The sequence below is a fragment of the Pseudoalteromonas thalassia genome (assembly GCF_049257215.1).
Taxonomy (GTDB): domain Bacteria; phylum Pseudomonadota; class Gammaproteobacteria; order Enterobacterales; family Alteromonadaceae; genus Pseudoalteromonas; species Pseudoalteromonas lipolytica_C.
This window is the reverse complement of sequence record NZ_JBMMUE010000004.1, coordinates 115343-331684: the sequence shown is the minus strand read 5'-3', so window position 1 is coordinate 331684 and position 216342 is coordinate 115343. Positions and strand designations below refer to the sequence as shown.

Here is a 216342-nt window from a genome sequence, read left to right as displayed (position 1 = left end):
CATGCTCGATAACCTGGCGAACTGCTTCGTCTTTAAATTCTTGCGGATATTTATTTCTCATAACACCTTCTATCTTACTTCATTTTCAAAATAAAAGATGTCTAGTTATTTGAGGGAAGATCAGTACGAAAAATTAAGACTTTTGCAGCGTACTAAAAAGCGACTACAAAATTTAAAGCTACTGCCCGTTCTTGAGTTCAGAATAGAAAAGTTCGCTGGTGTAGACTTTGGAAGTCATAAAAGAATTAATCTACATGTAATTTTTTCAGATGAAATTGATGTAGAGACTATCACTAGTCAATTTCTTAATACGCTAGAGCAGTCATATACTTTAGAGACTGGGGATAAATGGACACGAACGATTAATAGGAACAGCGTTGAGGAGTTGGGTGCTAAAATCAAGGCTGGGGTGCCAGAAGAGCAGCGCTCAAGATATAAATCTGATCTAGTCGAAGGTTTCAATAATCTAAATGTAGACGATAAGCAAATTTTTAATGCATTGGACAAAGATTGTTTTAAAGGCAAGTATCTAATTGCAGTTGGCAAAACAGAGTGGGCTGATCTTAGGTGGACTGACTCTTCAATAGCTACAAAAAAGTCGATAATTAATAACGCAGATATCGTTTTTACAGCGGTCAATACTACTGACCAATACACTAAATCTCGTAATCAACTTCTAAAGCAACAAGTGAATGACAAGCTATTAGATTGCAGCGACGCTCATTATTATTCTGACGCAACAGATAAAGATCGAATTGGAAACTCATTAACTTGGATAAAAGCAGATCCAACTTTCGATGGTTTAGTTCATGCAGTGCAAGAATTTGAAGAACGCATTTTTGTAGGGGATGAACCAGCATTATTCGAGCGAGTGAATAAAAATAAGACGAAATATTTAGAAGAATTAAATGTCTCGTCTGTACCTAGTCATAGCGATCCAAACAATGTCTGGTTTGATCAAATAAACATCCCTCTGAATAAGGAGCTAGTTGCAATTATTGGCAATAAGGGAAGCGGTAAGAGTGCAATCGCTGACATAGTATCCTTATGTGCCAATTATTACGATGATGAAGATTTCTCATTCTTAACTAGTAAGAAGTTTAGGGAAAAAAGGGGGAAAATAGCTCAAAACTTTGAGGCTCAGCTTACTTGGGAGAGTGGGGTTGTCAATAAAAAGGGGCTGTATGAAACTCCTGATTCTGAAGCTATAAGAGAGGTGAAATACCTACCACAAGGTTTGTTTGAAAAACTGACAAATGAAATATCAACAGTTGAAGAGTTCCAGAGTGAAATTGAGGGAGTAGTTTTTTCGCATATTCCAGATAGTGAAAAACTAAACACTTCGTCTTTCTCAGAGCTGGTTGAACTAAAGACTATTAATGTTGACGATCAAATTAGTCATTTTCGTGAACAATTACAATCACTAAATAGGACTATTATTGAACACGAAGTTAAGGCTACTAGTTCATTTAAAAAGCAATTAGAAGCAAAGTTACAACAGAAGCGAAAAGAGCTTAGTGCTTTAACACAGCCTGAAACTGTCGCTAATCCAAATGAAGATCCAGAAAAGAAAAAGGCTCATGAAGCGGCAAATAATAAACTAACAAAAATTCGGGCAGAAATTGAAGGTCTAGAAAAATTAGCCACTGAGTCTGTAGAGGCCAAGAAAAAGTTATTGATCAGCAAAAACAAGCTGGAAACAGTTAAGTCATCAGTAATACAGAAAGAGTCTGAGTTTAAGCTTTATGTACAAGAGCTTACCGAGGAGTTGTCAGGCTTCAATTTAAATGCTGAACAACTGGTTTCATTTAACTTTAACGTAGGAGTTATAGATATAGAGGTTGCTAAAATATCTAAGCGAATACGTGAATTAGATAATCTGTTGAGTGGCAGTTTAGGTGAAGAGCAGAGTGATGATAGTTCAGCTATTCCGCTTAATATTCAGTTAGAAACTAAAAGAAACGAGCTGTTGGTTGAGAAAGGAAAATTAGATACAGAACAGCAACAATACCAAGCCTATTTAACCTCAATAGCTGACTGGGAAAAAGATAAGCAGTTACTAATAGGTGATATTAACTCTCCAGAGACTATTAAATATCTAGAAGATCAAATTGAGTACCTAAATGAGAGGCTTCAATCAGATTTAACAGAACTTTACGATAAAAGAAATCAACTAGTCGAAAACATATTTAGCTGCAAACAAGAAGTAGTCGGTTTGTACAAAGATGCGAGAGAAAAGTTAAATGAAATTATTGGTGAAAATTCAGAAACTCTTCAAGATTATAAAATCGAGGTTGATGCTTCTTTAGCTGCAGATAGTAAGTTTGAAGAAACTTTCCTTTCTCATATTCTTCAAAACAAGGCTGGCTCTTTTTATTCATCTGATGGAGCAGAAAAACAATTTAAGCAACTTGTTGCAGATGTCGATTTCGATAACCTTGAAGAGCTACAATCGTTTATTGCTGACGCGATGGGCGCTTTACGGACTGATCTGCGCATTGGACAAAAGAATGTAGAGAGGGAAGTTGCTGATCAAGTTAGAGATGTTCAAGCGTTTTACAATTACTTGTTTGGTTTAAACTTCATCACTCATAATTATCAATTAAAACAAGGTGGAAAAGGGATAGACCAGTTATCACCTGGTGAGCGAGGAGCACTTCTTTTAGTTTTTTACCTTTTATTAGATAAAAACAACATTCCACTCATTATTGATCAACCTGAAGACAACCTGGATAACCACAGTGTAGCGACAATACTTGTACCGTTTATTAAAGCAGCTAAAAAGAAGCGGCAGATAATTATGGTTACTCATAATCCCAATCTTGCAATTGTTTCAGATGCCGAACAGGTAATTTATGTACATTTAGACAAAGAGCATGGCTATAGATTTAGCGCAGAATCTGGGAGTATTGAAAACAAGGAAATAAATAAGCGAATTGTAAATGTTTTAGAAGGTGCGATGCCTGCGTTCAATACTAGAAAACGTAAATACTTCGAAGAAGAAGGTGGCAATTAAGAATGTTGATTTAACGACCGTTATGTTAGGAGTTAATTTGAATGAGCGGTCGTTCTTACTTTATGGCTGTCTGTAAGATGAAATCTAAACTAATCATTGAAACTGTATGATTATATATGAGTTAGCAAAGCCAAAGGTTGTTATAAATTGATTAGATAGAACTATACCGAAGCGGTAGGTTAGTCGTTTTCTTCGAAATATTTTTGAATTTGAAGTGGCTATACTGGTTTATTATCCCGTTAAAAAAGTAAGATAATAAACCAGTATAAATTAATGTTCCTTACAATCAATTGGTTGTAAGTTCTGTTAAAACCACTGCCCAGGTTGGATATTGACCGCTGCCGAAATGGATTAGCTTTCCTTGGAATAACTCTTGTCCATTTCCATCCGAGTGATCATCAATCAGAATATCGCCATGAAATAGACCTTTATTTGGACTGATAATAAGCCGTTCAACAAATTCGATGCCAAGCCATTTTTCTACCCACACTCTTTTTTCAACGTAAGACAACGGGTTATGAATAGACGGAGCTGTCAAAATATAAACCTCATTACTCTTAGACAATTCGAAGACAGACTCTACAGCATTTGGGATAGGTTGAAGATTGGCGAAGAAGCCAAACTGTGACTGCGGATACTTGATGCCAGGCTCTTCGAACAACGCTTTTTTATGTGCGGCATTGTAGTCACAAAGCACGTTATCCATATCAATATAAATACGCATCTTAAACCTCAAAATCATAGTGTAAGATAGAGCGATATCTTTGAGTTGAAGTTAGTGTCGTTGGTAAGTTTAAAGCTTCTCTGTAAGGAATGAGTTTATCATCATAATACTTTTGAAATTCATCGAACATTTTATCAGGCGATAAATTTAAGCATCCAAGAAATAACTTTATTTCTAAGTCACCTTTTACCGTTAACGCACCTTCATAAGCCAGCATTATTAACTCCTTTTCTTGGTTGGTAAGTTGTTTGTTACCTAGCCTTGTTAGAATTACTTTTTCGATGTATTTGGATATGCGGTTTGGTGAATTTAGGAAGTTCTTAGCAATGAAGTTTCCATTTAACATAGTTCTTAAATTTAACTTGCTCGGTGCATATACACGAAGCGGAAAATTTAGCTTCACGTAATATTTATTTAAGATATAAGTGGCGATATCAAGAGCGTTTTTTGCAGTTTTGTATTCTGAGAGTGAACGCTCAATAAGTTGCTGTCTATTTAATTGGCGATATCGAACGTATACATCGCTTACAAACGTATTTAGCTGATAAATTGAGTTTATATTTCTAAACTCGAACTCTTGTTTTCTGTCGTGAGGCAAATGGTTTGTGTTTTTATATATTGTAAGACTATATATAAGGATTTCGTCTGCTTGTGAAAAAGACTGGAAAAGACCAGGATGATAATCAAATAACATCTTAGCATGATGTAATGCTTTTCTTCTGTTCATGTATAAACTCACAATTTAGATAGCAGAGCAGAATGAATCAAAGTTAAACTTTGAAACTTATTTCGTGGGTGTTGGCTTTTGTCACCCCAATTGCTCTATCAAATTATGTGACATGAAAAATGATATATATAACTTCATGACGACGCCCCAACAAGCGGCCGTACTTTTATGATACCTCATAAATTTTAAAAAAACAGAGAAACGTGAAACGTTAAAATAAAGCTGTTTTTAGGTGATTTTGCGTTTTTATTTACGATTTTAAAGAAAATGGTAAAAATCCGTAAAGCCTTACTGGTATTGGTTGTGACTGAGCGTATAAAAATCAAGAACTAAAAATGTTACTCATTCACTCACTCACACACTCTGTCATTTTCGAGACGTAAACTACCCTTCTAATTTCTGGTATATATAAAACTGTATAAGAGAGCCGCTAAATAGCGGCTCTTTTTTTTAACTAAAAATAATGTTGAAAAATAACTTAGGATGCATGCTGGCCGCACAAATTTACCCACTCATTTTGTCCTTTACTTTGCATTGAATCGTTTATCTTTTAATTGAGTCTGTGAAGCTAGGATTAGAGCTTACGTTCTTTTTTATGGCTGCGAGTATGCCTGGAGCAGAGTTACAAATACTGGCGATATCAATCGTATGGTCTAAGTTTAATAAAAAACTTTATTCCTACACCATGAAAATACTTAGTAAGATAAGCTTTCAACAAGCGCTAGCAGCAGTGATTGCATTTGCTTTGGTTGTGATGCTTACAACATCTTATATTGTTATTGATGCGTCCCTGCAAAAAAAGCAGCTTGTGAGTCAAGATGCTGAATTTATCAGCGAAGTATTGATGATAGATAAAATAGCGCATGAAACGGCAGTCGAAAGGGGATTAACTGCTGGCTTTATTGGTTCAGGGTATCGCAAAAACGGTGACAAAGTTGCTCAGCAACGCTTGGTTGTTGATAAAGTTTTTAACGAATTTTCTAATTATACTCAAACGAAAAAACACTCAATAGCCCTATTTACTGCAGTGTTAGAAAAGCACAAAAATATAAAAGCGTTAAGAGAAAATATCGATAGGCAGCAAGGAAAATCAGCGTTTGCCGTTTATTCTAATGCCAACCAGTTTATGTTGGATGTTGCTAACAGCCGGGTTTCACACATTAGACAATCCGAAGCAATCTCTTCAGGTTTAGCTATTATCAGAATGTCTTTGTTAAAGGAGAGGTTAGGCCAGATTAGAGGAAAGGTGAATGGTATTTTATCATTACAATCAATATCTAAAGATAGTCAGGTTCAAGTTGCTGGCTATTTTAATAATATTGAAGAAAGTTTGGCTATTCTCGCTTTAACACTCACCGCAAAAGAAGATAAAGCATGGCTATCAGAATTGACTAATTCACAAGCCTTTAAAGATATTAAGGCAATTATCGAAAACCTAAATCAAGAAAGTGGCAAGCTGGCTTTGTCTTACCCAGAACCTGCGGACTGGTTTAGTTTGTCAACGGACTTAATTGGCAAAATTCACAAGCGTATTACTGAAAAACAAAGCGCGTTAGAGTCGCTTATCGAGGAAAAGCGCGTTGATGCTAAAATGGAGGCTGTGGTAACGGTAGGTCTTGCGATATTTTTTATTACTTTTTTTATCGCCTTCGGTTTATTTGTAATCAAGGCACTTGCTAAAAAAGTTAGAAAAGTACGAGATTTAATTGGAAAAATTGCTTCAAGCCATGATTTAACAGTGAGGATTGATGACCAATCGAGTGATGAAATAGGTGCAATTTCTAGAAGTGTTGATGAGTTGGTAGATATCCTCACTAAGTTGATACGGCAAGTGCAACAAGCAAACAGCAGTAGCGAATCCAGTGTTAAATCATTAATCACTTTTGCAACAGAACTTTCAGAGTTAGTTGAGAGTGTTAATTCAACCACATCGGTGCTTCAAGATAGCTTCGCGAGGCTATCTAACCAGATCGAGCAAATTGCACTGTCAGCAGATGAAAGCTCTAAAAATACAGCAAAGGCAAATGACTTATCGAATAATACAAAGCAAATAATTGGCACAAACAAAGTGAGCATTAACTCACTATCTACGCTGATTCAGCAGGCTCATCAGCAATCAGATTCTTTAAGTGCAAAAACGAACAGTATTCAATCAGTGCTTGATACAATTTCGAGTATTGCTGAACAAACTAATTTACTAGCCCTTAATGCTGCTATCGAAGCTGCTCGAGCGGGTGAACAAGGGCGTGGTTTTGCTGTTGTTGCAGACGAAGTGCGGGGTTTAGCAACGCGTAGCCAAGATTCAACATCAGAAATATCTTCAGTGCTTGATGACATAAAGCAGCAAGTGCAACAACTTCAGGCGTATATGGAAAATACCTCTGAATCAACGCAGAAGGTGAGTGAAAATAGTGAAAATGCGCTCAAGAATATCGATATTTTGACAACTAATATCACTGAGGTGAGCGGCCAAACAAACATGGTGTCATCAGCGATTGAATCACAAAATCAGTTAGCTGAAGAAGCGAGTAAGGCAAGCCAAAATATCACTGAAAATATGCAGGAAGTACAAACCGAATTGGCGCTATTATCTAAATTGATAAAAGATTTAGAACAAGCTCAATATAAGACATCAAATGCTATAAATGTATTTAGAGTAAATACATCTTCATGAGTCTGATGTGCATCAGCTACGCTGTCATGATGGCGCTTATTTTTGCGGGTAATGCGCATCTACGAAGGCTAAATAATAATGCCTTTCATCATTACAAACAGTTATCTTGGGGTTGATTACAGGTTACTGTAAAAGTTTGCGTATCTTTATTTAACTCTGTTGCAGAGATTTAGTTGCGGCCTTTTGAATTGTTGATTACAAAATAATTCTCATTACCAGTAAATGCTAGGTTGTTAAATTTACGGAATTTTTGACAGCGTTGGTATTAGGATTCTTCTGAAATTACTTTTAATCAGCCTGTAGCCTTGTATTTATGGGGTTCTTGAACAACACTTTGTATATCTTTGGGCAACAAAATTGTGAAATGAAAAAAGACTTTGCTTCACAGATCAAGCGACCAGTGGTCATTTATGTGACGATTGTGTTTTTGCTTGTGGTTGTTTTTAACATTTTTCTTAATGATGTACTTCATGACAAGGTTCATCATACTGGTACTGAGCTGGCTAAAGAAGTATATGAATTAAACTTAGATCCTATCACCTCGCAAGACATCATCGCGTCTATTGTAAAAAGTCAGGGTTTTGTCTTGGATGTAGCTGATTTGCCGCAAAACTTTGCAAATTTTATTGATGTAGAGCAAGAAGTATTTAGTTATAAAACGGTTAGTTTACGTTTGTTTCATTGGCCAGCTTGGTTACTAGAAAGCCACTTATTTATATTATTAAACCTTATTTTACTAGCAACAGGCTATTGGGCTGGGCGTTGGTGGCGAAGTATGGCTAAGTCTACGGCTATTAAAGAGCAACCTGTTATCAAACCGCAAGCACCAGCAGATGCACAAATTGAACCCCAATTTAAATCACAAAAGCTAGCATCGCCAAGGCCTTTACCGCGACAAGACCTCAATATTCTTTATGGGGTGCCAACAAGTTATAACCATTTATTTGCTTTGTTCTTTTGGAAAACACCTTTTCCATCGAACCTGGATGTTGATAACTACTTTAAATTAGTGATTGCGAAAGGTTTTGGTGAGTTGGTTAATCGCTCCGTTAAGTTGCTTCCTTCAGGTGGCATCGCGGTTACTTTAAATAACATCCCTGCAACTGAGCTTGATAAATACACCAAACGGCTTCATCAAGTTATTTACCAAGCGTGCTTAAACTATCGCAGTGATTTATCACGTGCTGATGTCAAGATCGGTGTTTGTAATTACCGAACAGAAGCAGACCAAGCTGTTGTATATCAGTTAACTAAATCAGCACTGGCTATGGCTAAACAAAGTGCATGGCAACATATTCATCGCTTGCCGTTCGGGCATACCCAATCAAGCATGTTAGCAGACAGTAAAGAGCACTTGTTTGAGTACATTAAAAACAAACATTTTATGTTATTTTTTCAACCTTTGTTCGATTTACAAACAGGTGAAATTTTACAGCATGAGGCGTTAATTCGCATTCGCCATAAAAATTTGGGGTTATTGGCAGCTCGGCATTTTATTCCCCACATGAGCAGTAAAAATGACGTGTTGTTTTTAGATAAAATCGTTATTACTCAAGTGAAGAGAATACTCTCTAACGAAGCTGGTGCAATCACAGTCAGTATAAACCTACATGCTATGAACTGGTTCAATGACAAGTTTTGGGTTTGGTTTAAAGAACATATGAGTGACTATGAGGGAATTAGTAAACTTCAATTTGAACTCAGTGAAGATGATTATCTACGCCAACATAAAAAATTAACCTCACAGTTTAAGTGTTTAGAGAAACTGTCAGCTGGTGTGGTAATTGATAACGTGAGAAGTGCAGAGCACTTAGCTACTTATGCGCAGCTTAATAATATACGCAGTATTAAACTGGCCTATGAGCTAATACATAATATAGATACAAATGCTCAACAGCAGAAGATCGTAAAACAGATTATCAATAAAGGCAGCGAATTAAGCTTTCCTGTTTATGCTGTGGGGGTCGAGACGCAAAATGAACTTGCGACCCTCAAAAACTTAGGGGTGGTTGCAGCTCAAGGCTTTTACTTTGCTGAGCCCTTACAAAAGTTAGCAGATATAACACCGCATAGCTAATACAGCTAATTAGTCGATTAAATAGCGGTATCGCAAGCCATCTAAACCTTGTAGCCCACCTGTATGAATCGCAATAATGTGTGTGTGTGGAGCAAAAAAGCCCTGCTCAATGAGTTGCCATAGTGCATACATCATTTTGCCACTGTAAATAGGTTCAAGAGGAATGTCGTGCTGGTGGTTAAATGCTTGACAAAACTGCCACAAATTAGCACTAAACTTGCCATAACCGCCATCATGAAAGTCACATAACAGCTGCCAGTTTTGTTGTTGTTTGGCGCGGTTGCTCAATTGTTTTATGTCAGTTATTAAATACTCAGCTTGCTTAAGTACAGCCACCCCTAATACTGTTGTACTTTGTGATGCGCCCTCAATTAAACCTGCTAATGTTCCGCCACTTCCCGTAGGGCATATAATATAGTCTGCTGGGGGAAGGCTTTCGGCCAACTCTTTGCAGCCTATAAGGGCTGCTGAATTAGTGCCGCCTTCAGGTAAAATATAAGCATTAGGAAATTGATGTTGTAATTCAGCTAAGTAATTTTGATCATGCCTCAATCGGTAAGTAACACGGTCAACTGGATGTAAATTCATGCCACATTGCTTTGCATAGCGCAGTGTTGGATTTTCGCTATCAAGTTCGGGACCCCGAATTATACCATGAGTAGTAAAACCAAATATTTTCCCCGCAGCAGCGCTGGCATGGATATGATTTGAAAAAGCACCACCAAAAGTGAGTAATTCAGATTTTCCAAGTTGTTGCATTGCGGCTAAATTAAACTTTAGTTTACGCCACTTATTGCCACTAATTTGCGGGTGAATAAGATCATCTCGCTTTATGGTGAGCTGAATTTTACGAGCAGCCAATAAGGGATGGTTTATGGTTTGTAAAGGTGACTCAAAAGAACTATACACAGCAGCAATTTTAATAAAAAACACGCTCTATTGTAGCAAACTGATCATCAACTAAGAAATTAAACTAAAATGATTTTGTTATTTACTGGCATCAACTAAGGTAATAGTTGTAAACTCAGATAATAATTGAACAAAGCTTGTGTTTTGCTTTCCAAGTACATAGCATAAGAGTTTAATTATAAAAAAATAATAATGACCAAATAATTGCCGCTTTTTGGGAATGGAATATATGCGAATCGCTCCTTTATCTCTATTTATTTCAGTTAGTTTGCTAGCAACTAGTGCATTTGCACAAGATACTGCTACGGTAACTGGTATAGAGTCAGAGATCAGTAAAAAACAAGCCGAGTACGATAACTCGACTGTTATCCTTGAAAAACACCTAAAAGAAGAAAGTCAGTTACAGAAGCAACTCGAATTATTGCGCGCACGCTCGACAGAGTTAGACAAAGAAAAAAACCAAGCGCTAGATGCAATGAACGAGATGTATCGCCGACTTATTGATGATCCAACAATAGACATTAGCAATGCACAAGCACGCTATCAAAAAGCAGTTGTTGACCACAAACAGAATAAAGATGATATTTCGATGCAATTGGCGGCAATTGCATCGCATAGAAAAGACATTGAGCAAATTCGCGTAGCTAAACATACCCAACTCAATACATTAGAAAGTTTAAAAGAACAACTCGCAACGGCGCGTGTTGAGCGTTTACGTAATGAGTTTACACGTGAAGGTACATTAGAAGTTAATCACACCATCAATTGTAAACGTACCGAAACGCTTGCTGCCTGTGAGCAGCGCGGTCAGCAAATGGGCTTGCAAAAAGCAACTAAACGTTTTGTTGATCAAATTTTTGCTAACTTAACTGAAGAGCGATTGGTTGAACCAAAACGCAATCTTGCGGGTGCGCAAGTTAAGGTGTTAAGTAGCCATGTTGTCAACAGTGCATTTAGCGGTCAAGGTAACTATAACGTCAACTTAAGCGTGACCATGCGCGGTGATGTAAATAGCAGCCGCTTATGTAGTTTACTTAATTTAGATAACCGATTCTGCGCTGATTATGGCTCGCCACTTGCAGGCAACTATCAGTCTAATTACTCGGCATCTTACCCTGATAGTCAGTTAACATTCAGTGACCCTTTGGATAATAGTCAGGTGGTATCGGTATCACGTATGACTAATGAGCCTGTTAGCGATTATTCATCAAAAAAGCCAGTAAAGGTTGAACCGTTACCTGATTTGAAAAAATCTAAAATGGTTGAGCTAACACTTCGTTCTAATGTGTATGATGATGAAGTGTTTATCGATGGCGTGAGTTTTGGTGCGACAAAATTAACCACTTCGTTGCCTGTAGGTTTTCATGAAGTTGAAATTCGCAAGCGTGGTTATAAAAGCTATAAAGCGCGTATTGATCTTCGCAAAGCGCAAACAATTCATGCAAATTTGGTAAAAGAACCAGAGCCAGTTGTTGCAGCGGTTACAGCAGCTGAAAAACCAGCAACGTCTTCACCAGTTGCAAGTATCGTCAATAAAAACAATTCAGCAGGTATCGTTGTTATTCCTGCAGGCAAATTTAAGATGGGCGATATTAACGGCAATGGTTTAGCCAACGAGCGTCCAGTGGTAGAAAAGACCATTGCTAATTCGTTTGCAATGCAAAGCAAGGAAGTGACTGTTGCAGAGTATGAGCGTTTTGTTGCAAATACAGGTTACAAAACAGAAGCTGAAAAAAATCGTGGTTGTGCTTATTACTTAAATGGTGAACCAGTATGGGAAGCTACGTTAAATTGGCGTAACCCAGGTTTCGAGCAAGAAAGTGATTTTCCGGCGGTATGTTTAACCTATAACGATGCAAAAGCATACGCAGATTGGTTATCGGGGCAAACGGGTCAGTTATTTCGCTTACCAAACGAGGTTGAGTGGGAGTATGCTGCGCGAGCTGGTACTGAAACCGAGTACCCTTGGGGTAACGAAATCGGTAAAAACTTAGCGAACTGTGGTTGGTGTGGGAGCGAATGGTCAAATAAAAGCGCTGCACCGACAGGGTCGTTTTCTCCTAATGCATTTGGCCTATTTGATACAGTAGGTAATGTATGGGAATGGACATATAAAAAGCCAGGACAGTCTGATGTAACAGTTCGTGGTGGTGCTTGGAACTTTGCGCCTAGCTTAGCCCGCGTATCAACACGCCTAATTTTAGCGCCAGACTTTCGTGCAAACTATATCGGCTTTCGTTTAGTACGCGAGCGATAAATATTTAAAAAGGAAGCGCTATAAGCTTCCTTTTTTAGCAATTAATTTAAGGCAGTTGCGCTTTTTCATGATTAGCATGATAGAGTGAGAGCAGCTAGTATAAGAACGTATTTTCAAAGGTCATCCAGCCTCATGTTTAAAAAACTCCGTGGTATTTTTTCAAACGATCTATCGATCGACTTGGGTACAGCCAATACCCTAATTTATGTAAAAGAAGAAGGTATTGTATTAAATGAACCTTCTGTAGTTGCTATTCGCCAAGAGCGAGCTGGTGGCCCGAAAAGTGTGGCATCAGTGGGTACTGAAGCAAAGCAAATGTTAGGCCGTACTCCGGGTAACATTAAAGCGATTCGTCCTATGAAAGACGGCGTTATTGCTGATTTCTACGTGACCGAAAAAATGCTGCAACACTTTATCAAGCAAGTACATAACAACAACTTTATGCGTCCAAGCCCGCGTGTTCTTATTTGTGTGCCTTGTGGTGCTACACAAGTAGAAAAACGTGCTATTCGTGAATCTGCGATGGGTGCTGGTGCACGTGAAGTGTACCTAATCGAAGAGCCAATGGCGGCTGCAATCGGTGCAGGTTTACCTGTATCAGAAGCAACGGGTTCTATGGTTGTTGATATTGGTGGTGGTACAACTGAAGTTGCTATTATTTCGTTAAATGGCGTGGTTTACTCTTCATCTGTACGCATCGGTGGTGACAAATTTGATGAAGCTATCATCAACTATGTACGCCGTAACTTTGGTAGCTTAATTGGTGAAGCAACGGCTGAAAACATCAAGCACCAAATTGGTTCGGCGTTTAAAACAGATGAGCCAATTGAAATTGAAGTACGTGGTCGTAACCTTGCTGAAGGTGTTCCGCGTTCATTCACACTGAACTCACACGAAATTCTTGAAGCGTTGCAAGAGCCATTAATGGGTATTGTGAGCGCGGTTATGGTTGCGCTTGAACAGTCTCCACCAGAGCTTGCTTCGGATATTTCTGCACACGGTATGGTATTAACCGGTGGTGGTGCATTATTAAAAGACCTAGACCGTTTATTAATGGAAGAAACAGGTATTCCGGTCGTGGTTGCTGACGATCCATTAACTTGTGTTGCTCGTGGCGGCGGTAAGGCGCTAGAAATGATTGATATGCACGGTGGTGACGTATTTAGCTACGACTAATGAAGTTACTTTTTGGTCGTACCATCTCTTTGCAACTGCGACTTTTTGTCGCAGTGCTTTTGAGTGTCGTGCTGATCGTGGGCGATCGCTACACACAAGGTGGTACAACAATTCGCACCAGTTTAAATACCCTCGTTAGCCCACTTATTTATCTCGCCAATTTGCCGTATGAGCTATTTAGTATTGGCGCGAAGAATCTGCACACCCGAGAACAGCTTTTAACTGAAAACGAAGCACTTAAGAAGAAGCAGTTATTGCAAAGCGAGCAACTCCAACAACTGCAATTTTTATCTCGTGAAAACGATAAATTACGTGCTTTGTTAGGTTCATCTGCTAAACAATCAAATCGTAAAATTATTGCCCAGGTCTTGTCTGTTCACTCAAACCCATATAGTCATCAAGTGGTTATTAACCGCGGTACTACCGATGGCCTAAGTGAAGGCCAAGCAGTTATTGACGAAATGGGTGTGGTAGGGCAAATCACCCAAGTTGGTTCGACTACTTCGCGCGTGTTGTTAATGACCGACACCACCCATGCCACACCTGTGCGTATTTTACGTAACGATGTACGTACCGTGGTTGAAGGCATAGGTAAAATTAATGTAGTTAAGCTTTCGCACGTTCCGCACAGCCTTGACGTACGTATTGGTGATATTTTGGTTACCTCTGGTCTAGGTGGAACTTTCCCTGAAGGTTATCCGGTTGCTGTAGTAACTGAAATTAACCGTGACGAAGGGCGCCCTTTTGCGCAAGTATATGCTGAGCCAATTGCACAACTTGACCGGATTCGCTTGTTGGTTGTGCTGTGGCGTAATCAGCAGGAGAGCATAAGCAATGAATAGTCGTCACTCTTTGCTGATTGCTATCAGTATTTTCTTTGCATTGGTCATGGCGTTAATGCCGTTACCGATTTCGTTTGAGCCTTATCGCCCAGATTGGGTGTTAATGGTATTAATGTATTGGTCGTTAGCGGTACCACACCGTTTGAACATTGGTACAGCTTGGGTGGTCGGTTTATTAATGGACTTAGCTTCAGGCTCGCCACTGGGAGTAAATTCACTGACTTACTCAGTGTGTATATTTATCACTGCTAGTAACTTCCAAAAGATTAGAAACTTTTCTTTATGGCAGCAAAGCATTTTAGTTGCTTTGTTTTTAACGCTTTACCACCTTATGCAATTTTGGCTAAATCACTTTTTAATGGGCATTTATTTTAGTCCCCATTATTTGTGGCCTGTGCTAACAGGTATGCTTTGCTGGTGGTGGATTTTCTTAATTTTGCGTAAATATCGCCGTCATTTCAGGATTAGATAATGCAGACCGCAATTTATTTGGCGTCTGCATCACCGCGCCGAAAAGAGTTGCTCAGCCAGCTTGGCGTTGAGTTTTCTCAATTTAGCGTTGATGCAGATGAAAGCCAATTTCCGAACGAATCTCCCCGTGATTATGTTGAACGCTTAGCTAGACTCAAAGCACAATCAGGTGTAGCTATGGGCTACACTGATCGCCCTGTGTTAGGAAGTGATACTGTAGTCGTCATTGATGATACAGCCCTAGTTAAACCCCTAGACCAAGCAGACTTTACAGCAACTATGCAGCGCTTATCTGGGCGCACCCATCAAGTGATGACAGCCGTTGCAATTGCAAATAGTGAGCAAGTAAAAAGTTGTGTTGTTGTCACAGATGTGACATTTAAAAAGTTAAGTGATGAAGAAATTGATGCTTACTGGCATTCGGGTGAGCCCCAAGATAAAGCTGGCGGTTATGGCATACAAGGCTTAGGCGGACGCTTTGTTAGCCATATTTCGGGTAGCTATTTTGCGGTGGTCGGCTTACCTTTATATGAGACTGAACAGTTATTAAATGAATTTTTAAGAGGGTAACATGAGCACTGAATTACTGATCAACGTTACACCGAGCGAAAGTCGCGTTGCGCTAATTGAAAACGGCGTACTGCAAGAGATCCAGCTAGAACGTATTGGCAACCTTGGCATCGTCGGCAATATTTACCTAGGTAAAATTAGTCGCGTACTTCCGGGCATGCAAGCTGCATTTGTCGATATCGGCTTAGATAAAGCGGCTTTTTTACACGCATCAGACATCGTTAATAGTGCCTCAATTGTTGAAGGTGTTGACGAGCAACCAATTAAAAAAGTGCAAGATATTCGTGAACTAGTGCGCCAAGGTCAATACATCATGGTGCAGGTTGTTAAAGATCCCCTTGGCACTAAAGGCGCGCGTTTAACCACCGACATCACTATTCCTTCTCGTTACTTAGTTTTTATGCCAGATGCGACTCATGTTGGTGTGAGCCAGCGTATTGAATCAGAAGATGAGCGTTTACGTCTGAAAAAAATTGTCGCTGAATACGGCGACGAAGACGGCAGCTTTATAGTGCGAACTGCAGCAGAAGGTGCCTCAGAAGCAGAACTGCGTCACGATGCTGAATTCTTAAAAAAATTGTGGCAAAAAATCGTCAACAAACGAAAAAAAATCAGTAAAGAAAGCATCTTGCACGAAGACTTAACACTGGCATTTCGTACCTTGCGTGATTACGTTGGTGAAGACATGGAGCGTATTCGTGTTGACTCTAAACTGACCTATCAAGAGCTTAAAGAGTTTACTGAAGAGTTTGTGCCTATTCTGTCTGAAGCACTTGAGTATTATCCCGGTGAACGCCCGATCTTTGATTTATTTGATGTTGAAACCGAAATTCAAAAAGCGTTGCACCGTAAGGTTGAGCTAAAGTCAGGTGGTTATTTAATTATTGATCAAACTGAAGCGATGACCACGGTTGATGTAAATACCGGTGCGTTTGTAGGGCATCGTAATTTAGAAGAAACCATTTTTAATACTAATATCGAAGCAACCTCTGCGATTGCTCGTCAGCTACGTTTACGTAACCTAGGCGGTATTATTATTATCGATTTTATTGATATGGTCAGTGATGAGCATAAGCGTCGTGTCTTGCATTCGCTTGAGTCAGCGCTGGCAAAAGATCGTGCTAAAGCCAACATAAATGGTCTATCTGCACTAGGCTTAGTAGAGATGACCCGCAAACGTACCCGCGAAAGCTTAGAGCATATTCTTTGTGATGTGTGTCCTGCTTGTTCGGGACGAGGGTCGCAAAAAACGGTTGAAACTGTCTGCTATGAGATTTTACGAGAAATCGTCAGAGTAAATCGCGCTTATGCTGCCGATAAATTTATGGTTTATGCCTCACCATCAGTGAGCGAAGCGTTGCTAAATGATGAATATCATAATTTAGCTGAACTGGAACTATTTATCGGTAAGCAAGTCAGTATTCAAACAGAGAGTTTATATAATCAAGAACAATTTGATGTGGTAATGATGTAATGAAGGCAAAAACGGTCTGCTTTTATTGTTTACGTAAGTTATGGCAAGTATTTGCTATCACTCTCGTACTGCTGGCCGTTATTGTCTCAGTCGTTAAGTATTCATTACCCTATGCTAATGATTATAAAGATGACATTGAAGTGTTCTTGTATGAGCGCTTTGATGTCAATTTATCAATTGGGTCTATTTCGGCCAGTTGGCAGGGAAAAGGGCCTGCTTTAGTTATCGAAGACATTTCGTTTGAAGATAACCAAACTTCACCGATTGCACTAACCATCGATAAAGCCAGTCTTGAAGTAAACTTATGGGAATCACTAAAAACCCGTCAGCTTAAATCGAGCTACTTTGTGATCAATGGTTTTCATGCTGATGTTGATTTACCCACCATGCTTGATTTGGGGAACACTCAACAAGCAGGCAGCTTTGAGCAAAAAGAGCTGATTGAAGGCTTGTTCCTTGGTGAAACCGGCCACTTTGCGGTGCAAGACAGTAGTTTAAACTTTACCTTGAGTGATGGTAAAAAACGTAAACTCATACTTGAAAACATTGTTTGGCAAAATACACCAGAACAACATCAGGGATCAGGTAGCTTGGCCTTACCGGGGATCTCGGTGGGTAGTTTTGATGCTCGCATGGCCCTTAATGGCTCAACTCTTGAGACTATGGCCGGTGATATATATGTACAAGCTGCCAATGTCGATGTTTCTAAATGGCTTGCTCAATTTATTAATACAGATAAACAGCAGCTCAGCTCCGATATTAATTTACAAACTTGGTTTAGCCTAGAAAAAGGCTTGATCAGCGATGTAAAAGTGCAATGGCTACCGAGCTTTATTAATTGGCAACAAAACCAAGAAGCACATCAAATAAGTTTAAATGAAGGGGGCTTTCATTTATTTCCTTGGCAAGATAATTGGCGTTTAAAAAGCACGGGTCTTACGTTTGAGCGAGACTTAAAACAGTGGCCAACTCTTCAGTTTGAAGCACAGTTAGGTGATAAAAATCAAATATGGCTTAAGCAGTTTGATTTTGGGCTGTTGGCTAAATTAGCCCAGCTTAGTAACTTTGAAGTACTGGCACCTTTTTTAGCGCGCCAACCCAAAGGCCAACTCAGCGACGCATATGTTGAATTTGATAACCAAGATCATTGGCAATTGTGGTTTCAAGGTGAGCAGATCAATTGGTTATCATTACAGGGGATTCCTGGTGGCCAAGCAATTCGTGTTGAAGGGTTACTCAACCAATCAGCAGGGCGCATTCAATTATACGGTGAAAACAACCAGCTGTTGACCAATGGCAGTTTCAGCCAAGATATTCCCTATAACCAGTTAAATGTAGAGCTTGATTTACATCACTTTGATGATGGCTGGCGCATTAGCAGCGATAATATTTGGCTTGATAACGATGAAGTCACGCTTGCTGCAGAGATGAAACTAAGCCTGACTGACGAACCGCGTCTTGACTTATATGCCGAAGCCTATGCAGCTGATGCTAAGGTCGCAGGGCACTACTTTCCGCTACCTGTAATGAGTGAAAAGCTCGTTAATTATTTGAATGGGGCAATTAAGGGCGGCGAAGTAAATAAAGCGCAGGTATTGTTTTCTGGGCCATTTAAAGGGTTTCCATTTAAAGAGCAACAAGGTCAATTTGAAGTCTTAGCAAATGTCGAGAATGCCAAGTACAAGTTTTCACCAAGCTGGCCTGAGGTTGAAGAAGCCAACGTTATTTTGCACTTTGAAAACGAACGCATGGATATTTATAGTAAATCCGGCAAATTAGTTAACTTAGCGCTTGATGATAGTGTTCATGTGAGCATTGCTGATCTGATGCATGCCGATATGTTAAAAGTTGCTATAAATAAGCGTGCTCACGGTAGTAAGCTTAAATCTTTCTTTGCTGCTACACCGCTGGCAAAGCCGCTTGCAAATGTATTTGATGTTGTACAAGCGCAGGGAGAAGCAACAGCAGCTATCGATTTGTTGGTTAACTTACGTTCAGGCCATGTTGATGCTGTAGGCGAGGTTGAATTAGCTAACTTACCCGTTTACCTAGCCCAGCCGGGAATTACGCTGAGCCATATGACAGGCATAGTTAAATTTAATAACGACAAAATTGTGCTAAACAATGCCCAGGCAAACTGGTTAGGGATGCCACTTACCGCAAGCTTTAATAGTGAAAATGTAGGTGATAACTACCGAGCTGAAATTGCCATAGAGCTTGCCCTTGAGGCAGACCCATTGATTGAGCAAGCACATGGCTTATTGTCTGGCTATTTAGCAGGGCAAAGCAACGTTGATGTTGGTATATCGCTTAACTTTTTACCTAATGACTTTAATTATCGTGCAGACATAACGGGTAATTTAGTGGGGGTTACTAGCCAACTACCTGCACCTTATAACAAAAATGCAGAACAAACTTGGCCACTAAATGCGGTTGTGCAAGGTGACCATATTTCTAATTTAATCACGGCTAATATCGATAATAAGCTGTTTTTTAATGCGATTTTAGATAATGGCAAAAAGAAGTTTAATAATGCTCACCTTATTTTAGGGTCACAAGATTTAGGGTTAAATCGTGAAGGTTTTGCGGTATCAATCGATTTACCAGAAACAGAAATAGTGCCTTGGTTTGGCTTAATTGATCAAATTATTGCGCTTACCAAAGTTAAGTCTGATGCGCCTAGTGTGATGCCAGCTTTTAACAATGTAACTGGCAAATTTAACAAACTTGCACTGAATAATATTGATTTTAATGACTTTGAATTTAGATTATCGCCAAAACAATCAGACTTAGAGTTAAAGTTAAATGCCAAAGAATTACGTGCTGACGCACTTATTCCAACCGGTGAAACGCGCAGGCCGATTCAAATTTTTACCGACTACTTACGAATGAATTTTTCGCCAAATGAAAGCGAGCCTTCATCTGTTAAGAATGAGCCAGAGGATTTAAGTTGGCTTACGAATATACCTGCAATCGAGTTTTATTGTGAAGATTGTAAAGTAGGCCAATATCAATTAGACAAAGTAAAAAGCAGTTTAGTCGGTGAGCAAAATAAGTTGATATTCTCTGAGCTTGTAATTGATAAAGGTGATCATGTATTACGCGCAAAAGGGCAATTTGCCGATGGCTTAACTCAGTTTAGTGGTAATTTAGAAAGTGATGATATTGGTGAATTATTTGATGAGTTTGAATTAACCACCACAGTAAAAGATTCAGACGCCAATATTAAGTTTGATTTAGCATGGCAAGGTGCACCCTATAGCTTTGATGTACCAAGTTTAGCGGGAGAGCTAGATTGGCGTTTAGGAGAGGGTCACCTTGCAGAAATAAGTGATGGTGGCGCGCGAGTATTCTCATTACTAAGTTTAGATTCGTTAGTGCGTAAGCTGAAACTCGATTTTAGAGATGTATTCTCTAAAGGTTTTTTCTATAACAGTATGCAAGGCACCATGCAGCTAGAAAAGGGCATTGCTTATACTCAAGATACCAAGCTTGATGGTGTGCCTGCCGATTTAACGATTAAAGGGCATACAGACCTAAATACCTTTGAAATTGATTACGACCTTGCAGTTGCCCCGCAGGTGACATCGAGTATTCCCGTTATTGTGGCATGGATGGTCAACCCGGTAAGCGGGCTTGCAGCGCTTGCCATCGATAAAGTGATTCATTCAGCGCGAGTGATCTCAGAGATCAACTTTAAAGTAACAGGAAGTATGAACGACCCTGTAGTGAAAGAAATAGATCGTAAGAGCCGTGAAGTGACATTACCGCAAGCAGCGCAAAGCCAACCGCAGTCGTCTAGCCAATTAAAGTTAAAAGATGCCGCATCTTCAGCGAGTTTAGATACCAATGAAGGCTAATAATCAGCCACAGGTTGTGGCAGTACAAATGTGCTCAAGCATGAATGCTGAGCAAAACCTCGATTTTCTGGCGGATACATTATTAAAGCTACCTGCAACTCGCCCATTGCTTGTGTGTTTACCTGAGAGCTTTTTGATCTTTAGTAAGCAAAGCCAAGCAAGCTATCAATTAGGTCACCAAAGCGAGACTTATAAAGCGAAACTTGCCGATTTATGTAAGCAACATGATATTTGGTTAGCGGCTGGTACACTGCCTGTGTCGCAGCAAAATGGTAAGTATCTAGCAGCCTCGTTTTTATTTAACAACCAAGGTGATGTGGTTGCGCAATACAACAAAATTCACTTATTTGATGTGGATGTTGCCGATACTACGCGCAGTTACCGAGAGTCTGATGCGACAGAAGCCGGCAAGGATATTGTGGTGGTTGATTCGCCATTTGGTAAAATTGGCTTAGCAGTATGTTATGATCTACGTTTTAGTGGCTTATTCACTGCCATGCAGCGCCAAGGAGCTGAGCTTATTTTAGTGCCTAGTGCCTTTACCACAGTCACCGGTGCTGCTCATTGGCATATTTTATTAGCTGCGCGCGCAATCGAAACACAATGCTATGTGGTTGCTGCAGCGCAGTGGGGCGAGCACGAAAATGGCCGCCACACTTATGGCCACAGCATAATTATTTCACCATGGGGAGAAACGCTCAGTGAGCTTGCCTCTGGTACCGGGTTTATCAGCCATGGGCTTGATTTAAACCGCTTGAATACAATTCGCCAAGACATGCCTGTGCAGTCTCAGCAACGATTTAGAGAGCATTTATTATGAACACGGTTGAACAGCATTTATTACATGACAGCCAACTAACGAGAGAAGAATTAGAAAAAACGCTCGCTTTTATTCATCAACATCAAGTTGATTATGCCGACCTGTATTTTCAATCGAGTCACCACGAATCTTGGGTACTTGAAGATGGCTTAGTGAAAGAAGGCTCATACAACGTTGAGCGTGGTGTGGGTGTGCGTGCTGTTAGTGGTGAAAAAACTGGTTTTTCATACTCAGATGCGATTAACCTTGAAGCGCTAAATAAAGCCGCAACTGCAGCACGCAGCATTGCCAATGCTGGCGAAAACAAAACGATTCAGGTGTTCAGTGATGTAGCTGCTAAACAGCAGTATGCGCCGCATCAACCAATTCAAAGCATGAGCAACGATGACAAAGTAAGCCTGCTTCGAGAACTAGAAAACTATATTCGTGAATTAGCGCCGGATGCTGAGCAAGTGATCAGCTCAATGTCGGCGGTTTATGAAGAAGTGTTAATTGCTGCAAGTGATGGCACCTTTGCAACCGACATTCGCCCGCTTATTCGCTTAAACTGTTCTGTGTTACTTGAAAAGAACGGTCGCCGTGAGCGCGGTGGTGCAGGGGGCGGTGCGCGTTTAGATTATGGCTATTTTAAAGAATTAGTCGATGGCAAACCGCGTTGGATGGAATACGCCGAAGAAGCTGTTCGCCAAGCAAAAGTAAACCTTGAAGCAATCGATGCGCCAGCTGGTAGCATGGAAGTTGTGCTAGGCGCAGGTTGGCCGGGTGTGTTACTACACGAAGCAGTAGGCCATGGTCTAGAAGGTGACTTTAACCGTAAAGGCGCATCGGCGTTTAGCGGTAAAGTAGGTCAAAAGGTGGCATCTGAGCTGTGTACAGTCGTGGATGATGGCACTATTGCTGATCGCCGTGGTTCATTAAACGTGGATGACGAAGGGACACCAGCTGCGTATAACGTGCTTATTGAAAACGGTATTCTAAAAGGATACATGCAAGATAAGCTAAATGCCCGTTTGATGGGTGTTAACCCTACTGGTAATGCACGCCGCGAATCGTATGCCCACTTACCTATGCCGCGTATGACCAATACGTATATGTTAGGTGGCGAGCACAGCCAAGCCGATATCATCAGCTCGGTGAAAAAAGGTATCTTCGCGCCTAACTTTGGTGGTGGCCAAGTGGATATCACGTCAGGTAAGTTTGTATTTAGTGCCTCTGAAGCTTACTTAATTGAAAACGGTAAAATTACGCAACCTATCAAAGGCGCGACACTGATTGGCAATGGCCCAGAAGTGATGCAGCAAATTTCGATGGTAGGTAACGACTTAGCCCTTGATAAAGGCGTTGGCGTATGTGGTAAAGATGGCCAAAGCGTACCTGTTGGTGTGGGTCAGCCAAGCCTTAAAATTGATAACCTTACTGTGGGTGGTACGGCTTAAACGACTCCATCACATGGCAGGTTAAACTCTTAACCTGCCTCATTTATCTTCGCTTTCTGTTTACACAAAAACTTACACAAATTTTGTATCAATAAAGGTACTTTTGTCGTTAACTTAATTATGTGAGCTAACCTATTGCTTACAGCAAAAATAAAAATAGCATTATAGGATCAAGATATGAAAGCAACTCCAATTGTACTTGCACTTGCTATGCTGGCAGGCTGTGCATCACAGGCCGTAGTTGATGGGGCTGAAAATGAAATCTACGCTGAGCATGAGTGTCTAGGTGGTGAACTCGAAACCGATTACAGCTATACGATTTTTAGCACCGATGATGACGACAGCAAAAAGGCTGAGGTTAAATCGACCTGTCATCCAGTAAAAACCGAAAGTGAATTCGAGCGCGATTTACGTAATGGTGGTTAACCATTCGTTTAAAGTGGCTTAATTACTTAATTAAGCCACTTTAAATACTAATAAAACGCTAAAAAGTAATAAGCATCCATATACCTGCGGCTATCATAAATAAGTTCTCACTCAGTGAGATAAAGCCGAGCGGCACATTACTGTCGCCACCAACACAGGCGCATTTCAGCTCTCGTTTATCGATATACACAGCTTTAATAACCGATACCGCACCTATGCCACCAATAAATAGTGAAAAGGGTGCTACAGCTAAGGCGGGTAATTCAGCCACCATACCAATCGCTACATACGCCTCGATAAAGGGATAGACATAGGCATAGGGCACAATGCGCATCGCCAATAAGTCATAGGTAATAAATGAGTTAGAAAAGCTGTATAAGTCTTGCAGCTTTTGTATAGCTAATACCGCCATTGATAATGCAACGAACAGCATCAGGTTCAGCACAGAGAATAAAGCCTCACCGCTGGCATAAGTAAAACCGAAGCTCAGTAGCATAGCCACTGCAAAAATCGCTAATACAGGGGTATAACTGGTACCTTGTTGGCCAGCCTCGGGCAGATTAAAAAAGTCGCGCAACTCATCGTAACCACCAATGCGTTTATCATTGATAAAGGTTTGCGGTGTGGTTTTTACATCATGCTGCTGTTTGAATTCGTCAGTTTGCTCACGATTGGTTAAATGACGATCATCAACATCGTAACCATTACGCTCTAATAAATCTTTTGATTTTAAACCGAATGGACAAATATGCTCATCGGTTACCATGCGATATAAAATTGCAGACTTAGACACAGTGCCTCCTTGTAAAAATGCCTTGTTTACTGCGTAATAATTGCTTAATTACACAGTAAATAAGGGCAAATTTTTGCTATAACTGGTTACTTTATTAACAGTTACAAGGTTTGTGCCAGCTTTAGGCATAAAAAAACCTTGTGGCAGTACCACAAGGTTTTAAAATTGACTTGCAACTCAAGTTTATCTCATCGTAACAAACTCTTCAGAACCCGTTGGGTGAATAGCCACAACAGCATCGAAGTCTGCTTTGGTTGCGCCCATCTTCATTGCAACTGCAAAGCCTTGGATCATTTCATCAACAGTAAAGCCAATGCCGTGTAAGCCAACAACTTTTTCGTTATCACCTGCACACACGAGCATCATATTACATGCTTGGCGGTGCTGAGTAACCGCTGTGTACATCGCTGCAAAGCTTGATTTATAAACCTTTACGTTTTCAGCACCATATTGCGAAATCGCTTCTTGCTCTGTTAAACCAATCGTGCCAATAGGCGGGTGGCTGAATACCACCGTTGGTACTAGCTCGTAGTCCATTTTTAAATCATCAGGCAATTCTTTATTGAATAAGCGCTCTGATAAAATACGACCTGCTTTAACGGCTACTGGCGTAAGTTCGATACCGTTTTCGATGATATCGCCAACTGCATATACATTTTTAGCTGTGGTGTTTTGAAACTCGTCTACTTTTACATAGCCGCTTTCGTTCACTTCAACACCAGCTGCTGCAAGGTTGATCTTGTCTGTTGTTGGTGTACGGCCAATTGCCCAAATAACTTCATCAACGTTTTGGGTGTGACCATTTTCAAAGTGAATTGTTAGGCTACCGTCGTTTTCTTTAACCACTTCTTTAGGTGTGCACTCAGTGTGAAGAGTTGAGCCTTCTTTTGCCATAATATCGACAAGGGTATCAACAATGTATGGGTCAAAAGTACGTAGTGGTTTGTTTTTACGAACAAATAAATGTGTTTCTGTACCTAGGCTATGAAGAACACCCGCAATTTCAACAGCAATATAACCTGCGCCAACCACTGCAACACGTTTAGGTTGTTCATTTAGCTCAAAGAAACCGTTCGAATCAATACCAAGCTCAGCACCTGGGATATTAGGAATAGTAGGGCGACCACCAACAGCTACAAGGATATGATCAGCAGTGTATAGCTCACCGTTTACTTCAACTGTTTTACTATCAACAAATTTAGCAAAGCCATTAATAACCGTTACGCCGTTACTTGCTAAGTATTTATTGTAACCTTGGTGAATTCGGCCAATATACGCTTCGCGGCTTTCTACTAATTTAGCCCAGCTAAAGCTTTTAAGTTCAACATCAAAGCCATAGTCTGGTGCGTATGCATTAATTGCTTCAGCAACTTGTGCGCCGTGCCACATTACTTTCTTTGGAACACAACCCACGTTTACACAAGTACCACCCATGTGTTTTGCTTCAATAAGAGCGACTTTTGCGCCACGCATTGCAGCACGGTTTGCAGAGGCAATACCGCCACTACCACCACCAATAGCAATGTAATCAAAATGCTGAGCCATAGTTTGTCCTCAAAAACAGATAAATTTTTATTAATTAATCGATTTATTAATAAGTTGATAATAGCATAATAAAGACCAAGGTTAAGCCCCTTGTATTTCATCAATTCGCCCCAACTTCAAAATCATCTTCGCATAAAATTTGAGAACGAAAATGACAATTGCAGAAAATAACCCACTCATTGGTTTAGAAGGGCTTCCGCCGTTTTCTAAAATTAAACCAGCGCATGTCGTGCCAGCGTTAAAAGCAGCCATTGCTGAGTGCCGCACTAAAATAGACGAGGTACTGGCGACTAAATCGTACACATGGAATGATTTGGTACTGCCGCTAGAAGAAGCTGATGACAAGTTATCACGTTTATTTTCACCGGTATCACATATGAACTCTGTCGTTAACAACGATGAGTTACGTGAAGCTTATGAACAATGTTTGCCATTGTTATCTGAGTACTCAACCTTTGTAGGTCAGCATCAAGGTTTATATGATGCTTACAATGCACTTCATAATAGTGATGAATTTAAAACACTTACTACTGCCCAGCAAAAAACCATTACCAATGCACTGCGTGATTTTGAATTGTCGGGTATTGCTTTAAAGCCTGAGCAGCAAAAGCGTTATGGCGAAATCAGTGCACGTTTATCTGAACTGGCTTCTAAGTTTGGTAACAATGTAATGGATGCCACACTCGCTTGGCAAAAGCATATTACTGATGAAAGTGAACTTGAGGGGTTACCTGAGTCTGCGTTAGCACTTGGCGCTGATACTGCAAAAAGTAAAGAGCTAGATGGCTGGGTATTCACGTTAGATTTTCCATCTTACTTACCAATCATGACTTATGCAGATAACCGCGAGTTACGTGAAGAGTTTTACACTGCGTTTGTAACACGTGCTTCTGATCAAGGCCCCAATGCCGGTGAGTTTGATAACTCAGCTATTATGACTGAAGAGCTTGCACTGCGTCATGAACTTGCTGAGTTACTTGGCTTTAACAGCTACGCTGACATGTCACTGGCGACTAAAATGGCTGAAACGCCAGAGCAAGTTTTCTCATTCTTAGAAGATTTAGCCGATAAGTCTAAACCCCAAGCTGAGCAAGAACTTGCTGAGTTAACGGCTTATGCCAAAGATAAGCACGGTGTGACTGAACTTGCTGCCTGGGACTACGCCTACTACGGCGAAAAACTTAAGCAAGAGAAATACGCGATTTCAGACGAAGTACTGCGCCCTTATTTTCCTGCCGATAAGGTATTAAGTGGCTTATTTACTACAGTAAATCGTTTATTTGGTATTAGTGTTAAAGAAGTGACAGACTTTGATACCTACCACCCTGATGTACGTTTTTTCGAAATTTACGATAGTAGTAATACTTTACGTGGTCGTTTTTATTTAGATTTATACGCTCGCGATCGCAAGCGTGGCGGGGCGTGGATGGACGACTGTATGGGTCGTAAAGTACGTGCAAACGGCGAATTACAAACACCTGTTGCGTATTTAGTGTGTAACTTTAATAAAGCAGTTGGCGATAAGCCTGCGCTGTTCACTCATAATGAAGTGACAACCTTATTCCATGAGTTTGGTCATGGTATTCACCATATGTTGACCCAAGTTGATGCTGCGCCGGTTGCGGGTATTAATGGTGTGGCATGGGATGCAGTTGAGTTACCAAGTCAGTTCCTTGAAAATTGGTGCTACGAAGAAGAAGCGCTGAACTTTATTTCGGGTCATTACGAAACAGATGAGCCGTTACCAAAAGAGTTATTAGATAAACTCCTTGCGGCGAAGAACTTCCAATCAGGTATGCAAATGTTACGTCAGCTAGAGTTTTCGTTGTTTGATTTTACAATCCACCACGATTATAAAGCGGGTGAACCATGTAATATTCAAGCAACTTTAGATGCTGTTCGTAGCAAAACCGCGGTTGTTAAAGCGCCAGCGTTTAATCGTTTCCAACATGGCTTTAGCCATATTTTTGCGGGTGGTTATAGCGCTGGTTATTATTCGTATAAGTGGGCAGAAGTTCTGTCTGCTGATGCGTTTTCTAAATTTGAAGAAGAAGGTATTTTCAACCCTGAAACGGGTGAAGCCTTTTTGAAAAACATTTTAGAAAAAGGCGGTAGTGAAGAGCCAATGGAGCTGTTTAAAAAGTTCCGAGGGCGCGAGCCGCAAGTTGATGCATTGCTTAGACACAGCGGCATTGCAGCATAAAGAATATAAAAATATAAAAGCGTCGTAAGGCGCTTTTTTTATTAATATTTCTTCGCAAAATCACACGCTCGTACTATCCTTCTAAAAAAGAGTATATAGGAATTAAGCATGTCTAAACTGGTATTAGCCATTGATGATGATAAATACGTGCATCATGTGATCGAAGAATCGCTCGCGGGCTTTTGCACACTGCTCCATGCTAAAAATGGTGATGAAGGGTTAAGACAAGCAATAAAACATAATCCAGATATAATATTGCTCGATATAGAGATGCCCGGAAAAACTGGGTTTGAGGTTTGTAATGAGTTAAAAGCAAACCCTGAAACCAAAGATATTCCAGTGATGTTTTTGTCAGGTAAATCAGACTTACCAGACCGTGTTAAAGGGTATAACGCAGGTGCTGCTGACTACATTGTAAAACCATTTAATGCTGAAGAGCTTATGGCACGTATTCGCGTGTTATATCAGTATCGCCAACACTCGAAAAAGCTTAAAAGTGATGTTGAGCGAGCGCAGATCACTGCCGAAATTGCGATGACAGATTCAGGTGATATGGGGCGCATCATGCGTTACGTCGGGCAAAGCTATCATGCACATGATATTAAAGCCTTATCTGAGTATATGTTCGAATTTTTTAACCCCATGGAGCTCGATGTTGTTTTGGCGTTTTGGTATCAAGATGTTGGCGTGTTTTGTAGTGCTAAAGGTGGCGTATGCCCACTTGAGCAAGAGTTATTAGAACAACACCGTGAGTCAAATCGCTTTGTTGACTTTAGTCATCGCACCATCATTAACTACCCAAAAGTATCGATGTTAGTTAAAAATATGCCCTTGGATGATGCACAGCTTTATGGCCGCTACAAAGATTTGTTTCCGCATATTTTGGAAGTGACTAATGCGAAAGTGCAAGATATGGAAATAAACGAACGAGCATTGACGCAGGCAAACCAAATAGGCAATGCTTTTAACGAGCTATCTGAACAAATGCATCAAAACAGTGACTCTCGAGAGCATGCCGTTAAACAGCTAACAGTTCAGCTTGCTGAATTGAACCAATTAGTTGAACATAATGAGCAGTTAAATAGCAGCGATGTGGCTTTGTATTTACAGCAATTGCAGCAAACTCAGCAGTTATTTACCTCTTTAAACGACGATTTAACTCACATTAAACATCAGCTTAATCATATTATCGAATCGCGTAGTGAGTTATTGGTAAACTTACAAAAAATGGCTGAGCCTAGTCATACTGAAGATATCACTTCACAAACGGATATCGAGCTATTTTAAGCCATGCTATACTGGCGCCGAATAAAATAGCTCGGAGTTATACGTGGTAATTCATTGTCCTTTTAAAGAAATGCGTCCTTATTTAGATGCCATAGAGCAACGTTTTGGTTTAGCCAAGTGGGCTGAGCTTAATGCGGGCTTTTCGCTTCATTATGACGATCAGGGCTTGAGTTTGAAAAAAAAGGATGAGCCAAAACTTGGCGCTATCCATGTAGACTTTGTCACGGGGGCTGCCGCACATCGACGTAAGTTCGGTGGTGGTAAAGGCCAAGCTATCGCCAAAGCGGTGGGTTTAAATAAAGGAGCTACGCCCGTGGTGCTTGATGCCACCGCAGGCCTTGGCCGCGACGGCTTTGTTTTGGCATCACTTGGCTGTAAAGTCATACTGCATGAGCGTCACCCTGTGGTTGCCGCGCTATTATTTGATGGCTTAGAACGCGCCTATAACGATGCAGAAATTGGCTCATGGATGAAAGAAAACATGAGCTTAGTATTTGGTTCTAGCCATACTTTATTGGCTCAGTGTAACGAAGTACCTGATGTTGTGTACTTAGATCCTATGTTTCCCCACCGAGAAAAGTCAGCCCTAGTTAAAAAAGAAATGCGGGTATTCCAAGAACTTGTTGGGGCTGATAGTGATGCCGACGATTTACTAGAGTTTGCTTACCCACTTGCAAGCAAACGAGTCGTGGTTAAGCGACCCGATTATGCGCCATTTTTGAATGACAAAACCCCTAGTATGCAAATCAAAACCAAGAAGAATCGCTTTGATGTATATGTAAAAGCAGCAATGGTTTGAGTCTAGTATTTTTGGATGTGTTTGATTTTTACGTATGGTTATTTATGGTGGCTTTTCATTAAACTGTCATAAAAGGTTAATATTCTATGCGCGTAACGTTACTTGGGAATATCGTTTATGCGCGTGTCATCATTTACTCGGCTACTAGCCGTTTTACTTACTCTTGCCAGTATTTTATTAGCTGCCACCTTGTTTTGGTCAAGCCAAACATTAATAGGAATAGAGCAGCAAGATAACGCTTATAACAAGCTTAAAAACACCATCATAATTGATTTAAAAAGTTACCTAGATGACTATTTAGAGCAAGGTGACAGCCAGTACTTAACTAAAGCCTCAGCACTGATTAGTAAGATTAAAGCACAGCAATTAGCTGGACTTCCCAATGAGTTAGCAGCAACACTGAATACGCAACTCACTGAATTAGATAAAGACATTAATGGTAAATATCGCGCTTTGGGCAAGTTGTCTGGTAACGAAATGGCTTTACTTGATAACTCGATAAGACAAATGGCCGGTTCTGCCTCATCGTTAATTGGTTATGCTAAGAAAGCAGAGCCGCAAACAGCGCTTGCACTTGAGTATTACCAACTTGCCGCTGACTATTACAGCGAAGTCACATCACTTGCTTTGTATACTTATAAGTTGGTTCTTAACTATGATCAAGATACTAAAAGCAGCCTTACGCAAACAGTTACAACACTAAACACACTCGCAGATAAAATCGACAGCCTTGATAACCTAGGTGTTATGAGTGAAGTTGAAGAAGATGCTTTGTTTTTTGGTGAAGAAGCTGAAGACTTAGCGGGTGACATTAAAGCTGAACTAAGTAGCTGGCCTAAACGTTTTCCCCGAGACTTGGCATCTACTCTTGAACAAGCTGAGCAACGTCAAACGGGTATGCAAGCATTACGCGAACAAATCGGTGCGTTATCTGTAACCGTGCTCGGTGCTGAGCAAAAGCTAAAAGACGAACAGAGCAATCTTAAACAGCAAGTATTTATCGTGTTTTGTGTCGCTATTGGCATGCTTGTAGTGTTGGCGGGTGGTGTGTATTTTGTGCAGCGTAACCAAGTGCTTAATCCACTGCGTCAATTGCGTGATGGTTTTGCCTTCTTGATTGAAAGTAATGAACTTAAAAATATTGAGAGTAAAAACCCGAAAACCGAGGTAGGCGAAATTGCCAGTTACTTTAATCAATTAATAGAGCGTCAACGTGGTGAGGCAGAAGAGCGAGCACAAATGCTTAAGGTTATTAATGACTTTATGCTAGAAATGAGCGAGCACTTACATACCATAGCCCAGCAAACCGATGCCAGCCATTCTCAGGTAGAGCAAAACCAAAATTTACTGAGTGATATTCAACATATAGGTGAGCAAGTAAATAACATTAATAGCCAAGTCGCTGATAATGCTAAACAGACTTTTAATGCGATGGAGCAGAGCCTTGGTTTTGCCGACAGTATGTTAACGGCGAGCTCTCACACAGAGCAGCGAGTTGAACAAGGCCTTGAGAGTTTAAAAGAGTTATTAAAAGGGGTCGATGATGTTGGTCAAGTCATTGAAGTAATTAAAAACATTGCTGAACAAACCAACTTATTGGCGTTAAATGCGGCGATTGAATCGGCGCGTGCTGGTGAGCATGGTCGGGGTTTTGCGGTAGTCGCCGACGAAGTACGAAAGCTGGCTAGACAAACACAAGGCTCGCTTGATGATATTAACAACCAACTTAACCGCTTGAGTGAAAACTCAACGATGGTATCAGAGCAAATTAGTGCACTGGCTAATGATGCTGAGCTGCAAACACAAAATGCTCAAGAACTTAAACGTAACTCAGAAGGCGTAGCCGGCAACGCGCAAGATGCCAATAAAGTAGCGTTTGATGCCATGGAGCTGGCTAAACAGCAAAATGCCTTACTCGAAAACTTTAGCCAATCAATGCAAAGCATGAAAGGGCAGGTAGGTGAGTCAAACTCATTAGTTAGTGATATTCAGCATCGCCTACAAGAGCAAATGCATACCATTAAAACCAGCTTAGGTTTATAACTCTTCAAAGGGCGAGCAATGTAGTGCATTGTTTGCCTTTAAATCATGCGGTATTCAATTTTTTGGGTATATACTCTGTATTCTTATTTTATTTCAAGGAATCATGATGATCGAACAAGGCCAAACTTTACCTGCGTCAACCCTTAGCGAGTTAACCAGTGAAGGCATGCAAACTTTATCAACTGAGGCACTATTTGCCGATAAAAAAGTGGTGCTATTTGCTGTGCCAGGTGCATTTACACCAACCTGCTCAAACGCTCACTTACCAGAGTTTATTACTTTAGCTGATAAAATCACCGCAAAAGGCGTTGATGCAATTTACTGTGTATCTGTAAACGATGCATTTGTAATGAAAGCATGGGGTGAAGCTCATAATGCTGAGCACATTCGTATGCTTGCTGATGGTGATGCAAGTTTTACCAAAGCACTTGGTTTAGATAAAGACACGGCTGGCTTTGGTGGTGTACGTTCAAAGCGTTATGCGATGATTGTTGAAAACAAAACGGTAACAGGTCTGTTTGTTGAACAAGACAAAGAGTTTGTAGTAAGCCGCGCTGAAGCTGTGCTCGAAAAGCTTTAATATAAATACAAAAAAGCCGGACGTGAGTCCGGCTAAAAGTCCCTGGGGGTAAGGGGAGATCAACTATTAAGGTTGATACTGTGCATCCAATGTCAGACCTGAGAAGGTTTTGTATGCATTTAAGCTTAAATGCCAAGTACCTGCTTGTGGGTTACTGAATGTACATGTTTCTGCGTTACCGTTTTTGTACGGACGACAGTCATAGCTTGAAGTAGTTGGTTGGCTACCAAACTTAACAAATAAATCAGCATCGCCAGAACCACCAGACGTTGTTACTGTGAAGCTTGCCATACCTGCTGGTACGTCAATCGTGTAGTGTTTCCACTGACCTGCACTTGCAGAGATATCAATCACTGTACCACCACCAGCTTGCGGTGCACCTGTGCCAGTACCTGAAGTTGTTAAATCGCCCACTAAGCTAACACCTGAATAAGCAGAGTAGCCGTTAAGCATGACATGATAAGTACCCGCAGTTGGGTTATCGATAGAACATACTTCGTTATTACCGCCTTCATACGGACGACAATCATAGGTTGATGTTGTTGGTGCGCTACCGGCACGAACGTAAAGGTCAGCATCACCTGTTCCACCACTCATAGTGAAAGTTACATTCGTTGCGCCTGCTGGTACTTCCATTGTGTAGAATGTTTGGCTGCTAGCTGAACCACTTAAACCAGTGAGTGCTTGGCCATCTTCTAACACGTTACCTGTTGGTGGTGGCGGTGTTGTGCCTGATGCTGCTGCAACAGCAGCTGCCGCATCAACAATACCTGTACCACAGCTAGTACATGTTGCTGGGAATGAACGCGTTGTTGATTTTAAGATGTTTTCGATTTCATCTGGTGTTGCTGATGGTTTCGCTTGTTTAATTAGCGCCGCTACACCCGCAACATGAGGTGCCGCCATCGACGTACCTTGCGAGTAGTGGTATGAATCGCTGCTTGGGCCAGTAGAACCTGAGTTGTGTGTTGATAGAACACCTTCAGAGTCATTAGCAAAGCTTTGTGCGCCACCTGGTGCTGCAACATCGATGTTGCTACCATAGTTTGAGTAGTAAGCACGACCACCGTCACGACCTACAGATGCAACGTTTACAACGCCATTACAGTTACCTGGGTTGTAGTTCGCAGAGTTATCGTTATCATTACCTGCTGCAATTACGATCACAGAACCGTTGTTACGAGCTTGGTTAATGGCACTTTGCGTTGTTGAGCTACATGAGCCGCTACCACCTAAGCTCATGTTGATAACATCAGCAGGATTAGCATTCGCTGGTACGCCTGATACAGAACCACCTGAAGCCCAGATAATACCGTCAGCGATATCAGACGTTAAACCACCACATTTACCAAGTACACGAACAGGAACTACTTTCGCATCGTATGCAACACCAGCAACACCTTCTCCATTGTTAGTCACTGCTGCAACCGTACCTGCAACGTGAGTACCGTGCCAGCTAGAGCTTTGTGCACTGTGTGTGTAACCACATTCGTTAGCGCTGATTGCATCACCCGGATCGCGTGCATCGCTATCACGACCACCGCCGTCATTTGCTACAGACAGATTAGAGATCATGTCGTAACCCGGTAAAATATTGGCATTAAGGTCAACATGCGGACGGTAACCTGTATCAAGTACCGCTACAACCACACCACTACCTGTTGCTGTGTCCCAAGCGGTAGGTAGGTTTAAACCACCCGCTTGCTCGTAGTAGTGCCATTGGTCGTTATAACGAGGGTCGTTAGGTGTTGCGAATGGCTTTAACATTTGGTCGATTTCGATGTATTCAACATTACCTGTTGCAACCATCTCTTGCATGAACTCTTGCGCTTCTTCAGCAGAAAGTTTTTTATCAGCACGCATTACGTGGTGATTACTCATCGCCATAGCACGAACATATTGGGCTTTTACTTTGCCTTTTTTACTGGTGAAGTTTTTAACAAAGCCTTGAGCTTTTTTGTTCATCATAGTTGGCGATTGTTCTGCTGCCGACATCGTCATCATTTCATCACTGTTGTTTTTATACTTAATGATGAACTGCGTACCAAAGCCGTCTTGACCTTGTAGTTTTGCTGCCGTTTCCTGCATCGATGGTGTCATAAGTTGGTTTGGAGTCGCCATTGCTGCCGTCGTCCCAAACAACGCAGTCAAGCTCAGTGCAATTGCGCACTTTTTCAAGTTGTTGTTAGTTGTCATAATGATCCCTAGATTGTTATGTTAATCTCCACGATATTTTTCGCGAAGGGGGACAAAGGTAAAATAAATGTAAATTAAGTTAAAATATCGTTTTATTATGTTTGTCTCTATTTTGGTTATAACTAAATGTATAGATGGCTAAATGGTGCTTTTTTCGTGTGTTTTTCGTTCTTTTCTAATTAAAAAGTTTTAACTTTTAGATTTTGAGTTTTTACTTTATTTCGTTTTTTGGTTTTATCTTTTTTGTAAAAACACCTCACAGTTAACACCTCATGTAAAATAACTTGTTATAATCAGCTAAATTTTTTTAGTGAGTATGAGTAATGACCCAAGTAGATGTAATTGTGATAGGCGCTGGCGCTGCAGGTTTGATGTGTGCTGCACAAGCAGGCTACCGTGGTCGCAATGTTACTGTGCTTGATATGGGCAAAAAGCCGGGCCGTAAAATATTAATTAGCGGCGGCGGACGTTGTAACTTCACTAATGAAAATGCAAGCCCAGACAACTACTTGTGTGGTAATCCTCACTTTGTAAAATCGTGTTTAAGCCGATACACCCAGCATGACTTTATTGAGCTGGTGGACCGTCACGGCTTGGCTTATCACCATAAAACACTGGGTCAGTTATTTTGTGATAACAGCGCGCAAGATATCGTCGATATTCTTTTAACTGAGTGCGAGTGGGCGGGGGTTAACATTGCTCTGCGTAACGAAGTACTCAGCGTGACTAAAACCGATGCGGGTTATGAAGTTATTACCGAACAAGACAGCTATCAATGTGAGTCGTTAGTTGTCGCATCGGGTGGATTAACCATGCCTAAGCTTGGTGCATCGCCAATTGGTTATAAAATTGCTGAGCAATTTGGTTTAACTGTGCTGCCAACCATGGCGGCATTAGTGCCATTTACTTTGCATCAGCATGATAAAGATCGTTTTGATGGTCTATCGGGGATCAGTATTCCTTGTGTAGTTACCAGTGAAGATGGCACCCAATTCAAAGAAAACATTTTGTTTACTCATCGCGGCCTTTCGGGCCCAGCGATTTTGCAAATCAGCTCATTCTGGCGTGCAGGGCAAACGGTGTATATTAACTTGTTACCAGAGCTTGATTTAAAACAGCAGTTCGAAGATTGGCGTCAAAGCCAAGGTCAAAAGTCACTAAAAAATACCCTTGCGACAATTTTACCAAAACGCTTTGTTGAAATGCTGCACGACAGCAAAGCGATTCCTGATTGCAATGTAAACCAGCTAAGCCATGCGCAAATCGACGCGTTACATGACTACATTCACAATTGGCAAATTAAACCCAACGGCACAGAGGGTTATAGAACAGCCGAAGTAACGCTTGGCGGTGTAGACACCGACGAGTTAAGCTCAAAAACCTTCGAAGCGAAAAAGTCACCGGGCCTTTATTTCATCGGCGAAGTCACCGACGTAACCGGCTGGCTAGGCGGCTACAATTTCCAATACGCTTGGAGCTGCGGCTTTGCAGCAGGGCAGTATTGTTGATTGAAGTTGCTAGTTTTTAGGAGCTAGGAATTAGCTTAGCAAGTGTTTGTAGGTCGTGCTCTAGCGCTTGCGGCATTTGTGAACTTGTAATCTCAATCCGCAAGATACCAGAAGTGTAGCATTTAGGTTCTCTTAGTACGGCTGTATGGAGTCTAGTAATAAATAACTATCCTGTAAGCATTTTATAATTATAAAGTATTTTGGTGGTCTGTCCTTATTAAAGGTAATATAATAGGTTTATATTGCAAATTAGGTGTTCTCACTAAAGCTTACGTAGGTAGTGAATTATGTTAAAGGATTTGGTTGTTGGTAAGAAAATATGGGGGAGCTTTTTGCTCGTTTTTACTATTTTTGTTATTACTAGTTTGATGATAAATCATAGCTTATCTAAATTGAATCATGATGTTAAAACAATAACTAAAAGTACTTTACCTTCTATAAATTTACTCAAATCGATCCAAGTCGTTTTGACTGATATTCGCAAAGATGAGTTCTCACTTATTTCAAATTCCGAAAATCCTAAACTAATTGATTGGTTGAATGAACTTGAACAAAAGCGTCTTAATGTAGAGACAGTAATATTAAAGTATGAAGCTTTGCAATTATCTCCAGAAGAGCTACAAACGTTTGCGCACTTTAAAAAGGCTTGGAAGCAATATAAGCAAGAAACAGAACCATACAACCAATACCTTTCGAGTGGTGACATTAAAAAAGCAAATAGTGTTGTTCTTAGTAGTTTAGAAGCATATACACGAGCAATTGAAAGTTTAAATAAGGCTGTTAATGCCAATAGTGACAGAACGATTACTGTTGATGAAACAATTAATGAACGATTATCAATAACGCGATGGGTTGTTATTGTCAGCGCTATATTAGTCATTACAGTAATCGTTTTATCATCGATGTGGTTAACTCATTCAGTACGTCAACCTGTTCAGCATGCATTAGAGCTTGCTTCGTCAATTGCTAGTGGCCACTTAAACAACATACTCGATGAAGAATCGCTTAGCCAAGACGAGTTAGGGAATTTATTACTTCAAATTAGTAAAATGCAAAATAATCTTAATAGCTTAGTGACAAAGGTAAATAGCGCTATTATACAGCTATCTTCCTCTGTGGAAGAGATGAGTGCTATTTCTACACAAACTGCTTCGGGTATGCAAAATCAGCAAGCTGAACTCAGTTCAGTAGCTTCTGCAATGACAGAAATGCAAGCAGCTGTTGCTGAGGTAGCCCAAAATACAGAGGTTGCAGCCTCATCAGCAAGTGAATCAAGTAATATGGCAAAGCAAGGTAATTTGTCGATAGAAAAAATGATTGCAGTTATTTCTAAAGTATCTAACTCTATTGATGAATCAAAGCAACTCGCCAGTGAACTTGAGATAAGCTCTAAAGATATTAATATGGTGGTAGATGTTATTGGAGGGATTGCTGAGCAAACTAACTTACTTGCGCTGAATGCGGCTATCGAAGCGGCGAGAGCTGGAGAGCAGGGGCGAGGCTTTGCGGTTGTGGCTGATGAGGTTCGCTCACTAGCAAGGAGAACTCAAGCATCGACCCAACAAATTGTAGATATTGTTGAGCAATTACAGAAAAAGTCTAAGTTGATGGGGGAGTCAAGTGACCTTTGTAGTGATGAGATCTCCGAGTGTGTAAAACAGGCTCAACATGCAGGTTCGCAAATTGTAGAAATAGAACATTCTGTTGAACAAATTGCAAATATGAGTATACAAATTGCTACAGCATGTAGTGAGCAAAATGCGGTTACAGAAGATTTAAATCGTAGTATTGAGCAAATAAACGCTGAATCTACTGAAATGTCTGAAGGTGCATCACAAACAGCTATCGCATGCGGTGAAATCAGCCAATTAGCATATAGTTTAAAAGAGCAACTCGAAAAGTTTAAACTATAAAAAAGCTGTTGGTATTGTAGTATTTTTAACTTTATATATCCCGATAAAATTCTTCTACGCCCCCCTGCAAAGTAGTTTGTTGGGGGGAATTAAAATCAGCGAGTTTATAAACACCGAGTAACTATGCACTCATTAATAGGCAAAAGTAAAAAATACTACGTGCTATTAACTATTATTGGATTCTATGGGTGTTAATTAAGCCGCTACTTCAACACAATTACGGCCATTACTCTTCGCTTTGTACAGTGCTTTGTCGGCAATGGTGAGTGTTTCTTTTATAGTAGTTGCGGCGTGGGCTACGCTGTGAACACCAATGCTCACTGTAAATTTAACTGTTTGCGTATCATCAACATTAATAATGGTTTCTTGTGCTCGTTTGCGAATTCGTTCGGCAACCTGCTTGGCATCTTCAAGGTTACAATTAAGCAGTAATACGAACTCTTCACCGCCGTAGCGACAGGCTATATCCCCTTTGCGCTGCTTTGCTGTAAGTATATTGGCAAACTCAATAATAACTTTGTCACCAATATCGTGCCCATAGGTATCGTTTATATTTTTGAAATGATCGAGATCGGCAATCAGTAAAGATAATGGCTGATTATTTGTGGCTGTTGCTGCAATTAACTCTTCACTTTTTCTATCGAAGTAGCGACGATTAAACAGGCCTGTCATTGGATCTGTGTCGACTAAGCGAGTGAGCTCTTTTTGCTGCGCTTTTACTTTTTCAAGTGTTTTAATTCGGTATGAAAGAATAAACGCCATCATTAAAGCTTCGAGTAAAATGCCTATTCCCACGCCATGACTATTGATCACGTTAGCTTCACTGATCCCTTTGTAATAAAGCACTGCCAACATATTGAAAATGACAAACATAGAGTGACCAAGTAAAAAGTATTTTGCTAGCGGGTTTCCTTTGCGCCATAGCGAAATAGATACCCCAAATGTCACCGTCATCATAAGTGCGGCTAAGCTACTAGCTGGCTTTAATGCGCCAACGATATCGAATAAGCTGTAGATAAAGTCGCCAACAAGTAACAATAATATAATTGAAAGGGCAATATGCTCTTTAGGGTAATGTTTCTTGGTCTCGAAAATGAGCATTACAAAGATCACCAAAAAGCTTGGCATACTGAGTAAGTTTGAGTTTAGTTGGAAAAGCTCTGCACTAAATACACCAAAAAAATTTGCCGCTACACCGTAAGATAACGCCACCCACACGGTGCCTGAAATCAAGTAAAGGGCGTAAACGATGTTCTCGATTTTTCGGGCCGATAAATACAAGAAAAAGTTATATATCATTAGCGCAAGCATCATTCCAACGAGTAGCGCAATGTAATTACCGTTACCGACTAATGCACGTTTAGAGTGCTCTTCGTCATATATATTAAGAGTAAACCACTGGTGTGAGTAAGTTACAGATTTCACATAAAGGATTTTTTGCTGAGCTGGTGCTAAAGCAAACGAAAAAACGGCACTCCCGCCAAACATATTGGCTTTTACCCCAGATTTATCTAAATAAACATCTGTTTGATTAATGAGTTGCCCATTATGGGTTTCGTAAAATCCCACCTCTTCTAGATGGTAAGCATCGGGGTTGTGAACAAATAAACGCAAGCTATCGCTATAGTTATTTTTGATGATTATTTTTGACCAGGTCGTTTTTGCGTTAGTACCTAAAGTGAGCTCATTTTTACTGTTGATAAAATTTTCACTTTGTATCTCAGTGAATGGAGTCTTGCCTTGCTTATCGATGAAATAGCTCATGTTGAATTGCGTAAGATTAACGCTGCGCTCGTTAATAGAGATTACAGAGTTAGCCTGATCCGCATAGCTGTTTTCTGTCACAATTAAGCATAGTAAATAGAAAACAATGAGCTGTGATAAGCGTGCAATCATCCTTAATGCCCACATCTTGATATTAATAATAAAGTGTTATTTTTAACTTAAAACACAGGATTGTCGAGCGAATTTTATCCAAAATAAAAAAGCCGCTATACTTAGCGGCTTTGTTGGTTGCGAAAATATTAACGCAGGTCGAAACGATCTAGCGTCATTACTTTAGTCCACGCTGCTACGAAGTCATCAACAAACTTCTGTTTAGCATCGTCAGATGCGTACACTTCAGCAATTGAACGTAGCTCTGAGTTTGAACCGAAGATTAAATCTACTGGTGTTGCTGTCCACTTAAGTTTGCCTGACTTACGGTCACGGCCTTCGTAAACACCTTCTTCAGAAGACTTAGACCACTTCGTTGACATATCTAGTAGGTTAACGAAGAAATCATTGCTTAATGTGCCTGGTTTTTTCGTGAATACACCGTGTTTAGTTTGGTTAGTATTCGCGTTAAGGGCACGCATACCACCTAGTAGTGCAGTCATTTCTGGTACTGATAAGCTTAGTAAATCAGCGCGCTCAACTAACATTTCAGCAGGTGATTTCCATGCTGAGCTGTAGTAGTTACGGAATGCATCTGCCGTTGGCTCAAGTACTTCGAATGATTTAACGTCAGTCATTTCTAATGACGCGTCCATACGACCTGGCTTGAATGGTACTGTGATAGAGAAACCAGCGTCGCTTGCTGCTTTTTCGATTGCAGCCGCACCACCAAGAACAATCATATCTGCTAGTGAAATTTCTTTACCGCCAGATGCTTTTTTGTTGAACTTAGTTTTGATTTTCTCAAGTTTGCTCAGTACTTTAGCCACTTCTTTCGGGTTGTTTACCGGCCAATCTTTTTGCGGAGCAAAACGAATACGCGCACCGTTTGCACCACCACGCATATCTGTGTCGCGGTAGCTTGCTGCTGATGCCCAAGCAACACGCACGAGTTCAGATACAGATAAACCTGACTTAAGTATACTTGCTTTAAGTGATGCGATGTCTCTGCTATCAACAAGTTTGTGGTCAACCGCAGGAATATAATCTTGCCAACTTAATACTTCTTTAGGCACTAAGTCACCTAAGTAACGAGCACGTGGGCCCATGTCACGGTGGTTTAGTTTGAACCATGCTTTAGCAAATGCCAGTTCGAACTCTTTTGGATCGTTTAAGAAACGCTCTGAGATTTTGCGAAACTCAGGGTCTGCTTTTAACGCGATATCAGTTGTGAACATGATAGGCGCATGACGCTTACCTTTAATGTGTGCATCTGGCACTAGGTTAGACGCTTGACCTTTTTCAGGGGTCCACTGAATCGCGCCTGCTGGACTCTTCGTTTTAACCCACTCAAAGCTAAATAAGTTTTGAAGGTAGTTTATTGACCAACGAGTTGGTGTAACTGTCCATGCGCCTTCAAGACCTGAAGTAACAGTATCTTCTGAGTGACCTTTACCACATTTGTTTTTCCAACCTAAACCTTGCTCTTCGATAGCCGCAGCTGCTGGCTCTTTGCCTAAACAGCTCACTTTTTTTGCACCGTGTGCTTTACCAAAGCTGTGACCACCGGCGATAAGTGCAACGATTTCTTCATCGTTCATTGCCATGCGGCCGAAAGATAAACGAATGTCTTCTGCTGCTAGCAGTGGATCAGGGTTACCGTGAGGGCCTTCTGGGTTTACATAAATTAAGCCCATCTCAACTGCCGCTAATGGGCCTTTAAGTTTGCCTTTTTTGTCACGACGTTCGTCAGTTAACATTTTGCCTTCGGGGCCCCAGTATACGTAGTCTGGCTCCCAATCATCTTCACGACCACCGGCATAGCCAAAGGTTTTAAAGCCCATTGATTCAAGTGCTACGTTACCTGTTAGTGCCATTAAGTCAGCCCAAGAAATACTGCGACCATATTTTTGTTTTACAGGCCAAAGTAAACGGCGAGCTTTGTCGAGATTACCGTTATCAGGCCAGCTGTTTAGTGGGTCGAAACGTTGTTGACCACCGCCAGCGCCACCACGACCGTCAAAAGTACGGTACGTACCTGATGCGTGCCATGCCATACGAATGAAGAATGGACCATAGTGACCGTAGTCAGCAGGCCACCAATCTTGAGAATCAGTCAATACTTTCTCAATATCGGCTTTCACTGCGTTTAAGTCTAACTTTAAGAATTCCTTTTTATAATCGAAGTAAGGACCCATTGGGTTTGACTCTTCACCATGGGCACGAAGTTGGCTTAGATCTAATTGCTCTGGCCACCAGAATTGGTTTGATTTGATTTCAGTAGTTGCTTGTACGCTTGTTACTACGAGTAAAGATACTGCAACAGCGACTTTAGACAACGCTGACGTTGATTTTTTAAACATTGTGTATTCTCCAGTTAGAAGTTGGATGAAATATAGAGTGGTTCTGATTAACTTTCCACTTACAAACTGGGGTTTAAATCGATTGATAAAATCGAAAAAACAGATTGTTTGATTGATTTTATGGAACAAAGCCAGCAAAAATGCTGGCTCTGGGGGAGGTGTGCTTTAAGCTGAAAATCAGCTTGTTGCTTATTCTTCAATAAAAGGGATGCCGTTTTTGATCCAATCAGCAGCTGGTTTGCCTTTTAAGTAATGATCAAAGTACTCCATCATGCGCACTGAGAAATCAACTTGGTTAGGGAATTTCTTCAAGTGATGTGGTTCACCTTCGTATTGTAAGAAGGTGGCATCTTTACCCGCGCGACGAAGCGCTAGATAGTATTGAACACCTTCGTGCCATGGCACAGCGTCATCTTTGTCGCCAAACATAATCAGAATAGGGGTATTCACTTTGTCGGCAAAGAATACGGGTGAGTTTTCGATGTACAGCTCTGGCGCTTCGAATAAGGTTTTACCAATGCGGCTTTGCCCTGTTTCGTATTGGAATTGACGCGCAAGGCCTGATTTTAAGCGAATACCGCTATATGCACTGGTCATGTTAGATACTGGCGCACCCGATACAACCGCCTTAAACATATCTGTTTGGGTGATCATAAAGGCGCTTTGGTAACCTGCCCATGAGTGACCTTGTAAACCAATTTTATCTGGATCAGCAATGCCTAAATCAATTAACTTTTGAGTTGCGTTGATCATCGTTTGTGTTGACGATTTGCCCGGATGACCAATTTCAAAACGGATATCAGGTAAGAAAATCGCATAGCCATTTGAGGTAAACATCGGGAAGTTAGGACGATGATTTAATTCCATTTTCGGGAAGTCATACATGCGTTGGCTCATATAGCGGTAGAAGTACACAACCACCGGAACCTTATCGCCTTTTTTGTAGCCCGCAGGCTTGATTAATACGCCTTGTAAATCTTCACCATCAAACCCTTTGTAACTAATAAGCTCAGGTTTTTCACCCCATGCAAAGTTGCTAATTTGTGGGTTTAGGTTGGTAACACGCTGTGGCTTTTTAAAGCTAAAGTCAGTTTGGTAGTAATCAGGGAATTGCTGATATGTTTGCGCAGTAAATAGGTATTTGTCGGCATTTTTTGCCTTTTTCACCACATCATAGCGCTTTTTACCCGATAGTACTTTGCTTACTTTATTGCTTGTTAAGTCAAGCTTGGCAATTTCAGTTTGCTTATCTTGCAGGTTGGTTGCGCTTAGCAATAATGTTTCGTCTTTGGCAAAGCCCACTTGGTCTTTATCAAGTTTAATAACACGATATTGGGTATTGGTTTCTTTACCTTGGGTTAGGCGCGTTGCCTTTTGTGTTGCGACATCAAAAGCCCAAATATCAAATTTGCTGTAAACCAGTACTTGGCTGCTGTCGTTTAACCAGCCTGCAAAACCATAACCCGGTTGAGGCGATGGATAGTCATGCTTATCATCGGCAAAAATAGCGTTAATTGCTTTAGATAACGTTGAAACCTTGTTGTTACCTAAATCTTTTATCTGAACTTGGCTGTCTTGGAAAAATGCTGCAAATTGGCCATTTGGCGCAAGGCTTGGTCTAAACGGATAGTCGCTGATGATAGCGGTTTGTTTACCAGTTTTAACATCCACGCTGAAGTAATCTGCGTAAAAACCGTCATACATAACACGTTCTAGGTAAGGTAGGTCTGAGTAACCTAATAGGGCTTCGCGATGAGTATTAAGCGAAACCTCTGGCATGTTTGGTGTGCTAAGCTGCACAACTTGCTGACCATTTACATGATAAACCGCTTGGTAGTGGCGCAGCTTATTGGCTTTGTTCCATTGCTGCTCTTCGCGTGGTTTTATTTCAGCGTCTTTGTTGTGCCAAACGTTTAGGCCTTTTTGGTCGCGAATGGTATCGAAATCATATAAAGAGGCTTCATCTTTGTATTCTTTTAAGGCAACTTTTGCAGCGAGTTTAGGGTGGTTTTCAAAGTATAAACGAGCGCCATCTTCAGACCATGTTAATGATGCTGTTTTGCCGATAGTCCAGCTGCTATCTGTAGAGTTAATGGTTGAAAGTGCGCCGTTTTGTAAAAGCTGTAAGCTGTGGTCGCGTCGGCGTGTATCATCATTAACGTAATTACCAACTAACAGCGCTGCGGTATTACTGTTTGGTTGCCATGCAATTTTATTTGCAACCACACCTGGCTCATCAATCAGCACGCTAGTTGCAAAGCCATTATTAAGGTCAACTAACACTACTTGGTTGTCGGCCCCATCACTGTAGCTTTGGCTTGCTAATAATTGCTCGCCAGTACTGCTCATCGCATAGCTAAATACATTATTTACAGTGTGAGTGGTTTTGTCTTGTAGGTTAATAAGCACTAAATCAAAGCTTTTGTCTTTTTTGTCAGGCTTGATTTCGCTGCTGTTTTCGTCTTTTTCTTGGTCGTCTTTTTTATCTGCTTTTTCTGCTTTCTTATCGAGTCGGTAAGCAAGCCATACACCATCATCCGATAACGCGTAGTCTTTTACATCGTTAAACGTTTGTTGCTCACCATTTTTAGTATTCACTAAAACTAGGTTATTTTTTAGCTCATCTTTTTTCTTGGTGATTTCTTTTTCAAGCAGGGTAGGTACCTGAGTAAAAGCCACCCAGTTTGCTGCTTTATTAATAGTAGGGCGAGTACCGCGCTCAACGCTGGCAAGCAGGGTGTTATTGTTTAATGTATAAACCTGACCTTGTGCATTACCGCGATACGGGTCAGCACTAAAGCTAAGAATTTGGCCATCTTCAGAAAGTTGGGTGCCTTTTGCGTATTTAAAATCAAACACGTCTTTAAATTGCAGAGCTTCTTTCGCACTAACTTGTGCACTACCAAGGCTTGTCACCAAGGCTAAGCTCAAAAGTGATAATTGCGCTTTCATTCATCTTTCTCGTTGTTTTTAAAATGATGCACCCAGTGTAGCGTTTTAAATTAACAATTCGAGTAGATACGATAAGTGGCGTGTTTGGGGAGTTGGACGGGATAGTTTCAAGGGAAAAGTTACTAGGGGAAAGTTAGAAAGCAACTCGTTAACTTTACTCTTTCCCCTAACAACTCACTACAACCAAATCTTTTGTAACTCTGGCCATTGTTTTTCAAATTGTGCACTTGGTTTTGCTTTAAAGTCGCTGCGCACGAATTGATTCATCTTACCTTCTACGTAGGCGAGTAAGAAGTTGGCTAGGGTGGTTTCGTCTGATTGAAATGCTTTGCCTTCGCGCAGTTTGCGCTCGCGTAGCACTTGCTTGAACTGAGTTTCTAGCTTTTCAAATAGGCCTTGTACACGCTCACGCAAACGCTCTTGTTCACCTTGCAAGGCATCACCGGTCAAAATGCGGGTAATACCCGGGTTTTTCTCAGCAAAGGCTAATAATAGCAGTAAAATATTGTACACACGTGTTTGGCTTTCTTTCTCATTTTCTAAAATGAGGTTAATGCGTGATAACAGGGTATCTTCAATAAACTCGATTAGGCCCTCAAACATCCGTGCTTTACTCGGAAAATGACGATACAACGCAGCTTCAGACACACCTACCTCAGCTGCTAGTTTTGCAGTTGTGATACGTTGACCTGGGCTGGTTTCTAACATTTGTGCGAGTGCTTGCAGAATCTGCTCTTTGCGATTACTTCTTTTTGTCGCAGGCATGACCATTCCTTTCTTATAATTTATTACTTGCGCTCTTAGGAGTCAGACAAGCCATTTTTTGTGCAAATGAGAGGCTTATGTTAATGTTTTATTCAGTTTCTTTCCAGCATTTTTACAAACGCTTGGCAAGCTCAGTCATCACGCTCATGGCCAAATCTTTTTTACTTCCCATCGCTAAATCTAGCTGCTCATTGTGCCAGAAAAGTGTTAAAGCATTATGATCAGAATTAAAGCCAAGGCCTTCTTTTGATACGTCATTTGCGCAGATCATATCGAGATTTTTGTTCTTTAATTTACCTTGTGCATAGCTTGCAACATCTTGGGTTTCGGCGGCAAAGCCCACGGTATAAGGACGGTTTTTGCTAAGCGCTGCAACGTTTGCGATAACATCTGGGTTTTTAACTAAGGTGAGGGTTAGTTCATCACCTTGTTTTTTCATTTTTTGCTCATGAATTGCTGCTGCACGGTAATCGGCTACTGCTGCACAGCCTATAAAGGCATCTGATTGTACGGCTAGTTGCATTGAGGCGGTGAGTAATTGCTCTGCACTTTCTATAGTAGTAAGCAGGGCATTAGCAGGTGCTTTAATTGTTACAGGGCCAGAAATTAAGTTGACCTTTGCACCTAAAGCAAGTGCAGCCTCGGCAAGGGCATAACCCATTTTGCCAGAGCTGTGATTAGAGATATAACGAACTGGGTCGAGGGCTTCTCGGGTTGGTCCTGCTGTAATAGTAATGGTTTTGCCGGAAAGTAATGGCTCAACTTCAGGTTGTGTACAAAGCGCGACTAACTCATGAGGCTCTAACATACGGCCTGCGCCTACATCACCACAAGCCTGCTCGCCTTTACCAGGGCCCCAAATAGCCACGCCGCGTTCGCGAAGTGTGGCAATATTTGCTTGTGTAGCAGGATGGGCATACATTTGCTGGTTCATGGCAGGTGCTACAGCCACTTTTGCAGGGGTGGCTAATAGAAGTGTTGTTAGTAAATCATCGGCAATACCCATTGCCATTTTTGCTAAAATATTACTGGTTGCAGGGGCAACTAAAATAAGGTCGGCCCATTTAGCAAACTCAATATGGCCCATTGCTGCTTCTGCTGCGGGGTCGAGTAATGAATCAGAAACAATTTCACCGCTTACTGCTTGCATTGTTAAAGGGGTAATAAAGTGTTTTGCCGAGTCGGTCATGACGACTTTAACTTCGCAGCCTTGATCTTTTAAACGGCGGACAAGCTCTGCACATTTATAGGCTGCAATACCACCACTCATACCTAGCAGGATTTTTTTATTTACTGATTTAGTCATTACGTGAAATTTAACTTTTGTCGATATGGGCTAACGATAGCAAATCTTTACCGATAGCATGAAGTTTTCTTTTTCATGACAGGAAAAAACTGGATTTTCTAGGTTTTATAGTACAGTTTAGTCATTGATATAGTTGTTTTAAGGATGAAGCAATGCCATTAACCGATTTACCTCTATCAGCAAGGCCTCGCGAGAAGCTACTTGCTAAAGGTGCTAAAGCACTTTCAGATGCAGAGCTATTAGCAATATTTTTACGCACAGGCGTGCCGGGCATGAATGCTATTGAGCTTGCAGAGCATTTACTCAGTATAAATAGTACATTGCAAAACTTGTTTAACGCGAGCGAACAAGAATTCTGCGCACAAAAGGGCTTAGGGGCCGCTAAGTATGTTCAGTTGCAAGCGGTACTTGAATTAAGCCGGCGCTATATGCTTGAGCAATGTAAACGCGAGGCACTATTTAATTCGCCACAAGCTGTGTACGACTATTTAACTATTCAGTTGCGTGGCTTGCAGCAAGAAGTATTTATGGTGCTGTATTTAGATAATCAAAATCAATTAATTAAAGACGAAGTGCTTTTTTACGGCACTATTAATGCAGCTTCTGTGTACCCACGCGAAGTCGTCAAAGCGGCATTACGTAATAATGCCGCGGCGCTGATTCTTGCCCATAACCACCCAAGTGGAGTGGCTGAGCCAAGTCAGGCTGATAAATTGATCACCACGAAATTGCAGCAAGCGTTAGCCTTAGTTGATATAAATGTGCTGGATCACATCATAGTGGGAGGTGAAAATTGTGTGTCGTTTGCCGAAAGAGGGCTTATATAAAGCTTGTTAGGCTAGAGAGTGTGTTAAAAATGAGCAGTTTAGGGCGATTTTAGAAATTAGTTTAATTTAAATGCAGTTTTTACTTTCCCTAAGGGCATTCGATCTTTATAATTAGCCGCTATCAAATTTACACATGAGCTGATTGGATAAGATCTGTTACTTGATCTTTGCCTGTATAAGCTGTATAAAGAGCGCCCTTCGATTTATCCCGGGGCACAAATACTGGCCTAAGGGAAAATTAAGCTCGAGCGAAGTTATTGGAGATATATAGACATGTCTAAAGTATGTCAAGTTACAGGTAAGCGTCCAGCGGTTGGTAACCACCGTTCACACGCGAGAAACGCGACTAAACGTCGTTTCCTACCTAACCTACAAACTCACCGTTTTTGGGTTGAAAGTGAAAAACGTTTTGTAACACTACGCACTACTACTAAAGGTATGCGTATTATCGATAAAAAAGGCATCGACGCGGTTCTTACAGAAATCCGTGCTCGTGGCGAAAAAGTTTAAGGAACTGAATCATGCGCGATAAGATCCGTTTAGTTTCAACTGCTGGTACTGGTTTTTTCTACACTACCGACAAGAACAAGCGTAACATGCCTGAAAAAATGGAAATCAAAAAATACGATCCTAAAGCTCGTAAACACGTGATTTTCAAAGAAGCTAAAATCAAGTAATTTTAGTTTTCAGAATCTCAAAAACCCAGCCTCGGCTGGGTTTTTTGTTTTTAGCGCTTAGAAAATCTTATTAGAGCACAATAATCTAGCTTGGCTTGCTGTTTTATCTTGCTTAATTATCAATCTAAGCGTAAAATGCGCGCTCATTTCGGCTTATTAAATTTAATTCCTTGCCTTAAACCGACTGGCCGAAACGGTAGAAGGCTCTATTAACCGTAAGGAATATCCATGCGTCATTACGAAATCGTATTCATGGTTCACCCTGATCAGAGTGAGCAAGTAGCTGGTATGATCGAACGTTATACTGGTTCTATCACTGAAGCTGGTGGTACTATCCACCGTCTTGAAGACTGGGGCCGTCGTCAATTGGCTTACCCAATCGACAAGCTTCACAAAGCTCATTATGTTCTTATGAACGTTGAAGCACCTACTGAAGTAATCAGCGAGCTAGAAACTACTTTCCGCTACAACGATGCAGTGCTTCGTAACTTAGTTATGCGTACTAAAGACGCTGTAACTGAAGCATCTCCTCTTGCGAAAGAAGAGAAGAAAGAAGCACCAGCTGCTTAATCGTTTTGAGTTCAAGCATGGCGCTTGCAGTTGAGACAAAAAGATGAGCCAACCGCTTAATCCTTATATGAATCAGCTGACACTATCTGGGGTTGTATGTAAAACCCCAAAATATAGTCAAAGCCCTGCTGGTATACCGCATTGTATTTTTGTTCTTGAACATAAATCGATGCAAGTTGAAGCAGACCTTAACCGTAATAGTTATGTCAGGCTTCAAGTTGTTGCCAGCGGCACGCCATTGCAACAACAGACTCAACAATTGCACGTTGGGCACCAAGTGCAGGTGACGGGGTTTTTAAACCGTCACGAAGGTCGAAACGGCTTAAGCCAATTGGTCTTGCATGCTCAACATATAGAAAGAATTTTTTGAGGAATTATACTCATGGCACGTTATTTCAGACGTCGTAAGTTCTGCCGCTTTAAAGCGGAAGGCGTACAACAAATCGATTATAAAGATCTAGCTACTCTTAGAAACTATGTTACAGAAAGTGGCAAAATCGTACCTAGCCGTATCACAGGTACTAGCGCTAAATATCAGCGTCAGCTAGCAACTGCTATCAAGCGTGCTCGCTACTTAGCCCTTCTTCCATACACTGACTTACATAAGTAAGCAGCGGATTAACAGTTTTTAAAAGGTGTAGAGACATGCAAGTTATTCTACTAGACAAGATCGCAAACCTAGGTGGCCTAGGTGACCAGGTTGTAGTTAAATCTGGCTTCGCACGTAACTTCCTTTTCCCAAAAGGTAAGGCAGTTCCTGCAACTAAAGCTAACATCGAAACTTTCGAAGCACGTCGTGCTGATTTAGAAGCTAAGATCGCTGAAGATCTAGCTGCTGCTCAAGCTCGCGCTGACAAGTTAGAAGCATTAGCTGAAGTTACACTAGTTTCTAAAGCTGGTGACGAAGGCAAGTTATTCGGTTCTATCGGTACTCGCGACATCGCTGAAGCTATTTCAGCTGTTGGCGTTGAAGTTGCTAAATCAGAAGTTCGTTTACCTCTAGGTACTATCCGTGAGACTGGCGAATTTGACGTAGCAATCGCAGTACACTCAGACGTAACGGCTACTATCAAAGTAATCGTTATCGCTGAAGCTTAATAGCAATATTAAGTAAAAAAGGCCGCGCTTAGGTGCGGCTTTTTTGTGCCTGAAATTTGAGTAATAGTCACTTTCTGAATTAGCCTTAAACACGCTTAATTGTAGCGTTTTGTACCGCTATCAACTTATAGGTTCACGGTAAATAGCATTAGTTTTCATATTCTAAACACCTAATAGATAACCCTATAATCTTACCTATTTTACAAACAAGCATTCTTTTTTCTTAATTTTATTCTTCTTATTAGTATAATCGGATGAATAAAGATAAATTGGTTAAAATTGACGCTGACAACGCTGTCATTTATATTGTTTTAACAAAAAAGTATTAGAGGTATTAAGATTGTTAAATGCGCTCGTGTTAAGTGGACAAGGTAAGCAACGTGGTTTTACATTAGTTGAATTACTTATTGTTGTAGCAATTATAGGTATTCTCTACAGTGTGGCATTACCCGCTTATACTGAGCATATGCAGCGCAGCCGACGCGCTGATATTCAACAAGAATTACTTCAATATAGTGCAAGTCTTGAGCGTATCTATTCGCGAAATGGTGGATATCCCAATACATTCACAACGCAAGATACTAGCTATTACTCTTTTACTTATACTGCCACTGATAAAGCTGCTGGTGCAGTGAGTGATTTTAAAAACCGTGGCTACAGTTTAAAAGCAACACCTAATACGGGCTCTGCACAAGCGGGCGATCGCTGTGGTGAGCTTGTCGTTAACCATGATGGTAGTTACAGCGCGACAGCCAATGATTGTTGGGAGTAACTAAATTGCGTCGTTTAGTTGGTTTTACCCTAGTTGAATTATTAGTGGTGCTGGGTGTTATTGGGATTTTGGCAAGTCTTGCATTGCCATCTTTTAGCCAGCAGATTTTGCAAGATCGCGTCATTACTACCGCAAATCAACTCAATAACGTTTACAAATATGCACGCAGTGAAGCTGTAAAACGCGATAAGTCGATTCGATTAGTTGTGAGTGATAATCGCTGGGAAGTGACTTTAAATGAAGCCGGTGTTGATACTATTTTAAAAGCATTTTCTGTGACAAAAGCTGGCGTTAGCGTCAATTTGGTCTCATTAACGGTGAGTGCCAGTGGTGAGGTTGATAGACAAGCAAGTATTCGTATTCAAGATGAGCATGTTAACACTACAGACTATGTGATGTGTGTACTTAAAAGTGGGCAAAATTGGTTAGTTGAAAGTTCACAGCGAGGGTGTGCATGAAGAAACAAGCAGGTTTTTCATTACTAGAGGTCATGATTTCTGTTGTTATTGCTGGGATAGCGTTATTGGGTTTAGCTGCAGCGCAGTTGAAGTCTTTACAGTATGCGACCAATAGTTTTCATTATACGGTGTCACTTATTCAAGGCCAAAACACAATTGAGCGTTTATGGCCGCATGTGTGTGAAATTCAAAAAACCGATCCCGCTTTGTTTCAGGATGCCACTTTTAGAGAAAGCCTTAAGCCACAAGTAAACGACTACCAACTGACGATTCCGGCTTCTTACAGTAACGATATGCAAATAAATGTTGGCTGGGTTGATAAACGTATGACTGATAACGCTGAAAACCAAATTAGTTTAAACGCCAGTTTTCCCGATTTATCGGCGGCTTGCTAATGATGAAGCGTGGTAAGGGTTTTAGTTTAGTTGAGCTGATGGTTGCACTTGCAGCAGGGGCATTTTTACTTGCAGGCGTGAGTTTATCTTATTCGGCTATTAAAAGTACGATTTCGGTAAGCAAAGAACTTGAAAACGCCCAAGAAGTGATTCGCTTCACAAGTAAAGTGTTCACCCGAAGTATAAAACAAACGCAATTAACGCCAATCGTTAGTGTAGATAACAGCACGATCACAATTACGCAGCCAAGTGGTGTTATTGCCTGTGATGGCTCTATTACCACGTCTCAAGTGACAGAAATCTATCGTTTAAATGGCAACGACTTATTATGCTCGTTAAATGGAGCGGTTGCAGAACGCTTACTAACTGGTATTGAAGCATTATCGTTTAGTTTATCCGGTGACTTGGTCACGATAAGTGTCAAACCACGGGATTTACCAACTCAATTTGGTCAAGGTATCAACATCGATATTGCCTTAACGAACGCAATTTTACTCAAAGCATATGGGAATAGTCGTGTTTAATAAACAAGCTGGTTTTACGCTTTTTACGGTTCTTATTTTAACCAGCATGGCGAGTATTGTGGTGCTGAGTTCATTACGCGAAACAATTGTACAAGAGCGCTTAAGTGGTAATTTTCAGAAAAAACTAAACAGTCGTTTACTAGCCGAAAAAGGCGTTTTTGAACAAGCTAAGTTATTGCAGCAAACTATTAATCGAGAAGGTATTCTCGCAGTTGATGAGTTGATCAATAAAACAAGTGATGCCTCAGGAGTGGGCGTTATCGCTGCTGATGCCACGTTTAATGCCAGTGTAAGTAAAAATGCTGATGGTGAACTAGAAATTGCCAGTTTAGGTCAGCGTTTTGAGGGAGATGCACAAAGTAATCTAGTTGCACGCTTTGCACTGCAAGGAGCTAAAGGAAGCTCTGTATTTACTAATGCGATGGTGGGCTGTAAAGGAGTTAACTTATCGGGGAGTGGCAGCATTGATAGCTACGACTCTAGCAAAGGCAGCTATGAAGAAACAAAATCGAATGATGGCGATGTATCGACCATCGCTGGTGATTCTGATGTTGTGTTGTCTGGTCATTCACCTATAAGAGGTGATGTTAAGGCTACAGGGGTTATCTACTTAAATGGTTCATCACCGATTATAGGTAATATTCATTCAAATACCGGGGTGTATATTTCACCAGGTAGTGGTTTACGTGTTGACGGTAACGTCTACACGGGTGGGTATTATACCCATCGTGGTGGCACTGTGTCTGGTGTTGTTAGAGCCAATGGCGATGCCAAAATGCAGTGGTCAACGTTTATTACAAATAACCAAGGTGAAGCGCTGGATATTATGTATGGTGGAACAGATGACTTTAAAGATACCTATAATAATCAGCAAAATGGTGTTCATTACAGTGATAGTAAGTTTAATGTAAACCCAAATGTTGCACCTGTTACCGTTGCAGATCCTAGTGCACCAGATTACGATCCGAGCAACCCAGACACCAACTGTGATCCACTTATACTCCCAGAGAAAATGGTCGATATTCTCGATGAAGTTACTGACTATGATGCTGTTTCGATTGGGCCAACACAGCAATTCAAGCTGAACACTCAAAAAGGTTTTTTTAGTCAAAATGGTCGACAAATTATCTTTCCGACGTTTGCGGATATTTTCTTGTTTGATTCAAATCCACAAACAAAAACAAGCGGTAGTAATAGTAAGGAATCTATATTTGCACTAGACCGATTAAAAATGACCAGTGACGGCAAAATGGAGGTCTCTGGTGGTGATGTTATTTTATTGGTTGATGGTGACTTCACAATGGAAGGCGACACGACTCTTACAATAAAGAAAGACAGCAGTTTAACCGTGTTAATCACCGGCAAAGTGAGCATTGGTGCGGGAGCAAAAGTGATCACTGAACAAGAAGGGTTAACCAGCAGTGGTCATCCTTCACTGTCATTTTATTCAACATTTAATGGCATCAATGGAGTGCAATTTAGTGGAGCTGCAAATTTATATGCTGCGATATATGCGCCCCTAACAACGGTAAAATTATCTGGTAGTGGTGAGCTATTTGGTAGTGTTCGTGGCTCAAGTATCACAGCAACAGGGGGCAGTGGTGCCCATTACGATGCAAGTTTGTTGCAGGTTAAAAATGGCACGACACCGTCATCGCCAGCTCGTATTGTGTTTTTAGGTTGGCGCTACAAAACCGCAGAAAAAAGCGACGCATCACCTGCCGAATAACGCAAGCCCCCAAATAAAATTGTGTAAGCTCAATTATTTGTAGCTTACACAAAAAAATTTAATTTCATTTAAACCTTTTGAATCCCCCCTTACGTCTAATACACTAAATTCACAATAATAATCATAAAGGACAACATCCAGGATGTTGATAGATGCAGAACAAGCGTTCGTCCAGCAAAGTGAGCATGCCTTGATCGAGCGGGTTAAAAGCGGTGATCAAGCTGCCTATGCAACACTTTATGAGTTGCATGTGAAGCGAGTATATAGCCTTTGTTTACGATTGCTCGCAGATAAAGAGCACGCAGAAGATGCCACGCAAGAAGTGTTTGTACAGCTTTGGCATAAAATTGCTAACTTCGATGGACGCTCACAGTTTTCGACTTGGTTACATAGTGTTACCAGCAATATTGCGATTAGCTACATTCGCAAACACAAGAGTTGGCTGCAAAAAGTCGTGAGTTTTGAACAAAGTGGTATGGATGAGCAAAGCGCTGCAGATTGCGACGGCTTTAACGGCCTCGATAAGTTAGTGCTGAGATTACCTGAACGAGCACGTATGGTCTTTGTGCTGCACGCCATTGAAGGCTATCGCCATGAAGAGATAGCGAAAATGCTAAACATGGCAGTTGGTTCAAGTAAGTCGCAATTTCACCGTGCAAGGCAGTTATTAAAAGAGTGGTATGAAAATGAGTAAGCAAAAATTTGAACAATTTTTAAATGACTCGCTTAACCAGCAGCAAGATATTAGCCCAGATAAAGATCTCTGGCCGGGTATTGAGCGAGCAATTGCTGAGCCGCAAACGCAGCAAATTGAGAAACCAACTCATGGCTGGAATAAGCTCGCGGCTGTGGCTGCTTGTTGTATTGCAGCACTGTTGACCGTACAGCTTTTTGTCGGTCAAGGTGAATCAAATAGCATGATGGCAATGAGCGACTATTTTACCAAGCAAAAGCAAGGTTTATTGGTGCAGTATCAAAATCAACCTGCATTAACCGATAATTGGCAGCAACAGCTTAAAGAGTTAGAAGAAGCAGAAAGCGCCATCAAGCAAGCACTTGAGAATGAACCTGAAAATCCAGCTTTATTACAAATGCTCTCGCAGGTTTATCAGCAGCAACTGGACTTAATTAACAAGGTGCATGCACCGAAGTGGCAAACGATTTAGGAGTGACAATTATGAAATTACTAGCTTTAACATTAGGATTATTGCCACTGATGGCAATGGCAGGACAAACCATTAATGAACAAATTGATGTGCCTGTAAATAAACGTATTTTTATTGAAAATCAACGGGGTGATGTACGCATTGAAGGCTGGGATAAGCCTCAACTTAAAATCGAAGGTGAGCTTGATGATAAAGCCGAAGGTTATCGTTTAGATGTGGAAGGCAGCCGTGTTGAATTTATCGTCAAAATGCCGCGTAACTTACGTGGTTGGAATAACGGTGATGGTTCACGTTTAACCATTTACATGCCAAAAAGCAGTGAGCTTGAGTTTGCCGGTGTGAATGTAACCGTTAGTGCTAAAGAGCTTGAAGCCGGCGCTGAAATCGATACCGTCAACGGCGATATTACAGTGCAAAAAATTAGCGGCAACATGAGCTTTGAAACAGTCAATGGCGATGTAAATGCCCATGATCTTAACGGTGATATTCGCTTTGAAACAGTCAATGGTGAAATCAACGATAAAAACTCACAGGGTGCCTTACGCTTTACTGCAGTTAATGGTGATATAAAATCAAAAACCAAAGCGCAAGATGTTCGCCTTGAGAACGTAAATGGTGATATTGACTTTGCCTTTGATGCAATTAAAAAGCTACGCATAAACACAGTAAACGGTGAAGCGGAAGTTCACATCAACAAGCTGCTAGCAGATGCCAATATTCGCTTTGAATCAGTCAGTGGTGACGCCGAGTTTTACTTCCCTGCAGATGTATCGGCAAAGTTTGAAATTGAAGCTCATGCAAACGGTAAAATCGTTAATGAGCTGAGTGATGACAGAGCAACGAAGGCTAAATACGGCCCATCTAGCGACTTAGAATTTAGTATTAACGGCGGCGATGCTGATATCGAAATGGATACGATTAGCGGACGCATTGAACTTCGTAAACAGAAATAACGATTACAGTTCACTCAATTACAATATTTCACTCAATTACAATAAAGCGGGAAGTTTTCCCGCTTTACTATTTGCACAGCCTTAGCAAGTCGATAGAATAGAGCCATTCAATTTAAGTTTTGTGAAGTTATGGCCAAACCAGATAAGCAAGTCGACACGTTAAAAGTTCCTCCCCATTCAATTGAAGCAGAGCAATCTGTTTTAGGTGGTTTAATGCTTGATAATCAAGCGTTTGACCGTGTTGCTGAGTTAGTGGTTGCACAGGATTTTTATACCCGCACCCACAAGCTAATTTTTGAAGCAATGGTGAGCCTTGCTGAAAGTGGCGATCCTATCGATTTGATCACTATTTCTGAAAGCTTAGAAAAAAATAATCAGTTAAGTAGTGTCGGTGGTTTTGCCTACCTTGCCGAAATTGCCAAAAACACACCAAGTGCAGCGAACATTGATGCTTACGCGAATATTGTTCGTGAACGTGCTGTTATCCGTGAAATGATTGGTGTTGCGAACGAAATTGCAGAAGCTGGTTTTAGCCCAGAAGGGCGTACCAGTCATGACCTGCTCGACTTTGCCGAAAGTAAAGTATTTAAAATTGCAGAGCAACGCACAAAAAGTACTGAAGGGCCGCAAAGCTTACATAGCATCTTAGAAAAAACCGTTGATAAGATTGAAGAGCTTTATCAGTCGCCGCAAGATGGTGTAACCGGTGTAAGTACAGGTTATACCGACCTTGATAAAATGACGGCAGGTATGCAGCCTTCTGACCTTATCATCGTGGCGGCACGTCCATCGATGGGTAAAACCACCTTCGCGATGAACTTAGCCGAACACGCTGCTATGACACAAGATAAGCCTGTGCTTATTTACTCTCTAGAGATGCCTTCAGAGCAAATCATGATGAGGATGCTGGCATCGCTAGGTCGCATTAACCAAACTAAGGTGCGTACTGGTCAGCTTGATGATGATGACTGGGCGCGCCTGTCGTCAACCATGGGCTTGTTGATGGAAAAAGGTAAGATGTATGTTGATGATGCATCGGGCCTAACACCCACAGATGTGCGCTCGCGTGCACGTCGTATTGCCCGCGACCATGGCGGTATTAGTATGATCATGGTCGACTATTTACAGTTAATGCGTGTACCAAGCTTATCTGATAACCGTACTCTAGAGATTGCTGAAATATCTCGCTCATTAAAAGCACTGGCAAAAGAACTGCAATGTCCGGTTATTGCATTATCACAGCTAAACCGTACTCTAGAGCAACGTGCCGATAAACGCCCAATCAACTCCGACTTACGTGAATCAGGCTCGATCGAGCAGGATGCCGACTTAATCATGTTTATTTACCGTGATGAAGTGTATAACGAAGACAGTGCTGAAAAAGGCGTGGCCGAAATCATCATTGGTAAGCAGCGTAACGGCCCAATCGGTAAAGTACGTTTAACGTTCCAAGGTCAATTCTCGCGTTTTGATAACTACGCGGGTCCAGCTATGGATGACGAATACTAATGCGCTTAGCCATTGCCGAAATCAACCTTCAAGCACTTGCCCATAATTTAGCGCAAGTGAAGCGCTTTGCGCCTGGTTGCAAAGTAATGGCGGTGCTAAAAGCCAATGCCTATGGTCATGGCTTAGTAAAAATTGCCCAATACTTAAATGATGCCGACGCTTTTGCGGTAGCACGCATTGACGAAGCGTTAGCGCTACGTGCCGGTGGACTGACAAAACCGATTGTATTGCTTGAAGGTTTTTTTCATCAAGACGATCTGCCCATTTTGCTGGCAAATAACTTTCAAACCATCATTCATGATGAGAATCAGCTCACCAGCCTTGAAAATGCAATGCTTGACGCACCGATTGCATGTTGGTTAAAAATTAACACCGGCATGCATCGCTTAGGGATTGCACCATCGCAATTTGAGTCTTTTTACAGTCGCTTAAAAGCAAGTCCTAATGCCCGTGATGACATTAAATTAATGACGCATTTTTCGTGTGCCGATGACATCAATGATGAAAAGACCGCTCAGCAAATTGCTTTGTTTGACTCATTAGCTGATGGTAAAAGCGAGCAGCATTGCCTTGCAAACTCAGCTGGCATTATTGCTTGGCCAAAAGGTCATGGCGAGTGGGTACGCCCGGGGTTGATGCTCTATGGCGTATCGCCAATGCTTAATTGTGTTGGTCAACAGCACGGGCTTGAACCTGTTATGCGTTTAACGACACGCGTTATTGCGATTCGTGATGTTGAGGCTAATCAATGTGTTGGCTATGGTGGCCGTTGGTGTAGTGATAAAGCCACTAAGCTTGCCGTAGTTGCGATGGGCTACGGTGATGGTTATCCGCGTCATGCCGAGCAGGGCACACCGGTTATTATTAAGTCGCAGCGCTATGGTATTGTTGGCAGTGTGGCGATGGATATGATCACGGTCGATATTGGTGATAACCACGACAATATCAAAGTAGGAGATGAGGTGATCATGTGGGGGCCTGAGCTTCCTGTTGAAGAAATTGCCCAGTGTGCGACCACCATTCCTTACGAGTTACTGTGTAATATCACCCCGCGAGTAAGCTACGAGTATCAAGAATAACTATTCTTTAATAAAATACACGTCGCTAAAGCCCATTCGTGCGAATTCTTGATCACGAAAATTACGCACTGCTGCAGAACCTTTTGAAGTCATTTCGACTTGCTGTTCCATCTTTAAATAATTCGTTAAATCAATGCCTTCAGCCGCAGCTATCGCATGATACATATCGCGGTATTTATCTTTAGCAAAATTGATTTCGCGCGGTTGGTTTTTAAATTTATAAGTGATGCGGCGTGCCATAATGAGTCCTCAATGTTTATCGGGGCTGATTTTACACTAAAAAATAGCCAGAGCCATGACTTGTTAGTATAAGCGAGTTACAATGCAATACTTTGAAAATACTCGGTAACGCATATGAAACTTTCAGTAGAGATCAGCAAGTATCCACTTCACCAAGATTATATTCCGTTTATTAAAGGTTTTATTGACCGTGTAAATAGTTATGAAGGTCTAAAAGTGATCACCAATACCTTATCGACACAGATTTTCGGTGATTATGATTTAGTGATGTCTGTACTTAATACTGAAATCAAACGTTCATATGAAGAGTTTGGTAAAGCTATTTTTGTTTGTAAATTCTTACATGGTGACTTGTCGCCTAGCGAAGACTAATCTCTAAAGTAGCGCGTGTTATGGAATTTTTGAGCGAAACCTTCTCAGGCTTTACTGCCATGTCGCATTGGGAATACATTGCCGTTGCATTGTCGATGGCGTATTTACTGTTAGCGATTAAAGAAAGCCTATGGTGTTGGCCTGCCGCGTTTTTGAGCACCTTTATTTATACCGTAATGTACTGGAATGGCGCACTGTTGATGGAGTCGCTACTTAATTTTTACTATATGTATATGGCGGTATATGGTTGGGTAGTTTGGCGCCGGGGCATGAACAATAAAGATCATCTGCCAATAATTTCTTGGTCGTTGAAGCGCCATGCAGTGATTTTGCTTGCTACTTCATTAGCTTCAGTTGTTATTGGTTTTGTGATGACCAATTACACCCATGCTGATTTTGCTTATTTAGACAGTTTTACCACCTGTTTTGCTGTGGTGACAACCTACCTTGTTGCTAAGAAGGTACTGGAAAACTGGTTATACTGGATTGTGATTGATGCAGCTTCGATGTATTTGTACTTTGAAAAAGGTTATTACCCAACCTTAGTGCTTTTTGTGTTTTACACCATTATGGCAGCGTGGGGCTTTAAAACCTGGTACGAAGAATACGAGCAGCATCAGGCTAAGCCGCTTGCACAGCTATAGATGAAAACTGAGCAACAAATTCACGCGTTGTTTGCGCGTTTTGACCCCCATTTAATTATTACCTCAATCAGTCCGCTGGTTGAGGGATTAAGCAATGACAACTACTTAGTAAAAACCTCAAATAAAGATTTCTTGGTTAAGCATTATCGCGACCACTGGCCTGCAATTGGCCTTGCTGCGCAAACGCACTTTGCAAAGCAAAGCTGCTGTCCAGCACCGCTTTGGTTAGAGCAAGCAACCGATACGGCTATTTTTGAATACGTGGCAGGTAGCATTGCAAGCGGTGAGTTCTGTAGTAGCTTATTGCTTGATTTAGTGAATTTACATCGTTATCCTGTGCTAACTGAGCCTATGGATATTGCCTACGAGATTAACTATTACCAGCAAACACCCCGTTACCAGCAACACGCAGAGCTAATTAAGCAATCACTGGCTTATATTGCTTCAGCACCAAAAGATATGGGCTTTTGCCATAATGATTTAGTAAAAGAAAATATCATTGTGAATGAGTCTGGCATGTTTTTGATCGACTTTGAATATGCCAAAAGTAACGATGTTTATTTTGACTTAGCGGCGCTGGTGGTGAGTTTTGCACTGAATGACGAGCAGCAACTAGCATTACTTAAAAGTTACCATGCGCTTGTGTGTGACCATCACGAGTTTAACTTATCAGTTGAAAAGCTCGCAGCGTTTCATGCACTGTTTTTACTTTTATGTATTTGCTGGTATGAACAACGTGGTGCTATGGACAAAGTGGCGCCACTGCTTACACAGCTTAACCACTTCATATTAAAAGTTAAAAACTAAAGACCGCCAATTCGCTCGGCAAGCTCTTTATATTTTTTTACGTCTTCTGGATCAAACAAAGGCTCACCTTTGTCATCTTGTGATTTAGAGATCAGTAAATGTTCGCGAGCAAGGCGTTTTACACGTTCAACTTTGACACCTAAAAATTCCGCCACTTGCTCTGTAGACATTAAACTCATGATCAAATTCCCCTTATGCGGCAATGAATGCCACCTTGTTATTAATTTTACTAAGTATACGTTAATACCTTGGTTCTGCCCGAAAGTGAAGTGTTTTAATGCAAATTGCTGAATTTATGTGCATATAGAGAGCTCGGCGCTAGCATTTAATGACAGATGCCATTATCATTGCCGGGTTGTCATGCTGATATCGCGAGTCAGTACTGGCGACGACAAATGTGCTCTCGTGGTGAAATGGATATCACGTGGCCCTCCGGAGGCTAAGTTGCAGGTTCGATCCCTGCCGAGAGCGCCATTTGCTCTTCACTTTAATATCTTCTAAGCTCGATTTACTCTTTAATAAAACTCAAAAGTAAAATGACCTATCAACCCATAGACTGTGGCGACTACGATAAGTACGAATTATGGTGCATGCATAAATCATTATTGAGTATTACCTTAGTATCTGGTGAACAGGTAGAGGGAAGGGCTGAGACGCTCAAAATATTTAACTCCGATGGCGAGCACCTGATTTTGGCGACAAAAAAAGGCGAACATGCCGTCCGCCTTGATTTAATTAAAAAGGTTATCGAGTTATAGCCACTTCTTATTTTTAAAGTAAATGCCAATTCCAACGGTTAGCACCAGCAAGAAAATAATAAACAAGCTAAATGCATAAGGGCTTTCAGTGCCCGGAATTCCACCCACGTTTACACCGAGTAAGCCTGTTAAGAAGCCAAGTGGTAAAAACAGTGCAGCAACCACCGACATCACATACATGCGTTGGTTTAGTTGCTCCGACACTTGGCTGGTAATCGCTTGTTGAATAATTTGCGCACGTTCAATCGAGCTGTCTAGCTCCTCTAAATAACGGATCAACATATTGGTTGTTTCGTTTAAGCGTGCTTTATCGTCTTCATCTAGCCACTTATATTTGTTGTTTAACAAAGTAATAAGTGCTTCTTTTTGTGGTCTTAAATAACGTTTTAACGCGATTGTCTGACGACGAATTTGCGCTAGCGATTGATGATCAAAGCCTTTGTTTGGTTCATCAATTTCATCTTCAAAGCCATCGAGTGTGTCATCAAGGCTATCGATCACCGCTTGCATACGAGACGTTAGGTTTTGCGCTAATTGACACACTAATTCAGAGATTGAGCAAGGGCCATTACTACCATCGAACGATTCAACAACGTCTTGCACCGATAATAAACGGCGTTTACGCGTTGTAACAATAACATTCTCGTTGATGAATAAACGTAACGACACCATATCTTCTGGACTTTGCGCGAGGTTTAAATTTACACCACGTAAAAACAGCATGTTACCGTTGGTAACTTTAGTTAGGCGAGGGCGTGTTTCATCAGCAATAAGGGACTCAAGCTCGTAATCTGTTAATAAGTTACTTTGTTCAAGCCACTGCACTGCATCGGCCTGACTGTAGTCCATGTGAACCCAAAGTTTTCCGTGTGCAGGTTGCCAATTTTGCAGCTCAGTACTATTGTCAATAGCACGTGCGCCGCCTTGTTCGTCTAAGATTAAGACATGAAGTAACCCATTGATCATATTGAGCTCTCATTTTACAAATAGTGCGATATAGTTGAGTATATACATAAGTATAGTCAAGACTATATTAATGAAATCGATTTATCGAGGGGATAAATATATTTCGTTGGTGTTTCTAGCGCTGTAGCGTATAAGACACTTTTTTAAAGAGGGCACATGAATGACCGCAAAAATGATAGTTGGCTGGCGTGAGTGGCTGAGCTTGCCAGAACTGGGCATTGAGAAGATCAAAGCGAAGGTGGATACAGGTGCGCGTACATCTTGTATTCATGCGTTTGATATTGAGGAATTTTCAGAAAATGGCGAAAACTGGGTGAAATTTAGTACCCATCCTCTGCAAGAAGATGTAGAAACAACAGTGTTGTGTCGTGCAAAAATCGTTGAGCGTAAGTACGTGACCAGTTCGAGTGGTCAGCGTGAACTTCGTTACTTTATTGAAACAAAACTCGTTGCAGGAGACCAAAGCTGGCCTGTAAGAGTAACCTTAAGTAACCGTGCAACGATGAAATTTAGAATGTTGCTAGGGCGCACAGCAATGGAAAATCGTATAGTCGTTGATCCGGCTTTATCACACTTATTATAAAAAGGACTTATGACACATTTTTAATGTGTATGAGTTAAACAGTTAAGGTTTTAACTATGAAACTTGGTATTTTATCTCGCAACCAAAATTTATATTCAACACGTCGCTTGATAGAGGCAGCAGAACAGCGTGGTCATGAAGTAAAAGTGATTGATGCACTACGTTGTTACATGAACATTAATTCAGAGCAACCAGAAATTCATTATCGTGGCGAAAATTTAAAAGATTTTGATGCTATCGTGCCACGTATAGGTTCATCAGTAACTTTCTATGGTTGTGCGGTATTACGTCAGTTTGAAATGATGGGCGTATTTCCTGTGAACGAGTCTGTTGCTATTACCCGTTCACGTGACAAATTACGTTCACTACAGCTACTCTCGCGAAAAGGTGTGGGTATGCCAGTAACAGGCTTTGCGAGCAAACCTGATGACGTAAAAGACTTATTAAGCATGGTAGGTGGCACACCTGTAGTAATTAAACTACTTGAAGGTACGCAAGGTATCGGTGTGGTATTAGCTGAAACACGCAAAGCAGCAGAAAGTGTAATTGAAGCATTCATGGGCTTGAAAGCCAATATCATGGTGCAAGAGTACATCAAAGAAGCTGGCGGTGCTGATATTCGCTGTTTCGTACTAGGTGATAAAGTTATTGCTGCTATGAAGCGTCAAGCTCAAGAAGGTGAGTTCCGCTCGAACTTACACCGTGGTGGTAGTGCGACACTTGTGCGTATTACGCCTGAAGAAAGAAGAACTGCGGTTGCAGCTGCTAAAGCGATGGGCTTGAACGTAGCAGGTGTCGATTTACTTCGTTCTGCACGTGGTCCATTAGTGATGGAAGTAAATTCATCACCAGGCCTTGAAGGCATTGAAGTAGCAACAGGCAAGGACATTGCTGGCATGATCATCAATTTTATTGAGAAAACAGCCGCTACAAAAAGAACTGCAACTCGTGGTAAAGGATAAGCCTTTACCCATAGGATAATAAGCGCTCTATTAAAAGGAACAGTGCGTGGCTAAGGTTAAGAAAAATACACCGTTTTCAATTTTAGGTGATACGGTGGGGGTTGGCGAACGTAAAACATTTTCTATTGAAGCTGCTAAGCTTTATACCCATTCGCCGTTAAATATTCCGATTGAAGTCGTCAATGGTGTGCAGCAAGGACCGGTATTAATGGTATGTGCGGCCATTCATGGTGACGAGCTCAATGGTGTTGAGGTTGTTAGGCAATTACTGGCTAAGATTGAGCCTGAGCAACTGCGAGGGACAATTATTGCAGTACCGATTGTGAATGTATTTGGATTCATTCACAAATCACGCTATTTACCTGATCGCCGAGATATGAACCGTAGCTTTCCGGGCTCAACCCGTGGTTCATTAGCTGGGCGCATGGCTAATGCATTTTTCTCGCAAGTAGCTATGCATTGTACGCATATTATTGACTTACATACGGGCGCGATACACCGGACAAACTTGCCGCAAATTCGTGCTAATTTAAGTGATCCTGCAACGGCAGCTATGGCGAAAGCCTTTGGTACTCCAGCGGTGATTGATGCATCACTTCGTAATGGTTCATTACGTAGTGAGGCGGCAAATTTAGGTATTCCAGTGATTACTTATGAAGCTGGTGAAGCGCTTCGCTTTGACCCTATTGCCATTGCTGCAGGTGTGCAAGGTGTTGATTATGTAATGCGCCATTTAAAAATGGTACGAGGTAAGCGAGCTAAGAAGCTACCAGAGCCGGTTATTGCAAGCTCAACAAGCTGGGTGCGCGCCGAAGTTGACGGTATTGTGCGTGCACAAGTATCACTTGGTGAGCGAGTAATGAAAGGGCAAGTGTTAGCTTATATCAGCAGCCCACTTGGTGATGCTGAGCTTGAGCTACTCGCTCCGCGCAGTGGTATTGTGATTGGTCAACAAACCATGCCGCTTGTGAACGAGGGGGATGCCGTATTCCATCTTGCTTACTTTGCTCATGCAAATAGTATTGTAGAGCAACAACTTGAAAACTTTATTGATGAAATAAGCGATATTGAAGACGAGTTGAAAACGGCAGATTTAAATAACTAGCCGATAAATGTTTCTATAAAAAAGCCGCAAATTGCGGCTTTATTTTGCTGGACGTTAATTACATATATTTCTGATTAAGCAGATGTTGATTTAACTTTTCTAGTGTTTAAAATAGAGACAAATGGAATTGGTAAATTAATAAGGAAATTACCATGTCTGCACATGCTCGCCGTGCAATTGCACAAAGGCAACGTCAAAAAGAAATTCAAAACATACTCGCCAGTAATAATCATACAATGTTAATCATGAACTCAGCGGAGTTTGTTGACTACATTATTTCTGTAAAAATGAAACAGGGATATTCTCGTGCACAAGCTGTTGACTGGATTGACGGGAAGTTAAAAGAACATAAGTCTAGACCAAATCAATGGGAAAGATATAAAAATGAGCTAAAGTTCGGTGCTGGGTTATACCCTTTACTTAGTGATGTAAAAGCGCTAACCGTTTTGGCTATGGCACTTAAAGAGCAGGGGAATGTATTTGGCAAGTTTAAAATTAAAGTTTACAACGGCTCGCCTGCCATAATCATAGATTCATACCCACGAATTCGTGAACACTTAACAGGGACTCGGTATTTAGCTAGTAACCCAAAACTATTTACTGTTGGTGTGGGTAGGTTAGAAGCGGCAAAGTCAATGAAAGGTGGTTTTGTAGTTACTTTAATCATATCAGTTACTTTTCATGCTTTAGATCTCATTCTTAAAGATGAGAAAACATGGCATGATTTTGTTGCAGGTGTTGCTGTCGATATGACAATTGTTGCTACAACTATCGCTGCAACAATATTAGTTGCAAAAGTGCTCGTTGGTATTGTCGGTACCGCTGTTATTACTACAGCAGCCGTTCCATTAATTATTGTTGTTGTAGTTGGTGCTGGAGTTACGTATTTATCATCAGTTTTCAAAAAAGAAATAGATGAGGTAACTAGCCTTCTTTCAGAACAGCTTAGAGCTCTTGAAGAAGAGGTTACCAATGGTATCGTAAAAATAATTCCTAAAAATGTAATTTATGAGAAAAATAATTGTGATAACTTTTATAACTATTTCTATAAAATAACAGGAATACCAAGAGTAGGTATTAGCAAAAGTAAGAGCAATATATGCAAATTCTGAAGTGGGAAAAATCTGGAGAGAAATTCTCCGACCTTGAGCTAGGTAGAAGATTAACTATATATTTTGGGGTGATCTTATTTGTCGTTCTTACTTTTGTTTTTGTTCATGCAACTTATACAGGTTTTCTAAATTATATATTTATTAATACAAATTATTATTATATTTCTGAATATGGATATGTTGCCCCATTAATTTTTTTTGTACCATTTCCATTGCTTTTAACTGTTGCAGGTATTCAAAAATTATTGAATTATAAGAATGAAAGAACTTTTTTATTAGCAGTTAAAGTTATGTTTGTAGCTATTCCTGTGTATTTTGCTTTTTCAATCATATGTAGTCTTTATATCGAATCTAACTTAAAAAACCATGGCTACACTTATTGTTCTTGGTATGAATTTTCACCAACACGTTCACCAGATGTATGGTTAAAGAATAGCGAGCTTTGTTTGAAAGTTCATCATAATATTGTGTCAGATATTGAAGAATGGTTTAAATGGCACAATGAGCAAGGTATTGAACCTCAACTTGATGAACTTAAAGCCTTTATTGCAAAAAAAAATAAAGAGCAAGGTCGCTAAAAGAAAGGAATAAAATTAGATATAAGGAAAGGAACTTCATGCCATTATTAAAGTGGGAGAAATCAGATGAAAAATTTTCTGATCTTAATTTCACTACTAAATGCTGGCTACTATTTGGCTTGATATTTTTGACTTGTATTGCAATTTTATTACTATGGAACAAATAAAGGAATGAATGAGCATGTGTTTTTTAATACAGATAATCATTATGTAAGTGAGGTTAGCATTCAGGCCCCAGCTTTCTTTTTATTGCCATTCCCGCTTTTAATGATGATTGGGATAATTCAGAAGATATTTAATTATAAAAATGAAAGAACTTTTTTGCTGATGATAAAGTCAACGTTAGCAGGTATAGTTTTATACTTTATTTCGTCGATTGTGTTGAGTTACTATATTGAAGCAAGCTTAAAAAACCATGGCTATACTTACTGCTCTTGGTATAAGTTTTCCCCGACACGCTCACCAGATGTATGGCTAAAAAATAGTGAGCTTTGTTTGAAAGTTCATCATTATGTTGTGTCAGATGTTAAAGAGTGGTTTGAGTGGCATAATAAGCAAGGTATTGAGCCTCAACTTGATGAACTTAAGGCCTTTATAGCTAAAACAAATAAAGAGCAAGGTCGCTTACCGAATATTTTAGACTAGCCAGACATTTTTAGTGTGATTCAAAAGCCGCAAATTGCGGCTTTATTTTTTGGGCCCTAAAATGCGCTTGATGGTTGGCGCTTTAGTCGCTGTTGGTGGGGTCTTTAACACCATCACAGGGCGGGTAACAAAGATGTTGTTAGGGTAAATTACTTTGTGGCCATCAACATGCTCAAGCACCACGTTCATTAACCCCATTTCGATAATACGCCCTTCTAAGAAGTTTGCACCGTCAATTACTCTGACCCAAAAACCAACCCGACAATCGTTTTGAATAAACATCAGCAAGAAGGCTGTTAGGTTGCTTAGTAACGACCAAGCAGCAAAAAGGGCTACACCCAACATGGCAAAAATGGATGAGCCTAGTACTAACAAGCCGCGCAGCTCTATACCCCAAAAAACTAATACTAAGCATAGCATTACGATCGCCAAAATAATGTTAAGGAGTAGCTCTGCACGGTACTCTCGGTGCGGATCAGCTTTACCTTTAATGGCTTTTAAAAGCAGTTTTTTGGTGGTTTTACGTAGTAGCGGATAGAGCAAAACCGCGATGATTGTCACGATTAAATGATATTGCTCATTAAAAAATTCGACGAAGTCCAAAGGGGTTCCCAAGCTAATAATTTACGTCCGATTTTAGCGCGTTAGTTGCTGAATAACACTAGCTTAAAAGGTATTTTTAACAGTCACAAGCCATTGTACTGAATCTATCTCATCATCGTGATTATTTATCGGTGCGGCAACATCTAGATGGATTACTGTTCCTGCATTGGCACGACTAGGGGCTAAACGAAGACCCACACCGACATTTTGTAGTACATTGCCATTTTCACCATTGTTTTTGTCGTTATACCAAGCTCTGCCAATATCATAAAATGCCGCGCCACCGACTTTAAATAACTGCAACAAATCGTATTCCCAATAATAGCGTTTTTCTAAAGTTACTAAAAAGCTACGATCGCCTACTTGGTAATCGAGCGGGTAGCCTCTGAGGCCGTTTTCTCCACCTAGAGTAAGTTGTTTGTCGGCGGTCAGGTTTTTTGCGTACTGCAGGCGTGCTTTAGCATACCAGCTTTGCCTAAGAGTCGTATTAAGGTAATACTGAACTTGCGTGCTTGTAAAAAGATTTTCAACATCATCAAGGGCTTCGTTCCAATAGCCGTCTATGTCGGCTTTAAAGCGCCAAAGTTGATTATCTCCGCTGTAGTGTGCTTTTGATAATGATAGTGAGTAAATGGCACGACTTGAATCATCGCTAAAGTCTTTGCTTGAATAACCAAGAAGAGCTTGGATATTCCATCCAAGGTTGAGGTCTTCGGTACGATATATGCTGTCGAAGTTTCTTACTTTGATGTAATGATCTTCAAACCATTGCGCACTCACATAGGGGTAACTAAGGCTACGATCATCTGCAATAGGGTAGCGCGTTTGTGAAATGGCTTTAAAGGTCTCTTCGCGGTTTTCAATGCCGAGTTTTATGCGCTGGGTCCAATTATTGGCAAGTTGTGATGAGTGACCAAAGTAAGCGCGGCTTAAAACAGTTTTTTGCTCAAACTCACTGACCACATCTCCCCGATAATAAAGTGATTCGCGGCGCTCATCAGAGTAGCTTGTTGCGCCATAACTATAAGGTGTATCGATAGAAAAAAACGGGTAACTTACATCGATGTAATGACGCTTACCATCGTCGTTATCGGAATATTCTAGCCGCCCACGATAGCGGCTTGAAAAGATATTGGGATCATCATAAACAAATAGGTAACCGGTGCGGTCAGCATCATGCGTACGCGAGAACGACACGCGTTTACCCCAACCTAAAAAGTTTGACTCGCGAAATCCAAGGCTTGACTCATTTTCGCCACCGCTGCGGCTGAAACTTATTTCTGGCAGTAAGGTCCATAAATCGCGGGTGACAACATTAACGTGTACATTTCCGTCACAGTCAAGTTTGGCGTTAATACGGGCGTCATACAAATAACCTTGTTTACGCAGCAGTCGCTCAGACTCTAGTAATTTACGTGGATTGTAAACATCACCTTCTTTGAACAGTAAAACGCTATGTATTACATCCGGCTCAGTGGTCATGTGAGCACGATTAGCAAAGCGAAATAAAAAGTTATTTTCTTCTTCAAGCTCGGTATTAAATACATTGAGCTGCTCAAGTTTTATAGAAGTTATTTTGCTGCCTTCAGCAGCCTGCGGAAGTGGGTTATCGGTATCAAGTTGGCGGCGCAAATTGTTATCTTGGGATTTTAGTGTGCGCTGATTTTGACAATAGTTGCTATCGTCTATGTCTTGCTGTTCTGCATACACGTTCGTTACCAAGCTCACTGGCAACAAAATTAGTAGAGCAACGAAGTGCGACTGCTTAAAACCCATTTACACCCTTAGTTGATTGTTTCCTATACAGTCACTACATACCAAGCGTGGAAAAAAGTCTAGCTTATTATTGTAACTGTGTGACTAAATGCTGATAAAGCTCGCCTAATATCTCTGTAGCTTCTACGCCCTCAGCATTTATCCAAATACTTTCACTGTAATGTTCAAAGTTTAGATTAAAACTATGATCTGTAAAGTGAAATCTTAACTGATGTCGATCGGCTCCAGCATCAAAGTCGGCAATTTTTATTGCGGGTGTATGTAAAAACAAGGTAGCCCATAATTCAAAATCTTCGTCATGAGGAGGCTCGCTTGCTTGCACAATGATGACTGCATGTTCTGCATCAAAAGTAAGTTCAGTCATGGTAGTCCTAGTTTGCGGCTAAGTAGTCGCGGATAGTATTTAAAAATGGTGCGCCGTATTTATTTAGTTTAGTAAAACCAACACCCGACACTTTTAAGAACTCGCTATCATTAGTTGGCATAAGTTGCGCCATCTCAGCAAGCGTTTTATCGTTGAATACTACATAAGGTGGCACATCATCCGCATCAGCCAGTTCTTTACGTAAGGCACGTAATTTAGCAAACAGTTTTTTGTCGTAATTAAACTGGGCGAGTTTATCTTGGTATACGTGCTTGGCTTGTAAGCGAGGCTCGGCAAGTTGTAATGCATATTCACTTTTAAGTACTGCACGGGCGGCTTCGGTTAAACGTAACGATGAGCCTTGCGTGATGTCTTGGCTTAATAACCCTTGGTGAATAAGTTGCCTTAAAATACTTAGCCAAAATTCCACGCTGTGATCTTTACCAATACCATAAGTACTTAGCTGGTGGTGATTATTATCACGAATGCGGCTGGTATTTGCACCACGTAGTAGTTCAACAATATAGCCAATACCAAATCGTTGCTCGGCACGATACACACAAGATAGCGCTTGCTGCGCAACGAGTGTGCCATCAAAGCTGGTTGGTGGGTTTAAGCAAATATCACAGTTGCCACAGGTTTCGCGCTTATATTCACTAAAATAATTGAGTAAGATTTGTCTGCGACATGTTTGTGCTTCGGCAAAGCTGGCCATCGCATTAAAGCGCTGTTCTTCAACGCGGCGTCGTTGCTCGTCTTCAATATCTTCAAAAAAGCGCCGCACGCGCCCAATGTCAGCTGGATCAAAATACATAATCGCTTCTGCGGCAAGGCCATCACGACCAGCTCGGCCTGTTTCTTGGTAATAGGCCTCAATGCTTTTTGGAATATCGTAATGCACCACAAAGCGCACGTTTGGTTTGTTGATACCCATACCAAATGCAACCGTTGCAACCACAATTTGAATATCGTCTCGGGCAAAGCCTGATTGCACAAATTGGCGTTGCTCGTTACTCATGCCTGCATGATAGGCTGCGGCATTAAAACCTGCATCAGCAAGTTTTTCAGCAACATCGTCAACCCGTTTACGGCTGGTGCAGTAAATAATGCCGCTTTGATTCTGCTGCTCTTTTAAATAGCGAAGCAGTTGCACCATAGGTTTGAATTTTTCTTCAATGGTGTATCGAATATTAGGTCTATCAAAGCTGCCTGTGTGCACATACGGCTGGTTAAGCTGGAGCTGTTCGATTATATCGTAACGAGTTGCCTTATCTGCTGTCGCTGTAAGTGCCATCATAGGTACATGCATAAAGCGATGTTTTAACTCGTTGAGTCGACAATAATGTGGCCTAAAGTCATGGCCCCAATGAGACACACAGTGTGCTTCATCGATGGCAAAAAGTGCTAAATTAAGATGACTTAAACGTTCTAAAAATTCATGTTGCAACACTTTTTCTGGCGCCACATACAACAGCTTAATTTGCCCGTAGTGCAATTGCTGATATACCGCTTGCTGCTCTTCAAAGGGAAGGCTGTTATTAATATATGCAGCCTGTACGCCAAGCGCTCTTAGTTGGGCAACTTGGTCTTGCATCAGAGAAATAAGCGGCGAGATGACCACAGTCACACCATCGAGGATTAATGCTGGGACTTGATAGCATAAGGATTTGCCTCCACCTGTTGGCAGAAGTACAAGCGAGTCTTGTCCGTCTAGCGCTGCGGCTATAATCGCTTCTTGGCCATCACGAAAATCCTTGTAACCAAACACTTGTTTGAGTACGGCGTGTGGTGATCGAACGGGTGTGTTGGACATTGCGGTATTGGTATTCATCGCCGAGCATTTTAGTGGTTTTTTAAGGCGATGTCTTTAGCAATATACCAAATGACCTCAAGATGCAGAATTCAGCGTTTCACAGGTGCTGAATATCAAGGCGTTACTTTGCAACAATGGCAGTCCCTTTTTAGAAGTAAATACATGGGTTTATTTAACGCGTTTTGGTTGCGTCACTGCTTAGTGGGCGTAAAATAATGTTTTTAACCTACAAAGCCAAGCTTATGCCTACCAATATTGAACAGCGAAAAGGGGTTATTTTCGCATGTTTAGCTTTTTTTATGTGGGGTCTTGCACCCATTTACTTTAAGTTTTTGCAGCAAATATCTGCATTTGAAATCTTGATGCACCGCGTTATTTGGTCGGTGTTATTTTTACTTCTTATTATCGCAGCTCGTCATCAATGGCAGCGTATTCGTATTGTGCTTGGGCAACCTAAATTACTACTGATGTTGGTGATAACAGCCAGTTTACTAGGCTTTAACTGGGGCTTATTTATTTGGGCTGTGAACAATAATCATATGCTTGATGCAAGTTTAGGATATTACATCAATCCATTGCTCAATGTGTTACTTGGTATGTTGTTTTTAGGTGAGCGACTGCGTAAATGGCAAGGTGTTGCGGTAGGTTTAGCACTTTGTGGTGTGTTACTTCAACTTGTGAGCTTTGGTTCATTCCCCGTTGTTGCTTTCTCACTAGCCGGTTCGTTTGCCATTTATGGATTATTACGTAAAAAGCTGCCAATTGAATCATTACCAGGGTTATTGCTAGAAGCGCTTATTTTATTGCCTGTGGCGCTTATTTACTGGTGGTTGATGGCGCCTTCAGCAAGCTCTGATTTAACAGCGAATGATTGGCACATTAACCTGTTACTCATCAGTGCCGGAGTGGTAACAACCTTGCCGCTGTTATGTTTTACAGGTGCCGCAAAGCGCCTGCAGTACAGCACGCTGGGCTTTTTCCAATACATAGGTCCAAGTTTAATGTTTATACTTGCAGTGGCTTTTTACGGTGAAGTATTTGATGCTGAGCGTGTAGTGACCTTTGCGTGCATTTGGAGTGCGCTGGCACTATTTAGTTGGGACTCGTATCGACAAAGCCGTAAACAACGAAAGGCGCAATTAGAAGCGGTGACAAAGCCTGTTTAGGCTTTAGCTAACTAACTTATTGCGTCCAGACTCTTTTGCTTGATAAAGCTTTAAATCAGCCTGTTTAATCAGTTCATCTAGACTGTAAATAGGCTGATGATGAAAGCCTATGGATAAAGTAAAATGAATTTGCTCTTTACTAAACTCTGGGCTGTGCTTTTCAATAAAAGCGCGAAATTTTTCTAGGCGTTGTAATGCTTCTTCTGGATCTTGATCTGCAAAATACACGGCAAACTCTTCACCACCAAAGCGGCCTACTAAATTATCTGCAAAATATTGGGTCATGTGATGTGATAACGCTTTGAGCACTTCATCACCTGCATCATGGCCATAATTATCATTAATAGATTTAAAATGATCAATGTCGATCATGCCAAGGGATACCGACGAGCCAGCTTGTTTAGCGGCTTTTAAATGTCTATTTGCTTCACCGAAAAAGTAACGTCGGTTTGGTAGTTTAGTTAGGTAATCGGTATTTGCTTGTAAACGAATCGTTTTGATGTTTTCAAGCATGTCGACGTTTTGGCTTAGTCGACAGTAGAATTCTTCATTATTAAATGGCTTTCGTAGGTAATCGTCTGCGCCTGATTTTAAAAAACGCGTTGATAGATGCAAAGTATCATAAGCAGAAATACCGATAATTGCTTTTTCATCGTTGGAGTATAAACGGCGTATTTCAACACAGAGCTCAGCACCGCTCATGTTCGGCATTTCGTTATCAGTTATTATCACTGAAATTGTTGGGTTTTCAGCTAATACTCTGAGAGCATCGACGCCATCAACGGCTTCAATTGTCTGGTATTTGTGGCGAGCTAATAAATGACAAATTAGCTGACGAGTTGCTTTTGAATCATCGACCACTAACACCAGTATTTGCTCATTGCGAGGTAAACGCGCCAGTTGTTTTTCTAGGTATTGATAGGCTTGTTTATTTTCTTTGGTAATGTAATCAATGATTGGGTGCTTTTCGACGATATTACGCGTGGTTTCGTCAAGGTTACCGGTCATAACAATAGTCGGTATATCGGCTGCGATGGTGCAGGGGACGGCTTCACCTAAAGGTGCGTCTGGGAGAATAAAATCAACCACAGCACAAAAATAATTGTGCTTACTTATAAGCTTTTTTGCTTCGGCTAGATTACCTGCAATGTCAGCTTCATAGCCAACTTTTTGCGCGATATGTTTTTGCACTCGCGCAATGGTTGGCGTATCTTCAACTATTAGTATTCTTCGAGTCACAGCTTGCCTTGTAATAACTTATTGGCGAAACAAAAGTTATTACAAGTTTTAACCCTAAAAGGGTAAAAAAGCAAATCGTTATAAGCTATCTGACTCAGAATAATACTCAACACTTTGCGGTGTAGGACTGGCAATACGTGAACGACCAAACAAAGTGTGAAACTTCGTTTTACAGGTTGTTTGTTTTAGGTATTTCATCCAAGCGCGTTCAACTGGGTTTGTTGCTTCAAGGTTACCGGTAACAACTTGCACAAATTGAGTTTGAAATTCATTTTGTGGTTCTAGGGTTTTGTTGTATAAACCCTTTAATACAACACCATGCTGTTCGAGAATGTCGGCTTCTAGCAAAGTGAAGTGACCACTACGACCAAAACCGCGTGGGAAGTTTTGATCATCATAAAATTGACGTTGGCTTGCAAATGCCTGACGAAGTGATGAAATGTCATTGCTCATGGCTTTATCCTCATGCCCTAATTTCTTGCAGGAGTATGGATCAAGTTGTCGATTTTATTAAACAAGTTATTTTTATCGTAAGGGTAAAAAATGGATATCGATTTATTGAAGACTTTTGTCGAAGTGGTTCGTACTCGCCATTTCGGCAAAGCAGCTGAAAATTTATATATTACGCAGTCTGCAGTGAGTTTTCGAATCAGGCAGTTAGAGCAAGGTTTAGGCGTTAACTTATTTATTCGTCAACGTAACAATATTCAGTTAACAGCACCGGGTGAGCGATTGCTGCCACATGCGCAAATGATCATTACCGGCATGCAACGTGCAAAAGTTGATGTGGCGCTTGCTGATAATATGCATAAGCAAATTAGTTTAGCAGGTACACCTAATATTTGGGATGCTTTTTTACAGTTTGGGATCACAAATATTGTTTCTGCCATGCCGGGTGTATCGTTAGTCGCTGAAGTAAAAGCACAACAAGAAAGTACTCGCTTACTATTAGAGCGTACATTAGATTTAGCGGTACTGTTTGATCCTCCTAAAGTGGATGAGCTAGTTGTTGAACGAATTTGTGAGCTGCCAATCATTCCTGTGAGTGCTTTTGAAACAGCTAACAGCGAGAACTTTTTCGACAATCAATATGTTTATGTTGATTGGGGTACTACCTTTTCTTTGTGGCATGCTCGTGAGTTTAACGGCCACGCGCCTCCTTACTTTAGAACCAGCACAGGGCGTATTGCTCTTGATTTAATTTTGAAGTGCGGTGGTAGTGCGTTTATTCCTAAGTTATTAGTAGAAGAGCAGTTAAAAGCGGGTGATTTATACCATGTTGAAGATGTTGCTCATACCTCGCGAGATGTGTTTGTTGCTTACCACAGAGATAATGAACAGACACCTCTTTTAGAAAAGTTGGTAACCTTACTAACTGAGCTGCAAATAAAAACTTAAAATTTATTTAAATTAGCTTTTATAAAAACTTAACCGTGAAACAGTAAGTTACGTTTTTATTTCAGAAATAATTATATTTCGTGAAGCTAAATTGACGATTTTGTTTCAATTGTCATCTTTTTGTCATTTTTCGCTGTCACACTGCGCGCATTGAAACACAACATGTGTTTTTTGTTGCGATTATTGAGGAAACGACATGAAATTTGCAAAGTCTAGCTTATTCCTAGCTTTATTTGGTGGCTTATCTTTTTCTGCATTAGCTGATGTAGATGTATATGGTAAAGCAAACGTGACTGTTCAATCATCAGATGATGGCGAAGGGTCTTTCACAGAAATTAAAAGCAATAACTCACGTTTTGGCTTAAAAGGCTCAGAGAAAATCTCTGAAGGCTTAGAAGCGGTTTATAAATTTGAGTTTGGTGTTGACGTATCTGACGCTGATTCAAAAGGCGACAATGATGACAACATCACTGCACGTAACCAATATGTAGGTCTTAAAGGCAGCTTTGGTCAGGTTGTTATCGGTCGTAACGATACAGCTATGAAGCAATCTCAGGGTAAAATTGATTTATTCAATGACCTTGAAGCAGATATCAAAAATGGTTTCAAAGGCGAAAACCGTTTAGGTGACACAATTTCTTATGCTTCTAAAGATTTCAGTGGCTTCAAAGTATTAGCAACGTATGTGGCTGAAGATGATGTAGATGCTGATAACGGTTACTCAGTAGCGCTAACTTACGGCGATGCAAAACTTAAAGAAAGCAAACTTTATGCATCAATTGCAGCTGACAGCGAAGTAAAAGGTTACGACATTGTTCGTGCAACAGTGCAAGGTAAAGTTGGTGACTTCAAACTAGGTGCTATGTACCAAACACAAGAGAAAGTGGATGGTAGTGCAGAAGCTGATGGTTACTTAGTAAATGCTGCTTACCAAATGAATAGCAACACTTTCAAAGTACAATACCAAGTAATTGACTTTGATGAAGGCGATAAGAAAACAGCTATCTCTGCAGGTGTTGATCACAAGCTTAGCAAAAACACGAAAGTATTTGGTTTCTACTCAACGTTTGATACAGATAATCAAGTTGACCAAGATTACTTAGGTGTTGGTATTGAATACAAGTTCTAATCCAACCCTTGGATAACTCCCTAACTTGTCAGCCCAGCTTATTAGCTGGGCTTTTTTATTGTTTAGTAGGAAATTTATAAATCAGATTGCGCTTTGATTTGCGATCAAGCCTGTGCGTAGTTTGATTTGCCAGCAAGCCAACGTTGAATCAATTTATCGGTAAGCTCTGGATAGTCGTTCAAAATTTTGAAGGCAATGGGTCTTACATGGTCGAGTGTTTGTTTGTCGCGGTTTAGGTCAGCAATTTTAAATTCAGCTAGGCCTGTTTGTTTGGTTCCAAGTACTTCGCCTGGGCCACGAATTTCAAGATCTCGTTCAGCAATCACAAAACCATCATTACTTTCACGAAGCACCCCTAAGCGTTTTTGCGCTGTGGCTGACAATGGTGCATGATAAAGTAAAACACAGTGTGATGCAGTTGCCCCGCGACCAACACGACCACGCAGCTGGTGGAGTTGTGCAAGCCCCAGCCGTTCAGGGTTTTCAATAATAATAAGGCTAGCATTAGGCACATCAACACCCACTTCAATCACCGTTGTGGCAACGAGTACATGAATATTACCTGCTTTAAACTCGCTCATAATGGCTTGTTTTTCAGTGGCTTTCATTCGGCCATGTACTAAGCCGACGTTTAGTTCGGGTAGTGCTGCTTTTAATTGCTCTGCGCTATCTTCTGCGGCTTGGCATTGTAGCACTTCAGATTCATCAATCAGGGTGCAAACCCAATACACTTGCCGGCCTTGATCTGTACATGCGGTTTTAACGCGTTGAATGATTTCGTCTCGACGGGCATCAGGAATAGCCACCGTTGTAATGGGCGTTCTACCCGGTGGTAATTCATCAATTACTGAGGTTTCTAAGTCTGCGTAGGCTGTCATGGCTAAAGTACGCGGAATAGGCGTTGCAGTCATCACTAATTGGTGTGGGTAACAGTCACCAAAACGGCCTTTTTCACGCAGTGATAAGCGCTGATGAACACCAAAGCGGTGTTGTTCATCGATGATGATTAGCACCAGATTATTAAACTCGACCTGCTCTTGGAATAACGCATGGGTGCCAACAATCATTTGTGCTTCCCCTGAGGCTATTTTTTCAAGAGTGGTTGAGCGCTCTTTACCTTTGCTTTTACCACCTAACCAAGCGACTTCAATGCCTAATTGATTAAACCATTGGCTAAAGTTGATGCCATGCTGCTCGGATAAAATCTCAGTAGGTGCCATTAAAGCTACTTGGTAGCCTTCGCTGATCGCGGTGAGTGCACTAAGTGCTGCAACTAAGGTTTTACCTGAACCTACATCGCCCTGTACTAAGCGCATCATCGGAAACGGGTGTTGTAAGTCACCTTTTATTTCTGCCACGACACGACTTTGCGCGTTGGTTGGGCTGAAGGCTAAATTTGCTAAAAACTGTTGCTCAAGTTGGTTATGGGGCTTTAAAGGGACTGCTTTTACGGCTTGCCCTTTTTGGCGTAACTTTAAAAGGCTTAAATTTTGCGCAAGTAACTCTTCAAACACTAACCGTTGCTGGGCAGGGTGCATACCTTGTTCAAGGGCGGTTAAATCAACATCGTTTTGTGGGCGATGTAAGGTCATTAACGCATCGGCTAAGCTCATTCCGGTTGGTTGAAACTGTTCTGGTAGTAATTCTTCTACCGGGTATTTAGACAATAGCGCAAGCGCTTGATCGCTAAGCGCGCGAATAGATAATTGTTTTAGCCCTTCGGTAACAGGATAAACCGGCGTGAGCGTGGTATTTGTAGGTTGCTCTGAAGGGGTATCCGATAGGCTGTATTCAGGGTGCGTCATTTCAAAACCAACACGACCACGGCGTATTTCACCAAAGCAGCGAATGATCTTACCTGCACTTAAAGCATTTTTTTGAGCTGCGCTAAAGTTAAAAAAACGCAGCGTTAAACGGCCCGTGCCATCGTTAATTTGGCAAACCAGCATGCGTCTTTTACCAAAGGTGATTTGGCTGGTTTCAATGGTGGCTTCAACACTAACATGGCTATGCGGTTGTAGTTCGCAAATTGGGTGAATACGGGTGCGGTCTTCATAGCGGTGAGGCAAATGAAACAGCATGTCTTGCACCGTATGAATATTTAGCTTAGCGAGGCGCTCGGCCATTTTCGGGCCGACGCCTTTTAATTCTGTGATTGGGTATAATGCTAAGCTAGGGTGACTCAAAGGTGACTCAAATTGTTAATTAGTAGACTATTTTTTCAGTTTACTTGCACTCGTTAGAGGCATCAAGCGATTGCGTATGTTTTAAGGTATGCCAAAACGCTTCATCAGCAACAATGTCGCCGTTTTCATCAAGCTCAGGATAAGGCAGTTCCTTTTCTCGGCATTGCTCAGCAATAATAGGGTGGCAGCCTTCAAATAAAATACGATGCTTAACTTTAGCATCAAGCATATTGCGGTCGTAGAGCCCGGCTACTTCTCTTTGGCGCTGTGCTTCAAATAGAATAAGTGCAGCAGCAACAGATACATTAAGAGACTGCACCATGCCTTGCATTGGAATGATGATGTGCTTATCGGCATGTTCAAGTGCCCGAGGTGAAATTCCATCTCGCTCTTGGCCAACAATAACAGCTGTCGGTTTGGTGTAATCAATGTCACGAAAATCAACGGCATCATCACTGAGATTAGTTGCTAAAATTTGTACCTCAGGATTATGGGCACGCATTGTGGCTACAGCCTCATCAATATTGCGGTGCAAATGAGTTTCAAGCCAATTCTTACTACCGCCTGAGGTATTGTTAGTTAACCACTTTTGGTTATCGGGCCACACTGCATGTACATGATGACACCCCGTGGCATCTGCTGTGCGGGCAATGGCTGATAAATTATGATGTTTATGTACTTCTTCTAAACAAACCGTTAGGTCCGTTTGGCGGCGATCTAACACGCGCTTTACACGCTCAAAGCGAGTTGTATCCATAGTTGTGTGCTCGTTGACGGATTCTAATTGGCGCTGATTATACCCTAGGGAACAACAGCACGGCTAATTGGGTTTTGAAGTGAGATCAGCGTTTCTGTTGATTGAATAGCTTCAATCGCTTGGATTTTATTGATCAGTACATCTTGTAAGTGATCAATTGAGCGAGCCATCACTTTAATAAAAATACTGTAATTTCCCGTGGTGTAATAGGCTTCAACCACTTCTTCTAGCTCTTTTAGGTGCAGCAAGGTTTGCGGATAATCACGGGCGTTATTGAGGTTAATACCAATAAAACAACAGACATCATAACCAAGTTGTTTAGCATTAATACTCACTTGTGTGCCTGTAATAATACCTGCTTGTTTCATTTTTTCGACTCGTACATGAATAGTACCCGCGCTCACAGCAAAGCGTTTAGCAAGTTCTGCATACGCTGTTCGGGCATTTTCCATTAATGCGTTAAGGATGTTTTTATCGAGATTATCGATTTGATAATTTTCCATAGTATTTCTTGTTGCTAATTGTTGAATCAGTAATTTTTATAGCATTATTTTTATGAAAATTTCAATGTTAAGTTCTTTTTGTTGATGGTTATTGAAAATAATCTTGTTTTAGTTGAGGATTGCTTTATCGGAGAAAGCCAAGCAGCGGGCTTTTCTCATAAAGCAAGTAACAATAACTGGGAATGAGGCCAATTATTATGAGTTCACACTATCTGCAGCAACAGCAGCAAATTAGTAAAGTAAAACAGTTCTTTTCAAGCCAATTAGAACAACAATTAGGGTTAGTTGAAGTACAAGCACCAATCTTGGCAAAGGTGGGCGATGGTATTCAAGATAATCTAAGTGGTACTGAAAATGCTGTATCGGTCGCAGTAAAAACAATTCCTGGTAGTCAATTTGAAGTAGTTCATTCTTTAGCTAAGTGGAAGCGTAAAACCTTGGCTGATTACGGTTTTTCAGTAGGTGAGGGGCTCTATACGCATATGAAAGCGCTTCGCCCTGATGAAGAGTCACTTAGCCCAATTCATTCAGTGTATGTTGATCAATGGGATTGGGAAAAAGTAATTTGCGAGAGCACGGAGCTTACTCTTGATAAGCTGAAAGAAACTGTTACATCACTTTATCAGGCGATTAAAGCAACCGAGCGCTTTGTAGCGAGTGAATTTGATTTAACGCCGTTTTTGCCTGAGCAAATCACCTTTATACATAGTGAGCAGTTGCGCCAGATGTATCCTGACTTTACTGCGAAACAACGTGAAAAAGCGGTGGCGCAAGAATACGGTGCAGTATTCTTAATTGGTATTGGTGGCACACTTGCCGATGGTAAAATTCATGACGTACGAGCACCAGATTATGACGATTGGTCAACGCAAACATGCAGCAAATTTGCAGGCTTAAATGGTGATATTTTAGTTTGGAATCCTGTGCTTGAAGATGCTTTTGAAATATCTTCAATGGGCATTCGCGTAAGCCCTGATGCTTTAGCTACTCAGTTAGCGATTACTGGCGATCAGGCTCGCTTAGAGTTTGATTGGCATAAACAGCTACTTGCGAAAAAGTTTCCGCAAACAATAGGTGGTGGTATTGGTCAATCTCGACTGGCTATGTTGCTGTTACAAAAGCAGCACATTGGACAAGTACAAGTAGGTGTTTGGCCTGAACAACTAAAACAGCAAGTGGAAGGAATTCTTTAAATTAAGATTAATGACCCTGGTAAAAAGAGGCTTTAAGCCTCTTTTTTATTAACTGGTTTTGAACTCTACCTCAACCTTGTTTTCTTCAAGCTTGACCTTACACGGTGGGTATTGGCGGTTTGTACGCAATACTTTGTCGAAAATATGAATTTCTACACCAGAGTGCAGTGTTTTATTAACAATGAGCTTTGCGTCTTCAAGTAAGTCATGTAGGTGGTTCTCAAGCGTTGATAGTTTTTTTTCTAACATTTCAGCTTGCTCACAGTAATGCATTTGTGTGGCACCTATTTTAGCGAGTAACAGTTTTTTCTTCTCAACATCTTTTACTTGATCCGCTTTTTCTATTGCTTCTTGAAGAGTGTCGAGTTGTGAGTCTGTCTGCGCAAGATCTTTTAGGCATTGATCTGTTTGTGCGGTGACGTCGGCACCTGATGCTGCTAAGTTTATTAACATTTTTGCGCCAGATTCATTGCCAATTTCACCAGCAATAACCATTTGTGCATCTAAAATCTCACCGCCAAACAGTTTGCCCTGTGGGTTATCCTCTTGACCAACTTGTAACAGCTTAGTGGCCTTCATGACACAGTGGCTAGATTGACGTTCAATAAGGATATTATTCGCTTCTAAGTAGCAGTATTGGCCATGAGATAAGTGAATATCACCTTGGCAAATAATATTACAGGAAAGACTTTTATCTTCTAGCTGATGACCAATGACGCCTTGCTTTATTGTGATGTTGCCAGCGGCGGATAAGTTACCTGACTCAACGGTGCCCATTACGGTAATGTCGCCTTTGGCGTTAATACGCATGCCCGGTTCAACGTTGTGAGTAACAATGACGCTACCTTCAAAGTCTACGTGACCACTTTTTACGTTTACATCGGCGATAGTAAAAATATCATCTACGCGCATTCCGTTGGCGATCTCAACCGGCACACCTGCAATGACAGAAATAAGTTCTAGTGGGTTGTTTTTAGAGATTTCGGTGCCTTCACCTGCGACCAAAGTGAGGCTCTCTCCCGGTTTGGCGGGAAGTACATCGCCTGTTACTGTAAAGCCTTCTTTTCCTGGAGTCGCTGGAATTTGCTTAATCAACAGCACGCCGGGCTCAACGCTAGCTAATTTACCAAAATCACGCATATCAACAGTGCCATCTTCGCGAAGTTTTGGTTTTTTTAGGCGATCTTTTAGTGTTTCGACTTGTGGCACAAACTTGGATGGCTGACCATCAATTGGAAGACGGCCTTTTGCTAGAACACCTTCTGTTTTGGTGCCTGCTGGTAATTCAAATTGCTGTTGTAATAACTTTTCTAAAAATGCCTGTTTGTAACCTCGTGCTACACCTGCTTTTATTAGCTCTTTTTTGGCGTCTTCTAAGCTCATAACTTTGCCGCCTTCAGCGACTGTTAATTCGCCTATCGCCTGCATTTTGTCATCACTTATTTTTACTTCTAGGGTTGCATCATGTTTAGAGGCAACAACGAGCGTACGCTCATTCGATTCACTTTTAAAAAAGTTATTAATAGAGTCGTGATCAACTCGGCACTCACTATAAGGTGATTTCTCAAGTGCTTCGATGATAAATGCAGCACTTGGTGGCGAATGTTCATGAACATCTAATAAAACGTTGCCATTGTGAGCGAGCTTAAACACGTGGAGATCCTTTTATACAACAATAGTGAAAGGGTTACTTAGTAAACCCAAACCATCTCAAAAATTTAGCTTCTAACTGGTATTCAAGCGCTTCTAATAAGGTTTTGATTCACATAATGGTAAAAATCAATAACGCAATATAAATCGCTTTTAAACCAATCGTTTGAACATTTCTTTGAGCCTAATGTTTATCGGTGGTACTTCTTCAAATAAATTGCCAACAAAGGCAAAGTAATACGTTGATATTAAGCCTATTTAAAATGCAAACTATGACATTTTGAGGTGATCTGAATACCTTTACTATACAGATTGCTAGAGAATCGTTGGTGAGTCAAGAATTTCGGATGAGGTAAAATAGAAATTTGTCAATAAAAGTGCCAGCAACAAATAGCTGCTGGCATAGCTGATTAGTTTGTTGAAGGCAACTCCATGATACCGTCAATCTCAATTTGCACACCTTTTGGTAAAGCGCTAATACCAATTGCAGCGCGTGCAGGGTAAGGCTGCTTGAAGTATTGGCTCATAACTTCGTTAACAATCGCAAAGTTTGATAAGTCAGTTAAGAAGATATTTACTTTCACCATATCTTGAATTTGACCACCAGCAGCTTGGCAAACAGCAGATAAATTTTTGAATACTTGGTGCGTTTGTTCAGTAAAGTCTTCTGAGATCACTTCCATTGTTTCTGGCACTAATGGAATTTGACCTGATAAATAAACAGCCGTGCCTACTTTAACTGCTTGGCTGTAAGTACCGATTGCTGCAGGCGCATTATCAGTAGAAATAAATGATTTGTTCATAATTATCCTTGTTACTTTTTACGATAGACTCTTTGTACATCAGGCATCACGCGAATGCGGCGCATAATGTTGGCAACGTGAATACGGTTTTTAACCGTGATACCTAGGTCTATCATGTATAAATTGCTTTCTTTTTCATCGGTGGCTATCTCAACTATGTTAGCTTGGGTTGAGGCTACAACATTGGTTAATTTAGCCAGCGCACCCTGATGATTGATGATCTCAATACGCAGAGCGGCTATATATTCTTTTTCTGGGTTATCGTCCCATTTTACAACTAAGTATTTTGAGCGTTCTTTTTCCCAGCCTCGAATGTTCTTACATTCTTGGCGGTGGACAGTCAGACCCTTACCTTGGCTGATATGAGCTGTGATGGCATCACCTGGTACAGGACGGCAGCATTTAGAATAGTTAACTAACATGCCTTCTGTGCCTATGATTGTTGCTTTGGCTTTTTTGGCGATGTCGTTTATATCTTCAACATCGTCTTGCATCAAGCGTTTAGCAATTAATACGCTCATAAGATTACCTGAACCAATCTCTACGAGTAATTCAAGTAAAGTATTTAGATTATGTTCTTGTAATACTCGACGGATATTTTCATCTGGGATGTCATCTAATTTTGACTCACCAAGTGCAGAATCTAATAAACGGCGACCAAGCAACATCGCTTCTTCATGTTGTTGGCTTTTCAGATAGTTACGTATACCTAAACGTGCTTTACCAGTTACAACAAAGTTTAGCCACGTCGCATTTGGGTGCGCGCCAGAGCTGGTGATTACCTCAACAGTTTGCCCAGTATCGAGAGGTTTGCTCAAAGGGTGAGGTTTACGGTTTACTCTTGCACCCACACAGGTATTACCTACGTCTGTATGTACTGCATATGCAAAGTCAACAGCGGTTGCTCCCATTGGGAGCTCAACGATACGGCCATCTGGCGTGAAAACATAAATTTCCTCTGGGAAGAGTTCAGTTTTAACGTTTTCTACAAATTCAAATGATGAACCAGCACTTTGTTGCAATTCAAGTAAGCTTTGCATCCATTGGCGAGCGCGTTGTTGCGCAGTATGTCCTGCGTTATCACCGGCTTTTTTATACATCCAATGTGCCGCTACCCCTTTGTCTGCCATATGATCCATATCGTGAGTGCGAATTTGAATCTCAACAGGAATACCATGCGGCCCAACCAAAGAGGTATGTAAAGATTGGTAACCGTTGGTTTTAGGAACCGCTATATAATCTTTAAAGCGGGTTTCAATTGGCTTATAAAGGTTATGTGCCACACCTAGTACGCGGTAACAGGTATCCATGTTATCGACATTGATCCGAAACGCGTAAATATCCATCACTTCGTTAAATGACAGCTCTTTATTTAGCATCTTCTTGTAAATGCTATATAGATGCTTTTCTCGGCCAGAAATGGTGGCGTCGATACCTGATTCTTCTAAGCGTGCTTCTATTTCTGTTTTAATATTGCTAATGACTTCTTTTCGGTTTCCACGGGCTTTGATAACCTCTGATTTCAAAGCGCGATGACGCATTGGGTATAACGCTTGAAAACCTAAATCTTCCAATTCGTTTTTAATATCATGGATACCTAAGCGATTGGCTATCGGGGCATAAATTTCGAGAGTTTCACGGGCAATACGACGGCGTTTGTCTGGGCGAAGTGCGCCTAAGGTGCGCATGTTGTGAGTTCGGTCAGCAAGTTTAATTAAGATCACGCGAATATCTTGGGTCATCGCCATGATCATTTTTCGATAATTTTCAGCCTGAAATTCTTTTTTATCTTTAAAGCTGAGTTTATCTAGCTTACTCACTCCTTCAACAAGCTCAGCAACGGTCTCGCCAAAAATTTCGGCTAAGTCTTGCTGGCTAAAATCGGTATCTTCAATCACATCATGCATCAGGGCTGCCATGAGTGTTTCATGGTCTAAGTGCATGCCGGCAAGTATTTGTGTAACTTCAACTGGATGAGTGATGTAAGGCTCGCCGCTTGAGCGAGTTTGGCCTTCGTGAGCTTCACGGGCGACCACGTATGCTTTTTGAACCAGCTCTATTTCAGCAGGTGGCAAATATTCGGTTATTTTCTTTTTTAGGCCTTCGAATAGATACAAAGTCACACTCCAATGCGCAAATGAAGTAAATCGGTAACGGTATGAATAGAATATACGATGAAAAGAAGGGCTTGCCAACGGCTAGTGTTGAAATACTAGCCGTTAAGCTAAATCAAAGCAGGGCGCTTGATTATTGGTTGCCACCAACGATAGCAGCAACAGCAGCCATTTCTGCTGCTTCTTGATGTTGTTGCTCTTCACGGTCGATCAGGTCCATAGACGAGCTATTTACTAACCCTTTCTCAATTTCACGTAGAGCAATTACAGTAGGTTTATCATTTTCAGCATCAACGAGTGGATCTTTACCACCAACCGCGATTTGGCGGGCACGACGAGCCGCAACTAAAATTAAGTCAAAACGATTACCAATTGCATCTACTGCATCTTCAACAGTTACGCGAGCCATCTTAGCACTCCAAATAAATTCTTAAGCAAAGGCGTAGTTTACTGTACCAAGTTAAATTCGCCAATAGCTTGTGGTTAATTTTTATCTTATTCTTAAAAAAGTATTATTTAAGTAAGTTCTCTAATAGCGCCTGATGGCGCACAGTTTGGCTTTTTAACGATAAACGTTTAGCCATCACGATCGTTTCGATTTCTGAAAGTGCAGTTTCAAAGTCATCGTTTACAACAACGTAATCATATTCATTGTAGTGGGAAGTTTCAGATTGTGCTTTTGCCATCCGTCCGGCAATTACTTCTTGTGAATCTTGACCACGATTATTTAAACGTGATTCAAGTTCTTCTTTTGACGGCGGAAGAATAAAGATAGTCTCAACATCATCAACTAATTTACGAATTTGCTGAGCACCTTGCCAGTCAATATCTAAAAATACGTCGATTCCAGCGTCTAACTGACTCTCGATTGCTTGTTTAGAAGTACCGTAGTAATTATCAAAAACTTGCGCCCATTCAAAAAAGTCATTTTTCTCGATCAATGCTTTAAACGCTTCAACAGAAACAAAATGATAGTGAACACCGTTTTCTTCACCTGGTCGAGGTGAACGAGTCGTGTGTGATACTGACACTTTCATATCGTTGTGTTTTTTTAGTAAAGCACTTATAAGACTTGATTTTCCTGCACCAGAAGGAGCCGATAAGATAAATAAATTTCCGCGAGTTTGCGCCATGATCTGTCTCTAATAAAAAATAAATAGGCTTGGACTATTGCTAACCCAAGCCTTTAATTTATCCATTGTACTTTATTTCGCTAAATGCGCTCAAGTTCACACAAGCGAACCTTTAACATTAAGGAATAAGCTGTATAGATAATCTAAACAGTCTTTTGCAAATTAGATTTTTGCGAAAGCGTCTTGTAGTGGAGGTACTACTTGCTTCTTACGGCTTAATACACCATCTAACCAAACGCGACCGTCTTCTGATTTAACATCATAAGCAGCTTCGATTACTGCTACGTCATCAGACGCAATTAGCATTTCAGAGCCTTCTTTCATGATATCAGTTAACAGGAGTAATACTGAGTGGCGGCTGCCTTCTTCTTTAAGCTTTGCGATGTCTGCTTCAAGATCTGCTTTGATTTCATCAAATACAGCAAGGTCGATAACTTCTAGCTGGCCAATACCTACTAGCTTACCGTTCATATTGAAGTCTTTGAAATCACGCATTACTAAATCGCGTGCTGGCGTGCCTTCAACTGCTGATTTAACCTTGAACATTTCCATGCCAAGTTCTTTGAAATCTTCAATACCAGCGATTTCAGCAAGTGCTTCAACACACTTGATATCAGCCGTTGTGCAAGTTGGTGATTTAAAGATCACAGTGTCGCTTAGGATAGCGCATAACATGATGCCTGCGATATCTTTTGGAATTTCTACATTGTAGAAGTCATACATCATTTTGATGATGGTGTTTGAACAACCAACTGGGCGGATCCAACATTCAAGTGGTGTTGACGATGTTAAGTCGCCTAGTTTGTGGTGATCAACAACACCCACAACACGTGCTTCATCGATGTCATCAGGTGCTTGTGTTTTTTCTGTGTGGTCAACGATATAAACGTCTTCGCCTGCGTAGCTAAGTTTTAGCTCAGGTGCTTCGAAACCGAATTTATCTAGGATAAATTGTGTTTCAGGTGATACTTCACCTAAACGCGTCGGGATCGCAGGTTCATTGATCTGGTTTTTTAAGTAAGCAAGCGCAATTGCACCGCAAATTGAATCTGAATCAGGGATCTTATGACCCACTACATACATTGACATTGACGGAACTCCTTTAAATTTGGCGGATATTTTAGCAAAGTATCGACAGATTGATACATAACAGACATGAAATTTTGTTGATCAATTACAACTGCCAATTAATGTCCTTTTTGGTTACACTTTAAGATATTGAAAACTGAGGAAGATACTGATGCGTTTGAGCCGAAAAGCATGGAATAATGTGGTGATTATTTCGATGCTACTGATGATTTTTTTCTTCAATGGCCTACATAAAAAGCTCAATACTCAGCCCGTTGAAGAAGGAGTGCAAGCGTTACTCCCAGAGCAAAGCTTCATTTTGGCGATGGCATTTCCAGAATTAAAAATAGAGCGTATCGGCACCTCTTGGCGTAGCCAGTCATTGCAAGAAGCCTCTTGGCAAGGCGATGAACAACAGCTCGAACAACTCGTTGAGCTTTGGCAACATCAAAAACTCACTATTGCCAGTATTCCTGTTAGTCAAATTTCTCAGTCGTCAGCAGATTATGTTGCTTCTGTGTGGTTAGCCGGGGAGCAATTGCCTGCTGTTTATCAGTTGTACCATATAGATAGTAAATATTATTTATTAGATAAGCGGTTACAGCGGGTGTTTGTGCTTGAGCAAGCTGATGCCGCTAAGTTATTTCCGTTATACCCGTTTTAAGAGAGTCTCAGATGCCTGAATTACCTGAAGTTGAAGTGAGTCGGTTGGGGATCACCCCACATGTACTGGGTCAAACTGTTGCTAAAGTAAATATTCACAATGCGAGCATGCGTTGGCCAGTGCCGGATGATGTCTATCAATTACAAGGCCTTAAAGTGACATCAATTGAGCGCAGAGCAAAATATTTACTACTCGGCTGTGAGCTCGGTAGTGTTATTTTGCACTTGGGGATGTCGGGTAATTTGCGTGTTGTTAATGCAGATGAACCATTGAAAAAACACGATCATATTGAGTTTATTTTGGCTTCAGGTAAAGCGTTGCGGCTTAACGATGCTCGTCGCTTTGGTGCTTGTTTATGGCAGGCGCCAGGTGAATGCCATACTTTGTTGAGTAAGCTTGGGCCGGAGCCATTAACAGATGAGTTTGTTGCACAGCGTGTTTACGAACAGTCGAGAAACAAAAAAGTACCGATTAAACAGTTTATTATGGATAACGCGGTGGTAGTTGGTGTAGGTAATATCTACGCTAATGAATCGTTATTTAAAGCGGGGATCCATCCAAAGCGAGAAGCTGGCAAGGTTTCTTTGCAGCGTTATCAGCAATTAGTGCCTATTATTAAAGAGACACTCGCTGCAGCCATCACGCAAGGCGGCACAACGTTAAAAGATTTTGCTCAAAGTGATGGTAAGCCAGGTTATTTTGCCCAGCAATTACTGGTGTATGGCCGCAAAGGTGAGCCATGTGTTAATTGCGAGGAGCCATTAAAAGAAATTAGATTAGGACAAAGAAGCACAGTGTACTGCTCTAATTGTCAAAAATAACAACGAATCCCTCATCTATGTAGTATTGCAACAGATAGCAAGATAGAGACAGGCTTAAGGAATGAGAAGGTTGTATGCTATTAAACAAATACCTCATAGGATATGTGTTGGTAATGGTGCTTGTTGGTTGCTCAAAAGAGCAACCAAACGAGGTAATTGAAGAAGTTGTTACTGCTAAGGTCAAACAGTTTGATGTGCCATTATACGGAAACTACGTGGCACGCACAGATGCGTCGCTGGATGTTGAAGTACGCGCGCGGATCACAGGCTTTGTAGAAAGTGTTGAGTTTGTCGAAGGAAGCTGGGTTGATGAAGGGGATTTGCTCTATACCATTGACGATAGACCCTACCGAGCCAAGCTTAATCGCGTTAAAGCGGCGCTGCAAAAAGACCAAGCAGCGTTGGCTAAAGCCAAACGGGATGTAACTCGATTAAAACCCCTTTACGAGCAAGATGCAGCAAGCCAGCTCGACTACGACAACGCTATTTCTATTCAAGAGCAAGCGCAAGCGTCATTATCAGCAACCCAAGCAGAGCTTGAAGAAACGAAGCTCGAACTCGAATATACCCGCATTACAGCGCCAATTAGTGGCATGGTAGGTAGCTCTGAAGCTGATTTAGGTGCGCTAGTCGGCACTAACGGTATTTCTTTGTTAACCACTATTCAGCAAATAGATCCTATCTACGTTAATTTTAATATGTCGGCACTTGATTACTTAAACGCAAAACGCCGTATGAGTAGTTTGATGGATCAGCTACAAGCCGAACAAAAAGGTAAAGCGCTTGAAGGATTCGTGCGTATTTCTTTGCCAGATGGCAGCGAATATCGCTACTGGGGTGATGTGAGCTTTACTGACCCTAAGATTAGCCCGAAAACAGGCACCTTTAAAGTACGGGCACAATTACCCAATCCCGACAGTGAGTTATTACCAGGCCAATATACTAAAGCGCGTATAAAGTTGTCGCAGATCAGTAACGCCATTGTAGTACCTGAAGAGGCTACGCAAGTTGAGCAAGGTGGTATTTATGTGATGGTGGTGCTTGATTCAGGTGTGATAGAGCGGCGCTTTATTGTTGTTGAGCATTATGGTGAGCAAGGTATTGTGGTCAGCGGTGGCTTGAGTGCGGGTGAACTAGTCGTGGTTAAAGGCTTGCATCGTATTCGTCATGGCCAACAAGTGAAAGCGATTTCACTCGAGGAGTTTGAAAAGCATCAACTAACCCCAAACGCCGATCATCAACTGCTCGCCCCAGATAAACCTGCAAAACAGGAAGATAAAAATAAAGCGCAGGGAGTTTAATTATGTTTTCGCATTTTTTTATTAAGCGCCCGGTATTTGCCATTGTTATTTCGCTAGTTATTTTACTCACTGGCCTGGTCTCGCTTTTTACTTTGCCAATTGATCAATACCCCGATATCGCTCCGCCATCGGTTAAAGTGTCGGCTTCATTCCCGGGAGCAACCGCCGAAACCGCATCTGAATCTGTAGCTATTCCACTTGAGCAAGAATTAAATGGCACGCCAAACATGTTGTATATGGAGTCAAAGGCCACTAACTCGGGGAGTGTTGGGATCACACTCACCTTTGATGTTGGCACCGACCCAGATCTCGCCCTTGTTGATGTGCAAAATACTGCAAGCCAAGCTGGCAGTAATTTACCTGTTGATGTGCAAACTGAAGGGGTGAATGTATCTAATGAAAGCTCAGTCGAGCTTTTGAAGCTAGCGCTGACATCTGATGACCCTCGCTATGACGAAATCTACTTGAGTAACTATGTCAGCATTAATGTTGAGGCGGCTTTAAAGCGCGTACCTGGTGTTGGGCGAGTTCGTAATACCGGCTCGCGCTCTTATGCTATGCGGGTCTGGTTAAAACCTGACATTTTAGCGGGCTATGAATTAACCGTGAATGATGTGAGTGCAGCAATCAAAGCACAAAACAAAGAGGCCGCTGCCGGTGAGATAGGTGCACAACCTATGAAAGATGCCATTAAACTTAACTTTCCGGTACGAGCGCAAGGAAGGCTTAATAAGGTTGATGAGTTTAATAATATTATGCTGCGAGTTAATAGTGATGGCTCGATGATTCGCTTGCGGGATGTCGCAAGGGTTGAGCTGGCTTCCTCTGCGTATACCTTAAACTCAAAACTCAATGAACAACCAGCCACTATTTTACAGGTTTATATGTTGCCAGGCTCTAATGCATTAGCGGTTACTGAGCGTGTTAAGGCAGAGATGGAACGCTTGAGCGCGGCTTTTCCGAAGGGAGTGAAATGGCAGCTTTTTTATGATGCCTCTGAGTTCATCAAGCTGTCGATTAATGAGGTGATCAATACCCTTATTCAAGCACTAGTTTTAGTGATTTTAGTGGTGTACTTATTTTTGCAAAATTGGCGAACGACCTTGATACCTGCTTTAGCTGTGCCGGTGTCGATAATTGGTACTTTTATCGCCTTGGCTGCATTTGGTTTTACCATCAACAATGTCAGTTTATTGGCTATGGTTTTGGCAATCGGTATCGTCGTTGATGATGCGATTGTGGTGGTCGAAAGTGTTGAGCGACTGATCAATGAGCAAAATATGGAGGTAGTTGCTGCCACTAAACAAGCCATGACAGAGCTTTCAGGTGCCATAGTAGCAACGTCTTTAGTACTTGCGGCAGTGTTTGTGCCGGTGTCGTTTTTAGCCGGTATTACGGGCATTATGTACCGTGAATTTGCGATTTCAATTACCGTTGCCGTGCTCATATCAACCTTAGTTGCTTTAACCTTGAGCCCCGCTTTATGTGCGATTTTCTTAAAACCTAGTACCCCCTCAAAGATTAAGATTTTTGTTAAGTTTAATAGCTGGCTTGAAGGTGTTGGCGAAAAATACACCTGGCTCGTAAAGGCTAGCTGTGCAAAAGCAAAACGCAGCTACATTGCCTTTTTTATTATGTTAGTAGGAGGCTATTTTATGTTTAGCCAACTACCAAGCAGCTTTATGCCGCAAGAAGATCAAGGGCGCTTTTTTGTTGATATTACCTTGCCAGATGCGGCAACGGTTTCACGTACTAATGAAGTAATAAGCAAAGCAAACCAATTTGTTATGAGCCATGCGGGGGTGGCTTATTCATTCACTCTAGCGGGTGAAAACCGCCGTGCTGGTAGTGCGCAATCGCATGGTCAAATGGAGGTTATTTTACAACCTTGGCAAGTGCGTGCGGAGCAAGGATTTACGGTCACAAGTGTGATGAATGATATACGTAAGCAGCTGTATGCCATTCCCGATGCTGAGTTTAATGTGTTTCAACCATCAGCTGTGGCAGGGCTTGGTTCGGGCTCTGGCGTTGAGTTTGCACTACAAGAAAAAACAGGAGGCAACTTAACAAGCCTAGTTGAATCGCTTGAGGTTTTACTGGCAAATTTAAATAACCGCCCTGAAGTTGCTAAAGCAAGTAGCTCACTGCGTGGCTCAGTACCTCAGCTGTTTTTAGAGTTAGATAGAGAAAAAGCCATGGCATTAGAGGTGCCGATTGCCGATGTCTACAGCACAATGAAAGTGCTTACTGGCTCATCAACAATTAACGACTTTAATTTATTTGGCCGAGTTTATCGGGTTAAAGTTCAAGCTGAAGATGAATTTAGAGCACGCCCTGAAAACCTCAACGAATTTTATGTGCGTTCTAAAAATGGCGCTATGGTGCCATCAAATGTGCTTGCTAAGCTTAATCTAACAACCGGTCCGTCTGCGATAAATCGCTTTAATATGTTTACCAGTGCCATGGTGAATGTGTCACCAGCTACTGGCTATGCATCGGGTGACGTGATTAAAGTAATTAAAGAGGAAGTGGCTAAATTACCAACAAATATTGGCTATGAATGGACAGGCTTAACTTATCAAGAAATTCGCTCATCCGGTCAACTAGGCATTGCGGTGAGTTTGGCGATTGTGTTTGTTTTTTTGTTTTTAGCAGCGCTTTATGAAAGTTGGGCATTACCATTTGCAGTATTGCTTATCAGCCCTATTGCCATGTTAGGGGCCTCTATATTGACCTTGGTGACAGGGCATGAAAACAACTTATTTTTTCAAGTCGCATTTATTGCATTGATAGGCCTTGCTGCGAAAAACTCTATATTGATTGTTGAAGTGGCTAATCAGCTTTATCAAGAAGGTATGAATGCCGTTGATGCTGCAATAGAAGCCGCCCGTTCTCGTTTTCGACCCATCTTAATGACCGCAGCCTCTTTTGTGCTTGGCGTTTTGCCGTTAGTACTTGCCTCTGGCCCCGGAGCAGTTGGTCGGCAGTCGGTTTCTATGCCTATTTTAGGGGGGATGTTACTGGCAAGCTCTATTGGCATCATTTTAGTGCCACTGTTTTTTATTACCGCGGCACGCTTTGTGAAAAAACAGCAAGCACCCGCCTCTAAAGTGTTAGCAAAGGAGCAAGTTGATGCATAAATTGTTGCCATTGTTTTGTTTTGCTTGCTTACAAGGCTGTGCTGTTGGCCCTGATTTTGAAGTGCCTGAGCATAGCAAAGTCACTAACTTTATGGGGGCCGCAGCAACGCCACAGTCTGAAGCTTTAGCTGGCTGGAAGCAAATATATAGCGACCCACATTTGCAAAAACTGATTAGCCAAGCGCTGGTTAATAATCAAGATATGTTAATTGCGCAATCGAAAATTATCGAAGCGCGAGCTCGATATCGGATTACCGATGCCGCTTTATGGCCTGATGTAAGCTTAGGGCTTACTTCAGAACGAGAAGAAGAGCTTAATAGTAGCCCTGAAAACTCATTTGATTTAAAAGGTTACTTAAGTTGGGAGCTAGACTTATTTGGCAGTAATCGGCGCGCAAGCGAAGCCGCACTGGCAAATTATTATAGCCAAGAGCAAGCTCGAAATGCCTTGCAGCTCGCCTTGATTGCTGATGTGGCGCAGCAGTTTTTTGCCCTTAAAGAAGTTGAAGAGCAATTAAAAATTAGCTCAAGTACAATTAAGCTTCGTGAGAAAGAGCTTGAAATTGCGCGTATTCGCAAAAAAGGCGGTATTATTTCAGGGCTAGAACAACGCCAAGCAGAAGTAGAGTTAGAATCAGCAAAGGTGAAGATCCCGCCATTACAGCACAGTGAAAGGCGGATTATTAATCAGTTAAAGTTTTTAATTGGTGATGCCAATGCTGATGTGCAAGGGGGTAATGAGTTATCTGTGCAAACCCTTCCTAAGCAACTACCAACAGGGTTACCTAGCGAACTGTTAAAGCGTAGGCCAGATGTGCAACAAGCAATGTATCAATGGCAAGCAGCAATGGCTGAGATTGGGGTCGCAAAAGCGGCGTTATTTCCAAAACTTAATTTGTATGCTGAGCTTGGTAGTGAAAGTACTGATTTTAGTGATTTGCTTGCCAGTAATTCGCAGGTTTGGTTGCTGGGCTCAGAGCTGTTAATGCCAATATTTAATATGGGCCGCAATCAGGCAAATTTAACGGTTGCGGAACAACGGGCTTATCAGGCAAGTATCAAATACCAAAAAACAGTGCTGGTGGCACTGCAAGAAGTGAGCAATCAGTTATCGAACTACCAGTCGGCAGAGCAAAGCTATGATGCGCAAAGAAGCTTGGTGCTCAGTAGTCAAGATTACTACCGCTTAGCACGCCTTAGGTATAGCAATGGTGTTGCCAGTTCACTTGACTTAATGGATGCGCAGCGGCAGTTATTTTCGGCAGAAATAGCGTTATCGCAGGCAAAGAATGACCGTCTGCAAAGCCTAGCAACACTCTATAAAGCCCTTGGTGGCGGATGGTATGAATTGAGCGAACAGGAATTAGAAAAAGAAAAAGTAGTGGATTAATTTAAAGAGCATGCAAAAGCATGCTCTTTAAACACTTATAACTCAAATGGTGCTACGCCAACGGCTTTCATCTTGTAGCCTACTTGAGCAATTTCACCAGACCAGGTTTCTGTGCTGATAACGCCTGTCACTACGATCGCATCGTACAGGCTTTCGATTGGCACACCGCCTTTAATAGTAACATGCACAATTTGGTTTGGTGGCGGTGGTGGTACGTGAATACACGCTCCAAAATAAGGCACTAGTAAAAACTCGGTGATCACTTCGCTATCGCCTTCTAGTGGTACCACAAAACCAGGCAAACTCACTGATTTTCCATCAAGCTCCTTTACCACAGGTGCATCAAGGTCTGGTTGCACCCAGTTTTGCTCGCTACCTTCATGGTTTGCTTGTGCTTGGGTGTCGATTTGGACATGACCTTTGGGAATTAAATCTTCCCAGAAAATTTCTTTTGGTGCGCCAGCATTGGCTGTAGCGCACATAAATAATGTGACTAAAGCGACGAGTTTTCGAAAAAACGGCATAACATTCCTTAAATTTTAATACTCATACCATCAGCAAGAGAGTAGAAATACGCACGGGTTGCAGGAATTAACCCAACAATAAAGCCTGCGACCATTATCGCAGCTAAGAGCATAAGTTCATAGGATGACAATAAAGCTATATTTAGGCTTATTCCGGCATGGCTTTGCAAGTAATCTGCGCCGAGTAGCATTAAAGCATAGAACAATGCGGTGCCAACAATGCAGCCAAGCCCTGTAATGAGTAACGATTCGACACTGATTAAGGTGAAAATATGCCAAGGCCGTGCGCCAACAGAGCGTAAAATAGCAAGCTCTCTGCGGCGTTGATTTAAGCTTGAAAGCAGGCTCGTTAACATGCCAAGTAAACTGATCAGTACCACGACAATAGAAAATAACAGCAAGATTTTTTCCACGATAGAAAGCATTTCCCAAAGTTCACGCAAGGTAACGCCCGGCATAATGGCAAGCAGTGCTTCATCTTTGTATTGGTTGATATTACGACGCACTTGTAAGGTATAAAGCGGAGAGTCAAAACCAAGTAAAAAAGCGGTTATTTGTTTTGGTGTACCCACTAAATCAACATCATCATGCTGGTCGTGGTCGTGGTCGTGGTCGTGGTCGTGGTCGTGGTCGTGGTCGTGGTCGTGGTCATTTGCATCAGCCTGAGCGGGTTGATGTTGATGAGCATGGCCGCCATGAATCTCATCAATTGCTGCCAGTGGAATATGTAGGGTTTTATCAACAGGCGTCCCCGTTGCTTTTAAAATACCAACCACTTTAAATGGGTTATCGTCATGGTTATGAAAGCTGGTATTGCCCATGCCGTGTGCAATCACCACTTCATCGCCAAGCTGATAGCCTAAGGTGTTGGCAACCTCAGCACCTAACACAACCTCAAACAAGTGATTAAATTCATGACCTTGTGAAAAGCTTAACGGTTGCTTTTTAGCAAAGCGATAGTGCTCAAAATAGTCTTTATTTGTGCCAAGCACAGCTAAGCCTTTGTGGCTGTCGCCAAGCGACATAGGAATAGCCCATTTTACGCCGCGTTGCCCTGTGATGTATTGGTAACTTTTCCAGCTCACGCCATTGTTAGCATGACCAATACGAAATACTGAAGACAGCAGTAGTTGGATGTCACCGGTACGTGCGCCAACAATTAAATCAGTGCCTGAAATTGTATTGCTAAAGCTACTTTTGGCATCGACTCGAACGCGCTCAATCGACATCAGTAGCATAACGCTAATTGCTATCGTAAATAACGTGAGTAGGGCGCTGGCTTTACGGTTTAATAAACTTTTCGCGGCGAGTTTAACGAGTAGCATGTGTGCCTCCTTGTAACTCGACAAGGCTGATACTACGAGTAAATAATGTTTGTAGTGTTTCATCATGGCTGACAAACACTAGCGTGCTATTTGCCGCGCTTGCTTGCTCAAATAATAATTTTACGAAGGCTTGGCGATTTTGTGTATCGAGTGCTGAGGTAGGTTCGTCAGCAATGATAATTTCAGGGCTGCCTATAAAAGCACGCGCAGCAGCCACTCTTTGTTGTTGACCAATACTAAGCTGCGCAACTGCTTGATGTTGCAAGGAATCATTTAGCCCTAAAGCACTGAGTAAGCGGCTTGCCTCTGCTGCTAATGTTGCACTATTTTTTAATGCGTTTGTTTGCCTTTGTTTTGAAAACTGGCATCCCAAAGTTACGTTTTCAATAGGGGATAAATAAGGTAATAGATTAAAGTTTTGAAAAATATACCCTATGTGGTCGGCACGAAAACGGTCACGTTGACTGTTGCTAAGCTCGTTTATCGCTTTATTAAGTAATTCGATACGACCTTGATTAGGAATAGTAACACCAGCGAGCAGTGATAATAAGGTTGATTTACCACAGCCGCTTGGACCATGAAGAAAAACATGTTCGCCTTGATCAATATCTAATTTAGTAATATTGATCGTCGGCTCAGGTTGTTTTGTGTGCCACTTGAATAGCACGTTTGCAAGCGTGATCATAACGACCTATCAATTGTTACCATCGCCAGTAATTTAATTTTTTGCGCATCTTAAAGTTACGAATAAAGTTACGTGGTTTTGGCTTAAGTGCTGGATTGCTCAATAGTAATTCATTGCTTGCAGCAAGTACACGTTGACTCGATAAGCCGTCTTGATATGGGTGAAGCTGTTGACAAAACTGCTCAATTTTTTCCATTAATTCAGCTGGTCGTTTAAAGGCATAATCTATCGCCTCAGTTAGCTTATCGGCATCAGTGATATCTATTAGGTGTTCGCCAGGTGCTTGGTTACAGAAAGTGACAACAGGCTTTCTTTGTAAGATAAACATCAATAAAATAGACGATGTATCACATAGCATGACATCTGCCGCTTGTAATAGCGGTAATACATTATCGGTCTCGACAAAGGTAAGATTCTCATTTTGAAGCGCTTTGTATTTCGCAACAAGCTCGCTTGGCATTTTCGGGTGAAACTGCATTAAAATACGCCACTTTCCTTGCTCACTGTACGCTTTTATCTGCTCGTATAATTTAGGGGCAAGAGAGAGGTTGCGAGAAAATGTTGAACAAATTAAAAGCGTTTGCCTTTGATCGCTCTCATCTATGTATGGATTGTTCGCCATTTTCGAAAATAACGGATCAAGAGTTGGCCAACCTGTTTCTTTGGTTATAAAAAAGCCATGTGCTTTAGCTAACTCTGAAAATCTTTTACTCGTATTTGGGCCTTGAGTGCAATATAAGTCAAAACAACCTCTTATATTGAAGTGATCTTCATATCCTCTTCGGTTTAACTTTCCTGAGTTAAAGCCATGAAAAACAGCTACTTTTTTACCGGGTATAAAGTTTGGAATAATATTGCCAGGTATAAAAGAAATATCTGGATTCCAATTTATTACCGATTCAATTGAAGTGAGACAAGATTCATCAGAGTGCAAAAAGTCAGGATTAACTTCATCACCCTCTAAAAACCATTTTACTTCGCCTCCGCGCGCTAGAATCTCTTTCTGTAAAGGACGCAAAATAGCGTAAGAGTAGTTTTGAGAAATATACATTAAGTATTTTTTGTCTGCTGTAGCTGCTAAATAATCCAAGAACACCTCCTATTGCGAGACAATATTATAACGAAATCGCGCTTATGACAGCAAAATTACAGAATCGTGAATTATTTATTGTATTTAGCGTTCTTGATTATGCGCAGATAACCGGGCAATGATTGAGCTTTAAGCACGTCTGGATTATTATAGGCGGCCATAACCCCAATCCCATACATGTGCTCACAGGAGCATGCCAAATACTATCGGAGATAGCATGACTAGCTATAAAGTTTTAGACGTAAACGATGATTTACCGATCCGTACAAAAGGTGCGGTTCATAGTGGTAAAGTGCGTTCAGTTTATTGGTTAACTGATGAAGACAGCGCTCGTTTAATTAGTGAAAAAGGGTACCAAGTTCCAAAAGGTACTGAGCTGGCTATTATGGTTATTTCTGACCGCATTTCAGCGTTTGATTGTATTTGGCAAGGTGAAAACGGCTTAAATGGCGTGCCAGGTAAAGGGATTGCACTGAACTCAGTGGCATCTCATTGGTTTAAGTTATTTGATAAAGCAGGCCTTGCAGGTAATCACATTGTTGATATTCCTCATCCATATGTGTGGATTGTCCGTAAAGCGAGTACGGTTAAAGTAGAAGCGATTGCTCGTCAGTATATTACGGGTAGCATGTGGCGTGATTACGCTAAAGGTACGCGTAATTTCTGTGGTATTGATTTACCTGAGGGCTTAGCCGCGAACCAGAAGCTAGAAGAAGTGTTAATCACGCCATCAACCAAAGGCATTATCCGCGGTGTTACTGATATTCCAGAAGTTGATGATGTGAATATCACGCGTGAAAACATCACGAATAACTTAGCTGTTTTTAACTTTAAGTCTGAAGATGATGTCGCTAAATACGAGCAATTACTTGTTGAGGGCTTTAAGCTGATCAGTGATGAACTTGCACAGCTAGACCAAATCTTTGTCGATACTAAGTTTGAATTTGGTTATGTTGAAGACATTGATGGCTCAGATAAGCTTATTTACATCGATGAAGTGGGTACACCTGATTCATCACGCATTTGGGATGGCCCTGCTTATCGTGACGGTAAAATTATTGAAAACTCAAAAGAGGGTTTCCGTCAGTTATTAATTAATAACGTGCCAGACAGCGACGTGTTATTAAATAAAGACCGCATGGATGAGCGCGAGCAGTTAGCAAAAGATTACACATTGCCAGAATCTGTGATGCTTGAAGTGTCTAATACCTATGTTGGCATTGCCAGCAAAATAATTGGGCAAGAAATTACGATTCCAGCTGATCCTCGTAGTGAGGTCATTGCGATATTAGATAAAGAGTACGGCTTAATTAAGCACGGTTAACTTTTATCAATCAGATTTAGCAATTTGCTAGATCAATAATACTAAAGCCAAGCTTTTTTCTAAGAAAACAGCTTGGCTTTTTCTTGCTTTTAACGCTTCTAGTCATTAACTTAAACTAAGATTAACCTATACTAATTAGCTAACTAAGCTAAGCAAGGATCTAATTATGTCGATTTTTGCGCATTGTGCTCGCGCTGTGTGTGGTCTTGCAATATTTTTCAGCTCTATAAACTTATTCGCTGCAGATCTTTCGTTTGTTGTGCGTGACCAATCTGGAGAGCCTTTAGCTAACGCCGTTATTGAGCTTGAAAGTTCAGCACATTCGTCACCGCAATCCTTGCCAGTAGCGATAATGGATCAGGTAGATAAACAATTCTCACCGTCAGTTTTAGTGATCCAACCAGGGCAGTCTGTGGACTTTCCTAACAGTGATAACATTCGCCACCATGTATATTCATTCAAGCACAGTAAAGTATTTGATATTAAATTATATTCAGACCGTCCAGAGCAGCCGGAGCGCTTTGAAGACCCTGGTGTTGTTGTGCTGGGTTGTAATATTCATGACTCAATGGTGGGGTATATCTATGTGGCAAATTCGAACAAAGTCATAAAAACCAATGCTGATGGCAAAGTGACTCTAAAAGGCGTGACTTTACCTACTACCTTTACTGTGTGGCATCCTAATCAATTAACACCGCTCACTAAAAAGCAATCAGTCACCTTATCTGAGCAAGGCAAAGATGTAAGCATTAACGTTCAAGAACCTGCACCACGAAACACATTTGGTGAAATGTTTAAGGACAACAATGATTAATAGTTTAAGAGGGCGCATCATTGCATTGTGTGTGAGCCTAGTCCTTTTGACTAGCTTAGTTAGCTTGGTAAGTTCCTGGTGGTCAGCGAATCGCTTTAATGATCAAAAGTTACTTGAAGACATTAATGTTGCTGAAAATGTTTTTAAACAGTATCTAAGTGCTAAAGAAAGTTTATTACTTACAGCTGCAAAAGTGTTGACCGCTGATTTTGGGTTTAAGCAAGCGGTTGCTACTCAAGACGCAGACACAATTAGTAGTGTGTTGAATAATCACAGTCGTCGCATAAATGCTGATGTGATGATGCTAATTGATTTATCTGGGCAATTAATTTCCGCAAATACTGATTTTAATCATACGCCTAGTGAATTTACCCCATTAATGAATCAGCTTATGGTCAATGCTGATCAATCGAACTTTATCGTGTTAGATAAAACGCTTTATCAGGTCATTTTATTGCCAGTTCGAGCTCCTCGTACTGTGGCATATAGTTTAGTGGGATTTGAAATCACGGACCGTGTGGCTGAAGAGCTAAAAAATCTCACCACGATGGATGTTAGTTTTATTGGCGAAGATGATGGTGTGGTTGAAACGTCACTGGCAGAGCAGCCAAAAAATAACTCAGTATTAGCGCATTTTAATACGCAAACAACACAACGTATTTTTGGTGAAAAGCCCGTTTATCGTAACCGACTTGTGCAGTTACCTTCTCTACCAGGACATTTAGTTTCTGTATTGTTAAGTGCAGATCTTACTCACAGTTACCGAGAATTTGAGCAGCTGTTTTTTACTATTATTATTCTTGCTGCCATAACGGTTGTGATAGGTGTGCTTACTAGTGGCATATTAGCAAAAAACCTTACCACTCCTTTATCAAAGCTCACCTCACTGGCACAACAATTTGCGCTTGGAAACTATAAAGCTGAGTTTGTTGGTAATAAGCAAAGTACAGAAATCATTACCTTAGTTGATGCATTTAATAACATGGGTAATGACATAAAAGAGCGTGAGCGGCAAATAAGTTTTCAAGCAAGTCATGACTCTTTAACAGGCTTTTTAACCCGCTCTGCGATGTTAGAAGCAATGGAGTCATTATTTGAAGAAGGTGCAGAATACACGCTGGTTGCAATCGATATACGTGGCTTACGTCATATTAATGATAAGTTAGGACCACGTATTGGTGATGATTGTTTAAAAGCGGTTGCACAACGTATTGCCGAATTTGCAGCGCACTCAAAAGGAATGAATGCACGTATTGGGGGGGATGAGTTTTTAACCATTCTGCCAGCAAGAGATACCGGGCAGTTTAAAGATGCTGTCATGAAGATGCTTACACAATTACAAGCGGGTTATTTAATTCAAAGCTTAAACATCACGTTACGCTTTAGTGTGGGAGTTGTGCATTGCTTTTCACAAAGTGTCAGTCCTGAAGATCTAATGAGACGAGCATTGATTGCGGTTGATACCGCTTCTTGTGAGCACAAAGCCATTCATTATTACCAAGAAGGCGAAGATGAAGAACACCTTGAGCGTTTAGCGATTATTGATGAATTAAAGCAGGCATTATTGGATGATGATGGTCAGTTGTTTATGACTTATCAACCTAAGCTAAATATTAAAACACAGCGTATTGATAAAGTTGAATCGCTGATCCGTTGGCAGCGAAAAGACGGTCAATGGGTGTCTCCAGAGTTGTTTATCGACTTAGCAGAACAGTCGGGTGTTATTGTTGAGCTGACATCATGGGTTGTGAAGACCGTGGTTTCGCAAGTTGCACAGTGGCAACAGCAAGGGATTACGATGCAAGCTGCTATTAATGTTTCTGCACAAGATATTGCTTATCCTCATTTTTATTCGCACCTAGCAAAACAGCTAGAGCAACATAATTTAAGTGGCCATTTGATCACGATAGAGCTAACAGAGCGCGACATGATCGAAAATGAAGAGCAAGGCATTAAAGCGCTAGAAAACTTAAAAACATTAGGTGTAAAAATATCACTTGATGACTATGGCGTTGGGCAAACATCATTGGGGCGCTTGAAGCTACTACCTATTGATGAGTTAAAGCTGGATAAGTGTTTTATTTTACAACTCGATCAATCGAAGCAAGATCAATTTATTGTTGAGTCAACGGTGAACTTAGGCCACCAGTTAGGTTTTTCTGTTGTAGCTGAAGGTGTTGAAAATAAACCATCGCTAGACTTATTGATAGACATGAAGTGTGATTATGCACAAGGTTACTATTTGAGTAGACCACTAAAATCAGAGCAATTTTTGCAGTGGTTAGAGGTATACAATGAAGCATCTTAATGGGTTTTTTAGCTTAGTTTTTTTAGCTTTTGCAAGTACGGGGCACGCAGCTTCAGGAAAATTATTAGCAACACCAGGTGTATCGCAAGTTGAAGGCAGCGCTGGCGGCGGTATCGTACCTTGGGCGCAACTTGCGGGCTATGCAAGCGATAACGAAATAGCCATCAATGGTTTTTGTAGCCGTGCAGATGTGAGTGATTACAGCTTAGATGTATGTGGTGCACAAGTTAACTTTTATGATCGTGTTGAACTTAGCTACGCGGAGCAGCGCTTTGAAGTTCCTGCATTAAATACCGATATTGAGCAATCAATTACCAGCGCAAAAGTGCGTGTCTATGGCGATATTGTTTACAGTAAATGGCCACAGTTGAGCTTGGGTGTACAACATAAATCATTGGATGATGGGAGTATTGCAAACCTATTAGGTGCAAAAGACACCAGCGGTACTGATATCTACTTAGCTGCCAGCAAGTTGCACTTGGGCGCTCTTGCAGGTTACAACTGGTTTTGGAATACCACCTTTCGCTACAGCGATGCGAATCAACTAGGTTTGTTAGGCTTTGGCGGTGCTGATAGCGATAAAGAGGTATTATTTGAAGCATCGACAGCGGTGTTTTTAACGCACCAATTAGCTGTAGGGGTTGAGTATCGTGAAAAATCCAACAACCTTGGCTTAGGGGAGCAAGATTGGCAGGATGTGTTTATTGCCTGGTTTCCTAATAAACATGTAAGTGTAACAGCTGCGTGGCTCGATTTAGGGCGTATAGCTGGTGCTGATGACCAAACTGGTTGGTATCTTTCTGTAACAGGGTATTGGTAATGATGAAACGTCTTTTTATTCTAGTGTGTTGTATTACTTTTCTTGGTTGTGCAGGCAAAAGTAATGACACCGTTTATCAGCAGATAGGCGGCCAACAAGGTATTGAAAGTCTGGTCGATAGTTTTATCAATCAAATAGGCCATGATGCTGATATTTTACCTTATTTTAAGCAAACGAATGTTGCACACTTTCGTCAAGGATTCATTATCCACTTGTGCAGTGTTACCAATGGCCCATGTGAGTATCAAGGTGATAGCATGGTCGATATCCATACTGGCATGCATATCACTGAAAAAGACTTTAATCGAGTTGTTGAACTATTAATAAACGCGATGGATGAGCAACAGATCCCGCAAACAGTGCAAAACAAGATTTTAAGCCGTTTAGCACCCCTTCGTCCTGAAGTTATTAATATTTAGCTTTTAACAAACTTTTTATTGATGGCTGAAACAAAAATGTAATTTATGTACAATGGCCGGCATTATCAACTATAAAGCTGTAAAAAATGCAACTATACTTTGATGTTCAACATCTTTATTACATTCCGCAGTACACCCCTGTATTAAAGGAGTTGTTATCAAATGGTCACCAAGTGTCGATGGTTTTTTATGAAAATCAAGATGCACGCAGTTTGGCTGCATGTAAAAGGTTTATAGAAGAACAGGGGATTAATGCGTTTTGGTTAACAAATAAAGAGGAAACCTTCTCTTTCTATCAAAACTCAGACGCAGATTGGGTTATTTTTGGGAATACCTTTGCCGGGGCTGAGCAGCTCAATAAGAAAACGGCGTTGATGCAACATGGTATTGGCCCCAAGCAGTGTTATTATGATGTATCGCATAATAAAACAACGGTACGTTTTGTTGAAGGAGAGCACAGGTTGCAGCGCCTCCAAGCGTTATACCCAGACGGTAACTTTGTTGATAGTGGCTACGCCAAATTAGATCCTATTTTCAACCAAACAATGAGTCATATTGACCTCAGTCGCTTAGGGTTAGACCCTAGTAAAAAAACACTTTTATATGCCCCTACTTTTTATCCAAGCTCGATAGAGTGTATGAGTGACAGTTTTCCTGCACACTGTGAGAAGTTTAATATCATCATTAAGCCGCACTTCTTTAGCTTGTTTAAACAAAAGTACAAAAAGCAGCGAACAAAACTTCAGCGATGGTCAGAGTTTAAAAATGTTTATGTAGCGAATGAGCATGACTTTGATCTAACGCCTTTTTTAGCAATCGCTGATGTTATGGTATCTGATGCTTCATCAGCCATATTTGAATTTGCAGCACTTGAAAAGCCTGTCGTATGGTGTGATTTTTATAAGTTACGCTGGTCATATCGTGGTATTTTTTCATTCCGACTTAAATCTCGATTAGATGAAGATATTAAATACTTCAACAAGCTTTGCTCACGGGCAGGAGACTATAACGAGTTGCAAACTATACTTAACTCCGAGTTTTGTGAGACAGCAGAGTTTAAAGAGTCAAGAAAACACATTATTAATAAACTAGCGGGTAAAACGGACGGTCGCTCAGCTAAAAGAATAGTATCTTATTTAGAGGAGCATAAATGAAACGTGTAATAACGTTTGGAACATTTGATATTTTCCATGTGGGACATATTAATATTTTGGAACGGGCAAAAGCTTTGGGCGATTATTTAATCGTTGGAGTATCTTCTGATGAACTAAATCAAACTAAAAAGGGTCGTAAGCCTGTATATAGTGAATCAGACAGACTGAAAATTATTAGTTCTCTAAAGTGTGTTGATGAAGTGTTTGTCGAACACTCTCTTGAACTAAAAGGCGAATATATTAAAAATCATCAAGCTCACCTACTTGTTATGGGCGATGATTGGGCAGGACGCTTCGATCAATTTAAACATCTTTGCGATGTGACTTATTTAACGCGAACCCCTTCTATATCGACTACAGAAATAATTGAGGTCGTAAGGCAGCCATAATACTGTCATCTAAAATTAACATAATAGCTATATGCACATTTATCTTCTTTCTAATTTAGGTTTTAAGATTTTCTCATATGGCTTTTATTTTTATCTCTCGCAGCAATGTACATGCACGCTATTATAAAAAATTAATTAAACAACTATCCTTCAATTGCACACTGCATATTATGGGCGTACCGCGATTAGGCGCTTTAAAATACCTAAAAAAAGCGTCGCAAGTTGACTTTAATAAAGTTATTGCAAATCAACTTTTACGCAAGCAGGCGCGAAATAGCTTGTGGCGTAATGCAGTAATCATAAAAGTTTATACGATGTTTATGTTATGTGTAGAGCGCTGCCGCTTTGCTAAGTACTATGATTTACTTAAATCAGAGTCACCCGAAGCTCTGGTGATTTGGAATGGTAATAAGCTGCCAAATATCACAGTATGTATGGCTGCTAAACAGCTAGGACTGACTACTTATTTTTATGAAAATGGGCTGCTACCGGGCACGACTAGTTTAGATCCGAGTGGTATTAACTATGCTGCATCTTTGCCAAGAAACAGTCAGTTTTATTTGAATTTCGACAAAGCTAACCAGCTACCATTTTCAGCTCCTGAGTTAATCCCTCGTATAAATCATAAAAAGCGTTGTCAATTTGATGCTATTGAGCTGCCTGAAAGGTATCTTTTTGTGCCTTTCCAAGTGCCTCATGATACACAGATAGCATGTTATTCATCTTGGTTAAAATCAATGGAAGCGTTATATGATGCAGTTGTGGCCTCAGTGAGAGAATTAGCAGATCCAAACCTTAAAGTTGTATTTAAAGAACACCCATCTTGGCATAAGCATTATGCGCACTTGTACGACAAAGACGACGTTGCAATTTTTGCAAATGGCAACTGTACTCGAGAACTTATTAATGGCGCTGAAGCAGTGATTACAATTAACTCGACAGTTGGCTTAGAGTCCTTATTACTCGATAAACAAGTGATTGCCTTGGGGCTTGCTTGTTACAACATTGATGAGCTTGTACTACACGCCAGTGATCAAGCTACTTTGATTAAGTGCTTAGAAAAACTACAAAATGGCTGGCAAGCAAATAGTATTGTAAGAGATAAATTTTTTACCTACTTAAAGCATGTGTATTGCTTGCCCGGTGTTTGGAAAGAATGTACAACTGAGCATGTTGAAGCGGTCGAAAAGCGCTTAACTCAGCAAGATACATTTGCACAGCTATCGCAAAAGGAAAGTTAATGAAAAACATTGTCTCGCCAGAATGGCTTAACGAGCATTTGAACCACGATAATTTGGTTATTTTTGATGCCGGAATGGTGCGTCCTGGCCTGTCTGGGGAATATGCGCCTAAAGCAATGCTACCTAATGCACAGCGTTTTGATTTTAAAAATACGCTGGCAGATAGCACTAACCCTGTACCAAGTATGATGTGCAGTAGCGAGCAATTTGAAGAGCAAATGCAGCTTGCGGGGGTTAACCAAGACTCACTGGTTGTAATTTATGAAGACCAAGGCTTATTCAGTTCAGCGCGTGCGTGGTGGATGTTTAAAGCCATGGGTTTTGATAACGTAAAAGTTTTAAGTGGCGGTTTAGCTAAATGGCAGGCACTTGGCTTTGCAACACAAGCAAGCTATTCAGCTGCTTCTGGGCAAGGCAATTTTGTTGCAAGCCCGCGCGCTGATTACTTTATTAGTGCTGAGCAAGTGCTTAACTCACTTGATGAGCAAAGCACACTAACACTCGATGCACGCCCTTATGCTCGATTTACAGGAGAGCAAGCTGAGCCGCGTGAAGGTATGCGCAGTGGTCATATTCCTAATAGTCGTTGTTTATCGCTGTCAACTGTATTGAATGATGGTGAGCTTAAACCGCTTAGCGAGTTGCAGGCATTATTTGAGCAACATATAGCGCCGCATCATACCCAGTTGCAATTTAGCTGTGGTTCGGGTGTGACCGCTTGTGCAATAGCATTGTGTGCCGATGAATGCGGTTACGCTAACTTACGTGTTTATGATGGCTCTTGGAGTGAATGGGGCGCTCGTCACGACCTACCTATTGAAACAGGCCCGCACCAATAAACTCAGCGTAATTTTGCCAGCTGCCGATACTGTTTTTATTCAGTGGCTGGCGAATTTGCTTTTTACTCGCGGTGGCTGATGCTGCATTGTTTTTATAAAAATTTAGGCAGTTTTCCTGCCAGCTTAAATCACAAAAAGCATAGAGCTTCTGAGTTTGTTGGGTAGGCTCGGCCACTAATTGCTCATAGCTTTGTAAAAAAACGTTTTCAGGATACTTGTTGGCAAAATGACTGACTAAAGCCAAGTAATCTTGATGGAATGAGGCTATATCTTCAAGTGTAAAGCTGTAGTGATGAAACACACTTTGCGGGCTATACATCTGCCTAAAATTGGCAATGCTGCAATCATGCCACTCCCGTCGCATACAAACGATTTTAGCATTAGGAAATGCCGCTAAAATAAAATCAATATAGTAAAAGTTAAATGGCTGTTTATCACAACTTATAAGTCCATCACTCAGCAGCTGTGCTCTTTGCTGATAGCTAGCGAGTGCTTTAGTTACAGCGGTTGATGAATAAGCTTTATCAAGCATTTCACTATCAATCACACGAGCTGATTGCGTGGCGTGTTGTATGAGTTGCGCAATATCATTTAATTCCCCAATACCTCGTAGCTGTGTACTTTGATTTAGGATTTTTTCAACTAAGGTTGTGCCAGAGCGGGGCATGCCAACAACAAAAACTGGCGAGAACTCAGAGTCACTACTTGCAAGTACTTGCTGCTTACTTTGTGTAATGAGTTTTTGACAAAAGCGGTGGTGTTGGATTGCTTGATAATTAAGTTTACTTGCTATGGCTTGCTTACTTAGTGCAAAGTACTTAAATGCATTTTTGTAGTCATTGAGGTGCTCATAATTAAGAGCAAGACTATGAAAATACACTTGTTGTTCAACAATGCTTTTTTCTTTATCCGCCAAAGTTTGTAGTTTTTGAATATGTTGCTCTGCATCTACATCAGTATTGAGTTCAGCCTGCGAATAGTGGGCTTGATAAAAGCGAGGTTGCTTTGTAGTTAGTTGCTGTAACAAGCTTTTAGCTTCATCGAACAGTCCGTGAATTTTATAACACACCGCCAAATTATAGCTAATTTGTAGGTTATCCTTGTTGCGTTGGTAGGCTGCTTTTTGCAAGTTAAGAGCGTCGTCATAATGCCCTAAACGGGTGGCAATATTAGCTAATGTATCAAAGTCAGCGGCGCTAAAGTCAGCTGTTTGCAACGCGCTTTGATAGTGCACAGCTGCATTACTTACTTTGCCTAACAGTACGTATAACTTGGCAAGGGCTAAATGGTAAATCGCAAAAGAGGCTAGGCTTAGCGCTTTTTCAAGGAGTTTAATCGCTTTGTTGATATCACCAGCTGCGGTGTTAACTTCGCTGAGTAAAAAGTAACAAACGTGGTCTTCAGGATTTTGCTTTAGGCGCTGCACAAGTAGGTGATGTGCATCGTTTAGTTGCTTGTTGCTTAACAACTGTTGGATATGAGCGCGAAGCGCTTGTTGGGTTTCATTTAGCATAAGCGCATAGTATACCAATTCGCCATAATACTTAATTATTTTCAGGTATTATACCAATCCGCAATAATACTTAATCATTTTGAGGGATTAAACCTGTCGCTAGCTGCGTTAAAAATTTCTGATTTAGAACAACTAAATAACGAAATTTTTGCCTTGCTATCAACGAGGTTTTCTTGCCTCAAAATAGACCACTTAATTAAGCGAATTGGTATTAAAAAGCCCTGCCTAAAGGTGGCAAGGCCTTTATGGGTATGTTTAATTACAGCTCAAAGTTGTAGCTAAACTTCATACCGATAGTACGAGGCGCGGTGGTGTAGTGACCATAAACACGCTGTAGCTCAGGTAGCTCTTTATTAAGCTCAGCATATTGCGACATACCAGCCCAAGACTTATCACGACGTACAGAAGTGAATGCATATTTATCGAATAAGTTGTCTACGTAAAGCGTTGCAGACCACATATCGCCAGTAATTTTGGCAGATAAGTTACTTAGTGCATAACCCGGTAATACTTCGCCGTCAGCTTTTAAGCCTACTTTGGTGATCACATCGCTTTGCGCTGTAATACCGTAGTTTACGCTTAATAGTTTATCGCCTAGGATATCTTGCTCGTAACGAAGACCAAATGAGAATTGATGCTCAGGAGCACCCGGTAAACGGTCGCCTTTGGCACCATCATAGTAGCTTTGGTATTGCGCTAGGTCGTCGCCTAATACACCAAATAAGTAAGGCGCATCTTCGGTCAATTCAGCCTTTGCATACGCGTATGTCGCATATGCAGCCCAGTTATCACCAATCATTGCGCGAGTAGAAAGTTCAACACCTTTAGAATTAGCAGAGCCTGCGTTCGAGGTAATTAATTCTTGGCCATTTACAGTGCTGCTACCAACTTGCGCATCTTTCCAATCAACATTAAATAGCGCTGCATTGAAGTGTAGGCGGTTACGTAACCATGACGACTTAAAGCCTAGCTCGTAGTTGACTGTTGTATCTGGCTTGTAATCTTCTTCGTTTGGTAGAGCGCAAACAATTTGTTGTTCAGGTAGTACATCAGGGCACGGGGCAATACCGTTACCACCACCAATACGGAAACCCTCACTCACCGTAAAGTAAGCAAGCACACCATTATCGAATGTATAGTTAGCATTAAACTTGAATAAGTTTCCGTTATCGCTGGCGCTTACATTTTCCATAACTAGATTATCGAGTGAATCAAAATCCCCTGAGTAAAGCGGTGTTGCAGAACCTGATGTTGTTGATACATCGTATTCGTAAAAACGAGCACCTAGAGTTACATCAAACTGATCTGTGATGCTGTAGCCGATTTCACCAAAAAGTGCTTTTTCAGTGGTTTCACTATCTGAAATTAGAATGTACTCAAGGTCTTGTTCAACATTTGGAATACCGCCACCCCAGTACTCAGTCAGACCCGGCGTGTACTCACGATCATCTGAGTAGCTTTCTACTTTGTTATAGAAGCCACCTACAATCCAGTTAAAAGCGCTACTGCTATTTGAAACTAAACGAAGTTCTTGCGTAAACGTATCACGGTCCGAGGTGTCGTGTGTATAGCCAACAAAAGAAGGGAAGTCGGCATAACCTGACCAAATATCGTAAAGAAGATCAGTTTGATCGCGCTGACCAGACTGTTCATAGCTAGACCAACCAGATGCAGATACCAGCTCAGCAAAACCAAGATCTGCTTTTACTTCTAAGCTTAATAAATCGTTTTCTTCTTCACCTGGCTCAAGTACACGAGCTACGTTTTCGTACTTTCCTGGGACACCTTGTAGCGCACTGCTATCAGCAAGTGAGCCGTATTGCGATGTTGAGTTACCGCCATTTTCTTGCTTTTGATAAAAGTAGTTAAGTGTTGCATCAACATCTTCGGTTGCAAGCCAACGTAGTGATAAACGTGCTGTGGTAATTTGCTCGTCGTTAACATCGCTTACGCTTTTTAAGTTGGCGTTTACATCGCTGCTGTCTGAAAAGTCAGGGTTCGGGTTTGACACTCCAGGCTCTTGAACAACGTGCGTGTAGTCAATGTAACCAGGGTTATCGTAATAGTTTAAGCTGGCACGAAATGCGAGTTTTTCTTCAATAAGCGGAGTGTTGAATACCACGCCAAACTCACCGCCGGTGCCGTCGCTTTCGTTGATACTAAATACATCGCCTGTAACCTGACCTTCTGTTAGATCTAGATCGGGCTGCTTAAGTAAGTAACGGATCGCACCACCTAAAGTTCCCGCGCCATAAAGTGTACCTTGTGGACCAATTAACACCTCTACACGGTCAACATCAGTTAAACGTAAGTCGATGCTAAGTGGAATTTCACCAACATAAGTGGCCACTGTGCCACTATCAGAAATACGATCAGAGGTATTTGTGTTTAAACCACGAACGATTATCGGAGAACCTTCACGGCCACCTTGATCAGAAATTGTTAAGCCTGGTACCCAGCGCGCGACATCTTCAAGATCACCAATGTTTTGGTCGCTAATTACATCGCCGTTTAGGGCTGTGATATTAAGCGGTGCATCTTGCACTGAACCTGCACGTCGTGTTGCAGTGATTTGAATAGTTTCAATTGATTTATCAACTTCTATTGCATCTTCAGCTGCAAACGCCATATTGCTATTGATTAAAACCGCAGAAATTGCACTTGCAAGTAGAGCAGGCTTAAAGGTGTTCATGATTGATTCCGATTATGTTGTAGTAAATTTATGCTCAAAAATTAAACAAAGCTAATAATTTAAGCGTAATTCTAGAGTGAATTAGTGAATTTATATCCAATTATAATGTATTTTTATTCTTTTCGTCATGTCTTATTTGCAAAAAAATTCACGTTATTTGAATAAATACTCTAGTGAGGAGTCGTTAGTCATTGAAGGGACAATGAGTACACCCGTTGGTGCAGCATTTACCTCGCTTTAAAAAGAACCAGCGGCTAAACACCATATAGTTGTTTTCTAATGTGTAATCGAGATTTTCAATCAAATTACCATGCTGGTAAAAGGGTTTCGCAAAGGCTATTTGTTCAGCCAGAGGCTGTTCATATAGTTTTGATAAAAAGATATTTATTTGTTTTATAGTACACTCACGACATAAGCAGGATGTTGCATTATTAATAGGTAAGATTGCAGGCAGTTCGTTACACCAGCAGGCATTTATATCATCAGCACGACATGTTAATGAGGCACCGCAGTGTGAGCAGGTAAGGGTTGTCATTGAGTCAAGGATTAACCGGTCAGTTTAAAAGGTAAGCATAGCAAATGGATAAATTACACGCATTAAGTCAGTTCGCTTGTTTTGGGGAGCTTTGGGATGAGGCTATCACTGTAATTGCTGCCTGCCCAGATAGCCAAGAGGGTGAATATATATTGACCAAGGCAGTATTTCGCCAAGTTCTAGAGCGAGCCATTAATGGTGAAATTGATTTTGATGATCTGGTGCTTTGGGCCAGTGTTTTAGAGTCTCGACAAGATATAGATGAGAGTGCCGTTGAAGGTGCTGTGTATGCTTTAAGTAATCATGAACAAATGGGGGAACTTACAAAGATGACATTAGTAAGGTTGTTAGCCTTGGTATAAAAATAACTCATCATTAGATGGTAGATTTCTATTACCATTAATTTTAGCTACAATATGCGCCGTTTAATTTTTCGGTAATCACAGTGGCTAATATTTTTAATAACGCAGTTTTAGCGCTTCGCGCACAGCAAATGAGCGAATCAAGGCGCGAATTTAAAGCACGAGGTGCAAAGCTTACGCGTTGTGAGCGTTGTTTATTAGCTGAAAACTATTGCATTTGTGAAGGTGTTGAACAAGCGCAGTGTAATGCCGCAGTGTGTTTACTGATGTATCATAATGAAAGCTTTAAACCATCGAATACAGGGCGTTTGATTGCTGAAATTATTCCTGAAAACTATGCCTTTAAGTGGGACAGAACAGAACCTGATCACGCATTATTAGCCTTATTACAAGACCCACAATATCAGCCTATGGTGATTTTTCCGGCGAGTGATGTTGAAGATGAAACGCGAGTAATCGATGAAGTATCGCCACAGCAAGGTAAGCGCCCATTATTTATCTTTTTAGATGGTACTTGGCGAGAAGCAAAAAAGATGATTCGCAAAAGCCCTTATTTAGATAACTTACCTGTATTGTCTATTACCCCAGAAAAGCTTTCAGATTATCGTTTACGAGTTGCTCCACATGAGCATCAACTTGGTACAGCTGAGGTCGCGATAATGGTGCTTGCGCTTGCTGGTGAAGTAGATGCTACACAAAAGCTCGAAACGCACTTTATAAAGTTTAGGGATGCATATTTACTAGGAAAGCGAAATAAAGGACGCCCAGAGTAATACTAATTTGCTTAATTAATCCCTCAAAATGATTAAGTATTGTTGCGGATTGGAATAACTATTTTCAGGCAAAAGAAAAGCGCGAACTATTGCTAGTCGCGCTTGCGGAATCTTCTTAATTTTTTGCATCCTGCAATTGAATCTAATCAACTCCCTAAACTTTGCCTATCCATGCGATTGCACTTTACTTTTTGGTTCTATGCAATGTAAGGCGTTCCAGCCTTGTTTCCTTGTCACTCCTTTACATCCATGCGGGTAATTTCTTTACCTATCCTTTACGCGTCGTCCTGACACTATCCATATGTTAGCAATTCCATTGCGATACCTTTCGGCCTGTCCTTTAATCCACTTTTGAAACATCCTGTATAACAACGTCCTGTTGTTATGCCATTTCACATCATCCTGATGTTGTCCTTAGTGTGTCATTCCATTGCGTTACTCTTCCTGAGCCTGTCCTTAGTTCCTTTTTATCCTAATGAACCTTATTCCGCGGTTTTATGAGTAATACTTCCATATCCGTTTACTCATTAAGCTTCTTGCTTAGTTGTTGTATATAAGTATAGGGAATTAGTGAGCATCGAATAGGTCAAAATCGCAATTAAAATAACGGTTACATTATTGTAATTAATAATAAATCACTGTTTATCAATGTTTTAAGCTTTTTTAGGGGCAGTTTTTCGAGTTTTTTTACTCAATAACTGCCATTTAGGTGAGATATATCTTACAAGTAAGTTCTCAAATGGCAGTACATAAAGTTATAGGGGGAATATAAACGGGTGCACTTTTAGCAGAGTATAGGTAAAATATTTTGATAATTGTTATTATTTAGGTGCCAACAATGAAAAAAACAGCCTTACTGATTTTGACTACTTTAATGAGTACGTCAGCACTTTCTGCCGATGTGGTTAATATTTATTCGTTTCGTCAACCATTCTTAATTCAGCCAATTTTAGATGACTTCACCAAGCAAACTGGTATTAAAACCAATGTGGTGTTTGCGAAAAAAGGCTTAATTGAACGTGTGAAACGTGAAGGTAAGCACAGCAAAGCAGATTTGGTGTTTACTTCAAACTTTAGCGCACTTATTCAATTAGAAGATCTTGGCTTAACTCAATCAATAAAAAGCGATGTTATAGATGCAAATGTTCCTAGCACATTTCGTGATGCTGACGGCCAATGGATCGCTTTAACGAAACGAGTTCGTAATGTTTACTCTTCAAAAGAGCGTGTTGGCGCACTCGCTGATTTAAGTTATGAAGACTTGGCTGATCCCAAATATAAAGGCAAAATCTGTACTCGCTCAGGTAAGCATCCATACAATTTAGGTTTAGTTGCTTCTATGGTTGCGCACCATGGCGAAACAAAAACTAAACAATGGTTAGAGGGCGTTAAAGCCAATTTAGCACGTAAGCCACAAGGTAACGACAGAGCGCAAGTCAAAGCTGTGAAAGAAGGGTTATGTGATCTGGCATTAGGCAACAGCTACTATTTTGGTAAAATGATGCAAGATGAGCAGCAAAAGTCATGGGCCGAAGCGGTTAATATTAACTTTCCAAACCAAACCAATCGTGGCTCACATATTAATGTTTCGGGTGTTGTTATGACGCGATATGCTAAAAATCCGGAAAATGCCTTGAAACTGATTGAGTATATGACCGACAATAAAGCGCAAAATATGTATGCTTCGGTCAATATGGAATACCCAGTAAAGCAAGGGGTTGCATTGTCTGAGATGGTTGCGTCATGGGGTGAGTTTAAAGAAGATAGTCTTGCTCTTGATGAAATAAGTAAATACCGTCCTGTTGCGTTAAAGCTAATTGACGAAGTAAAGTTTGACTTATAACGAGGTTTTTCCTCGTCTTTTATAAAAGCTGTTTTTTAACAGCTTTTATTTTATCTGGTATTAATCCACTTATGCATGTGAAGTTTTCGTTGTCGCGTTGGCAAGTATTGGCTTGGCTAATCGGTTTGCTACTTGTTACGCCGCTAGGTTTTTTATTGTTTGAATCTCTGCAAGGTGGTTCGGATGTCTTTCAGCATTTATTCGATACTGTTTTGTGGGACTACACGCGTAATACCCTTGTACTCATAGCAGGGGTTGGGTTATTGAGCTGTGTTATTGCGCTGCCGCTTGCGTGGTTGACTGCGTACTGTGAATTTCCTGGTCGAAAACACTTTGAATGGGCACTGATGCTGCCTTTGGCAATGCCAACTTATCTCATTGCTTATGTTTATACGGACTTACTTGATTATGCTGGGCCTGTGCAAATTGCGCTCAGGGACTGGTTTGATTGGCAGTCACCCGATGATTATTGGTTTTTTGATATTCGAACTTTGCCGGGTGCAATTATTATGATTGCATTAGTGCTGTATCCGTATCTTTATCTTATTTTTAAAACGGCCTTAAGAGAGCAATCTTTTAAATTAGTGCAAGCTAGTCAGTTAATGGGGTTATCGCCATTACAAAGCTTTTTGCGGGTAAGTTTACCGCTTGGTCGAGGGGCAATTGTGGCAGGAGTTACGTTAATCAGTATGGAAGCTATGGCTGATTTTGCCACTGTTAATTACTTTGCAGTGAGCACATTAACGACCGCTGTTTACGATACCTGGCTTGGCTATTATTCATTAACCGCTGCGGCAAAAATATCAGGCATTATGCTGCTTATTTTGTTTCTCACTATTATGGTTGAGCGCTTTAGTCGTCGTAATCAAGCTGTGTATGAACGCCAATCGAGCATTAACAGCGCAACCTTATATCGCTTAAAAGTTAGCACAGCATGGGCTGCAAGTTTAGTCTGCACAGTTGTGCTGGTACTTGCTTTTATCTTGCCAGTTGGAGTGCTTGTTAAATACGCCATTGTCTATGCAGATGAAGCATGGAATGGGGCATTTTTTAATTATGCTTGGCAGAGCTTTAAAGTCGCCATTGTTGTCAGCCTAGTGACAATCCTTCTTAGCTTGTTGGTACTGTTTTATCAGCGTATTGCTAAACAAGCGTATCCACTCATTCCGGGGCGTTTAGCAAGTACGGGTTATGCGCTACCGGGTACGGTACTGGCGATTGCGGTATTGTTACCACTAACACAAATTGATGATGCACTTAATCAATGGCTTGAACCAATAGGTTTATCGCCGGGCTTACTTCTGAGTGGGACATTATTTGCGATGATTTTTGCGTATATTGTGCGCTTTTACGCGATTGCACATGGCGCCCTTGAAAGCAGTTTTTTACGTATTAGCCCTTCTCTTGATATGGCAAGTCAATCTATGGGTAAAAGTGCATTTCAAACCTTGTATAAAGTACATCTGCCTTTACTTAAACGCGGCATTTTAACCGCTGGGCTTCTGGTATTTATTGAATGTATGAAAGAGCTACCCGCGGCCTTGTTATTACGACCGTTTAATTTTGAAACTCTTGCAACTCATGTTTTTCAATATGTTAGTGATGAGCAGTTAGAGTTAGCGTCTATCTCGGCCCTATTTATTGTGTTAGTCGGGCTTATTCCTTTGTATTTCGTTAATCGTTCGATGGAGCAAAATCATTCATGAGTCATTTGATAATTAAAAATTTAGCTTATCAATACAATGGCACTAAGGTATTGGATGCGCTTAATTTGAATGTTGAACAAGACGAAATCGTTTGCCTGCTGGGGGCAAGTGGTTGCGGTAAAACAACGACGTTAAAAGCGATTGCCGGAATTATAGAGCCCTCACAAGGTTTTATGAGTATTGATTCGCTTGTCGTTAATGATGATAAGCATTTTGTTGCACCAGAAAAACGTAATATTGGCATGATGTTTCAAGATTACGCGTTATTTCCTCACTTATCGGTGAGCGACAATATTGCATTTGGTTTAACCAATATGAGTAAGTCGCAAAAGCGTGAGCGCGTGGATGAAATGCTGAGCTTAGTTAAGTTAACTGGCTGTGCAGAACGTTATCCGCATCAATTATCAGGTGGTCAACAACAGCGTGTTGCAATTGCTCGTGCGCTTGCTTATAAACCCAGCTTGTTATTACTTGATGAGCCATTTTCTAATATCGATACGCAGGTTCGCTTTGAGTTAATTGCCGACATCCGCCGTATCATTAAAGCTCAGCAAGTATCAGCAGTGTTTGTTACCCATTCGAAGGAAGAGGCGTTTGCTTTTGCTGACACCTTGGCTGTAATGCATGGTGGAAAAATAGCCCAACAAGGCTCATCAGAACAGTTATTTAGCCAACCTAACTCAAAGGAGGTTGCAGAGTTTCTTGGTACAGGCATATACTTAACGGCGAAAGTCTTAACGCCAACTGAATACGAAACGGCGTTTGGTGTAATACATTCACTCACAGTAAATAACAGTGCTCACAAACAAGGGCAAGTTTATGTACGGCCTCATTATATTCAGTTATGTGAAGCTGATCAGAGTGATGAAAATAGCCTGACAATTTTGCACAGACGCTTTATAGGCACACGTTATGTTTATCGTGTGAATATAGCGGGGCAGGAGTGTGAAGTCGCTGCAGAGCAAGACCGCGTGTTTGCAGTTGAGCAGCCTGTAAAAATAAAAATAATGCCGCACACAGTCAATTTTTTTCATGATTAGTACTGCTTAACAATCTTGAATTCTTGGCTAGGTGCAAATAACGAGAAGCTAAGGATTCACTATGGCGCAAGCGCAATCTGGGATTTGTGCTGAAGCAAACTTACATGGTTTGCACCTGTTTTTTAATGTTTATGATGGCCATGACGAGTCATTACGTAAAAAGCTAAAACGCGTGAGCGTCATTCAAGATGAGTTTGCGGATCAGTTCTCAGAAGCCATGCTGTCGTGCGTGGTTGCGCTTGGTGCGCAATATTGGCCGCATATTTTGCCTGAGTTTATTCCAAGTCAATTACAAAGCTTTCCTAATGTGACTCATAGTGAACATGTTATGAGTGCACAGCCATTTGATTTATTTGTACAAATTCGTTCAGACCGTGAAGATGTTAACCATCTTTTTGCCCTACAGATCCTGAAATTATTTACGCCAGATGTAGAGCTTGTGGAGCAAGTGCGTAACTTTCGTTTTTTAGATGGCCGCGACTTTAACGGCTTTATTTATGCGGGTGACACCCCTCATGGTAGACAAAAGCGCAGTACGGCATTGATAGACAGGCCGGGGCATTTTGAAGATCAAGGCAGCTACATTCATGTTCAGCGCTTTGTGCACGATTTAAGTGTTTGGCAACATTTGTCGTTATCAGAGCAAGAGCAAATTATGGGGCGTACTCGGCTTGATAACACCTTAATTATGCCTGCACTCGAAACTAGTCATGCAGTGCGTAGTGAACTAAAAGATGAAAATGGCCAGCCGTTGATACTTAATCAGAGCATGCCGTTTGGTGATGTTCATAAGCAGGGTATTTTAATGGTGTCATGTGCCGCGCAAGGTGATGCGTTTGAGCAGGTATTAAAGAGTCGCTTGGGGCAGGGCGATTGTTACGACCATTGGCTTGATTTTACTCAAGCCGATATGGGGTCGGCGTTTTTCGCCCCGTCAGTAAACTTTTTGAAGCAGCTTTAAACTGTATCGAATAAAGTGCGCACGCGATCAAGCGTGACATCTATTTCAGAAATCTTTGCAGGAGCGATAAAAATTGTGTCGTCACCTGCAATTGTACCAAGTACCCCATCAGCTTTACCTAATGAGTCCAGTAAGCGCGCGATAAGTTGTGCTGCACCTGGGCTGGTACGAATAATAATCATCATTTCGTTATGCATAATATCGATAACGAGTTGACGCAATGGGCTTTTCGCTGTTGGTACTCCCATTTCAGCGGGTAAGCAATACACCATTTCTTGTTTTGCATTACGGGTGCGTACCGCGCCAAACTTGCTTAACATGCGAGAGACTTTACTTTGGCTTATGTTGTCGAAGCCTTGATCTTTTAATGCTTCGACAATCTCACCTTGTGAGCCGAAGTTTTCTTCTTTTAATAGCGCTTTGAACGCTTTGATTAGTGCTTCTTGTTTGTCTTGTGGTTGCATGTTGCCGTATCTGTAGTCATAAAACGTGAAGTAATTCTACACAACTCTGCATACTTATGCAGTACTAGTTTACATTTCTCGCCCTAAATGCTGTGTGTTTACAGTATAGTTTACAACTATGGTCGAAATTATACGCGAAATAAGCAGGATAAATTTGTTTTTAGTCGCTAATTTCATTATCTTTAGGGCCACAAATATTTCCTACCTCAAATTACGGAGAATTCCAATGAAAGTTGCTGTTTTAGGCGCAGCTGGCGGTATCGGCCAAGCATTGTCTTTATTATTAAAAACAAGTTTACCTGCAGGTTCTGAATTATCATTATACGATGTTGCCCCTGTTGTTCCTGGTGTAGCGGTTGATCTTTCTCACATCCCAACAGACGTTAAAGTTGAAGGTTTCGGTGCTGATAACCTAGACGATGCTTTAGTTGGTTGTGATATCGTTCTTATCCCAGCGGGTATGCCGCGTAAGCCGGGTATGGACCGTGCGGACCTTTTCAACGTAAACGCAGGTATCATCAAAACATTAGCTGAAGGCATCGTTAAAAACTGTCCTAAAGCGTTAGTTGGTATCATTACTAACCCAGTAAACGGCACTGTGCCAATCGTTGCTGAAGTATTCAAAAAAGCGGGTACTTACGATGCTGGCCGTGTATTCGGTATCACAACACTTGACGTGATCCGTTCAGAAGCATTTGTTGCTGAACTTAAAGGTTTAAGCGCTACTGACGTTAAAGTTCCAGTGATCGGTGGCCACTCAGGCACTACAATCCTTCCTCTTCTATCTCAAGTTGAAGGTGTTACTTTCACTGACGAAGAAGTGGCAGCATTAACTCCACGTATCCAAAACGCAGGTACTGAAGTTGTTAACGCTAAAGCGGGTGGCGGTTCAGCGACTCTTTCAATGGGTGCAGCAGCAGCACGTTTCTGTATGTCTTTAGTTAAAGGCTTACAAGGTGAAGAAGTGGTTGATTACGCATACGTTGCAGTTGAAAACGGTGACGCAGCATACTTTGCACACCCAGTACGTTTAGGTAAGAACGGTGTTGAAGAAATTCTTTCTTACGGTGAATTAAGCGCTTTCGAAGAGCAAGCTAAAAACGACATGCTTGAAACGCTTAATAAAGACATCCAAGAAGGTGTTGATTTCATCAACGGTTAATTCCGATAGATGATAGGTGCTATTAAAGCACCTAAAACAAAAAAGCCTGCATATGCAGGCTTTTTTAATGGCTCGAATAAATAGAGTTTAATGATCGCGGGCAACGGCGATGCGTGCCAAGCTCTCTAATGCTTGCTTGTATGGCGTTTCTGGTAAAAATGCAATACAGGCGATGGCTTTATCAGCCTCTTGCTCTGCCTTTTGCATTGTAAACTCAAGTGCTTTGGTATCAGCTAACGCCTCAAGAATGCTGTCTAGGTGATCCATACCATTGCCAAGTTCAATTGCTTCACGAACGAGCTTGATTTGCTCTGGCGTGCCTTTTTGCATGGCATAAATAAGCGGTAAGGTAGGTTTACCCTCGGCTAAATCATCACCAATGTTTTTACCAAGTTGCTCAGCATCGGCGTTGTAATCAAGCACATCATCAACAAGCTGAAAGGCTGTTCCTAAATGCATGCCGTAAAGGTTTAATGCCTCAAGCGTTTTATCATCTTGTTCAGTGATAATTGCTGCAAGGCCAGTTGCTGCTTCAAATAACTTAGCTGTTTTGCTGTAAATGACCTGCATATAGCTTTGCTCTGTGGTGTCAGGATCGTTACAGTTCATTAGCTGTAATACTTCACCTTCAGCAATGACATTCGTTGCATCAGCTAAAATTTCCATGATTGGCATTTTACCAAGACCAACCATCAACTGAAATGAGCGTGTGTAAATAAAATCACCAACTAGCACGCTAGCGGCATTGCCAAACTCAGCATTTGCTGTAGGCGTACCACGACGTAAATGTGACTCATCAACAACATCATCATGCAGTAAAGTTGCAGTGTGAATAAATTCGATGATAGTGGCCAGTGTAATGTGGTCTTTACCTTCATAGCCTAAAGCTTTTGCTGCTAAAATGGCCAACATAGGGCGAACACGCTTACCACCGCTGTTTACTATATATAAACCGAGTTGATTGACCAATGCGACATCTGAGCGCATTTGGGCATGTATAAGTTGATTGACGTCATTCATCTCATGATCGATTAACGTCTGGATAGCTTTTATATCCATTGATCTCCGAGCCAATATTTATGGGTATACGAGGCTGATTGTACAACAAAAAAAGCACTTGCTCGATATTTTGTGCTGATTCAGTAAAAAAACACTGTAAAGTTTTTTATTTTAAATCAAATTTGAACAGTTAATTGTAGTTGTTTGGTTGAATAGTAAACATGCTTGCATTTATTTAACGGCGCTTTTGACGTGTTAATTTAATTGTCATGAGATCGTAAAAACCGCTTGGCATACGGTGTTTTTAGGATAGAATAAGGAAAAATATTGAATTGCTCTCAATGCAGCTATTTTTTATTCATTTTATAGCAAAAGAGGCTTGCTAGTTTTTGCGCATTAGCGTAAACTTCGCGCCCTATTGAAGAATATTTTAGTTGCGTCGATTTGAGGGCGCACAGACGGAGTTAATTATGTACGCGGTTTTCCAAAGTGGTGGTAAACAGCACCGTGTGACTGAAGGTCAAACAATTCGTCTTGAAAAATTAGACGTTGAAACTGGTGCAGCAGTTGAATTTGATTCAGTACTTTTAGTTGCTGATGGTGAGAAAATCGAGATCGGTGTACCGTTCGTAAACGGTGGTAAAGTAACAGCTGAGGTTGTTTCACACGGTCGCGGTGAGAAAGTGAAGATTGTTAAATTTAGACGTCGTAAGCATTCTCGTAAGCAAATGGGCCATCGTCAATGGTTCACTGAAGTTAAAATCACTGGCATTAGCGCTTAATTAGAGGTACTGAGAAATGGCACATAAAAAAGCAGCTGGTAGTACTCGTAACGGTCGCGATTCAGAAAGCAAACGCCTAGGTGTTAAGCGTTTTGGTGGCGAATCAGTTCTAGCGGGTAGCATCATTGTTCGTCAACGTGGTACTCGTTTCCACGCTGGCGCAAACGTAGGTATCGGTAAAGACCACACTATCTTCGCAAAAGCAGATGGTAAAGTTCAATTCGAACAGAAAGGTCCTTTAAACCGTAAATACGTAAATATCGTAGCTGAGTAATCATCTCGATATTTGAAAAACCCCGCCTTTGCGGGGTTTTTTGTTTTAAGGCAAATAATAAGGCGTGTAAATATATATCTAAGCTAAGCCTGCAATCAGAAGGGCTTAGGTATATAATAGAGTTATTAACAAGCCAATCTTAAAGTGAGTAATCATGAAGTTTGTAGATGAAGTAGAAATTCGTTGTGACGCGGGTGATGGCGGCAGCGGTGTCGTATCTTTCCGACGTGAAAAATATGTACCAGACGGCGGTCCTGATGGCGGCGATGGCGGCGATGGCGGCAGCGTTTATCTACAAGCCGATGAAAACTTAAATACCTTAATTGACTATCAATTTGAGCGTTTTCATAAAGCAGAGCGCGGCACAAATGGCCAAAGCCGTAACATGACAGGTAAAAAGGGCGCTGATTTGACGCTTAAAGTACCTGTAGGTACGCGTATCACTGACGTTGACACTGAAGAGTCACTAGGTGATTTAACTAAACATGGTCAAAAAATTGTAGTTGCGAAAGGTGGTTTCCATGGCTTGGGAAATGCACGTTTTAAATCAAGTACTAACCGTGCACCACGTCAAAAGACACTAGGTACACCTGGTGAAGTTCGCAGCCTACGTTTAGAGTTAATGTTACTTGCAGATGTTGGCTTACTTGGCTTACCAAATGCCGGAAAATCAACGTTTATTCGCAGTGTTTCAGCAGCGAAACCAAAAGTGGCGGATTATCCGTTTACGACGCTAATTCCTAACTTAGGCGTGGTTCGTCCTGATGCAAATAAATCATTTGTGATTGCTGATATTCCAGGTCTTATTGAAGGGGCTTCAGAAGGTGCAGGCCTTGGTATTCGCTTCTTAAAGCACTTAGAGCGTTGTCGTGTATTACTACACATTATTGATATTATGCCAGTTGATGGCACCAACCCTGTTGATAATGCCTTTGCAATTATTAACGAGCTGCACCAATACAGCCCTAAACTTGCAGAAAAGCCGCGTTGGTTAGTTTTCAATAAGATTGATTTATTGCCGGAAGATGAAGCTGAAGCGCTATGTAATGAGATTGCTCAAGAGCTAGGTGAAGAAACTAATGTTTACCGCATCTCTGCAGCGAATAAGCAAAATACCCAAGCATTATGTCATGACATCATGGCGCTGCTTGATAGTATGCCGAAAGAAAAATTCGCTGAAGAAGAGAAAGAAGAAGTTGAATTTAAGTGGGATACTTACCATCAGAAAGCAACATCTCAAGACGATGATGATTGGGATGACGACTGGGACGATGATGACTACGATGTAGAAGTTATCTACCAACGATAAAATTTGAAACTGAAAAGGAGCCATGCGCTCCTTTTTTATTAATAAGAAAAAAGTATTAAGGTTTAGTGTGAAAATTTCAATGATTGCTGCTATGGCAAATAACCGAGTAATAGGTCAAGACAACCAAATGCCATGGCATTTACCTGCCGATCTGCAACACTTTAAAAAAGTAACCATGGCAAAGCCGGTGATCATGGGGCGTAAAACTTTTGAATCAATTGGTCGTCCATTACCTGGCCGTCAAAACATTATTATTACTCGTAACGCCGATTACAGTGCACACGGCATTGAGGTAGTCACTTCGCCTGAGGCAGCGTTGGCATTAGTCGCTGATGTTGAAGAAGTCATGATTATTGGTGGCGGAAATATCTACGAACAGTTTTTACCTCAGGCTGAGCGATTATATTTAACGTTCATCGATCTTGAAGTTGAGGGTGACACTCAGTTTCCAGATTACGAAAGTGTTGCTAATTGGACGGTTGCTGAGCAAGAACAGCATCAGCCTGATAACAAAAACCCTTATTCGTATACCTTTGTAACCCTGTATAAAAATTCGTAACATTATTGCGGTAAAACTAATTGGTTGGTATAATAATGTCCGATATTTCTACGAAGAAAGTATTGCATAAGGGCAAAATATGATGAAGTTATCTAACTTATTACTCGTGGCGGCAGTTGTTTCGGCTTCGGTTGCGTATACCGCACCAGCGAAAGCTGATGACCAATTAGCTGTATCTATCTGTGAATATATCGCGGCAGATGATAAAAACCGTTTACGTGATAAGCTTAAGAGCTCACGTGTTAAAATTCGTAACATTTTTGACGCTGTAAAATGTAATGGTAATAATATGCTTCGTCATGCTATCGAGAGCGGTGCTGCTGATACTGGTGAGTACATTGTTAAGAACTTATCAAAAAGCTCTTTAGAAGATGGTGCTGACATCGCATGGGCTGAAGCAAATGGCCATGGTGGTTCACCACTAATCGCTGTTATTAAGGACCGCGCAGGTCTTTAATACTAAAAGTAAACAGATTTTGAAGAAACCGCACAGAGTGCGGTTTTTTTATTTGTATTATGCCAATTCGTAATAATGCTTAATCATGCTGAGACAATAAAAAGAGTAAGCCCAGCGATAGGCTAGGCTTTAGTCAACATTCGTGTTTTTAACCGTTAACTAAACTTATCAGTTTCCTTTTCTAAATCAGTTGTTAGACCTTTAATTAGATCAGTTGCTGTGTGCGCTTGATTAGAAACATCTGCCGTTTGTGATGCTGTATCAGAGATGATAACGATACGTTTGGCAGTGTCTTCGCCTGCATCGAGCTGTTCTTTAGCGGCAATTGCGATTTGGTCGCTCATTTGTGCTATGGCACTTAGTGAGCTGGCAACACGCTTTAGCTCATCATTGGCTTTTGTGGATTTTTGCACTGTTTGTTCACTGGTTGAAATACTTAGCGAGACAGCAGACTTGGCATCCTGAGTTGCTGCTTGTAACTTGCCAATCATATTACGTATTTCTTCTGTGCTGGTTTGTGTGCGCTGAGCAAGTCCGCGAACTTCGTCGGCAACCACAGCAAAGCCTCGTCCTTGTTCGCCGGCGCGCGCAGCTTCTATTGCCGCATTAAGCGCAAGTAAGTTAGTTTGCTCAGCAATACCTTGAATAACACTGAGCACATTTGCGATGTTATTTACTTCATCATCAAGCACTTGAATATTATTACCAGCGCTGTCAATTTGTTGCTCTAAAAGCGCGATAGTGTCAGCGGCCTCGCTGGTTAAGTGGCTGGCACTTTGACCTTGTTGCTCCGCCTCTTGCACTGAGTAGGCCGCTTGTTCTGCATGTTCAACAACTGTTTGCGCCGAAGCTGTTAACTCAGTGATAGCAGAAGCAACCATTTGAGTTTCTTCGTTGAGGCTACGAGTAAGTTTATCGAGCTCAACAGAGCGTGATTCGTTATCAACACTTTGGTTCTTTAGGCTATCTGTAACGCCTTTTATACCGTCCACAACGCCACGTAAGCCTTGCTGCATGTAATGCATAGCAGCAATAATGCTTTCAGGTGGAGCATCTTGGCGAATATGTGAGTTTAAGTTGCCGCGAGAAACGTTTTTAACAATACCGATTACTTCGTCAATTTCGCCGCCTAAGGCATTGGTAAGTGATGAGCCAAAGCGAGCAATAGCAAAAGTAAGTGCAATAGTGATGAGCATTGATAAACCCAGCAACCACTTTGCGGTATTCCAATAACGTTCATCAACTTCCTTGGCGCTAATGCCTGTACCAACATACCAGCCAAACAGCGGTGTTTTTTGTACTACAGAAGTTAAATCAACGGTTTCTCCATCTCGCACTGAATCCCAGTGGTAGGTGATGATTTTATTGGTTGTATTACCCACGAGGTTTTCGACCATACGGCCGATGCTGTTGCCACTGGCATCTTTAAAATCGTTAAAGCTGGTGCCGTGCAGTTCAGGGTCGTGAGGAGTCGCAACAAAATCCAAGTTGTTGTCGACAACATAAACATATTCTGATTCGTGGTATTTATTTTCACGAAGCACCTGAATAGCGAGTTGTTTTGCTTGTGCTTCTTCGAGTTGATTGTTTTTAACCATCAACTCAAATTGCTCAACAATATTGGTGGTGCTCTTCATGAGCTGGTTGATACGCGCGATGTTGTCGCTTTCGCTGGCATGGCGTAAAGATTGTAAGCCAAGTAAAGCTATCGCAGATAACGCAATAAACATAGCGATAGCAAATAAGGTGATTTTTGTTTTTAAAGCTAATCCTGATAACACAGTCAGCCTCCTTTATTATTTCCCCTTATTACTTCTACCACGTTTGTATTATTTTATTAAGTAAAAATGACAGCGTTATCATGATATTTGCTCAAGTACCTATTTAGAGCTTCAGTTCGGCTTCTGTAAGCGCTCGATATTCACCGCTTGCAAGGTTTTCATCAAGAGTAATATCAGCTATTTTTTCACGATGTAATTCAACAACTTTATTACCTACAGCGGCAAGCATTCGCTTAACTTGATGGTATTTACCTTCGCAAATTGAAAGGCGTAAGCTGTAGCTTGCAAGTTTTTCAACAATAGCAGGGCGAGTTAGCTCTTTCTCGTTGTGCAATTGCACCCCTTGCTCTAACGCTGCAATTGCCTCGTCTTCAATAGGTTCTTGAGTTTCAACTAAATACGTTTTGAATTTGTTATGCTTTGGCGCGGTAATTTTATGCGACCAGTCGCCGTCATTAGTGATCAGCACTAAACCTGTGGTATCGATATCTAATCGACCTGCAACATGAAAGTCGCTCATGTTTGGCTCATCGATTAAATCAAATACAGTAGGGTGAAGCTCATCTTTATTAGCGCATACATAACCTGCTGGCTTATGTAGCATGTAGTAGCGTTTACCTAAAAATACTAGTGGTTCACCTTGCCAGCGAATATCATCATCTTGTGTTACAGACAAATCGAATGAGGTAATCACCTCACCATTAACAGTGGCGTATTTGCGTTTAATACCAGCTCTGGTCTTACTGCGCGGTAACTCAGCAATATGGCTAATAAATTTATCTAAACGGCATGGAAATTTCATTGGGATCACATTTTTAGTCAGCTACAATGGCGGCGAGTATAGCGGATACTAGTTACCTATGACAGTACAGCAAGGACAAATATTACAGCACTACCAAACAGAGATAGCGAATGGCAACTTAACTGAGGATGTCGCTCAAAGAGCAGCTATAACCGCACTGGATCAGTTATCACAATTGCTAACTACGCCAAGTCATTGGTGGCAAAGAGCAAAGCCGATTAAAGGTGTGTATTTGTATGGCCCTGTTGGTCGCGGTAAATCAATGCTAATGGATATATTTTATCAACGAGTTAGCATTGAGGGTAAAATCCGTTTGCATTTTCACCATTTTATGAAGCAAGTGCATGAGCGTTTAAGTGAGTTGCAAGGGCAAAAAAATCCGCTAAATGTGATTGCTAAAGAATGGGCAGAGCACATTCGCTTGATTTGTTTTGATGAGTTTTTTGTGTCTGATATTGGCGATGCCATGATCTTAGGAGGCTTATTTAAAGCCTTGTTTGCGCAGCAAGTCGTGTTAGTGGCAACGTCGAACTGCCAACCGGAACAGTTGTATCGTAACGGTTTACAGCGAGCTCGCTTTTTACCCACTATCGATTTATTAAATGATCATTGCCATATTCTGAGTGTTGAAGGCCATACAGATCATCGCTTTCGCTTTGGTAAACAAACCGAACATTACTTTATTGATAATAAAGAGGCGCTAACAGAGCGCTTTTTAAAACAAGAGCAAGCAATACAGAGGCAAACAACGATAGAGGTTTGCCATCGCAAGCTTAGCTGTGTAATGCAAGCTCAAGACGCCATTATGTTTGATTTTATGACACTTTGCTCAGGACCCAGAAGCACCGCGGATTACATTTACTTGGCAGAGTGTTTTCAGCGTGTTTATTTACTCAATGTGCCGGTAATGGGGCGTGGAGCAACGGGAAAACAAATTGTGCATGGCATTGAAGATAGTTATCAGCGAGAAAAACAGGATTTACAAGAACACTTTTTAGATGATGAAGCACGGCGCTTTATTGCTTTGGTTGATGAGTTTTATGATCGCAACCGATTACTGGTGATCTCGGCCGAGCTGGGTATAAGCGATTTATATCAAGGACAAAAGCTGGCATTTGAGTATGCGCGTACCGAGTCTCGACTAGTTGAGATGCAAAGCTGGAAAAGATAAAAGGCGCATTTAAAATGCGCCTTTGTTGTCAGCCTAGCTGGGGATCTTCATATGAAACGGTTAAAAGCTATATTGAGCACCTACATACACGTAGCGACCAGCACCACCGCCGTATGCGCTGTAGTAGTTACCACGGCCATATGGATAAAAGTCACCTTTATTATCAAACACGTTATTCACACCACCGAATACGCGCAATTGGCTCTGTTCACCAAGTGACATGGTGTAAGACGCTGAAAGGCTGTGCTTTAAGAACGAGCCATAATCTTGGTAGGCAAGTTTTTCTGGGTTACTGATACAAGTATCTTCACCAGCCTCACAGCGGGCATCGTTTTCGGCAATATACTCTTGATAGTCTTCTTCAAGACTCTGGCTTGCTTTAAACGAGCCTAAGTAATTTGTGCGCCAACGAATACGTAAGTTATCGTTACGCCATGTAACTGACATTGATGCTTTATCTTTGCTGCTGCCATAACCTGCGTAGTGACTGGTTACTAAGCTGCCATCAAGGCCTTCATAGGTTTGCGAGTTTTCGATTACATGGTTGTAATCTAGTTTAAACGACAACTGACCCAGGTTATCTAAGTCTAATTTGTACTGTGCAACCACGTCATAACCGCGCGCTGTTAGCTCATCGAGGTTATATTGACGTTGTAAGATTTTAATAATATTACCTTCGCTGTTACGGGTAATGTCATTACAAAATACGTTGTCTTCGCCCCATGCTGCTTCTGAGTTGTAGCACTCACGCATGATGTTTTCATTACTGATCTGCGAAATCGCATCAACAATGGCAATATCATAGTAATCAACGGCAAGATTAAAGTTTTCTAAAAAGGTTGGAGCCACTGTAACCCCAAAGGTATAGGTATCAGCGGTTTCTTCTTTTAGGTTTTCGTTACCAGTACCCGGTGAATACCTGTTGTTCTCATCGCTAAACTCAAAGTCTGGATCAGCAGCAAGTTGTGCAGCTAATGTAGGCTCCTTACGGCAGTTATCGTGACCTGGTTTAGTGGATGTTGCCGTTAAACCGTCACAAATATCGTCATAGCTGTCGTAATCGCCACGTGGTGGTGACATAAGCTCGGTGATCGTTGGCGCACGTTGAGCACGGGCGTAGTTTGCTCTAAATGCATAGCCCTCGATTGGCTCCCAAAATATACCTAGCTTGTAGCTGGCAACAGTATTGACGTTTTCCATGCTGTAGTTAGCCAAACGTAGTGAGGTTTCTGCGCTTAAGCTTTTTGCTAAAGGAGCCTCTTTTAATAGCGGGATCGCAAGCTCTGCAAAGGCTTCGTAGACTTCAACTTCACCATAAAAATTTGGTACATAGTTAAAGGTAATACCGCCAGCTTTCATGTCGTCGCTGGTTGATAGGTCTTGGCTGTCTTTACGGTATTCGCCACCAAATACTGCGGATACTGAGCCTGCTGGTAATTCAAATAAATCACCCGTTATGTAGCCAACCACACCGTATTGCTTTATTTCGGTATCAATAATTGGGTTAGTGCGGATCCAAGCCGCCATCTCTTCGGTGATAGATCCTTCACCAAATAAGTTAATTGGCACACAGCCTTCAGCGCGAGCTGCTTCATCAATACATTGAATGGTGCCATCCGCTAACTGTTCAGCTTGCAAAGCTTGATTAAGTTTTACGGTATTTAATTCATTGCTGCGAATTTGGTGCTGGGTAAAACGACCATAACTTGCAGATAGATCCCAGTCCCACTCGTCGTTAAATAACGTGCCTTGAAGACCTGCCCAGCTGCGAATCGTTTTACGGGTATTATCTGTGCTGATATTACCGACTTCGCTGAAGCGGCGATCCCAATAAATGCGATCTTTATATGGGTTGGCATCGAGGATTTCTTGCGGCACATACGGGTTGTCGATTGGAATATAGCCCGGTGCTACATCTGCAAGGGGCTCGCCAGTCGCCGGGTCATAACGCGGTACATACGCACCTTCGTATTGATCTTCAGGCGACTTATTGTTAAACGAACCACTTTCACTGTATTGTACTTGTGCATAGAACATTATATCGTCAGTTAAGTCATAATCTATTTTCACTGCCGCTGACACGTTATCACTCGGAACATCAAGCATTACGTACTGATTTGAGTTGATACCGTAAATTTCTTCGTTGCCTTTCCAATCATCACGTAAGGTTTGACCGTCATACCAAAACTGAGTGTCGTTGTTACTATTTTCTAAGAACACACCACCCGGAATACCGTCGCTCTTACTCACCCAATCAGCTTGTGTAATATCAAGCATACATTGATAACCGTCATTAGTAAGCATTTGGTTACACATCTGGTCATCATCATAGCGATAAGCGTCTTCGACTTGTGCGCGTTTACGGTCGTAATAGCTCATACCGAAATCACGGTCCCAGTTGGCACTGAAATAAGCGTAGCCACGCTCATTAGCAAACGAGGTACCGTAGTTTAAATCAAGGGTAAATTCTTTACCGCCGCCATCAGTGGTTTCACCTGTATTCGCTTTAAAATCAAAGCCTTCTTTTTTTGATTGGGTAATAATATTCACCACACCTGCTACGGCATCAGCACCATAGGTTGCCGATGCACCGCCACTGATTATCTCCACGCGCTCTACCATGCCGCTTGGAATGGTATTTAAACTAACATAGTTACCGCTGTAGCTATTTGATACAACACGACGGCCATCAACCAGTGTTAGAGTGCGGTTAGCACCTAAATCTCGTAGTTGGGCAGTAGATAACCCCGTTGCTGAAACACTTGATTGGCTGGTGGTGTTACCTATGCTCTCACTTAGAGCTGGCATGTTATCAACAAGAATATCTGATAAATTGGTTAAACCGGTATCGGCAATGGCTTCACGGTCCATTGTGACCAGCGGTGTAGGAATTGAAAAGCTATCACGCTTAATACGCGAGCCCGTTACGACAATTTTTTCAGGCTCTTCAGTTTGTTCATTAGCTGTTGGGGTGGTGTTGGCGGTGCGGGCAATCTCAGCCTCATTGGCAAATGTATGTTGGCTAAAACCACAGGCAACAGCAAGTGCAATAGCACAGGGGTTGGTTAGTAGATTTCTCACAGGCGTTCCTAGTTGTTTTATTTTTAATTTTTAGAACCAGAGTGATGCTCTTTTTAAGGGCAGTTAAAATTTACAGTGAGCAACACCCTGGTTAGTCGGTACTGACGTAAAAATTTTTATAGGAATGTGAACTTAACTACAATCTTAGGTGGCTCGTTTATGTCTCTATTTTATATCTACTGAATATCTATTCATTTAAAATCAATTGGTTAATAAATATTGGTTGTTAACTGTTTTGCAACGTTAAAGCTGGTGAAAGAAACGCTTTTAAGATAAATTGGTAGGGCTTTATACTGCTGTACTTCTAAAATGGGGTTTTATTTAGAGTCAATGGAAACATCTAATCGCGTTTATCAGCTGGGCTCATGTATTGTTAACCCACTCGAAAATAAACTGATCTGCAATGGTAGTGAACAACTTTTGCAGCCTAAGTTTATTGAGTTGTTAGCCTGCTTAGTGGCGCGTTACCCCGAACCAATCACGCGTGAAGAGCTCATCAATCATGTATGGGAAGGCAATTTTTACGTGGGTGAAAAAGCCTTAACAAATGCTATTTGGCATCTACGAAAAGCATTTAAAGAACTCGACCCAGAACAAACTTACATAGAGACACTACGTAAAACGGGCTATCGTGTTTTGTTAAAGCCTGAGCCAATAGATACAGCAAATAAAGAAAAGTCAGTGGGTATTAGCATCACTACTGCGCAAATTCGTCAGCTGTTTGTGGCAATGTGTGTAATTAGTCTTGTGGTAATGTATTGGCTGTTCTCTTCGCCTTCGGAACAAATAAAGTCAAGCTTTGTGCTACCGCTTAATAGCATCGAAAGTGTTACTGCAAGCCCAGGTCGCGAGATTTACCCATCAATTTCTAATGATCAGCACTATTTGGTGTATTCATGGCGACAGCTTGGTAAACCAAATAACTTATATTTACGCGATTTACATTTTCCTGAACATCCAGCCAAGCAACTAACTGACTCTCCTTATACAGAAGGGCGCTCTGTGTTCAGCCCAGATGCAAATACTTTGTACTATTACCGCATGGGGTCTGATGTCTGTGAAATTGTTAAGTTGTCTTTGATTAATGCCACCAGTGTCGTATTAGGGGAGTGTAGTCATAAATATCCGGCTGATCTCGATATTAGTAGAGATGGTAAAACCTTAGCCTATATTGCTGATCACACCACGCAATCGGGTGACTATGTCACTCGTATCAAACTGCTCGATTTACAGGCAAAACAAACAAGTGAAACGTTTATTCCTTGTAATGATGACTGCGAAACTGTGTATGAGTCTGTGTCGTTTTCGCCAGATGCACAGCGAGTTGTGGTTACGCGTAATGTTAAAAACAACCAAAAAGCGCTGTTTCTAATTGATGTAAAAACAGGGCAAAGCCAACGCCTAACTCATGATTTTATTGATATTCATGGTGTAGATTGGCATCCATCTAAAGCGCAATTGGCGTTTAGTGCAGTTGAGGGTGGCAAACGTTATGGCTACTTCTACGATATTGATAATCAAACCCTAATCAACACGCAAATCGCTGGCATGAGCTCACCTAACTACAGTAGCGATGGCAGTGTTTATTATCATCAGTGGGATTTAGATAAGGTGATCACGCGCCTGAAAATAGACGAACAAGTGGCCAGTTCACCGTTTTCTATGTTGTCGACTAATTTTAGCTCGCTATTCCCAGAATATAATCAGCAGCAAAACAAACTGCTGTATGTGTCGAATGAATCGGGCAGTTCACAGCTTTGGATTGTTAACCCCGATAGCAGCTCGCGAAAGCAGCTTACTGACTTTGCACATAATACCGGGGAAATTCGTGACCCAACTTGGTCTGCCGATGGACGCTATATTTTGTTTTCATTGTATGACAATGGCAGTACCCGCTTATATTTTTATGATTTCAAAGTAGAGCAAAGTCAACAAATCAAACTGTCATTTAGTCATGCTGTTAAACCCAAGTTTAGTGCTGATAGCCAGCATATTTTAGTCTCTGGTGGAGACTATCTTTACCGTTATGACTTAACAGCAAAAAGCCTCGGTAAAGCAGTTGAAGTGCCAGCGCAGTATGGTGTAGAAACACAAACAGGTGATATTTTATTTACTAACTCGCGCCATGCTATTTGGATTAAACATCATGATACGGGTGTAGAAGAAATGCTGGTGAATGATATTAAATTAGCCCGCTGTTATGCATGGTTGCTAGTGGCAAAGAATGCTTATCATGAAGGACGTATTTATTACTATAAAGAACGCTTAGGTGATTACCGTATTAGCTACTATGACTTAGCAAGTAAGCAGCATCATGATTTAATTGCTTTACCAGAGCGTGCTTATAGTCGCTCATCAGGCCTGACCTACATACCCAATGAGCGTTGGCTGGTTTACACTGCGTATTTATCGCCTGAGATAGAAATCAAGCGCTTACCCGCAGCCTATTTACCAAAGTAATTAACACTTTCGGTAGATATCAGCATCCATATCGTAAATATTAACGCTCAGGCTATACGAGCGGCGACAGTATGTTCTTAAGCAACTTAGTAATTGCTCACTGAGCATTTGCTTTTGCTCTATGGTTCTGCCTGCCATGATTGATGCGCCTATGTGAATAAAGCCATCTTTGCCTTCACCTAATTCGTAATGCTGATAAGCAATTGCACGAGTCTTTATGGTCGAAAGCTCAAATAAGCCAGAGTCAAAAACGGCTTGGTGAACTTTTTCAACTAACACTTGTGGCAGAATTGGCAAATCTTCTGAGTGTTCTATAACAATGTGCGGCATGGGGTCTTCCTTAAAAGCGGTAACTAAAACCGATGTTTGTCTGAAATTGGTTTAACACATCACCATCAAAGTGCCATAGACATTGATTGTCTTCTGATGTTGGTAAAGTGCACGATACGTTACTTGCATTATTTACAATAGTTGCCAGCCAGCGAGTTTCAACATAAACCCGTGCTTGCTCAGTAAATAAATAATCGACGCCTGCATAAAGGCCCGAGGTAAAATACGTATCTGAGTCGGCAAAGTCAGTGCTGACGTGGTTTGCGCCAATTTGGGCGCCAACAAAGCTAACCACACGATTAGCCAGTGGCACTTCTATGGCACTTTGAAATAGCAGGTATTGCATCTCGACTTGCTTGTTGGTTTGGTCTTTCATATCAAGCTCAGTTGCCGAATAGAAGAAGCCATAGCGAGCATTATCAATGGTTCTATCGAAGCTGACAGTAAAATGGCTGTCATCCTCAAGCTCAATCTTTAGATTTTCTTCGGTTTGCACCGAGTTAGTAAAGTTTTTGCCGAAACCGGCGCTAATTGAGTAGCCAGCTTGAGCTGTACTACTTAAGAACATGAAACACAGTAAACCAAGCGATTTTTTCATTGTTTAGGTGCTCGTTGTTGAAGATATTTTGAGATAGTATTGAAACATAGCAAGCAAATCGTTGTAAACGGACAACTATCGCTTTTTAATAAGGAACACTAGGATGAAGTTACTAAAATTAGCTGGACTTACTGCGTCACTTATTTTGTTGAGTGGCTGCTCGGATGATGCTGCTTCGGTAAGTTTAGGGTTATTTACTACAAAAGACATTAAAGTAGTATCACAACAAGACCCAATTATTAGCGGTGTAACCTGTCACATCAGCCACATTGAAGCCAACCTAGACTTTGCTGATCCTTCTGATATGTCTATTGCCTGTCGTCAAACAGGGCCTATTACAGCGGAACAATTACAAAAAATAGATCGTAGTAAATCGGGTGAGGTGGTTTTTAAATCATCAAAAAGTATTTTATTTAAGTCGTTAAAAGTGCGCCGTATTTATGATGCGCCAACACGTACACTTTTATATTTGTCGTATTCAACAAAAGAATCAAGTGGCAGTCATCATCACGCTTTATCAACAGTGCCTTTATATAACACTGATGCATGGCAATGGGCACAATCACAAGAGTAATTTATGTTAGCGTTATTTAAATCAAGCCCCCTTATTGATGAGCAAGAGCAGCAGTGGCTAATTGATACCTTTTTGTGGGCTGTTGAGCACTTTGATAGTGATTATTTTTTAAAGCATACGAAAATCATTTTACCTAATGGGCAGTTCTTTCCTGATAGGGTATCAAGTGTAGCCGAAATGGCTGAAAAGGTATTTAGTCGGGTGGTTGATTATGCGGGTATGCAGGCGTGGCCAATTAACTTGGTTGCACCATCTGGGCTGACACCTCAGGTGTTTCCACATTTTGAATTTTTAGACGCAATACGCGGCGAAAATGTACAGTTGATCGTCCCTGCAAATCATCACGTGAATATTTCATATAACCCGAACCAAATAAATCAGCCACAAGATTTAGTCGCTAGTTTTGCAGGGACATTAGCGACGATTTTGATTCACCATGTGGGTGTGTTACCACCCGGCGGTAAAGAGTATTTACCGCAGGCAAGTGATGCGTTGGCATGTTATTTAGGCTTTGGGGTGATGATGAGCAATACGGTGTATCAATTTAAAGGAGGTTGTGGCTGCGGTTATAACCCATATGCTAATCGTCAAGCGGCGCTGACTGAGCCACAAACGCTGTTTATGCATGCGCTGGTTACACACTTTAAAGGGGACAGTCAGTCGAAGACGTTTTTAAAGCCACATCTTCGCAGCCAATATAAAAAAGCGCAAAAACAAATTAAAGCTCTCATGCATAACAGTGCTAATCCTATGTTATTGGCATTAGATCAAAAAGCGATAGGGTAAGTAGTTGTGCAGTATTTAGATGAGTTTTTATTGATTGCCATTGCCCATTTTTTTGCGGTAGCCAGTCCTGGACCTGACTTTGCGATAGTGCTTAAGCAAAGTATTCAGCAAGGACGTAAAAATGCACTTTGGACTAGCGCTGGTGTTGGCGCAGCTATTTTGTTGCATATTGCCTACTGTGTATTAGGTGTAGCGTTAATTTTATCGCAGTCGCCTAGCTTATTTATGGCTTTAAAATACGTAGCGGGGGCTTATCTGGCTTACTTAGGCGTGCAAGCTTTACGCAGTGCCAAGCCGAGCGATAGTAAACAGCAACCCCTTGCTCAGGCTGAGCCAGAATCGGTGTATAAAGCATTTCGACGCGGGTTTTTTACCAATGCACTGAACCCTAAAGCAACCCTGTTTTTTATGTCGTTATTTACCCTCGTAATTAGCCCTGAGACACCCGTTTTAGTTCAAGCTGGTTATGGCTTATATATGGCTATTGCAACTTGGCTATGGTTTTCATTTTTATCTTTGGTGCTATCAAAAGCATCGGTTCGTTCATTTTTCTTAAAAAGCGGGTACTGGTTTGATAGAGGCATAGGTATTGTGCTTATTGCGTTAGCTATTCGCGTTGTTGTGTGAGGTGACTATGACTATTTATAACTTTTCATTTGGGTCAAATATGTCTTCGAGCCGTTTGTTTGCAAGGCTTCCAGAAGCAAAGCGTATTGGCACAGCTATTTTAAAAGGCTATGAGCTTACGTTTGATATGGTCAGTACCGACGGCTCTGCAAAGTGTAGTATTCGCGAAACAGATAATACTGATGCCTTGGTGTATGGCGTGGTATATCAGCTCAATGAGATGGAAAAGTCGATTCTTGATGAAATTGAAGGCCCGCGTTATGACTGTGTAGATATCACCGTTGAGCTTATTGATGGCGAGCGTGTATCAGCTCATTGCTACATTGCCAATACCGTTGATGACTCACTTTTACCATTCGACTGGTATCTTCAGCACGTTCATCGCGGAGCGCTTGAAGCGGGCGTACCAAATCATTACAGTGAAGCAATACTCGCAAGACAAAGTTGCGATGATCCAGATAAAACCCGGGCAGCGAGAGAATTCGCTATTCACAACAATAAAAATCACCAAGGGACATTATGATATTCCGTAAATTAGCCGTTGCAGCGGCATTGTTATCAAGCTGTTCATTTTACAGTTATGCCGACATTGATACTAAAAAAATAGAAGACGTTATCGAAACCTCAATGGCGCGTTTTGATGTGCCGGGTATGGCAGTGGCGATTGTTGAAAATGATAAAGTCGTGTTAGCAAAAGGCTTTGGTATCGCAAACCTTGATACTGGTAAAAAAGTGAATAAAGATACCTTATTTGGTATCGCGTCAAACACCAAAGCATTTACTGCCGCAGCGTTAGCTAAATTGATTGATGAAGGTAAGCTCAGCTGGGATGACAAAGTAATCGATCACTTACCTGAGTTTCGTTTATATGACCCTTATGTAACCCGTGAAATGACCATTCGCGATTTATTAAGCCATCGCAGCGGCTTAGGTTTAGGGCAAGGCGATTTAATGATTTGGCCTGATACTGACAAATCAATTGATGAAATTATCGCGGGCCTTAAGTATTTAAAACCGGCGAGTAGTTTTCGTAGTAAATACGCGTATAACAACCTGATGTTTGTAACCGCAGGTGAAGTGGTTGCGCGTGTATCTGGTATGAGCTGGAATGATTACATTGAGAAAAATATTCTCGAGCCACTCGATATGAAAAACTCACGTGCAGGTTTTTCACGCATTCCTAGTAGTAATAAAAACTGGGCGACGGGCCATATTCCAATGGATGGTCAATTACATCCATTTTTTGTGAACTACCTTGAAGATTTCCGTGGTGCAGGTGCAATCGCTTCTAGTGTGAGCGATATGAGTCATTGGCTACGCACGCAGCTTGCGCATGGTAAAATGCCAAATGGCCAGCAGTTATTCACTGAAAAGCAGCAACAACAAATGTGGCACCCGCACATTACCTCACTGGCATCAAAAAGCGCTTACGAAGCTTATCATCAGCAATTTAGAGGTTATGGTTTAGGCTGGAGCATTGAAGACTTTCACGGTATTAAAAAACTGGGTCACGGTGGCGGCATCTTAGGCATGGTGTCTCAAGTGACGCTATTACCAGAGAAAAACCTTGGTATTGTTATTCTAAGTAACCAGCAAGCATTTAGTGCGCTATCTGCGGTGACCTATGAAGTGCTAGAAGATGCGTTAGATCTTGAAGACAAAGATTGGGTCGAAGAGTTGGCTAAAAAGCATTTCGAAAACAAAGAAAAAGCGTACGCAAATGCAAAACCAGAAACGCCAGCAGATTATCAACCAAAACTGCCAAACATCAACTACACAGGCACACTACATGACAACTGGTACGGTGATGTGGTCATTGAAGAATTAAATGGTCAGTTACGTATTGATTTTACTCATACAAAGCGTTTGAAAGGCCAGCTTGAGCATTACACCGGCAATACCTTTATTGTTAAGTGGGATGAAAAGTTACTTGAGGCCGATGCCTTTATTGAGTTTCAAATGAGCCCAGATAACCGTGTGAGTAGTGCAAAAATGCGGGCTGTCTCTACTGAAGTAACTGACTTTAGTTTTGATTTTAGAAATCTAGATTTACACACTAAAAAGTAAACAAAAGTCGCAAAGCCACCATCAGGTGGCTTTGTTATACTGGGGGAAAATAATCCAAGGAGTGTATTATGAGAACGGCTGTAATAACTCATCCATTTTGCCGTAAGCATAAAATGATTGACGATCACCCTGAATGTCCAGCACGCTTAGATGTGATCACAGACCGTTTACTCGCCAGTGGTGTTGATGTTGCCATTACTCAATTACAAGCTCCTAAAGCTACCCGAGACGATTTTTTACGTGCTCATGACGAATCTCTCGTTAACCACGTCGAGCAGACTATTCCTGATGAAGGGCTCGCTGAATTAGACGGCGATACTTGGTTATGCCCAGATTCAATGAAAGCAATTGAACGCGCTGTAGGCGCTGGATTATTAGCGGTTGATGAAATTCTTGCTGATAATCTCGACGCGGCTTTTTGCTCCGTTAGACCGCCAGGCCATCATGCAAACCGCAGCTCCTCTGCAGGGTTTTGCGTTTTTAATAATCTAGCCATTGCGGTGAAATACGCGCAAAGCAAAGGCGTTAAGCGCATTGCTATTTTGGATTTTGATGTACACCACGGTAATGGTACCCAAGATATCTTTTTAGATGACGACAATGTGTTGTTTTGTTCTTTGTTTCAACATCCGTTTTATCCTAATACTGCCGTTGAAAATAATGCGACTTTAGTTAATTCGCCGCTGCCGATAGCCAGTGATGGTAATGATCTTAAAGCTGTTTACCTTGAGCAGTGGCTACCAAAACTTAATGATTTTAAACCTGAACTGTTGTTTATTAGCGCCGGTTTTGATGCTCACTTAGAAGATGACATGGCAAGCCTCAAATTTGTTGAAGACGATTACGCATGGCTAACTACGCAACTTGCTGAGTTTTGTCAGCAACAAGAATGCAAGGGAATTGTTTCGTTTTTAGAGGGGGGCTATGCCTTATCAGCCCTTGGTCGAAGTGCCGTGGCGCATATTAAAGCGCTGGTGGATGCACCTTAATCTGCCAGCATCGCAAAGGCTTGCGTTGCAGTAAGCCTAGTTACTTTACTTAAACAGCACACACCTTCTTGTGCTAGATGCTCAGTCACTTTATTAGCAAGCTCTACGTCAGTTAACGCTTTAACACTTTCTCCCTGCAAGTTGACATAGTGCCCTGTTGCTAAAAGTATCCTCGCTTCTTGTTGCTGCTCTTCACTTAAACCATAAATAAAGCTTTCTATATCGGCTTTATCTTCAACTAATGCTAATTCATTAGATGAAAAAATTATCTTAGGAAAAGATGTGTGCATTTATTGTCCTGCGTCAAAGTTGCCAAGGATTAAATGATTATAATTGTCAGTCCATGCAAGAACTAGGATTATTTACCTATGAATCAACCAAGACGACATCAAAAGGTGTGCGATGTATTTTCGCAAAAGCTCGTTTCATGTCCTGCGCATACGCCCTTGGTTGATGCCGTAAGGTTGATGCATGTGCATGGTGTAACCGCCATTTTTATTAAACATGAAAAGTCGATTGTTGGTATCTGGACTGAAGCTGATTGTTTAAAGGTAGATATAACTAATCCCACTTACAAGAATCTTGCAATTCACGAAGTGATGTCGGCACCGGTTATCTCAGTGCCAAGTCAGTATCCAGTAAGTGATGCAACATTACGTTTTCAACAACACGGTATTCGTCATTTATTGGTAATTGACGATAATAGCCAGCCTTTAGGGATGTTGAACCTTTCTGATATCGTTCACAACCAAGGTTTAGACCACTATCTGCAGTTTAGGCCCATTCATGAACAGTATTGTACAGAATTAGAAGTGGTTGATGCAGATACGCCTATTGAGAAAGTGGTTGAACTGATGCGCATGAAACACCTTGAAAGTGTATTGGTTTATAATCAATCACTTGAAATTTATGGCATCATTACCCAGCGTGACATTGTTGAGTTAATTTTACAAACTGAGTGGTTAAACCCATGCTGGGAATACGCGAGTTATCCACTTATTGAAATTGATAATAAAAGTAGTCTTTTTGATGCTTATCGAGTCATGACAGAACGCAATGTGCGTCATTTGGTGGTCAGAGACACCGCTATTTGTGGAGTGATTTCATTTGCTGATTTAATAACAGAGATTGAGTCGGCTTATTGCTGCGAGCTTGAGCGAGCGATTGAACAGCGTGACATTGCTTTGCAAAAATCACAGCGAAACCTTTTTCTTGCAAATAAAATTATTGATGCCTCACTCGATGGCATTATGTTAACCCGTAAAGACGGCACTATTATTCAAGTTAACCCTGCTTTTACTAAACTGACTGGCTTTGCTGAGCATGAAGTTATTGGCAAGCGGCCCAACATTTTAAGTTCAGCAAAACATAGCCGTTCCTTTTATCAAAAAATGTGGCACGCCATTGAATACGAAGGGGTTTGGCAAGGAGAGATCTGTAATCGTAGAAAAGATGGCGAAGAGTATGTTGAGTGGCTAACGATCATTCAGATCAAAGATCCCAATTTTGACGAAGTGCTCTATGCCGCTATTTTTAGTGATATTACAGAGCGCAAACGTGCCGAAGAAAAGATTGCCCAACTTGCCTATTACGATGAGCTGACTGGCCTGCCTAATCGGCGTTTGTTTCATGATAGGTTATCAATTGCATTGAGTGCTGCAAAACGAAATCATGACCTACTGGCGGTGATGTTTATTGATTTAGATCGCTTTAAAGAAGTGAATGATAGTTTAGGACACGATGCTGGTGATAACTTGCTTGAGCAAGTTGCAGAGCGAATTTTATCGATCCTTCCGGATGGAGATACCTTGGCGCGGTTAGGTGGTGATGAGTTTGTTTTACTATGTGAAGTAAATCGTATTGAAGACTTGCTAAACTTTGCTGAGCAAGTACTTCAACAAGTTAGTATGCCTTTGGCTATTAACGAGCATGTTGTGGCCATTACAGCATCGATTGGCGCAGCGGTTTACCCTGATGATGGTGTGGATAGTGCTACCTTACTTAAGCACGCCGATATTGCGATGTACCGTGCTAAAGAAGTTGGTCGTAATTCATTTCAATTATTCAAACCTGCGATGAATGCGCGCTCTTTAGAGAGACTTGCAATGATGAGCCGGTTACAAAATGCGATTGAGAGTGATGAGTTTGAGCTGTATTTCCAACCTAAGCAGCAGTTAACTTCAGGCAAAATTTTAGGGGTAGAAGCACTCCTTCGTTGGCACGAACCAAGTTTAGGGGTGATTTCTCCAGCAAAGTTTATTCCCTTGGCTGAAGAGTTAGGCCTTATTGTAAAGCTAGACTTGTGGGTGATAGAAGAGGCTTGCAAAGAGTTAGTTAATTGGCAGCAACAAGGCATTGAAGCAGGGCGCTTAGCCATTAATATTTCAGCGAATCATTTACGTCAGGGGCAACTTGCGTCGAATGTAGAGCGGTTACTTGAGCACTATGAGGTTAACCCCTACCAGTTAGAGATAGAGCTCACAGAAAGCTGTTTTATTAGTCACTTTAGTGAAGCGAAACAAGAACTCATGGCACTGAAAAAACTCGGTGTGCATATAACTCTAGATGACTTTGGTACGGGTTACTCTGCGCTTAGCTATTTGACTAAATTGCCAATCGACACACTAAAAATTGATGCCAGTTTTATCGCTAAAGTGCCTGATGAATACGGCAATAGTGAAATTGTAACGGCAATCGTCACATTAGCTAAAAGCCTTAATATGCATGTGGTTGCAGAAGGGGTTGAGAAAATAGAGCAGTTAAATTACTTACGTTCACTTAACTGCGATACTATTCAAGGTTATTACTATTGCCGCCCAATTACGAAGCAGCAATGGTATGCCTTTTACCTCAATACCGAAAAAAGTGCCTAAGCTAGGCTAATTTCGTAAGAAGTAAACTTACGAATATTAATGACGCCAGTATCAAAAATTAAGTACTGGCCTTTAATACCTTTTAAAATACCCGATACTTCTGGCGCTTTATCAAAATTGAAAGAGCTGATTTTGCTAGGGTATTCACTCACGGGATACTCTAGCTCAACAACATCTTCATCTAGTTTTTCAATGGCTGTGGCCCCAAATAGCTCAGCGAGTTCACTGAGTTTTTCATCAATTTGTGGGATAAGCTCTTTGGCAGCGGCTTTCAAATCAATTGCTTCTGATGGGCCTTTTAGCATGTTTCGCCAATTCGTTTTATCAGCAATAAACTTGGCTAGTGCAACTTCAACTAATCCTGATTGCAAGCGAGTTTGTACTTTAAAAATAGGCAGTGCTTGTGTTGCACCTTGGTCAATCCAACGCGTTGGAATTTGTGTATGGCGAGTAATCCCTACCTTTAACCCTGATGTATTCGCTAAGTATACATAGTGTGGGATCATACAGTTTTCTTCGCCCCATTGTGGCTCGCGGCAGGTACCTTTATCGAAGTGGCAGGTTTCAGGCTTCATAATACACATATCACAGCTAGCTAATTTGCGCATACATACAAAGCAGTGTCCTTGTGAGTAACTCTTTTTGGTTTTTTTCCCACAGTTACAACAAAAAATATTGCCCGTAAACGTAAGTGTTAGTGGCTTACCAATATAGTCATTTAATGAAACTAGCTCATCACCAATAGGTAATTTATATTCGACTGGAGAGGTGAGGGTCGACTTTAATTTTCTGAGCGTACCTTGCATCTTCACTTGGCCCCTAAAGATGTTAAAAGAGGCAAGTGTAACATGGTCTATTTAAATTGTGTGGCAATAAACGTTAGATACTCACTTAATGGTAACGCTTTGCTGTAATAATAGCCTTGGCCTTGATCTGCGCCCATTTTTATAAGCATCTGTTCTGTTTCTTTATCTTCTATGCCTTCAATGGTGATATTCATATCGAGGTTATGGGCCATATCAATGGCTGTTTTCACGATAACTTGGTTGTTGTCGTTAGTTGTTAAATCAAGGGTAAATGATTTATCTACCTTGATAGTGCTAAATGAATAGTTAACCAGATAATTGAGCGATGAGTAACCTGTACCAAAGTCATCTAAAACCACTTGGCTACCTAGTTTATTGAGCTCATTGATGAAAGATACCATTTCATTATGGTTTTTAATTAGCGCGAACTCGGTAAGCTCAAACTTTAATTGGCTGGCCATAATGCCATGCTTCATGATGGTATTTTCAACTTTTTCAATAAGCTTTGGAATGGTGAGATTTTTGGCACTTAAATTAACACTGACTGTATGGTCACGATAACCATGCTGATTAAGGCTTGCAACACTTTGACAGGCTTGATCAATTACCCATAAGGTAAGCTCGTTTATTAGCCCTGTGCGCTCAGCTAATAGGATCAGCTGCTCAATATGGATCTCTTTATCGGCGCAAGGCCAGCGTAATAAAGCTTCTGCGCCTGCCACTTTGCCTGTATTTAAGTTGATAATTGGTTGCAGGTAGATAGCTAAATTATTGTTTCGAATAGCGTGTTGCAGTGCAGCAGCTAAACTTAGATTCATATCTACATGAGGTTTTGCATGTTCAATATTATATTGAGGTCGTTGAGACAAGCTTAAGTAACCACGCTGTAACCAGGCATCAAATCCGTCGTCAGCAATCGGTTCTGCGACACTGCAGCGATAGTTAAGTTGTAGATCAAGACCCAAAATGCTGTATTGTTTTGGCAACTGTTTCGATAAGTCGTTAAGCTCTGCATAGAGCTCCTCTGGTGGCTGAATCTTTGTAGAGATAAATGCCAGTATTCCGTTTCCTAAGTCTGCTATTTTAGGGCTGTTATCGAGGGCTGATTCAAGGTTAATGAATTGCCTATGTTTACTTACTTGACGTTCTAGTGAATCAGCAACTGTGATGATGATATGACTGCTTTGTGTTGAATTTAGAATATTCATCAGTGCAGTGAATTGCTCTATCTTTATAAGGCACAGATTAGCTGATCTTTGTTGTTTTCTCAGAACCATATAAGCTTGTTTGAGCATGGCCTGATTTAGAAGTTGTGTTTGTTGAGTATGAGTTGCGTGATAGAGAGCTTTCTCTCTTTGATAGCGTACTCTATCTGCTAGAGCCATAGCCATTAATACAATCTCGCATAAAATAGCGACTAAAAATATATGCCTAACGGTAAAGCTATAAGGGATAAAGCCGGTAAGTTCTAACGGTTGAATTGCTGCGCCAACAATCAGAGGGACCCATGACATCACATAAAATTTTGCCCACCGAAAGCCACTCACTAATTTTTTATAAATCATGCAAATACATAAAATGTACAGCGGTACCATAATGGCAAAGAAAATTTTTGATGAGTGGTATTCGAGCATAAAAAAGCTAATTAAGCTTAAGCTGAACAGTAGGGCTAAAAAGCTGAGACTAAGTTTATATAAGCGGCAATTGTCTTTGTGGTAGCGTAAAAACATGGTGCAAAAAGCAACGGTAAAAAAGGCAATAGCGTAGTTACTAAATACCACCTGTTTATTTAAAAATAACTGCCACGATAATGGCCAGAGATAAAAGCCAAAGCCGAGCACTGAGCCCATCAATAACAGCGCCGAAATAATATAGCCTATGTAAATTAGGTATACACGATCTCGTATGCCAAAAAATAACACTAGGTTATAGAGCGCAGCCATGATCAGCACACCAATAAAAATTCCCCATACACCTACTTGTGCGCGAACTAAGTCTTGAAATTCATTTTTACCATAGATGTTAATAGGCGTTTTACTGATCCCCACGGTATCAACTTTAATGATGATGGATGTTTGCTCATTACCATTAAGAGTGAAAGACGTATGTGGGGTACTGTATTTAAATAGGCTTAGATCAGGTACTTTATCGCCTAACACTGTTTTTTTAATAAGCTGTTGTTGTGTGTTTACACGGTAAACAGTGAGGTAATCAACCATAGGGTTATCAAAGTGAATAATGAGATCAATCGGCTTCGTTTGACGGTTTTCTAAGTCGAGTTTTAACCAGTAATCTTGAGCGCCTAAATGCCACTCAATTTGCGAGAATGGCTTTTTTATAAGTTGTTCTGGCTCTGCAAGAAATTGGTTAAGGGTGAGAGATTTGCTTTGGTCAATACGATAAGCCATTTGAGAATACACTGGCGCTGTCTTATCAATTGTATAGCGAGTTGGACTGGCCAGATGCGCGCACAAATTGGCGATGATAAAAAACAAAGTAGCAAGAATAAAAAAAGAAACAAAATTATATTTCAATGCTTTATTATTCAAAACGCGTTCTTTATCTAGTTAATTATTCTTAATAGTGTAGCATTAAAAAAGCGCAGATAAACTGCGCTTTTAAGAGAAATAAGTTTTAACTTACTTACTTTTGTTCGCGAGCAATAGCGCGGTAAGCGATATCAGTACGATATTCCATGCCTTCCCAGCTGATTTGATCAACGAGTTTATAGGCACGTTGTTGCGCTTCAGTTACAGTGTTACCAAGTGCCGTTGCACAAAGAACACGACCGCCAGCCGTTACTACGTTATCACCGTCTTGCTTAGTACCTGCGTGGAATACTTTCTCACCTTCAGGGTAAGTAACTTGCAAGCCGTTGATAGTGTCACCTTTCGGGTAGCTATCAGGGTAGCCTTTAGCTGCTAATACAACACCTACAGCTGCGCGCGGGTCGAACTCGATATCTGTTTTATCTAGCTCTTCACGGTTAGCCGCTTCGATTAGCTCAACAAGGTCAGACTTAAGACGAAGCATCATAGGCTGTGTTTCTGGGTCACCAAAACGACAGTTGTATTCAATCACTTTTGGCGTGCCATCAGCGGTGATCATTAAACCTGCATATAAGAAACCAGTGTATGGGTGGCCTTCTTTTGCCATACCTTCAACCGTTGGGTTGATCACTTCGTTCATAATGCGTTGGTGAATTTCATCAGTCACTACTGGTGCCGGTGAGTATGCGCCCATGCCGCCAGTATTCGGACCTTGGTCACCATTGTAAGCGCGTTTGTGGTCTTGGCTGGTTGCAAATGGTAGTACGTTTTTGCCATCAACCATGACGATGAAAGAGGCTTCTTCACCTTCTAAGAACTCTTCGATAACTACACGGCTACCCGCTTCACCGAAGCTGTTGCCTGCTAGCATATCGCGAATAGCTTCTTCAGCTTCAAGTTCAGTCATCGCAACGATAACGCCTTTACCTGCTGCTAAGCCGTCAGCTTTAACAACAATTGGCGCGCCTTTTTCTTTCAGGTAAGCAAGCGCAGGTTCGATTTGTTCAAACGTTTGGTAATCAGCTGTTGGAATATCGTGGCGTGCTAAGAAGTCTTTGGTGAACGACTTAGAGCCTTCTAACTGTGCTGCACCAGCCGTTGGGCCGAAGATAGCCAGACCGTTTTCACGGAATGTATCAACGACACCTAAAACCAGCGGTACTTCAGGGCCAACAATGGTTAATTCAACGTTGTTTTCTTTTGCAAAAGTAACTAAACCAGCTAGGTCTTCAACATTGATAGCTACGTTTTCAAGTTTTGGCTCAAGTGCAGTACCAGCATTACCTGGAGCGACGAAAACGGTGTTTACTTTACTATTTTGTGCAGCCTTAAACGCAAGAGCGTGTTCGCGGCCGCCACTGCCGATGACAAGTACATTCATGGCGTATAATCCTATTTAAAGCGGTTTTTTAAACTTCAGCGTCATACGATCACTTTCACCAATCGCTTTATACTTCGCGGCATCTTGCTCGCCTAAACGAAGGCTTGGTGGTAGTGTCCACACCCCTTTAGGGTGATCTGCTGTATCAAGAGGGTTTGCATTAATGTCACTGCTTGCCACTAGTTCAAAGCCAGCTTGTTTTGCAATATCAATTACATAGCTTTGCTTCATATAACCTGATGATTTCTGATCTTCATCGCTGCGCGACTCAGGAAGGCGGTGTTCAACTACGCCTAATGTGCCGCCCGGCTTAAGTGCTTTGTAAAATGCTTTAAATGCACTCAACGCGCCTTCTTTATCTTTACCCATGTACCAGTTATGAACATTTCTAAAGGTTAAAACAAGATCTGCGCTACCCGCTGGTGCAATATCTAGATGTGTTACTGGCGCAAATTCAGTCAGTTTAACTTCACTGAAGCGCGCGTCTTCGCTCATCTTTTTCTTAAAGCCAGCTAATGAACGTTGGTAATAACCTACTTCAGAATCTGCTGGGAAATGTGCCGCGTAGTAAACACCATGGCCTTTTACAGCTGGCGCAAGGATTTCGCTGTACCAACCACCGCCTGGTGCAATTTCAACGACTGTCATATTTGGCTTAAAGCCAAAGAAATCAAGTGTTTCAACTGGGTGGCGGTATTGATCGCGAGCGCTATTTTTAGCATCACGTTCGCTTGATTGTACAGCACTTGTAAGCGCTGATTCATGGCTGTGGCTTAAAGCCTGTGCTGATGTTAGTGCAAGGCCTGCAACTAGCAGTGTTTTTACGGCAAATTTCATCATCTATTCCTTCATTATATGGGTCATTATTATTAGTAATCAGAATACGTGAATTTGTGGCAAACAAAAAGGGCTAAACTTTTCGCTTAACCCTTTGTGTTATTAGTGACGGAAATGGCGCATACCTGTAAATACCATTGCCATACCAGCTTCATCAGCTGCAGCGATAACTTCCTCATCGCGCATTGAACCACCTGGTTGAATAACTGCTGTGATGCCAGCCTCTGCTGCTGCATCAATACCGTCACGGAATGGGAAAAATGCATCAGATGCCATAACAGAACCTTTCACTTCAAGGTTTTCGTCAGCGGCTTTGATACCTGCAATTTTCGCCGAGTAAACACGGCTCATTTGGCCTGCACCAACACCGATAGTCATACCGTCACGTGCATACACAATCGCGTTAGACTTAACGAATTTAGCTACTTTCCAGCAGAATAATAAATCTTTTAATTCTTGCTCAGTTGGTTGACGCTTAGATACAACTTTAAGATCGCTCTGCGTTACCATACCTAGGTCGCGGTCTTGAACCAAGATACCGCCATTAACACGTTTAATGTCGTGACCTGTTGCATTACCAGACCATTCACCACATTCTAATAAACGTACGTTTTGTTTTGCAGAAACGATCTGTGCAGCGGCTTCAGAAACTTTAGGCGCAATGATAACTTCAACGAATTGACGAGAAACAATTGCTTCAGCTGTGTCTGCATCAAGTTCTTTGTTGAATGCGATGATGCCACCAAATGCTGATGTAGGGTCAGTTTTGAATGCACGGTCATACGCTTCAAGAATGTTGTCACCAATTGACACACCACAAGGGTTTGCATGTTTTACGATAACACACGCTGGTACGTCGAATTCTTTTACACATTCTAATGCTGCGTCAGTGTCAGCAATGTTGTTGTAAGAAAGTGCTTTACCTTGCAGTTGAACCGCAGTTGCAACAGATGCTTCTGTTAGGTCGTTTTCAACATAAAAAGCGGCGTCTTGGTGTGAATTTTCACCGTAGCGCATATCTTGCTTTTTAGTAAACTGCATGTTGATAGTGCGTGGGAATTTAGTCTCTTCAGCAGCTTCTTCTGTGTAATCAGGAACCATTTTGCCGAAGTAGTTTGCAATCATGCCATCGTACTGAGCAGTGTGCTCGTAAGCTGCAATTGCAAGGTCAAAACGTGTTTTATACGTTGTTGAACCGTTGTTGTTTTGCATTTCGCTGATTACACGGTCGTAATCTTTTGCATTTACTACGATAGTTACGTCTTTATGGTTTTTCGCCGCAGCGCGAACCATAGTAGGACCACCAATATCAATGTTTTCAATTGCATCTTCTAGACTGCAGTCTTCTTTCGCAACAGTGTTTGCGAAGGGGTATAAGTTAACTACAACGATATCGATAGCAGAGATGTTGTTCTCGCTCATTACGTCTTCATCTTGACCGCGACGCGCTAGGATGCCGCCGTGAATTTTTGGATGAAGTGTTTTTACGCGACCATCCATGATCTCAGGGTGACCAGTATGGTCAGATACTTCAGTGACTTTAATGCCGTTATCAGCAAGTAATTTGCAAGTACCGCCAGTTGATAAAATATCTACGCCTTGAGCTTCAAGAGCGCGAGCAAATTCAACGATACCGGTTTTATCTGACACACTTAATAGTGCGCGACGAATTGGACGATGTGTATCCATTGTAGTTTTGATTACCTCAATGTTTGAGCTAGCTTAGAAAGGCGGTATTTTAACTGAATATTGCTGAGAAAACGATGTTTAAAGCGTGAGGATTTTGCATAGTTTTTAACAGCAATAAAAAAAGCACCCTAAGGTGCTTTTTATTCAAAACTTTTATACCAGTTGTAATGGGGGAGTAAGCGTTTATTAGCACGATGAATATGCAGGCTTACTATCAGTCCATTAAGACGGGTATCAGTTCATGCCGTATTTTTTAAGCTTTTTACGTAAAGTACCACGGTTGATACCTAGTAAGATTGCTGCACGAGTTTGGTTACCACGCGTGTACGTCATTACTTCTTCAAGTAATGGTGCTTCTAGCTCAGAAAGAACAAGGTCGTACACGTCTTGAACGTCTTGACCATTAAGTTGCTTTAAGTAGTGATGAACAGCTTTTTTCACTGCATCACGCAACGGCTGTGGTTTCTCGTGTGACTGTACATGAGGGTTTGTGATAAATGGAGAAGTCACGTTTTGTTCGAACATCGTTATATGTCTCTTTCTTTCTTAGTTAGCTGCTAGTGTTTTAAAGTATTCTTCTAATGCGTCGACTTGTGCCTGTGGGTTATCTAACGCATTAAATACTCGCCTAAACTGACCGTCACTGTCATGGGTTTGCAAATACCAAGATACATGCTTTCGAGCGATACGCGCTCCCATTGGCTCCCCGTAAAACTGATGAAGATTATCTAAATGCTCCATCAAAATGCTACGCACCTCTGCAATTTCAGGTGCTGGCAAATGTTCTCCAGTTCGCAAATAGTGGTCTATCTCCCTGAATATCCAAGGGCGACCTTGGGCGGCTCGACCAATCATAATGGCATCTGCACCCGTATAATCCAAAACCTGCTTTGCTTTTTCTGGTGAAGTAATATCACCATTGGCAACCACAGGGATAGACACTGAACGTTTAATATCCTTAATTGTGGCGTACTCAGCTTCACCTTTATACATACATGCGCGTGTACGCCCATGTACGGCCAATGATGCTATGCCATAACGTTCAGCGATTCTCGCAATCTCGACACCATTACGGTTTTCCTGATCCCATCCGGTACGGATTTTTAATGTGACAGGAACATCTACGGCATTGACTACCGCATCAAGTATCTCTTCCACTAATTCAGGAAACTGTAATAAGGCAGAGCCTGCAAGTTTCTTATTCACTTTTTTAGCTGGGCACCCCATATTGATATCTATGATCTGTGCGCCATTGCTGACATTGAATTGTGCTGCCTGCGCCATAAGCTCAGGATCGGCTCCGGCGATTTGCACCGAGCGAATTCCCGACTCACCGCTGTGATCCATACGGTTCATCGATTTTTCGGTTTTCCATACTTTCGGGTTTGACGAGAGCATTTCAGAAACAGCAAGGCCAGCACCTAAGCGACGGCAAAGTTGTCTAAATGGTCTGTCTGTAATGCCTGCCATTGGCGCGACAATTACGTTGTTCTCAAGTTGGTATGAACCGATACGCACGTTATTCAATTGGCCTCTTTTCAAGGGGCGCTAAGTTTACGGTTTTTTTTGCAAAAATCAAAGGCTATAAATTGAACAAAAGTGACTTTTTTTTGCCCTTTTCGTATTGACTTTTGATAACAGTTTGACGAGTAGGTTGATTTGTTTGTTATTTGAACAAAAATAATTTTGCTTGTACAAAGGCGAGAAACTGCTGACTGTAAAAATAAGGTAAAGCCTGTTAAATACTGGCTTTACCTATTAGCTTAGAGTTAATGCTCTAGAGAGGGTTAAGCCTTCTTCGTGCCACTAACTCGGGTCCATTCACCTTCAATAGCAATCTCATCAAGTGCTAAAAACGGGGCATAAACGTCCGCTACAGACTGAGCTTGCTCTTCTAAAATACCTGACATAGCAATTTTACCATTCGGTTTTAAAAGACCTAAGATCACTTCATGTAGTTCGCGAAGAGGCTGAGCTAAAATATTTGCAACGACTATATCGGCAGTAAACTCTGGTTGATCTTCTGGTAAATAGACTTCAAGTTTATCTGCGACACCGTTACGCTGTGCATTATCACGGCTTGCTTCAAGTGCTTGAGGATCAATATCGATGCCGATCATACGCTCAGCGCCAAGTTTGATCGCGGCTATTCCTAAAATACCCGATCCACAACCAAAATCGACTACGGTTTTACCTGTTAAATCTTGGCTTTCAAGCCATTTTAGGCAAAGAGCCGTGGTTGCGTGCGTCCCTGTACCAAAAGCAAGGCCTGGGTCGAGTAATACATTAACAGCATTAGGATCGGGAATATCACGCCAGCTTGGACAGATCCATAAGCGCTCACCAAATTGGATAGGGTGGAAGTTATCCATCCATTCACGTTCCCAATCTTTATCTTCAAGCTGTTCTATTTTATAAACGAGCTTATCGGCAAGGGTTGCTTCAGCTTTTAGAGTTTCTACCACGCTGTCCATGTCATGGTTAGCGTCATAAAGACCAATCACAGTCGTATCGGCCCATAGTTGAACAGTGCCAAGCTTAGGTTCATAAATAGGGGTATCTTTGGCGTCAACATAAGTTACTGACGCGCTGCCAGTGTCCATTAATAAGTCGCTGATTAATTCTGCGTTGTCAGCGTTTGCATTGATGCGAATTTGGATCCAAGCCATGAATATCTCTCGAATAGAAAAAAGGCCGCAACAGCGGCCTTTTAGTTAATAATGCGATACTAAGTTACTTAGCATCTAAGAAGCTTTTCAGTAAGTCTGAGCGAGAAGGGTGACGTAATTTACGTAACGCTTTCGCTTCGATTTGACGAATACGCTCACGTGTTACGTCAAACTGTTTACCTACTTCTTCTAATGTATGGTCAGTGTTCATATCGATACCAAAACGCATACGTAGTACTTTAGCTTCACGTGCTGTTAAGCCCGCTAGTACATCGTTCGTTGCGCCACGTAATGATTCCATTGTTGCAGAATCAATAGGTGAATCGATTGTGGTATCTTCAATGAAGTCACCTAAGTGCGAATCTTCATCATCACCGATTGGTGTTTCCATCGAAATTGGCTCTTTCGCGATTTTAAGTACCTTACGGATCTTATCTTCAGGCATTAACATACGCTCAGCTAATTCTTCTGGGCTCGGCTCACGACCCATCTCTTGCAGCATTTGACGAGAGATACGATTTAGTTTGTTGATCGTCTCAATCATATGCACAGGGATACGGATGGTACGTGCTTGGTCAGCAATCGAACGTGTAATTGCTTGACGGATCCACCATGTTGCATAAGTTGAGAACTTATAACCTCGGCGGTATTCGAACTTATCAACCGCTTTCATTAGACCAATGTTACCCTCTTGGATAAGGTCTAAGAATTGTAAACCACGGTTGGTGTATTTTTTCGCAATCGAGATAACAAGACGTAAGTTCGCTTCAACCATTTCTTTTTTCGCACGGCGAGCTTTCGCTTCACCAATACTCATACGACGGTTGATGTCTTTAATTCGCTCGATACTTAAACCCGTGCTTTCTTCAATTGCACGTAACTTGCTAATGCAACGGATGATTTCTGGTTTAACTTCTTCAAGTGCAACCGAGTATTTCTCGTTTGCAGCAATTTCAAGATCAATCCAGCTAGTATCTGTTTCGTTGTTAGCAAAATGCTTGATGAAGTTCTTTTTCGGTAACTTCGCAATTTGTACAGCTTGTTTCATGATGATACGTTCTTGTACACGAACACGGTCCATCATTTCACGCATGTTGTTTACCATGCGGTCAAACTGTTTAGGAACTAACTTAAAGGTTTTAAATAGTTCGCCAATTTCTGCAATAGCTGCTTGTGAATCTGGGTGAGCACGGCCTTTTGCTTCAAACGTATCACGTGCTTTGTTGTAAAGCTCACGTAAGTTTTCGAAGTGAATACGTGCTTCTTCAGGATCTGGACCTGTATCACCATCGCTATCATCATCGCTATCGTCATCGTCGTCTTCATCGTCAGCTTCGTCGTCTTCGTCGTCAAGCTGCTCTTCGTTTAGCTCTGAACCGATGTGTGTAGCAGAAATTTGTGATTCGTCTTCATTATTAGGATCAAAGAAACCAGAGATAATGTCGCTTAAGCGCATTTCTTCGGCTTCAAACTTATCCCATTGCTCTAGTAGATAAGTAATTGCTTCTGGGTATTCAGCAACAGAAATCTGAACTTGGTTGATACCTTCTTCAATACGCTTAGCGATAACAATTTCGCCTTCACGTGTAAGGAGTTCAACAGTACCCATTTCACGCATGTACATGCGTACAGGGTCGGTTGTTCGACCGATCTCTTTTTCTACAGTCGCAAGTGCAGCGGCCGCGGCTTCTGCTGCGTCTTCGTCTGTCGTTGTTTCTTGCATCATTAATTCATCAGCATCAGGCGCATTTTCGCTAACCTTGATACCCATGTCATTAATCATGCTAATGATATCTTCTACCTGATCTGAGTCGATAATGTCTTGTGGAAGGTGATCATTAACTTCTGCAAAAGTTAAATAACCTTGCTCTTTACCTTTTTGAATCAGAAGCTTTAATTGTGACTGAGGAGTTGGATCCATAGAGATTTATTCTTCCACTCTGAAAGTTGATACAACAGGCGCCAGCTCGCTTACTAAATAAGCGACACGAAAACTAACTAGACGCAGTGAATAGCACAGTATAACAGAATTATTCAGTTCTGACTAGCTGTTGCTACCTTTTAACGCTTGTGTTAGTAACAGACATTCTAGCCTTTCTTCGCTGCTTAAGCCTTGGGTCTTGTCTTTTATTAATAGGGTCTCTAGTCGATAATTTAAACACTGGTCTTCAATAAATTTAAAAGTATTTTTAAAAACTGTCTCTAAACGATCGTCATTTATTTGGTGCTGCCAAGTCGCTAATTTAATCAACGCATCGTACTCTTGGCTACCTCGGAACGATTCTAAAATTTGTGCCGTGGTGATACCTTGTCGCTCAAGCGCTAAATGCTGAATGCGTAAAAATAACTCAATACCGGCAATTTTCATTTCAGCAAGTTCTGGCATATAAGCAATGCTTGTCGCGAGATTTGGATGCTGTAATAAAATTCCGATAGCTTGGCGCATTGGCGTTATTTTAAATTTACGCTCAATAGCATGCTGTTGCTTTGGAGTCTTAACACGGTTGTTTAATTGTTCTCTTGTTCGACCAATTAAACGGCCTAAATGTTCCAAAATATTTTCTTGATAAAAATCACTTGGGATTTTTTCAATTAATGGTAAGGCATCACTGAGTAGCTTTGCTTTACCTGCATCTTGAGTTAGGTCAACTTCTTGGCTGAGCTTATTAAATAATACTTTACTAAAGTCGTCGGCATCGCTCAATCTTGCTTCAAAGGCATCTTTACCTTCTTTTTGTACCAGTGAATCTGGGTCTTCACCGTCAGGTAAAAATACAAATTTTAATGATTTACCATCGCCAAGATAAGGTAGTGCATTCTCAAGTGCACGCCATGCTGCATCACGACCAGCACGGTCACCATCGTAACAACAAATCACTTTATCTGTGGTTCTAAATAAAGTGTGCATATGTTCTGCGGTTGTTGCTGTACCAAGGGCTGCAACGGCATATTCGATACCTTGCTCAGCCAAAGCAACCACATCCATATAACCTTCAACAATCAAAATATGGTCAAGTTTTTTATGTGCTTGTTTTGCTTCGTATAAACCATAAAGTTCAAAGCCTTTATGGAAGATGCGTGTTTCTGGTGAGTTGAGGTATTTAGGCCCTTGATCGGCTTGCATGACTCGGCCACCAAAGGCGATAACCCGACCGCGTTTATCGCGAATAGGAAACATGAGTCGATCACGGAAAAAGTCAAATTGGCGACCAGGCGACTTTTCAGAAGCAAGCTTTAGCTCTACTAACTGCTCTTTTTGTTCTTTGTTACGGCCTAGTTGCTGGCATAACGCCTCCCATTCACTAGGCGCATAACCAATCATGAATTTTTTCGCTGTTTCACCGCTTAAACCACGCCCTTTGATATAGTCGATGACCATTTTAGAATTAGCATGATGCTTTAATTGATGTTGATAAAAGCGGGCAGCGTGTAACATTAAATCGTAATCAGAGCGCTTTTGTTCGGCAGTGCGTTGAGGACCTGAGCTGCCACCTTGTTCACGAGGCACGTCTAAGTTGAGCATACTCGCTAGCTCTTCAATGGCATCAACAAATTCTAGTTTGTCGTATTCCATAACAAACGAAATAGCATTGCCATTAGCGCCACAACCAAAGCAGTGATAAAACTGTTTATCCTGGGAGACAGTAAAAGAAGGGGTCTTCTCGTTATGAAAAGGACAACATGCTTGGTAGTCTTTTCCCGCTTTTTTTAAGCCAACTTTTGAATCAATTAGCTCCACAATATCTGTACGAGCGAGTAAATCATCAATAAATTGTCTAGGGATTTTTCCGGCCATAGCTGTTGTTTTTTCCTGCGCTATCTATGCGTTTTAAAATAAGATTTGAACACAAATACGGTGTTTATGAAAGACTAAAAGCAAGAAACCGAGCACTAGGCTCGGTTTGCTTGAATCATACATCTGTATGTGGGGGTTAGGCAGTTAATCGTTGCTTGATTAAGCCAGAAATCTTACCTAAATCGGCACGACCTTCAGCTTTGCTTTTGATAACTCCCATTACCTTACCCATGTCTTGCATACCCGCTGCATTTGTATCAGCAATAGCCGAGTCAATAAGAGCAATGATTTCTTCTTCACTCAATTGTTGAGGCAAGAATTCTTCAAGTGCTTTAATCTCATTGGCTTCAATTTCAGCTAAATCTTCACGACCCGCATCAATGTACTGGGTGTAAGAATCGCGACGTTGTTTTACAAGCTTTACTAAGACAGCGGTGATACCGTCGTCATCAAGTGTAATTTGCTCGTCAATTTCACGTTGCTTGATTGCTGCAAGTACCATGCGGATTGGCTTAAGACGTTCTTTGTCTTTTGCCTTCATCGCATCTTTTTGCGCATCTTTTAGCGTTAATAAAAGGCTCATTTATACAAGACCAAATACTGATTAGTATAATTTAACGCGACGTGCGTTATCGCGAGAAAGCTTCTTCATGTGACGCTTTACTGCAGCAGCTTTTTTACGCTTACGCTCAGCTGTTGGTTTTTCATAGTGCTCGCGACGACGAACTTCTGAAAGGATACCTGCTTTTTCACATGAACGCTTGAAGCGACGAAGTGCTACGTCAAACGGTTCGTTCTCTCTTACTTTAATTACTGGCATTAAAAATTCACCTACCTAAATAATGAGCGTTGCTCAAGTTGATCGAATAACGATCAAGTGGTTCAAAAATGGTGCGGTATTGTAATCCGAAGCAACACCACATGTAAAGGATAATATTAACAGAATCTAAGTCGGCAAAACAGTGCTAATTTGTTTCGCGTTGATACAATCTACAAATGACTTGGCCTGCAGTTTTTTCTTTTAAAAGCAGCCAGTTATCAGGAATGTCTAAATTACTAAGCTCACTTTCAACCTCTACATAGATAAGAGCTTGCTCAGTTAACCAGTGATTTGATTCGAGCAAAAAACAACTTTTTTCGGCTAAATTCTGACGGAATGGTGGGTCAACAAAAACCAAATCAAATTTATCGTTCTCAGCATTATTATTTAAGAGTGTTAGGCTGTCCCCATGCTTTACTGTGGCATTTTTAAGTTGCAAAGTAGCGATATTGCTATTCAACTGCGCCGTTGCGCTTTTGTCGAGTTCGAAAAATACCGCGCTGGCTGCAAAACGAGAAAGAGCCTCAAAACCAAGCCCTCCAGAGCCGGCAAAACAATCGAGTACGGCTGCGTCACGTGTATCTTGCATTAGCCAGTTAAATACAGTCTCTTTAATACGATCTGTGGTCGGACGTAAGCCCTGCACATCTTTTACGGGCAGTTTTCTGCCACGGAATTGACCACTAATGATACGAATAAAGCCATTGGCTGTTTTATTGTTAGCGGCTTTAACTGGGCGTTTAGCTGTTGATTTTTTTCTCATTTAACTCACTAATCATTGGTAACTGACCACTTGCTCAGATAATATTGTAAGCAATGGCTAGCGTGTCATTTTTCTAAAGCGCTAAAAGTGTTAGTATTGCGACCCTAGCGATAGATGGTATCCGTTTTAGTTTGGCTAAATTAGCTGGACTACCACCAAACTATTATTCATGTAAGTTTATCAGATTTTTATAAGTGGTTATTAGCAAGTATGGCAAAAAAAAGTAAATTCTTGTCTTGGTTTGGTTTTGGCAAATCAGAAAAACAAAAAGCAGAGCAAACAGCGACTGAGGCTGATAACCAGAAGCAATTAGAAGAACAACAGCGCATCGCTGCTGAAAAAGCAGAAGCTGAACGTTTAGAGCAAGAGCGTATTGCTGCCGAAAAGGCCGAGGCGGAACGTTTAGAGCAAGAGCGCATCGCTGCTGAAAAGGTAGAAGCTGAACGTTTAGAGCAAGAGCGTATTGCTGCCGAAAAGGCCGAGGCGGAACGCTTAGAACAAGAGCGCATCGCTGCTGAAAAGGCTGAGGCTGAACGTTTAGAGCAAGAGCGCATCGCTGCTGAAAAAGCAGAGGCGGAACGTTTAGCTCAAGAGCAGCAAGCGGCAGAACAACAACGGCAAGAACAACAAGCTCGTCTTGCTGAGCAAGAAGCAGCAATGAAATTAGAGCAAGAACGTGCTGCAGCAGAACAGGCGCAGCGTGAAGCTGAGCAACTTGCAGCAGAAAAACGCGATGCTGAACGCTTAGAACAAGAGCGTATTGCTGCCGAAAAGGCCGAGGCGGAACGTTTAGAGCAAGAGCGCATCGCTGCTGAAAAAGCAGAGGCGGAACGTTTAGCTCAAGAGCTGCATGCGGCAGAACAACAACGCCAAGAGCAACAAGCTCGTCTTGCTGAGCAAGAAGCAGCAATGAAATTAGAGCAAGAACGTGCTGCAGCAGAACAGGCGCAGCGTGAAGCTGAACAACTTGCAGCAGAAAAACGCGATGCTGAACGTGCAGAGCAAGAACGCATTGCTGCCGAAAAGGCTGAGGCTGAACGCTTAGAACAAGAACGAATTGCTGCAGAACAAGTAGAGGCGGAACGTTTAGAACAAGAGCGTATCGCTGCCGAAAAGGCAGAGGCGGAACGTTTAGAACAACAGCGCATCGCTGCCGAAAAGGCAGAGGCGGAGCGCTTAGAGCAAGAACGTATCGCGGCAGAAAAGGCGGAAGCTGAACGCTTAGAACAAGAACGTATCGCTGCCGAAAAGGCAGAAGCGGAGCGCCTAGAACAAGAGCGTATCGCTGCCGAAAAGGCAGAGGCGGAGCGCTTAGAGCAAGAACGTATCGCGGCAGAAAAGGCGGAAGCGGAGCGCTTAGAACAAGAACGTATCGCTGCCGAAAAGGCAGAGGCGGAGCGCTTAGAACAAGAACGAATTGCTGCAGAACAAGCAGAGGCGGAACGTTTAGAGCAAGAAAAAGCTGCTCAAGCTGCGGCTGAAAAACCAAAGAAAGAAGGTTTCTTCGCACGCCTTAAAAAAGGCCTATTAAAAACTCGCGTTAATATAGGTTCAGGCTTTGCGTCTATTTTTAGTGGTAAGAAAATAGATGATGAGTTATTTGAAGAACTAGAAACACAATTACTGACTGCTGATTTAGGTGTTGATACAACAATGAAGTTGATTGATAACCTAACTGATGCAGCAGACCGTAAGCAATTAAAAGACGGTGATGCGCTTTACGAGCTGATGAAGCAAGAAATGGCAAGCATGCTCAAAACGGCTGAGCAGCCGCTGGTTATTCCTAGTGACAAAAAACCATTTGTTATCTTAATGGTAGGTGTAAATGGTGTTGGTAAAACCACCACGATTGGTAAATTAGCTAAGCAGTTCCAAAACGAAGGTAAGTCAGTGATGCTTGCAGCTGGTGATACTTTCCGAGCTGCAGCGGTTGAGCAGCTACAAGTGTGGGGCGAGCGTAATAGCATTCCGGTTATTGCCCAGCACACAGGTGCAGACAGTGCGTCAGTGGTATTTGATGCATTTCAAGCTGCAAAAGCACGTAACATTGATGTGTTAATCGCCGATACAGCAGGGCGCTTGCAAAATAAAGACAACTTAATGCAAGAGCTTGAAAAAATTGCTCGTGTAATGAAAAAAATCGACCCAGATGCGCCACATGAAGTCATGTTAACTATTGATGCTGGCACAGGGCAAAATGCAATTAGCCAAGTTAAACTATTTAATGAATGTGTTGGTTTAACTGGGATCACTTTATCTAAGCTTGATGGTACAGCTAAAGGTGGTGTGATCTTCGCTGTTGCAGATAAATTTAATATTCCAATTCGTTACATTGGTGTTGGTGAGAGTATTGATGATTTACGTACATTTAATAGTAATGACTTCATTGATGCACTATTCAGCCAAGATGAGGACGATGCATAATTAATTAAAAGGGAGCGTGCTCCCTTTTTCGCTGCAAGATGATTGATAATTAAAATGATAAATTTTCAGCAAGTCAGTAAAACATACCCAGGTGGCCACCGTGCCCTTGAGAAAGTTAGTTTTCATATAAAGCCTGGCGAGTTAGCCTTTTTAACGGGTCACAGTGGCGCAGGTAAAAGTACCTTGCTAAAGCTCATAAGTTTGATGGAGCGACCATCGGCAGGGCAGGTACTTATTAATGGTGTAGACTTAAACGCTGTTAAATCGCGGCAAATACCTTATGTGCGCCGCGATATAGGGATCATCTTTCAGAATCACCGCTTATTAGAACGTTACTCTGTGTTTGATAATGTTGCTTTGCCTTTAATAATTGAAGGGACGCATCATAAACAAATTGCAAAACGAGTAAATGGTGCGCTTGATAAAGTGGGCTTACTTGATAAAGCCAAATGTAATCCTGCGACACTATCGGGTGGTGAGCAACAACGTGTTGGTATAGCCCGAGCAATCGTCAACTCACCCCCGATTCTACTTGCCGATGAGCCAACGGGTAACTTAGATCCTGAGCTTTCTATGGATATTCTGCGTTTGTTTGAAGATTTTAATAACCACGGTACTACAGTGCTTATTGCGACTCACGATATAGGTCTTATTGCACGCATGCGCTATCGCAGTTTAACGCTCAAAGATGGTCGTATGATCGAAGACCCGTTAGCTGAGGGGGCACTATGAGTTTATTATTTAAAAGCCGGCCTAGCCAAAATGAGCGCCAAAAAAAATCACTTTTAGCAGCGCCGTACTTCTTTATTCTTAACCTTATTCGTCAAGGTATTCACAGTTTGGGTGAAATGTGGCGAACGCCTCTTGCTTCGTTAATGACCATTGCGGTATTGGGGTTAAGTTTAACGCTCCCTGCGACACTTTATTTAGTAGTCAAAAATGTCTCACAAGTAAGCAGTGGCTTTGAAGATGCAGCAGAGATCTCATTGTTTGTTAAAGAAACTATGACAGAGCAACAAACGCAAACTTTAGTTAAGCGTTTAGCACTCTACCCAGAAGTTGATAAAGTGGAGTTTATTTCAAAAGGTGATGCCCTCACTGAATTCAAACAAGTATCAGGATTTGGTCAAGCACTTGAGTATTTAGACGCTAATCCGTTGCCAGATGTTGTGATTGTTACGCCTACAGCACGATACCGTCAGCCGAATACAGCCAAGCAATTACTGCAAAAGCTGGAAGCCGAAAGAGAAGTTGATTTTGGTAAGCTCGATATTGCTTGGCTTGAACGCTTAAATGCACTTTTAAGTTTATTAAAAGAAAGCGTTATTACCATTGCTCTACTATTATTAACTTCCGTCACTTTGATCATCGGTAACACTATCCGATTGTCAATTATGGATAAGAAAGATGAAATTCAAGTGATGAAATTAGTTGGCGCAACGAACACCTTTATTCATGCGCCATTTTTATGGACAGGGATTTGGTACGGCATTATTGGTGGTTTGTTCTCTTTTATTTGTGTTGCTTTAATGATGTGGTGGCTAGGAGCTGCGGTGAGTGAAGTGGCTGGCGTATATGAAACAAGCTTTGATTTAATCGGATTAACTTTGGCTGAGTTTGCTATTTTAGTTGCTCTTGCAACTGGATTAGGATTTGTTGGTTCTTACTTATCTGTAAACCGTTATATAAAAGAAATAGAACCTGATAAAGTTTAGCTAGTCGTATTGAGCGCTATAATTTTAGCGCTTTTTACTGTCGTTAATTTGTCATATTTAGCCGTTATGCTGTTTGTTTAGGTTTTGAATGGATACTCTATTTACCTTTCAAAACGCCTAAAAAGCTAGAATTCATCGCTTATTCAGCGCCTTAAAGTAAAATAAAATTATCTTAAAAAAACCACTTGATTTGAACTTTAAAAAAGTTTTTAATTCAAGTTAGCACTCTCGCTTAAAGAGTGCTAAGATGGTTTCAAATGTTTATCACTGAGGTGAAAAATGAGTAAAGATTTATACGCAATGGCACTTACTGCAGGTCAACAGAGCGCAAGTATGGACGGCTACCTTCAAGCGGTTAGCACTATTCCTATGCTTGATGCAGAGAAAGAAAAGCAGTTGGCGACACGTCTTCAGGAAGAAGGTGATCTTGAAGCTGCGAAGCAACTCATTATGTCGCATCTACGCTTTGTTGCTCATATTGCGAAAAGCTATTCAGGTTATGGCTTACCGCAAGCTGATTTAATTCAGGAAGGTAACATCGGTCTGATGAAAGCGGTAAAACGTTTTGACCCAAGTGTAGGTGTTCGCTTAGTCTCATTCGCAGTACATTGGATTAAAGCTGAAATTCATGAGTACGTACTGAAAAACTGGCGTATCGTGAAAGTTGCAACAACAAAAGCGCAACGTAAATTATTCTTCAACCTACGTAAAAACAAAAAGCGTTTAGGTTGGTTTAACCAAGCTGAGGTTAGCACTGTTGCTAATGAGCTAGGTGTAAGCGAAAAAGAAGTACGTGAGATGGAATCACGTATGAGTGGCCAAGATATGGGCTTTGACTTAACGGGCGACGACAATGACGACGCACCGACAAGCACATACTCGCCAGTACAATATTTAACAGATGGCAGTGCTGACCTTGCTGACGATATCGAAGAGCAGCAATGGCAAGAGCAATCTCATGCTCGTTTATTCAGTGCGTTAAAAACCCTTGATGAACGTTCACAAGACATTGTAAGTGCACGTTGGTTAGCTGATGACAAAGCAACACTGCAAGAACTTGCTGAGAAATATAACGTTTCAGCAGAGCGTGTTCGCCAGCTAGAAAAAACAGCGATGAAAAAACTGCAATCAGCAATGAGCTAATAGCAATCGCTATAGCAAACCATCTTTAGTAGACTACAAAGCCTCGCAAATGCGGGGCTTTTTGTTTTAAGGACGCGGTATGTCACAGATTGATTATCAACATGTATTAGATGAAATCACAAAAGAAGTTCAGCCATTACTGAGTCAAGGTAAGGTTGCTGATTATATCCCTGCACTTGCAGAGGTTGAGCCAAACCAGTTCGCTATTGCGATTCATACCGTGGATGGGAAAACCTACTGTGCGGGTGATTGTGGTGCACGTTTTACTATTCAATCTGTTTCTAAAGTAATGACCTTAACCTTAGCACTTCAGCGTTATGGTGATGAGCTGTGGCAACGAGTCGGAAAAGAGCCTTCAGGTACTGCCTTTAACTCACTAACACAGCTTGAATTTGAACAGGGTATACCACGCAACCCATTTATTAACGCCGGTGCTATTGTCACCTGTGATGCTTTATATAGTCGTTTATCAGCACCGATGCATTCAATGCTTGAGTCATTTCGTCAGTTATCAGGGAATCCTCAGGTTGTTATAGATAAGAAAGTCGCAAATTCTGAATATGAGTTTCGTCACCGTAATGCCGCCATGGCGCATTTAATGAAATCATTTGGCAACTTTAATAATGAGGTTGATGATGTGTTATGGGCCTACTTTAACTTCTGTGCCATTGAACTTAACTGTGTAGAATTAGCAAAAGCTTACAATTACTTAGCGAATCAAGGTAAAGATGCCAGCGGCAATAAAGTGCTCAGCGCCAGACAAAATAAGCAGTTAAACTCGTTACTATTTACCAGTGGTTTGTACGATGCTGCGGGAGATTTTGGCTACCGTGTTGGCATGCCGGGTAAGTCAGGGGTATCGGGTACTATATTAGCTGTGTTACCGAATCAATTTACTGTGGCTGTTTGGGCGCCAAGGCTTAATTCGTATGGTAACTCAGTAGCTGGGATAGCCGCTCTTGAGCGTTTATCCCAGAAACTGGATATTTCGATTTTCTAAAAGCGGTTACTGATCCCAGTAAACTTGCTCTAAACAATCTTCACGTTCAGGTAAACCACGCGATAAACGTGGAGAGTGCTGAACAAGTACTTCATAACTTGCACGGTTAGCGTATTTACTAATTTGTGCAAGTGATGAGTAAGTCATTGCAGGTTGCTGATGCTTCGCTGAGTTTGCCACATTAAGTTTGTGGTAAACGTTTGCTGATAAGTCATGTAATACCGCAGCAAGAGCGCAATCGCCTGCACCATTGGTGTTTTTAATGCTGTCTGGGCCACCCATAAATGGTGCTGTGTGGCTATAAGCACGAATAGGGTTTTGGCAATCGTCTTTACGCATTGCGCGCGAAAATTCATAGCGGTTAAAGTCAGCAATCGCACCTGGTAATAGTGGATATTCTGTTTCACGCTTGAATGAATCGTCTACATAACCTGCCATAAATAAGCCTTTTTCGCCGGCAGTGCAAATAACTAAGTCTGTCCAGTCTAGTGCTTTGTCGGCAGCCAGAAGTGGGTCTTCAAAGCCAGTAATAGCAAGCCCTTCTTCTTCGTTCATCGCAAGAATATCAACATGTTCTTTAACGAAATCAGCCCACCAGGTAGGGTCTTGTTCAATTAAGAACTTAGTTCCAAGGGTTAAAACCACAGGTACGCCTGCATCATTGGCATATTTTACTGCCTGCATGGTGGCTTCTGTCATGGTTTCATCACCTTGCGTACGCATTAGGTATGCGCTGATCACCAGTGCTGAAGAGTTCTCAATAAGTTCTTGATCGATAGATTCAGGGCGAAGATGATTCATAAGTCCAGCGCTGATCGCAAAGGTACGTTCACCTGTTTCGTCAATCAAGGTAAAGCAGCGACCAATTGGGCCGTCTACAGGCTGAAGATAATCAAGATCAACACGGCTAGAGGTATTACATAAAAAGCGGTATGCATAGCTACCAATTTTTATGTTTTCACTCATGACCCCTAATAACACTGAACGGTCGTCAGCTAGTGTTGAGTAGTTGTGCATGGTGTTACCTACTGTACCGCCGGCAAACTCATAGTCGATCATGTTGTCGAGTTTCAGTCTGTCGTATAACGCATTGGTAATATCGCTATCGATTACTTGCGACATGCCACGGCGCAATTGAAATTCATCTAGGAAAGCTTGATCAACTTTCGCTTCAATATCCACCACAATTTGGTCGATACCCGTAATATAACTACGTTGTAGTCGTTCGGTTGAGTTAAGTTGATTCGTCAGTGGATCTTTGGCTTCCACCGGAAAATAATGTTTATGCCTGCGGCGTCCAGGAAATTTCATTTGCTACCCGTGTTGTAAGCTAAATAAAAAAAGCGCGAGATTATAGCGCAATATGAGGCTGTTGAGCCATGAAAAAGCCACTAAATTTTGCGTTAATTTTTAAGTGTAGCAGTATTTATTGCCGACATTTTTCACTAACTAGGTATAATTACTCACAGTTTTACAAGATTTGTGTGATATATGAGCGAACAATTTAGCGACCAGTATTGGATGGAAAAAGCATTGAGCTTTGCCAATGAAGCGGCAGCGATTAATGAAATTCCGGTTGGTGCTGTGCTCGTAAAAGACAATCAACTAATAGCTTTTGGCTATAACCGCTCAATTACCGATAACGACCCATCCGCTCACGCAGAAATGATGGCAATCCGCGAAGCAGGCAAAGTACTTAATAACTATCGCCTAATAGATTGCACCTTGTATGTAACCCTCGAGCCGTGTTCGATGTGTGCAGGACTATTGGTTCATAGCCGCATCAAGCGACTCGTATACGGTGCTAAAGATGCCAAAACGGGCTCTGCGGGTTCTATTATGAATCTATTACAAGAACCAAGGCTTAATCATCAAGTTGAAGTAACCGGTGAAGTTATGAGTGAGCAGTGTGGGGCGGTGATATCTAAGTTTTTTAAGCGTCGTAGAGAAGAGAAAAAGGCGGCTAAGCTTGCAGCTCGCAACGCCTAGTTATACAACCGGCGTTGCAGGAACTTGAGCTTCCATTAACTGCATCGCAAATAAGCGGCGACGCCAAATAACTTTTTTGTGTGTATTACGCAGCATGATACGACGGCGTGTCGCTGTTGAGTAAATAACATTACGCTTGAACTTATGTGTCTTGCGTCTTCTTTTTAACATGTGTGCTCCTTAAGTGAGAGAAAAGCATTATATACCCAAGCCACCTCAAGATGCGAGTTTCAGTTGGAATTAAAAGCGATTTAGGCAAGGCATTGATTGCAAGTAATAGTGGTTCTATTGTTAAAATCAATAACGCAGTATAAATCGCTTTTAAACCAACCCTTTGGGCGTTTCACAGGCACTTACTCTCATCGTTGTTACTTCTTAAAAGGGATGGCCATTCTTGCAAAGTAACGCCTTGATATTAAGCACCTGTGAAGCGCTGAATTCTGCATCTTGAGGTGGCTTGGGTATATTGACCTCTACAGGAAGATAATGATCATTTGATGACAAGTAAACAGATTTCTGGTGCTTTAGGTTAGTTGTTTTCTAACGTCTGCTGCTCTTGGGAGTCTGGTTGTGTTGTGTCGTTTGGCTTTTCGCTCGTTTCTGTGGAAGTGTTAACCTCTTCAATGGTTTGCTCTTCTTCACTTGGGTCAGCAATTGCATCATTTTCATCAAGCCAAACCAACGCATCGTAATAACGACGAATATTGTCAACATACTGCACAGCAACATCGCCACGTGCATAACCATATTTGGTTTTACGATAATAACGCTTTTTAATTAAAAGCGGTAAGCGTTTTTTTACATCCGCCCACTTATCGGGGCTTGCCCCTTCTTGCTCGGTAATAATTCGCGCGTCATTTACGTGGCCCCAGCCAACATTATAAGAGGCTAAGGCAAACCAAGTTCTATCGGGTTGTGGAATACGTTCAGGGATCCACGAAATAACCTTCGCTAAATATTCGGCACCGCCTTTGATATTTTGCTCAGGCTCTAAACGATTAGTAACACCAACTTGTTTTGCTGTAGTTTGCGTAAGCATCATGATCCCGCGAACACCTGTCGGTGACTTGGCTTTAGGGTTCCACATTGACTCTTGATAGCTCAAGGCGGCCAGTAAGCGCCAATCAATATTCCCTGAATATTGCTCAAACCAAGGTTGATATTTGGGTAGTGTTTCTTTGATAGCTTCGATATAGGCTAGGGTATTAACATAATTAAACTGACGAACGTGGCCAAAATACTTTTCTTCTAATACATAAAGTTGGTTATTTTGTTTTACATCACCAAAAAAAGGCACCATCAAGGCATATAAAGAATCGTCACCATCCTTTCTTAGTAACCAAGCGATAGGGTCGTTACGAGTCACTGAAAAGCCGATACTTAAATTAGGGTGGTAGCGGCGAAATAATGACAAGGTGTGAGAGTCAGCGAGAGTGTAATCAATTTCACCATCAATGACAGCTTGCAGAAGTTCTTCTTCATCCATATCTTCTGTTTCATGCCATGTTAAGTCTGGGTGAAGCTGTTTAAGTTGCTGTAATGCAAGTGAGTGACTACTTTTCGCAAGAACCGTTAGGTTCCCCGTTAAATCGGCAAATTCTCGAGGGCGAGTGCGGCCTTGCTTGTATACTAGCTTTTGGCTAATGGTGCGGTAAGTTGGCCCAAAACGATAATGTTCAGCCCGAATGGTATTATAAGTAAGTCCAGAGGCAATAATGTCTAAATCACCACTTTCGAGGCGAGAGAACATATCTGTAAGATTAAAAAAAGGCACCATCTCGAGCTCTACGCCAACATAATCGGCAAACTCTTGTGCTAATTCGTACTCAAAACCCTGCACACCTTGCGGTGCTTGATAGTAATTACTCGCGCCGGCTAAGGTGCCGACTCTTATCTTATTCTGTGCTTTGATATGAGCAAGTTGTGATGGTTGTTGTTGCATATCGCATGCACACAACATGAGCACAAGCGTAAATATAGCGAGTATTTTTTGCATAAATTAGAAATGCCCCTTAAACCATTACGTTACCGTTATAGCAAAACTTCACTGCCACGTCACTTCGCATATAGTTTTATATCTCTATTTAAAAATTAATAACTGTAACAGTGGCGGTAAAAGATAAGTCATACAGAACAACAGCCTGCGGGAAAATAAAGAGTACTAAGATAGTTAATTGTTGCAACCATAATCGCGGTTATGAAGATTATTTAAATAAAAGCGCAATTTTGAGTTAAATCTAGACGTTATTTGCACTATAATACGCGCCTAAAATATCGTTCAATCCCTAACCCCGGATGAAAATACCTATGTTGATCCTTCGTGGTGCACCAGCACTTTCCGATTTTAGAGTTCAGAAAATTTTAGCGCGTTGCCAACAGGCACAACTTCCAGTCACTAACGTTTATGCTGAGTTCATGCATTTTGCTGATCTTACTGCTGAGCTTTCAGCTGATGAGCAAACAAAGCTTGAAAAGCTGCTTACTTATGGTCCAACGATTGCAGAGCACAGCCCTGCAGGCACGTTAATTCTTGTAACGCCGCGTCCTGGCACTATCTCGCCTTGGGCATCAAAAGCAACCGACATCGCACACAACTGTGGCTTAAGCCAAGTTCACCGTGTTGAACGTGGTATTGCATACTACGTTGAAGGTAATCTATCAGCTGAGCAAACAGCTGAAGTAGCAGCGTTATTACACGACCGTATGACTGAAGCAACGCATGCGGATATGGCTGATGCAGCTAAATTATTCCGCCACGATGAACCGCGTCCAATGTCATCAGTTGACATTTTAGGTGGTGGCCGTGAAGCACTTGCTAAAGCCAATGTTGAGCAAGGTTTTGCGCTTGCAGATGACGAAATCGATTACTTGGTAGAAAATTTCCAAAAGTTAGGGCGTAACCCGAACGACATCGAATTATTTATGTTTGCACAAGCAAACTCTGAGCATTGTCGTCATAAAATCTTTAATGCTGATTGGACAATTGATGGCATCGAACAGCCAAAATCATTGTTCAAAATGATCAAAAACACTTACGAGCAACACCCTGAAAATGTGTTATCTGCATACAAAGATAACGCAGCGGTAATGAAGGGCTCAGTAGCGGGTCGTTTCTTCCCGAACAGTGAAGGCGAGTACGCATACCATCAAGAAAACATCGAAATCTTGATGAAAGTTGAAACTCATAACCACCCAACAGCGATTGCGCCATTTTCGGGTGCATCAACAGGTTCTGGTGGTGAGATTCGTGACGAAGGTGCTACAGGTCGTGGTTCTAAACCAAAAGCTGGTTTAGTGGGCTTCACTGTATCTAACCTTCGTATTCCAGGTTACGAGCAACCATGGGAAACCGACTTTGGTAAGCCTGGTCGTATCGTTAACGCACTAGATATCATGACTGAAGGTCCATTAGGTGGCGCGGCATTCAATAACGAATTTGGTCGTCCTAACTTACTTGGTTACTTCCGTACCTACGAAGAAAAAGTATCAAGCCACAACGGTGAAGAAGTACGTGGTTACCACAAGCCAATTATGCTTGCAGGTGGTTTAGGTAACATTCGTTCTGAACATGTTCAAAAAGGTGAGATCCCAGTTGGTGCAAAACTTATCGCACTAGGTGGTCCGGCAATGAACATCGGCCTTGGTGGTGGTGCTGCGTCTAGTATGACATCAGGTCAATCGAACGAAGATTTAGACTTTGCATCGGTACAACGTGAAAACCCAGAAATGGAACGTCGTTGTCAGGAAGTTATCGACAAATGTTGGCAGTTAGGTGATGCAAACCCAATCGCTTTCATTCACGATGTGGGTGCTGGTGGTCTTTCAAATGCATTCCCTGAGCTTGTAGACGACGGTGGTCGTGGTGGTAAATTCCAACTTCGTGATATTCCAAACGATGAGCCGGGTATGGCACCACACGAAATTTGGTGTAACGAATCTCAAGAGCGTTACGTATTAGCAGTTGCAGCTGAAGACTTCGCGCGCTTTGAAGCAATCTGTAAACGTGAACGTGCACAATACGCGGTTATCGGTGAAGCAACAGAAGAGCGCCACTTAACGGTTGAAGATAGCCACTTTGGTAACAACCCTGTTGACCTACCGCTTGATGTTTTACTTGGTAAAGCACCAAAAATGCACCGCGAAGTTGAGTCTAAAAAAGCACAATCGCAACCATTAGACGTTGCAAACATTGATGCGGCAGATGCTGCACAACGTTTATTACGCTTACCAACGATTGCTGAAAAAACATTCTTAATCACCATTGGTGACCGCACGGTAACAGGTTTAGTTGCGCGTGACCAAATGGTGGGTCCTTGGCAGGTGCCAGTAGCAAACTGTGCGGTAACAGCCGCTGCGTTTGATACTTATCACGGTGAAGCAATGTCACTAGGTGAGCGTACACCAGCTGCACTGTTAAACTATGGAGCTTCTGCTCGTTTAGCTGTGGCTGAGTCATTAACGAACATCGCGTGTGCTAACATCGGTGGCCTTGAAAATATCAAGCTATCTGCAAACTGGATGGCCGCAGCTGGTCACCCTGGTGAAGATGCGGGTCTTTACGAAGCTGTTAAAGCGGTTGGTGAAGAACTTTGTCCGGCACTTGGTTTAACAATTCCTGTGGGTAAAGACTCAATGTCGATGAAAACTCAATGGGATGAAAACGGTGAGCAAAAATCGGTTACTGCACCATTATCACTAATCATCACTGCCTTTGGTCGTGTTGAAGATGTGCGTAAAACAGTAACGCCACAGCTACGCACTGATAAAGGTGAATCATCACTATTATTAGTTGATTTAGGTGCGGGTCAAAACCGTATGGGTGCATCAAGCCTTGCACAGGTTTATAAGCAATTAGGTGATGTAACACCTGATGTTGATAGCCCTGAGTTATTAAAAGGTTTCTATGAAGCAATGCAAGCGCTTGTTGCTGATAACAAGTTACTTGCCTACCATGACCGTTCAGACGGTGGTTTATTCACAACTATCGCTGAAATGGCATTTGCTGGTCACACGGGTGTTACTGTTGACCTTGCAGGCCTTACAGGTTCAGACATCGAAGCGCTTTATAATGAAGAGCTAGGTGCGGTTATCCAAGTGGCAAACGCTGATTTAGATGCAGTTAAAGCCGTTCTTGCTGATCACGGCTTAGCAGCTATCAGCCATGAAATTGGTACATTAAATGCTGATGACCGTGTGGTATTCACTCGTGGTGATGATGTGGTGCTTAACCACACGCGTACTGAGCTTCGCACTATTTGGGCTGAAACAACTTACCAAATGCAAGCACGTCGCGATAACCCAGAGTGTGCTAAGCAAGAATTTGACGCTAAGTTTGACGCAAAAGACCCAGGTCTTAACGTAAAACTAAGCTTTGATTTAAACGAAGACGTTGCTGCGCCTTACATTGCAACTGGTGCGAAGCCGAAAATGGCGATTCTACGTGAGCAAGGTGTTAACTCTCATTTAGAAATGGCTGCAGCATTTAACCGTGCTGGCTTTGCAGCGGTTGACGTACACATGAGCGACATCCTTGAAGGTCGTTTAACACTTGAGCAATTTAAAGGCTTAGTGGCATGTGGTGGTTTCTCTTACGGTGACGTATTAGGTGCTGGTGAAGGCTGGGCTAAGTCAATCTTATTTAATGAGATGGCGCGTGAGCAGTTCCAAAGCTTCTTCCACCGCGAAGATACATTCAGCCTAGGTGTGTGTAATGGCTGTCAAATGCTTTCAACATTGAAAGAATTGATCCCAGGTACTGAGCACTGGCCACGTTTTGTAACCAACAAGTCAGAGCGCTTTGAAGCTCGCTTTAGCCTTGTAGAAGTGCAAGAAAACCCATCAGTATTCTTTAACGGTATGGCTGGTTCTCGTATGCCTATCGCTGTTTCTCATGGTGAAGGTCATGCTGAATTCGCTAACAGCGATGCAGTTAAAGCTGCGCTTGAGTCAGGCACTGTGGCAGTGAAGTTTGTTGATAACTACGGTAACCCAACAACGCAATACCCAGCTAACCCGAACGGCTCGCCTGAAGGTATCACAGGTATTACCTCTACTGATGGTCGTGCGACGGTTATGATGCCGCACCCAGAGCGTGTATTCCGTACTGTTGCTAACTCATGGCACCCAGATGAGTGGCGTGAAGATAGCCCATGGATGCGTATGTTCCGCAACGCACGTAAAAACGTTGGCTAGAACTTAGTTATATACCTAGCTATACAAGTTAGGTTCATACAAACCGTTTAAACTAAAAAGGCTGCACTATTAAGTGCAGCCTTTTTGTTTATAATGGTGCTAGTAAGTGTAAGTTCAAAGGCAAGGAGAGTTTTTTGAGTTTTAAGCGGGTAAGCGTAGGGTTGCTAGGTATCGTGCTAAGCATGCTGCTGTTGGCGTATCTGTTCAGGCTACCACTGACATCGTGGTACTTAACGCCTATGCTTAGTAAAAATGGCGCTGAGCTTCACTGCATTGATTGGTCATTGACCAGCCAGCTTGATTTAAATATCGAGAAATTATGCTTAACTTATCAAGGGCAGCAAATAGAGTTAGCTGGCATCCTTGCTAACAAGCAACAGGTTAGGGTTTCTCGCGCTAATCTCATCGTTAGTGACCTTGCAAATAAAAAACAACCAGAATCAGCACAGACTGAATTTAAAAAGCTCGCTTTAGTATTACCAGAGCAAAGACCGCTAATAAGCATTGAGCAGCTTGATGTAGTCTCACCGTTTACCGATAGCCCTGTTAGGTTGGCAATACAAGAAAAACGCTTAAACCATTTTACAATTTCACGTGATCTTAATGCAGATGTTGAAATATCTAATTATGAAATAAAAGCCGATCTTACCCTTGATGAGCAAGTAGCTAGGCGGTTCATAACATTGCCACAAAGTAGCCATTTTGGCACTCAATCGCAGGTTAAGTTTGATGGTATTACGGTTGCAATTGAAAGCACCGTCAATGCAAGTTATCAGCATGCTCTAGCGCAATGCGACCTAGGTTTTACCACCGAAGGGCAACTGAGTGCGAAGTATCAATTAAACCAACAGCATTTATATGCGGATTTATCAGCTTTACAAAATCAACTTAGCGCAAACCAAGCGTGTTTAAGCATCATCACAGACCAACAGCATCAATCATTTATTGAAGCGCAGCTACCGCTTACTTGGCAGTTACACATTGAAAAACCAGTTAGTGTAGAAGCCGAGCAGCTATCAGTCCCAATCGTAAAACTGCTAGCAACTGAAGGGCAAAGTGAAGTGACAGTCAGTAATACGACCTTTTCTTTACAGGATCCGCTCGCATCACTTAATAGCCAAGTTAGTATTGATTTTAACAGTAAAGATATTGATGAGCTAAAGCTCAATGCGCATTTGCATGAAAGTGACGTTAGCGCTGATTTTCAACTGTCACTTGATTCACTCCCTGCATTTTTAGATTTTCAGGCTGACGGTGTTCTGGTTGAGGGTATTGGGGCTAAAGGAAATCTAAAAATTGATGAGTTATTTTCTAGCCCGATAGCTGCTAGATTGAACGCAAATGTCAGTGTTAAAAACGCGCTTATATCGGGTGCTCAGATAGCTGACTTTACCAGCACGATTGAGGCTGAGCATAATGCCGAGCAACACTTAATTGTTAAAGCCAACAGTAAGGTTAAATCATTAAATTATAATGATATTAACGCAGCAAAAATCAGTAATGAGCTAACCCTTAGTACAGATCTCAGTGTGGGGGAATTATTTGCTGATATTGATGCCAAAACCACGGCTGCTAAATTATCAACACCTGAACTTACTTTAAATAAGTTGTCTGTCGTTACAAATGCCCTACAAAGCCGCGCCTTGCAGGCAACGCATCATGTGTTTGCAGATGGCTTTGAAGCGCTTGTTAGCCATCATATGTCTAGGGTTGCGCACCCATTTGAATTGGTGATACCTGAGCAGGCAGTATCCAAGCTTAATCCGATAATTGCTCAGTTTGAGCCCCTTGCAACCATCACTGATGGGGTGGTTTCAGGGATTATTAAAGGTGATGTAAATCTTCAGCAAGCAGAAGGTAGTGTTCACATTAATAAGCTCAGTGCGCTTTATAATGACTACCTAGCAAATGATTTTGCCGTGGATTTGGATGGGACGTTTAATTCAGGGCAGCTTAATATTGCAGCGACTAAATTTACACTCAATGAACTGCGCGCAGGTGCTGTGGTCAAAAATATGCAGGGTCAGTTGCAGGTAACAGCTAATCAGCCTTGCGCAGCTGATCTAACCGGTCAAGTTATGGGCGGCAAATTTGTGGTGAATAAATACTGCCCACTGAGTGACAACCAAACCGCGACCGTTAAGTTTGAAAATATTGATGCCAGCAAATTAGTCACCCTTGATGCTGAGTCTGGAATTAGTTTAAGCGGGCGCTTAGCGGGCACCTTACCTGTTGTTATAAGCAAACAGGGAATAGAGGTAAAGCAAGGGCAGCTAGTTAATCAAGGTGATGGTAAATTACTGATCACTAATAATGCGGGTTTTGAAGCTGTAAAAGCGCAGCAACAGGAGCTGAGTACAACGCTGAGTTTACTCGAGAATTTAGATATTAAAAAACTACGCAGCAGTGTTAACTTAAAACCAGATGGTTGGTTACATTTAGGTGTTAATTTAGAAGGTTATAATGAAGCGCAGCAGCAAGCAGTGAACTTTAATTATAACCATGAAGAGAATGTATTTACTTTACTTAGAGCGCTGCGTTTAAGTGATGAAATTACTCAAAAAGTTGAGAAAGAGTATGCAAAAAAAGAAAGCAATGATGGCTAAGTGGTTAGTAATGCTGACGGCAGTAGGCATGCTGAGTGCCTGTACTCACCGTGTTGAGGTGGCAGCAAAAGAGCCGATTACAATCAACTTAAATGTAAAAGTTGACCATGAGATCCGCGTAAAAGTGGATAAAGAACTTGATACCTTATTCAGTGATGACAGCGAATTATTCTAAGGAGCACACATGCGTAAATTACAACTTAAAAAACTAAATGTGATCACCTTGATCAGTGCTGTTTGTTTCTCTTTTTCTGCGTGGGCTATTAGCCTTGATGACGCAAAGAGCCAAGGATTAGTGGGTGAAGATAGCTCAGGCTATTTAGGTTTAGTGGTTAATAATAGTGAAGCAAAAGCAGTCGTTGATGAAATTAATGCAAAGCGCAAAGAGCAGTACTTAAAGCTAGCGAAAAAGAATAACCTTTCGTTAGCGCAGGTAGAAGCACTTGCAGCTGCTAAAACTATCGAGAAAACTAAGCCGGGTCACTACATTGAAGTGAACGGTGAGTGGGTAAAAAAATAACTCACTAAGTTAAATTAGAAAAAGCCAGCATTGCTGGCTTTTTATCTTTATAACGCCGGCAGGCGTTAGCGTTTATCGATGCAGCTTTGTAATAGCTGCTGCCAAAAGTCGATGCCTTTACGTCTTGCAAGTTTAATGTTGTGCTCTGGGATAGACTCAGGTTCATTGTAGTTATCTAACGCTTCGCTCATACTGGCTTCACGGATTAAATGTAGTGTTGGATAAGGTGCGCGGTTAGTATAGTTTGCAGCATCGCTGTCATCGCTATCGGCAAACACATAGTCAGGATGAAAGTTAGCTATTTGATACTTACCCTCATAACCTTGTGCAGCTAAAAGCGCATTGGCTAAATCGACTAAATCTAAGAACTCTTCAAAATCCTTAAAGCCTTGCTCAAACATCAACAGGGTTGTTTCACGCTGTGCTTGTTGGTCTAACTCGCTACACTGCTCAAGCATATCCATTACCGCATCATCAAGTGTAATAGACTGGCTGATTTGATAATGAATGCAATTGCTTTCAACTTCTTTGCGGGCAAACGGGCAGAAATTGTATTTCACGATTACACTTGATACCCATTCGCGCATTTGTTTTTCTGGGCGATTCATCACTTGCTTTGAAGTCACGTTATTTCTCTATTCTATGTCTCTATTTTACTTTTCTAAGTAAAGCTCAATTAAATTAACCGTTTTACTGATAGCACCTTGATTATTAGCCACGCATTTTGCAGCTTGTTGACCAAGCTTTATGGTCTGTTCTGCATCATTACTCAAAGCGATAAGCGTGTCAGCAAGTTGGTTTTCATCAGTGACAATTTTAGCTCCTTGAGCACTAATAAGCTCAGGGTATATATGGTCAAAGTTATAGGTATGAGGACCTGCTAAAACGCCAACCGAAAACGCTGCTGACTCTAACGGATTATGGCCGCCTCGCTCTATTAAACTACCGCCAATATAGCTGATGTTTGCCACTCCATATAAGCATTGTAGCTCGCCTAACGTATCCGCTAGCACAACTTGCTGGTTGTTATAGTTATCTGCACTGCGACGGCTAAAGCTCATATCTGAGTTTTTTAATATCTCCGCGACTTTATCAAATTGCTCGGGGTGACGCGGAGCAATAATCAAAAGAGCGTTGGGCAAGGCTTTTAACAGCTTTTTATGAGCACTTAAAATAAGCTCATGTTCAACAGGGTGAGTGGAGCCTGCAACCCAGATAAAGCGCTCGTTGTTATATTGATTTTTCAGTGCTGCGACTTTATTTAATTGCTCATCTGTCGGCGTGATATCAAATTTAATTGAGCCAAACACGCGAGCCTTTTCAGGTTTTAAACCTAGTTCAATAAAACGTTTGGCATCATCTTGATTATGACTAGCAAGGTCGCTAATTGATTGCATGATCAGTTTAGTTAATAGCATCACCTTTTGGTAGCCTTGCTGTGATTTAGCTGAAAGCCGGGCATTTAAAACAAGTACTTTTGTGTCGTAGTTGTTGCTTTGAGCCATAAGGTTAGGCCACAGCTCTGTTTCTAAAATACACAGTACCTTTGGCTTGATACGCTTTAAAAAACGCTGTGTAGCGAAGAAAAAATCAATCGGTAAATAACAGCAGCTAACAGTATCGTTAAAGTTGTTTTTTATTTGCTCGCGGCCAGTTGGGGTATTGCAGGTTACTAAAATCGTAAGCGCAGGGTGTTCGAATTGAACTGCCTTAATAAGCGGGGTTGCCGCTAGCACTTCACCTACAGAGGCACAATGAAAAACAATATCGTGGCGCGATAAATCTGTATAGCCAAAGCGTTCAGCAAAATGCATTCGGTAGCCTTGGTTTTTCTTACCTCGCAAAACATATAAGTAAAAAACAATCAGCGGACTCAAAATGTATAGGAGTAAAGAATATATAATACGCGCCATTGGTTAGCCTATATGAATAAAACCCTATGATAGCGTGGAACATACGCTATCTAAATATAAAATGTTAAAAAGGGTTATCTATGAGAGTTTTAAGTGTTTAGTTTCAGGTAATTTGGTAGTATTTCGATTACTTATTAAATAAACGAAGCAGTTATGAAATTTAAAATGATAAAAGCCTCGGTAGTAGGTGCTCTCTTAAGTTGCGCTATGTCTTTATATGCAACACCCACCGCTTATTTACCTGTTGGCATGGACGCACAGCTTGATCATCAATTAGATACTTTGTTTGCACTAACAATTGGCACTCCTATGGCTAAACCATATCGTTTAGCAGAAGTCGAGAAAGCACTTCTTGTACTTGAAAAGGAAGAGCCTGGGTTAGCTGCTGCTATTCGTTCAAAAATAAAGCCATATCAAAGTGATGATGCAGTGACTCGTGTCGGTGTAAAACTACAAGTAGATACGGATAATGCAAAGAAAATAGCGAATCAAAGAGGCCTAAGCTCGGATGAATGGGGGCAAGGTTTTTTTGAAGGTATTTGGCGTGCTAATGATTACACCTTGGTACAAGTGGGTGTAGATTACCGAGCTAAAGCTAATAAATTTGTAAATTATAATTCGTTTATAAGTTTTGCTGGCGAAGATTTACAGTTAAATCTTGGTTATAAAGAACACTGGTTCTCGCCGTTTAAACATTCTGCGCAGATTATTTCTACCAATGCTAAAACAGCACCTTCGATTTCATTGGGTATGGTAAAACCAGCCCACAATTGGTGGAATTTTGATTTTGAGCTTTATTATTCTGAGCTTGAGCATGTCGATAATGGTATTCTTTATCAAAATGAGCTCCATAGCGGCACACCAAAGCTCGCAGGGACGCATTTTAGTATTGAGCCGCTTGATGGTTGGAAGTTGGGCCTTAATCGTATGATGCAGTTTGGTGGGGGCCCCCGCAAAGTCGATGTTGGTGATGTGGTCGATGCATTTTTTGATCCTGCGGGTAATGACAACTCAGGGCTCACTGGTAGTAAAGATAATGAGTTAGGTGACCAATACGTAACAATTACCAGTACGGTGAATTTTAATTGGGGAATGCCAATTGAACTTTACTTTGAATATGGTGGTGAAGACACAAAAGACCACAAAAACTACCAATTTGGTAATACTGTTAGCAATTTTGGCTTCTTCTTGCCAAAACTGAGTAATACAATGTCGCTTAGGTATGAATATACCAACATGCACAGCCTGTGGTACGTCAATGAGATTTATCCAGTATATGGTAATACAGTGGGTGGTTTTGTAACGGGTCATTATGCGGCTGATCAACGTTATACTGAGTTACATGCCAATGGTGTTGCGAGGGTTTATGCTGATGCGCCACCGACGCAAGTGCACAGCATGGAGTTAACTTATAGTGAAAACTACCGCTCACTTTGGCGCAGTAAGCTCACACTGATAGAAAACGAAAGTAATTACCTAAATGAGTGGGGTCAAACGACCGGAGACTATGAGCGTGCCGTTGAACTGCAATTAAGCAATACACGCCAATTAAACGAGCATACATTAGAGACAACTCTTACCTATGGCGAAGATGTATTTGGCGATAACTATACGTGGTTATCTGTTGCCTATTTTTGGTAAGTAAGCCGTTAATACTTTTTAAGGAATTTATATGTCTAATCTTGATTCTGTAGCGGCAAGCTACCTCGAAAGTTTAAATCGCCATCAAATGTTGTTTGAAACGATGGAGACCTACCACCCAGAAGTGATGCAATTACTTGAAGCATGTCACAGTGCTTTGCAAGCGGGTGGCAAAGTCATTTGGTTTGGTAACGGCGGAAGTGCGGCAGATGCACAGCACTTAGCTGCTGAGTTTGTGGTGCGTTATAAATTAGAGCGCGGTCCACTTGCTTCAATCGCACTGACTACTGATACCTCAATTTTAACAGCGCACAGCAATGATTATCACTTTGATACTGTATTCGAGCGCCAAGTTCAGGCCCTGTGTAAGCCAGATGATTTGGTTATTGGCTTAACCACCTCGGGTACTAGCCCTAATATTAATTTAGCGCTTGCTGCTGCAAATGAAATCGGCGCTTTTACCGTAGCATTAACAGGCCGAGATGGTGGCAAAGTAAAAGACATCGCTAAGTTACCTATTATTATTAAAAATGATGAAACCGCACGTATTCAAGAAGCCCACATGTTTATCGGGCATTGGCTATGTGAAGCCATCGATATGGTTGTAGCGGAGCAAAAGTAATGGATTTAGCGTTACTAAAAAACCTTTCAAAGGCAAGTATTTTAGTTGTTGGTGATGTCATGCTAGATAGATACTGGCATGGCGACTCTGGGCGAATTTCACCTGAAGCACCAGTCCCGGTTGTGAAAGTGAGTAAATTTGAAGACAAAGCCGGTGGTGCAGCAAACGTCGCAAAAAATATTGCTCGTTTAGACGGTAAAGTTGGCCTATTAGGTTTAGTCGGTGAAGATGAAAGCGGGCAAATTCTTGAAACCATCTTAAGTTCAGAAAAAATTGATTCGCAACTTGTAAGTGTGTGTGACTTACCGACAATTTCTAAAATGCGTGTTATTAGTCGTCATCAGCAAGTTGTTCGTTTAGACCTTGAAGAAACCTTCACTGAGCAGCACAGTCAATTATTACTTAATCGCCTAGAGCTAGTATTGGATGATTATGACTTTGTGTTGTTTTCTGATTACAACAAAGGCTCACTGAGCTTAATTCAACAAATGGTTCAGGTTGCAAAGAAAGCAGGCAAAACGGTGCTTATTGACCCTAAATCATCAGACTTAAGCTTATACCGTGGTGCTGATTATATTACGCCTAACCTAAATGAGTTTAAGCTTGCTGGTGGTTTGACGGACTCTGAGCAAAACTTGACTGACAGTGCTCGTAAATTAATTAGTGAAGCGGGCATAGCTGCGATGCTATTAACGCGCTCAGAGCATGGCATGTCGTTAATTAGTCAGACAGAAAAACATGATTTTGCAGCCCAACAGCTTGAAGTTAGCGATGTAACCGGTGCCGGCGATACTGTAATTGCGACATTAGCAGTGATGCTAGGCGCTGGTATGGCAGCAAAAGATGCGGTTGAAATTGCCAACCTTGCAGCAGGTATTGCTGTAAGCAAGCTTGGAGCTGCGACTGTTTCGCCTGAAGAACTTAGCCGTAAGCTTGGTCAATATTTACAGCAAACTGGCGAGCATTATCAAACACCGTTTGAAGATGTACTTCAGCATATTGAGTTTGCCAAACAAAATGGTGAAAAAATTGTTTTCACTAATGGCTGTTTTGATATTCTTCATGCAGGTCACGTACGCTACCTTGCACAGGCAAAAGCTCGTGGTGACAGGCTTGTTGTTGGCTTAAATAATGACGAGTCTATCACTCGCTTAAAAGGCCCACAAAGACCAATTAATCCACTCGATGAACGTGCCATGGTTTTAAGTGCGCTGGCGTCTGTTGACTGGGTTATTCCATTTGGTAGCGTTGAAGAGAATGACACGCCAGCTAAGCTCATTGAGCAAATTAGCCCCGATGTACTAGTAAAAGGCGGCGATTACACTGTTGACCAAATTGCCGGAGCTGATCATGTATTACGCCATGGCGGTAAAGTCGAAGTGCTTGAGTTTCTTAATGGTTGCTCAACATCTAACGTAATTAGCAAGATTAAGTCTTAAGCAAAGCTTGGTAGTCACATATTAGTGACTGCCAATCACTTTGTCGCCAATGCATCTGTTCGTTACGGCCTTGCTCTTTTGCAAATGAACGAGCAAGGCGTTTAATATTCTCTGTTTGCCAGCTAGGGTGCGGCTTTTTGATTTCACCGCGGTCAAAGTCGATGATAAACACCTTACCTGTATCATCGAACAAGATGTTATTGATGTTTAAATCTGCGTGGTATACCCCGTGATTGTGAAAATCGCTGAGGGTGGCTGCAATCGTTTTGAGTTCAGACTGGCTTAGTGGGCGCGTGATTAAAATATCTAACACACTTTTTGCGCCTGTCACTGCCTCGGTGATAATATCGCCCCGATAGATAAAGCCGCTGGTTTTAATTTTGGCCCCAATCGGTGTGGGCACATTCAGGCCAAGCTCACGCAAACGCATCATTAGTGTAAATTCTTTATAAACTCGGGTTTGTTTTAAGCCAAAGTATAGGTACTGATCGCTGAGTAGCTTACCAACGAGTCCTCCTCGCCAATAGTGGCGCAGAACACCTGTGAGCTGTTGATGTTTAAAAAACCACGCTGTTGCGCGGCCTTTTTTTGCGCCAACTATTTTTTCTTGTTGTTGCCAGTAGCTGGCATCGAACCACTGTTGCGTGAGCTCATCTTTATAGTCAGGGTGACACAAAAGGGTGGTGTTTTGTAGATGCTGAGTTTCGAACATAACAACTTCAAGATTAAATAGAATTAGCGCTATCTTACCGTATTTTTAGCTTTTCGCATAAGTGCTTGCATTAGCATCAAGTTAATTTAAGATCGCATATTATTTGCTGTAGCTAAGGGCGCACGTGACTCAATCAACCTCCTATTCAGATATTTGTATTTTAAGGCTTTCGGCTATTGGTGATGTATGTCACGCCGTATCCGCAGTGCAAGCAATTCAAAAGGCACATCCGAAGGCAAAAATTACCTGGGTGATAGGTAAAGTTGAGGCTATGTTGTTGGCTGATTTACCGGGCGTTGAATTTGTTGTATTTGATAAAAAACAGGGTAAACAGGCCTATCAGCAACTAAAAGATACTTTCAAGGGGCGTAAATTTGATGTGCTCTTACACATGCAAGTAGCACTAAGAGCAAATTTAGCAGCTCGTTGTATTCCGGCAAAAGTCAAAGTAGGGTTTGATTGGGCTCGTTCAAAAGAGTTACATAGTTTATTTATTAATAGGCGTATTGCCCCGCAATCTGAGGCACATGTCCTTGAGGGCTTTAAGGGCTTTGCTCAAGCGATTGGTGTACCTGACTATGCGCCTCACTGGCAAATGCCAATCACAGATGAACATCAACAAGCTGCTGATGCCTTATTGGGTGAAGATCGTTTAGCTGGGCGTATTTTTGTTATCTCACCTGCGGCAAGTAAAAAAGAGCGTAATTGGTTGCCCGAGCGTTATGCGGTACTTGCAGAGCACGCGTATCAGCAAGGTTTTTCGGTGGTTATCACAGGAGGACCAACACCTTTAGAAATAGAGTTGTCTGAACAAATAATTTCGCAAACGAATGCGCCTGTGCTTAACTTAGTAGGTAAAACTAAGCTTAAAGAGTTGTTGTGTGTGTTGAAGCGCGCTTCTTTAGTTTTAGCTCCTGATACGGGGCCTGCACACATGGCTGTAACTGTTGGTACACCTGTAATAGGTTTGTATGCCCATTCAAACCCGAAACGTACAGGTCCATACTTGTATCTAGATTACGTGGTTGAGGTGTACCACCAAAACTTACGTGAACAGACAGGCAAAACAGCTCAAGAGCTACCTTGGGGAACACGCGTTAAAGGAGCTGATTTAATGACGCAAATAAGCATTGATGAGGTTATAGCTATGTTTAACCGTGTTGTAGATAAAGAGCAATTGTCATGAGTAAAGTACTGTTTTTAGACCGCGATGGTGTGGTTAATGCTGATCACGGTTATGTATATAAACCGGATGAGTTTGAGTTTTTACCCGGTGTGTTTGATGCGTGCAAAAAGTTTATTGATGCAGGTTATGAAATTGTCATTGTGACTAATCAGTCAGGTATTGGGCGCGGCTACTATTCAGAACAAGACTTTTTAAACCTTACAGACTGGATGAAAGCTGAGTTTATGCGTCATGACGTGCCAATTCTTGATGTGTACTTTTGCCCGCATCATCCGACTAAAGCAGAGCCTGCCTATTTACAGGATTGTCATTGTCGTAAGCCTGCTCCTGGCATGCTGTTACAAGCCATAGAAGAGCATAGTATTACTCCCTCACAAAGTATTATGGTAGGCGATAAGCTGGGCGACTTAATTGCAGCAGAAAGAGCGCAAATCGCGACCCGTGTGCTGGTTCGTTCAGGGCAAAGTTATGCTGAATCAACAGAACAACATGCTGATTACGTATGTGAGTCTTTAGCTGATTTACCTGCTTTAATTTTACAGTCTTAGCAGGTAAGACCAGTTTTATTTCCTTAGCCTCAAGGTTTGCGACGAACTGCAAACAGTGCAATTGTTCGTCTAAGCTTTTACAATAGGCGCAAATTTTACAGTCATGCTAATCATTTCTGGTTAGATACAAGAATATTTGGAGATTACAGATGAGAGCATCTGCGTTTTTTAATCAGCTGCAACAGCAAATCGACGAAGTAAAAGCTGAAGGTTTATACAAAAGTGAACGTGTTATTACATCGCAGCAGCAAGCTCAAATTGAAGTTGCCTCAGGTGATAAGGTAATCAATTTTTGTGCGAACAACTATTTAGGTTTAGCCAATAGCCCTGAGCTGATCAAGGCCGCGCAACAAGGTTTAGATGACCATGGTTTTGGTGTTGCTTCTGTGCGTTTTATTTGTGGTACTCAAGATATTCATAAAACATTAGAGCAAAAGATTTCTGAGTTTTTAGAAACCGAAGATACGATTCTTTACTCATCTTGTTTTGATGCAAACGCTGGTTTATTCGAAACAATTCTCGGCCCAGATGATGCAATTATCTCTGATGCGCTAAACCACGCCTCAATTATTGATGGTGTTCGCCTTTGTAAAGCAAAGCGCTTCCGTTACGCTAATAACGACATGAGCGACCTTGAAAAGCAACTTATTGCTGCTGATGAAGCGGGTGCTAAAACAAAACTAATCGCAACTGACGGCGTTTTCTCAATGGACGGTGTGATTTGTAATCTTAAAGCGGTTTGTGACCTTGCTGACAAATACGATGCCTTAGTTATGGTTGATGACTCTCACGCTGTTGGTTTTGTCGGTGAAAATGGTAAAGGTACGCCGGAGTACTGTGGTGTTCTTGACCGAGTTGATATCATCACAGGTACACTTGGTAAAGCACTTGGTGGCGCATCAGGCGGTTACACATCTGGTAAAAAAGAAATTGTAGAGTGGTTACGTCAGCGTTCTCGTCCTTATCTTTTCTCAAACTCACTTGCGCCATCAATTGTTACTGCATCGATTAAAGTACTTGAAATGCTGAGCAATGGCGGTAAGTTACGCGCAAAACTTTGGGATAACGCAAAATATTTCCGTGAACAAATGGAAGCGGCAGGATTTACCTGTGCAGGTAAAGACCATGCAATTATCCCAGTTATGTTAGGCGATGCAAAAGTCGCTTCTATGATGGCAGACAAATTACTTGCCGAAGGTATTTATGTAACAGGTTTCTCATTCCCTGTTGTACCTAAAGGCCAAGCACGTATCCGTACGCAGATCTCTGCGGCGCATACAAAAGAGCAATTAGATACCGCTATTGCTGCCTTTACCCGTATTGGTAAAGAAATGGGTGTTATCTAATTTTATTTCCTAAACCGAAGCTTTTGCTTCGGTTTTGTTTAATTGAGTGTAAATCATGAAAGCATTATCTAAATTAAAAGCAGAACCAGGGATCTGGATGACTGATGCGCCAAAGCCTGAAGTTGGCCATAACGATCTGCTTATTAAAATCCGCAAAACAGCAATTTGTGGAACAGATGTCCATATTTATAAATGGGATGAGTGGGCACAAAATACAATTCCAACTCCTATGGTTGTTGGCCACGAGTATGTTGGTGAAGTAATTGATATGGGTCAGGAAGTACGTGGTTTCCAAGTAGGTGACCGTGTCTCTGGCGAAGGCCATATTACTTGTGGTCATTGCCGTAACTGCCGTGCTGGTCGTGTGCATTTATGTCGTAATACAACTGGTGTTGGTGTTAATCGTGAAGGCGCATTTGCAGAATACCTTGTGATCCCTGCTTTTAATGCATTTAAAATTCCAGATAATATCTCAGATGAATTAGCCTCAATTTTTGACCCATTTGGTAATGCAGTTCACACCGCATTGTCGTTCGATTTAGTGGGTGAAGATGTATTAATTACAGGTGCAGGCCCAATTGGTATCATGGCAGCTGCGGTTGCTAAACATGTTGGTGCGCGTCATGTAGTTATCACAGACGTAAACGAATACCGCCTAGACTTAGCACGTAAAATGGGTGCGACTCGTGCTGTAAATGTAGCAAATGAAAAGCTTGAAGATGTAATTAAAGAGCTTGGCATGACAGAGGGCTTTGATATCGGTCTTGAAATGTCAGGCGTACCTGTTGCATTTAATAGCATGCTAAATAACATGAACCACGGCGGAAAAATCGCTATGCTAGGTATTCCGCCTTCAGATATGGCGGTTGATTGGAACCAAGTTATTTTTAAAGGCCTTATCATTAAGGGTATTTATGGTCGCGAAATGTTTGAAACTTGGTATAAGATGGCGAGTCTAATTCAGTCTGGTCTTGATCTTAACCCAATTATCACGCATCAATTTTCGGTAGATGACTTCCAAAAAGGCTTTGATACAATGATTTCAGGCCAGTCTGGTAAAGTTATCCTGAATTGGGATTAAATGAAGGTCTAAAAGCCTCAAAATTAAGGCGGCTTTAGGCCGCCTTTTTAGTTTAGAGAGTATTATGTCGTATAAACATATTTCAGTTAGCGAAACCTTTTCGCTGTTAGATAAAGACGATGTCGTGATTGCCGATATTCGCGATCCGAATTCATTTCAAAGCGGGCATATTCCAGGCGCTGAGCATTTATCGAATGCAAATATCAGCGAGTTTATGATGAACAAAGAGTTTGATCAGCCAATCATCATCGTTTGTTATCATGGCGTTAGTTCTCAAGGTGCTGCGAGCTATTTAGTTGAACAAGGCTTTGAAGATGTTTACAGCATGGATGGTGGCTTTACTGCGTGGCAAACGCAACTTCCGGAGCATATAGAACGATGATTGAACTGGGCAGCATTAATAATCCGCGCGCCGCACAAGGCTTTATTGACTACATTAAAAGTAAAGGATTACAGGGTGAACTGCGCTCGCAAGATGGACAAACTGTGATTATTTGTGTTGCTCCAGAGCATTTTCATCAAGCTCAACCTTTATGGCAAGAGTTTGCTGAAAATCCCAACGATGAAAAGTACTTACAAGCTTCATGGCAGGTAGGAAGTACACAATCGCCGTTATCATATCAAGGCCAATCACTTGATTTAAAAGCGCGATTTAAGGCTTTAAGTTGGCTTAATCGTACCGTAACTTTAGTATCTATAGTCATCTTTGTTGCTTTTCTGATGGGGGGCTTTGAAACTATTTATGGCATGCTCCAATTTAACCCTGCCAAGCCACTTACTTGGCTTACTCCTGCCATTGTGCATTTTAGCTCTATCCATCTTATTTTTAATTTGATCTGGTGGATGACGCTGGGTAACGATATTGAAAAGCGCAGCGGTAAATTAACCTTAGTAGGGTTATTTTTAGTTACGGCGTTTATTAGTAATTGGGCACAATTTATAGTTGTAGGCCCTAATTTTGGTGGATTAAGTGGCGTTGTTTATGGTTTGCTAGGGTTTTGCTGGATTTATAGTGCAATGCGCCCTAACGAGCCACCTTTAGTCAGCAATAGTATTGTTGGTTTTATGTTGGTTTGGCTTATTCTGGGCTTTGTAGATATGTTGCCAGTGAGTATGGCGAATTGGGCTCACTTAGCAGGTTTGCTGGCTGGTATGGCATATGCGGTGTCTGATAAGCTGCTTACACGTAAATAAAAAAGGCGGTTAAACCGCCTTTTTTTATTAAACAAACTATTAATGGTACAAATACTTAGTAAATAACACTTCTCTGACAATTTCTTGGCCAGTTTCTTGTTTAAGTAGTGACTTTAATTTTGTAGTACAGCGTTTTCTGATTTCTTCTCGACCAGTAAGCGATTTAATGTTTTCTTCAGGCTCTTTTGAGAGTATTTCAACAATCGCATCACGCAGTAGAGGGGTGTGATGTTCAACAACGCTGATATCGGCTGTATCATTTAGCATAAGGTCAACGGTAATGCGCACGTAGCCTAGCTTTTTATTACCTTGACCTATGTAGTTGGTGATGATATCAGGCTCAAAACCAAAGTAGCCAACTTTTGACTCAGCCTGTGCAGACAGACTGGTCATTGCGCCAATTAGTAGCATACTGACTAAGTAAATTGATAACACTGATGTTTTCATAATTAAAAATATTCCACCCTTTCAATGGTTTTAGTCTATACCCAAATTCGCTTGAGATACAGGCTGTTCTGTGATTTTTAACCGTGCTTGAGATTAAATCATGACTTTTGCCAAACGTGCAGCAGTGATATCATTTGCACGGTTTTTAAAAATAATGAGTCGTTGTGATCACATTCCCAGTTTCATTAGCTGCAAATTGGCAGCCTGCTTCAGCATTTCCAGATTTGACGCAACAACAACAAGGTTGGCTGCTTGAAGCCGGTTCATTAACAGCTAAGCTCAAAAGTCACTGTCAGGCTTTTTCAGTTGAGGTACTAAACGAAGCGCCTTTTGATTTAACTGCCGAGCAACAAGCGCTACTAAATACTTCTTTAAGTCAGGCATTAAACCGCGAGGTGCTATTATTGTGCGATGGTAAACCTATGGTTTATGCGCAGAGTTGGTTACCAGCAGACGATACTTTAAAGAAACAGCAGTTGTTAAATATGGGGACGAGGCCGCTTGGCGATGTTATTTTTCAGGACCCCAGCTTGCAGCGAACAGAAATCGAGCTGGCTGAATTTTCTCAGCAGCATGCTATTCAAGCGTTAACAGCTCACCTTGGCTTACCGTCAAATTCATTGTGGGGCCGACGCAGCGTGTTCGCATTATCAAATGCTCACTTTCTTGTGGCTGAAGTGTTCTTACCTGAGGCATATATCTATTTATGAAATTAGCTGCATTACATCGCGCAAATATTCCTTATTACAAACAACTGATGCGAACGGATAAGCCAATCGGTACTTTGTTGTTATTGTGGCCAACATATTGGGCTTTATGGCTTGCTAATCAAGGCACGCCTAGTTTGTTAAATTTTGTAGTGTTTAGCTTAGGTGTCTTTGTGATGCGAAGTGCAGGTTGTGTGATCAATGACTTTGCCGATCGTAAAATCGATGGTTCAGTAAAGCGAACTGCTCAGCGCCCTCTGGCTGCAGGACTGGTTTCTAGTGCAGAGGCAATGAGTTTGTTTGTGTTACTTATTGCAGTGGCGTTCGGATTGGTTATGTTACTTAGCTGGTCAACTATTTTGCTATCATTAGGTGCTTTAGCACTGGCGTTTTGTTACCCATTTATGAAGCGTTATACCCAATTACCGCAAGTAGTGCTTGGTGCTGCATTTAGTTGGGCAATTCCGATGGCCTATATGGCATCAATTGGTTCAGTACCATTAGAAGCCTGGCTACTATTTACCGCTAATCTTGTTTGGACTGTGGCTTATGACACCATGTATGCCATGGTTGATAGAGATGACGATTTAAAAATAGGGGTTAAGTCAACGGCAATCTTGTTTGCCAGCTATGACAGACACATCATCTTTTTACTCAATGCCTTATTTATCGCGATTCTTGTTTTCATCGGCATGAGTAACCATCTTGGCTTGCCTTATTGGTTGGGTTTAGCGGCAGCGGTTGGGTTTTTACTTTATCAACAAATGCTTATTCATAAACGAGAGCGAGATCCTTGCTTCAAAGCATTTTTGAATAATCACTATGTGGGGTTAGTGATTTTTATCGGTTTAGCAGCATCCTTGCCACTGCCATTTTAATTATCTAGGTGGGTCGATAATACCGCTGATCGAGGCATTTTTTCTGAACCAACCCGCAATAGAGTAGCGAACATCATTTGCGGGTAATACCTCATGCATAAAGCGTTCGCTTTCAAACATTACCAGCATGCCAGCTTGAGGTTTTACGACAATCTCAATATCTTTACTTTTCGGCTTGTAAATCACCAACTCACCGCCAGATTCTGGCGTATTTAAGTAACAAACTGTTGTGAAAATACGGTTCGAACGACCTTTGAAGGCATCATAGTGCTTTTTATAAAAGTCACCTTGTTGATACTTTGCATAATGGCATTCGTAGTCAAATAACCCTAAATAAAAACTACGATTTAACTGCGTTTTTATTGCTTCCATGGTCGCCAGATAAGTAATTTGTGCTTGGCTTGAACTATCAAACCAAAAGGTCTTATCTTTACGGACATTTTTATCAATTTGTTGGTCGTTTAAACGACCAATACCCGCTGTGTGAAAGTGCGGATTTATACGATAGCAGTCGGCGATTAAATCATTGATTAATGTTTCATCAATCGCGTTTTCAACAATAGCATAACCAGCTTGTTCAATTGCATCTAAATAAGTGTCAGAAATCAGCTGAGCGTTCATTTATATACACAATAAAAAAAAGGTGCGTAAGTGTATCTGAAAAATAATGCGATGCACGCTTTTTATGCAGTAAATAAGTGATTAGTAAAAGACGGGAGAAGCTAGCCTGTTTAATTCAGGCTAGCAGATATAAGTGACGACTAGTGCTGGCTTGCTAAGGCCATTTTTTCAATAAGATCAAGCAAGTGACTTACATGAGAGTTGTCGTTAATTTTTTGATTTGTTTGTATAACAAGCTGCTCTTGAGCAACACCTTTGTTGGTTTTTAAAAGCTGTAAGGCCGGATCAGAAGCAACATTGTTCGCGTGTTCAATGCTAGCTATTGCAATATGGTTCGATCGTTTTAGTCCTTCCATAACTTGTTCAATACTACCTACTTTAACACTGGCTGACTTATCGAATGAATCAATGGCGTCGTTTAGCATCTGTTGTACTTGTTTCGATTGTGAAAAGCAGCTGTACATAGGGTAGTCGGCAAAATCGCGTTTGCTGATATCACTCTTATTCGCTAATGGATGATCTTTAGCAACAAATAAAATCAGTTGGTCAGGTAAATGGATATCGCTTCCTATACTATTCATTGCTTGCGAACAAACACTAATATCAATTTCACCAAGCTGTAGCTTACGCATTAGCTCGCTTTGCTCTTGTAGTTGCATCTCGATTTTTACATGAGGATACTGCGCTAAAAATTGCCCGCAAGATACAGGAACGACAGCACTGGCTTTATTAGTGTAACCAATAACAAGCTTTTCGCTTGCGCAGCCATTTAGTGATTCGAAAAGATGTTGTTTTGTTTCTTCTAGATTGTCGAGGGTTTGTTGCGCATATTCTAAGAAAATTTCACCTTCTTTGGTTAACTTAACGGAGCGGGTTGAGCGAGTTACCAGCTCATAACCAATTTCGTCTTCAAGAGTTTGAATACTCCGGGTTAACGCTGAAGTGCTTATTTGTGTTTTTTCAGCAGCTTGGCGAAAATGCCTTAATACGCCTAATGCTACAAACTGTTCAAGTTGTTCAAATCTCACTTTATATAGTCCCTTGTTATAAGTAAGCCCTACATCCAGGCAATATAATTATAATCTACAGTGGCATAGTAAATTATAGTACCTGTTTTGGGAAGTTTGTTTTACAGAAAAGTTACATCTAGTCAGGGTAACGATCTTTAATCTCAAGGAAAAGTGGTAAATTTTCAAGTAACAAGTCAACAAGATTTGGATCAAAATGTTTCGAACGTTGCTCTTTTATCAATGACAGTGCTTCATCTAAGGGCCAAGCAAGCTTGTAGCAACGGTCGCTACATAGCGCATCAAACACATCGGCAAGGGCGGTTATGCGACCAACAATGTTGATTTCATTGCCAATTAAACCTTGCGGATAACCTGAACCATCCCATTTTTCGTGATGCTGATATGAAATCAAAGCGCCGCAAGTCAGAATTTCGTTACTTGAATTTTTTAAAATTTCGTAACCCACTTCTGCATGAGTTTGCATTATTTTCCATTCTTCATCAGTTAATTTACCTGGCTTATTTAAGATGCTATCAGGAATACTAATTTTACCAATGTCATGTAGTGGTGAAGCGAGCTTGATAATTTCACATTGAAATGGACTGAGTTGTGATAGTTTTGCAAGTAATTCACTATATAAAGCAACGCGCTTAACATGGGAGCCTGTTTCTTTAGAGCGTTTTTCAACGGCTTCACCTAAAATGTAAGACAACTCTTTTTGTGATTCTTTAACCATTTCTCTAAGCTTAAGGTTGTCGTAGGCTAGGGCAATATTGTTCGCGTAAAACTCTAATAGTTGATGATCGGTTGTTTGCAGTTTACTTCCTTTATGAACATATAACATGGTCTCAAGACCTGCTTTTGTCGGAAAGTAACCAATATAGTCGGTGCTTGTTTTTAATGATGATTTACGCTCATGGGCGTCAATAAATAAACTTTTCACTTCATCTGGAATAGTATTTTGATTCGGCGTTGGTCCAACTCCCGACGCGGCTAATAGTTGAAAATCTTTCGCCGGCGAGGACTGAAAATTAACTGCTGCAGCACAATAGATTTGTGCGTCATTAATCCCCATTACATTCGTGACGTGACTCAAAATAGTGGATGCAAATTCGTTAACACTATCGCATTTTAAGAAATTAGCAGACGCATTAATAATTTGCTCTAGGCCACTTTTATGGCGATCAATAATTTGTATATCGCGATGCCCTCTGAGTGCAGAATAAAGAAGCGTCTTAATTTTTATAGCCGTTAGTTCGGTTTTATTCTTGTAATCGTTTATATCATAATCACGGATAATCGACTCTTCAGGTGCCTCTCCAGGCTGACCTGTACGCAGAATTAAGCGAATATCATGGTTTTCTATTTCATCGCGAATATATTGAATAAGCTCAAGACCTGCATGGTTTGTTTCCATGACAACATCGACAAGCGCGACTGAAAAAGGAATATTTTGCTTTAATAACTCTTTTGCTTCGGCTGCTGAATAGGCGTCATAAAAGCGCAGACCTTTATTTTCGAAAGTGAAGCCAGCTAGCACTAATTTCGTAACTTGGTGAATATCTTCTTCATCGTCAACAACAAGAATATGCCAACATTCTGATTCATCAAAAGGAACGTTATTTTCTTCTAGCTGCTCATCAGAAAATAAAAAATCTTCCACAAACACACCACTTATTGTTGCATCTCGTAACAATAAGTATAGAGGCAGAAATTTACTCTGCCTTATCAGCTACTGGTTTTTTTTCGATATTTTTTAATTCGATTTCGATGGCATCGCATGAAATGTGGATCTCATACAAAGAGGTTAAAAGTGACATCGCTAAGCAAGCTAGGCTAATCCCAAATAAGATGATGCCTGTGGTATTAAATTCTATAAATAAAGCGAACATTGATAAGGTGCACATTAAAAATGAGGCAACGCCGTATACTTGCATCACTCTTATTAACTTAATGCGCTTTCTTAAGTTGGTAATTTGTGCGACAACAAGAGGGCGAATACTTTCCCCTTCGCGCGCATTCAGTTCACGAATAAGTTGAGCGAGCACCAAAAAACGATTGGTGTAAGCGAGTAAAAGTAAAGAAATCGCAGGAAATAGTAGTCCTGGTGTCGTTAATGTCATGTAGTTACCTTGAAATAAGCATTGCGGCAAAGCTTTTGTAGTTTAGGTTTTATATTTAGAAAAGTAAAAGAGAAGTAATTTGCAAAATAAGAAATTAAATCAAACCGCTAGCTCAGAACCGTTCAAATGGGTACGAGTATTTCAGGCTGAAAACAGCCTTGAAGCGAATATTATTAAAGGGCTGTTAAACAGCAAAGGCATTGAGTGTCAGTTACAAGGTGAGCTCTTACAAGGGGCATTGGGAGAGATACCCTTTGAACAGACGGGAGTTGATATGCTTGTTTACGCATTAAAAGAGCGCCAGGCGCAAGAAATATTGTTAAACTATCAGCAAGTAAAACAATCGGCTCCTGATTGGGTGTGCCCAAAGTGTCAAGAGCTTAACGGATCAACATTTGAACTTTGTTGGTCTTGCGGGACTGTTAAAAATGACGAAAGCGAATAATTTTCAACGCATTAGAGAATTAAACTATTTACAAAAAGCAGTATTAGGTGGTGCTTTGTTAGAACGCATGCTGCCTAATTACAGTTTATTCTGTGAAGCCACAGGGTTTGGTGATGCTGCGGTTTTTCGTAGTGCTTTGAATGTTTGTTGGGAGAAGATTTTACTGCCAAAAAGTAAAATTAGCCTCGAAAAACAAATCGAAAAAATAGAGCCTAATGTGCCTGAACTAACTGATTTTGATATGTTTGGCACTTACCCTGCTATTGATACAGCAACAGCTTTACTAGGCATGTTACACGGTTTAATGGCAAAAGATGACCAAGAGTTTTTGAACATTAGTAAAATTTCACAGGCATCGGTGGCACGTTACATTGAATATCAACTTACCGTTGATGGTGAAGTAGCTGACAATAAAGCAGTTCGTGAACACCCATTAATGCAATATGAAATTGAAGTACTGGCTGAGTTAATTGATTTTGTAGAGCAAATGGGCCGAATTAGCTCTGAAAACGTAAAAGAACTCAAACAGCTTGCGGTATCAGACGGTCAAACCAACATTGGTATTGCAATTTAATATTCAGTAATGCGTATTTTCACTGTAAAATACGCGTTTATTTTTTCTTGGCGGAGTAATTGATGCGAATTTTAGGTATTGAATCATCATGTGATGAAACAGGTATTGCCATTTACGATGATGAACAAGGCTTATTAGCACATCAACTGTATAGCCAAGTAAAAGTGCATGCTGACTACGGCGGTGTTGTGCCTGAGCTTGCGTCACGTGACCACGTGCGTAAAACCTTACCTTTAATTGATGCCGCCTTTGCACAAGCGGGCTGTGGTCCAGAAGATTTAGATGGCATTGCTTATACTGCGGGCCCTGGATTGGTTGGCGCACTCCTTGTGGGTACTTCTATTGGTCGTTCTTTAGCCTATGGTTGGAATATACCAGCGGTAGCGGTTCATCATATGGAAGGTCATTTACTTGCGCCAATGCTTGAAGAAGACAAACCTGAATTTCCGTTTATCGCGTTATTAGTATCTGGCGGCCACACCATGATGGTTAAAGTATCTGGTATTGGTGAATACGAAGTATTAGGTGAGTCAGTTGATGACGCCGCAGGTGAGGCATTCGATAAAACGGCGAAATTACTTGGGCTTGATTACCCAGGAGGCCCGCGCTTGGCAAAACTTGCTGAGCAAGGTACACCTGAGCGCTTTGTATTCCCGCGTCCGATGACTGACAAACCCGGCTTAGATTTTAGTTTCAGTGGTTTAAAAACAGCTGCGTCACTCGCTATTCGTGATAGCGATGATGATGAACAAACTAAAGCGGATATTGCTCATGCATTCCAAACAGCGGTTATTGATACCCTAATTATCAAGTGTAAACGTGCATTAAAGCAAACCGGTATCAAGCGCTTAGTGATTGCTGGGGGCGTGAGTGCAAACGTGCAATTGCGTGCGCAACTTGAGCGAGTAATGCAAGGTATGAAAGGGCGTGTGTACTACCCGCGCACGGAGTTTTGTACAGATAACGGTGCGATGATCGCTTATGCAGGTATGCAGCGCTTAAAAGCAGGGCAGTTTGCTAGCCTTGATATGAAAACAAAGCCGCGCTGGCCAATAGACTCGTTAGAGGCTATTTAACATCAACCTTCTTCATGTTCAGGGGCTTTTTTCTTAGCCCCTACTTTTGGCTCTTCACCGGCGAGTAAGCGAGTGATATTTGCTCTATGACGGAAAATTATCAACACGGTTAAAAAGGTTACAGGCAACGTATACAAAGGTTTTATCCACCAAGTATAAAGAGGTGCTAACGAAACCGTGACTAACGCTGCAAGAGATGAGTAGCGCGTGATAGCAACAATTAAGATCCAAGTTGCAATTAACATCCCACCTAACGATAAACCAATGGGTAATAACGTGCCAAAAGCGGTCGCGACAGCCTTACCGCCTTTAAAACTGAAAAACAGCGGGTACATATGGCCTAAACAGGCTGCTACACCAATCAAGCCGAGCATAAGTGGCTCTATTTTTAAGAAGTAAGCACCCCAAACCGGAATGGTTCCTTTTAAAATATCAAAGACAAGTACAAGTACAGCAGGGACTTTTCCACCTAAGCGATAGACATTCGTTGCACCGGGGTTGTTCGATCCGTGACTGCGTGGGTCCGGTAGTTTAAACAGCCGAGAGACAAGGATTGCGGATGAGACCGATCCCAGTGAATAGGCTAAAACTAACATTAGGGCTGTTAACACGCGCTTCCTTATTTTTAAATCTGCACTTTTGGGCTATCATTGGCGGCAAAACCATCTGCCACTATTTTTGAGTAGAACATGTGAGCAATAATGCATCGCATCTACCCGTTATTGTAGGGGTAATTTTTATATATTAAAACAGTATGACAACTTATAGCGCGGATTATTCAAATCAATAAGCGTTTAGTATGAGAGGTGTTTTAATATTTATGTCACTTGGAGTATCAATGGACAAGGTATATATATCACAATTGCATGTAGACACCATTATCGGTGTGTATGATTTTGAAAAAGAAAGTAAACAAAGCCTGTATTTTGATATTGAAATGCTATGTGATATTTCTGCGGCAGCTGCAACTGATGATATTAACCTTGCACTTGATTATGCAAAAGTCAGCGAGCGGGTTATCGCTCATACAACAGCAAAACCAGTAGAGCTGCTTGAAACCTTAGTTGAACAATTAGCGGCCATTATCTTAACTGAGTTTGCAACTGAGCAAGTGACCATTCGCGTGAGTAAACCTGCAGCAGTGCCACAAGCCAAAACGGTGGGAGTCGAAATCACCCGTCGCAAGGCATATTAACATGGCGCAAATTTTTATTAGTTTAGGCTCTAACGTTAATAAAGAGCATTATATTCGCCAGGCGCTTGATGCTCTAAAAGTATATTTTCCTGATTTTATTCACTCATCAGTTTTTGAAAGTGAAGCGGTCGGTTTTGCAGGCAGTAACTTTTATAACTCAGTATTAGGGGCGCAAACCGATATGCCACTACCTGAACTGTGTAAGTTATTGAAAGAAATTGAGCTTGAAAATGGCCGTACCCGTGATGACAAAAAGTTTAGTCCACGAACGCTTGACCTAGATCTTTTATTTTATGATGACGTAATTTGTGATTCGCCTGCACAGTTACCTCGCGATGAAATTACCAAAAATGCATTTGTTCTTCAGCCTTTAGCTGAAATAGCCCCTGATTTTTTTCACCCTGTAGCAAAATGCACGCTAGCAGAGCTATGGGATAATTATAATAATCCGCAACAAAAACTATGGAAGGTGGAGTTTTCTTACCCATGAGTATTATTGAGATAATTGTTTTAGCCTTAATTCAAGGATTGACTGAGTTTTTACCTATTTCGAGCTCAGCACATTTAATTTTACCTTCGCAAGTTTTAGGTTGGCACGATCAAGGTTTAGCATTTGATGTGGCCGTTCATGTCGGTACTTTAGGTGCCGTGGTATTGTATTTCCGTAAAGAAGTGGTAGACATTCTAGGCGCGTGGTTTAAATCGTTTGGCTCTCAAGGTGCCACCGATGACAGCCGCTTAGGCTGGTGGATTATTGTCGCAACCATTCCTGCATTATTAATTGGTTATTTGTTTAAAGATTTCGTTGAAAGTTACTCGCGAAATGCGTGGGTTATTGCCACCTCTACCATCGTGTTTGGTTTGTTACTTTGGTATGCCGATGTAAAAGCAAAGCAAGTTAAGAATATTTACCAAATCAATTTTTTCAGTGCGCTATTGTTAGGCTTTTCACAAGTGCTGGCTATGGTATTCCCTGGGACATCGCGTTCAGGAATTACCATCACCGTAGGTTTAATGTTGGGCCTTAATAAGCAAAGTGCTGCGCGTTTTTCATTTTTAATGTCAATTCCGGTCATTGCAGCAGCGGGTTCCTATTATGTGTATCAGCTTGCAACAGCGGGCGAGGCGATTGATTGGCATGCGATTTTACTCGGCGCTGGCTTATCATTTGTATCAGCTTATGCGTGTATTTTCTTTTTCTTAAAAGTTATTGAGCGCATGGGTATGATGCCATTTGTTATCTACCGCTTGTTACTTGGTGTTGGTTTGTTTGCATTCTTAATGCTGTAAATAACCATTCAACTTAATTCGAAAAACACCTCAAATTTGAGGTGTTTTTTATGATGGCTATTTGGCAATACTCTATTGACCGCTAGTCATGGTAAGTAAAGCTTATATTTGGCATTATAACGCCTTAGTTTATCTCTCATTCATTTTGCTCAGGACAGTAGATGCATATTCATATTCTTGGAATTTGTGGCACCTTTATGGGTGGTATTGCCGCAATCGCTAAATCGTTAGGTCATACAGTGACAGGCTCTGATCAAAATGTGTACCCACCGATGAGCACGCAATTAGAAGAGCTAGGTATTACGCTCACCCAAGGTTATGACGTTGCTCAACTAGAGCCTGCGCCAGATATGGTAGTAATTGGTAACGCTATGAGCCGAGGCAACCCTTGTGTTGAATACGTGCTTGATAAAGGCTTACCTTATACTTCAGGTCCTGAATGGTTAAAGCATAATCTGTTGCAAAATTCGTGGGTGTTAGCTGTCGCTGGTACACACGGTAAAACAACAACAGCGAGCATGTTAGCCTGGTTATTAGAGTATGCAGGAATGAAGCCAGGCTTTTTAATTGGTGGGATAGTACAAAATTTTGGCGTGTCAGCACGGGTTGGTGAAACGCCATTTTTTGTTATCGAAGCCGATGAGTACGACACGGCATTTTTTGATAAACGCAGTAAATTTGTTCATTACTTACCACGTACCTTAATTCTTAATAACCTTGAATTTGATCACGCTGATATTTTTGAAGATTTAAACGCAATAAAGAAACAATTTCATCACTTGATGCGTACATTACCCTGTAGCGGTAAGGTTATTTGGCCAAGCCAAGATGAAGCCTTACAAGATGTGATTGAGCGTGGTCTTTGGAGCGAAAGCGAAACGCTGGCAGGTGATTGGGATTACCGTTTACTGAAAGCTGATGGTAGCGAATTTGAAGTGCTACTTGAGGGAGAAGTTCAAGGCGTTGTTAGTTGGCAAGCGATGGGCGAGCATAATGTGAAAAATGCTATCATGGCTATTGCAGCAGCGCGCCATGTCGGGATTGCCGTACCAGTCAGTATTGCGGGGTTGGCTGAGTTTATTTCTCCTAAGCGCCGTATGGAGCTTAAAGCCGATATTAACTCGATTAAGGTGTATGACGATTTTGCCCATCACCCAACGGCAATTAAAACAACTTTGGCAGGGCTTCGTGCAAAAGTGGGCGATGAGAAGATTATTGCCATTTTAGAGCCTCGTTCAAATACCATGAAAATGGGCGTGCATCAGCAAACCTTGATTGACTCACTTGAAGCTGCCGATGAGGTGTATTTATTTGAACCAGACAATTTAAGCTGGTCACTCAAAGAATACGCCGCTGCGGCAGGTATGCATTGTAGCTCTAGCACTGAAGAAATTATTAAACACGTGGTTGCAGGTAAAGCGCCTAAGCAGCATGTTTTAATTATGAGTAATGGTGGCTTTGAGGGAATTCATCAGCGCTTAATTACCGCTCTTGAACACAACTAACCGGTATATGGAGCGTCAAAATATGCAATTTAAAGATAAAATAACCTTAGCTTTTAGCGGTGCCTCTGGTGCGCCATACGGTTTACGGTTATTAGAAGTGTTACTTCAGCAGCAGTTTCAGGTGTATGTACTCATTTCAAGTGCAGCTCGAGTGGTTTTTGATACAGAATCGAATATCAAGCTATCGGGTAACGAAGATAAAGCGACAGAACAGTTAAGCACGCTTTTTAATGCTGCGCCTGAACAACTAAAGGTGTTTGGTAAAGACAACTGGTTTAGTCCTGTTGCGTCGGGCTCTGCTGCACCGAAAAAAATGGTGGTTTGTCCGTGTAGTGCAGGTTCAGTGTCTGCAATTGCGGTAGGTGCGTCAGATAACTTACTTGAACGCGCCGCCGACGTGGTTATTAAAGAACGGGGGCAGCTGATTTTAGTCCCGCGTGAAACGCCATTTAGCGAAATTCATCTTGAAAACATGCTGAAACTAGCAAGGCTAGGCGTAACCATTATGCCTGCGGCACCGGGTTTTTATCATCAGCCAGAGCAGATTTCTGACTTGGTTGATTTTATGGTGGCGCGAATTTTAGATCATTTAAACATTGAACATACTCTGACCAAGCGTTGGGGTTATGGAGAGGGCAAACAGTGAGCGAAAAAACGATCGCATTAAATATTGAAGGCCTAAAAAAGGTTTATAAAAATGGTGTTGAAGCCGTAAAGGGCATCGACTTACAAGTTCAACAGGGCGATTTCTTTGCTTTACTTGGTCCGAACGGTGCCGGTAAATCAACTACCATTGGTGTTATCTCATCGTTAGTGAACAAAAGCGCTGGCCGTGTCCAGGTGTTTGGGCATGACATTGATACAGATTTAGAAGCCGCTAAGTCTGAACTAGGTTTAGTGCCGCAAGAGTTTAATTTTAGTCAATTTGAAACACTGAACCAAATTTTGGTTAACCAAGCGGGCTATTATGGTGTACCAAGAAAGCTGGCGCATGAGCGTGCTGAAAAGTATCTAAAGCAACTGGGTTTATTTGAGAAAAAAGATAAGCAAGCGCGTACGCTGTCAGGTGGTATGAAGCGCCGTTTAATGATTGCTCGTGCACTGATGCATGAACCTAAATTACTTATTTTAGATGAGCCAACAGCCGGTGTTGATATTGAGCTACGCCGCTCGATGTGGGATTTTCTTCGCGAGATAAATAAGCAAGGTGTGACCATCATCTTGACTACTCACTACCTAGAAGAAGCTGAGCTGTTATGTAAAAACATCGCGATTATCGACAGTGGCGTGATTGTTGAAAACACCACTATCAAAGCGCTACTTGCCAAGCTCGATAAAGAGACCTTTGTACTTGATTTAAAGCAGCCAGTGCAGCCAATTAGCATTGAAGGTTACCAATACACACTGACTGATGATCACACTTTAGAAGTTGAAGTGGCGAAGTCTCAGGGCTTAAACCAGGTGTTTAGTGCGCTGACTGAACAAGGTAATACTGTGCTGAGTATGCGAAATAAAGCAAACCGTTTAGAAGAGCTGTTTGTAGGGTTATTAGAACAAGGGCGAGGCGAATAATGTTTAAATATGGAGTAGCGCTAAAAAGTATTTGGATCAAAGAGTGTATTCGCTTTTTACGTATTTGGGTGCAAACCTTAGTTCCGCCAGCAATCACGATGAGCCTTTATTTTGTTATTTTTGGTAATCTGATTGGTTCGCGTATCGGTGATATGGGTGGCTTTACTTACATGGAGTTTATTGTACCGGGTCTGATTATGATGTCGGTGATCACTAACTCTTACTCTAATGTTGCCTCGAGTTTTTATTCGACTAAATTTCAAAAAAGCATTGAAGAGCTCTTAGTTGCACCAGTGCCAAACTACATTATCGTACTTGGCTACATGGGCGGTGGTATGACACGAGGCATGCTAGTTGGTTTAATTGTTACCTGTGTATCATTGCTGTTTGTTGATATCCAAATTCATAATATTTTTGTGATCATGGCGACGGTTATTTTAACCTCAGCGGTATTTGCTTTAGGTGGCCTCATTAACGCAATTTATGCAAATAGCTTTGATGATATTAGTATTATTCCAACCTTCATTCTTACTCCACTAACTTATTTAGGCGGAGTGTTTTACTCAATCAGCTTGTTACCGGAGTTTTGGCAAGGTGTATCGCAAGTGAATCCAATCATCTATATGGTCAATGCATTTAGATTTGGCTTTTTAGGCGTGTCTGATGTCGATTTATCGGTAGCTTTTGGGGTACTTGGTTTATTTATTGTGGGTTTATTTACTTTAGCGTTAACGCTTATTAAACGTGGTGTGGGGCTTAGACACTAATGACGGATGCAAATTCGAGAAGTATTGTATCGAATCAGCCTGGCTTACATGAAAAGTTAGACGAAATAGTTTTAAAGCACTTAAGTGCGGATTTTAAAAAGCCGATTGCACAGCACACGCAAGCGGCTTTTGATGAGGTAAATGAAAAGGTTCAAGCGTTTGACGGGCCTATAATCCTTGATTCGTGTTGTGGTGTAGGTGAAAGTACGGCTAACTTAGCTAAGCGTCACCCTGATGCGTTGGTGATTGGTATAGATAAGTCATCTCATCGCTTAGAGAAGCATGAGATAGAGTATAAGCAAACCGATGCGGGCCAGTATATTTTAGTGCAAGCAGACTTAAACGACTTTTGGCGTTTAGCGGTAGCTGCTAATTGGCAACCGACGCATCATTATTTGCTATACCCAAATCCATGGCCGAAAGCAAAGCACTTGCAAAGGCGCTGGCATGGCGCTGCTATTTTTCCGTTTATCATTAAATTAGGCGGTCGTTTAGAGCTCAGAAGCAATTGGGATATTTACGTGAAGGAATTTGCCCGCTCGCTCGAGCTTGCAGGACATCCTTGTGATGTTCAATTATATGAGAGCGATATAGCAATCACGCCATTTGAACGTAAATACTGGGCTAGCGGTCAGCAAAGCCACCGTTTAGTGATCAACCTTTAATGAATGTAGGGAGCTGGCGATGAAAAGTGGCTCCCCTGCATTAAATTAATCCCCGCACGAGACAGCGCGTCAGCAATTTGTTCGTTATCCACTTGCTCAGCGATAACTTGCAGGTTTAGCTGATTAGCGTACTTTACTAAATTCTCAATAAACAAAAAGTTATCATTATTACTATGAATTTGACTCACAAGATTTTTATCGAGTTTTAAACCATCGATCTCTAATTTTAGAATATGCGGTAAGTTTGAAAAGCCTGAGCCAAACTCATTAATAAACACCTGCGCTCCCTTATTTTTTAAAAGGCTAATAAAGGTTTTTACCTCACTAAAATAAGCAATAGCATCGCTTTCATGAAATTGAAAAATAATGTTATGAGGCTGTGGGTAGCGTCTTAGTTGCTGTTCGAAAAACTCACTTAAGCTTGGATCAAGAATATCTTGCGCGGTGATGTTAATGCTCCAGCTTAGGTTGGTTTTTCTAAAATGCTCAACACAACGGGTAAACATAGTACGTCTTAACAGCCCATCCATACGTGAGCGTTTGAGCACCGTCATAAAGTAGTCAGGACTATGAATACGGCCTTGGGCACTGGCTAATCTCGCTAGACATTGGTAGTGCTCAATCTGCTCAGTGTTGGTATCATAAATAGCTTGAAAGTAAGGCACAATGCGATTGTTATCAAATGCTTCTTTCACCTCTTTGGCAAGCGTTACATTATTTCTAAAGCGCTCTTCGACTTGTTTAAAAACATTTTCATAGCGAACAACTCGCTGATTATTAAACTTTGCTTGCTGTAAGGCTATGTGGGCATTTTCGATAAGCATAAGCTTGTTGCCAGATGCAATGCCTGCATACAAGCTAACGTAAATGAACGGTTCTTTTAACACCGGGATCGCATTGTTGAAGGTGTTAATTATTTCTTCTAATTCTTTGTCAGAGCTGCGCGTTTGCAACAAAGCTATCTTATTCGTGGCAAGGCGATAGGCAAAGCAGTCATTCGGCAAACGTGCTTGGAAGTAGCCAAGTAAACTTGCCATAACTTTATCGCTGACTTCGGTACCGTAAAAGCTACTGATATCGTCTAATTCATTAATGACGATAACCGCGAGCTCCATGCGATATTTTGTTGTCTTTTTTAAGTAATACTCTAGCGCTACATGGTTGGCAAAGCCTGTGCGAGCATCTGTTGATAGTGAGCGTTTGAGTTGTAAAAAATAGAGGCCTGCAATTAATACTGCTATAAAGAAAAAGAAACAGGCTGTAATTGCTGCGCGAGTAACACTGTATTGTAGTTGCTGATTAAAATCGCTAAGTGTTATGTCTGCACCGGTGATGTAGGTCTGGCCGTTGTTATCGACAAAGGTTACGAAAATACTTTTAAAGTAGCCCCATTGATCTTGTGAAATTTCATAAACAGGTTCTGTTGAATTAAAGGCTTCTTTATTTAATTCTGTTGCTTCAGGGTAGATGTCAAAAAACTCGGTAACTTTGCCTGTATTTTGATCTTTTTGAGTATAGCTTGAAGCACTGAAGTAGACGGTATCATCACGCTTAACCATGGCATAGACATAGGCAAGTTGCATTTGTTTTGCATACTCAGAGAGTGCGCGACTTTTTTCTTTGTATACAGCAGGAGAGATAGCTAAACCAGCATTAACTCGATCATGGTAATCATCACCTAAGATATGTTTTACACTCACAGCAGCATTAAATAATTTGTTATCAACATGCGTGATTATTTCATTGCGAGTGGTTTCATAGGTATAGTAAATGTAACCAAATAAGCTAACAAAAAAAGCGGCAAAGCCATAAAGTAGCCAGCTGGTTTTTTGCATTCCTTTGGGCATAAGTGCTCCCTTAGCTGTTATTACTTGATTATACTGAAAAAAGACTTAATCGATAGTATAAAATTACCGCAAATGTCATTTTTAGATCACTTTTTTGTCATCGAAGACGTGGCTTTTTTGCTTTAGACGAGACATTTTCGTGATATTCCAGTAAAGTTAGCCAATTTCGTAGCAACAGTGCCGCAAAAGTGAAAACGGTGATGTTTCAACATCTAATTCATTTTTAGCTGCTTAGAATGGGTATTAGGATGGATCAAAAGCGTTGTGCCGTCGCCTCAAAAGAAAGCTTGATTCGTATATTTACGGTGCCAGAGGCACCTGACTCAACCTTGAGTAAAATCGAATCAGAAATTTCAAGCAATCTTGCTGGGTTCTTAAATGAGAACATAGCGGCGATTGAGAAGCCCTTGCACGAGATTGAAAAAGATTTTCAGTCGGCCACTATCCCTGAAGAGCCAACTTTCGTCTCTGACTATGCACAAGACATTATGGAGCAGTTAGTTGCGCATTCTGTTCATACTGCAGCACCAAGCTTCATTGGTCATATGACCTCGGCATTGCCGCACTTCGTTTTGCCATTATCAAAATTGATGGTGGGCTTGAACCAGAACCTAGTTAAAATTGAAACATCAAAAGCGTTTACACCCCTTGAAAGACAAGTGTTAGGCATGATGCACCATCTAGCCTATAGTGAAGACGATGCTTTTTACAGCAAGTGGATGCATAGCGCTAAAACCTCTCTTGGGGCGTTTTGTTCAGGTGGCACAGTAGCCAATATCACCGCATTATGGATTGCCCGCAATCGGCTATTAAAAGCCGATGGTGATTACAAGGGAATTGCAGCACAAGGTTTAATCGCCGGTATGTTGCACTACGGCTATAAAGGGTTGGCTGTGCTTGTTTCTGAGCGGGGTCATTACTCTTTGGGGAAAACGGTCGACTTATTAGGTATTGGTCGCGATAACATTATTGCCATCGAAACTGATAAGAATAATAAAGTTGACGTTAATGCCATGCGTAAGAAGGCTTATGAACTCGAAGCGTCAGGCATTAAAGTGATGGCATTAGTAGGGGTTGCTGGCACTACAGAAACCGGCAGTATAGACCCACTCAATGAAATGGCTGATTTAAGCGCTGAACTAGGCTGTCATTTTCATGTCGATGCTGCATGGGGGGGAGCCACTTTACTATCAACGAATTATCGCCACCTACTAAGCGGTATAGAGCGTGCTGATTCGATCACTATTGATGCGCATAAGCAAATGTATGTGCCTATGGGGGCGGGCTTAGTGTTATTTAAAGACCCTGCTGCTACAGATGCGATTGAACATCATGCCGAGTATATTCTTCGTAAAGGCTCGAAAGATTTAGGTAGTCATACACTTGAGGGAAGTCGTCCAGGTATGGCGATGTTAGTGCATGCTTGCTTACGTGTTATTGGCCGTAAAGGCTATGAAATGTTGATTGACCGCGGCATAGTAAAGGCGCGTACCTTTGCGCAGATGATTAAAGAGGATGAAGACTTTGAGCTTATTTCTGAGCCTGAGCTTTGTTTATTAACGTACCGCTATGTGCCTAAAGAAATTCAGGCCAAAATAAAAGACGCCGACGAAGAGACCAAGCTCGACATCTATGCGTCATTAAATCGCTTTACTGCAAGTATGCAAAAGCGTCAGCGTGAAGCCGGTCGTTCTTTTGTATCGCGTACTCGTTTGACACCTGCAAAATATGACCATCAACCAACAGTGGTATTTCGAGTTGTATTAGCAAATCCGCTCACTTCTAAAGCTATTCTTAAAGATATTTTGGCGGAGCAAAAAGAGCTGGCGAAAACCGATCCGGTATTTAAAAAGTACTTAAGTAAGTACATGGATTAAAAAAGGGAGCGTTATGCTCCCTTTTTTTACTATTCACTAAAGCAGCTTGCTTTAATCATCTTGCTAATTATCTCTTGTGACGGTTTTATTTTTTCCATCGCTAAAAACTCATCAGGCTGGTGGGCTTGATTAATTGAACCAGGCCCCATCACAATCGTTTCGCAACCTAGTTGTTGAATAAAGGGAGCTTCAGTGCAGTAGTTTACAGCAACAGCAGGTTGTCCTGAGATTTTTTCAGCTAGTTTTACAAGCGCAGTATCTGTGCTGCCACTAAATGCAGGGATAGGTTCATGCATGTCGATAACACTCACTGCATTTGGGTATTGGTTATTAATTTCTTCAGCAGCACTTAGCAAAATCGCCTGCAGTTCTTGCACGCTCAAACCGGGCAGTGGTCGCATATCGATGTGCATTTCACAGCAGCCACAAATACGGTTGGCGTTATCGCCACCATGAATATGACCAAGGTTCAGAGTAGGGTACGGAATTTCAAAGTGGTCAACTGAATATTTATTCTTTAATTCTTCTTTAATGATTAACAATTTTGTAATCATTTTATGCATCACTTCGATGGCGTTTAAACCACGTTCAGGATCAGAGCTATGGCCTGAGCGACCAATTACCCGAATGGCTGTACTCATATGTCCTTTATGAGTGAAAACAGGAGTCATATCGGTTGGTTCACCAATAATACAGCGCGCTGGTTTCAAGTTAGGGTGGCGGCAAATTTGTTGCGCACCCGCCATTGTGGTTTCTTCATCGGCGGTTGCTAAGATTAATAAAGGCTCAGTTTGCTTTGTTGCATCAAGCTCACTAATAGCTTGTAAAACAAAGGCAAAAAAGCCTTTCATATCAATACTGCCTAAGCCATATAATTTATTGTTATGCTCGCTGAGTTTGAAGGGATCATAATTCCAGCGGCTATCATCAAATGGCACTGTATCGGTATGACCTGCCAACATTAATCCACCGTCACCTTCTCCGCGTTTTGCCAATAAATTATAACGGCCTTTACCTTGCTCCAGTTCTGTTATTTCGCAAGTAAAACCGAGGCTTTCACACCAAGAGGCAAGCAAGGAGATCACCTCTTTATTGCTCATACATAGTGAATCTTCAATTGCACTGATTGAAGGCGCTGCAATCAATTGCTGGTACATAGATAAAAAAGACGGTAAAGACATAAAAAATCCAAAAATAATTATTCAATCTAATTGCATAACAATATAAAAGTATTTATGATGAATATCAATTCACTTTTTAAGCATAAATATTAGTGTAACTGTACTATGAACACAAAACGACGATAACCTGATTTCATTACTTTAGACAGTGTTTTTATTCGCTTTTCAGCGAGAAGTTTTAGGCGTATCGATAAATAGATTTAATAGGTAAAAGTAAGCAATGAATGTAGTGATTATTGGCGCAAGTGGTTATAGCGGCGCAGAGCTAGCAAGTTTAGTTGCTAAGCACCCTAAATTAACCCTACAAGCATGTTATGTCTCAGAGGGCAGTTTAGATAAAGGTAAATTATTAAGTGATTTATATCCTGAGCATTTAGGGCTGTTAGAGTATCCTTTACAAGCACTAACAACAGCTGCTTACAAAGATATTGAAAATAATGCTGATTATGTGTGCTTGTGTACTGATCACAAAGTAAGTGTTGACCTTGCGCCACAATTTTTAGCTATGGGTAAAAAAGTATTCGACCTTTCAGGTGGCTTCCGTTTAGCTGGGAATGAGGATTACCAAACTTATTACGGTTTCGCACATGAACACCCTGAGCTTTTAGCACAAGCTGCATATGGTTTAGCTGAATGGAATAGTGATGCGATCAGTAAAGCAAAGCTTGTTGCTGTAGCGGGTTGTTATCCGACAGCAGCGCTTAACGCATTAAAGCCCCTTAAACAAGCAAACTTAATGGCTGAGCAGCCTGTTATTGTTAATGCTGTGTCAGGTGTGACAGGCGCTGGTAGAAAAGCCAGTGTTAATACGCATTTTTGCGAAGTATCACTTGCCCCTTATGGTTTATTTAATCACAGACACACGCCGGAGATTGAGCAGCATCTTGGACATCCAGTGTTATTCACCCCGCATTTAGGTAATTTTCCACGCGGCATCCTAGAAACCATTTATGTGCAGCTAAAGCCAGATGTTACCCCTGAACAGGTTAAAGAGGCATATCAAGTTTTAGCCGATGAGCCATTGATCCGCTTATTAGGTAATAAGATCCCGAGTATAAAAGGTGTTGCAAAACAACCTTATGTAGATATTGCATGGCAACAAAAAGGTCAGCAATTAATTGTAATGTCTGCGATTGATAACCTATTAAAAGGTGCTGCAGGCCAAGCGTTACAATGTATTAATTTAGCGATGGGTGAACCTCATCATACAGGCCTTAGCGGAGCACTATGATGAAAACATGGGTTATTAAAATTGGTGGTGCAGTATTAAACACTGCCGATGCAGCAAAAGCATTGTTCGATGTTCTAGCATCGCAAGAACACGCTAATTTTGTGATTGTGCATGGCGGTGGAGCGCTTGTAGATGCATGGTTAAAAGAGGCGGGTTTTGTAACTGCAAAGCACCAAGGATTACGCATCAGTCCTAATGAACAAATGCCTTATATTGTCGGGGCACTTGCAGGTTGTGCTAACAAACAGCTTATGAGTCAAGCTATCGGTGCGGGCCATAAGCCTGTTGGTTTGAGCCTTTATGAGGCGGGCGTTGTAGTTTCAGAAAAACTCAAAGTATTAGGCCAAGTTGGTCAATGTAGTGGAAGCAGTCATAGCGTGTTACCGAGCTTATTAGAACAAGGTCGCTTACCTCTTGTTAGTTCAATAGGCTTTGGAGAGGACGGTCAGTGGTATAACGTAAATGCCGATGAAGCAGCCGCAGCCATAGCGAAAGAGCTCAATGCAGAGCTTATTTTTATGACTGATGTAGAAGCTGTACTTGACGCAAATAAGCAGCCATTACATCAATTAAATACGCAGCAAATCGATACACTTATCCTTGAAGGAGTTATTCAGGGCGGGATGGAGGTCAAAGTAAAGACCAGCCTTCTTGCTGCCCAACATTTACGACGTGGTGTGTATATCTCAAGCTGGCTAAAGCCAGAAAACTTAGTCGCTTTATTACAAGGCGAGCACGTAGGAACGAAAATTACACCATAGGTATTTCATGTTAAATCATTTTTTATCGGGTCTAGAGTTAGACCAAAAAGGCGCACTTAAACTTCTTAACTTAGCGCAAAAAATTAAAGCAAATCCTGCAGATTTTAGCCAAGCGCTTGCAGGTAAATCAGTGGTTACTTTATTTGAAAAACCTAGTTTACGTACCCGTTTATCATTTGATATTGGTATTAATAAGCTAGGTGGTCATGCGGTCTATCTTGATTCACAAAATGGTGCCATGGGCGCACGTGAATCAGTTAAAGACTTTGCACTTAATATCTCAACGTGGGCAGATGGTATTGTTGCTCGTGTATTCGAACACAAAACACTTACCACTTTGGGTGAGTTTTCAAGCGTACCTGTTGTTAATAGCTTGTGCGACTTATATCACCCATGCCAAGCTTTGGCTGATTTCTTGACTCTTCAAGAAGTACATGGCGATGTTAGTAAACTTAAGCTAGCTTACTTAGGTGAGGGGAATAATGTAACTCACTCACTGATGCTGTTAGCAGCCACTTTAGGCACTGATTTTGTAGCAGTTTGCCCTAAAGGTAGCTCACCTGATTCGCAAATTCTTAAGCAAGCTGAGCAAATTGCAGCGATGAATGGCGCCTCTGTAATGGTCAGTGACCGAATTGAAGCGGCAGTTGGTGCAAATGCAGTCTATGCTGATACGTGGGTTTCGATGGGTGATAAAACACCGCTTGAGCAAGTTAAAGCTAAGTATATGCCGTATCAGCTAAATCAGGCATTGCTTGAGAAGACTGGCGCACAAACTGTGCTGCACTGTCAGCCGGCTCATCGAGAGTTTGAAATTACCTCTGAGGTAATGGATGGCCCGGCATCAAAAATTATTCAACAAGCAGAGAACCGTATGCATGCGCAGAACGCTCTTCTTGTGACATTACTAAATCCAAATTTTGTTTAAGGAACACCAATGAGTTCAATTAAAAAAGTCGTATTAGCCTATTCTGGTGGTCTAGATACATCGGCAATCGTGCCTTGGTTAAAAGAAAACTATGGCTGTGAAGTAATTGCCTTTGTTGCTGATGTAGGTCAAGGCGCTGAAGAACTAGAAGGCGTTGAAGCAAAAGCGATTGCTTCAGGTGCGTCTGAGTGTCATATAGTTGATTTAAAAGATGAAATGGTAAGTGATTATATTTATCCAACATTAAAAACTGGCGCTATTTACGAAGGTACGTACTTACTAGGTACGTCTATGGCTCGTCCGATTATTGCTAAAGCACAAGTTGAAATTGCTCGTAAAGTAGGAGCCGATGCGCTTTCGCATGGTTGTACGGGTAAAGGTAACGACCAAGTGCGTTTTGAATCATGTTTCGCAGCCCTTGCACCAGACCTAAAGGTGATTGCACCTTGGCGTGAGTGGGACTTATCAAGCCGTGAATCATTACTTGATTACCTTGCAGAGCGTAATATTCCGTGTTCAGCTTCTGCGACAAAAATTTATAGCCGTGATGCAAACGCATGGCATATTTCACACGAAGGTGGTGAGCTTGAAGATCCATGGTGCCAACCAAGTGATCAAGTATGGACTTGGACTAACTCTCCTGAACAAGCTCCTAATGAAGCTGAATATGTGACATTAAATGTTGTTGAAGGCGAAGTGGTTGCTGTGAATGGTGAATCACTAAAACCGTATGACTGCTTAGTTAAATTAAATAACATTGCTGCGCCACATGGTGTTGGTCGTGTTGATATCGTAGAAAACCGTTTAGTAGGCATGAAGTCGCGTGGTTGTTATGAAACGCCAGGAGGCACTGTGATCATGGCTGCATTACAAGCTGTTGACGAACTAGTGCTAGATAAATCAAGCCGTAAATGGAAAGAAGTACTTGGCGGTGAGTTTTCACATTTAGTGTATGACGGTCGTTGGTTTACACCGTTAAAAGACTCAATTTTAGCGGGTGCGGAGTCTCTGACTAAATTGGCAACAGGTGAAGTAGTACTGAAGCTTTATAAAGGCCAAGTAACTGCGGTACAGAAGAAATCTCCAAACAGCCTTTACAGCGAAGATTTTGCAACCTTTGGTGAAGATGATGTTTATGATCAATCACATGCAGAAGGCTTCATTCGTTTATTCTCGCTTTCTAGCAGAATCTCAGCACTAACGAAAAAGTAATTTTATTATCGCCCCGCTTTGCGGGGCGATAGCCCAATTTGGAGACAGTTCAATGGCATTATGGGGCGGACGTTTTTCTTCGGGTCCAGATGAAGCGTTTAAACAATTTAATGACTCACTTCCTTTCGATTATCAGCTTGCAGAGCAAGATATTATTGGCTCAGTTGCATGGGCAGGTGCTTTAAAGCAAGTTGATGTTTTAAATCAGCAAGAGTATGACGATCTTGTTGCAGCACTGAATACTTTGTTAAAAGAAGTTAAAGCTAATCCACAAGCTGTAGCAGTTGCAGGTCATGAAGATATTCATTCATATGTTGAGTCAGCACTGATTGACAAAGTAGGTGATTTAGCAAAGAAACTGCACACCGGTCGTAGTCGTAACGACCAAGTTGCTACAGACTTCCGCTTATGGTGTCGTGACACCGCAGAGCACATCTTAACAGCAATTAGTGACTTAAAAGCGGAGTTTGTTGCCTTAGCTGAGCGTGAACTCGGTACTATTTTACCGGGCTACACACACTTACAGCGTGCTCAACCTGTGTTATTTAGCCATTGGTGTATGGCTTATGTTGAAATGCTTGAGCGTGATGAAAGCCGGTTAAATGATGCCAAAAACCGTATGAATTATTGCCCATTAGGTAGTGGTGCATTAGCAGGCACTGCGTACCCAATTGACAGGCAGATTCTTGCCGAGGGGCTAGGTTTTACCGGGGCAACACGCAATAGTCTTGACGCTGTATCTGACCGTGACTTTGTGGTTGAGCTATTAAGCTGTGCATCAATTTCGATGATCCACTTATCGCGTATGGCTGAAGATCTGATTTTTTATAATTCAGGTGAAGCAGGCTTTATAGAGCTTTCAGATGGCGTAACCTCAGGCTCATCATTAATGCCACAGAAAAAGAACCCTGATGCATTAGAATTGATCCGTGGTAAAACAGGCCGTGTTTTTGGTGCGTTTAGCGCCATGATGATGACATTAAAAGCGTTGCCACTAGCCTACAACAAAGACATGCAAGAAGATAAAGAAGGCTTGTTTGATGCAATGCCAACTTGGCTTGCTTGTATTCATATGGCGCAAGCATGTATTAAAGGTATCAAAGTAAAAGCTGATAAAACGCTTGCAGCAGCTAAAGGTGGACACTCAAATGCGACCGAGCTTGCAGACTATTTAGTTGCTAAGGGAATTCCATTTAGAGAGGGTCACCACATTGTAGGAACCTTAGTGCAAATGGCTATTGCCCAAGGGAATAACTTAGAAGATTTAAGTTTAGAAGAATTTAAGTCTGTGCATAGTATTTTTGAGTCAGATGTTTATCCTGTACTAGAGATAGATGCTTGTATTAAAGCCCGTCGAGCTCTTGGTGGCACTTCATTAGAGCAAGTGTCGAGTGCAATTAAGCAGGCAAAAAAAAACAGCAAATAACGGTTCGTGATGCAAACTTAGGTGATGTTGAATCGATAGCAAAGCTTATCCAATATTGGGCTGCGGTAGGTGAAAACCTTCCGCGAGCTAAAAGTGATATGGTTCATTCAATCAACGAGTTTGCTGTTACACAATGTAATAACAAAATTACTGGCTGCGCATCACTATATATCTATGATACCGGTCTTGCCGAGATCCGCTCGTTAGGCGTTGATCCACAAGCAAAGGTGTCGGGACAAGGTAAGCTACTTGTTGAGCACTTACTTGTAAAAGCCAAAAAATTGGCGCTTAGCAGGATCATTGTACTTACGCGTGTGCCAGAATTTTTTGCAAAGCAAGGGTTTAGCCACTGTAGCAAAGACAGCTTGCCCGAGAAAGTTATAAAAGACTGTGAGCTTTGCTTACGAAAAGATAATTGCGATGAAGTTGCAATGGAATTCATTTTAAAGCCAAGTACTAAAGCGGTGATCCCGTGTAAAAGCGTGGCTTAAATTCCCTGGATAGAAAAAACGCACGGTTACCCCTGTGCGTTTTTTTATGTCTAATAATAAGCTGAAGATCAAAAAGATCATATGTTAACGAAAAGTTGGATCGCTAATTGCTTTTAGATTAGTGTGGTGGCAACATCACATTAATGCACAAAAAAGCGTCAAAAAAATGAGAACGTTAAGAAAGCTTACATTCAGCATGTAAAGTCAAGGTGCACAACAGTTAACTTAAAGGAATTATCTTATGCAAATTTCAAATAATAGCCAATTGCAAATGCAGGCATACAGCCAAATGCAACAAACTAAGCCAGCTTTGGAACAAACTACTAGTAATAAAACCCTGCAATCTGATACAGTAACTTTATCAAATGAAGCGCTTTCTTTATCTGGTGGGGCTGAGATCCAACGCGGTGGCGGTGGTCTAGTTTTTCCAGATAAAAAAGAGACATAATTATTGGAAATAAAAAGTTAGATGTATTTTGATTTAAGCTCGCTTGGTTTACATTTCGATACGATTATAGTTTTAGGGATGCTACTCGCATTTTTACTTAATTTGTTTTTTTATGTAAGTGAGCTTAATAAAGACAAGTCTTTATTAATAACATCTTTTTTCATGGCTGTTTCTTATTTCAGCAGCAACCACTTTATTAATCTTGAAAGCTCTAATACTAACTTATACATCGAATGGTTTATATACGATGTTATTACACTCGCCTTCATTCTCATATCTCATTATTTCTTATCTAAAACTTCAATAGCAGCAAAATATATTTATGCAGGGTTAGTAGTTAATAGCGTTCTTTATGCTCTTATTCATATTGATTTAATAGTTCTGTGGAATAGAGAAGTCTGGTGGTTTTGGACTTTTTACTCTATTGGAGTTAACGTTGTTGATTTTTTAATGATTGTAGCTTTAATCACTAACAAAGATTTTCTGTTTATAAGTAAAATAAAACGTAATTTGTTTGGCAATCGTAAAAAACATAAACTTAACTACAGATAATAAAAATTTTATCCGTATATAGCATTTAGCTTAGTTTCTTCCCTGATACAAAAATTTCTTGTAGTGGCATTTCTCTTTCTATGAATTTCAATAGTTTATTGGT

At 41.3% G+C, this 216342-nt stretch carries 196 protein-coding genes, 1 tRNA gene and 1 pseudogene; 127 read left to right on the top strand and 71 right to left on the bottom strand.

All coding sequences use genetic code 11. From position 1 onward, the window contains the following. The first annotated feature begins 97 nt into the window (after window positions 1-97). Entirely contained in the window at window positions 98-3016 is a 2919-nt protein-coding gene (locus AAEU31_RS07705) for a TrlF family AAA-like ATPase (RefSeq protein ID WP_421966908.1), read from the top strand. A gap of 286 nt (window positions 3017-3302) precedes the next feature. Here AAEU31_RS07705 and AAEU31_RS07700 read toward each other — a convergent pair whose 3' ends face one another. Next, complete coding sequence (locus AAEU31_RS07700; protein ID WP_421966907.1) at window positions 3303-3740, bottom strand: 5' nucleotidase, NT5C type; 438 nt, start codon at window positions 3738-3740, stop codon at window positions 3303-3305. 1 nt (window position 3741) lies between these two features. After that, on the bottom strand, window positions 3742-4467 hold the full coding sequence (locus tag AAEU31_RS07695; protein WP_421966906.1) for a hypothetical protein: 726 nt from the start codon (window positions 4465-4467) through the stop codon (window positions 3742-3744). 562 nt (window positions 4468-5029) lie between these two features. Here AAEU31_RS07695 and AAEU31_RS07690 point away from each other — a divergent pair. Both AAEU31_RS07690 and AAEU31_RS07685 read left to right on the top strand, forming a co-directional pair. Beyond that, complete coding sequence (locus AAEU31_RS07690) at window positions 5030-7141, top strand: methyl-accepting chemotaxis protein (protein WP_421966905.1); 2112 nt, start codon at window positions 5030-5032, stop codon at window positions 7139-7141. Window positions 7142-7505: 364 nt separating this feature from the next. Next, window positions 7506-9218 (top strand): EAL domain-containing protein, encoded by a 1713-nt coding sequence (locus AAEU31_RS07685; RefSeq protein ID WP_421966904.1) that lies wholly within the window; start codon window positions 7506-7508, stop codon window positions 9216-9218. 9 nt (window positions 9219-9227) lie between these two features. On the opposite strand, the gene AAEU31_RS07680 is transcribed toward AAEU31_RS07685, so the two are convergent. Beyond that, window positions 9228-10136 (bottom strand): 1-aminocyclopropane-1-carboxylate deaminase/D-cysteine desulfhydrase, encoded by a 909-nt coding sequence (locus AAEU31_RS07680; RefSeq protein WP_421966916.1) that lies wholly within the window; start codon window positions 10134-10136, stop codon window positions 9228-9230. A gap of 220 nt (window positions 10137-10356) precedes the next feature. Between AAEU31_RS07680 and AAEU31_RS07675 the strand changes: the two genes are divergently transcribed. The 10 genes from AAEU31_RS07675 to AAEU31_RS07630 all read left to right on the top strand — a co-directional run bounded on the left by AAEU31_RS07675 (window position 10357) and on the right by AAEU31_RS07630 (window position 23459). Next, on the top strand, window positions 10357-12384 hold the full coding sequence (locus tag AAEU31_RS07675; RefSeq protein ID WP_235382203.1) for an SUMF1/EgtB/PvdO family nonheme iron enzyme: 2028 nt from the start codon (window positions 10357-10359) through the stop codon (window positions 12382-12384). A 132-nt stretch (window positions 12385-12516) separates the two neighbouring features. Continuing rightward, window positions 12517-13560, top strand: a complete 1044-nt coding sequence (locus tag AAEU31_RS07670; protein WP_054552787.1) for a rod shape-determining protein — start codon at window positions 12517-12519, stop codon at window positions 13558-13560. Continuing rightward, the gene (mreC, locus tag AAEU31_RS07665) at window positions 13560-14402 is read left to right on the top strand and encodes a rod shape-determining protein MreC (RefSeq protein WP_054552786.1); all 843 of its coding nucleotides are present in this window, start codon (window positions 13560-13562) and stop codon (window positions 14400-14402) included. Before AAEU31_RS07670 ends, mreC begins: the two co-directional genes overlap by 1 nt. Continuing rightward, window positions 14395-14874 (top strand): rod shape-determining protein MreD, encoded by a 480-nt coding sequence (mreD, locus tag AAEU31_RS07660; RefSeq protein WP_135922714.1) that lies wholly within the window; start codon window positions 14395-14397, stop codon window positions 14872-14874. Before mreC ends, mreD begins: the two co-directional genes overlap by 8 nt. Beyond that, entirely contained in the window at window positions 14874-15443 is a 570-nt protein-coding gene (locus AAEU31_RS07655) for a Maf family protein (RefSeq protein WP_421966903.1), read from the top strand. Before mreD ends, AAEU31_RS07655 begins: the two co-directional genes overlap by 1 nt. A 1-nt stretch (window position 15444) precedes the next feature. Further along, window positions 15445-16917: a ribonuclease G gene (rng, locus tag AAEU31_RS07650; RefSeq protein WP_135922712.1), complete on the top strand. Its 1473-nt coding sequence runs from the start codon at window positions 15445-15447 to the stop codon at window positions 16915-16917. Beyond that, window positions 16917-20777 (top strand): YhdP family protein, encoded by a 3861-nt coding sequence (locus AAEU31_RS07645; protein ID WP_421966902.1) that lies wholly within the window; start codon window positions 16917-16919, stop codon window positions 20775-20777. Before rng ends, AAEU31_RS07645 begins: the two co-directional genes overlap by 1 nt. Further along, window positions 20767-21597 (top strand): carbon-nitrogen hydrolase family protein, encoded by an 831-nt coding sequence (locus tag AAEU31_RS07640; RefSeq protein WP_421966901.1) that lies wholly within the window; start codon window positions 20767-20769, stop codon window positions 21595-21597. The genes AAEU31_RS07645 and AAEU31_RS07640 overlap by 11 nt, the downstream gene beginning before the upstream one ends. Next, window positions 21594-23033 carry a metalloprotease TldD gene (gene tldD, locus AAEU31_RS07635; RefSeq protein ID WP_135922709.1) on the top strand — a complete coding sequence of 480 codons (1440 nt, stop codon included), beginning with the start codon at window positions 21594-21596 and terminating at the stop codon, window positions 23031-23033. The genes AAEU31_RS07640 and tldD overlap by 4 nt, the downstream gene beginning before the upstream one ends. A 177-nt stretch (window positions 23034-23210) precedes the next feature. After that, the gene (locus AAEU31_RS07630) at window positions 23211-23459 is read left to right on the top strand and encodes a hypothetical protein (RefSeq protein ID WP_421966900.1); all 249 of its coding nucleotides are present in this window, start codon (window positions 23211-23213) and stop codon (window positions 23457-23459) included. 58 nt (window positions 23460-23517) lie between these two features. Here AAEU31_RS07630 and AAEU31_RS07625 read toward each other — a convergent pair whose 3' ends face one another. Both AAEU31_RS07625 and gorA read right to left on the bottom strand, forming a co-directional pair. After that, window positions 23518-24252 carry a MauE/DoxX family redox-associated membrane protein gene (locus AAEU31_RS07625; RefSeq protein ID WP_421966899.1) on the bottom strand — a complete coding sequence of 245 codons (735 nt, stop codon included), beginning with the start codon at window positions 24250-24252 and terminating at the stop codon, window positions 23518-23520. A gap of 183 nt (window positions 24253-24435) precedes the next feature. Further along, window positions 24436-25797 carry a glutathione-disulfide reductase gene (gene gorA / locus AAEU31_RS07620; protein ID WP_421966898.1) on the bottom strand — a complete coding sequence of 454 codons (1362 nt, stop codon included), beginning with the start codon at window positions 25795-25797 and terminating at the stop codon, window positions 24436-24438. A gap of 151 nt (window positions 25798-25948) precedes the next feature. Between gorA and prlC the strand changes: the two genes are divergently transcribed. The 5 genes from prlC (at window position 25949) to AAEU31_RS07595 (ending at window position 32709) form a co-directional block, all read left to right on the top strand. Further along, window positions 25949-28000: an oligopeptidase A gene (gene prlC, locus AAEU31_RS07615; protein WP_281547073.1), complete on the top strand. Its 2052-nt coding sequence runs from the start codon at window positions 25949-25951 to the stop codon at window positions 27998-28000. A 108-nt stretch (window positions 28001-28108) separates the two neighbouring features. Next, window positions 28109-29287, top strand: a complete 1179-nt coding sequence (locus tag AAEU31_RS07610; RefSeq protein WP_135922703.1) for a response regulator — start codon at window positions 28109-28111, stop codon at window positions 29285-29287. A 43-nt stretch (window positions 29288-29330) separates the two neighbouring features. Beyond that, window positions 29331-30086, top strand: coding sequence for a class I SAM-dependent methyltransferase (locus AAEU31_RS07605; RefSeq protein ID WP_138557059.1), 756 nt, complete (start codon window positions 29331-29333; stop codon window positions 30084-30086). A gap of 117 nt (window positions 30087-30203) precedes the next feature. Beyond that, entirely contained in the window at window positions 30204-32129 is a 1926-nt protein-coding gene (locus AAEU31_RS07600; protein ID WP_421966897.1) for a methyl-accepting chemotaxis protein, read from the top strand. A gap of 106 nt (window positions 32130-32235) precedes the next feature. Then, window positions 32236-32709, top strand: a complete 474-nt coding sequence (locus tag AAEU31_RS07595) for a peroxiredoxin (RefSeq protein WP_421966915.1) — start codon at window positions 32236-32238, stop codon at window positions 32707-32709. 66 nt (window positions 32710-32775) lie between these two features. Here the strand turns inward: AAEU31_RS07595 and AAEU31_RS07590 are convergent, their stop codons facing one another. After that, a complete protein-coding gene (locus AAEU31_RS07590; protein WP_421966896.1) occupies window positions 32776-34905 on the bottom strand; it encodes a S8 family peptidase in 2130 nt (709 codons plus the stop codon). Window positions 34906-35228: 323 nt separating this feature from the next. On the opposite strand from AAEU31_RS07590, the gene AAEU31_RS07585 reads away from it, so the two are divergent. Together AAEU31_RS07585 and AAEU31_RS07580 are read left to right on the top strand one after the other, a co-directional pair. Continuing rightward, complete coding sequence (locus AAEU31_RS07585) at window positions 35229-36413, top strand: BaiN/RdsA family NAD(P)/FAD-dependent oxidoreductase (RefSeq protein WP_295508785.1); 1185 nt, start codon at window positions 35229-35231, stop codon at window positions 36411-36413. Window positions 36414-36700: 287 nt separating this feature from the next. Further along, window positions 36701-38326, top strand: a complete 1626-nt coding sequence (locus AAEU31_RS07580; RefSeq protein WP_421966895.1) for a methyl-accepting chemotaxis protein — start codon at window positions 36701-36703, stop codon at window positions 38324-38326. A 195-nt stretch (window positions 38327-38521) separates the two neighbouring features. Here AAEU31_RS07580 and AAEU31_RS07575 read toward each other — a convergent pair whose 3' ends face one another. From AAEU31_RS07575 to coaBC, 5 genes are all read right to left on the bottom strand, one after another. Further along, complete coding sequence (locus tag AAEU31_RS07575) at window positions 38522-40222, bottom strand: sensor domain-containing diguanylate cyclase (protein WP_421966894.1); 1701 nt, start codon at window positions 40220-40222, stop codon at window positions 38522-38524. Between the two features lie 128 nt (window positions 40223-40350). After that, window positions 40351-42564, bottom strand: coding sequence for a catalase/peroxidase HPI (gene katG / locus AAEU31_RS07570; protein ID WP_421966893.1), 2214 nt, complete (start codon window positions 42562-42564; stop codon window positions 40351-40353). A 189-nt stretch (window positions 42565-42753) separates the two neighbouring features. After that, window positions 42754-45516, bottom strand: coding sequence for a S9 family peptidase (locus AAEU31_RS07565; protein WP_421966892.1), 2763 nt, complete (start codon window positions 45514-45516; stop codon window positions 42754-42756). A gap of 177 nt (window positions 45517-45693) precedes the next feature. After that, window positions 45694-46281 carry a nucleoid occlusion factor SlmA gene (gene slmA, locus AAEU31_RS07560; protein ID WP_063699831.1) on the bottom strand — a complete coding sequence of 196 codons (588 nt, stop codon included), beginning with the start codon at window positions 46279-46281 and terminating at the stop codon, window positions 45694-45696. Window positions 46282-46393: 112 nt separating this feature from the next. Then, a complete protein-coding gene (gene coaBC / locus AAEU31_RS07555; protein WP_421966891.1) occupies window positions 46394-47587 on the bottom strand; it encodes a bifunctional phosphopantothenoylcysteine decarboxylase/phosphopantothenate--cysteine ligase CoaBC in 1194 nt (397 codons plus the stop codon). 152 nt (window positions 47588-47739) lie between these two features. Between coaBC and radC the strand changes: the two genes are divergently transcribed. The 17 genes from radC (at window position 47740) to alr (ending at window position 59344) form a co-directional block, all read left to right on the top strand. Beyond that, window positions 47740-48414, top strand: a complete 675-nt coding sequence (gene radC / locus AAEU31_RS07550) for a RadC family protein (protein ID WP_135926190.1) — start codon at window positions 47740-47742, stop codon at window positions 48412-48414. Window positions 48415-48687: 273 nt separating this feature from the next. Continuing rightward, the gene (rpmB, locus tag AAEU31_RS07545) at window positions 48688-48924 is read left to right on the top strand and encodes a 50S ribosomal protein L28 (RefSeq protein WP_036973115.1); all 237 of its coding nucleotides are present in this window, start codon (window positions 48688-48690) and stop codon (window positions 48922-48924) included. A gap of 11 nt (window positions 48925-48935) precedes the next feature. Then, window positions 48936-49091 (top strand): 50S ribosomal protein L33, encoded by a 156-nt coding sequence (gene rpmG, locus AAEU31_RS07540; protein WP_022946036.1) that lies wholly within the window; start codon window positions 48936-48938, stop codon window positions 49089-49091. A 228-nt stretch (window positions 49092-49319) separates the two neighbouring features. Continuing rightward, on the top strand, window positions 49320-49661 hold the full coding sequence (rpsF, locus tag AAEU31_RS07535; protein ID WP_135926189.1) for a 30S ribosomal protein S6: 342 nt from the start codon (window positions 49320-49322) through the stop codon (window positions 49659-49661). Window positions 49662-49728: 67 nt separating this feature from the next. Continuing rightward, window positions 49729-50031 carry a primosomal replication protein N gene (gene priB, locus AAEU31_RS07530; RefSeq protein WP_135926322.1) on the top strand — a complete coding sequence of 101 codons (303 nt, stop codon included), beginning with the start codon at window positions 49729-49731 and terminating at the stop codon, window positions 50029-50031. Between the two features lie 12 nt (window positions 50032-50043). Then, window positions 50044-50271 carry a 30S ribosomal protein S18 gene (rpsR, locus tag AAEU31_RS07525; RefSeq protein WP_002962753.1) on the top strand — a complete coding sequence of 76 codons (228 nt, stop codon included), beginning with the start codon at window positions 50044-50046 and terminating at the stop codon, window positions 50269-50271. Window positions 50272-50306: 35 nt separating this feature from the next. After that, the gene (rplI, locus tag AAEU31_RS07520; RefSeq protein ID WP_135926188.1) at window positions 50307-50759 is read left to right on the top strand and encodes a 50S ribosomal protein L9; all 453 of its coding nucleotides are present in this window, start codon (window positions 50307-50309) and stop codon (window positions 50757-50759) included. Window positions 50760-51099: 340 nt separating this feature from the next. Then, entirely contained in the window at window positions 51100-51531 is a 432-nt protein-coding gene (locus AAEU31_RS07515; protein WP_206769175.1) for a type IV pilin protein, read from the top strand. A 5-nt stretch (window positions 51532-51536) separates the two neighbouring features. Then, on the top strand, window positions 51537-51989 hold the full coding sequence (locus tag AAEU31_RS07510) for a GspH/FimT family pseudopilin (RefSeq protein WP_135926187.1): 453 nt from the start codon (window positions 51537-51539) through the stop codon (window positions 51987-51989). Continuing rightward, window positions 51986-52384, top strand: a complete 399-nt coding sequence (locus AAEU31_RS07505; RefSeq protein ID WP_135926186.1) for a type IV pilus modification PilV family protein — start codon at window positions 51986-51988, stop codon at window positions 52382-52384. The genes AAEU31_RS07510 and AAEU31_RS07505 overlap by 4 nt, the downstream gene beginning before the upstream one ends. After that, a complete protein-coding gene (locus AAEU31_RS07500; protein WP_421966890.1) occupies window positions 52384-52908 on the top strand; it encodes a prepilin-type N-terminal cleavage/methylation domain-containing protein in 525 nt (174 codons plus the stop codon). The genes AAEU31_RS07505 and AAEU31_RS07500 overlap by 1 nt, the downstream gene beginning before the upstream one ends. Continuing rightward, window positions 52901-54637 carry a DUF7305 domain-containing protein gene (locus AAEU31_RS07495; RefSeq protein ID WP_421966889.1) on the top strand — a complete coding sequence of 579 codons (1737 nt, stop codon included), beginning with the start codon at window positions 52901-52903 and terminating at the stop codon, window positions 54635-54637. The genes AAEU31_RS07500 and AAEU31_RS07495 overlap by 8 nt, the downstream gene beginning before the upstream one ends. A gap of 142 nt (window positions 54638-54779) precedes the next feature. Continuing rightward, window positions 54780-55331 (top strand): RNA polymerase sigma factor, encoded by a 552-nt coding sequence (locus AAEU31_RS07490; protein WP_281547065.1) that lies wholly within the window; start codon window positions 54780-54782, stop codon window positions 55329-55331. After that, entirely contained in the window at window positions 55318-55803 is a 486-nt protein-coding gene (locus AAEU31_RS07485) for a hypothetical protein (protein ID WP_421966888.1), read from the top strand. The genes AAEU31_RS07490 and AAEU31_RS07485 overlap by 14 nt, the downstream gene beginning before the upstream one ends. An 11-nt stretch (window positions 55804-55814) precedes the next feature. Then, window positions 55815-56756, top strand: coding sequence for a DUF4097 family beta strand repeat-containing protein (locus AAEU31_RS07480; RefSeq protein WP_138557044.1), 942 nt, complete (start codon window positions 55815-55817; stop codon window positions 56754-56756). Between the two features lie 129 nt (window positions 56757-56885). Next, window positions 56886-58265: a replicative DNA helicase gene (gene dnaB / locus AAEU31_RS07475; RefSeq protein ID WP_135926180.1), complete on the top strand. Its 1380-nt coding sequence runs from the start codon at window positions 56886-56888 to the stop codon at window positions 58263-58265. Next, window positions 58265-59344 (top strand): alanine racemase, encoded by a 1080-nt coding sequence (gene alr, locus AAEU31_RS07470; RefSeq protein WP_421966887.1) that lies wholly within the window; start codon window positions 58265-58267, stop codon window positions 59342-59344. The genes dnaB and alr overlap by 1 nt, the downstream gene beginning before the upstream one ends. Here alr and AAEU31_RS07465 read toward each other — a convergent pair whose 3' ends face one another. Continuing rightward, window positions 59345-59584 (bottom strand): DUF2960 domain-containing protein, encoded by a 240-nt coding sequence (locus tag AAEU31_RS07465; protein WP_054554201.1) that lies wholly within the window; start codon window positions 59582-59584, stop codon window positions 59345-59347. It lies immediately after the preceding gene. A gap of 114 nt (window positions 59585-59698) precedes the next feature. Between AAEU31_RS07465 and AAEU31_RS07460 the strand changes: the two genes are divergently transcribed. Genes AAEU31_RS07460 through AAEU31_RS07450 form a run of 3 tightly spaced genes read left to right on the top strand, consistent with a single transcriptional unit; the run spans window position 59699 to window position 61407 of the window. Next, the gene (locus AAEU31_RS07460) at window positions 59699-59956 is read left to right on the top strand and encodes a YkoF family thiamine/hydroxymethylpyrimidine-binding protein (protein WP_054563401.1); all 258 of its coding nucleotides are present in this window, start codon (window positions 59699-59701) and stop codon (window positions 59954-59956) included. Window positions 59957-59976: 20 nt separating this feature from the next. After that, a complete protein-coding gene (pnuC, locus tag AAEU31_RS07455; RefSeq protein ID WP_135926178.1) occupies window positions 59977-60600 on the top strand; it encodes a nicotinamide riboside transporter PnuC in 624 nt (207 codons plus the stop codon). Next, the gene (locus AAEU31_RS07450) at window positions 60601-61407 is read left to right on the top strand and encodes a phosphotransferase family protein (protein ID WP_421966886.1); all 807 of its coding nucleotides are present in this window, start codon (window positions 60601-60603) and stop codon (window positions 61405-61407) included. On the opposite strand, the gene AAEU31_RS07445 is transcribed toward AAEU31_RS07450, so the two are convergent. Then, entirely contained in the window at window positions 61404-61586 is a 183-nt protein-coding gene (locus AAEU31_RS07445; protein WP_054563404.1) for a helix-turn-helix domain-containing protein, read from the bottom strand. The genes AAEU31_RS07450 and AAEU31_RS07445 overlap by 4 nt on opposite strands. Window positions 61587-61806: 220 nt before the next feature. Here AAEU31_RS07445 and AAEU31_RS07440 point away from each other — a divergent pair. Both AAEU31_RS07440 and AAEU31_RS07435 read left to right on the top strand, forming a co-directional pair. Continuing rightward, a tRNA-Arg gene (locus AAEU31_RS07440) sits at window positions 61807-61881 on the top strand. A gap of 62 nt (window positions 61882-61943) precedes the next feature. Continuing rightward, window positions 61944-62165 carry a Rho-binding antiterminator gene (locus AAEU31_RS07435; RefSeq protein ID WP_421966885.1) on the top strand — a complete coding sequence of 74 codons (222 nt, stop codon included), beginning with the start codon at window positions 61944-61946 and terminating at the stop codon, window positions 62163-62165. Here AAEU31_RS07435 and zntB read toward each other — a convergent pair. Beyond that, a complete protein-coding gene (zntB, locus tag AAEU31_RS07430) occupies window positions 62160-63131 on the bottom strand; it encodes a zinc transporter ZntB (protein WP_421966884.1) in 972 nt (323 codons plus the stop codon). The two genes, AAEU31_RS07435 and zntB, sit on opposite strands and share 6 nt — an antisense overlap. Before the next feature lie 160 nt (window positions 63132-63291). Between zntB and AAEU31_RS07425 the strand changes: the two genes are divergently transcribed. The 6 genes from AAEU31_RS07425 (at window position 63292) to AAEU31_RS07400 (ending at window position 68116) form a co-directional block, all read left to right on the top strand. Then, window positions 63292-63714 carry an ATP-dependent zinc protease family protein gene (locus AAEU31_RS07425; RefSeq protein WP_135926174.1) on the top strand — a complete coding sequence of 141 codons (423 nt, stop codon included), beginning with the start codon at window positions 63292-63294 and terminating at the stop codon, window positions 63712-63714. 56 nt (window positions 63715-63770) lie between these two features. Beyond that, window positions 63771-64676 (top strand): 30S ribosomal protein S6--L-glutamate ligase, encoded by a 906-nt coding sequence (gene rimK, locus AAEU31_RS07420; RefSeq protein WP_135926173.1) that lies wholly within the window; start codon window positions 63771-63773, stop codon window positions 64674-64676. A 46-nt stretch (window positions 64677-64722) separates the two neighbouring features. Continuing rightward, window positions 64723-65781, top strand: a complete 1059-nt coding sequence (locus AAEU31_RS07415; RefSeq protein WP_135926172.1) for a succinylglutamate desuccinylase/aspartoacylase family protein — start codon at window positions 64723-64725, stop codon at window positions 65779-65781. Between the two features lie 152 nt (window positions 65782-65933). After that, window positions 65934-66893: a hypothetical protein gene (locus AAEU31_RS07410; protein WP_421966883.1), complete on the top strand. Its 960-nt coding sequence runs from the start codon at window positions 65934-65936 to the stop codon at window positions 66891-66893. Beyond that, window positions 66881-67471 carry a DUF1240 domain-containing protein gene (locus AAEU31_RS07405; protein ID WP_135926170.1) on the top strand — a complete coding sequence of 197 codons (591 nt, stop codon included), beginning with the start codon at window positions 66881-66883 and terminating at the stop codon, window positions 67469-67471. Before AAEU31_RS07410 ends, AAEU31_RS07405 begins: the two co-directional genes overlap by 13 nt. A 171-nt stretch (window positions 67472-67642) precedes the next feature. Next, complete coding sequence (locus tag AAEU31_RS07400; protein WP_421966882.1) at window positions 67643-68116, top strand: DUF1240 domain-containing protein; 474 nt, start codon at window positions 67643-67645, stop codon at window positions 68114-68116. Window positions 68117-68158: 42 nt separating this feature from the next. Here AAEU31_RS07400 and AAEU31_RS07395 read toward each other — a convergent pair whose 3' ends face one another. From AAEU31_RS07395 to recQ, 4 genes are all read right to left on the bottom strand, one after another. Continuing rightward, on the bottom strand, window positions 68159-68719 hold the full coding sequence (locus AAEU31_RS07395) for a mechanosensitive ion channel domain-containing protein (protein WP_135926168.1): 561 nt from the start codon (window positions 68717-68719) through the stop codon (window positions 68159-68161). 63 nt (window positions 68720-68782) lie between these two features. Continuing rightward, window positions 68783-70495 carry a POTRA domain-containing protein gene (locus AAEU31_RS07390; protein ID WP_199527344.1) on the bottom strand — a complete coding sequence of 571 codons (1713 nt, stop codon included), beginning with the start codon at window positions 70493-70495 and terminating at the stop codon, window positions 68783-68785. 67 nt (window positions 70496-70562) lie between these two features. After that, the gene (locus AAEU31_RS07385) at window positions 70563-70859 is read right to left on the bottom strand and encodes a DUF3630 family protein (RefSeq protein ID WP_135926166.1); all 297 of its coding nucleotides are present in this window, start codon (window positions 70857-70859) and stop codon (window positions 70563-70565) included. 7 nt (window positions 70860-70866) lie between these two features. Continuing rightward, window positions 70867-72690, bottom strand: a complete 1824-nt coding sequence (gene recQ / locus AAEU31_RS07380; RefSeq protein WP_138557039.1) for a DNA helicase RecQ — start codon at window positions 72688-72690, stop codon at window positions 70867-70869. A 224-nt stretch (window positions 72691-72914) separates the two neighbouring features. Between recQ and rarD the strand changes: the two genes are divergently transcribed. Further along, window positions 72915-73838 (top strand): EamA family transporter RarD, encoded by a 924-nt coding sequence (rarD, locus tag AAEU31_RS07375; RefSeq protein WP_135926164.1) that lies wholly within the window; start codon window positions 72915-72917, stop codon window positions 73836-73838. 3 nt (window positions 73839-73841) lie between these two features. On the opposite strand, the gene AAEU31_RS07370 is transcribed toward rarD, so the two are convergent. Both AAEU31_RS07370 and AAEU31_RS07365 read right to left on the bottom strand, forming a co-directional pair. Beyond that, entirely contained in the window at window positions 73842-75077 is a 1236-nt protein-coding gene (locus AAEU31_RS07370; protein ID WP_421966881.1) for a diguanylate cyclase, read from the bottom strand. 78 nt (window positions 75078-75155) lie between these two features. Then, window positions 75156-75530: a MaoP family protein gene (locus tag AAEU31_RS07365; RefSeq protein WP_135926162.1), complete on the bottom strand. Its 375-nt coding sequence runs from the start codon at window positions 75528-75530 to the stop codon at window positions 75156-75158. Between the two features lie 90 nt (window positions 75531-75620). Between AAEU31_RS07365 and AAEU31_RS07360 the strand changes: the two genes are divergently transcribed. Then, window positions 75621-76475 carry a LysR family transcriptional regulator gene (locus tag AAEU31_RS07360; protein WP_135926161.1) on the top strand — a complete coding sequence of 285 codons (855 nt, stop codon included), beginning with the start codon at window positions 75621-75623 and terminating at the stop codon, window positions 76473-76475. Window positions 76476-76671: 196 nt separating this feature from the next. Beyond that, window positions 76672-77604, top strand: a complete 933-nt coding sequence (locus tag AAEU31_RS07355; protein ID WP_135926160.1) for a porin — start codon at window positions 76672-76674, stop codon at window positions 77602-77604. A 104-nt stretch (window positions 77605-77708) separates the two neighbouring features. On the opposite strand, the gene recG is transcribed toward AAEU31_RS07355, so the two are convergent. The 3 genes from recG to asnC are packed head-to-tail and all read right to left on the bottom strand — an operon-like array spanning window position 77709 to window position 81050. Next, window positions 77709-79790, bottom strand: a complete 2082-nt coding sequence (gene recG / locus AAEU31_RS07350) for an ATP-dependent DNA helicase RecG (RefSeq protein ID WP_421966880.1) — start codon at window positions 79788-79790, stop codon at window positions 77709-77711. 40 nt (window positions 79791-79830) lie between these two features. Beyond that, on the bottom strand, window positions 79831-80547 hold the full coding sequence (gene trmH, locus AAEU31_RS07345) for a tRNA (guanosine(18)-2'-O)-methyltransferase TrmH (protein ID WP_421966879.1): 717 nt from the start codon (window positions 80545-80547) through the stop codon (window positions 79831-79833). Window positions 80548-80591: 44 nt separating this feature from the next. Further along, a complete protein-coding gene (gene asnC / locus AAEU31_RS07340; protein WP_062567385.1) occupies window positions 80592-81050 on the bottom strand; it encodes a transcriptional regulator AsnC in 459 nt (152 codons plus the stop codon). A gap of 197 nt (window positions 81051-81247) precedes the next feature. Between asnC and asnA the strand changes: the two genes are divergently transcribed. Continuing rightward, window positions 81248-82243, top strand: coding sequence for an aspartate--ammonia ligase (gene asnA, locus AAEU31_RS07335; protein WP_421966878.1), 996 nt, complete (start codon window positions 81248-81250; stop codon window positions 82241-82243). A 48-nt stretch (window positions 82244-82291) separates the two neighbouring features. On the opposite strand, the gene AAEU31_RS07330 is transcribed toward asnA, so the two are convergent. The 6 genes from AAEU31_RS07330 to AAEU31_RS07305 all read right to left on the bottom strand — a co-directional run bounded on the left by AAEU31_RS07330 (window position 82292) and on the right by AAEU31_RS07305 (window position 89032). Further along, window positions 82292-83896: a flagellar assembly protein A gene (locus tag AAEU31_RS07330; RefSeq protein WP_138557035.1), complete on the bottom strand. Its 1605-nt coding sequence runs from the start codon at window positions 83894-83896 to the stop codon at window positions 82292-82294. A gap of 407 nt (window positions 83897-84303) precedes the next feature. Next, on the bottom strand, window positions 84304-84696 hold the full coding sequence (locus tag AAEU31_RS07325) for a RidA family protein (protein ID WP_135926155.1): 393 nt from the start codon (window positions 84694-84696) through the stop codon (window positions 84304-84306). Between the two features lie 11 nt (window positions 84697-84707). After that, window positions 84708-86813 (bottom strand): bifunctional GTP diphosphokinase/guanosine-3',5'-bis pyrophosphate 3'-pyrophosphohydrolase, encoded by a 2106-nt coding sequence (gene spoT, locus AAEU31_RS07320; RefSeq protein WP_421966877.1) that lies wholly within the window; start codon window positions 86811-86813, stop codon window positions 84708-84710. Window positions 86814-86943: 130 nt separating this feature from the next. Beyond that, complete coding sequence (gene rpoZ, locus AAEU31_RS07315) at window positions 86944-87219, bottom strand: DNA-directed RNA polymerase subunit omega (protein WP_036973056.1); 276 nt, start codon at window positions 87217-87219, stop codon at window positions 86944-86946. Window positions 87220-87322: 103 nt separating this feature from the next. Continuing rightward, complete coding sequence (gene gmk / locus AAEU31_RS07310) at window positions 87323-87943, bottom strand: guanylate kinase (RefSeq protein WP_135926153.1); 621 nt, start codon at window positions 87941-87943, stop codon at window positions 87323-87325. Between the two features lie 162 nt (window positions 87944-88105). Further along, window positions 88106-89032 carry a manganese-dependent inorganic pyrophosphatase gene (locus AAEU31_RS07305; protein WP_421966876.1) on the bottom strand — a complete coding sequence of 309 codons (927 nt, stop codon included), beginning with the start codon at window positions 89030-89032 and terminating at the stop codon, window positions 88106-88108. Window positions 89033-89183: 151 nt separating this feature from the next. Between AAEU31_RS07305 and AAEU31_RS07300 the strand changes: the two genes are divergently transcribed. The 5 genes from AAEU31_RS07300 to AAEU31_RS07280 all read left to right on the top strand — a co-directional run bounded on the left by AAEU31_RS07300 (window position 89184) and on the right by AAEU31_RS07280 (window position 96327). Beyond that, window positions 89184-89675 (top strand): hypothetical protein, encoded by a 492-nt coding sequence (locus AAEU31_RS07300; protein ID WP_421966875.1) that lies wholly within the window; start codon window positions 89184-89186, stop codon window positions 89673-89675. Between the two features lie 11 nt (window positions 89676-89686). Then, window positions 89687-90496: a bifunctional DNA-formamidopyrimidine glycosylase/DNA-(apurinic or apyrimidinic site) lyase gene (gene mutM, locus AAEU31_RS07295; RefSeq protein WP_138557032.1), complete on the top strand. Its 810-nt coding sequence runs from the start codon at window positions 89687-89689 to the stop codon at window positions 90494-90496. A gap of 74 nt (window positions 90497-90570) precedes the next feature. Beyond that, entirely contained in the window at window positions 90571-91797 is a 1227-nt protein-coding gene (locus tag AAEU31_RS07290) for an efflux RND transporter periplasmic adaptor subunit (protein ID WP_199527350.1), read from the top strand. Between the two features lie 2 nt (window positions 91798-91799). After that, window positions 91800-94937 (top strand): efflux RND transporter permease subunit, encoded by a 3138-nt coding sequence (locus AAEU31_RS07285; protein WP_421966874.1) that lies wholly within the window; start codon window positions 91800-91802, stop codon window positions 94935-94937. Next, entirely contained in the window at window positions 94930-96327 is a 1398-nt protein-coding gene (locus AAEU31_RS07280) for an efflux transporter outer membrane subunit (RefSeq protein WP_421966873.1), read from the top strand. Before AAEU31_RS07285 ends, AAEU31_RS07280 begins: the two co-directional genes overlap by 8 nt. Before the next feature lie 35 nt (window positions 96328-96362). On the opposite strand, the gene AAEU31_RS07275 is transcribed toward AAEU31_RS07280, so the two are convergent. Genes AAEU31_RS07275 through AAEU31_RS07260 form a run of 4 tightly spaced genes read right to left on the bottom strand, consistent with a single transcriptional unit; the run spans window position 96363 to window position 99951 of the window. Further along, a complete protein-coding gene (locus tag AAEU31_RS07275; protein ID WP_235382234.1) occupies window positions 96363-96851 on the bottom strand; it encodes a DUF3299 domain-containing protein in 489 nt (162 codons plus the stop codon). Window positions 96852-96859: 8 nt separating this feature from the next. Next, the gene (locus AAEU31_RS07270; RefSeq protein WP_421966872.1) at window positions 96860-98176 is read right to left on the bottom strand and encodes an ABC transporter permease; all 1317 of its coding nucleotides are present in this window, start codon (window positions 98174-98176) and stop codon (window positions 96860-96862) included. After that, window positions 98163-98861, bottom strand: coding sequence for an ABC transporter ATP-binding protein (locus tag AAEU31_RS07265; protein ID WP_421966871.1), 699 nt, complete (start codon window positions 98859-98861; stop codon window positions 98163-98165). The genes AAEU31_RS07270 and AAEU31_RS07265 overlap by 14 nt, the downstream gene beginning before the upstream one ends. A gap of 16 nt (window positions 98862-98877) precedes the next feature. After that, complete coding sequence (locus AAEU31_RS07260) at window positions 98878-99951, bottom strand: CDP-glycerol glycerophosphotransferase family protein (protein WP_421966870.1); 1074 nt, start codon at window positions 99949-99951, stop codon at window positions 98878-98880. Between the two features lie 217 nt (window positions 99952-100168). Between AAEU31_RS07260 and AAEU31_RS07255 the strand changes: the two genes are divergently transcribed. The 9 genes from AAEU31_RS07255 to AAEU31_RS07215 all read left to right on the top strand — a co-directional run bounded on the left by AAEU31_RS07255 (window position 100169) and on the right by AAEU31_RS07215 (window position 109259). Continuing rightward, window positions 100169-101275: a phosphoribosylaminoimidazolesuccinocarboxamide synthase gene (locus AAEU31_RS07255; RefSeq protein ID WP_421966869.1), complete on the top strand. Its 1107-nt coding sequence runs from the start codon at window positions 100169-100171 to the stop codon at window positions 101273-101275. A gap of 166 nt (window positions 101276-101441) precedes the next feature. Next, entirely contained in the window at window positions 101442-102089 is a 648-nt protein-coding gene (locus AAEU31_RS07250; RefSeq protein ID WP_421966868.1) for a methylamine utilization protein, read from the top strand. Continuing rightward, the gene (locus tag AAEU31_RS07245; protein WP_421966867.1) at window positions 102082-104397 is read left to right on the top strand and encodes a bifunctional diguanylate cyclase/phosphodiesterase; all 2316 of its coding nucleotides are present in this window, start codon (window positions 102082-102084) and stop codon (window positions 104395-104397) included. The genes AAEU31_RS07250 and AAEU31_RS07245 overlap by 8 nt, the downstream gene beginning before the upstream one ends. Next, entirely contained in the window at window positions 104384-105217 is an 834-nt protein-coding gene (locus AAEU31_RS07240) for a DUF3034 family protein (protein ID WP_421966866.1), read from the top strand. Before AAEU31_RS07245 ends, AAEU31_RS07240 begins: the two co-directional genes overlap by 14 nt. A 2-nt stretch (window positions 105218-105219) precedes the next feature. Continuing rightward, window positions 105220-105636 (top strand): group I truncated hemoglobin, encoded by a 417-nt coding sequence (locus AAEU31_RS07235; RefSeq protein ID WP_421966914.1) that lies wholly within the window; start codon window positions 105220-105222, stop codon window positions 105634-105636. A gap of 86 nt (window positions 105637-105722) precedes the next feature. Further along, window positions 105723-106790 (top strand): CDP-glycerol glycerophosphotransferase family protein, encoded by a 1068-nt coding sequence (locus AAEU31_RS07230; protein WP_421966865.1) that lies wholly within the window; start codon window positions 105723-105725, stop codon window positions 106788-106790. Beyond that, entirely contained in the window at window positions 106787-107179 is a 393-nt protein-coding gene (locus tag AAEU31_RS07225; protein WP_135926138.1) for an FAD synthase family protein, read from the top strand. Before AAEU31_RS07230 ends, AAEU31_RS07225 begins: the two co-directional genes overlap by 4 nt. Before the next feature lie 77 nt (window positions 107180-107256). Then, window positions 107257-108420 carry a capsular polysaccharide export protein, LipB/KpsS family gene (locus AAEU31_RS07220; protein WP_421966864.1) on the top strand — a complete coding sequence of 388 codons (1164 nt, stop codon included), beginning with the start codon at window positions 107257-107259 and terminating at the stop codon, window positions 108418-108420. After that, window positions 108420-109259: a sulfurtransferase gene (locus AAEU31_RS07215; RefSeq protein WP_348714832.1), complete on the top strand. Its 840-nt coding sequence runs from the start codon at window positions 108420-108422 to the stop codon at window positions 109257-109259. The genes AAEU31_RS07220 and AAEU31_RS07215 overlap by 1 nt, the downstream gene beginning before the upstream one ends. Here the strand turns inward: AAEU31_RS07215 and AAEU31_RS07210 are convergent. From AAEU31_RS07210 to AAEU31_RS07200, 3 genes are all read right to left on the bottom strand, one after another. Next, a complete protein-coding gene (locus AAEU31_RS07210) occupies window positions 109234-110772 on the bottom strand; it encodes a tetratricopeptide repeat-containing sulfotransferase family protein (protein ID WP_421966863.1) in 1539 nt (512 codons plus the stop codon). The two genes, AAEU31_RS07215 and AAEU31_RS07210, sit on opposite strands and share 26 nt — an antisense overlap. Before the next feature lie 259 nt (window positions 110773-111031). Beyond that, window positions 111032-113464: a TonB-dependent receptor gene (locus tag AAEU31_RS07205; RefSeq protein ID WP_421966862.1), complete on the bottom strand. Its 2433-nt coding sequence runs from the start codon at window positions 113462-113464 to the stop codon at window positions 111032-111034. Window positions 113465-113648: 184 nt separating this feature from the next. Then, window positions 113649-113999 (bottom strand): DUF5522 domain-containing protein, encoded by a 351-nt coding sequence (locus tag AAEU31_RS07200; protein ID WP_135926133.1) that lies wholly within the window; start codon window positions 113997-113999, stop codon window positions 113649-113651. Window positions 114000-114043: 44 nt separating this feature from the next. Between AAEU31_RS07200 and AAEU31_RS07195 the strand changes: the two genes are divergently transcribed. From AAEU31_RS07195 to AAEU31_RS07170, 6 genes are all read left to right on the top strand, one after another. Continuing rightward, on the top strand, window positions 114044-114361 hold the full coding sequence (locus AAEU31_RS07195) for a hypothetical protein (protein ID WP_295512637.1): 318 nt from the start codon (window positions 114044-114046) through the stop codon (window positions 114359-114361). Window positions 114362-114492: 131 nt separating this feature from the next. Continuing rightward, window positions 114493-115134: a tRNA-uridine aminocarboxypropyltransferase gene (locus tag AAEU31_RS07190; RefSeq protein ID WP_135926318.1), complete on the top strand. Its 642-nt coding sequence runs from the start codon at window positions 114493-114495 to the stop codon at window positions 115132-115134. A gap of 838 nt (window positions 115135-115972) precedes the next feature. Next, complete coding sequence (locus tag AAEU31_RS07185; RefSeq protein WP_421966861.1) at window positions 115973-116977, top strand: Fe(3+) ABC transporter substrate-binding protein; 1005 nt, start codon at window positions 115973-115975, stop codon at window positions 116975-116977. Window positions 116978-117048: 71 nt separating this feature from the next. Continuing rightward, entirely contained in the window at window positions 117049-118683 is a 1635-nt protein-coding gene (locus tag AAEU31_RS07180; RefSeq protein WP_421966860.1) for an ABC transporter permease, read from the top strand. Continuing rightward, window positions 118680-119723, top strand: coding sequence for an ABC transporter ATP-binding protein (locus AAEU31_RS07175; protein WP_199527360.1), 1044 nt, complete (start codon window positions 118680-118682; stop codon window positions 119721-119723). The genes AAEU31_RS07180 and AAEU31_RS07175 overlap by 4 nt, the downstream gene beginning before the upstream one ends. A 61-nt stretch (window positions 119724-119784) precedes the next feature. Beyond that, window positions 119785-120684 carry a Dyp-type peroxidase gene (locus tag AAEU31_RS07170; RefSeq protein WP_135926128.1) on the top strand — a complete coding sequence of 300 codons (900 nt, stop codon included), beginning with the start codon at window positions 119785-119787 and terminating at the stop codon, window positions 120682-120684. Here AAEU31_RS07170 and argR read toward each other — a convergent pair. Then, window positions 120681-121148: a transcriptional regulator ArgR gene (gene argR, locus AAEU31_RS07165; RefSeq protein ID WP_138557014.1), complete on the bottom strand. Its 468-nt coding sequence runs from the start codon at window positions 121146-121148 to the stop codon at window positions 120681-120683. The two genes, AAEU31_RS07170 and argR, sit on opposite strands and share 4 nt — an antisense overlap. 226 nt (window positions 121149-121374) lie before the next feature. On the opposite strand from argR, the gene mdh reads away from it, so the two are divergent. After that, the gene (mdh, locus tag AAEU31_RS07160) at window positions 121375-122310 is read left to right on the top strand and encodes a malate dehydrogenase (RefSeq protein ID WP_138557013.1); all 936 of its coding nucleotides are present in this window, start codon (window positions 121375-121377) and stop codon (window positions 122308-122310) included. A gap of 87 nt (window positions 122311-122397) precedes the next feature. Here the strand turns inward: mdh and ispB are convergent, their stop codons facing one another. Beyond that, the gene (gene ispB, locus AAEU31_RS07155; RefSeq protein ID WP_135926126.1) at window positions 122398-123369 is read right to left on the bottom strand and encodes an octaprenyl diphosphate synthase; all 972 of its coding nucleotides are present in this window, start codon (window positions 123367-123369) and stop codon (window positions 122398-122400) included. 410 nt (window positions 123370-123779) lie between these two features. Here ispB and rplU point away from each other — a divergent pair, with 410 nt between their 5' ends. From rplU to AAEU31_RS07130, 5 genes are all read left to right on the top strand, one after another. Then, entirely contained in the window at window positions 123780-124091 is a 312-nt protein-coding gene (gene rplU, locus AAEU31_RS07150) for a 50S ribosomal protein L21 (RefSeq protein ID WP_036965957.1), read from the top strand. Between the two features lie 16 nt (window positions 124092-124107). Then, a complete protein-coding gene (gene rpmA / locus AAEU31_RS07145) occupies window positions 124108-124365 on the top strand; it encodes a 50S ribosomal protein L27 (RefSeq protein WP_054551015.1) in 258 nt (85 codons plus the stop codon). 154 nt (window positions 124366-124519) lie between these two features. Next, complete coding sequence (gene cgtA, locus AAEU31_RS07140; protein WP_135926125.1) at window positions 124520-125674, top strand: Obg family GTPase CgtA; 1155 nt, start codon at window positions 124520-124522, stop codon at window positions 125672-125674. Between the two features lie 79 nt (window positions 125675-125753). Then, window positions 125754-126233, top strand: a complete 480-nt coding sequence (gene folA / locus AAEU31_RS07135; RefSeq protein ID WP_421966913.1) for a type 3 dihydrofolate reductase — start codon at window positions 125754-125756, stop codon at window positions 126231-126233. A gap of 79 nt (window positions 126234-126312) precedes the next feature. Continuing rightward, on the top strand, window positions 126313-126690 hold the full coding sequence (locus AAEU31_RS07130; RefSeq protein WP_135926124.1) for a DUF3718 domain-containing protein: 378 nt from the start codon (window positions 126313-126315) through the stop codon (window positions 126688-126690). A 155-nt stretch (window positions 126691-126845) separates the two neighbouring features. Here AAEU31_RS07130 and AAEU31_RS07125 read toward each other — a convergent pair whose 3' ends face one another. Together AAEU31_RS07125 and rsuA are read right to left on the bottom strand one after the other, a co-directional pair. Then, window positions 126846-128420, bottom strand: a complete 1575-nt coding sequence (locus AAEU31_RS07125; protein ID WP_199527379.1) for a methyl-accepting chemotaxis protein — start codon at window positions 128418-128420, stop codon at window positions 126846-126848. Between the two features lie 154 nt (window positions 128421-128574). Beyond that, window positions 128575-129273 carry a 16S rRNA pseudouridine(516) synthase RsuA gene (rsuA, locus tag AAEU31_RS07120; RefSeq protein ID WP_135926123.1) on the bottom strand — a complete coding sequence of 233 codons (699 nt, stop codon included), beginning with the start codon at window positions 129271-129273 and terminating at the stop codon, window positions 128575-128577. A 58-nt stretch (window positions 129274-129331) separates the two neighbouring features. Between rsuA and zapE the strand changes: the two genes are divergently transcribed. After that, window positions 129332-130444, top strand: coding sequence for a cell division protein ZapE (zapE, locus tag AAEU31_RS07115; RefSeq protein WP_421966859.1), 1113 nt, complete (start codon window positions 129332-129334; stop codon window positions 130442-130444). A gap of 60 nt (window positions 130445-130504) precedes the next feature. On the opposite strand, the gene AAEU31_RS07110 is transcribed toward zapE, so the two are convergent. Continuing rightward, window positions 130505-133525, bottom strand: coding sequence for a TonB-dependent receptor domain-containing protein (locus AAEU31_RS07110; protein WP_421966858.1), 3021 nt, complete (start codon window positions 133523-133525; stop codon window positions 130505-130507). Window positions 133526-133855: 330 nt separating this feature from the next. On the opposite strand from AAEU31_RS07110, the gene AAEU31_RS07105 reads away from it, so the two are divergent. Next, window positions 133856-135985, top strand: a complete 2130-nt coding sequence (locus AAEU31_RS07105; RefSeq protein WP_421966857.1) for a winged helix-turn-helix domain-containing protein — start codon at window positions 133856-133858, stop codon at window positions 135983-135985. Here AAEU31_RS07105 and AAEU31_RS07100 read toward each other — a convergent pair whose 3' ends face one another. Continuing rightward, window positions 135986-136315, bottom strand: a complete 330-nt coding sequence (locus AAEU31_RS07100) for a 5-carboxymethyl-2-hydroxymuconate Delta-isomerase (protein ID WP_054560998.1) — start codon at window positions 136313-136315, stop codon at window positions 135986-135988. 10 nt (window positions 136316-136325) lie between these two features. After that, complete coding sequence (locus AAEU31_RS07095) at window positions 136326-136913, bottom strand: outer membrane beta-barrel protein (protein ID WP_135926119.1); 588 nt, start codon at window positions 136911-136913, stop codon at window positions 136326-136328. A 103-nt stretch (window positions 136914-137016) separates the two neighbouring features. On the opposite strand from AAEU31_RS07095, the gene AAEU31_RS07090 reads away from it, so the two are divergent. The 6 genes from AAEU31_RS07090 to AAEU31_RS07065 all read left to right on the top strand — a co-directional run bounded on the left by AAEU31_RS07090 (window position 137017) and on the right by AAEU31_RS07065 (window position 141956). Beyond that, complete coding sequence (locus AAEU31_RS07090) at window positions 137017-137487, top strand: CreA family protein (protein WP_135926118.1); 471 nt, start codon at window positions 137017-137019, stop codon at window positions 137485-137487. Window positions 137488-137490: 3 nt separating this feature from the next. Next, complete coding sequence (locus AAEU31_RS07085) at window positions 137491-138273, top strand: hypothetical protein (RefSeq protein WP_421966856.1); 783 nt, start codon at window positions 137491-137493, stop codon at window positions 138271-138273. Window positions 138274-138279: 6 nt separating this feature from the next. After that, a complete protein-coding gene (locus tag AAEU31_RS07080; protein ID WP_138557008.1) occupies window positions 138280-138900 on the top strand; it encodes a LysE family translocator in 621 nt (206 codons plus the stop codon). Between the two features lie 7 nt (window positions 138901-138907). Further along, entirely contained in the window at window positions 138908-139423 is a 516-nt protein-coding gene (locus AAEU31_RS07075) for a gamma-glutamylcyclotransferase family protein (RefSeq protein ID WP_421966855.1), read from the top strand. Next, on the top strand, window positions 139420-140967 hold the full coding sequence (locus tag AAEU31_RS07070) for a serine hydrolase (protein ID WP_421966854.1): 1548 nt from the start codon (window positions 139420-139422) through the stop codon (window positions 140965-140967). The genes AAEU31_RS07075 and AAEU31_RS07070 overlap by 4 nt, the downstream gene beginning before the upstream one ends. 68 nt (window positions 140968-141035) lie before the next feature. Then, on the top strand, window positions 141036-141956 hold the full coding sequence (locus tag AAEU31_RS07065) for a histone deacetylase family protein (RefSeq protein ID WP_421966853.1): 921 nt from the start codon (window positions 141036-141038) through the stop codon (window positions 141954-141956). On the opposite strand, the gene AAEU31_RS07060 is transcribed toward AAEU31_RS07065, so the two are convergent. Next, window positions 141953-142246: a DUF4144 family protein gene (locus AAEU31_RS07060; protein ID WP_421966852.1), complete on the bottom strand. Its 294-nt coding sequence runs from the start codon at window positions 142244-142246 to the stop codon at window positions 141953-141955. The genes AAEU31_RS07065 and AAEU31_RS07060 overlap by 4 nt on opposite strands. 78 nt (window positions 142247-142324) lie before the next feature. On the opposite strand from AAEU31_RS07060, the gene AAEU31_RS07055 reads away from it, so the two are divergent. Continuing rightward, the gene (locus AAEU31_RS07055; protein WP_135926111.1) at window positions 142325-144829 is read left to right on the top strand and encodes an EAL domain-containing protein; all 2505 of its coding nucleotides are present in this window, start codon (window positions 142325-142327) and stop codon (window positions 144827-144829) included. Here AAEU31_RS07055 and AAEU31_RS07050 read toward each other — a convergent pair. From AAEU31_RS07050 to rsmD, 13 genes are all read right to left on the bottom strand, one after another. Continuing rightward, window positions 144826-145635, bottom strand: a complete 810-nt coding sequence (locus AAEU31_RS07050; RefSeq protein WP_421966912.1) for a DUF2797 domain-containing protein — start codon at window positions 145633-145635, stop codon at window positions 144826-144828. The genes AAEU31_RS07055 and AAEU31_RS07050 overlap by 4 nt on opposite strands. A 47-nt stretch (window positions 145636-145682) precedes the next feature. Then, the gene (locus AAEU31_RS07045; RefSeq protein WP_421966851.1) at window positions 145683-148184 is read right to left on the bottom strand and encodes an EAL domain-containing protein; all 2502 of its coding nucleotides are present in this window, start codon (window positions 148182-148184) and stop codon (window positions 145683-145685) included. A gap of 94 nt (window positions 148185-148278) precedes the next feature. Next, window positions 148279-149565 carry a phosphoribosylamine--glycine ligase gene (gene purD / locus AAEU31_RS07040; RefSeq protein WP_253038250.1) on the bottom strand — a complete coding sequence of 429 codons (1287 nt, stop codon included), beginning with the start codon at window positions 149563-149565 and terminating at the stop codon, window positions 148279-148281. Window positions 149566-149580: 15 nt separating this feature from the next. Continuing rightward, the gene (locus AAEU31_RS07035; RefSeq protein WP_135926107.1) at window positions 149581-150402 is read right to left on the bottom strand and encodes a class I SAM-dependent methyltransferase; all 822 of its coding nucleotides are present in this window, start codon (window positions 150400-150402) and stop codon (window positions 149581-149583) included. A gap of 102 nt (window positions 150403-150504) precedes the next feature. Next, entirely contained in the window at window positions 150505-152091 is a 1587-nt protein-coding gene (gene purH / locus AAEU31_RS07030) for a bifunctional phosphoribosylaminoimidazolecarboxamide formyltransferase/IMP cyclohydrolase (protein ID WP_295507588.1), read from the bottom strand. A 234-nt stretch (window positions 152092-152325) separates the two neighbouring features. Beyond that, window positions 152326-152616: a DNA-binding transcriptional regulator Fis gene (fis, locus tag AAEU31_RS07025; protein WP_002957804.1), complete on the bottom strand. Its 291-nt coding sequence runs from the start codon at window positions 152614-152616 to the stop codon at window positions 152326-152328. A gap of 21 nt (window positions 152617-152637) precedes the next feature. Further along, entirely contained in the window at window positions 152638-153609 is a 972-nt protein-coding gene (gene dusB / locus AAEU31_RS07020; RefSeq protein ID WP_171040393.1) for a tRNA dihydrouridine synthase DusB, read from the bottom strand. A gap of 269 nt (window positions 153610-153878) precedes the next feature. Continuing rightward, window positions 153879-154760, bottom strand: coding sequence for a 50S ribosomal protein L11 methyltransferase (prmA, locus tag AAEU31_RS07015; protein WP_135926104.1), 882 nt, complete (start codon window positions 154758-154760; stop codon window positions 153879-153881). A gap of 64 nt (window positions 154761-154824) precedes the next feature. Beyond that, complete coding sequence (rpoD, locus tag AAEU31_RS07010) at window positions 154825-156681, bottom strand: RNA polymerase sigma factor RpoD (RefSeq protein WP_135926103.1); 1857 nt, start codon at window positions 156679-156681, stop codon at window positions 154825-154827. A 123-nt stretch (window positions 156682-156804) separates the two neighbouring features. Then, window positions 156805-158556 (bottom strand): DNA primase, encoded by a 1752-nt coding sequence (gene dnaG, locus AAEU31_RS07005; protein ID WP_135926102.1) that lies wholly within the window; start codon window positions 158554-158556, stop codon window positions 156805-156807. Between the two features lie 136 nt (window positions 158557-158692). Beyond that, a complete protein-coding gene (locus AAEU31_RS07000) occupies window positions 158693-159139 on the bottom strand; it encodes a GatB/YqeY domain-containing protein (RefSeq protein WP_062568695.1) in 447 nt (148 codons plus the stop codon). A gap of 21 nt (window positions 159140-159160) precedes the next feature. Continuing rightward, the gene (gene rpsU / locus AAEU31_RS06995) at window positions 159161-159376 is read right to left on the bottom strand and encodes a 30S ribosomal protein S21 (protein WP_002957797.1); all 216 of its coding nucleotides are present in this window, start codon (window positions 159374-159376) and stop codon (window positions 159161-159163) included. A 145-nt stretch (window positions 159377-159521) separates the two neighbouring features. After that, window positions 159522-160139 carry a 16S rRNA (guanine(966)-N(2))-methyltransferase RsmD gene (gene rsmD, locus AAEU31_RS06990; RefSeq protein WP_295507584.1) on the bottom strand — a complete coding sequence of 206 codons (618 nt, stop codon included), beginning with the start codon at window positions 160137-160139 and terminating at the stop codon, window positions 159522-159524. 210 nt (window positions 160140-160349) lie between these two features. On the opposite strand from rsmD, the gene ftsY reads away from it, so the two are divergent. The 5 genes from ftsY to glsB all read left to right on the top strand — a co-directional run bounded on the left by ftsY (window position 160350) and on the right by glsB (window position 166421). Beyond that, a complete protein-coding gene (gene ftsY / locus AAEU31_RS06985; protein ID WP_421966850.1) occupies window positions 160350-162563 on the top strand; it encodes a signal recognition particle-docking protein FtsY in 2214 nt (737 codons plus the stop codon). Window positions 162564-162617: 54 nt separating this feature from the next. Beyond that, window positions 162618-163295, top strand: coding sequence for a cell division ATP-binding protein FtsE (gene ftsE, locus AAEU31_RS06980; protein ID WP_135926099.1), 678 nt, complete (start codon window positions 162618-162620; stop codon window positions 163293-163295). After that, on the top strand, window positions 163292-164278 hold the full coding sequence (gene ftsX, locus AAEU31_RS06975; RefSeq protein ID WP_135926098.1) for a permease-like cell division protein FtsX: 987 nt from the start codon (window positions 163292-163294) through the stop codon (window positions 164276-164278). The genes ftsE and ftsX overlap by 4 nt, the downstream gene beginning before the upstream one ends. A 279-nt stretch (window positions 164279-164557) precedes the next feature. Next, complete coding sequence (rpoH, locus tag AAEU31_RS06970) at window positions 164558-165421, top strand: RNA polymerase sigma factor RpoH (protein WP_054551048.1); 864 nt, start codon at window positions 164558-164560, stop codon at window positions 165419-165421. A gap of 79 nt (window positions 165422-165500) precedes the next feature. After that, entirely contained in the window at window positions 165501-166421 is a 921-nt protein-coding gene (gene glsB / locus AAEU31_RS06965) for a glutaminase B (RefSeq protein WP_199527376.1), read from the top strand. Window positions 166422-166427: 6 nt separating this feature from the next. Here the strand turns inward: glsB and AAEU31_RS06960 are convergent, their stop codons facing one another. Then, a complete protein-coding gene (locus tag AAEU31_RS06960) occupies window positions 166428-167732 on the bottom strand; it encodes an inosine/guanosine kinase (protein WP_135926096.1) in 1305 nt (434 codons plus the stop codon). Between the two features lie 180 nt (window positions 167733-167912). On the opposite strand from AAEU31_RS06960, the gene tadA reads away from it, so the two are divergent. Continuing rightward, on the top strand, window positions 167913-168410 hold the full coding sequence (gene tadA / locus AAEU31_RS06955) for a tRNA adenosine(34) deaminase TadA (RefSeq protein ID WP_135926095.1): 498 nt from the start codon (window positions 167913-167915) through the stop codon (window positions 168408-168410). On the opposite strand, the gene AAEU31_RS06950 is transcribed toward tadA, so the two are convergent. Next, complete coding sequence (locus AAEU31_RS06950) at window positions 168411-168581, bottom strand: hypothetical protein (protein ID WP_167658517.1); 171 nt, start codon at window positions 168579-168581, stop codon at window positions 168411-168413. Between the two features lie 358 nt (window positions 168582-168939). Then, a complete protein-coding gene (gene mltF / locus AAEU31_RS06945) occupies window positions 168940-170406 on the bottom strand; it encodes a membrane-bound lytic murein transglycosylase MltF (RefSeq protein WP_105181305.1) in 1467 nt (488 codons plus the stop codon). 311 nt (window positions 170407-170717) lie between these two features. Between mltF and purL the strand changes: the two genes are divergently transcribed. The 4 genes from purL to AAEU31_RS06925 all read left to right on the top strand — a co-directional run bounded on the left by purL (window position 170718) and on the right by AAEU31_RS06925 (window position 177728). Beyond that, window positions 170718-174602: a phosphoribosylformylglycinamidine synthase gene (gene purL / locus AAEU31_RS06940; RefSeq protein ID WP_138557229.1), complete on the top strand. Its 3885-nt coding sequence runs from the start codon at window positions 170718-170720 to the stop codon at window positions 174600-174602. 134 nt (window positions 174603-174736) lie between these two features. Further along, entirely contained in the window at window positions 174737-177208 is a 2472-nt protein-coding gene (locus AAEU31_RS06935; RefSeq protein ID WP_421966849.1) for an intermembrane phospholipid transport protein YdbH family protein, read from the top strand. Further along, a complete protein-coding gene (locus tag AAEU31_RS06930) occupies window positions 177201-177383 on the top strand; it encodes a YnbE family lipoprotein (RefSeq protein ID WP_054551055.1) in 183 nt (60 codons plus the stop codon). The genes AAEU31_RS06935 and AAEU31_RS06930 overlap by 8 nt, the downstream gene beginning before the upstream one ends. Window positions 177384-177392: 9 nt before the next feature. Then, window positions 177393-177728, top strand: coding sequence for a YdbL family probable chaperone protein (locus AAEU31_RS06925; protein WP_135926091.1), 336 nt, complete (start codon window positions 177393-177395; stop codon window positions 177726-177728). A 65-nt stretch (window positions 177729-177793) separates the two neighbouring features. Here AAEU31_RS06925 and AAEU31_RS06920 read toward each other — a convergent pair whose 3' ends face one another. Next, window positions 177794-178336, bottom strand: coding sequence for a DUF1415 domain-containing protein (locus AAEU31_RS06920; protein WP_135926315.1), 543 nt, complete (start codon window positions 178334-178336; stop codon window positions 177794-177796). A 45-nt stretch (window positions 178337-178381) separates the two neighbouring features. Beyond that, on the bottom strand, window positions 178382-179641 hold the full coding sequence (gene waaA, locus AAEU31_RS06915; RefSeq protein WP_421966848.1) for a lipid IV(A) 3-deoxy-D-manno-octulosonic acid transferase: 1260 nt from the start codon (window positions 179639-179641) through the stop codon (window positions 178382-178384). Between the two features lie 153 nt (window positions 179642-179794). Between waaA and AAEU31_RS06910 the strand changes: the two genes are divergently transcribed. Genes AAEU31_RS06910 through hldE form a run of 3 tightly spaced genes read left to right on the top strand, consistent with a single transcriptional unit; the run spans window position 179795 to window position 183343 of the window. Continuing rightward, on the top strand, window positions 179795-181282 hold the full coding sequence (locus tag AAEU31_RS06910; protein WP_421966847.1) for a capsule assembly Wzi family protein: 1488 nt from the start codon (window positions 179795-179797) through the stop codon (window positions 181280-181282). A 31-nt stretch (window positions 181283-181313) separates the two neighbouring features. Then, window positions 181314-181904, top strand: coding sequence for a D-sedoheptulose-7-phosphate isomerase (locus AAEU31_RS06905; RefSeq protein ID WP_135926088.1), 591 nt, complete (start codon window positions 181314-181316; stop codon window positions 181902-181904). Next, window positions 181904-183343, top strand: a complete 1440-nt coding sequence (gene hldE / locus AAEU31_RS06900; RefSeq protein WP_421966846.1) for a bifunctional D-glycero-beta-D-manno-heptose-7-phosphate kinase/D-glycero-beta-D-manno-heptose 1-phosphate adenylyltransferase HldE — start codon at window positions 181904-181906, stop codon at window positions 183341-183343. The genes AAEU31_RS06905 and hldE overlap by 1 nt, the downstream gene beginning before the upstream one ends. On the opposite strand, the gene AAEU31_RS06895 is transcribed toward hldE, so the two are convergent. Next, window positions 183333-184055, bottom strand: coding sequence for a 3-deoxy-D-manno-octulosonic acid kinase (locus AAEU31_RS06895; protein ID WP_421966845.1), 723 nt, complete (start codon window positions 184053-184055; stop codon window positions 183333-183335). The genes hldE and AAEU31_RS06895 overlap by 11 nt on opposite strands. Window positions 184056-184179: 124 nt before the next feature. On the opposite strand from AAEU31_RS06895, the gene AAEU31_RS06890 reads away from it, so the two are divergent. The 6 genes from AAEU31_RS06890 (at window position 184180) to glpG (ending at window position 189410) form a co-directional block, all read left to right on the top strand. Then, on the top strand, window positions 184180-185241 hold the full coding sequence (locus tag AAEU31_RS06890; protein ID WP_421966844.1) for a glycosyltransferase family 9 protein: 1062 nt from the start codon (window positions 184180-184182) through the stop codon (window positions 185239-185241). Further along, entirely contained in the window at window positions 185238-185789 is a 552-nt protein-coding gene (gmhB, locus tag AAEU31_RS06885) for a D-glycero-beta-D-manno-heptose 1,7-bisphosphate 7-phosphatase (RefSeq protein WP_138557234.1), read from the top strand. Before AAEU31_RS06890 ends, gmhB begins: the two co-directional genes overlap by 4 nt. A gap of 149 nt (window positions 185790-185938) precedes the next feature. Further along, window positions 185939-187135: a glycine C-acetyltransferase gene (locus AAEU31_RS06880; RefSeq protein ID WP_421966843.1), complete on the top strand. Its 1197-nt coding sequence runs from the start codon at window positions 185939-185941 to the stop codon at window positions 187133-187135. A 55-nt stretch (window positions 187136-187190) separates the two neighbouring features. After that, window positions 187191-188216, top strand: coding sequence for an L-threonine 3-dehydrogenase (tdh, locus tag AAEU31_RS06875; RefSeq protein WP_421966842.1), 1026 nt, complete (start codon window positions 187191-187193; stop codon window positions 188214-188216). A 64-nt stretch (window positions 188217-188280) separates the two neighbouring features. Further along, the gene (gene glpE, locus AAEU31_RS06870) at window positions 188281-188598 is read left to right on the top strand and encodes a thiosulfate sulfurtransferase GlpE (protein ID WP_199526330.1); all 318 of its coding nucleotides are present in this window, start codon (window positions 188281-188283) and stop codon (window positions 188596-188598) included. After that, the gene (gene glpG / locus AAEU31_RS06865; RefSeq protein ID WP_135926080.1) at window positions 188595-189410 is read left to right on the top strand and encodes a rhomboid family intramembrane serine protease GlpG; all 816 of its coding nucleotides are present in this window, start codon (window positions 188595-188597) and stop codon (window positions 189408-189410) included. Before glpE ends, glpG begins: the two co-directional genes overlap by 4 nt. Before the next feature lie 39 nt (window positions 189411-189449). Here the strand turns inward: glpG and AAEU31_RS06860 are convergent, their stop codons facing one another. Further along, a complete protein-coding gene (locus tag AAEU31_RS06860) occupies window positions 189450-189821 on the bottom strand; it encodes a flagellar basal body-associated protein FliL (RefSeq protein ID WP_249930199.1) in 372 nt (123 codons plus the stop codon). Between the two features lie 200 nt (window positions 189822-190021). Between AAEU31_RS06860 and AAEU31_RS06855 the strand changes: the two genes are divergently transcribed. Both AAEU31_RS06855 and ubiA read left to right on the top strand, forming a co-directional pair. Beyond that, window positions 190022-190567 (top strand): chorismate--pyruvate lyase family protein, encoded by a 546-nt coding sequence (locus tag AAEU31_RS06855; protein ID WP_421966841.1) that lies wholly within the window; start codon window positions 190022-190024, stop codon window positions 190565-190567. After that, on the top strand, window positions 190564-191442 hold the full coding sequence (ubiA, locus tag AAEU31_RS06850) for a 4-hydroxybenzoate octaprenyltransferase (RefSeq protein WP_421966840.1): 879 nt from the start codon (window positions 190564-190566) through the stop codon (window positions 191440-191442). Before AAEU31_RS06855 ends, ubiA begins: the two co-directional genes overlap by 4 nt. On the opposite strand, the gene AAEU31_RS06845 is transcribed toward ubiA, so the two are convergent. From AAEU31_RS06845 to AAEU31_RS06830, 4 genes are all read right to left on the bottom strand, one after another. Continuing rightward, complete coding sequence (locus tag AAEU31_RS06845; RefSeq protein WP_135926076.1) at window positions 191443-192063, bottom strand: 2OG-Fe(II) oxygenase; 621 nt, start codon at window positions 192061-192063, stop codon at window positions 191443-191445. It abuts the gene before it with no gap. A 140-nt stretch (window positions 192064-192203) separates the two neighbouring features. Then, a complete protein-coding gene (locus tag AAEU31_RS06840; protein WP_135926075.1) occupies window positions 192204-193091 on the bottom strand; it encodes a LysR family transcriptional regulator in 888 nt (295 codons plus the stop codon). Between the two features lie 118 nt (window positions 193092-193209). After that, the gene (locus AAEU31_RS06835; protein WP_421966839.1) at window positions 193210-194736 is read right to left on the bottom strand and encodes a DUF3369 domain-containing protein; all 1527 of its coding nucleotides are present in this window, start codon (window positions 194734-194736) and stop codon (window positions 193210-193212) included. A gap of 52 nt (window positions 194737-194788) precedes the next feature. Continuing rightward, entirely contained in the window at window positions 194789-195196 is a 408-nt protein-coding gene (locus AAEU31_RS06830; RefSeq protein WP_135926073.1) for a DUF2721 domain-containing protein, read from the bottom strand. A gap of 79 nt (window positions 195197-195275) precedes the next feature. Here AAEU31_RS06830 and AAEU31_RS06825 point away from each other — a divergent pair, with 79 nt between their 5' ends. The 3 genes from AAEU31_RS06825 (at window position 195276) to tsaD (ending at window position 197291) form a co-directional block, all read left to right on the top strand. Then, window positions 195276-195641, top strand: coding sequence for a putative signal transducing protein (locus tag AAEU31_RS06825; protein ID WP_135926072.1), 366 nt, complete (start codon window positions 195276-195278; stop codon window positions 195639-195641). After that, window positions 195625-196215: a YjaG family protein gene (locus AAEU31_RS06820; protein WP_135926071.1), complete on the top strand. Its 591-nt coding sequence runs from the start codon at window positions 195625-195627 to the stop codon at window positions 196213-196215. The genes AAEU31_RS06825 and AAEU31_RS06820 overlap by 17 nt, the downstream gene beginning before the upstream one ends. 62 nt (window positions 196216-196277) lie before the next feature. Next, a complete protein-coding gene (gene tsaD, locus AAEU31_RS06815; protein WP_135926070.1) occupies window positions 196278-197291 on the top strand; it encodes a tRNA (adenosine(37)-N6)-threonylcarbamoyltransferase complex transferase subunit TsaD in 1014 nt (337 codons plus the stop codon). A gap of 2 nt (window positions 197292-197293) precedes the next feature. On the opposite strand, the gene plsY is transcribed toward tsaD, so the two are convergent. Then, window positions 197294-197902: a glycerol-3-phosphate 1-O-acyltransferase PlsY gene (plsY, locus tag AAEU31_RS06810; RefSeq protein WP_421966838.1), complete on the bottom strand. Its 609-nt coding sequence runs from the start codon at window positions 197900-197902 to the stop codon at window positions 197294-197296. A gap of 227 nt (window positions 197903-198129) precedes the next feature. On the opposite strand from plsY, the gene folB reads away from it, so the two are divergent. The 8 genes from folB (at window position 198130) to trmB (ending at window position 204285) form a co-directional block, all read left to right on the top strand. Beyond that, complete coding sequence (gene folB, locus AAEU31_RS06805) at window positions 198130-198486, top strand: dihydroneopterin aldolase (protein ID WP_135926068.1); 357 nt, start codon at window positions 198130-198132, stop codon at window positions 198484-198486. A 1-nt stretch (window position 198487) separates the two neighbouring features. Next, window positions 198488-198976, top strand: coding sequence for a 2-amino-4-hydroxy-6-hydroxymethyldihydropteridine diphosphokinase (gene folK / locus AAEU31_RS06800; RefSeq protein ID WP_421966837.1), 489 nt, complete (start codon window positions 198488-198490; stop codon window positions 198974-198976). Beyond that, window positions 198973-199776 carry an undecaprenyl-diphosphate phosphatase gene (locus AAEU31_RS06795; RefSeq protein ID WP_063703109.1) on the top strand — a complete coding sequence of 268 codons (804 nt, stop codon included), beginning with the start codon at window positions 198973-198975 and terminating at the stop codon, window positions 199774-199776. Before folK ends, AAEU31_RS06795 begins: the two co-directional genes overlap by 4 nt. Window positions 199777-199937: 161 nt before the next feature. Continuing rightward, entirely contained in the window at window positions 199938-201281 is a 1344-nt protein-coding gene (mpl, locus tag AAEU31_RS06790; RefSeq protein ID WP_138557238.1) for a UDP-N-acetylmuramate:L-alanyl-gamma-D-glutamyl-meso-diaminopimelate ligase, read from the top strand. 22 nt (window positions 201282-201303) lie between these two features. After that, a complete protein-coding gene (locus AAEU31_RS06785; RefSeq protein WP_135926065.1) occupies window positions 201304-201927 on the top strand; it encodes a flavin prenyltransferase UbiX in 624 nt (207 codons plus the stop codon). Next, complete coding sequence (locus AAEU31_RS06780; RefSeq protein WP_055021568.1) at window positions 201924-202853, top strand: ABC transporter ATP-binding protein; 930 nt, start codon at window positions 201924-201926, stop codon at window positions 202851-202853. Before AAEU31_RS06785 ends, AAEU31_RS06780 begins: the two co-directional genes overlap by 4 nt. Next, a complete protein-coding gene (locus tag AAEU31_RS06775; RefSeq protein ID WP_135926064.1) occupies window positions 202853-203620 on the top strand; it encodes an ABC transporter permease in 768 nt (255 codons plus the stop codon). Before AAEU31_RS06780 ends, AAEU31_RS06775 begins: the two co-directional genes overlap by 1 nt. Next, window positions 203620-204285: a tRNA (guanine(46)-N(7))-methyltransferase TrmB gene (trmB, locus tag AAEU31_RS06770; protein WP_421966836.1), complete on the top strand. Its 666-nt coding sequence runs from the start codon at window positions 203620-203622 to the stop codon at window positions 204283-204285. The genes AAEU31_RS06775 and trmB overlap by 1 nt, the downstream gene beginning before the upstream one ends. Here trmB and AAEU31_RS06765 read toward each other — a convergent pair. Continuing rightward, window positions 204282-206132 carry a bifunctional diguanylate cyclase/phosphodiesterase gene (locus AAEU31_RS06765; RefSeq protein WP_421966835.1) on the bottom strand — a complete coding sequence of 617 codons (1851 nt, stop codon included), beginning with the start codon at window positions 206130-206132 and terminating at the stop codon, window positions 204282-204284. The two genes, trmB and AAEU31_RS06765, sit on opposite strands and share 4 nt — an antisense overlap. Before the next feature lie 248 nt (window positions 206133-206380). Here AAEU31_RS06765 and panP point away from each other — a divergent pair, with 248 nt between their 5' ends. Continuing rightward, window positions 206381-208009 (top strand): pyridoxal-dependent aspartate 1-decarboxylase PanP, encoded by a 1629-nt coding sequence (gene panP / locus AAEU31_RS06760; protein WP_135926061.1) that lies wholly within the window; start codon window positions 206381-206383, stop codon window positions 208007-208009. 29 nt (window positions 208010-208038) lie between these two features. Here panP and argE read toward each other — a convergent pair whose 3' ends face one another. Next, on the bottom strand, window positions 208039-209190 hold the full coding sequence (gene argE / locus AAEU31_RS06755) for an acetylornithine deacetylase (RefSeq protein WP_421966834.1): 1152 nt from the start codon (window positions 209188-209190) through the stop codon (window positions 208039-208041). Window positions 209191-209410: 220 nt separating this feature from the next. On the opposite strand from argE, the gene argC reads away from it, so the two are divergent. The 7 genes and pseudogenes from argC to AAEU31_RS06720 all read left to right on the top strand — a co-directional run bounded on the left by argC (window position 209411) and on the right by AAEU31_RS06720 (window position 216239). Next, window positions 209411-210421, top strand: a complete 1011-nt coding sequence (gene argC, locus AAEU31_RS06750) for an N-acetyl-gamma-glutamyl-phosphate reductase (protein WP_421966833.1) — start codon at window positions 209411-209413, stop codon at window positions 210419-210421. Then, window positions 210421-211182 (top strand): acetylglutamate kinase, encoded by a 762-nt coding sequence (gene argB / locus AAEU31_RS06745; RefSeq protein WP_421966911.1) that lies wholly within the window; start codon window positions 210421-210423, stop codon window positions 211180-211182. The genes argC and argB overlap by 1 nt, the downstream gene beginning before the upstream one ends. 7 nt (window positions 211183-211189) lie before the next feature. Further along, window positions 211190-212110: an ornithine carbamoyltransferase gene (locus AAEU31_RS06740; RefSeq protein ID WP_135926058.1), complete on the top strand. Its 921-nt coding sequence runs from the start codon at window positions 211190-211192 to the stop codon at window positions 212108-212110. Window positions 212111-212119: 9 nt separating this feature from the next. Further along, the gene (locus AAEU31_RS06735) at window positions 212120-213322 is read left to right on the top strand and encodes an argininosuccinate synthase (protein WP_421966832.1); all 1203 of its coding nucleotides are present in this window, start codon (window positions 212120-212122) and stop codon (window positions 213320-213322) included. 52 nt (window positions 213323-213374) lie between these two features. Continuing rightward, a pseudogene (argH, locus tag AAEU31_RS06730) lies at window positions 213375-215239 on the top strand (argininosuccinate lyase). A 241-nt stretch (window positions 215240-215480) separates the two neighbouring features. Beyond that, entirely contained in the window at window positions 215481-215687 is a 207-nt protein-coding gene (locus AAEU31_RS06725; protein WP_253038272.1) for a hypothetical protein, read from the top strand. A 21-nt stretch (window positions 215688-215708) separates the two neighbouring features. Continuing rightward, complete coding sequence (locus AAEU31_RS06720) at window positions 215709-216239, top strand: hypothetical protein (RefSeq protein ID WP_253038273.1); 531 nt, start codon at window positions 215709-215711, stop codon at window positions 216237-216239. Window positions 216240-216342 lie beyond the last annotated feature (103 nt).

Bases quoted from the DNA above. Each gene is read 5' to 3' on its own strand.
- AAEU31_RS07705 (WP_421966908.1), top strand. From the start codon at position 98: ATGTCTAGTTATTTGAGGGAAGATCAGTACGAAAAATTAAGACTTTTG.
- AAEU31_RS07700 (WP_421966907.1), bottom strand. From the start codon at position 3,740: ATGCGTATTTATATTGATATGGATAACGTGCTTTGTGACTACAATGCC.
- AAEU31_RS07695 (WP_421966906.1), bottom strand. From the start codon at position 4,467: ATGAACAGAAGAAAAGCATTACATCATGCTAAGATGTTATTTGATTAT.
- AAEU31_RS07685 (WP_421966904.1), top strand. From the start codon at position 7,506: ATGAAAAAAGACTTTGCTTCACAGATCAAGCGACCAGTGGTCATTTAT.
- AAEU31_RS07675 (WP_235382203.1), top strand. From the start codon at position 10,357: ATGCGAATCGCTCCTTTATCTCTATTTATTTCAGTTAGTTTGCTAGCA.
- AAEU31_RS07670 (WP_054552787.1), top strand. From the start codon at position 12,517: ATGTTTAAAAAACTCCGTGGTATTTTTTCAAACGATCTATCGATCGAC.
- mreC (WP_054552786.1), top strand. From the start codon at position 13,560: ATGAAGTTACTTTTTGGTCGTACCATCTCTTTGCAACTGCGACTTTTT.
- mreD (WP_135922714.1), top strand. From the start codon at position 14,395: ATGAATAGTCGTCACTCTTTGCTGATTGCTATCAGTATTTTCTTTGCA.
- AAEU31_RS07655 (WP_421966903.1), top strand. From the start codon at position 14,874: ATGCAGACCGCAATTTATTTGGCGTCTGCATCACCGCGCCGAAAAGAG.
- rng (WP_135922712.1), top strand. From the start codon at position 15,445: ATGAGCACTGAATTACTGATCAACGTTACACCGAGCGAAAGTCGCGTT.
- AAEU31_RS07645 (WP_421966902.1), top strand. From the start codon at position 16,917: ATGAAGGCAAAAACGGTCTGCTTTTATTGTTTACGTAAGTTATGGCAA.
- AAEU31_RS07640 (WP_421966901.1), top strand. From the start codon at position 20,767: ATGAAGGCTAATAATCAGCCACAGGTTGTGGCAGTACAAATGTGCTCA.
- tldD (WP_135922709.1), top strand. From the start codon at position 21,594: ATGAACACGGTTGAACAGCATTTATTACATGACAGCCAACTAACGAGA.
- AAEU31_RS07630 (WP_421966900.1), top strand. From the start codon at position 23,211: ATGAAAGCAACTCCAATTGTACTTGCACTTGCTATGCTGGCAGGCTGT.
- gorA (WP_421966898.1), bottom strand. From the start codon at position 25,797: ATGGCTCAGCATTTTGATTACATTGCTATTGGTGGTGGTAGTGGCGGT.
- prlC (WP_281547073.1), top strand. From the start codon at position 25,949: ATGACAATTGCAGAAAATAACCCACTCATTGGTTTAGAAGGGCTTCCG.
- AAEU31_RS07610 (WP_135922703.1), top strand. From the start codon at position 28,109: ATGTCTAAACTGGTATTAGCCATTGATGATGATAAATACGTGCATCAT.
- AAEU31_RS07600 (WP_421966897.1), top strand. From the start codon at position 30,204: ATGCGCGTGTCATCATTTACTCGGCTACTAGCCGTTTTACTTACTCTT.
- AAEU31_RS07595 (WP_421966915.1), top strand. From the start codon at position 32,236: ATGATCGAACAAGGCCAAACTTTACCTGCGTCAACCCTTAGCGAGTTA.
- AAEU31_RS07590 (WP_421966896.1), bottom strand. From the start codon at position 34,905: ATGACAACTAACAACAACTTGAAAAAGTGCGCAATTGCACTGAGCTTG.
- AAEU31_RS07585 (WP_295508785.1), top strand. From the start codon at position 35,229: ATGACCCAAGTAGATGTAATTGTGATAGGCGCTGGCGCTGCAGGTTTG.
- AAEU31_RS07580 (WP_421966895.1), top strand. From the start codon at position 36,701: ATGTTAAAGGATTTGGTTGTTGGTAAGAAAATATGGGGGAGCTTTTTG.
- AAEU31_RS07575 (WP_421966894.1), bottom strand. From the start codon at position 40,222: ATGATTGCACGCTTATCACAGCTCATTGTTTTCTATTTACTATGCTTA.
- katG (WP_421966893.1), bottom strand. From the start codon at position 42,564: ATGTTTAAAAAATCAACGTCAGCGTTGTCTAAAGTCGCTGTTGCAGTA.
- AAEU31_RS07565 (WP_421966892.1), bottom strand. From the start codon at position 45,516: ATGAAAGCGCAATTATCACTTTTGAGCTTAGCCTTGGTGACAAGCCTT.
- slmA (WP_063699831.1), bottom strand. From the start codon at position 46,281: ATGCCTGCGACAAAAAGAAGTAATCGCAAAGAGCAGATTCTGCAAGCA.
- coaBC (WP_421966891.1), bottom strand. From the start codon at position 47,587: ATGACTAAATCAGTAAATAAAAAAATCCTGCTAGGTATGAGTGGTGGT.
- radC (WP_135926190.1), top strand. From the start codon at position 47,740: ATGCCATTAACCGATTTACCTCTATCAGCAAGGCCTCGCGAGAAGCTA.
- rpmB (WP_036973115.1), top strand. From the start codon at position 48,688: ATGTCTAAAGTATGTCAAGTTACAGGTAAGCGTCCAGCGGTTGGTAAC.
- rpmG (WP_022946036.1), top strand. From the start codon at position 48,936: ATGCGCGATAAGATCCGTTTAGTTTCAACTGCTGGTACTGGTTTTTTC.
- rpsF (WP_135926189.1), top strand. From the start codon at position 49,320: ATGCGTCATTACGAAATCGTATTCATGGTTCACCCTGATCAGAGTGAG.
- priB (WP_135926322.1), top strand. From the start codon at position 49,729: ATGAATCAGCTGACACTATCTGGGGTTGTATGTAAAACCCCAAAATAT.
- rpsR (WP_002962753.1), top strand. From the start codon at position 50,044: ATGGCACGTTATTTCAGACGTCGTAAGTTCTGCCGCTTTAAAGCGGAA.
- rplI (WP_135926188.1), top strand. From the start codon at position 50,307: ATGCAAGTTATTCTACTAGACAAGATCGCAAACCTAGGTGGCCTAGGT.
- AAEU31_RS07505 (WP_135926186.1), top strand. From the start codon at position 51,986: ATGAAGAAACAAGCAGGTTTTTCATTACTAGAGGTCATGATTTCTGTT.
- AAEU31_RS07500 (WP_421966890.1), top strand. From the start codon at position 52,384: ATGATGAAGCGTGGTAAGGGTTTTAGTTTAGTTGAGCTGATGGTTGCA.
- AAEU31_RS07490 (WP_281547065.1), top strand. From the start codon at position 54,780: ATGTTGATAGATGCAGAACAAGCGTTCGTCCAGCAAAGTGAGCATGCC.
- AAEU31_RS07485 (WP_421966888.1), top strand. From the start codon at position 55,318: ATGAAAATGAGTAAGCAAAAATTTGAACAATTTTTAAATGACTCGCTT.
- AAEU31_RS07480 (WP_138557044.1), top strand. From the start codon at position 55,815: ATGAAATTACTAGCTTTAACATTAGGATTATTGCCACTGATGGCAATG.
- dnaB (WP_135926180.1), top strand. From the start codon at position 56,886: ATGGCCAAACCAGATAAGCAAGTCGACACGTTAAAAGTTCCTCCCCAT.
- alr (WP_421966887.1), top strand. From the start codon at position 58,265: ATGCGCTTAGCCATTGCCGAAATCAACCTTCAAGCACTTGCCCATAAT.
- AAEU31_RS07465 (WP_054554201.1), bottom strand. From the start codon at position 59,584: ATGGCACGCCGCATCACTTATAAATTTAAAAACCAACCGCGCGAAATC.
- AAEU31_RS07460 (WP_054563401.1), top strand. From the start codon at position 59,699: ATGAAACTTTCAGTAGAGATCAGCAAGTATCCACTTCACCAAGATTAT.
- pnuC (WP_135926178.1), top strand. From the start codon at position 59,977: ATGGAATTTTTGAGCGAAACCTTCTCAGGCTTTACTGCCATGTCGCAT.
- AAEU31_RS07450 (WP_421966886.1), top strand. From the start codon at position 60,601: ATGAAAACTGAGCAACAAATTCACGCGTTGTTTGCGCGTTTTGACCCC.
- AAEU31_RS07445 (WP_054563404.1), bottom strand. From the start codon at position 61,586: ATGAGTTTAATGTCTACAGAGCAAGTGGCGGAATTTTTAGGTGTCAAA.
- AAEU31_RS07435 (WP_421966885.1), top strand. From the start codon at position 61,944: ATGACCTATCAACCCATAGACTGTGGCGACTACGATAAGTACGAATTA.
- zntB (WP_421966884.1), bottom strand. From the start codon at position 63,131: ATGATCAATGGGTTACTTCATGTCTTAATCTTAGACGAACAAGGCGGC.
- AAEU31_RS07425 (WP_135926174.1), top strand. From the start codon at position 63,292: ATGACCGCAAAAATGATAGTTGGCTGGCGTGAGTGGCTGAGCTTGCCA.
- rimK (WP_135926173.1), top strand. From the start codon at position 63,771: ATGAAACTTGGTATTTTATCTCGCAACCAAAATTTATATTCAACACGT.
- AAEU31_RS07410 (WP_421966883.1), top strand. From the start codon at position 65,934: ATGTCTGCACATGCTCGCCGTGCAATTGCACAAAGGCAACGTCAAAAA.
- AAEU31_RS07405 (WP_135926170.1), top strand. From the start codon at position 66,881: ATGCAAATTCTGAAGTGGGAAAAATCTGGAGAGAAATTCTCCGACCTT.
- AAEU31_RS07400 (WP_421966882.1), top strand. From the start codon at position 67,643: ATGAATGAGCATGTGTTTTTTAATACAGATAATCATTATGTAAGTGAG.
- AAEU31_RS07390 (WP_199527344.1), bottom strand. From the start codon at position 70,495: ATGGGTTTTAAGCAGTCGCACTTCGTTGCTCTACTAATTTTGTTGCCA.
- AAEU31_RS07385 (WP_135926166.1), bottom strand. From the start codon at position 70,859: ATGACTGAACTTACTTTTGATGCAGAACATGCAGTCATCATTGTGCAA.
- recQ (WP_138557039.1), bottom strand. From the start codon at position 72,690: ATGAATACCAATACCGCAATGTCCAACACACCCGTTCGATCACCACAC.
- rarD (WP_135926164.1), top strand. From the start codon at position 72,915: ATGCCTACCAATATTGAACAGCGAAAAGGGGTTATTTTCGCATGTTTA.
- AAEU31_RS07365 (WP_135926162.1), bottom strand. From the start codon at position 75,530: ATGAGCAATGACATTTCATCACTTCGTCAGGCATTTGCAAGCCAACGT.
- AAEU31_RS07360 (WP_135926161.1), top strand. From the start codon at position 75,621: ATGGATATCGATTTATTGAAGACTTTTGTCGAAGTGGTTCGTACTCGC.
- AAEU31_RS07355 (WP_135926160.1), top strand. From the start codon at position 76,672: ATGAAATTTGCAAAGTCTAGCTTATTCCTAGCTTTATTTGGTGGCTTA.
- trmH (WP_421966879.1), bottom strand. From the start codon at position 80,547: ATGGATACAACTCGCTTTGAGCGTGTAAAGCGCGTGTTAGATCGCCGC.
- asnC (WP_062567385.1), bottom strand. From the start codon at position 81,050: ATGGAAAATTATCAAATCGATAATCTCGATAAAAACATCCTTAACGCA.
- asnA (WP_421966878.1), top strand. From the start codon at position 81,248: ATGAGTTCACACTATCTGCAGCAACAGCAGCAAATTAGTAAAGTAAAA.
- AAEU31_RS07325 (WP_135926155.1), bottom strand. From the start codon at position 84,696: ATGAACAAATCATTTATTTCTACTGATAATGCGCCTGCAGCAATCGGT.
- rpoZ (WP_036973056.1), bottom strand. From the start codon at position 87,219: ATGGCTCGCGTAACTGTTGAAGATGCAGTAGATGCAATTGGTAATCGT.
- gmk (WP_135926153.1), bottom strand. From the start codon at position 87,943: ATGGCGCAAACTCGCGGAAATTTATTTATCTTATCGGCTCCTTCTGGT.
- AAEU31_RS07305 (WP_421966876.1), bottom strand. From the start codon at position 89,032: ATGTCAATGTATGTAGTGGGTCATAAGATCCCTGATTCAGATTCAATT.
- AAEU31_RS07300 (WP_421966875.1), top strand. From the start codon at position 89,184: ATGCGTTTGAGCCGAAAAGCATGGAATAATGTGGTGATTATTTCGATG.
- mutM (WP_138557032.1), top strand. From the start codon at position 89,687: ATGCCTGAATTACCTGAAGTTGAAGTGAGTCGGTTGGGGATCACCCCA.
- AAEU31_RS07290 (WP_199527350.1), top strand. From the start codon at position 90,571: ATGCTATTAAACAAATACCTCATAGGATATGTGTTGGTAATGGTGCTT.
- AAEU31_RS07285 (WP_421966874.1), top strand. From the start codon at position 91,800: ATGTTTTCGCATTTTTTTATTAAGCGCCCGGTATTTGCCATTGTTATT.
- AAEU31_RS07280 (WP_421966873.1), top strand. From the start codon at position 94,930: ATGCATAAATTGTTGCCATTGTTTTGTTTTGCTTGCTTACAAGGCTGT.
- AAEU31_RS07275 (WP_235382234.1), bottom strand. From the start codon at position 96,851: ATGCCGTTTTTTCGAAAACTCGTCGCTTTAGTCACATTATTTATGTGC.
- AAEU31_RS07270 (WP_421966872.1), bottom strand. From the start codon at position 98,176: ATGCTACTCGTTAAACTCGCCGCGAAAAGTTTATTAAACCGTAAAGCC.
- AAEU31_RS07265 (WP_421966871.1), bottom strand. From the start codon at position 98,861: ATGATCACGCTTGCAAACGTGCTATTCAAGTGGCACACAAAACAACCT.
- AAEU31_RS07255 (WP_421966869.1), top strand. From the start codon at position 100,169: ATGACTAGCTATAAAGTTTTAGACGTAAACGATGATTTACCGATCCGT.
- AAEU31_RS07250 (WP_421966868.1), top strand. From the start codon at position 101,442: ATGTCGATTTTTGCGCATTGTGCTCGCGCTGTGTGTGGTCTTGCAATA.
- AAEU31_RS07245 (WP_421966867.1), top strand. From the start codon at position 102,082: ATGATTAATAGTTTAAGAGGGCGCATCATTGCATTGTGTGTGAGCCTA.
- AAEU31_RS07240 (WP_421966866.1), top strand. From the start codon at position 104,384: ATGAAGCATCTTAATGGGTTTTTTAGCTTAGTTTTTTTAGCTTTTGCA.
- AAEU31_RS07235 (WP_421966914.1), top strand. From the start codon at position 105,220: ATGAAACGTCTTTTTATTCTAGTGTGTTGTATTACTTTTCTTGGTTGT.
- AAEU31_RS07230 (WP_421966865.1), top strand. From the start codon at position 105,723: ATGCAACTATACTTTGATGTTCAACATCTTTATTACATTCCGCAGTAC.
- AAEU31_RS07225 (WP_135926138.1), top strand. From the start codon at position 106,787: ATGAAACGTGTAATAACGTTTGGAACATTTGATATTTTCCATGTGGGA.
- AAEU31_RS07220 (WP_421966864.1), top strand. From the start codon at position 107,257: ATGGCTTTTATTTTTATCTCTCGCAGCAATGTACATGCACGCTATTAT.
- AAEU31_RS07215 (WP_348714832.1), top strand. From the start codon at position 108,420: ATGAAAAACATTGTCTCGCCAGAATGGCTTAACGAGCATTTGAACCAC.
- AAEU31_RS07210 (WP_421966863.1), bottom strand. From the start codon at position 110,772: ATGCTAAATGAAACCCAACAAGCGCTTCGCGCTCATATCCAACAGTTG.
- AAEU31_RS07205 (WP_421966862.1), bottom strand. From the start codon at position 113,464: ATGAACACCTTTAAGCCTGCTCTACTTGCAAGTGCAATTTCTGCGGTT.
- AAEU31_RS07200 (WP_135926133.1), bottom strand. From the start codon at position 113,999: ATGACAACCCTTACCTGCTCACACTGCGGTGCCTCATTAACATGTCGT.
- AAEU31_RS07195 (WP_295512637.1), top strand. From the start codon at position 114,044: ATGGATAAATTACACGCATTAAGTCAGTTCGCTTGTTTTGGGGAGCTT.
- AAEU31_RS07190 (WP_135926318.1), top strand. From the start codon at position 114,493: ATGAGCGAATCAAGGCGCGAATTTAAAGCACGAGGTGCAAAGCTTACG.
- AAEU31_RS07185 (WP_421966861.1), top strand. From the start codon at position 115,973: ATGAAAAAAACAGCCTTACTGATTTTGACTACTTTAATGAGTACGTCA.
- AAEU31_RS07180 (WP_421966860.1), top strand. From the start codon at position 117,049: ATGCATGTGAAGTTTTCGTTGTCGCGTTGGCAAGTATTGGCTTGGCTA.
- AAEU31_RS07175 (WP_199527360.1), top strand. From the start codon at position 118,680: ATGAGTCATTTGATAATTAAAAATTTAGCTTATCAATACAATGGCACT.
- AAEU31_RS07170 (WP_135926128.1), top strand. From the start codon at position 119,785: ATGGCGCAAGCGCAATCTGGGATTTGTGCTGAAGCAAACTTACATGGT.
- argR (WP_138557014.1), bottom strand. From the start codon at position 121,148: ATGCAACCACAAGACAAACAAGAAGCACTAATCAAAGCGTTCAAAGCG.
- mdh (WP_138557013.1), top strand. From the start codon at position 121,375: ATGAAAGTTGCTGTTTTAGGCGCAGCTGGCGGTATCGGCCAAGCATTG.
- ispB (WP_135926126.1), bottom strand. From the start codon at position 123,369: ATGGATATAAAAGCTATCCAGACGTTAATCGATCATGAGATGAATGAC.
- rplU (WP_036965957.1), top strand. From the start codon at position 123,780: ATGTACGCGGTTTTCCAAAGTGGTGGTAAACAGCACCGTGTGACTGAA.
- rpmA (WP_054551015.1), top strand. From the start codon at position 124,108: ATGGCACATAAAAAAGCAGCTGGTAGTACTCGTAACGGTCGCGATTCA.
- cgtA (WP_135926125.1), top strand. From the start codon at position 124,520: ATGAAGTTTGTAGATGAAGTAGAAATTCGTTGTGACGCGGGTGATGGC.
- folA (WP_421966913.1), top strand. From the start codon at position 125,754: ATGATTGCTGCTATGGCAAATAACCGAGTAATAGGTCAAGACAACCAA.
- AAEU31_RS07130 (WP_135926124.1), top strand. From the start codon at position 126,313: ATGATGAAGTTATCTAACTTATTACTCGTGGCGGCAGTTGTTTCGGCT.
- AAEU31_RS07125 (WP_199527379.1), bottom strand. From the start codon at position 128,420: ATGTTTATTGCGTTATCTGCGATAGCTTTACTTGGCTTACAATCTTTA.
- rsuA (WP_135926123.1), bottom strand. From the start codon at position 129,273: ATGAAATTTCCATGCCGTTTAGATAAATTTATTAGCCATATTGCTGAG.
- zapE (WP_421966859.1), top strand. From the start codon at position 129,332: ATGACAGTACAGCAAGGACAAATATTACAGCACTACCAAACAGAGATA.
- AAEU31_RS07105 (WP_421966857.1), top strand. From the start codon at position 133,856: ATGGAAACATCTAATCGCGTTTATCAGCTGGGCTCATGTATTGTTAAC.
- AAEU31_RS07100 (WP_054560998.1), bottom strand. From the start codon at position 136,315: ATGCCGCACATTGTTATAGAACACTCAGAAGATTTGCCAATTCTGCCA.
- AAEU31_RS07095 (WP_135926119.1), bottom strand. From the start codon at position 136,913: ATGAAAAAATCGCTTGGTTTACTGTGTTTCATGTTCTTAAGTAGTACA.
- AAEU31_RS07090 (WP_135926118.1), top strand. From the start codon at position 137,017: ATGAAGTTACTAAAATTAGCTGGACTTACTGCGTCACTTATTTTGTTG.
- AAEU31_RS07085 (WP_421966856.1), top strand. From the start codon at position 137,491: ATGTTAGCGTTATTTAAATCAAGCCCCCTTATTGATGAGCAAGAGCAG.
- AAEU31_RS07075 (WP_421966855.1), top strand. From the start codon at position 138,908: ATGACTATTTATAACTTTTCATTTGGGTCAAATATGTCTTCGAGCCGT.
- AAEU31_RS07070 (WP_421966854.1), top strand. From the start codon at position 139,420: ATGATATTCCGTAAATTAGCCGTTGCAGCGGCATTGTTATCAAGCTGT.
- AAEU31_RS07065 (WP_421966853.1), top strand. From the start codon at position 141,036: ATGAGAACGGCTGTAATAACTCATCCATTTTGCCGTAAGCATAAAATG.
- AAEU31_RS07060 (WP_421966852.1), bottom strand. From the start codon at position 142,246: ATGCACACATCTTTTCCTAAGATAATTTTTTCATCTAATGAATTAGCA.
- AAEU31_RS07055 (WP_135926111.1), top strand. From the start codon at position 142,325: ATGAATCAACCAAGACGACATCAAAAGGTGTGCGATGTATTTTCGCAA.
- AAEU31_RS07050 (WP_421966912.1), bottom strand. From the start codon at position 145,635: ATGCAAGGTACGCTCAGAAAATTAAAGTCGACCCTCACCTCTCCAGTC.
- purD (WP_253038250.1), bottom strand. From the start codon at position 149,565: ATGAATGTACTTGTCATCGGCAGTGGCGGCCGCGAACACGCTCTTGCG.
- AAEU31_RS07035 (WP_135926107.1), bottom strand. From the start codon at position 150,402: ATGAAATTTGCCGTAAAAACACTGCTAGTTGCAGGCCTTGCACTAACA.
- purH (WP_295507588.1), bottom strand. From the start codon at position 152,091: ATGGATACACATCGTCCAATTCGTCGCGCACTATTAAGTGTGTCAGAT.
- fis (WP_002957804.1), bottom strand. From the start codon at position 152,616: ATGTTCGAACAAAACGTGACTTCTCCATTTATCACAAACCCTCATGTA.
- prmA (WP_135926104.1), bottom strand. From the start codon at position 154,760: ATGGCTTGGATCCAAATTCGCATCAATGCAAACGCTGACAACGCAGAA.
- rpoD (WP_135926103.1), bottom strand. From the start codon at position 156,681: ATGGATCCAACTCCTCAGTCACAATTAAAGCTTCTGATTCAAAAAGGT.
- dnaG (WP_135926102.1), bottom strand. From the start codon at position 158,556: ATGGCCGGAAAAATCCCTAGACAATTTATTGATGATTTACTCGCTCGT.
- AAEU31_RS07000 (WP_062568695.1), bottom strand. From the start codon at position 159,139: ATGAGCCTTTTATTAACGCTAAAAGATGCGCAAAAAGATGCGATGAAG.
- rpsU (WP_002957797.1), bottom strand. From the start codon at position 159,376: ATGCCAGTAATTAAAGTAAGAGAGAACGAACCGTTTGACGTAGCACTT.
- rsmD (WP_295507584.1), bottom strand. From the start codon at position 160,139: ATGAGAAAAAAATCAACAGCTAAACGCCCAGTTAAAGCCGCTAACAAT.
- ftsY (WP_421966850.1), top strand. From the start codon at position 160,350: ATGGCAAAAAAAAGTAAATTCTTGTCTTGGTTTGGTTTTGGCAAATCA.
- ftsE (WP_135926099.1), top strand. From the start codon at position 162,618: ATGATAAATTTTCAGCAAGTCAGTAAAACATACCCAGGTGGCCACCGT.
- ftsX (WP_135926098.1), top strand. From the start codon at position 163,292: ATGAGTTTATTATTTAAAAGCCGGCCTAGCCAAAATGAGCGCCAAAAA.
- rpoH (WP_054551048.1), top strand. From the start codon at position 164,558: ATGAGTAAAGATTTATACGCAATGGCACTTACTGCAGGTCAACAGAGC.
- glsB (WP_199527376.1), top strand. From the start codon at position 165,501: ATGTCACAGATTGATTATCAACATGTATTAGATGAAATCACAAAAGAA.
- AAEU31_RS06960 (WP_135926096.1), bottom strand. From the start codon at position 167,732: ATGAAATTTCCTGGACGCCGCAGGCATAAACATTATTTTCCGGTGGAA.
- tadA (WP_135926095.1), top strand. From the start codon at position 167,913: ATGAGCGAACAATTTAGCGACCAGTATTGGATGGAAAAAGCATTGAGC.
- AAEU31_RS06950 (WP_167658517.1), bottom strand. From the start codon at position 168,581: ATGTTAAAAAGAAGACGCAAGACACATAAGTTCAAGCGTAATGTTATT.
- mltF (WP_105181305.1), bottom strand. From the start codon at position 170,406: ATGCAAAAAATACTCGCTATATTTACGCTTGTGCTCATGTTGTGTGCA.
- purL (WP_138557229.1), top strand. From the start codon at position 170,718: ATGTTGATCCTTCGTGGTGCACCAGCACTTTCCGATTTTAGAGTTCAG.
- AAEU31_RS06930 (WP_054551055.1), top strand. From the start codon at position 177,201: ATGGCTAAGTGGTTAGTAATGCTGACGGCAGTAGGCATGCTGAGTGCC.
- AAEU31_RS06925 (WP_135926091.1), top strand. From the start codon at position 177,393: ATGCGTAAATTACAACTTAAAAAACTAAATGTGATCACCTTGATCAGT.
- AAEU31_RS06920 (WP_135926315.1), bottom strand. From the start codon at position 178,336: ATGAATCGCCCAGAAAAACAAATGCGCGAATGGGTATCAAGTGTAATC.
- waaA (WP_421966848.1), bottom strand. From the start codon at position 179,641: ATGGCGCGTATTATATATTCTTTACTCCTATACATTTTGAGTCCGCTG.
- AAEU31_RS06910 (WP_421966847.1), top strand. From the start codon at position 179,795: ATGAAATTTAAAATGATAAAAGCCTCGGTAGTAGGTGCTCTCTTAAGT.
- AAEU31_RS06905 (WP_135926088.1), top strand. From the start codon at position 181,314: ATGTCTAATCTTGATTCTGTAGCGGCAAGCTACCTCGAAAGTTTAAAT.
- hldE (WP_421966846.1), top strand. From the start codon at position 181,904: ATGGATTTAGCGTTACTAAAAAACCTTTCAAAGGCAAGTATTTTAGTT.
- AAEU31_RS06895 (WP_421966845.1), bottom strand. From the start codon at position 184,055: ATGTTCGAAACTCAGCATCTACAAAACACCACCCTTTTGTGTCACCCT.
- gmhB (WP_138557234.1), top strand. From the start codon at position 185,238: ATGAGTAAAGTACTGTTTTTAGACCGCGATGGTGTGGTTAATGCTGAT.
- AAEU31_RS06880 (WP_421966843.1), top strand. From the start codon at position 185,939: ATGAGAGCATCTGCGTTTTTTAATCAGCTGCAACAGCAAATCGACGAA.
- tdh (WP_421966842.1), top strand. From the start codon at position 187,191: ATGAAAGCATTATCTAAATTAAAAGCAGAACCAGGGATCTGGATGACT.
- glpE (WP_199526330.1), top strand. From the start codon at position 188,281: ATGTCGTATAAACATATTTCAGTTAGCGAAACCTTTTCGCTGTTAGAT.
- glpG (WP_135926080.1), top strand. From the start codon at position 188,595: ATGATTGAACTGGGCAGCATTAATAATCCGCGCGCCGCACAAGGCTTT.
- AAEU31_RS06860 (WP_249930199.1), bottom strand. From the start codon at position 189,821: ATGCTACTAATTGGCGCAATGACCAGTCTGTCTGCACAGGCTGAGTCA.
- ubiA (WP_421966840.1), top strand. From the start codon at position 190,564: ATGAAATTAGCTGCATTACATCGCGCAAATATTCCTTATTACAAACAA.
- AAEU31_RS06845 (WP_135926076.1), bottom strand. From the start codon at position 192,063: ATGAACGCTCAGCTGATTTCTGACACTTATTTAGATGCAATTGAACAA.
- AAEU31_RS06830 (WP_135926073.1), bottom strand. From the start codon at position 195,196: ATGACATTAACGACACCAGGACTACTATTTCCTGCGATTTCTTTACTT.
- AAEU31_RS06820 (WP_135926071.1), top strand. From the start codon at position 195,625: ATGACGAAAGCGAATAATTTTCAACGCATTAGAGAATTAAACTATTTA.
- tsaD (WP_135926070.1), top strand. From the start codon at position 196,278: ATGCGAATTTTAGGTATTGAATCATCATGTGATGAAACAGGTATTGCC.
- folB (WP_135926068.1), top strand. From the start codon at position 198,130: ATGGACAAGGTATATATATCACAATTGCATGTAGACACCATTATCGGT.
- folK (WP_421966837.1), top strand. From the start codon at position 198,488: ATGGCGCAAATTTTTATTAGTTTAGGCTCTAACGTTAATAAAGAGCAT.
- AAEU31_RS06795 (WP_063703109.1), top strand. From the start codon at position 198,973: ATGAGTATTATTGAGATAATTGTTTTAGCCTTAATTCAAGGATTGACT.
- mpl (WP_138557238.1), top strand. From the start codon at position 199,938: ATGCATATTCATATTCTTGGAATTTGTGGCACCTTTATGGGTGGTATT.
- AAEU31_RS06785 (WP_135926065.1), top strand. From the start codon at position 201,304: ATGCAATTTAAAGATAAAATAACCTTAGCTTTTAGCGGTGCCTCTGGT.
- AAEU31_RS06775 (WP_135926064.1), top strand. From the start codon at position 202,853: ATGTTTAAATATGGAGTAGCGCTAAAAAGTATTTGGATCAAAGAGTGT.
- trmB (WP_421966836.1), top strand. From the start codon at position 203,620: ATGACGGATGCAAATTCGAGAAGTATTGTATCGAATCAGCCTGGCTTA.
- AAEU31_RS06765 (WP_421966835.1), bottom strand. From the start codon at position 206,132: ATGCCCAAAGGAATGCAAAAAACCAGCTGGCTACTTTATGGCTTTGCC.
- panP (WP_135926061.1), top strand. From the start codon at position 206,381: ATGGATCAAAAGCGTTGTGCCGTCGCCTCAAAAGAAAGCTTGATTCGT.
- argE (WP_421966834.1), bottom strand. From the start codon at position 209,190: ATGTCTTTACCGTCTTTTTTATCTATGTACCAGCAATTGATTGCAGCG.
- argC (WP_421966833.1), top strand. From the start codon at position 209,411: ATGAATGTAGTGATTATTGGCGCAAGTGGTTATAGCGGCGCAGAGCTA.
- argB (WP_421966911.1), top strand. From the start codon at position 210,421: ATGAAAACATGGGTTATTAAAATTGGTGGTGCAGTATTAAACACTGCC.
- AAEU31_RS06740 (WP_135926058.1), top strand. From the start codon at position 211,190: ATGTTAAATCATTTTTTATCGGGTCTAGAGTTAGACCAAAAAGGCGCA.
- AAEU31_RS06735 (WP_421966832.1), top strand. From the start codon at position 212,120: ATGAGTTCAATTAAAAAAGTCGTATTAGCCTATTCTGGTGGTCTAGAT.
- AAEU31_RS06725 (WP_253038272.1), top strand. From the start codon at position 215,481: ATGCAAATTTCAAATAATAGCCAATTGCAAATGCAGGCATACAGCCAA.
- AAEU31_RS06720 (WP_253038273.1), top strand. From the start codon at position 215,709: ATGTATTTTGATTTAAGCTCGCTTGGTTTACATTTCGATACGATTATA.